This is a genomic window from Gimesia sp. (genome assembly GCF_048260065.1).
GTDB lineage: Bacteria > Planctomycetota > Planctomycetia > Planctomycetales > Planctomycetaceae > Gimesia.
Map to the genome: position 1 here is coordinate 530,132 of NZ_JBLXHC010000001.1, position 230,686 is coordinate 760,817.

The window sequence follows — 230,686 nt, forward strand, 5'->3', positions numbered from 1 at the left end:
AAGGCAGAAATCCGATATCGGACAGGGCTTGATTGCGGGCAGGAAAAGATATTTCGCATCATTGTCTCAGGCAGGGTATGGAAGGAGGGCGAGTCACGTACGAACTCATTCAGAGCACCTACGCTGACAGTTCCGCTGTTTGCGGACCTGCTTGTCTCTATTATACGTGGCCCCAGGCCAGTCGTCAAGAATCGGTATTAGACACAACTCCTTTGAATTACTGAGGTTAGTTTAGGAAGTGCCTCAGTCAGTGATTGCTGGCACGGGAGAGATTATTTCAGTAGTGGTGCAGTCTGTTCCTGAGACGTGATGCCAGGCGGGAGTTCCATAATCTGGATATTGCGGAACTGGATTTCCGCTCCCTCTGATTCCAGACAGAGGTAGCCTTTCTTGATCGAAGCGTTACGGACTCCGTTGACAAATTTACCGTTCACGGAAAGTTTAACTACACCATCCACGCAGACCACATCATAGACGTTCCATTCCCCTTTGCCTTTGCAACGGTTCTCGATTGATTTGCTGCGTGTACCCCGTGGGTTATCGGGTGTGGTGATGAGGCCGTTCGCACCGAACAACTCGCCATGCACATACGCGATAGGAGGCAGGCTGCCGTCTTTCTTTTTGTGCTGATTCACCCAGTCGAGTTCCAGCATCTGAATCTCCATTCCTTTGGGGAGTCTTCTGCCTTCCGGAACGGTTCCTTCACTCCAGGCAAAAACTCCTGAGTTCCCACCTGCTTCCATGTGACGCCACTCAATGTGCAACAGAAAATTCTCGTATTGCCTGTCGGTGCGCATGACGCCGATGGGGTGTCCCGTGCAGACGAGCATGCCATCTTTCACGTACCAGGTGTCTTTGTCGGTATTGACATTCACCCAGCCTGTCAGATCTTTACCGTTAAAGAGTGGTTTGTATTGAGGCAGGTCAGCGGCTTGTACGGTGAAAGCACTGCTGAAAACGAATAGAATCATTCCGATTGCGGGTAACTGTTTCATCGTTGAATCTCTCCTGTCAGAAAGCTGTTGTTTCAGTGATGCGGCTGCAATGGGAGTACACCCTTTTAGAGGAATCGATCATACCTGTCGCAATCGGGGGAGACAAGTAGCCGTCATGTTCATGGCGAATGCAGATCAGACGAGTTCTTTGATGCGAGTGCCGGCGTCAAGCAGATATTGCGGGCGACCGTGGGGATCTTCGATCGTGACTGCATGCGGATCAATGCCCAGGTTGTGATAGAGCGTGGCGAAGACATCTTTATAATGTACGGGGCGTTCCTGAACGGCGCTGGCCGTGCGATCGGTAGCACCAATGATCTGTCCGGTACGCATCCCTCCGCCGGCAAGAATGGCAGGGCCAACGCGAGGCCAGTGATCGCGGCCTCCTTTTTTGGAGTTCACGCGAGGGGTTCGTCCAAATTCACCCCAGGCAACGATCGTGACATCGTCCAGCATTCCTCGTTCTTCCAGATCTGTGATCAGGGCTGTCAGGCCATGATCGACAATCGGGAGTAGCTGGCGCAGTCGATCAAAATTGCTGGAGTGCGTATCAAAGTCACTGATAGAAAGACTGACACAGCGGACCCCCGCTTCCACCAGTCGTCGTGCCAGTAAAAACTTTTTGATGGCCTGTGGGCCTTCACTGGTATAAAAACGCGGTGTTTCAGAGTGGTTTGCCGGTGTATACCGAGCCAGGGTCTCTGGATCTTCCAGTGTCAGGTCGAGCGCATCTGCCAGGCGGCCTGATGTCAGAATACTGACGGCCTGTTGTGAAAAGCGGTCCATGGCATCCATCATCCCGCTGGCATCGACCCTGCTGCGAATCGAATCCAGTTCAGCGCGCAGTGTCGTACGGTTCTCCAGTCGTTGCAGGCTGAGAGTGGGGTTCAGTTTCAGGCTGACCTGATGATCTGTGCCCAGCCGTTTCAGCTCATTTTGCATTCCTTTTTCCAGCTGGCGTTCAAACAGGTCCGAGAGATCAGGACGAAACGGCTGATAGGAAGGACCCAGGAATCCAGGCCGGGCACTGTTACGAACCAGGCCACGTCCCTGCATCAGATCGACAAAGAGGGGGGTACGATCCTCTGGTGAGCCTTTTAATTTTGATACGACAGATCCCAGGGCCGGGCGTCCTCCTGTGGAGCTCAGGTCTTTTTTGTGAAATCCGGACTGGCATTGGAAAGCGTCGTGGGCGCCAGCGGAACCGACCAGAGATCTGATAAAGGCAAACTGATCTGCCTGGGCTGCCATACGAGGCAGGAGTTCACAAAGCTGTATGCCGGTGACATTTGTGGAGACCGGCAGAAATTCACCACGGATTTCCGCCGGGGCTTCCGGTTTCAGGTCAATCATGTCCATGTGGGGCGGGCCCCCATCCAGATGCACATTGATGATGGATTTAGTCGAATTGAGGATACCTGAATTTGCTTCAGCGCGTAACAGGTCGGCCAGAGTCAATCCGGCGAGACCGAGCGTTCCCATTTGCAGGAACTGGCGTCGAGAGCTGGAGTGGTGCTGATTCTGAGCACTCAAGAATGACAGCATCGATTCCCCCTGTTTATTACGAACTCATTCTGTTGTGAGCCGGTCATCAGCTCTCGGAAAATGAGGAGTCTGGAAAGCATACGGATCAGAGTATGTTTATACCAGAATGTGTGGGTTCAACTCAAGCGCGATTCTACCGCCGGGAGAATGGGACGGAAAATCAGACCGTTATTGCGATCCAATGATGCAGGGCAGGAACTGTTCAGAAGACTCATCTGACCAGAAGTATCAATAGTACGATTACGTAGTAATAGTACCAGACAAGGGACTGAGTCTCTTCCAGGACAGTTGGTGGCTGGCTACTGGATTTGTTCATCCTGAAGAATACAAACCGCTCTTTTAGGTCTTGAATGAACTGATTTGTATCAGAGGGTATTCTGCCCTCTATTGTATATCGCGGAAGGGGGCAAAACGTTAACAACAATTTTCTAAAAAAGTGAGAATTGTGCTAACTTCAGAATTTTACCTGAATGATTTCAAGTTCTTCCAGTATCTTCATTTAATCTTAATACATTCTACTACAATATAAAATATTGCTATTGGTGAATGCCCAGATTACAGTTTTGCTCTCAAGCCAGAATTCTGCTACCACTCTGTAACATCTGGTGACATTATCATTAAACTTAACTAACTGTTGAAGAAAAGATGTACGTGCCCGATGGATGCGACACAAACAAGAACATTGCAAACCGAATCTGCCCGAAGCCGCGCTGAACTCGCGCGTAACTGGGTGAAAGTTCAACCCTCTCTGATGGCTTTTGTAGTGGCTTCAACTCCTCAATTCAGTGATGCGGAGGATCTGCTACAGGAAGTCGCAGCGGAGATTGCGATCCGTTATGACGAGTACGATAACACTCGTCCATTCCTGCCCTGGGCACTATGGATCGCCAAAATCAAGATTGCCGATTTTTATCGTGGTAAGCGTCGTGATCGGGTTTTGTTCATGGGCGAAGCGATGGATGCTTTGGCAGATGCCTGCTCTCGAGTTCAGCAGTTGATGACAGAAGAACGTGATTTACTGGAGTATTGCCTGGAACAGTTAACAGACCGTTCGCGGCGTTTACTTGGTTTACGTTATGCTGATGATTTAAAACCAAAGCAGATTGCCGATGAATTGGGAACTTCGATGGGATCGGTGCGAGTGACGTTATCCCGAATTCGGACCACACTGATGGACTGTGTTCAAAAGCGAGCGGCCGGTGAAGCGAATGTCGGAAACTAATACGGAACTCAAAGAGAGCACGGCACTCGAAAATATCGATGCCTATCTTGATGGGGAAGAGCTTTCCGAAGAAGATGCTCGGAAGCTTGAACAGTGGATTAAGACCGACAGCGAAAATGCTGATCAGGCCTTTCGTCGCGTGTTTCTGCATTCTTATCTGCGAGAGCGATTTCAGGTTCGCTCGATTGGTCAGGCGCAGGCACGTGAGCGGGAAAAACAGCTCAAAGAACCGCTGATTCTACCGGCGGAAACAGAAATAGAGATCAATCCCGCCGCTCCCAAAATTGAACCCAGAACGAAAACGAAAGCAAAACCGCACCAGCGGATTTTGACGTGGCGCTGGTTTCTGTTAATCGGGATAGGCATCGTTTCGACGATTAACCTCTCGGTGCTGTTCATCAAAGACTTCCAGTTGCCTTACGATGAAGACAAGGCATTCGAACCGATCAATTTCGAGTCAGACTATGTGAAAAAAACTTTTCTCATGGCTCGAATCGCGGCTCAGCCATTTCTATATGAAGGCTTCAATTACTCAGAGAATCTGCTGGGAGAAAAAGCTTCTGAGGGAATTAATGATCTGACCGGCGGTGTCGGCTGGGCTGGTCCCTGGAGCGATGAAGGTATTAACCGGTCTAAAATTGTGCATGATACCAAGAAAGTTAACCTTGGGAAAAATGACATGCGACTGTTTGGTCAGCTCGGGTTTTCCGATCAGTTTGGCAATATATTGTTGACGAAGGGGGGGCAATATCGTTCAGGAGCAGGTTCTGAAACGGTTGCTGTGCGCCATCTGGATTTGCAGCAGGTTCCCAAAGCTCTGTTGGATTCAAAGGGATTTGGAGCTGACGGAGAAATCCTGTGGCTGAGTTTTATGGCACAGTCTTATGATAATGCCGGCGGTGGCCGTTATGCCTATGTCGATTTTGGAAACGAAGAATCCAGTTTGCGGATTGGCAAACTGGCATCCGCTGACCGCGGTAACTGGGCAGCTGCAGGCCAGGTGCACGGAACTGAGATCAACACCGCTTCCAGTGAGGTTCTTTCCGGTCAGGCGGTACTGATTGTAGCGAGGATCTTGTTTCGTCCCGGCGCAGAGGAAGTGGATCTCTGGTTGAATCCTCCGTTGAATCAGATTCCCGATCTGAAAGATGTGGACCTGCGACTGATGGCACCCGACTTGAGAATTGATCGGGTGAAGATCGTCAGTAATTATTCCACTGACTTCGATGAACTGCGGGTCGGGGTCTCCTTTGTGGATGTCATTCCTGCCGAGGATTATGACTGATTTTGAGTTGTGACCCCGTCTGGTGAGTCATAGAATGAATAACTGGTGTGGCTTCTCCGGTCGCTTCCATTTTCTTCTTATATTTGCCCGGGTGAATGATGAAAACAACTGCTTTTCAGATCATGGTCTGCTGCCTGCTGTTCTGTTCCAGTCAGATTGAAGCGGCTGAAAAACCATTTAATGTGTTGTTTATTATCTCGGATGATCTGACGGCAACAGCACTTTCCTGTTATGGAAATCGGGTTTGCCAGACACCGAATATCGACAGCATCGCCGCCCGGGGAACGCGGTTTACACATGCTTATTGTCAGGCGACTTATTGCGGCCCTTCACGCGCTTCCTTCATGTCGGGCTATTATCCCCATGCCTCCAAAGCGTTCGGCTATGTGAGCCCTCGATCGTATATTGGCGATCGCCCCACCTGGGCACAGCATTTTAAAAATCACGGCTATTATTCTGCCCGCGTTAGTAAGATTTATCACATGGGTGTACCGGGTGATATTGAAAAAGGGAACGATGGCACGGATGACCCCGCTTCGTGGACCGAGCGATTCAACAGCCAGGGGCCCGAATGGGCGGCTCCCGGAAATGGGGAGACTCTGGAAAACAACCCGGATGGTAAGAAACCCGCCGTCGGGGGAAATACGTTCGTGGTGGTGGAAGCGGAGGGAGACGACCTGGTCCACTCTGACGGCAAGACGGCGCGGAAAGCGGTTGAGTTGATCGAAAAACATAAAGACGAACCTTTTTTTCTGGGGGTTGGGTTTGTCAGACCACATGTCCCTTTCGTAGCGCCGGTAACCTATTTTCCTCCTTTTCTGCCTTACTCTAAACATGTTCTTCCAGAAAAAGTGGCTGGTGACTGGGATGACATTCCCCAACTGGGCATTAATTACAAAACCAGCCTGAATATGAAAATGGATGTCAGGCGACAGAAAAAAGCAGTGGGAGGCTACCTGGCAGCAGTTGCTTACATGGATGCGCAGGTGGGAAAAGTTCTGGATGCGGTCAAGCGGGCCGGTATTGCGGATCGGACAATTGTGATCTTCACCAGCGATCACGGTTATCATCTGGGCGAACATGATTTCTGGGCGAAGGTGAGCCTGCATGAAGAGTCAGCAGCAGTCCCCCTGATCATCAGTGTGCCCGGCAAGCAGCCTGCGGTTTGTGATTCGCTCGTTGAGCTACTGGACTTATATCCCACGATCAGCAGTCAGTGTGGTTTAAAAATTCCAGCTGGAATTCAGGGGAAAGATCTGTCACCGCTTCTGGAAGATCCGGATCAAAGGGTGCGTGACACGGCCTTCAGTGTTGATCCACGCAACAAAGGCAACCGGGGCTTTCTACTGCGGGATGAACACTGGGCCTATATTCAATACAAGGAAGACGCTTCCGGGGGGATTGAACTGTACGACATGCAGAAGGATCCGCAGCAGTTTACCAATCTGGCGGATCGTCCTGAAAATCAACTGACGGTGAACATCTTTAAAGAAAAACTCGCCGAGAAATTAAAAGACATTCGTACGAATGACCTGGGGCACACCTATTCCAGTCCCTGAGATCGCCTCGAATCTGTTTCAGTCGATGCGGACTTTTTGTGACTGACCGGTTTCGGCCGCCTTGTAGGCAGCATAAATGGTTCTCAAGACCTGCAGGCTGTCGTGACTGTCAAGCGTTGGAGGTTCCTTGTCCAGAACCGATCGCACGGCAGCATGCACACAGGGGGAGTAGCCACGCGGCTTGATCGAATCTTCGAATTGATGGATCGTGCCCGGTTTGTCTGAGTAGAGTGACCATTGCAGATATTTGCCGGTCGAGTAATCCATTTCCAACCAGCCTTTCGAGCCCCAGATTTTAATCAGCGACTGTTTTCCGCGATCGACGTAATAGCCGGAGGTCATCGTTCCCAGAAAGCCTTTGTCAAATTTAAGACTGAGGGCGGCAGAGTCTTCCACGTCGAGAGGTTGTCCCCCAATATTGGTGATGAAACCGCTGACGTCGGTGATTTTCGAATCGGTAATGTACATGCCCAGGTCGAGCCAGTGGATTCCCAGCCAGATCAGATGCCCGCCTCCCCCACGCGCCTTCTGCGCAAACCAGCCGGACTGATAACTCTTGCTGGTTAAGCGGGTCTGGTCAGCAATAAAATTGAGTTCAATGCCGTAAATCTTTCCAAACGTTCCTTTGCGAATCATGCGGCGGGCGGCTTTGACTTCGGGGTTATTGCGATTCGCCAGTGCCAGCATCAGATTGAGATGTTTACTGTCTGCTTTCTGTACCAGGGCCTCAAAGGCTTCGATATTCGTGCACGCTGGTTTTTCTGCGAAAACTGCACAGCCATGATCCAGGGCAATATTAATCGCTGCGGGTGCTTTACCTGCTTCCAGAGTAATCAGCGCCATATCGGGCTTTTCTTTCTGAAAGAGTTCTTCTGGACTGTTATAGACGTGTGTGAGTTTATCGCCCAGTTTCTTGCGGGCTTCCTCGACATGTTTCTGGCCTTCGTCGCTCAGAACGACTTCGCTGATCTCTTCGCAGGAGGCAAGTGCTGGAAAATATGCGCCGAGATGCGCAGACGTTTCACTGATGATGAGCGCTACTTTTGCTTTGTCTGCCATGAGTCTGTTTTCTCTCTATGAAACTCGTGTTGAAGATCCTGTTGCTGTTAAACCTGAGGCAGTTCGTAACCATCACGATACTGGCGGGTCAGATACTGATTGGCTTCTTTGTCCTCGGGGAAGGTTTCTGTCTTGGGATCGAAAACCAGCCGCCGGCCTGTACGATAGGAAATATTGCCGAGGTGACTGAGCATGGCGGAATAATGCCCCTCTTCAATTTCCGCCAGCAGTTCATCTGATTTCCGGTTCTTCACACAGTCGATGAAGTTCTGATAATGCGTCGGCGTGTCCTGCCATTTGGCTTCGAACGAAGGACCGCGTTCGTGTTTATAAAAGATGCGATAGCCTGAGCGATCAACCATCATGAAACCCTTATCGCCATAGAAGATGTTATCGTTGTCGTGACGATGCGCCTGCAGGCGATAGGGGGTGAAATCGCGCTGTTCATAAACGTAGAGCAGGTCATCGTATTCCCAGGTCACGACCATCGTGTCCGGCGTCTCCTGGGCATCCCCTTTGGAACCCAGCTTGGCACCACTGCAGGAGACCGCATTGGGGGCTTTCAGATTCATTCCCCAGCGGCCAATATCGATCTGGTGCACGCCATCATTGCCGATATCACCGGTTCCAAATTCCCATGTCCAATGCCAGGCGGTATGGAATCGATTGCGGTTGAAAGGTTGTTTTTTTCCCGGTCCCAGCCAGAGATCATAATTGACGCCACTGGGGACCGGTTCATCCGGGCGGACGGGATACAAGGCCCTACGCTGATTGTTGATGGCTTTGACCATCAGTACTTTGCCGATGGCACCGTCCTGAATCTGTTTCCAGGCTTTCTGGTAGACGGGGGTTGCCCGAAGATTGGTGCCGTGCTGTACCACGCGTTTATATTTGCGTGCCGCATTCACCAGCTGGCGACCTTCATGAATATTGTGTGAGCAGGGTTTTTCGACATAGACATCCTTGCCTGCCTGGCAGGCCATAATAGCGGCAGGAGTGTGCCAGTGATCGGGAGTGGCAATGACAATCGCATCGATTTCATTTCCGTCGAGCAGTGTACGGAAATCTTCAACCAGTCGGGGTCGTTTTTCACCTGATTTTTCTACCAGATCCGCCATCTGTCCGGAGCGGCTCTGGTCGGGATCGCAGACCGCCACCAGCTGACTGTCAGGAAGTTTTGCAAACCAGCTCCCCAGTCCTTTGCCTCGTCCCCCGCAGCCTACAAGTGCGACATTGACTTTGTCGTTTGCAGAAAAGGCAGCCTGACTGAGAGAAGACATCCCGGCCCAGACGATGGGAATCGTTCCCAGAAACTCACGACGGTTCAAGTGACTCATAGCGGTTCTCCTGCAAGGGCGTTATGGCTGCATAAACGACGTCTCAAATGGATTTGGTTATCCTAACATGGCACAGAATGATATATCAAGTGCCGTTGATGTTATGTGTCCGGATATAACTCGTTTTGAGTTCTTAGGCGGAGCATTTCGGTATTGCTCAATTGTAATATTTGGGGGATAGATAAATGTCACTTTTCAACGGAGTCTCGATCGAAGTCTGTAATACGAATTTTTTCTCGGGAGGGAGAATTTCAATAGCCTGACGAAACCCTTCTATCACAGATGCTTGGAAATCAAAGATCGTTTTTAACTCACTCTCTCTGTCGGCTCCACTTTCGAGGTGATCATTATAATTCAGGGTATCTATCAGAATTTCAATCAAGCGTGCAGGGACCGATTTTTCGTGGACGATCACCAGACGGTCGAGTGTTTCTGCCCTTTGATTCTCTGGCAAATTGATGCTGCTGAGATAACTCTGGCGAACCAGGTCTGTGATAAACAGGTCGATCTGTTTTTTCCATGGTTGTTTTGCGAGTTCAATCAATCTGTCTGACGGATTCGATTGCCCATTAATTTCAAAAACTCGAATGACTTCCTCTGTCGTAATGCCGCCTCGTTCCATACGCCAGTCCATCGTTCTTGCCCAGAACTGCTTGAAAATCTGTTCAAAATAAAGCTCTGACTGCCCTGTCGTCGTGTTTCCCTGAATCTCATTTTCAAGTCGACGATGCATGCTCTGGATCTGTTCCGGTTCTGTTAAATCGAAATCATCCCGTCTGATGAGATTGCAGAATTCAGGATAATCTAGTCCGTCATTGGGAGCATTGGTCACTCTGATCTGTGTTCCGTCTGACAGTTCTGAGAACAGTTCCAGATAAATCTCTTGAGAGTGAACTACTTCAGACAGGACGGCATAACCGGGAAGTTGTCTGTTTTGAAAGCCTTGAAAATACGTACGGAAGGGAGCCGCTGCTTCGAATAATCCTGCAGGTTCATAACCCGCTTCATGCAGTGTATCTTCAATGAGATATACCTTATCAATATCAGACCAGATCACTCTGTTAACAGATTCGAGGTCAAGACGCATCGGGGGAGCATAACCACCATTCTCCATGGTTTCAGCATGCTCTTCCCAATTTCGAGCGGATAACCTGCGGAGCATCCACCAGATCCAGACTGCTGAAATCAACAGGATAACAACAATCACCAGAACTGTTTTAAGAACAAAGAGTACCAGTGGGCTCATAGAATAGGTCTCCCTATATTTGTGTCTTGCACCATCTATCACTGGGAGAGTTAATGTTTCCAGAATTCAGATTCTGATGTCAGTCAGTTGATTTTATCAGTTGATTGGGACGCTTCCAGAGAATCTTCGAAACGTACACACTGTTGTCCGAACCGTATTTGTTATCAACGGGCATGATATAGTCGGGGCCGAAACGCTGCATCCACTCTGTGACGATGACCCAGGTTTCGTTTTCGTTGACATCGACAACGCCAAAGTTGCCCAGGCGGGCACCCCGTTCGGGAACCAGGATGCGTTCGGAATCGCGGATGATGGCCATTCTGTCCGGGTTGACGCGACCCATAATCAATGGGGCACGATGACGGATAATATGATCGTTATTGGCACCGCGGCGGGTGTAGACCAGATAAAGTCCATCTGAGTGGGTGACCCAGTGAGCCTGGGTATTGTAGCTGCCTAGATCTTTGCCGTCTTCGAAAGTCCATTTTTGTGGTTCTGAAAAATGAATTCCGTCTTTGCTGCGTGTGACATAAGCGGCATTGTCGTTCCGCAGCGTGAGGTAGAACCAGTCGCCAAATTTCGTGATGGATGGTTCCGCAAAACCACGGCCATCGTCGATAGAGAGTTCGTTTCCATGTTCGATGTATTTCAGTGTGTCGCCATCAAAGCGACAGCGGAGTACCATCACGTCAGAGTACTTTCGCTCAGGCCGTTTAAAATAGACGGGTAGCAGAATATCGCCGTTGGGTAAATCATAACGCTGCACTGAGCCGGCACCGCTGCTGACAAATTCCGGACCCTCCGGGAGTTTCAGAGATTTCCAGGGAGACCAGAGGTTTCTGTCCGGGTCATAGGTGGCATAGGAAGTGACGCGAATGTTTTTTTCCTTCACAATGCGATTGTTGTAGTAACGGACGGTGTGTCCGATGCCCAGCAGTGTTTTTGAGGCAGCATGCCATTGTGGCCAGAAGTCAGAGACAACTACTTCGCCTCCATCGGGGAGATCATGTCGGCTGAGATTTTTCTGTTCGATCGGTCCCTGCCAGGTCTTTCCCAGGTTATCGGTGCGCATGGAATTGAGAGCGTAGAAGATATCACTGCCGGAAAGGAGCAGTTTCTGCATGGTCATGACGACGATCGGATTGTCAAGATCATTGCCCGGTGCTCCCACGGGAATGGCGCCCGCCCGGGCATGCACCCAGCAGGTTTTGCCGTCGTAACCTTTGGTGGCAGTCGTAAGTTGAATACGAAAGTCGGGAGATTCCCGTTTCAGCTCCGCATTGTTCTGGGCGAATAGATCGCTCTGAGGAACGCAGAACAGAACGAATGAGAAGACAAAAACAGCAACAGCATTTGACGGCATGGTTCAGATCCCTGGTGAGTGTTGTAAGAGTCAGGCTGGAGTGTGATGATCAGAGATTCATCTTACCCCGGCCTGTTCTTCAGAGCAAACATCTGAATGATTCGGTGTGGATTTCGCAAAATGCTTGCGGTCGCATCCAGACTGCTTACAATAAAGTTCATTCTTGCCGCATTGAATTAAGCTTCGCAGCTGTTCCTTCCCGAAGAAAGCACGCCCATGTTTCGAACTTTGATTTTCTGTCTGTCGATTTTCGCTGTCTCAGCCATTTGTTCTGCTGATGAAAAAGAACCATTGAAGCCAGCACCGATTCAGGTGGAAGCGAACGACTGGCCATGGTGGCGTGGCCCCGAACGGAACGGCATTGCGAATCCTGATCAGAATCCGCCACTCAAATGGAGCGAGACGGAAAACATTCTCTGGAAATCACCGATTCAGGGGCGCGGTTACAGTTCACCGACAATCGTCGGAAACCGGATCTTCCTGGCTTCGGCGGATACGGAAAACAAAACCCAGTTTGTACTCTGTTATGACCGGGCGACAGGTAAACAGCTCTGGAAAACAGTGGTCTTCACGGGTGGGTTAAGCGAGAAGGGAAACAAGAAATCAACGCACGCTTCTTCAACGGTTGCCTGTGACGGGACGAAGGTCTATATCAATTTCATCAACAATGGAGCCGCCTACACGAGCGCATTGACGCTGGATGGTCGACTGGTCTGGCAGACGAAGATTACCGACTACATCATTCACCAGGGATATGGTTCTTCCCCGGCGATTTATCAGGATCTGGTGATCGTGTCCGCGGACAATAAAGGGGGCGGTGCCATTGCTGCGATGAACCGGGCCAATGGCATGCTGGTCTGGAAGATCGATCGTCCAAAGACTCCGAATTACCCGTCGCCGATCATCTTGGAAGTCGCAGGTAAAGAACAACTGTTGATGACGGGCTGCGATCTGGTGACCGGGATTGCACCACTGACCGGTGAGAAACTCTGGGAGATCGAAGGGGCGACCACCGAGTGTGTGACATCGACGGTAACAAATGGCGAACTGATTCTCACCAGTGGCGGTTATCCAAAAAATCATATGGCAGCAGTCAAAGCCGATGGTTCAGGCGAAGTCGTCTGGGAAAACAGCAACCGGATGTATGTTCCTTCCATGCTGATACAGGGTAACAATATATACTCTGTCACCGATAATGGAGTCGCCGTCTGCTGGGATGTGACGACAGGCAAGGAAATCTGGAAAGGACGGCTGGGAGGAACCTTCAGTTCATCTCCGGTTCTGGTGGGTGATCGGATTTACGTGACCAACGAAGGCGGAGAAACGTATATCTTCAAAGCGAATCCCGAGGAATTTGAACTGCTCGGAGAAAACAAGCTGGGAACGGAAGTCTTCGCCACTCCTACTTTTTGTGACAGCCGGATTTATATGCGGGTTTCACAGGAAGTGGACGGCAAACGACAGGAAATGCTGTACTGCATCGGCAAAAAATAAAACATCGCTTTACCAGTAGCCAGTTGCTCCCCGTGACGTAATCGAAACGGGGAGCCTGGACCTGAATCAATCCGCTGCCGGTTCGTAGAACCAGGCCAGTGGAATGGAACGGAAGCGGGATGAGATCATGTGGTTTTCATGCCCCACATAATAACTCATGATGGCACGCCCACGGTAAAAGGTGAGACTGATATAGGAATAGGTCTGGTCCGCATCAGTCTCAAGATTCTTTTTGAGCTTCCAGGTTTTGCCTTCGTCAGAACTGACCGCAGCAGTCAGAGGCGTGCGTTTGCCGCTGTGGCCGGCACCGGGTTCAAAGTTATCATTCCAGATCAGTAGCAGATCACCGGTGGAAGGAATGCGACGCAGAGTAGCTGGCGCTTCAGGAGCCCGCACACCCCAGGAAGCGGGTTTGCTCCAGGTATCCCCTTTGTCACTGGAGAGGCTGGAGCCGATATGTCCGGACTGCGTACGGAATATCATCAGCACTTTGCCATCCTTGAGTTCTATCACTTCCGGTTCCATCGCACCCCGCTTGACATAGTCGACGCTTCCTTTGGACTGTTTCCAGGTTTTGCCCCGATCGTCTGAGATAAAACAGGTACAGACAAAATGATTGTTTTTCTTTACATCGGGAGTCGAAGCCACTGGTGCCAGCCAGCGACCATTTTTGAGGATGGTGATCCGGTCGTTATTCATCACGTGATAACCAGGGGGTGACGTGATTTCGATGGGCGGTCCGAATGTTTTGCCGTTATCGTCTGAAACTTTGAGATAGGCTTTCAAATCGGACAGCGTGTTTTTTTTGAGATAGAACAACCCGATCGGGCGTTTTTCCTGCATGGGACCTGCCAGATAGCGGAGTGTGACCGACATCACATTTTTCTTCCCCGTGTTCTCCTGAAGTACCCGCTTTTTCCCCCATGTCCGACCACCATCGGTAGATTTTTTCGCAATGATGCGGGCGGTCGCGAAATCAGATCCACTGCCGATAAACTGGGTGGTCGCATACAGCAGCGAGCCATCGTTTAAAGGGAGGATGGAACCTTCACTGTAACGGGGATATTCTTTGGATGCTTCATAGACATCGCGGACGACAATTTCGTCTTTGGGAGGTTCACTCTTCGCCAGGACAATCAAAGCCTGGGCGGCACGAATGCGGGCGTCCAGGTTTTCATCTTTGAGCTGTTTAATCAGTTTTTCTTTCAGGTTGGCTGCTCCTGCTTCGCCGGCAAAGATCGCAGAATACGTTTTGACGGCAGCATTGTCACTGGAAAGATTCGCTTTGACAGCCGCAAGTCCTTCCGGATCACCGTGCATGGCAAGCGCTGTTTCGAAATAGCAGCGTGTGAAGGGATCATCGGTCCGTTTCAAATTGGCTTTAAGCGCGGGGATGTCCGATTTGTCTCCCACGCGGGCAATAATCCAGGCTGCAGTCGCTGCAATGCTGACATCTTCGTCCTGTAGAAATTTGCGTACTACTTTAAATGCTTCGGGGTTCCCCCAGCGGGTGAGCAGGGCGGCGGCCATCATCGCTTTTTTAGGATTGTCCGATTTCATCGCTTCACGAATCAGGATTCCGTCACCCAGTTCATTCACCTTGTAGAGCGATTCGCAGGCATGGACGTGCCCGTAAGGATCTTTCCCTGCCAGAATCTGAAACATGATGGCTGCTTTCGAGCGATCACCGGCACGGACGAGTTCACGAGCCAGTCCACAACGGTGCTGGTCGTCTTTTTCCGTTTTCAGTTTGGGCTCAACGATCTGACGGACTTCAGCCCCTTTGCCGGCCAGGGTCAATGCTTCCGCAGCATGCATGGACGGCCAGAATTCATCGCTGTTAATGGCTTCCCGCAGCACTTCCAGACATAGTTTTTCCGTTTCCGGACTCAATTTAATTTTGGGGGCAGGTGATTCGGCCTTTACCAGTGAGGGAATACAGCAATACAGCAGGAGTGTCAGTACCAGTGAGATCTGTTTCATGTTGGGGCTTCTATGAAAAGTGAGAGTCTAGTGGCGCTAAATGATTCAGGTAAGACGAACAATTTTTAAAAGAAAGATTTCAACTGAGCCGGTTCAGTTTACTGATGCGACCAGTGGCGACCCATTCGGCGACGAAGATGTCTCCATTCTGATCGAAGCAGGCGTCGTGTGGATGGACGAAGCGTCCCGCCTGCCATTTTTCCGGTGTTTCCCGCATGCGGGGCTTTGACGTTTTCATGGCTTTTTCCCATTCCGGATCCTGGCCCAGATGTGCGATCACCTTGTTGTCTTTATCCAGCAGAGTGATGCGGGATGCCAGATCGGGCACGAGCAGCAGGTCCTGGTAGGTATCGAGATTGGCAGGCAGAATGAAACCGTTCATCGTCTGCAGATGCTTGCCATCCAGTGAGAACCACTGCAGGCGTGCATTGGCACGGTCTGCTACGACCACAGACGGTTCGCGTCCCGGGCGAGAGTCAATCCACAACCCATGAGGCAGTTTGAATTTTCCGTCTTCTTTCCCTTCGCCTCCGAAGGCAGACATCCAGAGACCGTTCTTGTCATAGCGGTGGATCTGATACGCGCCATAGCCGTCAGCCAGATAAAAACCGCCATCGGGATGAAAGGCGAAGTTGGTGGGCAGGAAGCGATCGCGTCCCCAGAGTTTCTGAGGATTGGTGGCTTCCCCTTCAGCATAACATTTTGAAATCATGGGGGCATATTTCTGCCAGACTGTTTCGCCTTTGAGATCCAGCTTGGCAAACGTTTTCAGATGCTGATAGGCGGTGACATACAGAAACTGCTCCGTCCCCTCCTGACGGACTTCGAGTCCGTGCCCTCCCCCCTGGAACTGTTTACCAAAGGAACGGACATACTTGCCCTTTGGGTCAAAGACAAAAATCGAAGGATGATCGGTCTGGTCGGCTCGACCTTCATGAATCACATAGACAAATCCATCTTTATCGACGGCGACATTGTGTGTGGTCTGCCAGGTGAATTCGGCAGGCAGCTTAGCCCAGTCGTGTGTGACTTCGTATTGATGGTCGCCTGAGCCCAGGACAATTCGGGAATCGGTCTTGGAATCGGCGTGGATGGCAGGGGCTCCGAACAGAGCCGCCGTAGTACCAGCGGCCGTGGTTTTAAGAAAATCCCGACGTGTCTGTTTATCTTCTGGAAAACTCATTTGAATGCTCCTGGAGAGGCTGGCTGATGTATGAAAACGGATAAGTAGAATCAGAGCCCGTATGAGTAAACTGTAACCAGTGCGAGAACCGAGATCAATTCGGAACTCGCAGGTTCCTGTATTTCCAGCGATGCGACAGCAGTTCCGGATTTCAATTGTTGTGTGGCGTCATATGAGGACTTACAATAAAGGCTCATTCCTGACTGATTTCATTAACCATTTGAATTTAAAGTGACCCTATGATCTCCCGACGCTCACTCGCTGCCACGTCAATTTGTCTGGTCTGCTCTCTGCTGTTCATGAACGCCGAATCGCTGTCCGCTGCACAGAAGCCGAATATTATTCTCATCATGTGTGATGATATGGGCTTTTCCGATATCGGCTGTTACGGCGGAGAAGTGCAGACGCCGCATCTGAATCGGCTGGCAGCAGAAGGGATGCGGTTCACGCAGTTTTATAACAATGCGAAATGCACTACGACCCGTGCTTCCATTCTGACCGGTTTGTATCCCCGCTTCGGTAAAGAGGGACACATGCGGCAAAATATGGTGACGCTGGGTGAAGCAATGAAAACGGCCGGATATCACACCGGTCTGAGCGGTAAATGGCATCTGATGAAAACGCAGGGCTATGCCAAAAGCGAATTTCCCGGTGGCTGGCTGAACCGCTACGATAAGACTACGCATCCCTTTTTCCGGGGTTTCGATTCATACTACGGTGTACTCGATGGCTGCTGTAATTTCTTCGATCCGACAATTTCCGATCCCCCATATAAACGGGCAGGGATTCGCAGTTTCGGTCAGGATGACAAAGCCGTCACTGAGTTCAAAGAGGGGTATTATACAACCGATGCCTTTACCGATCATACGCTGGGTATGATCCGAGAGTACAGTAAAGACGAGCAGCCTTTCTTTATTCATCTGTGTTATACGGCACCTCATTACCCGCTGCATGCGAAACCGGCTGATATAAAAAAGTATCTTGGCAAATTCAAAATGGGCTGGGATCAGATGCGAAAAGATCGCTGGAAACGGTTGCAGGAGATGGGGCTTGCCGGTGAGAACTGGTCACTCTCGGAAGGAGACAGCCGCGCGTATGAGTGGGAGACGGCGAATCAGGAATTCGAAGATCTGCGGATGGCCGTATATGCGGCGATGATCGACTGCATGGATCAGAACATCGGCCGGATTATGACGACGCTCAAAGAGACCGATCAGCTGGACAATACACTGGTTCTGTTTCTCTCCGATAACGGTGGTTGCAGCGAAGAACCGGGGGGACGCAATCCAGAGGAGAGAACTCCCGGGCCCAAAGATGACTACGTGGCCGTCGGTCCTGCCTGGGGTTGGGCGCAGAATTCGCCGTTTCGCCGCTATAAATCGTGGGTGCATGAGGGAGGCATTTCAACTCCCCTGATTGCCTGGTGGCCGGGGCAGGTGCCTGCAGGAGCGATCAATCGCAGTCCCGCTCACATTATTGACTTGATGCCCACTTTTCTGGAGATGGCGGAGACAGCATATCCGAAGAAGTACCAGGGGCATGATATTCTGCCCGTAGAAGGAGTCAGCATGCTGCCGCTTTTAAAGGGAGAAGAGCAGAAACTCCACGATTCACTGGCCTGGTACTGGTCGGGAAATCGGGCGTTAAGGCAAGGCCCCTGGAAACTGGTGTGGGACAAAGGGGTCGGAGAATGGGAGTTGTACGATATCAGTGCCGACCGCTGTGAAACGAAGAATCTGGCAGAACTGCAGCCCAATCGCGTCAAGCAGATGTCCAGAGACTGGTTCACCTGGGCAGAGAAAGTCGAACTGGGTTCGAAGGCGAAGCAGAAATAACGGTTCAAGGAAGATCGTCGTAGGTGAGCGTGGGCAGACCGATCTGTTGGGCGTGCGCCAGGATTTCTTCGAGTGCTTGTGGCGAAAGATGATGGCCGGGTCCTTTGTCACTGATATTGTGGGCATAGAAAACCACTATTTCGCCCCGCTGTTTGGCATGATCCATCGCGTCTTTGATTTCCGTCAGATAATCGGGGCGTTTTTCCGTACCGGCGTAATCGATGCCGGTGCCGATCAGACAGCCTCGCCCCGCGATCTGATCAACAGGCGTGAAAATCGCTTTCAGATCCCGCATCCGTTGCCCGGCTGGCAGTCCTGTTCCCCCTCGTAGATGACGGAACGTTTTCAGCAATGCAGTGTCGATTTCTTCACTGCGGGAACTGTTGGGATACGCAAAAGCCGTCGGTGGAAATCCAGCTTCGGTCAGCCGTTTGACGGAAGGATCGATTTCATTTTGCAGATACGCATCCATGCCTTTCGTACGGACGTAGTCGACGGCTTTAATATGATTCACGCTGTGACTGCCTATGGCATGGCCCGCGTCCTGCAGCTTTTTCAATCCCGCGATCTGTGCGGGTTTCAGCTTATAAAAGTGATCAACAAAAAACGTGGCATGCGCGTCATACTTTTTGAAGAGAGGAATCTGCTGGACCCACTGGTCGACATAACGGTCATCGAAGGTCAGAACAATACCGGACTGGAAGGACTTTGCGTCTGTGGTTGGGGTTTCTGCAGCGTGAGAGGCCGAAGTGATTAAAAACAGACAGAGCAGGGGGATGAGAAACTTCATGTGGGACCTGTCGTAAATGATTTATATTAAAGTGTTTAGATATTCTACCGTTTCGCAGAATGTTTTTCGAATCACAAATTGTTCATTTTTTCAGTTATTTAGGGAAACAGGCTTTGAAAACGAGCCGTCCATTCGACACCTTACACCTCCGTTGTGGGTGAACCCGGGAACCATTGAGAATTGTTAGGGCTGTTGATTCAAAAGGAGTGCCGCAGAATGTCGGTTACAATCAGTGATGTCGAAGGCTTTCAATTGCAGGACAATTATCTCTCTGAAGCGGAAGAGGGATCGTTAATCGAATGGATTGATCAGCAGCCGTGGGATACGACGCTCAGGAGGCGGGTGCAGCATTATGGCTATCGCTATGACTATACGGCCCGCGATATCGATGCGGCACTCTTTCTGGGTGAACTCCCTGGACCGCTGGGCGAACTCGCGAAACGCCTGACAGAGGAAGGCTATCTGAAAACAGAGCCAGACCAGCTTATTATTAACGAATACGAACCGGGCCAGGGGATTGCGGCTCACGTGGATTGCATTCCCTGCTTTGGTCCTCAGATCGCCAGCATCAGCCTTGGGTCTCACGTGGGTATGGATTTTATTAAGGTTGCCGATCAGACTAAGATCAGCCAGACATTACTGGCTCGAAGTCTGCTGGTCTTCAGCGATGTCGCCCGTTACGAATGGAAGCATGGCATTGCTGCCCGCAAGTCAGATCTGATCGAGGGCAAACGCGTTCCCCGCAGCCGTCGGGTTTCACTGACGTTTCGTCTGGTAAAGAAAGACTGATTTAAGAATGGGCTACGTGATTTAAACAGGAGTTTTACTATTTCTTTTTACTCCGAGGTTCCCTATCGAAAACCTCGGGAGCCACTTTAATTTCACCCAGATCATTATCACCCGGTTTAATCTGCATTTTAATCCGTCCTCGATCCCATTCTTCGCGGGCTGCCAGACGACCAGCCTGTTCATGCCAGAGTCGAAATTCCCATTCTCCGACTGGCAGGTTTTTTATCTGGAACGCACCGGTTTCGTCTGTGATGGCGAAATAAGGATGATCAAGAACCATGAGGTAACCGGATTCCCAGGGATGGATATCGCATTTAATCAGTACAGGAAGAAATTCCGCGTGTTCAAACTCGATGATTTTCTTTCGAGCTGGATTTTGATGAATTGAATCCGGCAGACGATTTTTGAGGGGAAATAAGTGAGTCTGATGTTGGATCGGGTCTTTATTCAGGACTACCAGTTTCTGGTGTGGCTGCCAGAGTGCTATGGCGTGAGGTTCAATACAATTTCCCTGATGTTGAATCACAACCTGGTCTGGCAGCTTTTGATATTCCGGATGAATCTGATTCTCTTTCAAGCTTCGGTGCTTTAAATACACAAAGATATTTTTGATGCCCTTTTGTGGGCCAACGACCAGCGAGAGGGGCTCGGGGAATGGTGTCCTCTTCTGTTTGACCGGCTCACCGGTATAAATGAATTTTCCCGATAAATTTCCCCACTCGGCCGCATCCAGGGGCTGATTCCCCAAAATGAAAAACCCACAGATCAGGAGGCAACAGGTGAAAATGGGGAGCAGGCGGAACAAGGCACTGAACTTTCTCTGATTGAAGTTCGATCAACAGCCAGATGACAGACGACAGTCATCCCACTCTGTAGTTCACATGTTAACCAATCCAGATACAGGTGGGAAACATAATTCTGATTTGCATCGGCTGGCCTACAGGTTACACTGACGGGTAATTACATTTCTATCAACAAATTGAAACCATCTCAATCGCGTACGAGCGCAACGCATGCAGGATATTACCCACATCTTACAGGCACTGGAAGCAGGTGACGTCGCAGCCACCGATCAGCTGCTGCCTGTTGTCTACGCCGAACTGCAGCGACTGGCGCGACAGAAACTCGCGCATGAAGCGCCGGGGCAGACGTTGACGGCGACGGCTCTGGTTCATGAGGCCTATCTGCGTCTGGTAGGGCAGTCTGCAGAGCAAGAGTGGGATCACCGGGGGCATTTTTTTGCCGCGGCAGCCGAGTCGATGCGACGGATTCTGATCGAAAATGCCCGCCGCAAAAAACGGTTGAAGCATGGCGGCGAGCATGACCAGGTCGATCTTCCCGAGATCACAGCCCCCGCCCTCGAACGTCCCGATGACCTGTTGGCGCTGGACGAAGCCTTAACCCGGTTTGCAGTAGAGGAGCCGCAAAAGGCCGAGCTGGTCAAACTGCGCTATTTCGCGGGGTTGAGCGAGCAGGAAGCGGCTGAAGTGCTGGGAATTTCCCGCGCCACAGCGTCCCGACACTGGGCTTATTCGCGGGCCTGGCTCTTTTCTCAAATAAAGTCTGACACTGATCAAACGATTTGATAGTATGTGTTTACGGCGAATTCTGCCTGCCAGTCTCTCTATTTTTTCTCCCGGACAGCTCTTTTTTTAATGAAATGATGAGGCGCGCCGCAGCGGGACATCGCATCTTTTAATAGTGATGGAACAAAGAGTGTTCCGAAAGTATTCATAGCGAATCCTGATGGGAATCACCCGTCCTGACGAAAAATGAAACCATGTCTGATCCTGCATCTGAAAATCCCGAATTTGAGCCGACGCGTGAGAATTTGAATCCACAGTCGATCGAAGGTTTATTCCTGATGGCGTTGGAGAAAAAAACGCCCGCGGAAAAAGCAGCATTTCTAGATGAGATGTGTGGTGAGAACCAGGAGCAGCGTCGTCGCGTGGAAGCCTTGCTGCTGGCATACGACGATGCGGGCAGCTTTCTGGAAAAATCACCTGTGGCTTCCGGTAGTTCTCAGTTATTCAACCTCGATTTTCTGACACCGACTGATGATCCGAATCTGTTAGGAACACTGGGGGACTATCAGATTCAGGAAGTGATCGGCCAGGGGGGGATGGGCATTGTATTTCGCGCTCTGGATCCGAAATTAAATCGAATCGTGGCAATCAAGGTGATGTCTCCTTTGCTCGCGGTGAATCCGAATGCGAAAAAACGCTTTCTACGCGAAGCGCAGGCGGCGGCAGCAGTGAGCCATCCCCATATTGTAACGATTCATGCTGTCGATGAAGACAAGCTGCCTTACCTGGTTATGGAGTTCGTGGTTGGTCAGTCATTGCAGCAGAAACTGGATAAAGTCGGTTCACTCAAGGTCACTGAAATTCTACGGATCGGAAATCAGATTGCGGAAGGTCTCGCCGCCGCTCACAAACAGGGATTGATTCACCGCGATATCAAGCCGGCGAATATTCTGCTGGAAAATGGTGTGGAGCGGGTCAAGATCACCGATTTCGGCCTGGCGCGAGCCGTCGATGATGTGACGATCACGAAGACCGGCGAGGTCTCCGGCACTCCGCAGTACATGTCGCCCGAACAGGCCTCCGGCGATCGTGTTGATCAACGCAGTGATCTATTTAGTCTCGGCGCGGTGATGTATGCGATGTGTACCGGCCGTTCCCCCTTCCGCGCCAGTAACCTGGCGGCTGTTGTCCGACGCGTCTGTGATGACACACCACGACCGATTCAGGAAGTCAACGAAGAGATCCCCGAGTGGCTGATTGAAATTATATCGACACTGTTAGAGAAACAGCCTGCTCAGCGAATTCAGACGGCTGAGGAAGTCGCTGAGCTACTGGGGGCGCATCTTGCTCAGATTCAACATCCGGGATTCTCCACTCCAGTTCGTCCCGTCAGACCTGTTCACGTTGAAAAACAACAGGCAGTTAAGGTACCGCAGGCCGTTGTCAAACAGGAAATCATTACGGAACTGGACCGCGAACAATGGCAGTCAACGCCAGGCAGTCTGGTCCGGGCGATTCTCCTGTCGATTGGTGTCGGAATCTTTCTTGCATTTCGAATGTTGCACACTGGCACGTCGCTTGAGGAAACGCAGTTAAGCGATAAAGTCGTCAAGGTCCTGCTCACCCTGCTGGGAATTATGGGGCTGTCGACCATGTTTTATCTGATCCGGCGAACGGAAAAGCGACTCCCGTTCGGGACCTGGTTTCTCTGTCTCTCTTCACTGTTCCTGACGCTCTGGGTGTCATTTGTACTAACCATGATGGTGCGCACTAAAGTGCCATTGTTGAATATCGAACCCGACCTGTTTTCGATTATGGCATCTTCACTACTGGTGCTGTTAGCTGTGAGTGGGTTCGCGATCTTTTATCTCTGCCGTTATTACCAGAATCTGGAACCCGGTAAGTTTAATGCGATGCAGCAGCGGGATGCCTGGTTGTTTACCACGATGGGAATCGGAATCTGGGTTCTGCTGGTCCTCTGGAACTGGGGTGAAGCGACCGGAATCATTCAGCCCCTGATGTCAATTTCCCGAGACTGGCGACTGGCACCGGTGATCGTCTTCGCCATGCTGGGGGGACTGTGTGTCAGTGTGGGATTCTGGCTGGATCAGAATTTGAAGAAACGACTGGGAGATTCCGCTGTCGCGGGAACGACAGAGACAGTCATCGGGAATCAACAGCGAGGTAATGGACGGGGATCGCTGTTTGATCGCATCGCGCTGGGGGTGGGAGCTGTGATGCTGGCACTTCCCCTGATGATCTGGATCTTCGGGATTTCCACGGGGTTGCATTTCACCGGTAGTGTAGCGGAAATGGTCCTGGTCTCAACGTTGTTTTTTGTTCCTGTCGGGCTGCTGGTTTTGATCTGCGGTGCACAGAATCTGGTCGAACCCGATTCTACCGCGGAAAAAGTACTGGATGGGCTGTTTCTGCTGGCCTGTCTGTTTGCAGGACCGATTGGCATTCTACTTTATATTGCCCGCTATTTGAAACGCCGCGATGCACGTGCGGCAGGTGACCTCGAGCAACAGCCTGCCTCTCCCGGAGATGACCCGTTTGCACAGGAGCATCGTCGCTCCAACAAACGGGTCATCATCGGCGTTCTGGTCGGCTGTCTTTTGTTGCTGAGTTCCATTCTGTTTGTACAGATCTGGCGGCATCTGAACTCGATCGAGCAGGGCTTTATGTTGAGCTGGGGGCTGAATCTGCTGGTGATCTCTGTGATGCTCATCGCCGCGTATTTTATTCGTCGCAAGGGAGCAGAGGCCGCATCGCGCAATCCCTGGATTGTACTGGAGTGGGTGACGATCCTGGTGGCCTGTCTGATGTTGCTGGCACTCGTCTTTCCCACATTGGCTCAACCAGAGAATGAACAGGTGATTCTGACTTACCGGGGAAGTACTATGATCAGCAATGTGATTGTGGAAACTGATCGAGCTGAGGTGGTCCCTTCCTGGCCTTATGAACTGAGGTTGAAGCCTGGGACACATCATATAAAGACGTATTTCACATCAGCAGGACGTCCTCTCAGTATCACGACAACCATCAAAAAAGAGGCTGGGAAGTCATTGCATGTGGACCTGACAAAACAGATTCTGACTCTGGCCGGCGGACAGACTGATCGTCCCGACAGTGAAACGCCGCCAGTCAGCCCGGGAGCAATTCTGATCAGTGGGCAGACACCGTTTCTCCGTGCCGGGATCTTCCCGGATCATACACCAGATATGGGTGGCATGATGATGGGAGACATGGAAATGGGGATGGGAGGAGGCTTCGGTGGACCGAAAGTTTATGGCTTTGCAGACGAATTTTATACTCTGGAGCCAATGACCCATGAACTGCCAGCCGGTAAATATTTGATCAAAGTATCCAGTACGCTGGCGGGATGGCAAGGGAAATACAGCACTCCCCAGTACGATCTGAAAACGGTTGATGTCAAGCCGGGAGAAATCGTTTCGGTGACGATCAATCAGGATTACAGCAAGCTGGTCGAGAATCACCCGGACTGGTCGCTCTGGGGACTTTTCAAATTTTACTGGGCAAAAACAAGTCAAAATAATCTGAAGATCTACACACTTTCTCTTTCCCAGGCTCTGATCGTGCAAGAACTGTTGAAAGCGTATGCTGAGGGGAAGCCGGATGTCGCAGAATCAACTCTACTTAAAGTCATCCAGGGAATAAATGAGACGGATACACCGCAGTCACTGGAAAAGATCTTCAACAACGGACAACATCCCGCCTGGAAATCACTGATTGTGCCTGGTGAATCAACGGGTACCTGGAGACTGGTTGAGCAGAAGTTAAACGGCTCAGTCCAGCAGATGAGAAGTGGCGGCTTCGGTGGAGGGACCGGGGGGCCGATTAGTGGTGGAGCTTTTGAAAATCATCGAAATACTCCTCAGGTTCAACAGCAAAGCAAAGAGCCTCAGACAGCGAATCAGGTACCTCTGCAGGCGAAAAAACCGCGCCTCGCGATATCCTACAGCACGGTTGTCCTGTTCGGTAAAGATCCGGGAATGCGTATCGATCTGTTACGAAAAGAGAGGTCAGCGACCAATGGGCGTATCATGAAACGCTTTCAGAAAGGAGCAAGCACGTTTGATGTGACTCCTGGCGAGTATGTCATCGAAGTCAGTACAAAACTGGTTGGCTGGGGGCTCAACGGCGGAGACGCCCGATATGCAGACTCAGAACTGAAAGTGAAGGCAGGCGAATCAATCGCGAAATCTCTGCATTACAATTTTCAGAAGCTGGCAGAGAATCATCCTGTCTGGGAAGCAGGTCCACGTTTCTACTTTCACTGGCCTGATCCAAACCAGGGGGTCGGGATGGAATTTGACTTCTCGACCGATCAGGCGCGAGTCGTTCAGAATCTGCTGGAAGCATTCGCCAGAGAAAAACCGGATGTTGCTGAAGCAGAATTGTTGAAAACAGCAAATGTGACTGACGGATCTGAGAAATACGGTTCAATGGATCAACTGTTCAAGGGGATCGATTCTCCATCATGGAATACATTGATTGTGCGTGGTAAAGCTCAGGGGACGTGGCAATTAATTGACCCCCAGTTTCAACGGACAAAATCATCAAAATGATCAGCCCTGGTTCAGCTGATTCTGTTCAACAAATGAAAAGCTGCTTAACGGGTTTTGAGGAACTTATCCCTCAAGAGGAGAAAGTGTTATGAGAGAGTTGATCACAACGGCATCTTCTCTGATTATTATATTATGCTGTCTCTGCAGCTTTCTGGTTACAGAAGAGCCGGAAGCAAGTCATGATGTACCGGAACGGATCTCGAATCTGAATGGGGAACTGTTACAAAGTGAAAAAGTGGGAGTAAAAACAATACTGTTCAAGAAAGTCCAATCGGTTAAGATAAAAAACGGCGTTCTGATTTTCGTAACGTTACAGGATGAGGGAGGATTGCGAGAACATATTTTCAAATCAGAAATAAGAACGTCATTCTCTGTAAACAGGGGGATGCGACGATGCCTCACAAATCCATCAAGTTTGAAATGGATGACTCGAATACCACTGTTGTGACCATTCCACCAGCGTATGAATTAGACTATCTCGAAGCTATGGCTTTACTGTGATGCTTGATCGCATCACATTTAACAGAACGTTGCTCGATCTAATCTACTTTTCCCAATTGGCCTTGGAAACACGATAGAAAAAACAGGACATAGTCTAAAACGGAAGCAGATTCGTTTCGTCCTGCATCTTTGAGAAGTGGGGATCGACGGCTTCTGGTTCCAGCGGGGTTTCGTATTCGAAATTCCATTCCCATTCGGGAAGCAGGCGAATCCCAGGGGCGAGGGTTTCCTGCATCAGTCCGGATTCTGAGTGTTCGTAACCCAACAGGTGTCCCAGTTCATGCTGGATGACGGTCCAGAGATCGATACCTCCGGCAGCATCGCTGTCAGGCAGTGCGATCAGGGTCAGTTCACTGGACCAGGTATATTCGCTGTTGCCGGCAGGAGTCGAGTCGATAAACCAGCCATAACCGGCGGCATCGACGTCGATATATATAGTACTACCGGCTGCAGTTCCCAGAATATCAGCACCCAGGTCGATCACCTGAATGTCGATCTGTTTCAGAGTCTGCTGCTGTTCAATGGAGAGGGCAGGGCTGGTTCTGGTCTGTTCGATCACAGTATCAAATGTGGAAACGACACTGGACTGCGAAATGGAATCGGCTGTCACAGGTGGTGTGCTGAATGTGTCGACGAGCAGTAAATTCGTCCATGCGGTCGGATAAGTTTGTGGATAGTTGACTGGAGACTGGTTCTCTTTACTTTTACCGTAATTCCCTACCAGTGAAATCAGGTCCCTGTAGTTGATAAGATCATCCTGGTTGTAGTCAGAGAACCAGGCGTATCTGGATTCGGACTCACTGGGAACAGAATTATACAAGCCAACTATGAGGATCAGATCGCGATAATTAATAATATCATCGTCATTCAGATCGAATGGATTGGCGTAGATTAAAGATCCTGGTGATAAATCTGCGTTTACAGTGACTGGTGTATTACCTGCTAATTCGACTTGAGTATTAGTGAGCTCAAAGTTCAGATTATAGGGGCCAATGCTTTCTGGTTCGGTCTGGAGTGTAACCTGATCATCAGGTCCAGGTGAAAATCGGATGCGTGCGAACAATATCGGGTTGTCTGCTCCCAGACCATTCGTTGTTGTTTCGGCATGAAGTCCGGTGACGGATCCCGTCAGATCATCGATAGAGCCTGCCCGGTTCTGTGTGAATCCTTCTCCGAATACAAATTCTGCAGCAGATGCGTATGCCGTGTTATAGTTGAAATCTGCATTGACAGAGAAGACTCCCTGGTCGAAGTGGCTCGTGAAATCGACCCAGATTTCAACCCAGTAGGTAGACCATTCACTGATGATATTTTGATTTTCGGGAAGTGTTTCAGATTCTCCTGTCGAACTGTTAACGGTTGGCTGATTTACTACCCTGAACTGAAGGTTAGCCTCGGCGGTCACTTTGTCCTGGATTGTGATCACTGCCTGATTATCTGCCAGTGTGACGCTGCGAGCGGACGTATGAATATTTAATAAATCGATCTGAAAGGTTTCATTGATTTCAAAATTATCAGAATCGACGATTGCCACGGTGATGGTCTGTGACAACTCACCAGGATTAAATAACAAGGTGCCTGAAACAGCATGATAATCGTCGGGGTGAATTGCGGTCTGGTCAGACGTGGAAAAGTCTACGCTGACGGCGGTATCGACAGTGGCATCGAGTGACACTGTAATCACCGCTGTTCCAGCACTTTCGACTACAGAAATATCTTCGATAGAAATATGAGCCTGGTCATCGTCAAGGATTGTCACAATCGCCTGGGCATCTGCCAGAGAAAGATTGGCCTCGTTTGCCTGAATGTTAAACAGATTAATTAGAAACGTTTCGTCGGACTCAACCAGATCGGTATTCACCAGGGAGATGGCAATGGTTTTGCTCTGCTCTCCGGGATCAAAGGACAGAGTTCCTGAAGTGGAAATAAAGTCGAGCGTGCCAAGCGCAGATTGTTCAGAGGTTGAATAGTCAACAGAGACTTCTGTATAGACAGGTTGATTCAGTGTCACAGTGACGAATGCCGTTCCAGCGTCTTCATCTACCGAAATATCGCTAACCGAGATACTGGCCTGGTCATTATCCTGAATCGTGATCTGTGCCTGTTCATTGAGGAAATCAACGTCAAAACCATTAGCCTGAAGGTTGGTCAGGTTGAATAAAAATGATTCATTACCTTCCACAAGGTTGTCGTTGAGAATGGGTATCGAAACGTATTTGGTCTGTTGTCCTGCCAGAAAGGTCAGGGTACCAGACTTTCCGAAATAATCTGAAGCATTCGAAGCAGTATCATCGGCAGTGGTATAGTCGAGTGTAATCGTAGACGAGACGGGGTGATCGAGCGTGATCTGGATCAATGCAGACCCGGATGCCTCATTCACTGCGATATTATTGACTGCAACTTTCGTGATATCATCATTTTCGATTGTGAGAACAGCTTGTGAGTCTAAAAGAGTGACAAAGGGGCTGGTCGTCTGTAGATTGGAGAGATTAATCAGCAGAGTTTCAGTCATTTCCACAAATTCATCGTCAGTGATAACAATAGGAATAAACTTTGTGAGTTCACCAGGGGCAAATGTCAAAGTACCTGACAATTGTTCGAAATCGGCAGACTGTGTGGCTGACTGACCAGCCGTACTGAAATCAATGGAAACCGGAGTCACTAGCGGCTTATCGAGAGAGACCGTCACATACGTAATGCCGGTATCTTCCTGGACGGTAAGATCACTAATGCGCAGATTGGAATGATCATCGTCAAAAATCGTGATCACGCCATGGATGTTCGTAAAACTGACATTTGCTGTTCCGGCCTGTAGATTTGAAAGATTGACCAGCAAACGTTCCTCTGTTTCTAAAAGATTGGAATCAACGATTGAGATAGTAATCGATTTTTCAATTTCAGAAGGAGCAAATGTCAGGGTTCCCGACTGACTGATGAAATCAGCGGGGCTGGTTGCGGTGTCATCGGCAGTCTGGTAATCGAGGCTGATTGACTGAGTAACTGGATGGTCTAAAGAAACTGTCAGAGTCGCAGTGCCTGCTGCTTCGTCGACTGAAATATTGTTGATAGTCACCATAGCCTGGTCATCGTCAATGATGGTGACTTCCGCCTGATTCACTGCTAAGATGACATCAAAGTTACCGGATTGAATATTGCTCAGGATGACCTGAAAACTTTCGTTCACTTCAACAGTATCCGAATCGATAATCGGAATAATGATAGTTTTAGATTGTTCACCTGAGTTAAAGGTTAATGTACCTGAAAGAGCGGTAAAATCCTGCTGATCAAAAGCACTATTTTCGGCTGTAAAAAAATCAACACTGACAGCAGTTTCAACCGGCTTGCTTAATTCGACGGTCAGTAAGGCAGTTCCTGCATCTTCATCGACAGAAATATCACTGATCGAAATATTGGATTGATCATCATCGAGGATTGTAACCTCAGCCTGTTCATTCGCAAAGACAACATTTCTTCCTGAAGCCTGAATAGAGTTAAGTTGAACCAGGAAGCTTTCTGTCTGTTCCAAAAGGTCCGAGTTCACCACGGGGATCATAATTGTCTGGGTGAGCTCGCCTGGATCAATCGTGAAAGTTCCGGACTGAGGAGCGATATAGTCATTGTCGCTGCTGGCAGACTGTTCCACTGTTGAGTAATTCACAGTGATTGCTGTGTCGACAGGATGGTCTAGAGAGACAACGATTGAAGCAACACCAATGTCCTCATTGACAGTCAGGTCTTCGATTGACAGCTGCGCCTGATCATCATCGTGAATGTGAACATAACCTACAGAGTCTGAGAGAATAATATCCGCGCCACCTGCCTGTGGATTGAGGAGTCTGACCAGAAAATATTCATCAATTTCCACTATGTCTGTATCCACAATGGAAAATGTAATGCTATATTCCTGCTCACCTGGCTGGAAAGTGAAGTTCTCAGCCTCTCCAATAAAATCTTCATTATTGATAGCGGAGCTCTGTGAGCTTGAATATCGCATGCTGACTTCTACGTCGACTGGTTGATCCAATGTGACATATACGGTAGCAGTGTCTGCAGTTTCATCTACTGTGACATCGCTGATCCTGACATGGACCGGATCGTCATCCTTAATTGTGACAATCGCCTGATCGTCGAAGAGTTCAGCATTCGATTCACCAGCCTGCAGGTTAGAGAGGTTGATTAAAAATTTTTCATCTGCTTCGACTTGACTTGAGTTGACGATTGGGATCGATATGGTCTTAGTCTGTTCTCCCACCTCAAATATGAGCGTGCCTGAATGGACAAGGTAGTCAGCGTTAACCAGAGCGGTGTCACTAGAAGTTGCAAAATCGACGCTGAAGGCTGAAGTCGGAGGCAGCGATGATGAAACCGTAACGACTGCTTCACCAGCATCTTCATCTACATAAATATCCTGGACACTGATCAATGGATGGTCATCGTCCAAAATGGTAATCGTGGCAGAACTGTCTCCCAGAGTAAGACCATACATGTCTGAATATGTGATACTCAGTAAATTAATCTGAAACGTCTCGGTATCTTCCTGGATCGCATCTTCTTTTAATATAAAAGAAAAACTGCGAGACAGATAGCCTGCGATAAGCTCCACTCGATCTGATCTTGGTGCGTAATCCTCGGGCTGAGTGGCAGTCACGTCTACTAACTCGTAAAAGACATATAAGTTCGTGCCGAGTGCTTTGGTGAGAGACAAATTGACATAGAAATTGCCGTCTTCCTCTCTCACTGTAAGATCGTCTATAGAAAGTGTACCTACATCGTTGTCGACAATGGTGATGTTACAGGCAAAGTTGTCCAGGTTTATGTTCGTGTCAGATGTTTCCAGACGGTTCAAAATGACTCGGAATGTTTCGTCTGCTTCGATGAGCTCATCTTCAAGAATCGGGATGGTAAACGATTTCGACTGTTCTCCCGGATTGAAGATCAAAGTCCCCGAAACATCTGTGTAGTCTTCAGATTCGTCAGCACTTCCTTGAACCAGAAAATAATTAAATTGAACCGCAGTGCTGGCAGGGCGATTCATCGTTACCGTAACTGTTACTGAACCATCTGACTCTTGAACAGAAAAATCTTGCGGAAGATTGATCCGGGCCGAGTCTCTATCGCGAATCTCGATTTCTGATTCATTGTCTGAGATGGGAGTGTTAATTCCATTGATCAGAAAATTGCTGATTTGGAATCGGAAATATTTGTTTAATTCAACCGTTGGGGAGTAAACGAGGGGAATTGATACGGTTTTAGTGGTTTCCCCTGCCAGAAAAACCAGAGAACCAGAGCGGGCGAGATAATCTGAAGTATCTCGGGCAGTACCATCCACAGTGGTATAGTCTATGCTGACAGTTCCGTCGATGGGAGCCGTTAATGTGATGTTTACTAATGCTTCTTCAGCATTCTCATCGACGGTGAAGTCCTGGATCTGGATCTGTGTATCCATGGAATCATAAATCGTGATCACAGCCTGATCGTTCGCTAGAATGACGTTCGCTCCGTTTGTCTGAAAATTGGAGATCTGGAGTAACAGTCTTTCTGGATCTTCGAAAATTGTGTCGTCGATCACAGGGATTATGATATAAAGGCCCGTGGTATTGGAAGTAATTGTTCTGGTCTGAGTTATTGAAGTATAATCTTCAGGACTGGAAGCGGTTTGATCTATCGTTGTGCAATCAAAGCTGATGGTCGAAGAAATGCGATTACTAATTGAAACTCTGACTTTTGCGGAACCTTCCCTTTCATCGACGGTCACGTCATGGATAGTGATAATACACTGGTCATCGTTTAGAATTGTGATTTCAGCCTGACTGTCTACCAACTGGATATTAGGTGAGCTAACCTGATTATTCAGACTGAGGTTTACCAGGAAAGTTTCAGAAAACTCTACGATATCATCATTTGTAAAATTAATATGAAGTTCTTTTGACGTTTCTCCTGGTTCAAAGATCAGGGTACCTGATTGATACTGAAAATCCTGACCCTCTGTAGCAGACTGTTCGGCAGTTGCGAAGCCGACATTCAATGTTGTATCCACTGGATGGTTTATACTGACTGTCAGCACAGCGGTACCCAGTTCTTCATCAACGGAGACGTCATTGATCGAAATACTGGCAAACTCATCATCAATGATTGAAATCTGGGCCTGACTTTGAATGAATGAAACCTCGCCTCCCGTTGTGACAGGATTACTAAGCCCGATCAGAAATGTTTCCAGGACTTCGACGCTGTTTCCATCAATTAGTGATACCGAAATAGTCTTCGTCAGTTCTCCCGGAGCAAAAGTGAGCGTTCCTGAAACAGACTCATAGTCACTTCCGGCGATGGCTGTCTGATCGAGAGATGTGTAATTGACAGTCAGTTCAGTGGGAAGCGCATGATCTAGAGTGACCGTCAGTAAGGCTACTCCGTCAGTTTCATTGACAGATAGATCGTCGATGGTCAGGTAGTATTGATCTTCATCATTAATGAATATATAGCCTGTATCCTCGGTTATTGTGACATTCGAGCCATTACCTTGCACATCACTGATTCTGACGTAAAATTTTTCCTGATTTTCTGGTATGTAATCATCGATCAGCGGGACTGATATTGTCTTGATCGTTTCACCCGGGTTAAATGTCAAGATTCCCGTGGTTGACTCGAAATCGGTTCCTTCCCTGGCTGAATAGAAGTGAGTCCAGTAGTTCATGCTGATTGCAGTAGGCGCAGCCTGTTCCAGTGAAACAGTAAGTACGGCTGTTCCATCGGCTTCATTTACGTTCTGGGTGTCAATGGAGAGAAAGAAATAATCGTCATCCAGAATGGTGACTTCTCCCTGTGCCTTTCTTAGAAACACAAACGGATCGTCCGAAACAAGATTACTCAAATTGACCTGAAGTGTTTCTGTCTCTTCTGAAAAAACGGAATCGATGATCGAAATGCTAATCGTCTTTGATGTTTCACCTGGGGCGAATGTGAGTGTTCCTGAAGCGGGTGTGTAATCATCGGTTTGGGCAGCTGTCTGATTGGCAGTCGAATAATCGACGGTGACCTGATCCGCAGAAGCTTTGTTGAGAGTGATGGTCACAGTCGCGAAGTCTGCATCCTCATTGACGGTGATATCCTCAACAGAAATGGCAGGGCCATCATCGTCAATAATCGTGACTAGCGCCTGACTGTCTCCAAAGATGACATTGCGATATTCATAAAACTGAATGTGGCTCAGGTTCACATAAAATGATTCTTCGTGCTCTCGCACGTTGTCATTGAGAACAGGGATAGTGAGGTAGTAGGGGGTTGGGGTATAACCCAGATTGTCAATGATGCCCGAAGTCGACTGGAAGTCTTCAGAATTGAACGCAGAGTTATTCACTGTGGTATAGTCCAGATCGAACGGGGCATCAACAGGAGCACTCCATATGATTTCTAATGTGACCGTTCCTTCTGATTCATTCACGGTAGCATCACTGATCGAAACCGTTGCCTGGTCATCGTTAAGAATTGTCACTTTAACCGGATCGCTGGTGTAAGTACGGATACTGGATGAGCGGTCCACTGAAATCGTAAATGATTCATCCGCCTCGACCACATTGTCTACCGTGATCGGAAAAGATATTGAGGCAGAAGTTTGACCTGCAGGAATAATGACGATGGGATTGATATCGAAAAAGTCAACATTCCTTCGTGCTGAGCCTCCTTCAATATTAAAATGAATTTCAAGATCTTCTGAAAGTATGCGATCTAATACGAAGTTGACTACAGCTGCTCCTTCGTCTTCATACACAGATACATCGTTGACGGTCAGAATGGGTAAGTCATTTTCGGGATTATCGTCATTGATGATGTATCCAGTTGCTTTGGGAACAATCAGAGTAGCGCCATTGGACGGGTTAGAAAGCAGGACTTCGAATGTTTCAAAGCCGGGACCTTCATATATCGTATCGCTATATACAACAATGGAGATGGTTTTAGTTTGAGAGAGAGCGGTCGGACTGGCATCGAATGTAACAATACCAGACTGTGCCTGATAGTCACCATCCGCCACGGTGGCAGTTCCATCAATGGTAGTGAAACTGACGGAAGAGTTGAAATTCAAATCTCCCTGACCTTCACCTTTGCGCGTTACTTCGAATGTAAAGATCGTTTCGCCGGAATCTCCTTCAGCTTTTCTGAGTACATTGATAGAAAATGCCTCATTATTTGAGTTGAATACATGGAAGCTACCTGCATCAGAACTGGTTGCATCACTCAAAGGTGCACTGGCTATCACGTGGGTGCCGGATATGGAAACATCATATCCAAATTGATCCTGAGGCGTTCCATCCTCTGAGAAAAATGTTTTTGATTCAATCCACGAATCGCCAAGCAGGCGATACAATGTGGCTGTCCCAGAATCTGATGCGTTTCCGTCATCCAGGATCGAGCCAATTACCATTAATTCAGTGGAGAGTTTGATGGAAAAAGCTGACTGGTCGTTTGCCTCATCTCCGGTATGGATGATTTTTTGCTGAAATTCCCAGTAACCGGAATTATTTTTAAAAATATAGGCAGCACCTTTATACGCAACCGTGCCCGTGGAAATCACACCCAGTTGATTTCCGTAGACGTCAAGATCGTATCCGAACAGATCATTTGTTGCACCATCGGGAGGTCCTAGAATCTGCTGCTCGACCCATGTACCGTCAATGTTCTTAAAGACATACACGGCTCCCGCATCATTTGACGATTCATTTGTGTCAGACTTTAAACCTGAAATAAAGATATAGTTACTTTGAATTGCCACAGACCAGCCAAATTGATCTGAGAGGGCTCCATTCGAAGCGGTAATCATTTGTGACTCTGACCAGTTCGTGCCCGATCGGGTAAAGGCATATGCAGCACCTGAGTCCGGAATGTTTCCCGGGCCATCCAATTCGTGGAAAGTCGAACCAACTATGATGGTATTGTTATCGATTGTAACTGCGCCACCAAATTGATCGCCGGCATTTCCATCCGATGCCGTCAGCTTCTGTTCGAAATCCCAGTTTGATCCATTCTGTCGAAAAACGTAAACAGAACCACTTTCATCACCCAGATCATCATCAGCGTATGCCCCAATCACGATGGTATCTCCATCGATTGCCACGCTTGAGCCAAACTGATCGCCTGCAGCAGCGTCGAATGCGGTGAGAGTTGCCACATACTCCCACGTATCATCAAACTCTCCTGCAGTGTTGTGAGTGTTGCGGAAATAGATATAAGCGGCACCAGCATCAGTACCAGCCAGATCACTGTCTATTACACCGACAACCATGTAGTTTCCATCAACCGAAATTTCATTTCCGAAATGGTCTCCGTCTGAGAGGGGCGCCGGCGGTGCTGTACTTTGAATTTCTACCAAGTCCTGAAAATCATCATTCAGAATGGTAGCTACTCCAATGTTATCTTCAATTGTTGTACCGGTACTATTGCCATGGAGCCGGACAGTGAAGAACTCATCAAGCTCCAGGGAAGAGTCCCCATTGACTAGAATTGTGATTGTCTCTGTTTGCGAAAGTGCTGTTGGATCTGCAGCAAATGTAAGTGTGCCAGACAAATTGGAATAATCGCCATCCTGATTTGATGCGGAATATTTGGATGTTACGTACTGTATGCTTGCATTACTGTTGAGATCCCCCGCGTTCGTTCCCGATCTTGTCACTGTAAAGAGAGCACTTGTCGTACCTGCATCGCCTTCTACAACAACTACGTCATTAATATTAAACACAGACGTCAAGAGAGTGCGGTCTTCGAGTTCTTCGACAGTAACAGGTCGTCTCTGGTGATTCAGAACAGCTTGCGTGCCGTAATGGGAACGAAGACGGCGCTTATGCGCGGGGTGATGGGAAGGTCGGAGATAGGATAAAAACGACCTTAACCAGTAGGTCAACAGCATGAGCGTCTGGTTCTTTCTGGTTTATTATCTGTTCAGTCAATTCGATAGCAGAACGACTGAGTCTAAAAGGCTTTATGGCTGGAGTGAGCTATGCGATTCGTATTAAAGAATCAGTTCACTTCAAAATGATAGGCTGCGCCTATTTGTACAGATGGCATGTCCATTAGCATACATGGACAATCTGACCATTGACAATAGATTTAATTGATAAAATGAGTGTATTAAGTGGTTTTGGATGTGTGGCGAGCGGGCAAGTTGCGTTTAATGCCAGCTGGCATGGCCGTTTTCACTCGGAAATGTCGCCTTACTCAAGACAGAATCTGGTTTGAAATCAGATTCTGTTCCTAGTAGGGGATGATCCGTCTGAGCTGGAAATTAATCACGTTGCCATCTTTGTGCTGAATCAGGTGACTTAATTCCTGGGCAGGGATATTCTGAGGAACATAGCGAATGGAGCTGTCCATAATGACTGCAATAAATTCAGGAGAAGTAAGGTTTCCCAATGCTTTGACAGGATTCTCAGGATCGAAGGGAAGATCGCCGGGTTTTGTCCAGGGTACTGCTGTGTCTGGGGCGGCGACTACGAACTGAATCGTGTTGATGAAACCATCAGTAATGTCTCTCCCTTTGGGACCACGACCTGCTGCAAAAGGAGTCAGTTTGCCCGAAAATGTCATGGCTTGTGTGTTTCCCAGCTCTACTTGAGAATCGAACTGATAGATGTCCGGTATTTTCTTCAAGAGAGTTTTGTTGTGGGGACTGTCCCAGCTTTCATCCAGATGGAATTCATTATAGAGATCAGCCTGATCGACGAAGGGGAGCAGATGGACGCGCCAGCTTAACAGCGGTTTGTTTTCCGCCAGGTGTTCATCGGCTAAAGGGAATTGGCCATATTTTTCCCTGTAAGTGTGAAAAGCCGATGCAAGCAGTTTGAGGTGATTGAACTGGCGGAGTTCTTCAGACGTCAGCATTGATTCAATTACAGTGAATTCTCTCCAGTTGAGCCGTGTTCTATCTTGTGGGCCAATTATGATTTTCCACACCTTTTCATCAATCTTTTTACTGACCGACATAATCGATCCATCGGCACGTAACACTGGAATACTGGCAGCAGTGTAACCAAGTTCCTCCAGAGGATGGTAACCATTCAAGCCAGTGGGGTTAGTCCATTCCACTGCCTGATCGGGTCCCGCTTCGACCACCATCACCGTATTGTTCCTACCATCCAGGAAGTCTTTATTTTGTGTTGGAGTTCCCCGCGGAAACATCGTGTTTGGGGAGAGAATGTTACCTAAAGTCCTGTTCCACTTTCCTTCAAAAATTCGAAAGCGGGTTTTGTTCGAGTCTGCTGGAGTATCCGGGGAGCGGAAGACATCGGGCATGTTTTCAGCAAGTGGCGCATTGTGAGGACTATCCCAGTCTTCATCCAGTTTGAATTGTTCGTACAGTTTATTCAGACCAAGGAAAGGTAGAAGATGTACCCGCCAGCTGACTTTCAGACGACCATTTTCGTCATAATACTCAGGATGCGACTCAGGTGTCGGCAGGTAGTATTGGTTTTTGTCCTTGAAGTTTTGGAACGCCAGACCAATCTGCTTAAAACGTTCTTTGACTGCCTGGAAACGCTCGGCTTTCATCGGCTCGTCAGTCTTGATTGCCAGCAGAAGGTCGCTCAGTTTTTCTTCTGAGGCAACAGGTGGATTTTCCTCAGCAGTTGGAGATTCCTGTTTGCTTTCAAGATCCGTTGTTTGACTTTTCTGGCAGCCAGCTGTGAGTGAAATGAGTAATATAAGATTTAATATAACAACGATATCACGAATGACAGGCATGAACTGAACTCCCGGAAAACACGTCTGCGGTTGAGATCCTGGTGTAGAATAGATCTGTGAAAAAGAAGCTTGGTGCCTGCCTCCATTTCGATTCAGCCAGACTCGCCGAAACAGAAAGAAGTGGTTTAAGTCTATCCGTTGGTATAACTTGAGGCAAGTTATATGCAAAGTTGCAAAGTGCTGATGGGGTAATCCAATCTGACTTATTAAACAGTTCAGGAAATGAAGCAACGAAGGATCATTAATCTCAGAACTGGTTTTGCATACGGAATTCTTGCTGATAGCAAATGCAATCTGTGAAAGGTTGAGATATTATTGTGCTCTGTTCTTCAAATATCTCACCCACTGACTCACTACAAAAAAAGAAACTCACCTATGAATCATACCGGGCAGTCTCGCCGTTCATTCCTGAAATCATCTCTCGCTATGTCGGGGACAATATCACTCGTCGCCAGCAGTCTGGCTCAGGCTGAATCAAAGTCAGCAGACAAACCATTGATGGCCTATGTAGGTACATTCAGTTCTCCTCTCCAGGATGTTCTGGACACGCAGGTTGATCTACCCCCCGGCAATGGGCGCGGCATTCATCTGTTTCAGATTGATCGCAAGACCGGAGAGATGACCCCCGCCGGCATCCAGCGGATGGGGACAAGTCCCAGTTGTCTGGCGGTCAACGCCGCTGGCACACGACTTTATTCGACGAATGAAACCGATCGCGTGGGGAAAGAGAAGCATGGTTCCGTTTCCGCATTCGCTATTAACAGAGAAGATGGATCACTTACACCGCTCAACAAAGTCAGTTCAGGGGGAGACGGACCGACTTATGTGAGCATGCATCCCTCAGGAAAATATCTGTTGATCGCCAATTATTTTGGTGGTTCGGTTTCTGTGCTTCCCATTCTGGAAGATGGATCTCTGGGTGAAGCGACCGATGTTAAAAATGATGCCGGGAAGATTGGTCCCACCACTGCTGAAAATGCACCGGAAGGCAGCTATGCTTTCAGCGGCCATGATCACACGCACGCACATATGATTCAGGCTGATCCTTCCGGACGTTTTGTTCTGCACGTCGATCTGGGACTGGATAAAATTTATATCTGGAAGTTCGACGAGAAATCCGGAAAGCTGACTCCGAACGATCCGCCTGCGATCTCACTACCTCCCGGCGATGGTCCCCGACACTTCCACTTTCATCCCAATGGACGCTGGTTCTATTCCATTCAGGAAGAAGGTTCGACCCTGGTCCTGTTCGATTATGATACGAAAGCAGGAACCCTGACTGCGCGTCAGACTGTTTCAACACTGCCAGATGGCTTTAAAGGCAGCAACTTCTGTTCTGAAATTCTCGTTTCAGAGGATGGGAAGTTCGTTTACGCGGGCAATCGCCTGCATGACAGCATCGGCATTTTCGCAGTCGGTCCGCAGGGGGAGCTGACCTGGGTGGCCGACGAGTGGACCCGCGGCAATTATCCGCGCAGCTTCAGTTTCGATCCCACCGGTGAATTTTTGTATTGCTGCAATCAGCGGGCCGACAGCGTGGCTGTATTCAAAGTGAATCAACAGACCGGCAAACTGACATTCACAGGCCACTACGCCGCCGTCGGTAACCCCTCGCACGTCGTCTTTTTGGATCTGGCGATGCAGGGGAGCTGATGCCGCCCAGGGCAATTGCTGCTCTTAGACGCCACAAAAACAAAAACCCGACGGGAAAGGTTTTCACACCATTTCCCGTCGGGTTTTTATAGTACCGGAGGTGGGACTTGAACCCACACGGGGTTTACCCCCACTGGATTTTGAATCCAGCGCGTCTGCCGATTCCGCCACTCCGGCTTAAGATTAAGATTATATAGTCTAACGCTTTAAGGAATTCAATGGAAATGCCTTAAAATATCGCATTCATCGACTGGTCAGGCAGCTGTGTACTGAATTTAAGCCTCAGATGCGTTGTTTCAGGCTGCTTCGATGGCGGTGCTGGAAAGCGGGAACTTAAGCGTAAAAGCGGTTCCTTTGCCGACGGCACTTTCCACACGAATTCGGCCGTGATGTGCTTCCATGACCTCTTTAGCCAATGAAAGACCTAAACCGGTTCCTCCCTGGCCGTTTTCATCAGCTTCTTTGGTGGTATAGAACTGATCGAAAATGTGATGCAGCTGCTCTGACGGGATACCGGCTCCACTGTCGCGTACGATGACTTCTGCCATGTTCGCTTCCGCATTCAGTCGCACCGCCAGATCGAGTCGACCGCCTGTAGGCATGGCCTGTCGTGCGTTGACGATCAGATTGACAAGGACCTGCTGAATCTGGTTCGGATTGAGTACGACTTCCGGTTGGGCCTCGAAATGAGTGTGCAAATTGACACGGTTCATGGAGAGGTCTTTCTCGACCAGGGCAATGACACTTTTTACCAGCACGACCAGGTCAACCGGTTCCTGGCGACTTTCACTGCCACGGGCGTAAGAGAGCATGCCTGTTGTGATTTTTGCAGCACGCTGGCCGGCAGACAGGATTTTGTTAAACGCTTTCTCACGCCGTTCTTCTTCTTTGTGACGCAAACCAAGTTTGGCGTAATTGATGACGGTCGTCAGAATATTATTGAACTCGTGAGTGATTGAAGAGGCCAGGGCACCAACGGAACTCATTTTCTGAGCATGGATCAACTGTTTCTGGTAATCTTCTATCTGGGCTTCCAGTTCTTTGACCCGTTGTTCCAGTGATTCGATTGTTTGATTTGACATGAACCGCTTGCATCCTTGCGTGGCGATTGAGTGACTTATAGAAAACAGCGTCTCACCGCTGGTTCTGGAAATACTAACTAATAATAAAATATCGGCGTCCTGAAGACAGGACTCCAGATCGTCCCGACAGACCCGTTCAATGCGTTTGGAGAAATAGTCAGCAGGCTCCTGTTATCGAAAATAGACAGCATTGTAGAAATAGGGGGGATGGGTTCTGGTGCCCGGAAATCCCGGTCGCTGTGATTCGATTTACCTCATATCCATTACTGGAACTCTCTTTCTGATTGCTCACGTACCCTGATTTTCACTGTGATTGTAAGTCGTTGACATAAAAGGGAAATAACAGTAATTCAACGAGAGACTTATCAGAAGATCTGCTTTTGTTGATGCGATATTCGGTACGGATTACTTTGAAATCGCAAGCCTGGAATGAGGAGAGATCAGAAAGATGACTCATCGTAAGTTAGAAATGGCATTAAGCGGAACTCTTTGCGCAGGTGTCCCAGGCTGACATTTTGCGATCATTCCTGATCGAATGATGTTGGGGGCCGGAATGAAGGCGCAGATCCCACTGGTTAAGTAATTTCAGGCCAGACAGGAATTGCATGGCCAGCTTGATTATCAGCTGGCAGAACGAACGATCAACCTTCGGCTGTTAACAGGCGAAGGGGAACTATGCAGCGATCCGCTCTTCTTCGGGACCTTGATTTTGCTGATCCTCTTCCAGTTTTTTCCTCGCAGCCGTCTGTATCCGGTAGGCGATTTCTTTCGCGATCGCCTGATTAAAGGAGATCTGGAACTGGTGGAATGAAAACTGTGCGGCACAGCACCAGCCGATGACTGGCTGACAACGCTGTGGTCTGAGCTCCAGTTCACGGACTGCACCGACAAGAGAGGCAACCGTTTGTTCTTCAAAATAAATTCCACTTCCCAGGCCATTCTGTTCGAAACAGACGACTGACCGGGCTGCTTCGCAGTCAGAGTAGATCACCACGGGGGTACCACAACTCTGAGCTTCAACGGCGGAGAGATCGAAATCAACATCACGGGGACAAATCACTGCAGAACAGAGGCGGTATTGATCCCGCAATTGCTGATCATCCAGTGGACCCAGAACTTCGATCAATGAATGATCCTGCAGTTCCTGTGGGAGGTCCTCGGCAGAGATCCCTGCAATCGAGAGGCTGTGTCCCAGTTCCTGACAGGCATTTACCGCAAGTTGATCGGATGCCGACCACTGGCCATCGACAATCAGCAGGTAAAATTCACTTCTCTGTTCAAATCCGGAGCAGAAGAAGTCAGTGTCCACAGGTGGTTTGACGAACGAGGTGAATCGATCTCGGTTCTGATTCTGAAGCGTTTTGGTGGGAACAACAAACTCAACATCGGTCAGACCGTTGATGAGCTGCTGATTGAGTGGAGTCTGGTTACTGGAAAGAGGCTCCAGGTAACACATGTGTAACTGATGCTCTTTGCATTTCACAGAGGCAGCAGCTTCGAGGCTGGTACTGATGATCAGATCAGAGTCAATCGAATTAATTTCCTGCGCAGGAGAAAATTTCGTACCGAAGCGGGCGATCGTCGATGAGTGAGGCCAGGCCTGATTCAGTGCTTCCCAAATACAGTACTCGATACGAGTATGTGATACGCCGGTATGCACTAATGTGACACTCATTTTGTTTCCTCCTTGAAACGTTGATGAGCCAGTATGGATTTCTCTTGCGATCAGACCAGCAGTGCGCTTGCCGGTTTTTCGGTATCGAATGATAAGATAGGAATTCTGAAGAAAGGTCTCTAGACCATATCACCTTCGCCGGTGATCTTGGCAAATCTTAATATTTTGGTCAATGCGAATCTGTTCAGAAAGAGGCGTCCGCGGCGATCGCGTGAAAAAAAGAATGATAACCTTCTTTATTAACTACCGCTGAACACAGGTTTTTCAGAGTTGACCAGCGAGTCAGAAGCAGCGAGGCGATTCTTGTAAATCAATTCAAAATCAGGAACGGTGACTCCCTGTTCTGCCTGATGGATCAGGGCTGCCATCTCCCAGGCAGTCACATAGTAATATTTCCACTCCGGATGCCGTTCTGCTTCTGCACGAAGTTCGCTGTGAAACGCTTCTGTTTCGGCTCCCAGCAGGGTGTCGATATTCCCGGGTTTGGCACCGTGGGTATGGAGTTTGATGAAAGTCCAGTCTGGACGTCCTGTGACATGCACGTCTGCAGCCAGCCAGTGATGCAGGCGATTGACTGTCCCGGGACGTCCCGCATGCAGGTCGGAATTTTCGATGCGAGGCATGACCCCCCATTTTCGTTGACTCCAGTCGAGTCTTAAGGGCCCCTGGATCATCAGCAGGCTGTCTGAATCAGGTGTTTGACCGACCTGGGCATGAACCCCCTGATTCTGTGACTTCCGTTCGCCTGGACGGTTTTTGGCGTAATAGATGCTGTTGATGATCTCGGTCTGGGTATTACTGGGGGCCGAAGGCATCGTCAGGTCGGCATAACAGCCGGTTTCCAGCAGGATTTCAATTTCATTGTCTACTCCACACCAGCGACCATCGGGGCGTGAGTTGCAGAGTGCCCAGTTGCCGTGAATAAAGCTGTAGAGAATCTCACCCGACTCTGGATCTTTACGCAACAGTCCATGTCGATTAAACAGGGTCTGGCGAAACTCGTTCATCTTCTGTCGCAGGCCATCCGCTGTGTCATGATCATGATGCAGGTGAATTTCCACATCACCGTAACCCAGTTTACACAACGAAGCCAGGCGATCCAGATACTCGGGAGCGTACTGGTCCTGGGGGTAGAAGAATGTATGTTGTGGTACCTGTCCCCGCGAATCGCTGAACCGGGAGAATCGAGCCGGGTATTCTTCACACCAGCGATCGACGCGGGCAATCGCTTCTGATTTCGTGGGGTTACCCCATTCCGGTTCAAAGTGATCACAGACTGCAATAAATATGTGTCGGGGTTGTTCCGGGCTGAACGTGACTTGCGGATCCCGCTTCCTGGAAAACAGATAGGCAGGCAGCCAGTATTGCATGTTTCGGGCTCGAATGGCAAAACAGACTGCGCCTGCCAGACCGAGCAGTACTGTGACACAGATCAAAATACAGATAGATAAAAACAGGGACATTATATTTCAGCTTTTTGTAAAGGGGATGGTGTCGGCAGTCATCATTTCCGCATCGCTGATGACAGGCTCGGTTTCAGGAAGTTCCTGATCGTTGACCGGAACAGAGGTCGGCTGACTGCGTTCGGTGCGTTCCCAGATGCCACTTTGTCTGGTAAAGAGAAATCGATACAGGCCGATTCCTAAAGCCAGATTCATTTGAACGAACATACCGGGAACGCGGCAGAGTTTGAGGAGACGACTGTTGCCGTTCAGCTTCATGCCGATGAAAGCTGAAGCATAAAACAGTATCTGCAGCGCCAACGTTGCCTGATACAGCGGTTGATTCAATAAAAACAGGTTGCTCAGAAAAGCCAGTCCCATAAAGACCGGACAGAACCAGCGCAGCAGTTTGTGTGACCAGAAGGCAAATGCAATCGAACCGTAGCGGGGATGCAACAGTCCTTTGAGGTGTTTCAGGCTCTGAAAGGCGCCGGTGCCGATGCGAATCCGTCGTTTGAATTCTGCCTGGACGGAGGTTGCAGATTCCTCGATCGCGCAGGCACTTTCATCATAGATGAGACGTTGTCCTGCCAGGTGAACCCGCATGCCAATCAGAAAATCGTCGATGATGGTATCTGCCGGGATTGGCTGGTAGAGTGATTTTTTTAAAGCATACAGGGCACCATTCACACCCAGGACCGCGCCGAGCCTGGTTTCACAATGCTTGAGGAAATTCTCGTACTTCCAATACAGTCCGTCTACATTCTTTCCGGTTTCTGCATCTTCCAGGATCAGTTGCCCACAGACACAGCCGGTTGATTCGTCCCGGAAGTGCCTCACCAGCTGTCTGATACATTGTGGATCCATGTTGGTGTTCGCATCGGAAAAAACGAGAATCTCTCCCGCAGCCTGGGGGACACAGTCATTCAGTACCGATGCTTTCCCGCGGCGCTGTTCAAACTGAATCAATTTGATTTGATCATTGCCGTACGAGTTGACCAACTCACCTGTCAGGTCTTCGTTTCCATCGCAGCCAATCAGGATTTCCAGTTTTGATGTCGGATAATCGAGTCGGGCCAGGTTGTTGAGACGTTCCAGGATCACTGCTTCTTCGCGGTACGCGGCGATGATGATCGAAACGGTCGGTAGAGAATTCGTATCGATCGGTTCTGGTGTTTCTGTCACCTGTGGCCCGGATTTATTACGTGCCAGCAGCCAGATTACCAGAGGGTAACCGACATAGGAAAAACCAATCAGAAACAGGGATGTCCAGAACAGGCTGGCGATCAGAATGGAATTCATGCGGATGATCCTTTCTGGAGCTGTTTGTAGGGTAATTCAGCCTGATTCACTTCAATCTGTTTCATTGGCTGACTTTCATTATGAACTTTGATCACCCGGGCCGGGATACCCCCAACCGTGGTATGTGGGTCAACATTCTTGACAACAACGGCATTGGCACCGACTTTGGAATGTGATCCCAGCTGGATGCCACCAATAATTTTGGCACCGGCCCCGATGAAAATATCAGATCCAAGTTCGGGGGAAGTATTGCGCTCGGCGCCGATTGTGACCTGGTGCTCGAGCTTGATGTCGTCACCAGCTTTGACTGAGCCGTTGATAACGATTCCCTGGCTGTGGATGATGACAAATCGTCTTCCAAAACTGGCGCCCCGGCCAATGATGCACTGGCAGAAGATGGCATTACATTTATTAAAAATCATGGAAAGCGGAAACAGTTTCCAGGAATCAGACCATTGCATCAGACGATACCACAGCATGGCCATCGTGCCATCCGTCAGGCAGGTCTTCAGCAGGCTGCGGAAGCTGTTACTCCCGTAACACCATTCTGATTTCGCTTTCAGGTCTTCCCAGAACTTCATATTCTGCTCACTTTGTATTCGCTGTCTTGAGGTAAGAGGTTGAGTTGATCAGACTTTGCTGTTCACAAGTTGATTCAACAGATCTGCCAGTTGTCCTGCCTGATATTCCCGTTTGAACTGATCAATCTGTTCCGATTGAGAAATGCAGGCGTCATGGGTTTCAGTGAGTCGTTCGGTTAACCAGGTAGCCATTCCCGCAATATTATCTGCACGGAAATTGGAAGCAGGCCAGAAACTGCCAAGGATGTCTGCCGTCTCACCTGCAGGAGTAATCGACAGAATTTCCCGTTGAATCGCCAGGTATTCAAACAGCTTGGCAGGAGCGACGCGGTCGGCTCCTTCGACATCACTGAGTAACAGGCAGAGGGCATCTGCTTTGGCCATCTTTTTCAGCGCTTCGTGATGTGCACAGTAATCTTCAGTGATCAAGGTGCAGGAAGTCGGTTTGATTCGCTCCAGCAGCGCCTGTTGTTCCGGTGTTTTTCTGCCAATGAACTGCAGTTCCAGGTTTTTCAGGATCTCAGGCTGTGCCTGATGAACGGCTTCAATGGTGTGAATCAGTGGTTCGACTGTAGTCAGATTCCAGAGCGTCCCCGTGTAAACAATACGAAATCGTTTCTGTTCTGTCTGGGATTGTGGCTTCTGCTGAAGTTCGAGCAGGTGTTCGAAGTCATCCATGTCGAAACCGTTGTAGATGCATTTGCCAATCGCATCTGTACCAAACTGATGTGCGCGGTCGAGCAGCCTTTGTGTGCTGGCCTTGGTGGTGGCAACGATGGCATCTGCGTGCTTCATCACCGATTTCTGTAAACAGGTCTGAATCAGATGCGAAATCCGATCCTGTTGATGATTTTCCAGATATTTACTGCTCAGGTCCCATTCGTCTCTGAAATCAACAATCAGAGGCAGCCTCGAGATGCGTTTCAATTTGCTGGCAAGGATCAGATTGGAGTAGGGGGGCGCAGTCGCCAGAATGGCGTCATGATGCATTTCTTTCAGCAGTTTTTTTCCTGCTTTGAGTGCATTGGGGTACCAGAGGATTTGAGAATCGGGCTGGAGCAACAGACCTGCACCTGACCGGGCGATCTTGCGGCAGGCCGATTTCACGGGTGACAGCAGACTGGTTGACTGACTGTTCTGATTTTTATTTGACATATTCTTTTTGAGTGAATAATCCGGTTCCCAGGTTCGGGCTTTGACCAGATTCGTCTCTTCGGGAATGTCGACCAGCAGGCTGTTGTCGAATACGGGGACCGAAGGATTGGCCGCCATCAGCACGCTCACATCCCAGCCATATTGACGCAGGTATTTGACGAATTTCACCGGGCGCTGAACGCCGGCTCCCCCGACCGGCGGAAAGTGATAGCTGACCAGCAGCAGCCGTTTTCGCGCAGTCTCCTGAGGTGCATTTTCCCGGGAGTCTGAAGTCTCAATTGGCCGAGTGATAATGGTGGACATGGTTTCGTTGTTCTTTCAATATTATATATCAGACGCAAGCCTGTTGTGTGCGTGTTGCGTACTGCGGTTTCTTTTCAATCCAGTGGCTGACGGTATGAGACTGGATATGGAAGTCCTGGCGTTCAGAGAGCTGACGGACTGCCTCAATTGCGTGAGGGTGGTTGTCATGCATCAGGCAGAAGTTTCCCGAAACTGGTTGATAGTTCTGACACCAGTTAATGATTTCAGACTGGTCGTGCATTAAATAATCACGGGGATCGATGTCCCACAGGACGACACTGCGCTGTTGACGCCAGAGTCCCAGCAGTTTGCCGAAATTCAGTTTGCCTTTAGGCGGGCGAACCAGATTCGCTTTCCCTCCGGTAATCTCCTCGAGGATTCGATTGGTCTCCTGGATCTCTTCCAGAAAACGGCGTGTGGATGTCTGTGCCGGTTCGGAATGTGTCAGCGTGTGATTACCCAGCTCGTGACCTTCCTGGACGATGCGTTCAATCAGGTGCGGGTATTGTTGTGCTTTTTCGCCGATGACAAAAAATGTTGCCTGTTGCTGATATTTCTGTAAGACGTCCAGCAGGAGAGGCGTGTATTCCGGGTGGGGACCATCGTCAAAAGTCAAAGCAATATTAATGAGTGGTTTGCTGTCTGGGTTGCAGCAGTTGGTTTGTGTGTCCGATTCAAAGTGATCAGCAGCACCATGTACCAGATACAGTTTCCGCGGAATCACTGCGGGAATTGCTTTCTTGACAAACTGGCGAATCGTATTCATGGCGGCTGTTTTCAGGTTTGTTGTTTTGTTTTTTTGTCTTTACTCTGATAAGACGAACGAGTTTTCTGTTGTCCGGTCAGGCCAGCTGTGTAACGTGTACTGCAGTCGGATAATATCTGACTGATCTGCAGTGATGACTCCTGCCATGACATCGGTTTAAAACTCCTTTGCTCAGAAGGAGTCGTCGCTTCCAGCATTTCGGAAATCGCTACTGCCAGTTCACTTGAATCTTCAGGTGTCACCAGTCGATCACAGTCAGGGGCTGCGATTTCGGGAATCCCCCCCACACGACTGGCTACAAACGGTTTACCGCAGGAGATTGCTTCCAGAAGCACATTGGGTATTCCTTCTGAGAGACTTGGTAACGCAATCAGATCCGCAGCACGATACCAGTCCACCAGCCGGTGTTGCTGTTGTGATCCCTTTAACTGGAAAAACTCTCCCAATCCGGCTTGTTCGATTTTTTGTGATAATGCTGATTCCAGTGAACCATTTCCTAAAACATAGCACGTAAAATGAGTGCCCACTTTACTTATTTTCTCGCAGGCCTGCAGAAGGACAGAGTGTCCCTTGACCGGTTCCAGACGTCCGACACTGACAATGATCTTTCGATCCAGGGGAAGACCCAGGCGTTCGCGGGCGGCCCGTTGATCGCCGGGACTGAACAGTTCCCGATCGACACCACGATAAACCGTATGGATTTTCTCCGCATGAACCTGCAGATCGGTTACCGCGTTCCTGATGTCGTTGCTGACAGTGATGACGCCGTCTGCCTGCTGAAGGACATTTTTAATGGCACGTTTTCTGTTCTTATTTCGAGTGAGCAGCAGCACATCACTGCCACCGGTCATGACAACGACGGGAATACCATGTTCATGTGCTGCTTTGACGGCCACTTCACCATCAGGGTGTAACCAGTAGGACAGGATAATGTCAGGTTGAAAACGGGAAATGGTTTTTTGCAGGCAATGGTGCAGGGACCATGACAGGAACTGCCCATAGTGCTGGTGGAGCAGCTTCGGGGGGTAATAGAAGCGTGGGTACTCCACACTGAGTTGGCTTGAATTTTCAATGGGAACCCATTTGCGATCAATGGTTTTTTTGTTTTTCAGTACATACGAAGCTTCATCGAGCCAGGAGACCGGTGTAATCACATGTACGCGGTGGAATTGAGACAGTGATTCAATCATGGATCTGTTGAACGTACCTTTCCCGGGATGAATCGGGTTGGGAAAAACGTTGGATAGGAATAAAATCTTCATTGCAGGACTGTCTTCAGTTGATGGATTAAGATATTTGATCATTTTCTAACGGCTGCCTAGTTTTCGATATCGCACCAGCTGCCGAACTGCTGTGTGGGCTCCCGAGGTTTTCAACAGGTTTCGTAATGACTGTTCCAGCCACCAGGACGATTTCAGGTACCAGGTCAGGCTCTTGTTTTGTAGTGTGCGAGGAAACAGTATGACTGATTGACTATGAGCTGTGTCTGAGGCGTATCGCTGTTTGTACTCTGCATCACCAGTTCCAAAGTCAAATATCTTTGGGGGGGCATAGCTGATCAGGTCCTCCAGGATCAGCAGAAGTAGTGTTTCACCAGGCGAGATGCGCGCATAGTTCAGGTCAAATCCAAATTCCTGATCATGGTAAATACCTTTGTACTGATGCCCAATTTTGAATGCGACTGGCTGGTCGTCCTCCATCAGCAGATACGAACGCAGGGAGTCGTTTAGCGCAAGGAACATCAGTTCTTCCAGTTCCTTTTCACTGTTTTTAACGCGAAGCCCAAGATACTGAGATTGCCAGGTATTCAGGGATATCTGATGCGCTGCCGACAGGAAGTCTTCAACCTGGTCGGGTTGTGTGATCCTGACCAGACGCAGATGGGAATTGTCTCTGATTAATTTGCGGTGTTTGCGTCTTGATTTCGAGCGAAACTGATTCCAGTACTCTTGTGGGTTTTCCGGAAAATAAATCAGACTACGAGGTTGCTGCCCCGTATAAGAATAGCTAAACCAGTCTGGTGATATTGTTTTCAATGCCTGATTTATCGGGGAATCGCATAATATATCACCCAGAAGCAGAAATCGTCCCTCTGATTTGTGACAGAAGTTGATTACTGATTTCAGTAAGGATTTCAGAAATGTAACGTCATGACTATGGGAATCAGCCATCAGAAAACGATGACCACACAGGTAGAATCCTTTTAGTTTAAACGCGGGCCCCATAGCACGCAGGACCTTTGAATTCTTAATTTTGGGTAGGATCGTTCCCACTGCGACAGGACGGCCAGCCAGGTAGCTAATCATCAGGTAGCCGGTCCGCTGATGTTCTTCCTGTAACAGGCTATTGATGCGCATCACATGATCTGGATGTTGATCCAGCCTGGAGTGGGGGTCGGCGTGAAACAACCCTATCCAATCCTGATACAGTTGGGAGAAATTATGAAGCTCCGTTGAATTCAATGGATAAAACTGAGTCGTCAGTGTGTCAGAATGAACAGGGACAGGCTTCTGTAAATTCTGATACACGATACCGGTATTTATGTTTGTTGTCTTCATGGCGGGTTATTTTTCAGATAATGAGTTTAAGAGTTCTAAATACAGGTTTTCATAGTCTTTGATCATGGTGCGGATGTTGAAATGCTGTTCGACCCGCTTGCGTGCCCGCTGTCCTATTTCTGCCCACTGACACTGATCCTGGCACATTTGAATCATGGCTGATGCCAGGGATTCGGGATTTGCAGAGGGGACCAGTAAACCGGTGGCCGGTTGTTGTACAATTTCAGGATTTCCACCCACGTTGGTTGCAACAATCGGTAAGCCGACCGACATGGCCTCCAGCAGCGTCAGCGAAATCCCCTCTGTCAGCGACGAAGAGACATAGAATCCTGCCTGGCTGAGCAGCTGGGGAACATCGCTTCGCTCGCCCAGAAATTCGACCTGTGCATTCAGGTTTAAATCGGTAGTGAGTTCCTCAAGTCTGGTTCGTTCGGGGCCGTCTCCCACGATGAGGAGTCGGAATTCCGGAATTTCTCGTACGACCTGCTGTACTGCATGCAGCATGGTCGCGAGGTCTTTTTCCGGTGAGAGTCGCGATACTGTGATCGCGGTCAGTTTTTCAGCGGGACCGGTAAAGACAAACCGATCAACATCGATCCCATTCCAGATGCGGGTTACTTTTGTGTCGTCCAGCCAGCCGATTTTCTTACAGCGCAGACCGGTGTCATCTGATACAGGGACAACGCGGTCAGCAAAGCGGCTGGCAATGGCAAACTGCATCCGTTCGCTGAACGTCTCTCCAAAACGTCTACCGTGTCGTGTTTGAATCGTCACTGGAATCCGGGAACGATATGCGGCCAGACTTCCATAAAAGTGAGGGTAGGCGTTATGTGTATGCAGCAGGTCGTAGTCTCGCTGATTCAGAAAATCCGACAATTGCCTGATCTTTGCGAGTTTTCCGTGCGCCGTCAGCGGGAACTGGATGACCGGACAGCCAATCTGTTGAATTTCTTCCGCCGGGGCACCTGTCTCACCCAGCGCCACAAATTCCAGTTCGAACTGATCACGATTATGATAGCGGGCAAAATCGACCAGCAGTCGTTCCAGACCTCCCGTGCAGAGTGTCAGGCTCAAGTGGCAGACGCGCAGTCGTTTTCCTGCAGCCGAATCCTTCTGATTCGCAGTGTCTACTGCGTTAATTGCTTCGATTGTACTCATTGCGATTGATCCATTCAGTAGAATTATTCCTGGTCGCTATTGCGAATCAGATTCATGGTCTGTTTGATTTTTCTTAATGCATTGAGGGCGGTGAATTTCCAGCGGGGACGCTGGATCTGCGCCCAGGTCAGATAGCTGTGGTGCGTACTCATCTTCTGTTTGTGGTGACTGTTGCCTGCCAGGAAGTCGTAGGCATCAAAGCCGCGCTGAAAACATTCCTCAATACATAGATAGTCAGTGATGACACCCGGGCTGAGTTTGCCACAATATTCAGCAGAACCTCCCTGATAGCAGAGCACACGATTCCGGTCGATCAGGACCTGGACACAACCAATGACTTCGTCTTCAATTTTGACGCGAAACAGCCCCATCTGGCCGGTGGGAATCAGTTTCTGGATTAATGTCTTATGGAATTGAGTAAATCGTTCGCTGGCATAAGAACCGGGTTGGCCTTCTTTCTGCCAGCGAGTCTGATGCAACTCGACCAGGTCTGCAAAAATCGATTCTGCCTGTTCGATGGTTTCTGCCCATTCCGTTGTCAGATTTCCATAAGTCTTCATGTTCTTGCGCAGGTTTTTCCGGGTGGAGTAGCCAAAGCCGGAAATCACTTCCCGCTCTTCCTCACGAATCAGCTTCAGATCGAAATACCGACTCTCAATTTTTCGGACCGAAGTTTCAGGCAGTGAGAGATTCCAGCTTTCGAGTTCGTCACTGGCGAAGCCATCAAAGGACAGGGAATCCCAGTTCGGATGATCGGAAAGCAGTTCGAGCAGTGCATTGATGAAGGTGGACTGATCAGCGGGTTGAATCAACAGAGAGTTGTATTCGACGCAGACACTGTCAGCCGCCGGTTCACCAGCCGTTCCCAGGTGCAGGGTTTTGATGGGAAGCGGGCCGTCAAACTGTTCTACGCCTTCTGTTAACAGACAGATGCCACAGGGAGTATTGTTCCGCGATGCAACCACAAACGAATACGGCAGTAAGTCGCCATACTGCTCAATCCAGGTTGATGTCCAGACCGCAGAACACATCAGGGGAACTGCTTCGAACTGCGCTTCCAGATTCTGCCAGATTTGCAGGCAGTCCTGAGTCTGGTCTTTGTCACGTATGTGCAAAGTCAGCGTGTCTGAGCCGGATGTTTGAGTTTCAGTATTCTGGTTGATGTCTTGATCAGGGCAATTGATAGTGGTCATGTTAATGCTCATCGTGTTTTAATATCAAAAGAACTAAGATTTAATCGATTCAGGAACAGAGCGGTGTAACAGCAGTGTCCCTTTTTCAATGATCAGCCAGGTGCCCAGCAGAAAGACACCCCCTCCGGCGGCAACCCCCACCAGAATGGTCCAGGAATTACGTATTTCAAAAAAGTGTGGTAAGAAATAGGAATAACCCAGCAGCACCAGCAGTGGTGCCAGGGTGGGAGCAATCGCCGTTCGCAGCAGTTGACTGGTTGTGATATTCAGTTTCTTCATCGCGTAAGGCAGGGTGATTCCCAGCTCAGCAATCAGAATGGGAATTGCCGTTCCCAATGCGACGCCAACGAGCCCCAGTGACTGAATCAGGATCAGTGACAGAATCAGGTTAGCAACGGCTTCACTGACGTAGATCAAAGAAGGAATTTTGACATGCCCCATGCCATACAGGACCGAACGGAATGTGGTGACCGGTAAGGCAATGATACGGGCCCCCAGTAAAATCATCAGAATGACATGGCTTTCCGGGTATCCCTTTCCAATCCAGGTGTTGATCAGAGTGTTTCCAAAGAAACAGGCACCGATAAAAAATCCAGTGACCAGTAGAAAGGAGAGCGAGACACCGTTCAGAACCAGCTTCTGCAAAGCCCGGTGATCGTCATTGGCATGCAGTTCTCCTGCCCGGGGCATAAAGACTTTTCCGATTTGTGCAATCGGCATGTTGATAAATTGTGTGAGTCGTAGAGCGATATAGTAAGGCACAATCATGGCCGGACTGAAAAAGATCCCGATCAGAATCGAGTCGGTCGCTTCAATCAGTGTCCAGGCAATGGCATCAAGAAATGCAAAGCCACTGAATGAACCACACTCCCTGAGGATGCTCCAGTCCAGATACTGGCGCCCAATGCGAAAGGTTTTCAGCTGACGAAATGCAAAATAGCAATAGCCGATATTCTCAACGACAGTGACGACAAAGAAAATCAACGCTATGGTCAGCAGTCCCCATTCCGCTTTCAGGAACATCAATGTCAGTACCAGTCGCAGCAGGGCACCGGCCAGGCTGACGCCCCGCTCAATGTCAAACCGCTGGATGCCCATCAAAATTCCACCAAAGACACTGCCTGCCATCCCGACAAAGACATTCAGCCCCAGAATCAGTATGACGATCCGGATTTCTAATAAGGAGATGGTGCCCCAGTCACTTAGGTGGGGGGCCAGAGCGGCGATGATTCCGGAGATTAATAAAGCCAGACTGCCCATCCCCAGATAGATGACAAAAATCACATTGGAAACATGGTTCAGGCGATCCCAGTCCTGTTTGGCATGGTAATGCGCAACGTAGCGACTGATGGTCTGCCCGAATCCCAGGTAGAGGAGACCAGAATAACCGGCAATGGCATTAATGAAGATCCAGCTGCCGTACTGTGCATCTCCGAGAATATGCAGGACGTAAGGCATCAGGAATACGCCGATCAACAGGCTCACTCCATGGTTGAGCCATGTCGCACACAAATTCATTTTAACTGATCGACGTTGATTCATCATTTTACTTTCAGTGTGTTACCACTGCATTAAATGTTAATGGGCAAAAATACGGACAAAAATGTAGAACGCAATGAACATTCCCATGCTCACTCCGACCAGATAGATCACGTGTTGTTTATTCCAGTAGACCAGTGGAGTCGGTCTGGCCAGACTGGCTCCCGCCAGATTCAGATATGCTGCGCAAACTCCGACCACCATGTATGTCGGAACAACATAGCAGCGGGACAGTGACATCATGCCGCCGCACCAGGCAGCCAGGATCGCAGAAACATAGGGTAAAAGCCGTTCCAGTTCGCGACTGCGGAATATCGGTCTGCCGCAACTCTTACTTTGAAATTGGGCAAGGCGATACAATCCCAGTGCGGCAAAGAAGAAGCAGCCTATATACAATGTGCCCCCAAACAGTCCCAACTCGGTAAAGGCATGCACGAACGAGTTGTGTGCAGCCAGGCCTGCCAGATCAGAATATTTCCCCTCGCCGATACCAAACAGCAGATCAGGAGATTTGAGAGCAGTCAGACCTTCTCTCCACAGTACAATACGGTCTTGTCCGGTTCCGGAATTCAGGTCGATATTTCCCTGGCGACCGGCGAGTACGGTAATTCCCGCCAGGCCCACCGCGGCACAGGCGATCGCTGCTTTTTTCCCGTATTTGGGTAAGACAAAGACCATCCCGGCAATTCCCAGTGTCAACAGACCTCCGCGGGAACGTGTGTAAATCAGGCCGACTCCGAGAATGATCATGCTGACAATCCACAGAAATCGAAGAGGACTGGCTGCGGGATCATTGAAAAAATACCAGCAGAGGACCCCGGTTGTAACAATCAATACGGACAGGTCATTAGGGTCCTGGAAAATTCCTGTGCCGCGCATACGGAACACACGAATTACTTCTCCCGCATCTGAAACCCCGTCGCGGTCACTGACGTGTTTAATGAATTCAAAATCGAAAATACCCACATAGTCAATCACACACAGCATGATCATGGCTGACGACGAAATGGCAATCGTTTTCAGAAGTCCTTTTAATCGTTGTGGTGAGTCAATGATGCTGATCAACAACAGGTAGTACATCAACGTTTTCAGGAACATGACCGTCGATGTGCGGAGGCCATAGAGATACATATGCGATGCGTGTGACATGGCAACAGCAACCAGGACTCCGATGACACACAATGTGATCGGTTGCCTTTTTAACATCGGCAGTTTGACAGTTCGCTTGATCTGATCGAGAGATAAGAAAAATGATGACAGGATCAAAACTTCATAGATCGGCAGATTGGCCAGAGGGGGAAGCAGCTCGGCTGGTCTCAGGAACAGAGTGATATTCACCAGCAGAAACAGGATATAAGCATTATCCGGAGCCGAAGAACCACCCATGATCGATAGAGGAACTCGCTGGCGTCGTCTCGGTGAAACGTTTCTTGAGCGCGCAGTCTGCTCCCTGGCTGTTACAGGTGCTATAACAGTCTGTTGAACAGTTGCAGAATCAGAACACGCTTCGTTCGCCATAAATAATCGATGAGGCTGAAACTCTCGAAGTCTGATATGCGGGTCATTTCCGGATTTGACCCTTCCATAATTTCAGAATTCGTATTGATGCATTTTTAAAACGATAGTTCAGAAACCGGGTTCGGGTGGCTGGAAATAGAGGTTTCCCGTCCATTCTCGACCAGAAAAATTGTCATAACCGGCATGATGCTTCGTTGGGAAATGGTGTGAGTTGATATGAGTCAGGAAGCCATCACACATGATCAATTGAATTGATTGCGTCTTCCCGTTATCTTCTCTGTCCTCGTGTATACGCTTAACATTGAGGTTTTCCGTTCCAGTATTGAGAAGAGTGATGGCGACCCTGATTGAAATATCAAATGTGACAAAGAGTTATGGTGCTCAGGAACTTCTGAAAGAAGCGACGATTGCACTCGCTGAAGAGCAGAAAATCGGCTTCATTGGCCGGAACGGTGCCGGAAAATCCACTTTGTTAAGAATCCTGCTGGAAGAAGAATCGGTCGATAGTGGACAAATTGTTCGCCATCCCAATCTGCGGGTTGGCTATCTCAGGCAGCACGACCCGTTTCTGCCAGGCGAAAGCGCCCTGGATTTTCTGATGCGCGACAGTGGTCAGCCCGACTGGCGCTGCGGTGCGGTCGCCGGTGAATTCGAATTGAAAGGCCGTTTTCTGAATGGTCCGGTCAAAGAACTTTCCGGTGGTTGGCAGACGCGTGTCAAACTGGCCGCTTTATTACTGCATGAGCCGAATTTTCTCATGCTGGACGAACCGACCAACTTCCTGGACCTGCGAACGCAGCTGCTGTTGGAAGACTTTCTGAAAGATTACCGCGGTGCAGTGCTGGTGGTCTCGCACGATCGAACTTTCCTCAAGGCCATCTGTAATCAGACGCTGGAGCTCAAACGGGGAAAACTGACTCTGTTCAACGGGAATGTGGATCAGTACCTGGAAAATCAGGAAATTCTCAAAGATCGCGATGAACGAACCAATGCCACGGTAATGGCAAAACGACGTCAGCTGGAGACGTTCATTGCAAAAAATAAAGCAGGTGCCAATACCGCTTCTCAGGCACGAAGTAAAGAAAAGCAACTCGCACGCCTGACTCTTACCGAGATCGAAGGGGCAGAGGCAACTGTCAACATCATCATTCCACAGACCGAAAGACGCCAGGGAATCGCCTTGAGTTGTGACGATCTGGCAATCGGTTATCCCAAGAACCGCGTCGCAGACAACATTACCCTGGAAATCGAGCATGGTGCCCGGGCAGCGATCGTGGGGGATAACGGTCAGGGGAAAACAACCTTCCTGCGTACCATTACCGGATCGCTTCAACCATTAGACGGCAGTCTGAAATGGGGTTATCACTGTAATGTCGCCTGCTATGCGCAGCACGTGTATACATCATTGCCTCCGGATCAGACGATACGCGAATATCTGGAATATGAATCGGCTCCCGGGACGACAAATCAGCAGATTCTGGCCGTTGCCGGCAGTTTCCTGTTCAAGGAACAGGCACTTGATAAAGCCATTAAAGTTTTGAGTGGGGGAGAGCGGGCGCGTTTGTGTCTGGCAGGAATCCTGCTGGGCAACTACTCCATTCTGATTCTGGACGAACCTGGTAACCACCTTGATGTCGAAACAGTGGAAGCCTTGGGAAATGCGCTGGTGAAATTTCAGGGGACTGTGATTTTTACCAGCCACGATCGACACTTTATGGGAAAAGTTGCCACCGATGTCATTGAGGTGGTAAACGGAACGGTAAAAACATACGAAGGCGATTACGAAGCCTATCTTTACCGGGTGAAAAAAGAAGTCGCCGACGGACACCGTGAACAGCATCAGGCGTCGATTGCCAAACAGGAAGAAAAAAATGCCGCCCCCCGCGAAAAAGGTTTAGGCGGCAAAATCAAAAATGCACGGAAAGAACTCTCTGCCATCGAACGGAAAATTGCCCAGCTCGATGAACAGCGGAATGAGATCAACCAGAAATTCCTCAAAGCAACGAGTCCGGAGCAGGCGCAGGAACTCCATGAGGAAATGCAGCCTCTGGTTGAAGAGATCGGAGAGCTGGAAACGCGCTGGATGGAGCTCTACGAGTTTCTGGAACAGTAAGCAAACGGGGTATCAGGTGTTTTCAGGCGGTTTGCCATCAATCCAGGGACCAGCCAGTTTCTGATATTTAGGGGGAACAAGAACGCTCCCCCGGTCCCCTGCATGCCAGCCTGCGACGTGTCGGGGTTTGCTGTGTTCTTTCGACATGGATTCCCAGATGTCGGCCCAGCTGGAGTCACCGTTGATGATTTTCAGAGAGTCACGTTCGACCTGGAAGACTTTCCCTTCGCGGTAACTTCTTACGGCCAGTGTGACAATCATCACAGCGGCGGCACCCAGTTCTGGTGAATTGTTAACCAGAGCGGGATTACCGGCTTTAACGGCATCCAGGAAGTTCTCAAAATGCAGCAGCGTCTGGTCGGGGACCTGTTCTGAGACCACTTCTTCCCGTTTGAGTTGACTGTCTAACGTGACCTGTTTTCGTTCGGGGATAAATTCATATGCCTGTCGCTGTCCGAACACATTATTATCAAATACAACGGTGCCGTGATGCCCGCGGATCAGGTGTCTGATCGGGACTTCGCTGGAAACCATTGTGCTGCTGATCAGTCCCTGGACTCCTTCATGGAAGTCGGCAATGATGGACGCTACATCGGTCACTTCCCGGTCATCATACTCCAGAAAGATGCCGCCACCACCAACAACGCGTCCTGGATACCTTAGCCCGGTGGCTTTGAGCAGAGATGTCACACGATGGACAAACAGGTCAGAAAGCATTCCATAACCGAAAGGCCAATAGCAGCGCCATTGTCCATAAGTCGCCCGGTCGAATGGTAAATCGGGAGCCAGGCCTTCTCCGACTCCCAGCCAGCGTTTCCAGTCAACCGTCTGGGGTGTCATTTCTTTGGTGATCACATTATGGCGCGACATGCCACCCAGCGAATTCCGAAACCATTCCGCCTGAAACTGCACGATTTTTCCGAGTTTACCTTCGTCAACCAGGGCGCGGACTTCATTCCAGATCGGCATGCTGGTGGCCTGAACGCCTACCTGCACGACCAGTCCTGACTTTTTCCAGGCATCAACGACGTCCAGCGCTTCCGAGATGTGGTGCGTCATCGGTTTTTCGCAATAGACGTGTTTGCCGGCTTTCAGGGCATCCAGAACCTGTTTTGCGTGCCAGTGGTCGGGAGTTGCAATACAGACGGCGTCGATCTCTTTATCATTCAGCAGGTCGCGGTAGTCTTTGTAGGTTTTGGGAGTCAGGCCTGTTTCTTTTTTAATATAATTCACGGCCTGATCGCGGTGCACCGAGTAGACATCATTGATACCGGTGATATCCAGGTTCGCCCCTTTTTCATTGCGAAGTTTAACCAGTGTCTTGACGTGTGAACCGAATCCCCGTCGTCCCGGTCCAATAATACCGATACGGAGGCGTTCATTTGACTGAAATGCTGTCGAGGGAGCGGGGGACGCCAACTGACTGGCGGCGATGGTGGCTGCCGCTGACTGTTTAAGAAAGGAACGACGGCTTTCTGGTTTCTCACTCATGATTTCCCCCTGAGAGAATTTTTATCGAGGCTTAAAATTCTTTGATGCGAATGTTTTTATACTCCACGTGACTGCCATGTCCGAGCAGTCCGATGTGACCACGCTGATTCCTGAGTCCCGGATGCCGGGCGAGGACCTGTTCATCTTTGATATCGGACAAGTCCGTTTGCAGTACGGGTATATCATTGACGATGACCGTGATTTTAGATCCGCGACAGATGATTTCTTCGTGATTCCATTCGCCGACCGGTTTCAGTGCGCCGCGCTTGGCTGGAATCATATCATAAACCGAACCGTGATATTGGGTCGGTTTCAGTTTTTTAGGATAGCCTTTGTTATCGAGGACCTGGATTTCCATACCTTCATAAGCCGGCTTCTGATCGACCAGCGGGCAGCGGATCGCAATCCCGTTGTTGGCAGCTTTAGTCAGTTTAAAATCAAACTTCAGGCTGAAGTCACCGTATTCTTTCTCCGTAAACAGAAAACCGCCTCCATCGGAAGGGCAGACCAGTTTTCCCTCTTCAACATGATAGCCTTTACGGTTCGCACGTTTCAGTGTCCAGCCGGTTAAGTCGCGACCGTTGAATAAAGGCTGGTACTCAGCCACCTGTTCCTCCGTTTCTGCAGCACAGGAGATCGGCAGAGTATATTGTTTGAGCCACAGGTCATCTGTCTGTTTTAAGTGTTTCAGAAGTTTCTCGGAGAGTTCCTTTCGCAGCTCCTGGTATTCCGGCTGACAGGCCAGGTTGATGACTTCATCAGGATCCTGTTTGAGGTCATATAATTCCACTTCATCCCGGAACAGGAATTTTTCCACACTGCGTTGCCCCAATGTCGGCTCCTGAAGTCTCAGGGTTTCGTTCCAGGTCGCCCGTGAGAGGGTGTCGATCGGTAACGGATATTTTGAACGCCATTCCAGATCAGTTTATAATCGCGGGTGCGCACTGTCCGCATGGGATAGTACATGGTCACTTCATGAAACACATGACTCAGACAGACTTCATCCCAGCCGGGCGTATGTTCTTTTCCGACCGTGGGCAGGATACTGCGCCCATGCAGTTTGTATTTTGGACCTTTGGTGTTCGTCCAGTCCAGAACAGTCGGTGTAATATCCAGCAGTGAGACCATCGCATCGGAGACCACTCCCCGCTCTGACTCCGGTTTTTTCGGGTCGCGGACAATGAAGGGGATTCGCACGCCGGGATCGTAATGATTGGCCATCGCGCCTGGTTCGGAAGATCCATGATCGCTGGTGAAAATAACCAGGGTGTTATCGGCCTGACCTGAGGCTTCGAGCGCCTTTAATACACGACCAATGCCTGCATCAAGGTAGGTGATCTGCTGGTAATAGCCTGCTAAACCTGCGCGAACTTCTGGGCGGTCAGGCAGATAGGAAGGGACCGGGATCTGCTGGGGATCGTAATTGATGAGTGACATCCCGGATTCCTGGACCTTGACTCCCCATTCGGGCTGAGTCCGAGAAGTGGGGTGCGGATCGTGATATCCCATCACCAGGAAAAAAGGTTTGTCTGTTTTCTGACTGATGAAATCCGTCGCCAGATCCGCCATTTCTTTCACATGGTAACTGCTGACTTTGGGTTGGAAATCAATGGTGGTGTCTTCGGGGTAAAGATGGTATTTACCAATCATACCCGTGCGATACTGATTTTGATCCAGCAGCGCGAAGACGGTTTCAACTTTTGGTTTCAGGCGAAAATTATGGTCGCCGTGTGGATGTCCATATTGACCGTTGGCGTGCACGTGCAGGCCGGTATAGAAGACGCCACGCGAAGGGCCACAGGAAGCAGTGGTCGCAAACGCATACTGATAGCGGGTTCCTTCACGGGCCAGTTGATCAATGTGAGGAGTTTTGATCACCGGGTTACCGTAACAGCCACAGTCGTTCCAGTTCTGATTGTCGGAGAAGAGGATCAGTACATTTTTCTGTTCTGCCGCGTTCAACGTTGCTGTCATGTGAAACAGGCTGAATGCAATAGAAAGATAACACAGAAAATGCCGCATACTTCAGGTCCTCTACTTTAAATAGACTCTCTTTCGAAAACGGGGCTTATTTTTTGGCTCCCGTTGCCTGATTGACGAGGACACGCAGACGCGCTTTATCGGAAACCGGTTTACCCGCCAGTACATCTTCTTCCGTAAAAGTCGCCATCAGGATTTTCTTGTCTCGGGTTCGTGCGAAATCGTAAATGATGTAAATCGTGCCATCATCACTTTGAACTCCATCCGGATACGAGACGCCCGAGCGTTCGTCCAGGAGCAAGCCTCCCTCCCAGGTTTTCCCATCATCCTTGGAAAGGAATGCGGTCAGTTCACGGCGGGTCTGCTTGTCTTCCGGGTCATGTCGCACGAGCAGCAGATTGCCTGATTTCAGGCGTCGAATGAAAAACCGGGCATTCACATGCGGAATGTCAGAAGCTTTTCCCGCCGACCATGTTTTGCCGCCATCGGTAGAAAACGATTCTCCAATGCCGTAGCGGGTTCTGACCAGGGTCCAGAGACTGTTGTCTTTCCGCTCCACAACCATATGTTCGTCGAATGTCCGCTCGGGCACATCCGTTTGTCCCAGCAGTTGAAATGTTTTTCCCTGATCTTTTGAAATGAAAATATTTCCGCCCCGTTCCTCGGGCAGATCAAAACGGTGTTCGATCGATTCTTTGGCGGGTTGTTTCCAGATCGCAACAGGCAGCAGCCAGTCTCCGTTTGAGAGAACCGTTGGCTTATTCATCATGATGCCGTTACACAGGCGTCGGGGTTCTGTCCATTTCGGATTTTCCTGATCGGAATCGTCCGTCGTGATGGCCCAGACACCACTACGTCCATCCCACCAGCGAAAGGATTGCGCCCAGAAGACCCACATCCGTCCGCTGGGATCATGCCAGATTGCCGGGTCATAAGCGCGGACCGGGCCGGGAGGGTCAATGACCAGTTTGGGGCCCGACCAGGTTTTGCCGTCATCACCACTGGTGACGAGCACAACATAGTTGAGTTCGCCTTCACCTGTTCCGCCGGCGTACCAGAGCGCCCACAGACGCCCGTTGGCAGAGCGGGACAGACCGGGGATTCCCTGGAACATCCGGGTGTCGTCTGCATATTCTTTGCCAGGGTCTGTGTTGACAGGCGGGGCAACAAGAGCCGGATCGGTCTGATCCGATTTTTCCTCAGCCTGAATCAATGTAGTGAAGAACAGAAGTGTGAGCAGAAAAGAAACAGGTCGAAACAATGAACGCACGGTGGGACCTCTCTGTTGCAGGGAAAAGCAGGAATATCATAATTGCTGGTTTTGATTGTCTGTTATCATGCTAACAAAATGACATACCGGGAGCGAGTATTTCAGATCAACAAACAGAAATATGAGATGAAATGCCAATGTGTCATTAAGGTGAGAATTCGGCTTCGAAATCTGCGTCTGGACAGGCCATTCTTTCTGACCTAAAGTATGCTTACGAGAGGGCGTCATTTTTCACGTGGTCTAATCGATCGATATTTTTAAGAAATCAGAAGCAGTTAAGGAACACCATGGACCTGACGGAATTCATCATTTTGCTCGTAGTGGCGGGGCTGTGTGGCAGTATTGCCCGAGGACTGGCGGGGGGGACACGTGGCGGCTGTCTGGTTTCCATCGCGCTTGGTTTTATTGGTGCGCTGCTGGGGAGCAAATTAGCCATGCTGCTGGGACTGCCGGAGATCTTTTCGCTCAATCTGGGAGGTAGAGATTATCCGATTGTCTGGTCCATCATCGGCGCATCCCTGTTTTGCGCGGTTCTGGGTTTGTTGTCGGGGGGACGACGTCTATGAATCCTGTTATCCACTAGTGTAATATCTGTTGTCTTGTTGCAGGTATTGCACAAATCGGCTGAGTTGAACATACTATGCCGGTGTCCCCGAGATACCCGACTTCCTGAGTCGGGTTTTTTTGTATCAGTCTGATCGGAAGTAGTGCTGTATGTCGCTGTTGAGTATGAATCAAGTCTCCTTTACGTGGAGTGGGCCTCCACTGCTGGATGAAATCAGCCTGGAAATATACGAAGGTGAGCGGATTGGTCTACTCGGTCGCAATGGTGCGGGCAAATCCACGCTGATGAAAATGATTGCCGGCGAACTGGACCCCGATGACGGACAGATCAAGCGGGATAAGGATGTCCGGGTAGCCCGCCTGATTCAGGAAGTCCCCGCAGGCTGTGCAGACCGGATTCATGATTTTGTTTTCAAGGCAGCGCTGCCGTTTTTTGAGCATGACTGGGAAGCAGAACATGCGGTCGAGCGGATTCTCTCCCGGATGGAACTGAATGGTGATGACAGATTCGATGCACTCTCTTCAGGAATGAAACGCCGCGTCCTGCTGGCAAGTTCGATCGTACAGTCACCTGATATCCTCCTGCTGGATGAACCGACCAACCATCTCGACATCCCGGCAATCAAGTGGCTGGAACAGTTTCTGCAGTCCTATGAGGGAACACTGCTGTTCGTGACGCACGACCGGGTGTTCCTGCAGGCACTGGCAACGCGCATCATCGAAATTGATCGCGGAAAGATCTATGACTGGACCTGTGATTACGCGACCTTCCTCAAACGTAAAGAGGCATTTCTGGAAGCAGAAGAAAAACAGAATGCACTGTTCGACAAAAAGCTGGCCGAAGAGGAAGTCTGGATCCGACAGGGGATCAAAGCGCGACGTACCCGCAATGAGGGACGCGTCCGGGCTTTGAAAAAAATGCGTGAAGAACGCCAACAGCGACAAAATCGGGTCGGAAATGTCAACATGCAGGTGGCCACCGCCGACCGTTCCGGCCAGCTGGTGATCGAAGCGAAGAATGTAAGCTTCTCGTATGGCGATGAACCGGTGATTCAGGATCTGACGACACTGATCTCACGCGGAGACAAAATCGGGATTATCGGCCGCAACGGAGCAGGCAAAACGACCTTATTGAAGTTACTGCTGGGGGAACTGCAACCGAATTCGGGAACCATACGACAGGGGACCAATCTGGAAATTCTCTATTTCGATCAGTTACGTGAGCAGATTGATGAAGAAAAAACCGTGATTGAAAATGTCGGCGAAGGGCAGCAGACACTGACGATTAACGGACAGCCGCGAAATATTTATGGTTATCTGCAGGACTTTCTGTTTACTCCTGAACGGGCACGTCGACCAGCCCGTTACCTCTCGGGAGGGGAACGAAATCGGCTATTGCTGGCGAAACTGTTTAAGCGACCAACCAACCTGATGGTACTGGACGAACCGACGAATGATCTGGATGCAGAAACTCTCGAACTTCTGGAAGAGCTCATCTGCAATCATCCGGGAACATTGCTGCTGGTAAGCCATGACCGTGCCTTCCTGAATAATGTCGTCACTGCGACGCTTGTATTTGAAGAAGGGGGAGAAGTCAAAGAATACGCCGGCGGTTACGACGATTATCTGCTGCAGTCTCAAAACAGGGAGAAAACGGAATCTCAGAAGACCGAAACCCAGGTCAAACCGGAACCTCCGGTCGCGAAACCCAAAGCTGCTAAACTGAGTTTCAAGGAAGAGCGGGAACTGGAACAGATTCCCCTGAAAATTGAAGAGCTGGAAGCGGAGCAGGGGGAGCTGCAGACCAACATGGCTGTGCCGGAGTTTTTCAAACAGTCCACAGAAGTGATCGCGGAAGCGACAAACCGCGTCACCGCGATTCAACAGGAACTGGAATACTTACTGGAACGCTGGGAAGAACTGGAATCACGGGTTTCATAAAACGATTCCGCTTGAAAGGAGACTCATGCGCTTATTTGAAGGAACTCCCTTTGATCGACCACCACGTTGTGAAAAATGCGATCAACTGGAAGAAGAATGTATCTGCCCGCCTGAACCAGCATTTCGCATTCCTCCCGAACAGCAGACGGCAAAGCTGTCGATTGAGAAACGCAAAAAGGGAAAACGCGTCACCGTCGTGCGAGGCTTACCCGAGGAAGGAAATGATTTGCCCGATCTGCTGAAACAACTGAAAGACCGTTGTGGTGCCGGCGGTGCCCTGAAAGAGGATGAACTCGAAATTCAGGGCGACCAGCTGGACCGTGTACGGGAGGCATTACAGCAGATGGGGTTCAAGGTCAAAGGCTGAGATACGAAAAGGTTACACTTCGGGTGCGCTGTCGTAAGGAAATTCGACCGGATAAAAATCCCGCTTTCTCCGCTGATGGTTCAGCTTGGCAAAATCGTGTGTGTGAATCGCTTTGGCCTCCACATTGAAAATGGAACCGGCAAACGGTTCAAAGCTGGCCCGGAAATGAGCCGACGATTTCACGGAAATGTACTTCATCGCTTCACAGTCGATTCCCAGTGTTTTGGAGAATGCGGGACCAAAGGGTTGTTCCCGGGCCGTCACAACGACGACAGAAACCCCGTCCTGCTGAATCCAGGCAGAAGGTCCCATGTTTCCGGTCAGTCCCGCATACATGGGACCATCGTATTTGAATGTTCCTTCTGAAAGCGCTTTGACCACCGCTTTCATTTTCACTGGAGGGCCCTGAATCGGATCGGACTTACCGCCAACTTCGGTTTCGATTTCGCCTCCGACACCGGCTTTGTGGGCCAGCGCAACCACATCGGGATCGACGATATACAGGATCAATGCTTTGTCGAGTTTCTGGTCCAGAAAAGTCTGCAGAATTTCAGTGGAGTCACCGGCGGTGCCGCCCCCTGTATTGTCGGCGTGATCGGCGAGGATGATCGGATATTTACCGATTTCCTCTCCTTCTTTGATTGCCTCTTTGACTGTGAAGGGGAGTTTGTACCAGCGACGACGGCGTTCCCAGATCCAGTCGGCAAATTCTTCGGCAGTTTTATCTGCAAGCTCCTGATCATTGTCGGCGACCACTATCAGAGAAGGTCCTACATCGGGAACATCAGCCCAGGGAAAACCGGTCGAGACTGTCACGCCCAGAATGCCGGGACGGGTTTCGATCTCGTGTGCGTAATCCATGACTTCTCTCATGGGCATGTGCGCGGTCACCTGGCAGGCGGTACTCCAGAACAGGGGAATCTGGCGGAGTGTCATGACCGGTTTCACTTCACCATTGATGATTCTGACGATCAGCTCAGCGGCTTCCTGGCCTCGTTCATTCATGTCGATATGCGGATACGTATCATATCCTAAGATCGCTGTTGCCTGTTCGACGCGGAGCTGGGAATGATTGCCGTGCATATCGGGGGTGACCAGAATCGGTCGGTCCGGACCGATGTATTCCCTGACTTTGGAGATAAAGTGCCCGTCACCATCTTCGATACCATCAATGACCATCGCACCATGCAGGTCGAGTAGTACGCCATCTACAGGACCATTTTTCTCTTCTTCTGCTTTCAGGCGTTCCAGAAATTCTGCCAGCAGATCGTCGTATGTTTTTCGCTCGATCAGACCACTGGGAAAAGCAAAGGTCCAGAGCAGTGGGATGATTTCAAAGCCGAGTTTTTCTGCCCCATCGATGAATCCGCCGATACAGACATTGGCGCCCGGGAATGTCTCCATGATTTCCTGACCACGAAATAACCCCCGATCATTGATGAAATCGTCAAGTGTGGTGGGAAGGGAAGAATACGTACTGGTTTCATGCAGTACACCGCCGGTGGCAATTCTCATGGTTGCAGCTCCTGGAAAGTCAGAACATGGGTGAGCACAGCATCGCTAGAACGCATCTTGTTTAAGTGTAGCGTCTCTCAATCAAACATACTCGTGCCAGACAACCCTGGAAACGCTACAGTAAAACAGGACACAGTCTAAAGATAAAAAATCATCGGCAGAATAGAAAGCGTCACCTGCCAGTTAAAATTCGGCTTCTCAGAAAGTCCAGAATTCGCTATCAAGAGTATGCCGTATTACCAGTTTGTCACGGAGCCAGTCGAATCACTCTAGAAAGTAGCTGATGAAAATAGCGATTACCGGAGGCGGTATTGCGGGGATGGCTGCGGGATATCTGCTCTCGCAGGCGGGACATGCCGTCACCATCTTCGAGCAGGCTGAAAAATGCAGACCTGTGGGGGCAGGGATTCTGATTCAGCCCATTGGTCAGACGGTGCTCAAGCATCTGGGCATTTACGACCAGATTGAACAGCAGTCTGCCCGTCTGGATTATATTGAAGCCATCAAACATACGGGGAGACGACTGGTTTTTCTGGAGTACCGCCGCTTGCGAAATCAGCTTTTCGGTCTGGGCGTGCACCGCGGGCTGCTATTCAGTACGCTTTATGAACAGAGCCGAAATGCGGGCGCTCAGATCAGGGAGAACTCTCGGATTACCGGTTACATTCATACTTCAGAGGGAGTCCTTCTGGAACTGGGTGCTGCTGGGCAAAGTGAATGCTTTGATTGTATTGTGGCGACAGACGGTTCCCGTTCGATATTGCGCAATGCTTCAGGAATACGTCATCGGAGTGTGGATTACGAATACGGGGCACTCTGGAAAACAGGTTCCTGTACTGCTGTGACGGACAGGCTGTTGCAAATGGTGGAAGGAACCAGAAAACTGGTGGGTTTACTCCCGATCGGAAAGGACCAGTGCAGTTTCTTCTGGGGTTTGACTGCAGATCAGTTCGCGCAGTACCAGCGACAGGGACTTGAGTTCTGGAAACAGGAGGTCAGACAACTCTGTCCCCTCGCAGAAGAAATGCTGTCAAAGATTGACAGTTTTACAGAGCTGACGTTTACCACCTATCGGGATGTTTCAATGAAATCCTGCTGGACGGATCGAATTGTCTTTCTCGGTGATGCCGCCCACCCCGCCAGTCCGCATCTGGGGCAGGGGGCGAATCTGGCGCTGGAGGATGTCTGGGAGTTCGTGGGATGCCTGAAGAACACCGGAGAATTTGCGTCAGCATGCCGTCAGTATGAATCTTTCCGCAGGAGTAAGATTCAATACTATCAACAAGTCACTCGCTTGTTGACACCGTTCTTTCAATCAGATGGATGGCTGAAAGGCTGGGGACGCGATCTGTTTCTGCCTCTCATGTGTCAGACTCCTGTTTTAAGAGAACAGATGCTGAAAACATTATGTGGCTTCAAACACGGGTGGGCCAGCAGCAGGCTTGATGCTCCTTAAAACTGCTGAGGGGGGAAGTCACTTCGAACCGCGCTTGAGAAAGATGTGGATGACAAATCCTAACGCCAGCCCGGTCGCAACCATAATCCAGAAAGGCCAGGGCGTATTGTACTTCTCGTATCCATGCTGGAAATTTGAGCCGAAGATGGCACTCAGTGTGGCGATGGGGAAGAAATAAGCGATCAACAGATTCAGGCGATGGGATGACATTTCAATACGGGCAGATACCTTAGCCTGTTCTTCGGCCTGTTTGGCGACTACATAATCGAGTGCATTTTTCGCATCTTCGATCAGCAGTTCCGCAGCTCTTTCCAGTCGATATGAACTGTCACGGAAATCGATGATCAGTTTGTCTTTTGGTATCGCTTCCCGCGCGATCTGCAGAGCCTGAGTCATATGGCACAGAGCCCGATAGACCGGCCCCAGATGATTGAGCACTTCCAGGTATTCCAGTGAGTTTGCTGCCTCATCTACCTTATCGTCAAACTTTTCCAATAACTGCTGAAATTCATCCAGATGCTGATTGAGTGCATCGGGGCCACCTTTAAATTCTGATGAGTGCCATGTCCCGTCCGGTTCGCGCCAGAAAAAACGTCCTTTACGATGCATGTCATCCGGATGCGGAGGGGCATGCAGGATGATGAGAGCATGTCCTTCCGCAATCATGGTACGTTGACGACCGACCTGTTTCCCCAGGCGGTCTCTGAATTCTGCTGGTACATTCCAGGTGGCAGGCAATAGTGAAGATTCATGCATCTTTAAGAACCAATCTCTTTTTCAGGGAAATGAGAATTGCAATTCAGGTGTTTTTATTTGTAGTATGCCTTTAAACCAAGTCCTTGTGAATTGGTAGCCGCCAAGATTCGTTGATTCTTCAAGACATGCAGGTCTTGATCGAGATTTAAAGGGAGAACTGTGAACGTATTGCCCGCACGCTTGTCTGATCTGAGAATTCCCAGTTATTTGTGTCCCTTAATGCTCCTGTTTGGCTGCAATGCCACGCCTCCCCCTCCCCAGATGAAACCTCCCGCTGTGACGGTTGCGGAACCGTTACAGAAAACGGTGATATTCAATCAGGACTTTACGGGAAGTCTGGCGTCCATTGCATCGGTTGACATTCGGGCACGCGCGGATGGCATTCTGGAAAAAGTTCTTTTTAAACCTTCAGAAGAAGTAAAAGAGGGCCAGTTACTCTTTGAAATTCAACGCAATCAATATCAGGCAACACTTGATAAAGCCAATGCGGCATTGGAAGCTGCTAACGCTCAACTGATTGATGCAACGGCAACCCTGGAACGCAATGAAATTCTGTTAAAAAAACAGGCGGTCACTCCTCAGGATGTCGATGACGCCCGCGCAAACAAGGAGCGGGCTCAGGCTGCAGTTGATGGTGCCAAAGCGGATATTGAACAGGCGCAAATTAACCTGGGATACACGAGAATCAGTGCACCGATCAGCGGTTCTGTCAGTCGTAACCTTGTTGATGCCGGCAACCTTGTTGGTTCTGGAGAAAATACTCTGCTGACCACAATTGTGACCATGGATCCGATTTATGTTTATTTCAGTGTCAGCGAACGGATTCTTCTGAACGCATTAAAAAACGGCAGAGATCCAGGCGGGCCGAATCCTATCAAGGTTTACGTTGGGTTGTCGAATGAAGAAGGTTATCCGCATGAAGGGACTGTCGATTTCTGGGATAATAAAGTCGATCCCGGAACCGGAACGATTCAGTTACGAGCGGTGATTCCCAACCCGGAAGTTCCAGGCCCGGAAGTACCGGCTTCAGCACTAAAGAAACCGGCAGATCCCAAAGTGAAAACCGACAAAAAAGACGAGAATCTGCGCAGACTGCTTTATCCCGGAGTTTATGTCCGTGTCCGTGTTCCCGGAAATCCCATACCAGGCGCAGTACTGGTTCATGATGTGGCAATCGGTACCGACCTGGCAGGCAAATATCTGTTAGTGGTCGGTGAGAAAAATATTGTTGAAAAACGGGCTGTTGAAATTGGACAGGTGGAAGACAACATGCGGGTGATTCTGAAAGGGATCAAACCGGGTGAGAAGTATATTTATGAAGGGCTGCAACGTGCACGTCCAGGTCGTCCTGTTACGATTACGAACAACACTGCGGCTCCGCAATCGGCAAAGCAGCCGCCGGTTAAGGCAGACACGAAATCCGGCAAAACTCAACCTGACTCAAAATCCAGCTCAATATAAAGAATAACAGTCCCTATCGGTTCTTTTCCTCTGGGTTGTGTTTCTGATCTCTCAAATTAACGAAACGGACGACGATGTTCTCCCGGTTTTTTATCTATCATCCGATTTTTGCCAGTGTAGTTTCGATTGTGATTGCGATTGTCGGAGCCCTCGCGTTACCTCTGCTGCCGGTCGAACTGTTTCCCGACATCACTCCTCCGACGGTCGCTGTGACAGCCACCTATCGTGGTGCTGATGCGGAAGTCGTTGCTGATACCGTCGCCACACCCATTGAGGAGCAGGTTAACGGTGTGGAAAACATGTTGTATATGTCTTCCAGCAGTACCAGCGACGGGAACATGACTTTAACGGTAACGTTCGATGTAGGTACCGACCTGGATATGGCCAACGTGCTGGTTCAGAACCGGGTGGCGATTGCCAATCCTTCTCTGCCTGAAGATGTGAAGCGTGAGGGAGTCACGACGCAGAAAAAATCGACGAACATGACACTGGTGATCGCACTGAATTCGCCCGATGAGACCTTCGATGGACTCTATTTGAGCAATTACGCCACGATCAATATTAATGATGAATTATCACGTATCAGCGGTGTCAGCGATGTGAATATCGTGAATGCATTGGATTTCGGGATGCGTATCTGGATGGATCCCAACCAGATGGACACGCGAAATATCACGACAACCGATGTCGTCACCGCCTTGCGTCAGCAGAACGTCCAGGTCGCCGCTGGTCAAATCGGACAGGAACCCAGTCCTAAGGATCAGGATTTTCAGCTCACGGTGACGACACTGGGACGCTTGTCCGATCCAGACGAATTTGCAGACATCATTGTCAAGACTGGTCAGGAAGGGCAGATCACGCGAATCAAAGATATCGGCCGCGTGGAACTTGGTGCTCAGAGTTATTCCGGTTACTCACAGCTGGACGGAAAACCCGCTGCACTGATCGCCATTTACCAGTTACCCGGTGCCAATGCGCTGGATGTGGCGGAACAGTCCCGAAAAGTCCTCGAGCGGCTTTCAAAAGATTTTCCCAAGGGGCTGGAATATTCCGTTCCCTATGATTCGACCGAATTTGTGACGGCGTCGATTGAGGAAGTTGTCAAAACCCTCGTCATGGCGCTGGTGCTGGTCTTTATTGTGATCTTTGTCTTCCTGCAGGATTTCAGAGCCACTTTAATTCCTGCCGTCACGATTCCGGTGTCACTGCTGGGAACCATGGCGGTCATGCTGGCAATGGGTTACACGATCAATACACTTTCGCTGTTTGGGATCGTGCTGGTGATCGGTATTGTGGTCGACGACGCGATTGTGGTGGTAGAGAACGTGACCCGTATTCTGGATACCGAAAAGTGCTCACCGAAAAAAGCGACAGAAATCGCGATGATGGAAATTACCGGGCCGGTGATCGCGACGACACTGGTGTTGCTGGCGGTATTCGTGCCTACCATGGTTCTGCCTGGAATCACCGGTCGCCTGTATCGTCAGTTCGCCTTGACCATTTCAATCGCGACCCTGTTTTCTTCGGTCTGTGCATTAACTTTGAGCCCTGCGATGTGTGGGTTCATGTTACGGGAAACGAAAGAACGTCGCGGGTTCTTCTTCCGCGGGTTCAACTGGTGTTTTGATAAATCGCAGAATTTTTACATGAGACTGGTTAAGTCGTTCGTGCGGCATGCGTTTATCATGCTCATCCCACTGGTTGCGATCTTTGCTGCTACTGGAGTAGGGTTTGTCTCCGTGCCGGGCGGCTTCCTGCCGAATGAAGACCAGGGATATATCTTCATCAATACCCAGCTGCCGGATGGAGCTTCTCTGACTCGAACACGTGAAGTACAAAACCGGATCAATAAGATTTCCGCTGATCTACCTTCAGCGACCCACGTGATCACAATGGGCGGGTTTTCGATTCTGAATAACTCGAATGCGTCAAATTATTCAACGACGATTATTGCTCTGGAAGACTGGAGTAAACGCCAGGCCCCCGATCTGCATGTATTTGCTCTGGTTAAAAGGCTGCATCTGGAACTGGCTCAGATTCAGGAGTCGATTTCTTTCCCGTTCATCCCTCCTGCCATTCAGGGGCTGGGAAATGCGGGTGGATTCCAGATTCAGATTCAGGATAAGAATTCCGCCGGGATGGATGTACTGCAGATGGCGGTCACTGATTTAATGGACCGTGGAAATGCGGACCCGGTTGTGACAGGCCTCAATACCAACTTCAGTGCGACCGTACCACAGGTGTATCTGGACATTGACCGAGAAAAAGCGATCAAGATGGGAATTCCACTTGATTCGATTTTTGACACACTGCAGGCCGACCTGGGCTCCACGTATGTCAATGATTTCAACCTGTTCAATCGTGTTTTCAAAGTGATGGTTCAGGCCGATGAAAATTATCGCAGTAAGGTCTCAGACATTGGTCAGCTGAAAGTCAGGGACAAGCGAGGCACGATGGTGCCATTGAATACGCTGGTCAAAATTGATAATTCAGCAGGGCCCCAGGAAGTGGATCATTACAATCTGTATCCGACCGCATCGATTACCGGTAACCCGGCAGCGGGATACAGTTCGGGGCAGGCTATTACCCGTATGGAGCAACTGTGCGACGAAATTCTGCCCGAGGGCTTTGGGTATGAATGGACGGGGATTGCCTACCAGCAGATTGAGGCCGGAAATATGGCGCCGTTTATTTTCGCGATGGCCCTGGTATTCGTGTATCTGTTTCTCTGTGCCCAGTATGAAAGCTGGACCATTCCGCTCTCTGTGATTCTCTCCGTACCATTGGGGATTTTTGGCGCGATCTTCGCCACCATGTTGCGCGGGCTGGACAATAATATCTACACCCAGGTGGGATTTGTGTTATTGATTGCGCTGGCGAGTAAGAATGCGATTCTGATTGTGGAATTTGCCAAGCTACAGCGCGAGGCGGGGAAATCCATTCCCGATGCCGCCATTGAAGCCTGTCATTTGCGTTTCCGGCCAATTCTGATGACCGCCTTCAGTGCGATTTTAGGTGCGATACCATTGGCGATTGCCTCGGGAGCCGGTGCCGCCAGTCGACAGGCATTGGGAACTGCTGTAGTGGCAGGTCTGACTGCTGCCACGCTGTTTGGTGTATTTATGGTCCCCGTCATGTATGTGATCATTCAGAAGATGAGTGAATGGTTCGTCGGACCACAACCCGCTCCTGCAGAAGAGGGGACTGCGGATGCTGCTCCCGCAGGTTAAGCTTCCGGTTTGCGGTTTAACAGAACTGGCGCTGGCGGCTTGCTTCATACAGTAAAATGCTGGCTGAGACAGCAACATTCAGAGATTCCGTCTGTCCCTGTTGTGGAATACGAACCAGATTCGTACATTCCTCCAGCAGTTCCGGACTGATTCCGGTTCCTTCATTACCTACGATGACTGCCGTCGGTTGCTGAAAATCGTAATCGGTCAGCATCTCAGCCGCCTGCATGGCGGTTCCCACGATCCTGACACCATTATGCTTCCAGTCACGGCAGAGCGAAATCAGGTCTGCTGACTGTACGAGTGGAACATGATTCACAGCACCCGCTGATGTGCGACAGACCAGACTGGTGACTTCACTTTGCTCATGCGTTCCTACGAAAACACCGTTTGCACCCATGACCTCGGCAGAGCGGATGATTGCACCAAAATTATAAGGGTCCTGGATTCGATCCAGAATCAGATAGAGTGGTGAAGTGATTTCCTGTTGATTGATTTTTTCGACTGATGTATAAGGAAACGGCGCCATTTTTGCGATCATTCCCTGGTGATCCGTGGCACGACTCTTTTGAGTGAGTTCCTTATCTGTTGAAATGAAAACGGGGACGGTTAATTGTGAAGCCAGTCCTTCAAGCTGTTCCCGTTCTTCTGTTGTTAAGCGATCAGACAGGTGCAGTTCATACACGGGCCAGAATCCAGCAGTCAAGGTTTCCCTGACGGCGTTTCTTCCCCAGATCCAGCACTTCTGATGATTTCCCAGTAGTGGCTTGTTTTTCTTTAATTTAGAAGGCTTTCCAACCATAGGAATTCTATTTCAATTTGTTTATTCTATGAATCACCGTGAACCTGATTATAACAGCGTAGACTGCCGATAGAGTCAATTTAGTATTCAATCGAACGTTTTAAAATGACGGTAGACCTTACATTTCAAATGTATGTATGAAAAAACTCGCAAAATTTGGCTTATTTTATCGACAGTTTCTTACTGACATCTGACATAGAGGCGGTTATTTTGTCCGGAAATCCAATCATCTATAAATCATACGAATGGGAACGCTTAAGAATCGCATCCCGGTTTAACGCCAGCCTGATGGACCACCTGCGCCCTTATGTCAAACCTGGGATTACTACGGATGAGATCAACACGATCGTGCATGAGTACACGGTCTCGCATGGCCACACGCCGGCAACATTAGGTTATATGGGCTTTCCCAAGAGCTGTTGTATCAGTATTAACGAAGTGGTCTGCCATGGTATTCCCGATGATACCGTTCTGAAAGAGGGTGATATTGTCAATGTCGATATTACCAGTATCGTCGATGGCTGGTACGGAGATCAGTCGGAAACATTTCTGGTAGGGAAAGTTTCTGAGGAAGCCCGCAAACTGGTGCAGGTTACTTTTGATTCTCTGTTTCTCGCCATTAATACGATTCAACCCGAATCCAGCGTGATTGAGATTGGTGAAGTCATCTACAATTATGCGACAGAACTGGGGTACGGGGTGGTCCGCCAATACCAGGGGCACGGCATCGGACGGGAATTCCATACCGACCCGGGAATTCCCCATTATCCCGTCTCGGGGTCCGAACGCGATTTGTTACTGCCAGGCATGTGTTTTACCATTGAACCGATGCTGAATGCTGGCACCTGGAAAACAGTTGAAGATCGTAGCGATGGCTGGACTGTGCGTACGAAAGACAACAAGCTGTCTGCCCAGTTCGAACATACCATTCTGATGACCGAACAGGGCCCGGAGATTCTGACGCTGACACAGAATGGTCCTCAACCAGGCCATCAGTTTTAAACAGTCGTTGTGTATCAACAAACGCTTTCAGGGATCGGAAATTGGGTTCCGCTGCGATCCCTGAGTGAGATCGAATTAAATTCTCGATCTCGATAATGCAAAGCGACGCTCGCTTGCATCCAGGCAAAGAGGATGGTTATCGTAGATGTAACAGATTCCTTCTGTGGCACTTATGATTTCTCTGACCGCTCGCTTCCCATCAGAAAAGCAGAACCTGGAGCCATTATGATTCGTCCGACTTGCCTGCATCTGTTTTTGTTACTTCTGTTTACAAACTATGGTTTCGCTGAAGAACAGAAACTGGACTGGGTGCAGGTCACAGAAAAAGCGGGATGGCAACCCCGTGATTCTCAGGGAGAACTGGTCTACAAGGATCAACTCTGGATTTTTGGTGGCTGGTTCAATTCTTATGAAGCACCACCTCGGGATGTCTGGAATTCAGCAGACGGAAAAAACTGGAAACTGGTGACGAAAGAAGCGCCGTGGATTCACAGTGATCTTCCCATGACGGTCGTCTTCAAAGACAAAATGTGGCTGATGGGAGGCTGGTATAACGGCCGCCTGGAAGGACATTCGGCTGGAAATCAGGTCTGGTCTTCTACCGATGGAAAGAACTGGGATCTGGTAACCCCGCATGCCGAGTGGACGCCCCGTCTCGCTTCAGGGCTGGTTGTGTTCAAGGATCGGCTTTGGTTACTGGGGGGGACGGAAAATTATTATTTTGGTGATCAGAAAAGTTTGAAAAATGATGTCTGGAGTTCCGCAGACGGGAAAACCTGGAAACGGGAAACTGCAGATGCAGGCTGGTCACCCCGCGCGTATCACCAGGCAGCCGTATTGAATGGCAAAATCTATGTCTTTGGTGGCGGAAATTATACTCCGGTGTACCATGCGACGAATGATGTCTGGAGTTCGGAAGATGGAGTGCACTGGAAGCAGGAAACAGCCCATGCACCCTGGCATGAACGTCTCTGGTTCTCCACGGTCGTCTACCGCGATCGACTCTGGGTGATTGGAGGCTGGTCAAATAATCCGGCTGCCAACAAAAATGATGCCTGGTATTCACAGGATGGAAAACACTGGAAGCAGTTGAAGTCGAATCATGTCTGGAAAGAACGGCACGAACATTCGGCGTTTGTATTTCAGGATAAAATCTGGCTCGCGGGAGGACATGCCCAGCCACTCAACAGCGAAGTCTGGACGCTGGATGTGCCTCCCGACTGGTTTGAGAAAACGGAAAAAGCAGAAAAAACGACATCAGTGAAGTCTACGTTTCCCGAGACGATCGCCAAACTTAAATCAGGAAAGCCTGCGACGATTGTCTGTTTTGGTGACAGTGTCACGGGAGTGTACTATCACACGGGGAGCCGGCGTGCTTATACCGACATGTTGGGGATTGCGTTAGAAAAAACATTTCCCAAAGCGAAGTTGAAGATGATCAATGCGGGGATCAGTGGCCATACAACAGTCAATGGGTTATCGCGGATCGAGCGTGATGTATTAAAGCATCAGCCAGATCTGGTGACAGTCATGTTTGGTCTGAATGACATGACGCGCGTTCCACTGGAGCAATACCGGGACAATCTTAAATCGATCGTAAAGCAATGCCGAGATGCCGGAGCGGAAGTGTTGTTGTGTACGCCAAATTCTGTCATCTCTACTTCGGGACGCCCGGTTGAAAAACTGGAGCAGTACTGCGATGTCGTTCGTGAAGTATGTAAAGAACTGCAGGTTCCACTGTGTGACAACTACCAGAAACTGAATGCGCTGAGAGCCCAGGATGCATTAAGCTGGCGATTGATGATGAGTGATGAAATTCATCCGAATATGGCGGGCCACAAAAAATTAGCAGAGCTGATGGTAGGATCCATTTCAGGGGAAAGCGTTTCGCTCGCCGATGTCGATCCTTTAACGCAGGCATTACCGCGTGTGAAATCGTTGGTCGATGCGAAGAAACCGATCAAGGTGATCGCCATGCCTCCGTTGGACAAACTCGTTCAAACTGCGTTTAAAAAAGTGGCTCCTGATGTGAAACTGGATGTGACGACCTGGCAGACGGCAGACAAGTCACGGCGACAGATTGAGGCCGATGCAAAAGCACTGGTACGTCCCGGTAAGCCAGATCTGGTTCTGCTGTCCATTCCCCCAAATGCGAAAGTGGACAGCCAGGAAGAACTGATCCACAGCCTGATGTGGACGATGAATTATTCGCTGAATTTTGGAGCAGGGGGCTGGGATTGTGTCGTCTTTCATCCCGATGTTTTCGATGCTGGTTATACTGATTCGGAAGTCGATCTGATGAGTCGCAAACTGGTGCGCGGTCAGGATCTGACGCTTGTAGAACGGACCAGGGGGCAGACTGGTTCTCCGGAAGAAATTGTGGTCCAGTGGCTGCGATCTCAACTCGACTGAAGCGTTTTCATAAAATCTAGATATACACAGGAAGATTCTAATGCAACAGGTACCCCTGGGTTCTCTCAATTATGAATTCAATCGCTTTCAGGAGCCTCGGATCTGCATCGAATCGGGTGAAACGATCCGGGTGGAATCAGAAGATGCGTTATCCGGTCAGATTCGCAAAGCAGGAGACCTGCGTGATAAATCAAAAGTCCCCTTCAGTAATCCGCTGACCGGTCCGATTTTCATTAATCAGGCAGAGCCGGGCGATACGCTGGCGATCAAAATCGAAGCGATTGAATCCCGGGATGGGCAGTGTGCGACTTATACCGGCAATCCGAAACAACTCTGTCAGTGGCTGGGGACTGACGTTCCCGACGGTGCGCATGTCTGTCCGATTCGTGACGGCTACGTCTACTGGAGTGACGAGATCAAAATTCCCTTTCAGCCTATGCTGGGCTGTATCGGCACAACGCCTGCTTATGGGATGCCCAGCACGATGCCGGCTGGACCGCACGGTGGCAATATGGATATCAGGGAAGTTACAGAGGGAAACACTCTCTATCTTCCCGTGTTTGTCCCTGGAGCGCTGCTGTATCTGGGAGATGCGCACGCCGCGATGGGACAGGGAGAACTGTCTGCGACCGGACTGGAGATGGCCGCCCAGACGACACTGACGATTGAGCTGATCAAACAGAAAACCATTTCCGGTCCCCGGATTGAATCACCGTCGGAGCTGATCACTGTTTCCAGTGGCACGCCGATGGAGCGGGCGACTGCCGATGCCTTCGCACAAATGATCCTGTGGATGGAAGCCGAATATGGCTGGAACCGCTGGCGCGCCTATGATCTGCTGACCCATGTCGCTGAGATTTCGATGGGCTACTATGAAGGGGGCGGATTAGCAGTCAAAATTGCCAGGGAGTATGTGGCGCATCCTTCCTGAGGGACTGTTTTACATTCGAATTTAAGACGCCTCGCATCACACTTGTAAAAGACACGCAGGAACAACTGATGTTAATCGGATATGTCAGCGACGAAGATTATCGCGCGTTATTTGACGTGGCTGTGGAATTTCAGTCGGAAGGCCAGTTTGTCAGTACCCGTTCCACTGCATCGGGAGCGGTCATTGCGGATCTTGCTCCTGGAGAGTACGAAGTCGTCCTGCAGCATCGGGATTATTGCGCCAAACGGGTACAGCTCAAAGTAGAGCAGGGACAGGTTCACCATTTTCGATTGCTTTCAACGAAGCTGTATGGCTTTGCCTGGCCGCGCTGTGTGCAGAGCGGAGACGCTTCGGAGTTTCGCGTGCATTCAACTTCAGAGTATCAGCTCGAACTCTGGCGTTATGGCAAAGAAAAAGAGTATATCCGCCGGATTGGCACTTTTGATGATCATGCACCGCTGGCGAACTTACAGATCACGCCGGACGGGGATTACACTCAAAACGGTGTGGACTGGAATAATGTCGGTTACCGTACTGTCACCCAGAGACAGACTGTCTCAGCGCCTGACAGATCGGGACTGTATATGTTCCATCTCAGTAATCAGTCCGGTCAGCAGTTTACCTTTCCCTGGGTTGTCGCGCCCCGTACGCCAAAGGCAAAGATCGCGATTCTTGCCAGCGATTTAACCTGGAACGCTTATAATAATTTTGGTGGGCGCAGCAACTATCTGAATCCCGAAGGGCTGCCAGCCACGCCAGTCGTCAACAGTCGGCAGGAATTACGCCGGTATCTGAAACCTTCTTTCGGTGCTTATTATGTAGAGGAATATCCACCCTTGTCACTCGAACGTCCACAGCCTTACCTGCACATTGATCTGGATGAACAGCTCCGCGATCCCATTTACAGCCGCATGGGGTGTGGTATGCTGCATTCCGAATGGCGGCTGCTGGGATGGATGGAAGAGCAGGGACTTGACTACGATTATTACAGCGAGACACAGTTTCATTTCGATCAACTTCCCCTGGATCAATATCAGGTTCTGATTCTCAGCTCGCACCCCGAATACTGGTCAAAGCAGATGTACGAGCGATTGAAATCCTGGGTGTTCGAATCGGGAGGTCGCTTGATCTATCTGGGCGGGAACGGTCTGAATTGTGAAGTGGAGTTTCTGGATGAGGAACGCATTGTCTATCACAATACCGACTGCACCAGCTGGTGCGGAGTGGCGATGGACCCACCGATTCCAGAAAAGGAATCAAAGTATGAGAGCCGCTATCACGCGCGACAGGAATCCGAAGCGAATCTGCTGGGGGTCGTCTTTTCCTTCGCGGGCATCATGACAGGGGCACCTTATCGCGTCGTTGATGAGCAGCACTGGTGTTTTCAGGGAACGAAATTGAAAAATGACGATCTGTTTGGAACAGAGAGTCAGCACATGCGAATTCCTGGCGGTGCTTCGGGGCATGAAACTGACAAGATCTCACCCAGTTCTCCGAAGAACGTGCGGTTGCTGGCACAAGGGACAAATCCCGATGAGGGGGGCGCGGATATGGTGCATTATCAGACGGCATCAGGGGGAGAAGTCTTTTCAGTCGGTTCGATCTGCTGGATCACTTCGATGCTGGTTGATGAGGATATTTCGAAAATCTCCCGCAATGTGATTGATCGGTTTACCAGCTGAACGGTGTGACTGATCAGGTGATGATATCCAGAATCGGAGTACCATGATCAATTTCCAGTCGTTTGCGACCAGGGATGTCCAGCCGATGCGGATCAAGTCCGAGCAGGTGATACAGGGTGGCATGAATGTCGGTGACGTAGTGGGGGGATTCGACCGCATGAAAGCCCAGTTCATCGGTGGCACCGTGCACGTAGCCCTGTTTGATGCCTGCCCCGGCAAACCAGACCGTGAAACCATGGGGATGGTGGTCCCGGCCACTGGGCATTTTGGTATTTCCGCGTGATTCCACCGCTGGCGTTCGTCCAAATTCGGTGCAGAAGACGACCACAGTGTCTTCCCACATGCCCCGCCGTTTAAGGTCTTTCAGGAGTCCCGCAATCGGTTTGTCTACGCGTTTGCAGGAACGGGTATGATTTTCCTTGAGGTTCTGATGCGAATCCCATTCGCCGTACCCGCTCAGATAAACCTGGGTAAATCGCACGCCTCGTTCTGCCAGGCGTCGAGCCGCCAGTAATCGCCGTCCGTAAACAGAGGTTTCTTTATCGTCAATGCCGTACAGCTGCTGTGTTTCCTGTGTCTCTTCAGTCAGTTCCAATGCTTCGGGAACAGAATTCTGCATGCGGAATGCGAGTTCATAAGAATTGATGCGGGCCCGCAGTTTTTCATCAGTCGGATATTCAACCGCTGCCAGTTGATTGAGTTCGTTAATGAGTTGATACTGGTTTGCCTGTTCCTGTTTCAGAATAGAATCCGGACGGGTGCCAAAAGGGAGCGGGTTTTTCGGATCGAGCGAGAGTTCCACTCCCATATACTTGGGACCAAGATAATCCGGGTTGAAGTTTTCTTTCACACGCGTATCGGTGTAGGAACCGAGAAACACGTATTCAGGTAGATTCTGATTCAGACTTCCCAGACCATAACTGAGCCAGGAACCGACGACCGGTTCTTTCTGATCCAGTTTGTGGCGTCCATGATGAATCTGAAACTCCGCGGCATGATCGTTGTCTGTTGTGTACATCGATCGCACAAAGGAGATGTCGTCGACGCAGGTCGCCAGGTGAGGCCACCAGTCCGTGATTTCAATTCCTGATTCACCGTGTTTCCGGAAACCAATCTGCATCGGCATGATCTGGGAATGTTCGCGTTTGACCTGCACCACCGAGCGGGCGCGTGCCTGGTAACGCGGGTCTTTGAAGGGGTCGGGATAGATCGTGTCGGAAAATGTTTTGCCGGCGTATTTATTCAGTTCCGGTTTGGGGTCGAATGTTTCCATCTGACTGTAGCCACCAGACAGGAACACCCAGATCACCGATTTTGCTTTGGGAGTAAAGTGAGGACCCGCAGTGGGGGCGGAACTGTCTTCAGCACGCGTTTCCTGTCCAAGCAGGCTGCTCAATGCCATGCCGGTGACTCCAAAACCCAGGTCCGACAGAAAAGTGCGACGCTGAATCTGACTGCATTGAGGCGTGATTGAATGTACTGAATGTTTCATAAAACGATTCCTGTTGTCTGCGGATGCAGACCGTACTGGAAATTAACGGATCGTGACAAAATCATTATGGCTTAATAACGCGTGTACCAGACTTTCACGTGCCCGGGCTGCCGGGGAATCTGCCGGTTGCGAGTAATCTCGCTTATCTGATGATTTCGTATTTGACTTTTCTGGTGGATACAGGGTTTGCTGACGTAACAGAAATGCAGTCGCGACAGCCTGTTCTCGTGTACTGGCAGCGCGGGATAAAATGAGTTTGAATGCGCCGTTGATGAACTCTTTTTGTTTCTGGTCAGTCGTAGAGGTGGAAGCGGTCTGGGACCAGAGTTGTTCTGCGATCATGCGCCCTTTTTGTACGGCCAGCGTGCTGTTGGTTAACGCCAGGGCCTGTTGTGGCATGACGGTTTCAGTCCGTTGATAACAGTCTGTTGCGCTGGCGCCGTCAAACAGTTCCAGGAATTCCATTTTGGCTTCGCCGTGATGCGAATAGTACAGACTGCGACGGTTCGTGATCAGTCCCTGGTCCTGTTCGAGTTCCTGGCCGTACATGGTGGGATCAAGATCGCCGGCAAGATAATAGATACTGTCCCGTACGACTTCTGCCTCCATGCGGTTGGTCGGAAATTTCCAGAGCAGAAGGTTGTCCCGATCATGTGTGAGATTCTGGTGATCAGCCGGTACGCCTTTTGAGCTGCGCTGGTAAGTTTCACTGGTGAGTATGACGCGATGCAGGTGTTTGATGCTCCACTTCTGGTCCATGAACTCGGCTGCCAACCAGTTGATTAATTCAGGATGTGATGGTTCTGCTCCACTGCGACCGAAATTGTAGACTGATTTAACCAGAGGCTTACCAAAGTGCCTCATCCAGATGTGATTCACGGCAACCCGCGCGGTCAAAGGGTTATCGCGACTGGTAATCCAGCGAGCGAGTGCAGTCCGCTTGCCAGTGCTCTGTTCAGGAAAAATCCGACTGAGGGCCGTGTATTGAGTTGATGACGCTTCGACTGGGTTTTGAGCAGACGTCAGTTGCGTCCGGCTCTGGGTGACCAGCGTTTGCGCGGCTGTCAGTTTCTTGGCACGTTCCTGGTCGGAATCCGGCAGCGATTTCGCCTGCAGTAAGGCGAGCTCTGCTGATTTCAGATTGGAATGCGCCCGGCTCAGCTTCGCCTGCCATTCAGCCTGGTAGGCGGCTTGCTCCAGCGATTCTGCCTGAGTAGATTTTTCGATGTAGCGGGCGGTCGCAGCGCGGACCCGGGCGGCGTACTCAATTTTCTCATCTTCAGCCGCCTTGAGTTTCAGCTGTAAATCGTTCTGAAGAACCCGGGTTAAATCCCGTTTCAACTGACTGGCTTTGACCTGTTGCCGCCACTTTTGATCTGCTTCCGTCAGTGGAGTTTTGAGAACGACCTGTGAAGTGGCAGTGCCGGTACTGAATCGTGTCAGTTGCCAGTTGGCAATTCCAGGGAGATCTTCGCCTGACTGATAAACGGGGAACTCAAAATCGAAACGCAGCAGTTCCTGTTGACTCTGGTTTATAAATACAAGTTGATCAAACTCGGCAATCGTTCCCTGATGTGCATCGAGGAACAGCCCCCGGTTTGCCTGGACCGCCGGATTCCAGCCATTCAAGGCAATCGGTGTTTCATTGAGAATCTTCTCATTGTTATTGCCTCCCTGGATCGAGAACAGGGCAATGTCCTGATCTGGTTTGAGTTGGAGTGTGATATGAAATTCCGACCCGGTGGAATCAGTTTTGTAGGAACCGACAGTTGTCGGATTTGTTGTGCCCGGGATATAGGCTAAGAATTTACCTGCTTCAAACGCGACATACAGATTGGTCCTGCCCCCCGTTAAATCATTTGACAATTGGAAATTGACATGGGCATCTTTCAGAATCCGTAGTTGAAAACGAATCTGTATCTCGGAATCAAAGGTCTTCCAGTCCTTGATTTCATATGAGAGTGTCCGGCGACCTTGCTCGGCGTTGAGTTGCAAAGACTGCTGGTTACTCGCGGAAGATGCTGGTTGAGCCGGATCGTTTTCAATAGCAGCTGGATTTCCTGGTCTGGCTGCCAGCATATTGGCCAGAGCAGAGTCCTGTTGTTTGAGTTCCTCTTCCAACTCTGTTTTCTGCTGTTCCCAGTTTTTAAGTGCACTCTGGTAAGCTGTCTCTCGTTTCTGAGTCTCTTCCTGAATGACAAACGGTTTCAAGCCCGGGTACCAGGTGGTGGGGGGGAGTTGAACCGGTTTAAAGTCAAGCTTGTCTCCGCGCAGAAAGGCGATGGCAGAGGCTTCTACTGGTGGCTGATCTTTGACGACATTCTGTTCCAGACCACCCGTGTAAAACTTTGCTTTTGCATCCAGGTGCCTGTCATAGATGCGAACCATGCCCGTGCGAACGGGACCATTGCGGACACTGAGTTTGTAATCGGGAAAGATACCCGGATCGGCTTCGCCGGGAACGCGATCGTGGCGGAGATCAATCGGTTCAAAAAAGGAGCGGAAGGCAAAGTATTCATTTTGCGTGATCGGATCGTACTTGTGGTCGTGGCACTCGCAGCAGTTCATGGTTAATCCGAGAAAAGCTTTGCCTGTATGTTCGACATTGTCTTTCAGCCAGGTGTGGTAATTCCAGCGATAAAAGTTACGCACAATGAAACCGGTGGCTACCAGATTCTCACGATCATTGGGAGCAATCTCATCCGCTGCCAGCATTTCGAGGATCATGCGGTCATAACCTTTGTCCTCGTTGATCGATCGGATAATCCAGTCGCGCCAGCGCCAGATCAATGAGTAACTGTTGGTCATATCTTTTGCACCGCGACGTCCATACCAGTCACTGTAACGCCAGACATCCATCCAGTGGCGTCCCCAGCGTTCACCGTATTGGGGGCGTGCAAGCAGATCTTCGATCACCCGGTTCCAGGCGTCCGGTCGCGTATCACTGAGATACGCATCCAGTTCGGCAGGAGTCGGGGGGAGTCCGATCAGGTCGAGATAGACTCGCCGCAACAGAGTTGCTTTGTCGGCACGTGACTGCGGAATCACTTTTGCCTGTGACAGTCGTGCGGCAATAAAGGCATCAATCGGGTTTGTTGAGTTCGTTTTAACCGCTGGGACATCGGGTCGGGTAATCGGTTGAAAGGCCCAGTGTTTCGCAGGATCGGCTTCCGGCGAATCATTGGCAGGAAACTTTGCACCCTGGGCGATCCAGTTTTCAATTAATTGGACTTCGTCTGGTTTGAGCGGTCGTCCCTGTCCTTCAGGGGGCATCTGAATATCCGCATCCGGAGTCAAAACCTGGTACAGCAGGCTTTCGTGTGGTTTGCCTTTGACGACAGCGGGGCCGATCTCACCCCCTTTGAGAATCAAAATGCCGGCATCCAGCCTCAGCGAAGATTCCTGCTTCAAACTCCCATGGCAGGCAAAGCAGTGTGACTTCAGGAGTGGTTTGATCTGTTTCTGGTAATCGATTTCTGCGGGGGATGATTCTGCGAAAAGCGGGTTCTGGAAGATTGTCAGCAGTAGCAGGGTAAAGACTGTTGCTGAGTTTCGCATACTTCGACTCCACTTTCTGTATCAACAGATTACATATCACGAGTCACTTATGTTTAGAATAAATTCTCTTTCCTGTTGTCACAAGGCGGTTTATGCTAGATTGTTAAATATGCTAAGAAAATAATATTGCCCGTCTGATTCTATATCTGGCGGCAAATTATTGTCATGATAAGCTCACCGTCTCTGATTTGTCTGGATGCACTGTTTCAAAGAAAGTCTGTTATGAAGTCGATCACTTCCCGGCCACACCTGCTTCTGTTGTTATTTCTATTGAGCCTGACAGGGCCCGTTTCTCTCACCAATCACGCTTTTTCCGGTGAAAAACAGGCGGCTTCACCTCAGCGTGAGATCCTCTGGGTTCAGCAGGCAGGGGGAAAGAAGCACGACAAAATTCGTGGCATCACCGTTGACCAGGAAGGCAACTGTTATGTGACGGGCGAATTTACAGAGACCGCACAATTTGCCGATCAGACTGTAACCAGTAAAGGGGGGATGGACTTTGTGCTCGCGAAATATGATCCCGCGGGCAAACTGCTCTGGATCCAGACGGCGGGGGGCAAAGACATTGACCGGGGTTACGGTGTAGCCGTTGACAAGGCTGGAAATTCTTATGTCACAGGACACTTTCAGAGTCCCACATTTCAGATCGGTGACAAAACGCTGGAAAATAAAGGGGACTACGACTACTTCATTGCCAAATATGATCCGCAGGGGAAGCTGCTCTGGGCCGAGAGTGCTGGTGGAACAGGTTATGACTACGGACATGGAATTGCGGTAACACCGGAAGGTGACTGTTATGTAGCGGGTTCTTTTGCCGGTGATGTGACTTTCGGGACTGCGCAAACAGGGAACAAAAAGGGGAGATCACTGTTTGTTGCCCGTTATGATTCAGATGGCATGCTGATCTGGAGCCAGCTGGCAGGCAACGGCCGGAGCCAGAGTGGTCATCAGATTGCCGTTGATACCAGTGGTAACTGTTATGTCTGCGGTTACATTACCGGTCTGCTGGAACTCGATGGTCAACAGGTAGGAACTGACACCAACGTACAGGATATTTTCCTGGCGAAACTGTCACCAGCAGGAAAACTGATCTGGTCTGCCAACTCAGGCGGTCAGGCCAATGGATTGAGTACCGGAGTCGCCGTCGATCAACAGGGCAACTGTTATCTCACGGGGATGTTTAAGAATAAGGCAACCTTTGGTAAAACCGTGATGACGAGTAAGGGGGCGCATGACATCTTCGTCGCGCGGATCAATGCAGATGGTTCGCCAGCCTGGGCCTATACCGGGGGAGGTGAGAAAATCGATTATGGGCTGGGAATTGCTGCAGACCAGGCGGGAAACTGTTATATTACAGGAGAGTTTTCTGAAGACGTGCATTTCCTGGGAAAACACCATACGAATCTGGGAGGTCGGGATCTGTTCATTGCCCGTTTTGCTCCCGACGGAAAACCAGACTGGCTGGAAATACTGGGGGGAGACAAGAGTGATTTAAGCTATGCGATCGCTGTCGATAAGGATCAAAACTGCTTTGTCTCGGGAGCGTTTTCACCAACAACTCAATATCAGAAATACGAGTTGAAAAGCCAGGGCAGTAATGACATTTTTCTGATCAAAATGAGCCAGTAATATGAGTGATCGAATTCTGTTGGCATGTATTGTGTTTTTCTCTATCTGTATTGAGAGCGAGGCACAAGATGCCATCCAGGAACCCGAAGTCAAACCAGCGCGTCAGGCCGGACAACCTCTGGCTGCAACCCGTCGGATGGCAATCAATGTGCTGCCTTTTCACCGGGATCTGGATGCAGCCAAGCTACAGAAATGGCTGGAGATCAGTTCCCGTTGTACGATGGCGGAATTTGAGCTATTCCTGTCTCCCTTGACGGCGGAAGAACAAAAACTGTTAAAAGTCATTGAAGACAAACCAGCGCCGATTGTGAATCGACTGCATTTCGAAAATCTGCGAGATGTCCTCAAGCAGAAGGCGCTGGTCTCACTACTGGTGGAAGAGGAAGTTGCAAAGGATGATCTATCGCATACGACTCCCGCGGTAGAGAATCTGCTGTATGGTGCGTTTGATGCCGTTTTTGCGAGTGTCGGGCCGCCGAATGGTTCACCCCGTTACGGCGATGTGGTGATCCATTTGAAGGATTCCGTACGGGAGCGTGGGTGGGCGACTCCCTTCAGTGGGATGCATTTCATGTATGCGATTCAGCATAAAGATGCGCGAAAGATGCAGGACATGCTGGCGGCAGGAAAGTCACTACCAGACTCTCCTTATAATCCTCTGCATCTGGGATTTAATGACCGGCTGCATTTTTCACATTATGTTGTCACTGAAAAATACTGGAATCAAATGCTGGCCTTTCAGGCGATTCTGGTCTATCGTAATCTGGACAATTCCCCAGCCAGTGAGAAAGTCAGACAGCGATTCGCCGCATTGCTGACAGAAGAAAACCCTCAAAAGTTCTGGAATCTGTTTATTCCCCCGCGCGTAAAAAACGGAACGAAAGAGCAGGATGCTGAGAATATTCCCTTTGGCTATCTGGAAGGAAAGTTTGATAATCAGATTTCGATCGAATACTTCACATCAATTGAAGTTCCCGCCTCTAAACTGGCTTTAGTCCGGTCCTGGCCTGAAGCGCAGCCGTATCTACATCTCATTCGGGCAAAGGCAGCAGATAACCCCTGACTTACCGCTGTCTACCTTTTTCGCTTGTATTTTCAGTAATCAAAAAATTCAGCAACGACCCGTACTTCAGCAGGTTCTGCCTAAATTCCATGCAGGCTTTCCTGTCGTTTTTGTATTCACATGGTGAACACTGGATTCAAATAGGATGATTGCTGCGTCTGAATCTACAGTTTCGCCCTGATTTTCAGGCTTTTTGGTTACTCAAAAATATTGCTTAAACGAACCTGAAAAAAATTACTTCATTGGTGCATGATTTGCGAATGTACGATACAGAGGAAGTTGTAGTTTTACCTATCAGGATTCCGCTGCAGTCATTTCATTCATTCGACTCAGTCAGGGATGATTCAAAATGCCTCTTTCTCTTCATGGTATTTTCATATTTATCTTTTACCGTTCAATGGAGTCTGGTCCTTATGCACTCTCGAGAAAGACGAAACCGAGGTTTCACACTGATTGAGCTTTTGGTAGTGATCGCGATTATTGCGATCTTAATTGCTTTGTTATTGCCCGCTGTCCAGCAGGCGAGGGAAGCGGCCCGTCGCAGCACCTGTAAGAACAATCTGAAGCAGATTGGTCTTGCCTTACACAATTATCATGATGCCCATCGTGTATTTCCTCCCGCAGCGATTGCACCAGGGAGCTGTTACTGCGAACGTGTACTGGATATGCCAGCCGGTTCATCTCCACTGTTAATGAACCATTCATTTTATCAGCTGCTGTTACCCTATCTGGACCTGGCAAATCTCTACAATCAATATGACTTCAAGCTGTCAACTTCCACTCATGTTGCACGCTCTGATGGCGCTTATTGTGGTTCCGTAGGACCGACATTTGCCGGCTCAGGACAACTGACGGTTGCCAAGAATAACTTTCCAGTCTTTCTCTGTCCTTCCGATCCCAATCCCACGAAATACGGTGATTATCAGAAATCGAGCTATGGACATGTAGGCTACACGACAGAGTACAGCCTGTTGACTTCCTATGGCAATAACAGTAGTTCTCTGAAGGGAACACTGGGGTTCAATGGTTCTGCTAAAATCTCTGATATCAAAGATGGCACCAGTAACACCATGATGATCATGGAAGCTTCCATGTTACTGACCAGTGCATCGTATGGTCCTTTCTGGAATTCATACCGCCATACGAATGTCTTGCTTCCCGTTTCCTATGGTATTAATAAGAACCATCCAGGCTATGACAAACCTTATGCCTGGGGAGCCGGAAGCCACCATGAAGGCGGTTGCCAGATGCTGATGGCCGATGGCGGAGTTCGTTTCTTAAGTGAAAACGTGGACCGCATCGCAGTCGTCCAGGCTTTGGTTTCCATCAAAGGTGGAGAAATTCTACCAGAGTTTTAAGTTCTCCCTGTTGACCTGATAACAATCTGATTATTTCTGTCAAACGCACCACGTTATTACGTCGGTGCGTTTGACAATTCGTTTCAGCGCCGAAAGTTAATCTCATGCCCTCAATTCATTTTCAATTACCTGTTGTGACACGAGCTCTTTGTCTGCTCATGCTGTTGTGCATCCTGTCGGGATGTTCCGGAAAAAGTAATGACTTACCTGATTTGGCTGAAGTCACAGGGCAGGTAACCCTGGATGGAAATCCTTTGCCGGATGCAATCATTGATTTTTATCCCCAGGGGGCTCAGGAAAAAAAACAGTCTCGTGCTTCCACTGCAGCAACTGATGAAGAAGGAAAATACTCGCTGATGTATAACAATAATACAGCAGGAGCGATCCTTGGCGACCACATGGTTCGCATCAGTAAGACCGAGGGGGGCGCGGAAGTAGCAGGCCCTGAGATGTTACCGAAAAAGTACAATGAGAACACGACTCTCAAAGCGACTGTTACAAAAGATGGCCCGAATACGATCAACTTTGAGTTGAAGAGTAAGTGAACAGTGTGCCTGAGTTGCATGTGACCTTTTCTCCGTTTCTTAATCAATGAGGAATGCTAGAAGTTTGTGATCTTGTATTAAGGAAAAGATCAGATCTATGAAACGAAAAAGGTTACATTGAATAACAAATTTCCTTCGCCTTTTGTCAGTCTGCTTCAAACCCCACTATGCTTTTCTCGGCAAATCGATTTCTCAACATACCGACAGTTCGTCTGGTTCACCTGCAATTATTCATTGTCGCGAAGTTGAGATGCCCTAGAGCCATCTTGGCCCACGGTACGAGTCGAGATGACGGGGGCCACCAAAGTGATTACTTGATCAGAATTTTTAATTCTACAGCTGTCAATGTGAATGCATTTGCAATATGCACCTCACAATTCTCCTAGTCTGCAAAATCAGACAATAACTCTATCAAAATAGGGTTCATTATTTTTTACTATCCATGTAAAGTGTACACGTGTTGGCTGTGTCTGTTTTTTTCTTGACTTGATGAAGAATAGTACATAGGATGAGATGGTTGAATAGGGGGAGTGGGGCACATGGGTGCCTTGTGCGTATCTCAGAATGTAGCGGCAGGGGCACGATGATGAAGAAATTGTTACCAATCGCAGGACTTTTATCTAGAAATTTACTAAAAAGCCCCCTGCTATCCGCTAACTATCTCAGAGCTTGCAGCAGTGCAGCACTTAAACCTGCTGTTGTGAAGAATGCACCAATTTCTTTGCATATTGAACCAACGACTGCATGCAATCTGAGATGTACGACATGTGATAGAACGCATGCCTCTGACTTAAATCTTGGCACGATGTCTTTTAACGTGTTTAAAGAGATACTTGATCAATTCAATTATCTTATGGGGTCTCATCATGTCCAAACTGGTCTGCTTTTGACCGGATTAGGAGAACCTTTTCTTAATAAGGACATCTTTCGCATGATTGAGTATGCCAAAGAAAAAGGAATCTCCTATGTGCACACTATTTCGAATGGAACTGTCCTCAACAATGAAGCAATCATTCAAAGTGGGTTAGATCATATTTCGTTTTCCATGGATGGTGCAACAAAAGAAACATTTGAGAGCATTCGCGTAGGAGCTAAATACGAAAAGGTAGTCTCATCACTCAAAGACCTTATAAGTAGACGGAAAGTTGGTAAACTGCCATTTATCGATTTAAATATTACGCTTCAAGGTAAAAATCGGAATGAACTCAATAGTGTAGTTGACCTGGCAGCTGAAATCGGAGCGGATCGAGTATCAGCACGCATACTCAATTCGGATTTTGCACATGATTCACTACAAGCATTGGGAGAATCCTCTGAAAACATTAAGACCACGTCGGAATATGCACGAGCAAAGAACGTCGAATTCAGGTATGCAGACAATGATACGGATCCTTGCGTCTACCCATGGATATGGCCCTATGTGACATGGAATGGATATGTGGTACCATGTTGCTATAAATCAGATCCTAGAAAATTCAATTTTGGAAATATTCTCGAAGAGTCTTTTGAGAGTATTTGGAATGGAGAAAAATATCGGCAGTTCAGGAAAGCACTCACAAGTGAAAACCCTCCAGATATGTGCAAAAACTGTCCCAAGTGCCCCACTAAAAAATCAGGGTCGGATAAAGTAGAGCTTAAGATACTTGATTAACGTATTATCAATTAAAAATTGTTCTATCTAAGATTAAACTTCCCGATCAGTAAGATTAATCATTATAGTTCTTTTCGATATACCGTGTACTAGCAGTAGTTGCATGAAGAGCTTCTTGCTCATCCCCGACTGGCAACAATGATTCCAACTACGATTAAAGTTAGCCCAATGCTTTTGGCTAAGGTAATTGGTTCTTTGAATAACAATGCGCTGAGAAACATCACCAGTACAAAAGCCAGGCTCATAAATGGATAAGCGTAGCTGAGAGGTAATCTCGTCATGGCAGCCATCCAGAATAATGATGCTATGAATGCTGCGATAAATCCACTTATGATATAATAGTCCAGCAGCAAACCTAACAAAAACCAGATACGGTCTGTGAAAATAACAGGCAGGTCACCATATTTTCCTATCCTCCATTTCAGGATAAGCTGTCCATAAACCGTGAAGAGAATTGTTCCGAATATCAGAAAATAGTTCATTGTTTCTTTTCAAGTATTTAAAGGACGGATTCACTCCATCTCAACGTGTATTAACTCGGGTAGTTTATCGGTTATGCTGAGCATTTCATCCAGCGTGTTAAAGCGCAGGAATACGATTCCCTGTTTCTGAATGAGATGATTATCGATTTGCTCTCCTGGCTTCCACCATAACATCTGGTCAATGATATGGTGGTCTATTTCCGGACTGACAGTAACATTTTTAATAATTCCATTCTGGTATGGCATGATACAGTGGCGAGTATAATAGCCACTGGTTTCAACTGGTTTTAAATCGTTACATTCCATACCGGATGCAGCGCGAACTATATATGCGGGATAGTCAATACCCGTAGCATGTTTAACGAATTGAATATAGAGATCTCCCGGTGCACGGCGGCATATTTCGATGATAACTGGTTTATCGCGTTGCAATATATATTGAATATGGAAAATCCCCGTTTTGAGATTCAGCAGAGAAGCAATTCTTTCTGCAGTGGCACACAGGATTGAAGAGGTGTTCTCTGGAACGTTTGCAGGAGTGGATGCTGCTGAAACCAGATAAGGGTTGAGAAAATAGTGTTCGTTATCATTAAAGAAGAATACAACTCGTCCATCTCTCAGAAAAGTCGAAAATCCATGTCGAGTCCCTTCAATAAATTCCTCAACCACAATTCTTTTTGCACGAGAAATTTCAAAAGCTGATTCCAGAACAGGCATAGCATCTTCAATGTGATCAATTCTGGATATTCCCTTACCACCCGTGAGATCGACTGGCTTGACTATTACCGGAAAATCGAATTCAGAGAGTTGTGCCATTGCAGCGTTGATGGAATCAAATCCTTTCGCACGTGGTGAAGGTATATCATTCTCAATGGCAAAAGCGCGATAGCGATCTTTATGATGGATCAGTAGCGAAGTTTCATAAGAATCATGTCCCGGTAAATTCAGTTGTTGCGCAATGTAAGCAGCAGTGATTGCAGAAAAATCATTACAGGAAGCACAGATGGCGTCGATCTTTCGAGATTCAGCCAGTTGCAGCATGGCTTCTTTATCAGAAAAGTCCTGCAAGCAGCACTCGTCCGAATATCGATGTCCCAAATCGTCTGCGCGATTTCCACTGGTAATTACGTGAAATCCCATTTTTTGTGCTGCCAGGATCAGCGGAATTTCAGCATAGCCTCCCCCTGCAATGAGCAGTTTTCTTTTAACTGACATTGGTAGACTCACCGGGAATAAAAAACATGACTGTTTCAGTGACACCTTCAGTATAGTGTCTTAAGTAGACCTGATAGTCAGAACGAAAAGACAGAATCTTCTGAGGGATCTTCCAAAAGTCATCAGGACGGTGATAAACACAGATTGCCAGTCTGGGATGGTACTTGATGATACTCTCTTTTGCCCCTTCAATCGCACTTAATTCCTGGCCCTCTATGTCCATTTTTAAAAATGTGAATGAAGTATTTATCAGATTATCGAGACGATCCACTTTAATGAGGAGTTCTCCTTTGTCACTCACCTTTGAGGAAGAACCTTCAACAGAAAAACGTAATGTATCTGTCTGATTGGATAATCCAGAATCGTGGAAAGTTATATTAGGGAGTCCAGCAAGATTTTGTTTTGACTGAATCATGTTTTCTGGTTCAGGTTCAAAAACATGAATTCCAGCATATTCGGGACACTGTTTGATGAATTCCAAGCTGGTCTTCCCATCAAAGCAGCCCACGTCAAGAAATGTTTCCTGTTCCGGTTGTAATTGCAGAAAGTCTTCAAAATATTGTCGATATTGAATGTCAGCAAAATCCTCCATGTAGGATAGGTTGCTTGACAAGCGAAAATTGATCAGATTCGAAAATTCAATTCTTGATCGCTGATCGACTAAAAGGCTATAAATCCAATCAAACTTTTCTCGGTTTTGTTTGAATTCATCTAAGAATTCATCCCAGAATAGGACAGGTTCCAAATCAAGTCCCGAGTACTTTCGGAATGCAAAATAATCGATGTTATGAATGTTTCTGCTGTCCAGTTTATGTTTTACTGTTATTGGTAGAATTCCCACTATTGTCGAAAGCACAATAGCATTTCCAGGAATCAAATTTAAATGAATGATCGGTTTTCCTAAAAAAAACTGATCTTCTGTGAATTCATCAATGAAGCCATCTACTTCAATTTGCTCTGCAACACTTCTTGCCCATTGATTGCGCCCCAGGATATATCTGGGATGATTACCGTCAACAAAATTCTTACAGAGAGTAATGATATTATGATCTATCTGTTTAAAATGTTTCACGTTTATCATTGCTCAGAGGTCTTTACTGGTACCCAGTTCTGGATTTTAGAAGAGTGTGTCATGGCTTTGAACATAATGAGTCCCTCGAGAGCATGTTGAGTTTCAAAAACATATTCGCGAGTCTTTTGTGTGCCTGTTTTCTTGAAAACACGAAGACTGTCAGCAATATCACAATATAAATTTCCAAATGCTTCCAGGAATCCAGCTGGATGCCCCGACTTGAAGCGATTGTATCTAGGTAAATGTGAGACTCCCACTTCAACACTGGCTCGGTCCAGAATCATTTTATGACCACGGTTATCGTGGGATATCAGAAATTCCGGTTCCATCTGATGCCATTCGGCTGAGCCTTTTTCACCAAAGACCCTGATCCGCAAACCATTTCTGTAGCCGAGTGCTGATTTGCTGAACCAGATGTTGCAAGTCAAATCATTTGAATATCGGGCGATGCATAAGGAATTGTCAACGACTTGACTGAAGCATCCCAGGCTGCTCTGAAAAGCGACCAGTTGCTGTGGCTTCTCGCCGGAAATAAAATCAATGATACTATGGACATGTCCACCCAGATCCAGTGACAGTGTTGGTAAATCATCATCACGCAGACGCCATTGCTGCGGAACCATGGGGTTTCCGTCTCGATTCAGACGCGAATAGCCTTCCTGTGGCATCTCGATATGAATCTGTTGAATCATACCCAGCTGATTATTGTCGATCTGGTACTTGAGCTCCCGCAGCATCGGATACCCTGTGTAGTTATAAGTTACAGCTAAAAAGCCATTGTGTGCTTTTTGTACTTCCTGAATGTTGATTGCGTCGGATATCGTACTGGTCAATGACTTTTCGCAAATAACTGCATAACCCTTCTTGAGAGCCTGCGTGACTGGTTCAAAGTGGTCCGGTGTGGGAGTTAATATAACGATGGCATCCAGGGAACCAGTTTCCTGGTCCAGTAAGTCAGAAAAAGAAGCGTAATTTCTTTCTGGTGAGATCCCCCAGCGTTCTGCTGTCTGTCGATTGATCTCCGGGTCTCGACTGAAACATCCAGCTTCCACTTTAAAGAGACCATCCATCTGCGAAGCAATGAAATGGGTTGTGCCAACTGCGGAATTCAGGCCACCTCCAATAAATCCCAGTTTGAAAACATCAGTCATCGTAAGGCCCCATTTCAAAAGTAGTTGAATCTATAATGTAAAGGGGCCTTCTTTTTACTTCGTCGAAAATTTTTCCAACGTAGACTCCAAGCATGCCAATGACAGAAATAATTAATCCAGTCGTTAAATAAATAGAGGCGATTAAACTTGTCCATCCAATTACGGAGATCCCCCAGATGAGATATCTGAAAACAAGCCAGATCACGACCATGAATGAGATACTTGCGATCAAAAAACCAAGGTTGACAAACATGACTAATAATTTATTTGAGTGAGCAACAATACTGCTGAGGGCGAGACTGAGCATACGGTTGAAACTGTAGCTGGACTTACCATAAGGCCTTTTCGCATGTTCAACAGGAATTTCAATTCTGCGGAAACCGACCCAGATCGCAAACAGGCCAAAAGAACGGTTCTGTTCTTTGAGTCTGGTAATACTCTGAATCACCTTTTGAGAATAGATACCAAAATTTCCAATGCGATGATCTACTTTTGAATTGGTGAAATAGGCAAAGGTACGAAAAAATATTTTGGAGCACAGCTTTTTGAAATAAGTATCTTGTCTCTCCTGACGCAAGCCAACAACGACATCATAGCCTTCGATTGCCTTTTTGTATAATTTATGAAGTTCTTCAGGTTGATCCTGTAGATCACAGTCCATGACTACAACCCAGTCACTCTTTGCAAAGTCAAGTCCAGCGGTAATCGCATGGTGCTGACCAAAGTTACGTGAAAGGTTGATCCCTTTAAGGCGACAGTCTTTTTCAGCTAAGTTATGGATAATCTCCCATGAGTTGTCTGGGCTAGAATCATTGACCATTATAATTTCAAACGAGTCGGTGATTTTTGATAATGCGTCAATCAGTCTCTTGTAGAGTTCTTCCAGATTGCCACTGGCTCCATAGACTGGGGTGACAACGCTGATATACGGAACTTGTTTTGATGCTGAACTACACATTGAATCAATCTGGTAATAGATTCCATTAAAAAATATATCAGCCTGAGAAAAATTAACTCACTGGCGTGTGTGCTTATGTTATTCAGGTTTTATCTAATAAAATTTAACTATTGCAGAGCATTTCTTGCTCTGAGAACCTCTGTTTGAGATACAGCAGTATTTTCTAAAAGAAACTGTTGTATTTCATCGACAACTCGCTGTTGTTCTTCTGTTGTAATTTCGTAATAGAAGGGGAGTCGCAGCAGGCAGTCTGCTGCCTGTTCGGTCACTGGTAGATCACCGTGTTTGTAATCCCAGGTTTTTCCCATTGGAGCGCTGTGTAAAGGGACAAAGTGAAAGACTGCGTGGATTTGCAGTTTCTTCAAGTGATTCAGTAAGCCATCGCGCAGAGTTTTATTCGGGAGCAGGATGTAAAACATATGGTGATTGCTGAGACAGTCTTCGGGGACACAGGGGAGACGGAGTTGCTGATTGTTTTCCAATGCCAGGAGGTTCTCGTAATAGAAATCAAAAATCTCTTTACGCCGCTGATTGATTTCATCAAACATTTCGAGTTGTGCATAAAGAAAGGCACAGTTGATCTCACTCAGCACGAATGAAGAACCAATATCACACCAGGTATATTTATCGACCTGTCCCTGGAAGAAGGCCTGTCGATTGGTTCCTTTGTCCCGGATGATATGGGCCCGGTCAATCAATTCTTCCGAATTGAGACAGAGCGCTCCCCCTTCGCCACAGATAAAATTTTTCGTTTCATGAAAACTGTAACAGCCCAGCTGTCCCAGCGAACCCAGGTATTTCTGGTTGTATTGTGCGTTGACTCCCTGAGCCGCGTCTTCGATGACTTTGAGATCATATTTTTCAGCGAGCGTGAGGATCAGGTCCATTTCGCAACTGACGCCTGCATAATGCACGGGCACGATGGCTTTTGTTTTTTCGGTAATGGCCTGTTCCACCAGACGCGCATCGAGATTCAACGTGTCGGGGCGAATGTCGACAAACACCGGTTTGGCCCCCGCTCTGACAAACGCATTCGCTGTTGAGACAAATGTGTAAGCCGGCATGATGACTTCATCGCCCGGTCCGATGTTCAGCAGCATCGCTGACAGTTCCAGAGATGCTGTGCAGGACGGAGTCAACAGTATTTTCTTTATTCCAAAACGTTCTTCCATGATACTCGTGCACCGTCGTGCAAACTCCCCATCCCCGGAAATATTGCCGAGAGTGACTGCCTGGGCAATATAATGGAGTTCTTTCCCTGCAATAAATGGTCTATTGAATGGGATTAACGAGTTCATACAAAGTGTATCCGTTTGTTAACATCTGTAATATTGGCATTACCGCCCTGATGGATAGATCCTTCAGAGGATAGGGAAATCTCTATGAAACAAGGTTTAAATAGCAAGAATGATGCCAGAGACAGAGGTTGTCTTGAGACTCTGCAGTTGTTGATGAGTAATGAATCCGAATGACTGAACAGCAGCAAGCTTATGCATGGCAGGATCAATCACAATTAGTCTGTAATATTCCTGCATCGGATATTCTTGAAACAGGTACATCTTTTGCAGCTAGCGAGCTCAATGATGTGATTACGTTCAAATAATATCGATGGCAAAATTGTCGTCATGTCTTCTCAAAATTTAGAAATGTAATGATGAAATTGTTTAACTGGTGTTACAAGTCAGCTGGGATTTGGGCACTGGGAATTACAATATGTTTATTTGGATTAACATTTCTGCTGATTACACCAGTCTATGATCAACCAGATGACGCCACGATGGGACTGGTTGTATCAGGGTATGGAAACGTCGCCGGGCCTGACGAGCATTTGATTTATTCCAATGTCCTGATTGGACTGATTCTAAAGCGGCTGTATCTGACTGCACCGCTGGTCCCCTGGTACGGTGCGTATTTACTGTTGGTACAGTTTCTGGCGCACTGGATTCTGCTTTATGCGTTGTTGCTGCTGAACCGTGATTATCGCTGTGTGCTGGGATATGTCCTGTTTTATCTGGTCGTGGGAATCTACTGCCTGACGCATACTCAATTCACAACGACTTCCTTTCTGGCAGGGATGGCTGGACTGGCGGTGATTTTATCGAGTCTGTTTCTGGATTTGAAAGGACCGCACTGCCGCTGGCTGAAGTGGATAGGAGCCGCACTCCTGATTGCAGCCAGCCTGATACGTTATCCCTCGTTTCAATTACTGATCTTCGCAAGCCTGCCCGTATTACTGTTTACCCTTTATCATCTTTTCAAAAGTATACATTTTAAAAAATATCTGCTTCCCGGGGTAGTTGCTGTTATTGGCGTTCTGGGCTGTAAAATTTATGATACACAGTACTATCAGCAGGATCAGGACTGGCGAGAGTTCATGGAATTTCATGCCGCTGCTGCCGACGTCAGTAACTATGTCCTTGTCCCTTTTGAAAAGGAGACCAAACCTGCATTTGATAGTGCAGGCTGGACTTTCATTGATTATCTGATGATTCGTAACTTTATCTATCTTGATCCCGTTACGTATAGTTCAGAAAATCTTCACAAATTTTCAAGTCAAAAAAAAGAATTGAATCTTCGCAAGTATCCTCCGGTGATGCAGGCTCGCGCGATTGCCTTTAAGGATGCATTCACTGACCCTGTAACCGTGATCTGTTTTGTTGCAGCATGCTTCTTTGCATACCTTAACAAGAAAGGCGTCTGGCAACGGTCTGTGATCAAGTGGCTGCTGATGTGGAGTATGCTGATTATGATCGGGTTGATCATTTATAAAAAATTACCCGACCGAGTTTATATTCCTTTAAGTGTTCTGCCATTTTATTTCTCTCTACTGTTGAATCTTCCTGAACTTGTTTCAAACATGAAAAAATGGAACTACAACAAAGCCCTGGTGGTTCGTTCGGGAGTGTTGCTTTTATTTCTCGCGGCAACATTCTCTGTCTGGAAGCAGGTTGGTCGAGCCGACAGGAGGTTAATTCATAATGCAGGATTCAAAAGTGACTTGATTAAACTGAAGCATATGCACCCTGAAAAAGTCTTTCTCGCATGTTGCACATTTCCTGTTGGGTTGTTTCTTCCTCTCGAAAATCAGTCGGAATATCGCGGGTTCAAATGTCTGTATCTGACGGGGCGGCAGGGCTCTCCCCTGTTTCAGCAGAATATGAAAGCTTATGGCATTCATTCACCGTATACAGAGCTGTATGAAACTGACCGGCTGTTATTAATTTCTCACCCGAAAATGATTCCTCTTTTAAAATTGTATTTCAAACAGCATTACGACGTTAAACTGGACTTTGAAAAAATCAATGCGGGAATATATTTTCATGTTTATCAAATGAGTCTTCCTGAGACCAAAAAGAGCAGTAAGAATGATACTGCGTACTCAGTCAATCAAAAGTAAAACAGGATTGATTAACCGGTAAACTTTTTTGTCACCGACACATCTTAAGCTACATCTAAGCTACCTCATCAGAATTCTGGGCGCTTGTTCTAAAATTATCAGCCAGATGAAATGCTGATAAACATTGTTTCACGATTTCTGGTGTCTGAAAAAAATGGTCAACCAGGTTCAGATTCGAGTAACGGATGAGACAATGCCACAAGGTGGTCGTATTGAATGGAGACCAGTTGATTACTGGAGACTCCGTATTGGGATTAAATACATCCATTGCTGATCGCGGTTGTTAAAAAAGTAATTGAGTAATTTCGTTTAAGTCTCTGCATGATCAAAAGATAAAACGAAAAGTGTGCAAATGTGTATTTTGGTTTAATAGTTTGTATCAGGTTGTTAAGTATTTTTACCAAGTACAGCATTATCTTCGCGTTAAATCCCTTTTGGATAAAGACATAGCTGAACATCTCATGAAATGTGTTGTTGGGTATAATAAATGCTTTACACAAAGTGAGTCGCTATGTCAGAATTTAGGGGATGCGAAGCATGACTTTGTCGTTTCGGAACTGAACAGTGCGTGATCGCACTCCCAACTGCCGTACCAAATGAATCCGGAAGCGAGACAGTTCCAGAAAGTGCTCCCTCCAGAAAGCTCGTATCCAAAAAATACGATTCTGAAATACCTGTCAGTATCGACCTGCTTTTAAATCAGTTGAATTTAAGTTTGCGGGAATCTGTCAAACTGAAATTTAAGATACATTCAGAAGAGTCAAACTAAAGTGCTACTAAGAAGGTCATGCAGTTAAATGAGCATCGCTGTAGATGAAAATATGACCGCTACTGATACGAGCAAAAAAAATGTAACGGAACAACCGCCGAGTTACATTGAAAGCAAAAGCAAATCTTCGTGGACAGTCTGGTTACTGGTTACTGTCATAATAGTGGCAGGTCTCGTCTTCAGGTTCATGCTGTTAGATGCATTTTTTCTGGACTTTGATGAATCGATGCATTTCCAGGCAGCCCGTGAAACATCGTTGTACGATGCATGGGTTGCCAGTCGGACTTACACGCATCCTCCATTGGTATTTCTCTTTTATCATTATTGGATTGCCTTAGGCGATTCAGAAGTGATGCTCAGGCTGCCATCTTTACTGTTCAGCGTTCCTGCTCTGGTTTTCAGTTTTTTATGGTTCAGGGAAATACTGGGAGAACGACCGGCTCTGATCGGGCTTGCCTTTCTGACGTTTTCCACACCGATGATCCACCTGGGTGCCTTAATGCGTGGCTATATGCTGTTGCTGACTTTCATCTTTGCCGCTTTGTACTTACAGGAACGATTTTATCAAACGCGTTCATTGTGGGCTTTAGCCGGAAACTGCTGTTGTCTGGTCTTGGCGATGCTGACGCACTACAGCACTGCCTGGCTAATACTGGCTCTGGGATTACTGGGATTATTACGTGTCGTCTCAGGTACTTTCACAAAACAGATGATTATCGGCTGGGTGATCTCACAATTCGTATTACTTGGTGTCTGTCTGACATTATATCTTGGGCACGTTCGTCTTTTTTTAAATAGTACATCCCGGAATGACCTCTGGGAGTTCTGGTTGTCTGACAGTGCCTATGATCCAAACACAACACATCCGGTATATCTGGCGATGATGAGGGCTATGGAATATATCCAATACCTGTCAGGCCCCTTACGGATATTCATAATCGGTCTACTCATCACGGGTATTTATATTTTGTTCAAGAAAGGAGTACAGGAGAATCGTTCAAAGTGGGTCGCCTTTGAGCGAGGAATGCTGGTTCTCATTCCATTCATGGTGGCAATGCTTCTGTTCCATTTGCGTATCTATCCGGTTGGACACACACGACATTCGATGTGGCTGGTCCCATTTGCAGGATTAGCCGTGGCTGCAGGAACATGGCCATTACTCAAGCGTCCCGGATTGATCAAGAATGGTATCGCTGTCGTGCTCATACTGTTATGGATTGATTCTTTTGCCTATCCGAATGTCTGGAATCTCAAAACCACTCAGACTCCTCAAATGGCACGCGAAGTAGTAACGGTAATTGAAAAGACTATCCCTGCCGGTGCAACGATTCTCACTGATGACAGCACCAGGAATGTTCTCGAATACTATCTGGTTGGTCGTACTGTCGTACATGGGAAACCACTGGCCAATGGTTACACGGAATATGAAATGGGGGGGTACCGAGTGGTCACAATACCGAAGTTTCATTTTTATTTATACAACATTGAAACAGATTGGGAGAACTTCAAAGACGTTTTTGGTCCGGATTCCACAGAACCGCTGTGGCTCGTATATCTGGGATTCGAAACGAGCGACGCCCAGACCTCAAATGTATTCAAACGGTTTCCACCCGGGAAAATAATCAAACGCGCCAGTTTTCTTGATAATCAGATTTTGCAGGTTCAGTTTCAGACTCCTTGAATTAAGGCAACTATCCATTCAGCAGATAGATCATACAGTTTTGCTGGAATTCTTTAATGTTCATTGTTTTGCTACAGGTTTAATCAAAAGGCCATGTCACAACTTCAAGCTTCGCACAAATTTCTGGTGTATGTTGTTGCTTATGAAGCAGAACAGCATTTGTACGATTTATTTGAGCGAATTCCTTTTGAATTATTCAATCGTCCTGATTTTCATTTCCTGGTAAGTGATGATGCGTCATCAGATAATGGTCCGGTTGTACTGAAGGAATGGCTGGAAGCGCATGAAATCCACAACGTGACGATCTTGAAAAATCGAGCAAATCAGGGATATGGAGGAAATCAGAAAATCGGTTTTCGCGTTGCTGTCGATAATGGTTACAGTTGTTTGATCCTGCTGCATGGTGACGGTCAATACTCTCCCGAATTATTACCCGAGTTTGCACGTGTCTGGAACGAAAACGAACCGGATGTCATTCTGGGATCGCGCATGCATTCGATTCAAAGCGCCCGAAAAGGTGGCATGCCATACTATAAACTTCTCGGAAACCGGATTTTGACAACGTTTCAAAACCGAATGACCGGCTGGAAATTAAGTGAATACCATACCGGATATCGCGGTTACTCGACAAAATTCCTGGCCAGTGTTCCATTCGAAATCAATACAAATGATTTTCATTTTGACACAGAGATCCTGCTACAGGCGGCACACGTCAATGCTAATGTGGTGGAAATCAATATTCCAACATTTTATGGTGACGAAGTCTGTCGTGTCTCCGGGTTCAAATATGCATGGAATGTATTTACCGCAACTCTGCAATATAAAATGCACCAGCTTGGTATGCTATGCTCCTTAAAATTGCGAAATCTTTCAACAGGCAGATATCGCGATAAGACCCAGGCTGACTATTCCTCGCATGCGCTGGCGTTGCAGATCCTGGAAGAAAGACAGGCAAAACAGATTCTGGATATCGGTTGTGGTCCCGGACACATTGCCGCCCGCTGTGAACAGGCAGGCATGCGGGTGACTGGGATCGATCGTGCAGAACCACTTCCCGGTTCGATGTCTGATTTTTATGTCGCGAACCTGGAACAGGACGAATTGCCCGTTTCAATTTGTAATTACGATACAGTGCTGTTGATGGACGTAATCGAACATTTAGCAGATCCTGAAGAATTTATGCTGGGAATTCGAAATCAAGCCCATGATCAATTCTCTGAAGTTGCTGGTGATCAGGATTCTGGAAGCGTCTCCTTACAACTGGGGTCGCAGTTTGATTCTGAACAACTGGAAATTGAAGAAACAGAACCGTCTTTGCCGGTCTTTATCATTTCCACTCCCAATGTCGCATTCGCTGCTGTGCGAATCAACCTCTTGCTCGGGCGTTTTAATTACGCAGAAAGAGGAATACTTGACATCACGCATAAACGACTATTTACACGCAAATCTTTATTGCAGATGTTAAATGATTGTGGATATGAGATTGAACGTGTTCGCGGAGTGGGAGTGCCATTTGCAGCTGTGATGCCAGGGCGAACCGGGAAATGTCTGGGCTGGATAGCAAATTGGTGTGCCAAAATCTGGCCTTCACTTTTTGCATTTCAACTGCTGGTAGAATGCCGACCTCGTCCAGGGGTGAAAGATGTTCTGCGAAATGCGATTCGAATTCATGAACTGTCACATGCAGGGCATGGCGAATCTGTTGAAACAGCGGAGCCGGAAAATCCATCGTATAAGTTTAAATGAAAACCCAAATATTCAAATCGGGAATACAGAAACTGATTGATCTCAAATCAGAAATTCTAAATCTAACCTCTGTCTGTAATGGTTGAAACATGAAGTGGGAGCGTTTTTTAAAACAGATTTCATCACATAAGCTGATTACGGTGATCGTAATCGTGTTTGCCGTGCTTTGCAGTGCCCGGTTAACTGAGCTCTTAATGTATAATCCCGATAGCGCAGACTATGTGATTATGGCTCGGGGACTGATAAATGATTTCGAATATCGGCAAATGTATTCTCCCGGAGAACCTTACTTTACTTTACGTCCACCAGGTATGTCACTCCTGTTGATTCCTGCTGCTTTGATTGCGCCCTATGACGTCATTATGGCAAAAGTGATCGTTTTAGTGACTGCTGTCTGCATGCTGATCCTGTTTTATGGATTGATGTGCCGATTGGAAAACTCAAATTCGGATTTAACTCTCGAACAAGCCAAGCGGATTCGTTGGCCTCAACTTCTGCTGACACTGATGTTTGCCACAAATCCGTATATATTGCTTTATTCCACATTGATGATGTCTGAAGTTCCATTCACAGCCTGCACTCTGGCTGTTTTATTTCTGATTGCACGTGATTCTGAAACAATCTCGAAGCGACAGTTGTTTCTGCTCACATGTCTGCTGATGTTTCTTCCGTTACTGAGAACTATTGGAATCAGTCTGGTAATGGCGTTGGGGGTGTGGGCCATCACCAGCCGTAAACGCTGGCCTTATCTGATCAGTGTCTTCTGTTCCGTGGCAGTAACTGGCGGATGGATGTTACGGAACAGCGCATATCAATCAGTGAGTTATTCATCCGTCTTGGTGAATGAATTCAAAAAGATTGGTGTCCTGGGAATGCTGGTGAGCATGGTCAATCGGATATTAAGTCACTTTGAAGGACTGTGTCAGAAATTCTTCCCCGGAATGCCGGGAGAATATCCTGAATATGAACGAGTGGTATTGAATGATAATTTCGTACTTCCAGGGCATCAGATAATTTATCTGCTGGCAAGCCTGATTCTCATTTCCATCGCCGTTTATGGTATGCTCAAGAAATGGGATAGAGGAGGGGCTGTCAGTTTTTATTATCTCTTGTTTACATTTATGATTCTTGCGGTCTGGCCTTGGTTACAGTTGCGGTTTACTCTGCCTCTTCTACCTGTGCTCCTGGCATTTTTACCTTCAGGTATGGTGGCATTGGGAGCGAACGCAAAGCCGTTTGCCGTGCTGGGGAAACGTGTGCTGGCCGGCGGGTTGATTCTGGGATGTGTCTTATTGGGAATCACGCAGGTTGGCACAGATTACAGGCTGGTTTATGCGAATCAGAAGATGATCTCGATGGGGGAATCGTTCTATGAAACTGAATATCCCGGGTTTAATTTCTGTAATTTCGTGGCTGCCGGTAAATGGATTGAAAAAAATTCGGAACCTACGGACCGGGTAATGACCAGACGAACGGATACCGCAATCAGCTCGCATCGCTTCCAGCAAACAACTTATCTGGAGAAGTTAGATATTGAACAGCTACATCAGCAGATTCAATCATTCTCAGCTAAATATCTGGTGTGTTATAATCGAAACTATGTCGGCGCGTTTAAATGGTATCTTCTCGATTCTGATCCGGTTTACCGGCTGACACCCGTCTATTCACAACAGGGAATCATGGTGATAGAAGTTCAGCCAAACTATGAGGGCACAGTCCGTCATCAATTCTGGCGAGAAGACGAATCAATGGAAATTGCAAGGCGGGCATATGAGAAAAACCCAGACCAGTTATCCTGTCAGATCGCGTATCTCGAACAGTTACAGGCTGTACAGAAATATGATGAATCAATCAAACTGATTGAAAAATTTCAGAAAAAACAGATTCAGGATGTTCGCATTGCCTGTCTGTTGGGGTGGTCTTATGTGGGAGTCAAGCAGTACGAGTCAGCATTGGTGGAATTTAAAAAAGCTTCACTGATGCCGAATTCAAAACTGCATCGAAGCAATATCCAGCGCGGTTATGAGTATGCGCAGAAACAGTTGAAACAATTAGCTGATCCAGAAAAAGAAGACGGGGAAAGTGACCCTGCAAAAAATCTTCGCATCGCTGAGAATTACTGGAAACTGGCGCGATATGAACATGCAATGAAATTTGTGCAGAAAGTATTCGATTCTCAAGAAGCAACCGACCAGGATCGGGATACTGCTTATCTCTTGCAGGCACGATTGTATTTGCTGAATAGTCAACCTGATCAGGCTCTGGCAGCGTTGAAGCAAATTAGTGACTCAGAGAACGAAGCGGCAGCGACACTGCTGACCTTGATTCAACAGGAGCAGTACTTTAATGAGTTCTTCACCGGACAGAGCAGATCACAGGAATTTGAAAATCAAAAACTGGATTCGGCAAAGCGAGATTCCATCCTGAAACTGGCAGCGCTCTATGAAGCAGAAGGGGTTCCCGGAAAAGCGCTCAGACTGCTGGAGCGGGCACATGCTTTGGACCCGGACCAGACTGAAATCAGAAAGCAACTCGCGAAATATCAGTTGTTCTATAATCTGCTCACCCAGGCGGAAGAGAACTATCTCATCCTGCAGCAGGAGTTTCCGGATGATCAGGAGATTCAGGACAGTCTCGCTAAAATCGAGCAGCTCAAAATCACTCCCCATTTTTAGTCTTGCTGACTCGTAATGATATCCCGGTCGTTCATATTCACTTGGAAATGAACTGGAAATGTTGTCTGGAATTCCTGTCGCCTGAGGACTCCAGGGGGGATAACCCGTGAGCCGATTCTGCAACGACCCGTAGTCTGAAACATGAAATTCCTGTGATGCGTTGCGTGAAATGCCCAGTTTGATATTTTGATAAAACCCGGTCTTTGCAGGAAATGGATTCTGGCGAAACTGTTTCAATTATGCGAAACTGAAGCAATCGGGTTCAAAATCTTCTTCTCTCAATGCATGAGTTCTCTCTACTGTCTCTATAACCGTATCAATACAGCCTGACTGGCATCATTGCGGGAAGTGGCGTGCGTCAACTGACAAACTAAGGTGCAGGTAAAGGGTCAGTTTCTGGTTTATTTAAAACTACTTCTGGGGTATTAATGCTGACTTAAAAGTACGAGAAACGCTATCGATAGGTGTGGCAAGATTTAGAATGGTCTGGAAATGAGTTCCGGGGGACATACCGCGGATTTCTATAAGAAAACTACTGAATATGGAGATACGATGATGCGTCATTTGAAATTGCTGATGTTATGTTTGTTCTGGGGAGGTGTGTCAGCTTCTGCTGCAGATACTGATTCCGGTACGGCAGCTCCTTCCGCAGACGAGACTGCGATTCGTGCAGCGATTGATTCTTACAAAACCGCATTTGACAAAGGCGACGCGAAAGCCGTCGCTGCACACTGGACTCCGACGGGAGAATTTGTGACTCCGGGAGGCGAAACCTTAACCGGACAAGATGCCTTGGTAAAAAGCTTTACTGAGTATTTCAAAACGACTCCAAATGTGAAGATCGAGCTGGATAGTGTGGGAATTCAGTTTATTTCTCCTGGTGTTGCCATTGAGGAAGGGGTTGCCAGGGTGATGTCACCTGACAAGGAGCCGGATGTTACTGAATATGCGGCGGTCCATGTAAAAACACCTGCAGGGTGGAAACTGGACAGCGTCAAAGAAACGGAAGTGATCGTACCACAATCACATTATGAACAGCTCAAGCCATTGGAATGGATGATTGGAACCTGGGTTGATGCCGGTGATGATGCGACAGTAGAAACCATCTGTCGCTGGACGAAAAACAAAAATTTCATCACACGTTCATTCAAAGTGCATATTGAAGATCGGGTGGAGATGGAAGGAACCCAGATTATTGGCTGGGATCCTGATAAACAGACGATTCGTTCCTGGTTATTTGATTCAGAAGGTGGTTTCGGGGTCGGCATGTGGTCACAGAAGGAAAATCAGTGGACGATTCGCACACTGCAGGTTCTGGCCAACGGCGAAAAAGCCTCGGGAATCAATATCATGACAAAAGTAGACGACGATACGTTTAAGTTTCGTTCCCTCGGACGTGAAGTCGATGGAATCCTGCTTCCCGGAATCGATGAAATTACTGTGGTGCGTCAACAATAAAGTAACAGAGTACGACAGCATCCGTTAAAGCGATCAATATTTTATGTTTTTCAAAGGTGAGACAATTATGAAAACTCCCTGTATTGCAATACTTGTGGGAATGCTTTCCCTCTCTCTCATATCCGAAGACCTGTATGCCCGCGGCGGACGCGGCGGTGGTGGAGGCGGTCGTAGTTTTGGTGGCGGTGGAGGCGGAGGTCGCAGTTTTAGTGGCGGCGGAGGCGGTCACAATTTTGGCGGAGGTGGCCGCAGCCCTTCGATGAGCAGGCCCTCTGTTTCGAGACCAGCCAGCCGACCCAGTGGGGGGAACCGACCAAATCTCAATAATCGTCCCTCCGGTGGAAAGCGTCCGAATCTCAGCAATCGTCCCGGCGGTAATAACCGACCCAACATCGGAAATAATCCTGGTGGAGGAAATCGCCCGAATCTGAATAACCGACCTGGCAACGGTAATCGACCCGATTTTGGGAGTCGTCCCAGTCAGGGACAACTGCAGGAATTTCTCCATTTGCCTGGGAATAGTGGTTCAGGAAATCGACCCGGAAGCGGCAATCGTCCGGAAATCGGAAATGGTTCTAATATTGTGAACCGACCTGGCAGTGGTAAACCACCAGTAATTGGTAACCGTCCTGGAAACGGTAATCGCCCCGGCGATGGTAACCGCCCTGGGATCGGTAATCGGCCGGGAAATGGAAATCGCCCTGATATCGTCAATCGACCCGGTAGTGGCGATCGGAATAACATCAACATCGGAAATAACCGAGGACCTGGTAAAAATAATATCTCGATCAACGAGATCAACAGGAACAATGTTCGTGTTGGGAATAACGTCAGGAATAACTGGAATGGACGCCATGTGAATGCGTTTAACCGTTCATGGTGGGCAACTCGTCCCGGTTGGAACAGTCCAGCCTGGCGTTTTCAGCATGGCTGGGGGCGATATCCTGTAGGTTACTGGTGGCGACCTGTCACTGCAGTTGCTTTAACAGGCTGGTTTGCAGGCTGGTGGAGCACTCCCTCATATTATGATTATGGACAGAATATTTATTACCAGGATAACTCAGTCTATTATGGTGATCAGCCAGTCGCGACGGCAGATGAGTATTATCAGCAAGCCGTAACTCTCGCAGATTCGGTTCCGGAAAATGCGGCTTCAGATGACCAGACTGACTGGATGCCTCTGGGAGTCTATGCCATCACCAATGCAGATTCGGAAGAAACCAATATGGTTTTACAGTTGGCAGTAAGCAAGGATGGAGTCATTGCCGGCACCTTCTATAACGATATCACGCAGGTCTCGCACCCTGTGGAAGGTATGGTTGAGAAAGAAAACCAGCGGGCGTCCTGGCATTTCTCCGATGGCTCAAATCCCAATCTGGTGATGGAAACGGGGATCTACAATCTGACGAAAGATCAGACCGATGTGCTCGTGCACTTTAATGCCGAAAAGACGCAGACCTGGATGCTGGTACGTCTGCCGGAGCCCGAGGGCAATGGTAATCAATCCAACTGATCGAATTTAATCGGCAGTCGCAAATAAGAGAAACGGATGATCTGGGTGATTTCAGATCATCCGTTTTTTTTGATACTCCATTACTTTGACTGCGTGGACAGCTGTTTGTTTTTCAGTGATTGAAACAGATCCAGTAGAGTCGAGACAATAATTGTGGATGCATCTGTTTCGAAATAATTGGTTCCCAGCCAGGATTCATAACCACCCCAGCGATGTTGTTCCGGAGTTGGTAAATACCCGAAGGAGCCATTGGCCAGTTCAATGGTAAAGGTTTCTGCGAAGGGGCTGCGCTCTTTGAGTTCCAGGCCGGTTTCAGTGAAGGTCTCGAAAGGAATAGCAGCGATGCCAAGATCGCCAATGCAAATCGCCTGGATCGGGATTTTGATTTCATCGGGAGCACCTTTCAGACCGGCAATTCGTTCCGCATAAATTTCTTCCCGTGATCGACGTTTGCGCGATTTGTCCCTGGGAGCGGACATCACTTTGGCAAAATGTTCCTGCATTTCCGGAGTCGGTTTTCTGAGTTTTAAAGGCAGGCTGGCAGTCGCTGCGCCAAGGGGCACCCAGTCATGAAATTTGATCTTTTGATGCGCTTCCTGAACCCGACTTGCTACTTTTTCCGCGACTTCCTGCATCTTTTCATACTGTTTGTAGCGACGGCCATTTTTCTGGGTAAAGTTGATATTGTTGACATCACCACTGGTTCCATTGGATAATATCCCGACAAACGGCGGATGCTGATTTTCCGCATTCAGCTTTTGGGTAATGATCCGTGCAAAATATCCAAAGTAGTCAGCTGAAATTTCCCCGGAACGAACTCCCCCCACGTAATGCAATGAATAATTAGCGAGTAAAGCAATGGGACGCTGTTCCAGGCTTTGGATTGAGATAAAGCTGATCTCCGGATCGGTCGGGCCTGCAGGGCGGTCCAGTGCTTTGTGACCCCGCGGTGGATTCATGCGTACCCGATCGATGCCTCCAAACGGATTGGTCAGAAGACTCGTCTCATTGACAAACCAGCGGCGATTGTGGACTTCGGAGGGTTCATCAATCTTTCCCCAGCCAATTCGGGCCGGTTCCAGTTGAAATAAAGCCCGACGAATGCTGTCGGAGATCCGGTTTGCGAGAAATTTCTGGTATTCTGTGAATTCTGTCTCACGTATGACCTTGGAAGGCCCTCGTGCTGTGGTAGCGGAGTGAGTGTGCGTGGAAGCCAGCAGTATGTGAGATTTGGGAATGCCGGTCGCTTTGTGTGCCTGTTCCTTGGCCAGATCAAATACCGATTCCGGAATGCCGACATTATCGCATAAAACGATGGCCAGTCGGGTCTGACCGTCATCCAGTACGATGCTCCTTGCATGCAGTTCGTCATGAACCTGAGTCGCCGGGATTGGATTCCAGCCACCCACAATCGGTTGGCCCAGAGGGGGCGTGATATTACTGGTTGCGGCTCCGGCTTTAAAAACGGTCTGTTTTTCGGCAGCAGAACCGGTAGCAGCGGAAATGAACCAGAATACGGCTGTCAGAGCAACGTATGAAAATTGTTTTAAGCTATGACTGGTCATGGCGTGTCTTTCATAGAAACGTGTGATGCTGAAGAGCGTGTTTCAGTCTGTCTCAGGTTGGCTGATTTAATCAGGCAGGCAGGTGGTAATGAGTTATAATAATTATTGTAAACAATCGCGCACCAGCATGCCAGATTCAGGCGGATTTGCTGCATGCTGTATGAGGGAGCCTGACTGTCGAAACAAAATACTTGAGTTTTATCAGGCAGAACTGCAAAATGAGAGGCAAAGATATAACCTTCCAATAAGACAGATAGGAATTACCATGTTCAAAAACGGCCTGTTTTCTGTTCTTTCTTTCCTGCTGTTCCTTCCGACTCCGTTAGTGGCCTCTGAACGATTTCTGATCGAGAACGGTCAACCTCGGGCAGAGATTGTGATTTCCGCACAACCATCCCGCACGACACGTCTGGCAGCACAGGAGATGCAAACCTATCTGGAAAAAATATCGGGTGCGAAATTAAAAATCGTTGATGAACCAACCGCAGATTATCCAGTTAAAATTTATATCGGCAGCAGTCCTCATACACAAAAACTGGGGATCACTGCAGAGGGGTTAAAATATGGTGCCTATCGGATCGTTTCCGGAAAAAACTGGCTCGCTTTGATTGGCGATGACACTGATTTTGTTCCCATTGAACCCTGGCCACGTAGTAATAATGATATCGCCAGCGGCAAAATGCAGGCTGCCTGGGATGAAATTACAGGTGAGCACTGGGGGTATCCACATTCTCAACTGCGCAAGCATTACACGGGGGCCACCAGTCTGTTCGGCACTCCCGGAGAGCAGAAGGACGATAAAAACGGAAACGTCAACGTCTGGGGATTCGATGAACGAGGCTCATTTAACGCTGTGTGCGGATACCTGAGAAGTCTGGGTGTGCGTTGGTATCTCCCCGGAGACTTAGGCGAGATTGTTCCGGAGCTCAAGACGATTAAACTGCCCGAGATTGATCAGATAGTCGAACCTGATTTTCCTTTGCGCACGTTGAATTTCCGGTTTGCTGTCTACGGTCGCGATGCGGCGATGTGGGGGATGCGGCTGGGAATTCGAGAACCGTACGGTAGACAGGCAGCGCACGGGCTCGATCATATGACGCATAACGATTACACGCTGAAAAATCATCCGAACTGGTTTGCATTGTATGGTGATAAACGTGACACCCAGCCGGGGAAACGACTGAATCAGTTATGTTACTCGAATGAAGAACTGTTTCAGGAGACAGTGCGATACGTGCGTGCCCAGTTTGATCACTTCAAAATGGATGAAGTCTCGGTTATGCCTCCCGACGGATATACAGCGATCTGCCAGTGTGAAGACTGTAAAGGTAAAGATACTCCTGAGCGGGGTTACCGCGGTGCTTTTTCAGACTATGTCTGGGATTTTGTGAATCGTGTCGCGAAAGAGGTTCGCAAAACTCATCCGGACAAACGGATTTCCAATTGCGCATATGGGACTTACACCCAGCCGCCGCTTCATATTGACAAGCTGGAACCCAATCTGCAGGTAATCATTGTTGGCGGACGCAGGCCCACCAGCGAATCGCGCGAGGAACTGGCGCAGTTGCGTCAGGATTGGGCGAAGAAGACGGATCTACCTGTGATTATCTTTGAAAACTATCCCTTTACCGGACGCGGTTTCTATCTGCCTGCTTATATTCCTCAAGTGTTAGGGGACAGTATCAACGCCACCAAAGGGACGTCGCAGGGGGAAGACATCTGGTTGACGATGGATTTCGGTGAAAATGCCATTGGCTATAACCATTTCCTGATCTACTTCACTGCGAGAATGTACTGGGGTGGTAAAGATCAGAATGCAGTGGAAATGTTCGATGAATACTGTCGGCTGTTTTACGGTCCAGCGGCGCCTGCGATGCGAGAGTTCTTTACATATTGTGAAAACCACTGGCGGGAAATGGAAAAAGATGGCGATAAAGCTGAACATGCTCTGAATCTGTTTGCATCAGCGAAATCAAAAGTTGACGAAGCCTCTGTCTATGGACAACGTATTCGACTGGTTGATCTCTATCTGAATGGATTGCGAAATAAGAGTAAACAGCTGGCTCAGAAGCGGGGACCGGTTCCGACACTGAGACTGGTGGGAGATCCACGCGGAGAGATCCAGATCGATGGTAATCTTGATGACAAACTCTGGAAGAATATTCCCACTGCTTCCACTGGTCAGTTGCGCGAACTGCAGACAGGCCGACAACCCATCTACGGGACATCAATCAAGAGTTGCTGGTTAGGAAGGGACCTGTATTTTGCGATTCGCTGCGAAGAAGCTCTGGGGGAAACACCCAATAGCACGACGACGAAAAAAGAAGATCAGGCGATCTGGTACGGTGATGCGGTAGAAATACTGCTGAATACCGAGTCACACAGTTATTATCAGATCGTTGTGAATCCCAAAGGGGCGATGATTGACCTGGATCGCGGAGCCGACAGAAATAACTGGTTCCGCTGGGATTCCCAGGCGGAAGTGGCAACACAAGTCGCCGATGGGTACTGGACTGCGGAAATCAGAATACCAGTTGTTTCGGATGAAAATGATCCACTGCATCAGGTTATTGGTCACAAGCCAACTCAGAGTCTGCCGTGGTATATCAATGTCTGTCGCCAGCGGATTCGCGAAAATGGTTCTGAATATTCTGCTTTTGCTCCTACAGGAACAGCTGGTTTCCACGAACCGATGAAATTTGCCCATTTCTACCGCGGCTTATCACATCAGTTTCCTGCAGATGAGAGTGTGACCGATTATCTGATTGCCGATCGGGCAGCGAATCAGCTACTCAGGAAACGAAAATATGCTGCTGCAGAAGAGGCATTTGTGGCATTGAGTGAAATAAAGAAGATTACTGAAATTCAGAAGTCGACTGCACTTGAGAATGCCGCAGGTTGTGCGCGTGCGCTGAAGAACTATGATCGTGCCAATCAACTGGCAGATCAGATTCCGGTGGAATCGATTGCAAAAACAGTCCGGATGGAGAATCTGTTAAGCCAGAGAGATTTTCAGACAGTCATCGATCAATTTGGAAAGGAAGACTTGAATCAGTGGCCCTTCTGGCAGGCAGGAGCTGGGGCCTCTGCTCGCGCCCGCGCTTTTTATGGACTAAAAAATGGCCAGAAAGCGGAAGCCGATTTCCAACAGGCGTTGGAGCTAACCCCGGATTCCCGGCTCAAATCCGGTATTCTGGTCATGATGGGCAACAATCGGGAAATGAATCTACGGGACGACAAATCGGCACTGGACGCGTATCAGCAGAATTACCTTGACGCGGGACGCATCGGGTCTGCGGATCAGTTTCGTTCTGTGCAGGGGGCGATACGAATCCTGATTCGACAGAAAAAATATGACGAGGCAATGCAGGTCCTGGATCTGGTTAAGATAGCAGACCTGAAAGGAGTGTGGCGTCACGAAATGATGCTGTCGCAGGCGAGTATCCTGTCCGCCTCTGATCAGGTTGATCAGGCTGCCAACGTCTATCGGGAACTGCTGAAAGATCCCTCTGTGGGAGCAGGCCATCGTCAGGCGGCTGAAGCGGCGCTGTCTGAATTGAATCAAAAATAATCACTCGCGGTCTGATATCACCAGGAGCAAATCGAATCGATAGTGCCGGTCAACCAGTCATGGGTAGACATCTCAGGAGACTGGTCGGGCTTTCGAAATAGAACCAGTAGTTTCCTGCTGTGGATTCTGCAATGCGCTAACCACAGCCATAGGGAAAATCCCTATCCCTGATTCACAATCCTCCCTGATTTCTTTCCTGCTCCAGAAATTATATTTTCATCAATGAGTGTTGATTGTTTTCACTGTAAAACAAACTCGAGATGAAAGGAGTGAGCGATGACAATGGTAGCCGAACAGCAGATGGAACATATTGGCGAAACAAAAGGATGTGCTGATCATGACCACGACATGATTCATGAGTTGAGTAAGAGACTGGATGCTTTATGGCGTTGTGATCAATATATCGCCAATGCGGAAGGGCATGCCGATCTGAGACGTTTCTGGATAGAAATCAAATCTCAGGAAGAAGCAAATATCTCACGATTGAAAGAGCTTCTGGCAATGCATGTTCAGAACAAATGCTTCTAAGCAGTATTGTGAAGTGAGGCTTGGTGAGTCAGATACGTACAGGCGTTACATCAGAATCGGAGAGACTGGATCTGCAGATTGAATCAATAACAGCTGCAATGTCTGAATTATTGTAGAGAGACCAAGCCTGTTTTCTGTTATCACATTTTTTAAGGAGAAAATGAGTTATGGCAACAACAGTCTCAACAGAAAAAAAGAAATCAGGTTCAGCCGGTAAGAATGAAGTTCAGACCAGACCGCTGTCACGATTTTCACAGGATCTCAGTAATTTTATGGGACGGGCTCCCTTTTTAGCATTTCGGAATGAGATGGATCATCTGCTGAACCGTTTTTCTGACGATTTCGGAAACGGCTGGCTGACACAAGGTTACGCTGCGACCCTGGATTTATCGGAGACAAACAACCACATTGAAGTCCGAATGGATGTTCCTGGAATTCAACCGGAAGAAATAGATGTAGAAGTCTCAGGCAATCTGCTGCGAATTACAGGAGAACGCAAGGAAGAAAACGAAGAAAAAGGAAAAATGTTCCATCGTATGGAACGACGTTCCGGTCGTTTTTCCCGTTCGGTCACATTGCCTTGCGAAGTACAGGAAGATCAGGTTGAAGCCAGCTGTGAAAATGGTGTGCTGACAATCTCACTTCCCAAGTGTGAGTCAGTGAAGCCACACAAAATTAATGTGAAACCGGTCGCAAAATAATGACGATTGTTTCTGCTACAAAACAGTGATCCTAGGTGTGCCACTGATTAATGCATGGTGGCACACCTTTTTAATCAGGCAATGCATGAAATACCGCTCTGCGCCGTTTCCCGCTGTGGGGGTTTTCAGAAGACGCGCTAAGTTTCAAGGCTCTGTTTCAGAAGCGGGCAGGCGGAAATCTGAGATCGAAAAAAAAGTATCAATGAATACGAAGCTTCAGGCAGAGTCTACTGTAAATCAGGTTATGGACCTCGTCTGAGACTCGGCATATAATTAATAGTAGAGAGTTATGAGATTGTAATTAGAAAATCTCAGCAAAGGACTGTTTCGGTCTGACAGCCGCTGCAGAAGGCTCTCAAAAAGACGTTCTCGCAGTTACTGGCTCGTAACAGGCTTATGAGCCGTTATTAAGCAAGCCAGGGCCGTAGTTCTGAAAGTCGATTGCACTGACAGAATCCAGGGGCCGTTCTCAAGATACTGATGTGAGTGTCAGGACGGGGATCGAGTCAGTAATGATGAGAATCTGTTTCAGAGAGAAAGGGAGGTGCTACCATGAAACAACGAAATCAAATGCCGCATCCTGAAAATTCCGTAAAAGTAACACACGAGCATTTACAATATTTGCTCGACGAACATGAAGAGATCCTGTCTCATATTAGGGATTTGAATCAATGGTGGACCGAACTGGATGAACACGGTATGCCTAAATATGGGGAAATGGGAACCCGGATGGAAGGTTTGAGAGACCTCCTCGCTAAGCACTTCAACGATGAAGAGCAAGAGGGTTATTTTAAACCGCTCATGGATGAGGAGCCCGGATTCTGCATCATGGTACCTGACTTTAAGGAACGGCACAAAGAATTTCTCACCAGGCTCGATGATTTCAGTGTCCGTCTCAAACAGTCAAAGCCTCCGTTTCAAAACTGGAATGAAGCATTACAGGAACTCAAAAGTCTACTGGGAGATTTACGAACTAATGAGAAACGCGAAATAGATCGAGTTCGGGAAGCGTATGAGAAATCATCTCATTCCCAATGAATAAGCTTGTTTTCAGGCAGGGATCCGAAAATTACAGGTTCTGATCTTCCCGGAGCGGTAAATCGGCAATTATACTTACTGAAGACGTAAGACGAGATTGGGTAGAGTGTGACTCGATACCGGGGTCTGACGAAATGTTAATTCGTGTTTTCATTTTACCGTTCTGGAATTGATTTTAGAAATCAGTATATGAACCAGATTAATCAGCAGAAGACGAAGGTGATGATCGTCGATGACCACCCCATAGTCCGGGAAGGATATTCACGCCTCATTGAACATCAGGAAGATTTAGAAGTCTGCGGGGAAGCCGACAGTAAAGTTGATGCGATTCGAAAAATCATGGAGAATCCTCCGGATCTGATCATCGTCGATATTTCACTGAAAGATGGCAGCGGTCTGGAACTGATCAAAGATATTAAAGCCCAGTTCAGTCAGATTAAAATGCTGACCGTATCAATGCATGATGAAACGTTATTCGCCGAGCGCTCTTTGCGTGCCGGTGCACTCGGATTTGTAAACAAACAGCAGGCACCAGAGCAGTTGATCAAAGCGATTTACCAGGTTCTGAAAGGAAAGGTATTTCTGAGCCCGGCTGTGACGGAACGTATGATCTGTCGGTCGATTGGCTCTGATAATTATTCAGACTGCTCACCCATCGAACGTCTCTCCGATCGAGAACTGGAAGTGTTTGAACAGATTGGTGAAGGGGAAACCACGCGTTCAATTGCTCAGAAATTGAACTTAAGCTCTAAAACCGTGGAAACCTATCGGGAAAATATCAAGCACAAGCTGAATCTGGAAAACGCGACAGCTCTAACCCGACATGCGATTCAATGGGTCCTGGAAAAGAACTGAAGCTTGTTGTATTGCACTCAGCATCGCTCTGTGTCGCTCCATTCGGCAGATATCTGGTAGGGTAATCCCCGATAGGCCTATTCGAATTATGCCCGGTATCTATCAGTCTTCATACCTGTTAGATTTCAACTGTTGCCGGTTGATATTCTCAATGCTGCATCAGCGCGTCTCTTCAAATGCATGACATCTGTTGACAGGAATTGGTACTGATGGTGACAATCAGCAGAAATGAATTACGGGAACTTCTGAGGTCGTGCCCGGACGTGAAGCTGGTAGAAGTATTACCAGAGGTTTCTTTCCTGGAATATCATCTTCCGGGAGCCGTCAATGTACCACTCAGTGATTGTTTCAATGAACGTGTCTTGTTCCTGATTCCCGAGCTCAGTCAGATGATTGTGGTCTACAGTCTGAACTTTGCATGCCAGCAGTCTGAACTCGCCGCCCGGTGCCTCCTGGAATTGGGGTACGAGTCTGTCTTCGATTATGAACCGGGTAAAGTTGACTGGCGGGCTGCAAAACTTCCGGTTGAATATGGACCGTCGATCCTTAATGAATCTATTCAATCGAAATCCTGCGAGTCTGCTGACAGGACTCCTCCGCTTTAAATAACCTTAAGGACAAAATTCTGTTCCTGGTAGATACGATGGGGCAGGCTGCAATACACTCCGTGAGCGGTATTACTCAGGTCGTCCATGATCTAAATTCAGCTTGACTTCGGGTTGCTGTCCCGATGTGTCCACAGTTAAAAAATTATGAGCTTTTTTAACCTCGTCGACAGTCATGATCAGTTCTTGCGCCATCTGCTTCATGAAATAGGAAGTAACAGTTCCTTCCAGAAATACTTCACGATGGTGGACTTCAATTCGAATTGCACTTAAAGCCGCATATCCAGCAGTGTGCAATTTTCTTCTGATCCGAAATTTAAGCTGTAGGTCGGGATTGGCGTTGAACTGAATTCGTGTTTTGTTCTGCAGTTTCAAAGTACTCTCCTTATTTGTCATCGTGACGCTGACAAGGAAGACGGCCATCCTGGCGTAGTGCGGTGTGCTTGTGGGGGCGATTGCTTCAACAGCCTGATTGTCGCAACTTTTATTAAGATCCTGTTTTGGCGGTATGAATACTGAATAACGTGTGTTGATGACTCAAGTAATTGCACCAGGATACTCAGTTTCCGCTGGTAGCATACTTGCGATCCTTCTGGTTTGATGCGGGATGCCAGTAGGAATCAGCTTATAATACCAGTACGATAGCGGTAATCGGAAAATCAGCCGTTGTTTCATAGGGGAATTCCCTAGAGGAACTTTGATCCAACCGATAGCCAATTCTCATTTACTGCGTTACATGAAAGAATTGACTTTTCATGGACTGAATGGGCGGTTTCAGCAGAATCGCTTTGAGAGACAGAAATATGCCAGACAGAAAAATATTTCCAGTACTACTGGTCGAACCTGATCCGGAATCGCGTTTAGAGATCATGCAGATTCTGTCGACGGAAGGATTTCAGGTTGATACTGCTGAAACCATCGACGAGTTGATGAACCGTGAAAACTGGTCAGATTATTTTCTGATCATCCTGGAGCATGAATTACCGGATGGCAGGACAGATGAGTTACTCCCCCGGATACAACAGCTGGCGAAGGATGCAGAACTAATCATCATTACTTCGCTGTCAGAAGTTCAAAATATGATTCTTGCATTCAGGAACGAAATTGCAGATTACTTCATCAAACCGGTTGATGATGAACTGTTTCGAAAAACGTTACATCGGATACGAACGCAGCGGGTTGTTTCCAGTAAATTGCGTCAAACGCAGGCTCAGTTGAACGCGATTGTTGAAACAGCCATTGAAGCGGTAATTACGATCAACCGACGTGGGATAATCCAGTCCTTTAATCCTGCTGCGGAGAAGATGTTTGGTTATACAGCGGGCGAAATAACCGGTCAGAATGTCAGCCTGCTCACACCGCCACCGGTCCGGGAAAATCATGATCATTATATCTCGCAATATCTGGAAACCGGGATTTCAAATATTGTCGGAGCACGCCGTGAACTGCAGGCCTGCCATCGTGATGGAACGCTGATTCCGATTGAACTTTCCGTGACTGATCTGCCTCTGTTTGAAATCTTTGCCGGGATTATTGTTGATATCAGCGAACGAAAACAGGCCGAACAGAAACAGGCTGAACTCACACGAGCAGTTGCTGTGGCTGCACAACGTGAGCGCCGCCAGCTGGCCAATATTCTGCATGACCATCTTCAGCAGTTACTGGTCGGGGTGCGGATTCATCTGGGGATTGCCAGAAAGGGGACGACTTCAGAATCAGTAGGGGAGACACTGGCGCGGGCAGATGAACTGTTAAACCAGAGTATCGAAGTTACCCGTTCCCTGACTGCCGAACTGAATCCGGTGGTCCTGCATGAAGAAGGTCTGGCTATGGCCCTGGAATGGTTAGCGCACAATATGCTGGAACGGTACAATCTGACTGTGACGCTCGACCTGGATCAAACAGTGAGCCCACAGGCGGAACTGACGAAAATCGTTCTTTATGAGTGTATTCGCGAAATTCTGTTTAATGTCGTGAAACACTCTCAGGCGACTCAGGCCCATGTCAGTATGCATTCGGTTTCAGATCAGGAAGTAGAAATCATTGTCTCAGATGAGGGCATTGGTTTTGATCCACAACAGCTGGAAACGCATTTGTCAGAAGCAGGTGGGATGGGGTTGAGTAATATCGAGTTTCGCCTTTCGCTGATTAAGGGACAATTTCGTCTGGAGTCGGCAGTTGGGAAAGGAACAGTCGCACACATCATTGTTTCAATGGATGCAGATAACCTGGATTCACAATGAAACAAGAGAATTACTCTGCTGGTAACGATTAGATCGCAGACCAGAAGCGTTAAAGAATCCTGTCGTAACCTTAATGAAATGGCATCGTTTCGGAGTACTTGTCAACAGGTCTGCAGTCTAATTAAGGCGCTGTGAGGGGACCCTGCAGATCACTCAAAACATTCGATAATTCGGCATGGTTCTGCTTTGCAGTTCCTGTCAACTGGTCTACTTTCAGCGGCGACTTTTCTCCAGGATCCTGTTGCAGGTCATAAAAGCGACCGTCCCGGTACAGCTTCCAGTTTGGGGAACGGACACAGCTTTTATTGCGGAGTTCAATGTAAATCCACTCCCGTGTTTTACGCTGGTCAGGTTTTCCAAACAGGACAGGGGCAAAGCTGATGCCGTCACGAGGGACGTCGGCTGCTTTCAATCCGGCAATTTCAGTAACCGTAGGCAGGTAATCGCTCATGTCGACCATGTCATCAACTTCAGTACCAGCTTTGATGTGTCCAGGCCAGTTAGCAATGAGAGGCACGCGCGTTCCCGTATCATCCAGTTTCCCTTTTCCGCCGGGTACGATGCTGTTATTCCTGATAGAAAGGACTTTAGGTCGTACCATTTTTCCATTTTCATTCACGGTCAGATAACTGGCAGCGGGAGTGCCATTATCGGTGGTGAAAATGATTAACGTATTGTCACGCACACCTGTCTCGTTCAATGAGTCTACGACTTTACCGACCATATCGTCCATGGAGGCAATCATTTCGCCGTAGGTCATCCAGCGCCCATATTTGTAATAAGCCACATGCTCGTCTTTCAAGTCATCGGTCACATCGTGGCAGAGTGCCATCGGGTAATAGGCAAAGAAGGGTTTGCCCGCTTTATGGCTGCGTTTCATGAAATCAATCAGGAAATCTGCATAGACTTCAGGGCCGTACAGGCTGGAAGTGTCGTCCCGCAGCGAACCGTTCTGATAAATCAGGGGATGATGATAGCGGCCCCCTTCGTGCCAGCCAAATAGACACCATTCATCAAAACCGACACGGCTGGGATGCTGTTTGTCGTTTTTCATCATGCAGAGCTGCCATTTACCTGCGACGGCAGTGGCGTAGCCGGCCTGTTGCATGCGGTTGCCGATGGTAATTCCTTCCGCGTCACGGGGAAAATCTCCCCACTTTGAACCAGCTTTGCCAAAGCGGAACGGATACCGCCCCGTCATCAGGCAGACGCGTGTCGGATGGCAAACGGGCATGGCATAACCGTGATTGAATTTCATGCCACCTTTCGCGAGGGCATCGATGTGGGGTGTTGGATAGCTGCGACCTCCATAGCAACCGATCGCATCGCTGCCGACATCATCTGCCAGGATCAGCAGGATATTCGACTTCGTTTCGGCAGCATTCAGGCAGACAGGCGTGATTAGCAGCAAGGCGGTCAACAGACTGACTGCAGATTTTATAATGTTCATAGGATGATCCTCAGTGATTGATCAATATTTAGTCTGAAAGTTTCTTCAAGTCGGGTAAATCATAAAAGGTCAGAACATTCTGAACTGCGAGAGGCAGATGATGAAATGCATCCTGTGACGTGAGTAAATCCCGCCACGAATTCAATGAATCTTCGAGTTGCAGTTGAGAGATCAGTCCCGGTTCGAGTGCCGCAGCATGCAAAGCAGCAGGGCCGAGCTCTCCCTTTGTCTGGAGTTTCACTGGTTTGTCTTTGTTCTGTGACTGCAGCCAGCGGGCGGAAACCAGTAAATCTTCCGCCTGCATTCCCAGCCAGCAGCGTCCCAGCATATGTGCAATGTAATAGTCTGCACCAGGGAAACGCCAGGTTCTGGTTTTCGTCTCGCCTGTATCCCGTACTTCCACAATCAGAACAGGGTGCCCCTGGGCATTGAGTTGTTCGGCGGTTTTGACACTGGAATTCATGCCTGATGTGGGGGCGATCAGAACCGGTGACTCATTTCCGCCACCCCAATAGAGGGCAGGGAGAGAAATTCCGGGTTCCGGCGTAATCACAAGTCGCTGAGGTGCGTTCGACTTCTTTTTGCTCTCCAGAAGTTTGACTTCAGGAGTGGGCAGGTCTTTTAGACTACGAATTCCTGTAACCTGACGAACGAGTTTACGTGTGAGCGGGGGGCGATTGGCTGCCAGTTGTTGTTCATAGTCTGTGAACAGGTCGAACAGGTTGCGCTCGCCCTGCAGCTTGAGCACCTGCCCCTGTGGAGTGACCTGGAGTTCTTTGTCTGTCAGAACCGGTGACTCGTCGGTTTCCGTGACTTCCAGTTGTCTCCCCTGCAGCCAGCGTGCAAAGAAGCGGACGGCTCCTTCACGCAAACGCTGGCTGAATCCATGCTTTTCATTGGCTTCAATCAGATCGACTCGTTCGGGAAAACCAAGCTGGGTGTAAACCCGTTTGGCCTGACGATAAGCATCCCAGGTACCCTCTATGGGGACGAAGTCTTTCGTGGCAGCGAGGATCAGCGTTGGTTTGGGAGCACGCGTTAGAATGTAATCGGGGTGATCGAAGCCGGCGCCGATTTGTCCAAACAGGTTCTGCTCGGCATCCCCCGGTCCAGGGCTTTCATTCTTGAAGCGATTGGTGGTCATGAAACAACCGGGTGCAGCCGCCAGAATGCGATCGTCAAAGGTCATCAGGTAACTGGTCAGGTTACCGCCCCCTGAATTCCCGGTACACCCGATTCGCGAAGCATCGACATCAGGACGACTGCAGAGATAGTCAATTCCGCGAACGCCGTCCCACAGCATATACGTTCCCAGACTGCGGCCCAGCAGGATCGGGGCGGGGCCCAGTTCCTGGTGTTCGTGACTTCCTCGATGACGGGGACTGCCTGCTTCGTCGAGAATCTGTTTACGTTCCCCCTGACCAATTGGATCGAAACAGAGTACGATAAAACCATGCTGTACCAGCAGTCGATTGGCCCGCTGATACGATTCGTACGCTTTCCCGTTTTCACTGTGTCCAACTGGATGCAGGATCGCAGGAAACGGGCCTGTTCCTGTGGGGCGATAGAGGTTAGCAGTAACATGAAAACCATGCTGACTTTCATAGAGAATCTTTTCAATCGTGAAGCCGGGCTGCTGGATGATTCCCATTGACTGGGGGTTGAGCGGTGTGCGCTCAGGGAGTTTTCCCAATGATTCTTGTAATATTTCGCGTCGCTTCTGCTGATACGCGGCGAGTGCTTTCTCCGAATTTAAAGCGGCTTCGAGTTCCTTGAGACGGGTATCCAGAGAGGCATGGACCTGCTTTCTCAGATAGGACCGCATTATCTGCTGACTTTTATCGGCGTTAAAGTCGCTTGGCAGGACGCGATAGTCTGACTGCGCCTGCACGTTGCTGGTACCGCTGATAAATAGGATGCTCAAAAAAATTAAAGCGCGCATGAAGGCGGTTTCCTGCTGTCTGGCTTTACGCCAGGAGTTGTTCGACGATCTTTCCTGATACATCGGTCAGTCGGAAGTCGCGGCCCTGGAAACGGTATGTCAGTTTTTCGTGGTCCAGGCCGAACAGTTTGAGGATTGTGGCGTGTAAGTCGTGGACATGCACGGGATCTTTCGCGACGCCCCAGCCAATTTCATCGGTTTCGCCGATTACCTGTCCCCCTTTAATACCTCCACCAGCCAGCCACATACTGAAGGAGTAGGGGTGGTGATCGCGGCCCGTTACTTTCTTGAAATTGACTCGATTCTCACCCAGCGGTGTGCGGCCGAATTCGCCTCCCCAGACGACCAGTGTTTCATCTAATAATCCGCGCTGCTTCAGATCTTTCAACAATGCCGCGACGGGCTGGTCAGAAATTTTTGTGTAACGCTCCAGTCCACTGTCGAGCGAACTATGGTGGTCCCAGGTGGAGAGAAACAGGGAAACAAACCGTACCCCTCGTTCCACCATGCGTCGTGCCAGGAGACAGTTGCGGGCATAAGAACCCATAAAACCGGAAGTGCTACTTTTGGAGGCTTCTTCGCGAGTGACGCCATACTCTTCTAATGTTGATTTCGTTTCACCGGAAAGATCCAGGAGTTCAGGGGCCGTCTGCTGCATGCGAAAGGCAAGTTCATAGGCTTTAATGCGGCTGGATATTTCGGGGTTCCCAATCTGTTCATAGCGCAGACCGTTTAATTCGTTGATTGTCTGCAGGCTCCGCATCTGGGCTGCTGCTGAGATTTCAGGTGGGTTCGCCAGATTCAGGACCGGGCTTCCCTGGTTTCGAAATAAAGTACCTGCATACTGAGACGGCAAGAAACCACTCGACCAGCTGGAAGCGCCACCTGGTAAACCACGTCCCAAAGTCGCAAGTACGACATAGCCAGGGAGGTTTTCCGACTCACTTCCCAGGCCGTAGTTCAACCACGAACCGAGTGTCGGGCGGCCCTGCAGATCGGAACCGGAGAGCATCATCAACTGCCCGGGTAGATGATTGAACTGTTCACAGTGCATGGAGCGGATCAGAGCGATATCATCGACGCAGGTGCTCAGGTGAGGCAGCAGATCGGAAAGTTCCATTCCACATTCGCCATACTTTTTGAATGTCCGTGGACTGCCCATGATCCGCGCGGCTTCTTTTTGTATGAACGCGAACTTGATGTCTTTTAACAGTGAATCAGGCATCGGTTGACCGTCGAGCTCGTTGAGCTTCGGCTTGGGATCGAACAGGTCCATCTGGCTGGGGCCGCCTTCCATGAACAGGTAGATGCAGCGTTTTGCGCGGGGGGCAAAATGTGCCAACTGCTGTTCACTTCCCAGTAAGCCGTCCTGTTTCATCAGGGATGCCAAAGCGAGCGAACCCAGACCGCTGGCACTGGTTGCGAAAAAACGGCGGCGGTTGAGTGCTTGAAACTCGTTGGTTTGTGGGATCTGCATAGTCAGTCTCGTGTGATAAATTCATCCAGATTCATGACAATTCTTGCCAGTTGAATCATGGCGGTCTGTTGAGCAGACTCTTTCGGTTCTGTTTTCGAAGGATTCTTTTCCGCCAGGAAAAGCAGATCGGCATATGCTGCATTGAGGAAATCCTGTTCGCGTGGAGCAGGGGGGCGGGAGAAACAACGCAGAAACATCTCTTCTGTCGCAGCGGTCAGATCGTCCTGATGCTGTTCCCACATGAGTTTCCCCAGTGCCTGGGCGCTTTCGAAAAACATCGGTCCGTTGAGCAGGGTCAGCGCCTGCAATGGTGTGTTCGAGCGTTCGCGACGACTACAGGAAACCGTAGAGTCAGGTGCATCAAAGGTCATCAGCATCGGGTAGGGAACGGTCCGTTTGAAGACGATATACATGCCTCGGCGATAGCGTGCGCTCCCTTCCGTGGCGGGCCATTTTACACTGCGACCGACATCGGTGACGAAAGCAGGCAGGGGAGGCCGGATTCCGCGTCGACCAATCGTACGATCCAGCAGACCACTGGCAGTCAGATGAATGTCGCGGACAATTTCGGCTTCAACGCGATAACTGTTTTGCCGCCAGAGGAGCTGATTATTGACGTCGTGCTCCATCTGTCGGGAATTCGCTGCGGAGGACATACGATAAGCGGAAGAAGTGACAATCAGGCGGATCATCGCCTTGCGGCTCCAGTTTTGTGATTTGTATTCTGCCGCCAGCCAGTCGAGCAGGAGTGGATGCGTTGGGGGTTCCCCTTTGGTGCCGAAGTCATTGGGAGTCGCGACAATCCCGCGGGCAAACAGATGCTGCCAGATGCGATTGACGGCCACGCGAGCAGTCAGGGGGTTGTCCTCCTGGAATAGCCATTGTGCCAGATCCAGGCGGTCCGTCAGTGGTTCTGTAGAATCGAATTCAGGTAGAACTGCAGGCGTGCCCGGATTCACTTTGTCGCCTGGCTGATTATAGATACCCCGGACATGCACGAAAGTTTCGCGGCGGTCTTTGGTACGTTCTTTGAACGTCGGTGCCCTGGTTGCCGGCGGCGCGGGGCGTTGATTGAGAAGTGATTCCAGATGCGAATAGAGTTTGTCCCAGCCTGGTTGCTTTGTCTCGTAGAATTTCGTCAAGGTTTTGAGGTCGGAGGATTTTTTATATTTCTCTAGCGTTTTGGTGATTTCTGCTTTCTGTTCTTTTGTAAGATCCTTTTTTTCGAACGTTTTCAACGAGGCCAGTGCTTGATCATAGTCAGGCTGCCATTGTTTCTGTTTTGCCTTGTATTCCGCAGTGTCCCAGTCGCGGCTGACTTTCACGCTGGAATCGTCGGCGTTATTGAAGAAGGAATAAATCTGGTAGAACTCTTTCTGTGAGATGGGATCATGCTTGTGATCGTGGCATTCGGCACAGCCCAGAGTCAGGCCGAGCCAGACCATGCCCGTCGTATTGACGCGGTCGACAAGTTCCTTGGTGCGATATAATTCGAGATCCACGCCGGCTTCGGTGTTACTCAACGTGTTACGATGAAAGCCGGTCGCGATGAGTTGGGTATCCACTGGTTTTTCCAGGAGGTCGCCTGCCAGTTGTTCGATGGAGAACTGGTCGAAGGGTAAATCGTCATTGACCGCCTGGATCACCCACTCTCGATAAACCCAGGCGTGGGGACGGATACTGTCTCCCAGATATCCATCGCTGTCTGCATACCGGGCCAGATCGAGCCAGAAGCGACCCCAGCGTTCACCAAAATGGGGAGACGCCAGCAGTTTGTCGACCAGCTTTTCGTAGGCTGCAGGATCCTTGTCTGATACGAAAGCAGATACGTCTGCGGGACTCGGCAGCAGTCCTGTCAGGTCCAGATAGAGACGGCGAATGAGTGTCCGACGCGAAGCCTGGGGTGCGGGTTTTACACCGGCTGACTGATGACGGGCTGCGATAAACGCATCGATCGGGTTACGGATAGGGAATTCAGAAGATGGCTGGGCGATCTCTGGAACCGGTGGTCGCTGTAATGGTTTTAAAGACCAGAGCACGGGAGGTTCTAAAACGAAGTTCTCAGGCCAGGAAGCGCCTTGCTTAATCCAGTCTCGAAATAACTGTACTTCTTCTACTGTCAGAGGAGCCGCATCCCGAGGCATTTCTGCTGTTCCTTCATGCGGAGTGATCAGGTCCATGAGGTAACTGGCATCAGGGTCACCGGGATCAATGATCTCACCACTTTCACCCCCTTTGTGCATTTCCAAATCGGAGTGTAGTGCCAGTCCTCCCTGGCGGATGCGGTCCTGATGACAGCTCAGACAGCGGCTTTGCAAAATGGGGGCGATGTCGCGTTGAAAATCAATCTTTTTTTCAGTGGCAAAAGTGCGCGAAGAGAGCAGCAGCAGGGTTATCAGAATCGTTGTCAGAAAAGTGCGATATCCCTGATCAGTCATATTGCAGGCAGGCTTTCGATTTGTGAGCACAGTGATTGTTTTGTTTGCGATTCATGACCGTCTCAGCAGATGAAAGAGTAACGACGGTGCATGAACCTGCGCGGAAGTCGTGGCAGGTTTAATAAAGTAGATTTACTATTCTACTGGTCAGCTCCCCCCCGTTACAAGTCTTTGCTTTGGAGCTGTCTGAATTTTGACAGAGTAGAGTCGCCTTTGCCTTTCCGGTCAGTTACAGTGTTATGTAAGCATCCGTATCAGGAAGAAGCGGTTTGCATCCATTTACCGGCGTGAATGGACGAGCCGGACTTTTTAAAACCCAAATCAGTGAATCGACAGCCATGAAATTAATCCTGCATCTGACTGTACTGTTCTTTGTTTCGTTCAGTTCGTTGTACGCGGACGAGAAACCCAACATCGTCTTTTTCTTCGCCGACGATCAGACTACCAGCACACTGGGTTGCTATGGAAACGAAGTCATCAAGACACCTAACATTGATGAACTTGCAGCCCGGGGAACCCGGTTTTCGAATGCCTGTGTCAGCCAGGCGATCTGCTGGGTGAGCCGCACCACGATTCTGACCGGTTTGACGGGGCGCAGTTACGGAACACCCGGCAATCCCGAGATGGCGCGATCAGAGGCCGTAAAAACACTGTATACCGATCTACTGCGGGATAACGGCTATCGTGTGGGCTTCTACGGTAAATGGCATGCGAAGATGCCAAAGGAGTTTCAGAGAGAGCAACACTTTGATGAATTTGAAGCGATCAGCCGCAATCCTTATTACAAAAAACAGCCGGACGGCAGTCTGCGTCATGAGACCGAACTGATCGTCGACCGGGGGATCGAGTTTCTGAAATCACAACCCAAGGGGAAACCGTTTGCCTTGAATCTGTGGTTCAATGCCTGTCATGCGGAAGACAGTGACCGCCGACCGGGAATCGGTCATTTTCCCTGGCCGCGTGCCGTGGATGGCATGTATGAAGACATTACCATTGCTCCACCCCGTCTGAATACGCCGTCGATCTTCGACGGACAACCTGATTTTCTGAAAACGACAATCAATCGGGAACGTTATTTCTGGCGGTGGAATACTGATGAAAAATATCAGACCAATATGCGAGCCTATTACCGGATGGTCAGTGGGATTGATGGAGCCATTGGTCGCTTTCTGGCGGCTCTGAAAGAGGCCGGCCTGGATAAGAATACCATTATTGTGTACTCAGCAGATAACGGCTATTACATGGGAAATCGTGGATTCGCAGGGAAGTGGTCGCATTATGAAAATGCGTTAAATGTTCCCTTGATTGTCTTCGATCCCCGTGTGGCCGCCGATCAGCGTGGTCAGGTGACGAGCGCACCCGCATTGAATCTCGATTTGCCCGCCACGTTCCTGGACTGGGCCGGAGTCAAAATCCCGGAGCGTTATCAGGGAAACAGTCTGCAGCCAATCATAGCGGGAAAGACACCTGCCGACTGGAGAACCGAAGCATTTCACGAGCATTTTGCAGTTCGCAGCCGAATTCCTGCCTTTGAAGGGTTGAGGAATGACCGATTCAAATATGTGCGGTACTTTGATCATGGCAATCATGAGTTTCTGCACGATCTGAAACAGGATCCAGATGAACTGGTGAACCTGGCGGATCATCCGGACTATCAGAAAACACTGAAAGAAATGCGCGAGCGGACAACCAGTCGCGTGAAAGAACTGGGCGGACCGCTCGATCCGTTAAAAGGGAAGTTTACCGACTCGACTGTTCCACATCCTGTGGCTTCCGCAGCGGTGGGGGCGAAACCAGATTCGGAAGGTTTTGTATCCGTCTTTGACGGGAAGACACTGCGTCACTGGAGTGGAGATCCACAGTACTGGTCAGTGGAAGAAGGAGCCCTGACAGGCAAGACGGACGGCACACTGAAGATGAACCGCTTCATCACCTGGAAGGATTCCACGATTCGCAATTTTGATCTGCGGGTCAAAGTAAAAGTGACTGCCGGCGGAAACAGTGGTCTGCAGTATCGAGGTACCTCACGACCCGATCTGGGACTGGACATCGTGACCGGCTATCAGTGTGATGTGGTTGCCAATAATCCCAACTACAACGGGATGCTGTATGAAGAGAAAGGCCGCCGTATTCTTTCGCATACGGGGGAGAAGGTCATCATCGACCCGGAAGGGCAGCCCTGGGTGGTTGGGAAAATGCCTGTGGAAACATTCGCACCCGACGAATGGCATGATTTCCGTGTGCTCGTGGAAGGCAATCATCATCAGCACTGGATTGACGGACACAAGACAGCAGATCTGATTGATCTGGACGAAAAAGGGCGTGCTCTGGAAGGTGTGCTGGCAGTACAGGTTCATGTGGGACCACAGATGAAAATCCAGTACAAGGATTTCAAGATCAAGCATCTGCCCGATGATCTGCCGCTGCAGGCTGCTAAAGATCATCCCATCCCCGCAGACGCCTATGGCGTACGACCACAGGGGCGACTTCCTAAGGGCTGGAAGCCTCCCATCTATGGTAAGCGTTGAGGGATCAGGCAGTTTGGGTGTTTTTTAAGGAATTCGCCGATTTCTGATGAAGTCGCTGGAATGCTCGAACTTCCTGAAAAATGCCGGGTTACGCAGAAAAAGATTGATTTCGCAACAAGGTTAAAGTAACATATGAAGGCCGGTTGATGCATGTTGTTGGCCGGTCCCTCATATTACCTCCTGCCTGAATAGCGTGATCTTATGAGCTTACGTTCCAACCCACAGCGGCTCACGTATTCTGCGATCTTAATCGCTGTTTTTGCGGTACCGGTCTGTGCAGAATCGACTCTTCATGAGCAGATTGATGCCGCTCTGAGTTTCGGTAATCCGCAGTACGAAAAACAGGTTGCCACACCAGCAGATGATGCCACGTTTCTACGGCGGATCACACTCGACCTGACCGGAACAATTCCATCCGCAGAGAAAGTTCGCGCATTCGTCGCTGATTCATCTGCTGACAAACGCGTTCAGGAAATCGATCGCCTGCTGGCATCACCGGAATACGCCCGGCGGATGCAGTATGTGTTCGATACGATGCTGATGGAACGTCATCCCGATAAACATGTCCCTGCAAAGGACTGGCGGAATTATCTGCGTCAGGCATTTCTGGACAACCGGCACTGGGATGATCTGGTTCAGGAAATGCTGACTGTCGATGGCACGGATGAGAAAACCCGACCGGCTGCCAAATTCCTGCTGGATCGGGAATTGAAAGCCGAGCAGGTCACACGCGATCTGGGACGACTATTTCTGGGGCGTGACTTACAGTGTGCCCAGTGTCATGACCATCCCAATGTCAATGATTATCTGCAGCGCCACTACCATGGGTTGAATGCATTTTTAAGTCGCAGCTATCTGTTCAGAGATCCAAAAACCAAAAAAACGTCGATCGGTGAAAAAGCCGAAGGACAGGTTGCATTCACCTCTGTCTTCACCATGGAAGAAGGTAAAACGGCTCCGCGCGTGCTGGATCTGCCCGAGATCCCTGATCCTGAAATTCCAGATGAACCCTACAAGGTCAAACCGGCCAAGAACGTGCGTTCGATCCCAGTTTACAGCCGGCGGCTGCAGCTGGCGGATGCGATTACCAGTACTGAAAACCAGGCCTTCCAGAATAATATCGTCAATCGTCTGTGGGCACTGATGATGGGGCGTGGTCTGGTAGAGCCGCTCGATATGTGGCATTCCGATAATCCCCCCACGCATCCCGAAGTTCTTAAACTGATGACGGCCGGATTGCAGGAGAATGATTATGATCTGCAGTATCTGATTCGTGAGTTGGCGCTGACGAAAACGTATCAGCGAAGCAGTCATAGAAAAGCAGATGTGAAATCGGCAGATGTGCCGGATTATCGTGTTGGTCTGTTGAAACCATTGTCTCCAGAACAACTGGCCTGGTCTATGATGCAGGCGACGGGAGTGACAGAGAGAACACTGGATAGCCTGAAAGCAAAGCAAATTAAAGCCGACCCGAAAAAGGGACCCAAGGTCACTGCCGAAGCACGCTGGCAGGAAGAAGCACTCCATGATGCCCTGTGGAGAAACGTCGATTCCTTTACCGTCACGTTTGGTACAGTGGGGGCGCAATCCTCCCGGTTTGATGCTTCCGCCAATCAGGCTTTATTTCTTTTAAACGGACCGTTAATTCAGTCCTGGCTGGTTCCCGGAGGGGACAATCTGACTGCACGGTTGAAAAAACTGGAATCGGAAAAAGAAGTCGCTGAGGAATTATATCTGGCAGTCTTCTCCCGCTTTCCCACGGAGTCCGAAACTGCACAGGTCGTTGCGTTTCTAAAAGCGAGTCAGCAGGAACCCCATAAAGGGATTCCCGAACTGGTCTGGGCGGCATTGGCATCTGACGAATTCCGGTTCAATCATTGATCTCTTAAATAGCTTTACTACCTCGATAAACAGAAAGACCAACGATGCAACGAAATCAAGGCTGCCATCAGCTTGATCACCAGGTAGCGCGGCGTCAGTTTCTGGCGGGGGCTGCAGGTGGTGCGCTGGCACTCAGCATATCCGGCTCACCCGTGGTTGCAAAAAATGTTGACGGGCAGCATAAACGGATTCTGCAGGTGTATCTGCAGGGGGGCGTCAGCCAGCTGGAATCCTGGGATCCCAAACCGGGGACCGAATTTGGAGGTCCCTTCCGGGCGATTCCGACTTCGGTGCCAGGCATGCACATTTCTGAACTGCTGCCTTATACGGCGCAGCGGATGCATCATCTTTCGATTGTTCGCAGTATCAATCTGAAGACCAACGATCATAGTCAAGGTCGCCTGTTTATGGAAAAAGGGAGACGGGCGGGCGAGTATCCTTATGTAGGTGCTATCGCTTCCAAATATCTGGCCCCTGAGAAAGCAGAATTGCCTGGATACATTCATATTTCAACCCGTGGATTATCCGACAGTACCTCGGCATTTTTGGGAGCGCGACATGCCCAGTTAAAATTTGAGGGGGTCAATCCCCCGAAAAATCTGTCTTTACCGAAAGGACTGGCGCAATCTGCAGCAACACGACGTATGGAGTTGCGGCAGCAGTTCAATCAGCAGTTTCAGGCTGGTCGCGGCAAGGCGATGACTGAAACATTTGATGCTTCCTTCCAGCAGGCAGAAAAACTGATGGCACGCAAGACCTTCTTTGAGAAGGCGCCGGCAGACAAAGACCTGGAACGTTATGGAAAGCATGATTTCGGTCGAAACTGTCTGTTAGCACGGACACTGCTCGAAAACAACGCGACTTGTGTGAAAGTCACGCATCACGGATACGATTCTCATGCGGAGAATTTTAATTTCCACCTGGAGCAGTTGGGCGAGTTCGACAAAACGTTCTCGATGCTGCTGGACGATCTGTATGAACGGGGTATGCTGGAAAGTACGCTGGTGATGGTCTATTCCGAATTTGGACGCACACCCAAAATCAATGTGCGTTATGGACGCGATCACTGGGGCACTGCCTGGTCGATTGCTTTGGGGGGGTGTGGAATTCAACCCGGCGCCATCATCGGAAAGACCAACGACAAAGGGACAGCAGTTGCTGAACGCGAAGTGGATGCAGGGCATCTGTTCCATACTTACCTGCAGGCTCTGGGAATTGATTCGACGAAAGATCACGAGATTGCAGGTCGTTCTGTTCCCATTGGCGATCCCGCCACAGCGCCCATCAAGGAGTTGTTAGCATGAGTGTCAACAGTAGTGAAGCCATCGCAGCCCGCAAGCCGATTCTGGATGGACCAGTCGAAGCGCAGAAACCCGCTATCGACTATGACGCTGTCAATCCAGTCAAAACACACATGGTAGCTGAACTCAAGCATACGGTCCCGCTGACTTCCTGTCGGGTTGATCCCACAGGTCGGTTTATCGTTGCCGGTGCTGAAGACCTGGATATTCATGTCTGGGATTATCAGACACAAGAGAAGCGGACTTTAACCGGGCATACGAGTTGGGTCCGATCATTCGATTTCTCGGCTGACGGGAATACGTTGTACTCCGCCTGTTGGGGTGGGGATATCAAAGTCTGGGACTTAAGAGAAGCCGAACCGAAAACCAAAATGACGATCGCAGCTCACAAGGGCTCGGCACGTTGGGTTCGCGTCTCGCCCGACCATACTAAACTTGCGACATGCGGAAATGATCTGCTGGTCAAAGTCTGGGATCTGAAAACAGGAAAGCTGCTGCAGAGTTTTGCCGGTCATGAACGACACGTCTATGCGGTTGATTTTCATCCGGAAGGCACGCAACTGGTCTCCCAGGATCTGATGGGAGTGATCAATATCTGGGATCTGGAGACCGGGAAACAGGTTCGCAGTCTCGATGCGAGCGTGATGACCGGTTACGATAAAAAGTTCGCTGCCGACATGGGGGGCGCACGAGATCTGCAGTTCAGTCCTGACGGAAGTGAACTGGCGACAGCCGGGATTACCAACGTGGTGAATTCCTTCGCGGGCATTCAAGACCCGATCATCGTGCTGTTTGACTGGAAATCCGGTAAAGAGGTCACCAGGCTGAAACCAGACAAGACTTTTGAAGGAATTGCCTGGGGCGTACGATATCATCCCGAAGGTTTCCTGATTGGTGCCGGTGCCAACCGGAGTGGAAAAGGGGAACTCTGGTTCAGAAAACCCGGGGAAAATGAGTTTTTCCATACGATGAAGCTGACGACGGCGGCCCGTGGACTCGATCTCCTGCATGATGCGAAACATCTGATTGTGGCGCATTCACACGGTGCTGTTCGCGTTTATCGGATGACCGAAGAAAAGAAACCGAAGCAGGCTTAATCTGCTTCGGTTGACTCCACGAATATTCTTAGCTGATGATATCGTGGATGACTTCCCCGTAATCCCGTTCGAGGCGTTGTCGGCCGGGATAATTCAGACGGGTGGTATCCAGTCCCATCTGATGCAGGACGGTTGCATGCAGGTCCGTCACATAGTGTCGGTTTTCGACGGCATGGAAACCAAGTTCGTCCGTCGTACCGTGGACGTGGCCCCCTTTAATGCCGCCACCTGCCATGGCAATACTGAAACCATGCGGGTGGTGATCGCGGCCTGAACCGGCAACCGTCTTATTACTTTCGCGGTATTCGGCTCCAGGTGTGCGACCGAACTCAGAACCGATGACGACCATGGTTTCATCCAGCAGGCCTCGCAGTTTCAGGTCTTTGATGAGACCGGCGATGGGCTGGTCGACTTCTTTCGCGAGCCGGGAATGCAGGCGTTTGATGTCGCGATGCGAATCCCAGGCACCGGCGTTCCCGCGATAGCCGTGGAACAGTTGAATGAAACGGACTCCCTGTTCGCTCAGTCGGCGGGCTGCCAGACATTTTTGACCGAAATCTTTCGTCGTGTCGTCACCCAGGCCGTACAGGTTTTGAACGTATTGGGTTTCTTCCTGGAAGTTCATCACTTCCGGAACAGCCGACTGCATCTGGAACGCCAGTTCGTAGGATTTGATTCGCGCCTGCAGGTTTTTGTCATCGGGATACTGAATGCCGGTCTGGCGATTGAGTTTACCAAGCAGTCCGAACATTTCCTGTTGCTCTGAAGGAGTTAGAGAATCGTCGGCAGAGCGGACGAAGGAGAGCGGCGCTTTGGGATCAACTTTCAAACGAACCCCGGCGTGTTCGGGACCAAGGTAAGACGATCCGTGCGTCCAGGCGGCACCGCAGCAGTCGGCACTTGGATTTCCCAGAACGACATAATGAGGCAGGTTCTGATTGGCTGTTCCCAGACCATAGCTGATCCAGGAACCGACGGTTGGGAATGCGCCTTCGGTAATTTTACGACCGGTGTGATAGGTGAGCTGGGCACCGTGATTGTTATCGATGGTCCACATGGAACGAACTAGCGTCAGGTCATCGGCACAGGAGCCCATGTGGGGGAACCAGTCGCTGATTTCCAGTCCACTTTCACCGTAGTGTTTGAAGCCGGTCTGCAGTGGCATCAGTGATTTGTAGATCTTGCGTTTCTGCTTGGAAGGATCGAGCAGCACTTCATTGATTTTGTCTTTATTGAGAACGGTGTCCGCAAACGGAGTTTCTTCGATCGATTTTCCGGCGTACTTGTTGAGAGCCGGCTTGGGATCGAAACTTTCCAGGTGGCTGAGTCCGCCGATCAGAAAGATCCAGATCACCGATTTGGCACGGGGGGCCAGATGACGGCCTTCGCCGGGAGCGGAAGCCTGCAGCTCTCCCTGTTGAAACAGGAGCGAAGTCATGGCCATACCGGTCATTCCCATACCGGTGTCGGTTAGAAATCGGCGACGATTTGTATGTGGTAACTGTGACATTTCAATGTCTTTCTGTTATCGGTCAACGTCAGTCGTTAGCGGATCGTGACGAAATCATTATGGTTGAACAGTACGGTGACCAGCAGCTGGAACTGATCTTCAGACGGCTTAACCTGGCTGGCTTCCTTTGAATGCGTCAGGAATTCCCGGCACATTTTCTGTTCGGAAGCGTCTGGAGAACGGGACAGAATGCTGAGGAACGCCTGCTGGATGAAGTCGTCGACATTACCTGAGGTCTGTTTGAGAAGTTTTTCGGTCAACGCTTCTGTCGCCTGAAACGTCAGTTTGCTGTTTGCCATCGCGAGAGCCTGGTGAGGCTGAACGCTCATGTCGCGCATATAGCATTCAGAGACACTGGGACCGTCGAAGATCTGCACGAACTCAACCAGCTTTTCATGGGCGTGCCTGAGGTAGATGCTTTTACGAATGGAGTCCTGGGCTTGGGTGTTATCAATATCAGGGCCCCCCATTTGTGGATCGAGACGACCGGGGATGAACAGCAGATTGTCGCGGACGATTTCCCCTTCCATCCGCATGGCTGACTTTTTCCAGTAATACCTGTTATCGGGATCGAGTTTGCTGTTTTCCTCAGAAGCGGTACCGGCCATCCGATAGGTGGAACTGGTTACAATCAGGCGGTGCATTTCTTTCATGCTCCAATCCTGTTTCACCAGTTCTGCAGCCAGCCAGTCGAGTAGAGCAGGATGAGTCGGTCCGCGGCCGTTGCCGCCGAATTCATTGACAGTGGGAACAATCGGCTGACCAAAGTGACGCAGCCAGATATGGTTCATGGCAACACGAGCCGTCAACGGATTACCGGCGTCGGTCAGCCAGCGGGCAAATGCCAGGCGGCGGCCTGAACTGGTTTGTGGATAGACGGGCTGTTTGCGCGGCGTGTATTTGGTAGTCAGTTTAGCTTTGGAATCAGTCTCTGCTTTTTTGAGAGCTGTTTCCGCTGCTTTCTGCTGCTGCTCGGCTTTTTTAAGACTCTGTTTTGCTTTCGAGATCAGAGCCTTATTCTTTTTGGCTTCCGCTTTTTCGAGAGCCTGTTGTGCGCCCTGTTGTTCCTGTTCTGCGGATGTCAGATTCCATCTGGCATTTTCGAGGGCTGACTGTCTCTGCAGTTTGACCAGATTTTGAGCGGCGTTTTTCCATTCATCTGATTTCTTGTCACTGGTGGCTTCCAGTTCTTCGATGGCAAACTGTGCTTCCAGCACCGCCAGTTCACTTTCCGCAGCCTGACGCTGTTCTTCCTGTTTGGCCTGTTCCATCATTTTTCTGGCGTGGGTCAGCAGGTCTTCTTTGACCGACTCACGACGAGCGGGCTGACTGGCAACCATAGGCAGCGAAACAGGGGTGACTTTGTATTCTCCACCCAGGAAAGTCGGCACTCCAGGAGGAATAGTTTCTTCTTTGAGAGGACGGCGTTCGTCCCCCGCTTCAAATAACCAGGTTTTTGCAGTCAGTGATTTATCATAAGCACGGGGGATGCCGTTCTTGGCTGTATCCAGCACACCTTCCACACGGTCGGTGCGCACATGATACGTTTCAAAAATAGCCCGCATTTCGTAGTATTCGCGTTGCTGAATCTGATCGTACATGTGGTCGTGGCATTTTGCGCAACCGACGGTGATACCCAGAAAGGCCTGCGACGTATGCTTAACGACATCATCCATCCATTGATCGCGTTCGGCGTGGTAGTTTCGAGCCAGATAACCGGTGGCACGGAGGGTGTCCCAGTCGTCGGGCTTTAATTCATCGGCGGCCAGCATTTCGACCAGCATCTGATCGTAGCCCTTGTCGGCATTCAGGGATTCAATGATCCAGTCCCGCCAGTGCCAGATATGGCGCTGACTGACGCGTAAGGCATCTTTGTATCCGGCCCAGTCACTGTAGCGCCAGACATCCATCCAGTGTCGTCCCCAGCGCTCTCCATAAGCGGGGTGATTCAACAGACGCGTGACCACTTCTTCGTATGCCTGTGGATTTGTTTTTTGTTCTTTGAGAAAGCTTTCGATTTCAGCGGGGGTCGGATTGAGTCCGATGAGGTCGAGATAAACACGCCGCAACAGAATTTCCGGACTGGCTTCTTTCGCGCGGTGCAAACCTTCCTGCTCGTGTCCAGCGGCGATGAAATGATCGATGGGGTTGCGAGCCCAGTCGGCATCTTTGATCAGCGGGACTTCTGGGCGTTGCACCGGTTTGAAAGGTTTCCAGGCGTAGCGATTTTTGTATTCCGTAAAGTCCGCGGTCAACTGTTTGATTTTTGCAGCTGCTTTCGCATCCGGGAATTTTGTTTTGTCGCCGGGGGCAGTGCCGAACAGAATTTCCTGCAGATTTGAAAAGCCGTCGTTATCCGCGTCTGCGTCTGCCAGTAGTTTTAATCGCAGGTCAATTTCGGGTTCCTGGTCCGCTTTGAGAAGCTTGTCGGCTTCCAGTCGCAACTGGTTTCCGAATGGATTGTGAGGGAAGTCTTCGAGCGATTCGGCACCTTCAGCATGGGCACCGATATGACAGACACTGCAGGAATTCAAATTCGCAGGCAGGTATTTTCCGAAGTAACGGAGGAAGGCCTGACGGTTGGCCGGGTTCGCCCAGGCGGAATCTGGTAACAAAATACCGGCAAGCAGCAGGCAGATAAAAGCAAGTTTCTGAAATCCGTTCATAGTATGACCAATTATGTTCTGCGCGATCGCAAAATGAATGAACGCTGGTGGAATCAGGATTGTCAAACTTGGATGTCGTGAGTGTTAGTTCCACGCATCCGGTGAGAATTTAGGCAGGAAACAGTACCCTCTGTAAAACGTTATCTGGTAATTCAAAAAGATACTTTATTTATTGTAACATAATTATACGAGAATGCCAGAAGAATCGAGGATTGAAGAGGTTAACCCCTGATAAATATGGTATCTGTCTGTATGGTATCTGAGGGAAAGCTGCTCCCGGTTGAGGCAGACTCAGGTTATCTCATTGTGCCTGTATTTTCAGGTTTCTGAACTCGATGGCTCCCGCTTTTTCCCCGGTGGGGCCTCCGGAATTTCCTCCGAAGCCAAAATTCTGTTTGGTTTCTTCGATGGCGGGATGTTGGGCGGACCAGCTTTTTCCGTTGAAGTCCACTTTGACCTCTGGTCCCTGAAATACGATTTTCACTGGATGCCATTCCTGTGCGGGAAGCGTGATCTTCTCTCTCAGGAGATCGATCGATTTTCCTTTCTCAGGATGAGCCAGAATGCGGATTTCTTTGCGGGTCACCAAGACATGGACGAGGTGCCCTCGTTCCTGCGAACCGTTGAAGATGATCCCGGCCGCATCTGCACCCCGTTCGAGACGAAACTCGTAGGTCACGACACCATCGCCGAGCTCAAAGCGACGTAATTTGACCGGGCCATGTCGACGGGGACCCGATTCATAACCGCGAAGGACGCCATCTTTTGAGGTCCAGGTGCCCAGCCCCCAGAACCAGTCTTTAGAAAGCGGCGTTTGAAACGTTTCCTCCAGTTTTGTTTCTGCAGCGGAGACTGCTGTGTTTTGCAGAGAAAAGCTCAGGCAAAACAGGCAGAGCAGTGTTAATGAATTTAGTTGTGATCGAATCATGGTTTGACTCCGCTGAAGTCCCAGACACGAACATTCTTCTTTGTCTTTTCTGTCTGGAATTGAATGGATTGAATATCAAGTGGGCCGGACTCGACTGGTAGATAGAGCCTGACGATGCCGGTCTTACCGGTGACGGGTAAATTGAGTTTGACTTCCTGCCAGTCGTCTTTTGCGGGGAGATCGAATTTTACTGTCTGTCCCTGTTTCGGGAATTCGGTCTGTTCGGCCGTTTTCCAGGTGATGTTACCCGCTCCCCCTTTCGCACTTCGCAAACGCATGGTCAGTGTAAGCGGTCCTGTCTGTTTGACCTGTCCTGTGCCGAGAAACGGGGTGCGGCCATCGGCTTCCATGCGCAGGGCACCCTCTATCAGGCTGATTTTAGAGAACTTCGGAACCAGACCCCGCTCTGGTTCTCGCCCGTTATTGGTAATGTTGGCTGGTCGTGGTTTATAGGCGGGATTGGGTTGGGGATAGAGGGCGCCGGTCTCTTTGACAAAGTCGTCAATCAAGGCGTCGAGCTCGCGGACTTTCTCCGGTTGTTGACTGGCGAGATTATTGCTTTCTGAAATGTCCGCTTTCAGATTATAGAGCTCGCGCACTTCCGGATAGAGACGATGTGGTTCGAAGCGACGGATAAGTTTCCAGTCTCCCTGACGCACGGAGACGGCGGGAATCAGATGAGGGAACCAGGTGAAGTAGGCAGTCCGTTCCAGTCCCCCTTTCTGTTCCAGAACTGTCAGAAATGATTCCCCGTCAATAATCTGATTGGCCGGGCGACTGAGTTTGAGTGCATCGAGAATGGTCGGGTAGAGATCAATCGGGCCGACGATCGCATCCGAAGTGGAGCCAGCTTGAATGTGCCCGGGCCAGCGGACCATGAGGGGCACGCGCTGTCCGCCTTCATAGATACGCCCTTTCCCTTCCCGCAGCGGTGCGTTGTTCGTCGGCGGTTCTCCGCCTGCCCATTTGCGATAACTCTTGATGGTTTGATACAGGGGATGTTTCTCGTTAATCCTCTGTAGTTTGGGGTCATCGGTGCTCCAGCTGTGGGCATTGCCGCCATTATCAGAATAAAAAATGAACAGGGTGTTTTCTGCCAGTTTCAGTTCATCCAGTTTATTCAGAATACGTCCCAGGCTTTCATCAACGTTGCGCAACATGGACGCCATCACGGGATTGCGTTGCTCGTCGCGCGGATCCTGCTTTTTGGCGAATTCGGCTGTGTACTCTTCTTTGTGCATCCAGGGGCCGTGTACTGAATAATGCCAGATATTCAGGAAAAACGGCTCACTCTGATGTGCTTCCATAAACTGAATTGCTTCGCTCGTGAGGCGATCCGTAATATGTTCGCCGTCAGGTCCATCGGTAATGTTTCCTACCCGGTTTTTTGCAGTCGGTTTACCGGTTGGGGAAACACCATACGGCGAAAAATAATTCGGCGGGCCGGGATCAGGGGCGCAGTGCCAGACCGTTTCGAAACCCTGTTTGTCGGGACGATGAGGAGTCGTCAGACCCAGGTGCCATTTACCAAAGTGACCAGTACGATAGCCGGCGTCACGTAATGCTTCCGCTAGCGTGTATTGATCGGGATCGAGATAGTTTTTACTGACGGGCATCCGCAGCTTCTGATTGGGAGACGCTGTTTTCGGCAGGAATTCGAAATCCTCCGGTTGCGGCGGAAGATGTCCCGTCGCGCTGGTGATGCCATGCCGGGACGTGTATTGACCGGTGAGGATTGACGCCCGTGTGGGAGAGCAGAGAGGGGTCGCATAGGCATTCGTAAATCGCATTGATTGTTTTGCGAGTCGCGACATGTTTGGTGTTTCGTAATATCGGGAACCATAGGGTTCACTGTCCATCCAGCCCATGTCATCGACAAGGAACAGGATGACATTGGGGGCTCTGTCAGCCGCTGACGTTTCAGCAGAACAGACTGCAGTCATACAAAATAGAACAATCAGGAATGATCTCATTATTTCCCTCTGAATCGTGAGCGCTGCATTGTTGTCAGCTGAAAAGAAGAATCTGTCAGGGACAAATTCTATCATCAAGGATCAGTGGAAACTACAGTCGAGTCGCAAACAGGAATCTGATTCGATTTAATTACCGAGATTAATAAATGGCGTGGGCGGGATTCAGATTATTGATCGAGCTGATGTAAAGTCCACAGCGCCAGTGTTACAATAAGATCGAGACACCACCTGAATCATTGATTTCTGACTTTTTCATACATGTGAAGTCACAACGATTGGCTGCCCGGGAATGATTCCATGCAAATGACATTCAAAGTGCTCCTGTTTCTACAACTGTTGACGACACTGGTTAATGGTGGTGCGTCAAAGCCTGATATGGTGATCTTTCTTTCGGATGATCACACCTGGCGTGACTCGTCGGTTTATGGATCGACCGAGATCAACACGCCCAATATGTCGCGTCTGGCGGCGGAAGGCATGACTTTCGATAACGCGTTCGTCGCATCCCCCAGTTGTGCGCCCAGCAGGGCTGCCTTGCTGACCGGACTTTATCCTGCCCGGAATGGTGCAGAAGCCAATCACTCCCGGCCGCAGGCTGATCTCAAGAAGCTGCCTGCTTATCTACAGGAATTGGGATATGAAGTCGTCTCGTTCGGGAAAGTCGGTCACTATCGGCAGACGAAAGAATACGGCTTCGACATTGCACGGCATTTTAATTATCACGAGGACATCGCGATTCCCCAAGCCATCGAATGGCTGAAAGCGCGGGACAGCGAACAGCCTTTGTGTCTGTTTGTGGGAACCAACTGGCCTCACGTGCCCTGGCCCACGGAGACAGGGGATTTTAAACCGGAGAATGTCAAAGTGCCTCCGCACCACGTCTCGACTCCTGTTTCCCGAGCGTGGCGCGCGAAGTATCTGGCAGCCATCAAAAAAATGGATACCGAATTGGGAGAGGTCTATGATGTGGCTCGTGAAAAACTGGGAGCAGACCTGTTCTTTCTGCATACGAGCGATCATGGTGCACAATGGCCGTTCGGGAAGTGGAATCTGTATGACGATGGAATCCGCACACCACTGATTGTCAGCTGGCCGGGACAGATAGAGAAAGGCGTGCACTCGCAGGCGATGGTCTCCTGGATTGATATCCTGCCGACACTGGTGGATGTGGCGGGAGGTGCGGTGCCTGAGAAGATAGATGGTCGTTCGATTCTACCGGTATTAAAAGGCAAGAGAACATCGCATCGTGATGTGATCTTTACCACTCATTCGGGGGACGGGAATTTTAATGTCTATCCGATTCGTGCCGCCCGGACTTATGAGGGCTGGAAGTATATTCGTAACCTGCATCCCGAATTTCTGTTTACCAGCCATGTGACGAGTTCAACGGCTGACAGTGGTTACTGGAGCAGCTGGCTTGAGAAAGCGGTTTCTGATGAGGATGCCCGGCAGAAAGTTCGCCGCTATCTCTTTCGACCCCGCGAAGAACTCTACCAGGTGACCGACGATCCTTATGAGCAACACAATCTGGTTGATGATCCTGCTCAAGTCGAGCGTCTCGCGCAGTTGCGCAAAGAAGTGAATCAATGGATGGGGGAAACCAGCGATCCGCAGACTGCCTTTGGAACACCACGGCGCATCGCTGACAGTGAGCGCCCCAATATCATAACCGTGTTCATTGATGATATGGGCTGGAGTGATCTCTCCTGTTATGGAGGCAAGGTGACGCAGACGGAAAATATCGACCGTCTGGCGAATGAAGGTCTCCGATTTACGAACTTCTATGTGAACTCGCCGATCTGCTCACCATCGCGTGTCGCTTTGACGACGGGGCAGTATCCTCAGCGCTGGAAAATTACTTCTTATCTGGCGCGTCGCAAAGCCAACCGGGAACGGGGACTGGCACAGTGGCTGGATCCAGCAGCGCCGGTGCTGGCGAGACAGTTAAATGAGGCCGGTTATGCGACGGGGCATTTTGGGAAATGGCATATGGGAGGGCAGCGTGACGTCGGGAATGCACCCTTGATTACAAAATACGGCTTTGATCGCAGCCTGACCAATTTTGAAGGACTCGGACCGCGGGTGCTCCCTTTAAAAGATGCCTACAACGGCAAACCTCCGCAGAAGCATGACCTGGGGTCTGCCGATCTTGGGAAAGGACCGATCTTCTGGGAAGACCGTTCGATCGTCACGGCTGCTTTTGTAAAAGAGGCATTGACGTTCATCGATCATGCCGAGGCAACCGGTCAGCCTTTCTTTCTGAACCTCTGGCCTGACGATGTGCATTCTCCGTTCTTTCCGCCTGAAGTTCTCCGCGATGCCACGGATGAGAGTAAAAGGGCCTTATATTATACCGTGCTGGATGCCATGGATCAGCAGTTGGGACTGCTGTTTGATCGTGTACGTAACGATACGCGACTGAAGAACAATACCCTGATCCTGATAGCGTCAGATAACGGACCGGAAGAAGGGGCCGGCCTGGCCAAACCGTTGCGGGGAGCGAAAACCTGGCTCTATGAAGGGGGCGTCCGTTCTCCACTGATAGTCTGGGGACCGGGGCTGTTAAATCCTGCTGCAGCCGGGACGACGAACCGGACCTCTGTTCTCTGTGCGCTCGATGTGAATCGTTCCCTGTACACAGTGACAGGAGCGGAACTGCCATCCGGCGTCACGCTAGATGGTGAAGATCTGGCGGAGACACTTCTGGGGAAAAGTGAAGCGGGTCGTAAGGCTCCCATCTTCTGGCGACGTCCTCCAGATCGACCGGGGACGAAACAGGAACCGAATCCCGATCTGGCAGTCCGCGACGGGAAATGGAAATTTTACATGAATTACGACGGCAACGGAAAACAGCTGTATGATCTGACAGCTGATGTCTCTGAAACGCAGAACAGGGCAGACGATTATCCTGAGATTGTCGCGCGATTGAAACAGGCGATCATTGACTGGAACAGGGAACTTCCCGCGGATGCCGGCGATCCGGCGTGGGAACCCTCTGCGAAAAAGAATTGAATCGACGATCAGGTAAGAGTCCTTTGACTCGGTACGGAAGTCTGTTCATAATAAGGAGAACGTTTTTCTCCTTATTCTTGGCGCACCGGTATTGAGATCAAATCATGAAAATCAAAACGTGGATGCTTACTTTATTACTGTGTCTCAGTTTTTTCTCTCTCCCTGCAAATTCGGACGCGTCAGCTGCTGAGTCGGATCAAAAAGAAACGTTGAACGTTCTTTTTATTGGAAACAGTTATACGGCACGGCATAATCTGGCGCAGGTCGTCAAGAAGATGGCAGAAGCGGGTAATCCGAATCTGACTTTCAATCCCACTACGGTGATCTATGGGGGGCGTCGCCTGGTGGATCACTGGAATCTGGGATCTCAAAACGTTGTCAAGCTGCATGAGCTGACGGCTGAAGAAGAAAAGCAGACGATAGCCAGCCTCGAGAAAGATGCGAAAGATCCCAAGAACCGTTATGCGGCTGCCGCGTTGAAACGACATCAGCAGTTGCTCAAAGAACTGGATGAGGAGCACCCCAAATGGGATGTCGTGGTTCTGCAGTCCTACCGCGATGATCTGAACGGAGCAGATTCGCTATACGCTCAGTATGCACCCCGCTTTGCAGATCTGGCAAAAAAACAGGGGGCGCGTGTGATTCTTTATGAAACGACCCCGAATACACAGAACGCGAAGGCTTTACAGAAAGCCCCTGAATCTGCTGCTGTGATGAAAAAAGCAAAAACCATTGCAGCACTGGCGAAACAAATCGATGCGAGTGCCGCGCCGATGTCACTGGCAGGGTTTCATTGTCAGACAGAACGTCCTGATCTGACACTACGATTTATCAACGATGCCCATTTGAATCAGACGATGGCTTATCTGACCGCCTGTTGTCTGTATGCGGCGTTGTTTGATCGAAGTCCCGAAGGCCTGCCCGTGGATTCGATTACCGACATCCGCTTCTTTGACAATAAAGATCGGACGAAAGACCGGGACGGTAATCCGATAACCACAACGTTCTCTGCTAAAGATCGCGCCGACCTGCAGCGCATTACCTGGAAGAGTTACCAGCAGTTCAAAACGCTGCGTGATGATTAAGGCGCTCTCGACTCTCCCCTTTTCATAATCAAAACCTGCTTTTTCAGAGGTGACCTTCCGATGCTGTCCCTGGTTCGAATTTTAGTTTTGTTTAGTATTCTGTTGTCCGGATTCCACGTTCACGCAGCAGGTTCGAGTACCGCAATACAGGTGGGGGTTGCTGAAGTTGATATTACGCCCCCTGTCGGTTTTCCGATGGCCGGTTATTACCATGAGCGACTGGCGGAAGGGATGATTGATCCGCTCAAAGCCAAAGCGATTGTCTTCCGCGATGGAGAAACATCCGCAGCCCTCGTGGTCTGTGATATCATTGGAATCGCGACAGATCTGTCGAAAGAAGTGCGACGGATCGCGTCTGAAAAAACAGGGATTCCTACAGAGAACATTGTCATAGCCGCCACGCATTCACACACGGCTCCTGACTATATGAAGGAACTGTATCTCTATCTGGGTAAGGAATCCCAGGAGAAACTTCGCAAAGATTACATTGAAAAACTGATCAACGGGCCGGTCGCAGCGATTGAAGCAGCTAATGAAAATGCCAAACCGGCTGAACTGGCAACAGGGAGTGCGATTCAGCAGACTCCGGTCTCGTTCAATCGTCGTTTTGTCATGCGTGACGGGAGTGTAAAAACCTGGCAGTCACTGAAAAATCCGGAAGTGATTCGTGCCGCAGGCCCTATTGATACGGAAATCGGTCTGCTGGCAATCCGCGATCCCGAGAGTGGGAAAAATCGAGGAGTGCTTAGTAACTTCGCATTACATCTGGATACCGTAGGCGGTATGAAGTGGAGCGCGGACTATCCCTACTTCATTGAACAGAGTCTGCGTGAAACACTTGGTCCGGATGTGATCTCGATTTTCGGGACCGGCTGCTGTGGCGATATCAATCATGCGAACCCGGCGTCGCCTGTCCGAAATAAAGTCGATTTTATCGGGAAGTCACTGGGAACATCGATCACGGAGCAATTTGAGAAACTGACCCCGCTTAAAAATACAAACTTATCGGTCGGCTCCCAGGTTGTACAACTGCCTCTGCAGGAAGCCTCTCCCGAAGAAGTGACACGTTCGATTAAAATTCTTGAGATTGCTCACAAAGGGGGGAAGGTCGATTTCTTTGATCATGTGACAGCTTACAAAAAAATGATTCTCGACCAGATTCGCCACAAAAAGCCACATGCCAACACGATTGAACATATTACCTGGGGATTGAGCCGATCGCTGGCTGGTGCCGGTGAGACGTTGCCTGTCGATGTGACGGTGATGACGATCGGCGACGAGGTTGCCATCGTCTGTCTGCCCGGCGAGGTATTTGTTGAACTGGGGCTGGCGATCAAGCAGGCTTCCCCGTTCAAAACCACAATGATCGTTGAGTTGTCCAATACGGTCGAAACGATTTACATTCCCCACCGGGCAGCTTACGCGGGGGGCAGTTACGAAGTCACAAACTCGAATGTGCAGCCAGGCAGTGGCGAAATGCTGGTGGAAGCAGCAGTGAAACTGTTGCGGGAAGCAGCGACTAAGAACAAAGCCGATTAAATTTAGAAAGGGCTGCTGCCATGGTTTCGTTCCGGTTGATTTTGCCGATCTTGTTCCTTTTCATACAGCAGGTACACGCTGCAGCAGACAAGCCGGTGTCGATTCTGGCGGAGCGTATCCAGGGGCACATTCATCCTTCAATCTGCCGGGCTCAGGAGGGCACGTTAATTGTCGTTTATAAAGGGGCGAATGTCCTGATGTGTTCACGGTCGGACGATCAGGGAGAGATCTGGTCTACACCAACGGCAATCGCAACCTCAGCAAAACGACCTGCGGTTATTCGCGAAGTAAAAAAGTATGAAGTCTACCCGGGGACTGTTGATACATTACCGGACGGACGCATTCTGGTTACATGGAATTATATTGCCGACGATAAGGTTAAAGACGGCTATTATGAACGGGCTTTGCTCTATTCTGTCAGTAGCGATCAGGGGCGCAGCTGGAGTGAACAGCGTCTGATTGGTCCCGTCGACGGCAGACATCTGGGAGCGGTGCGGCATAATGTGCTGCCCTGGAAGGGGGGACGCTGGCTGTTACCGCTGCGGACAGGAATACCACGATTGTATGATCCGGAGACTGGTACGCTCGAAGAATTTCCGCTGGCAGGACCAGACGGAGTTCAACATGAGTTCCAGCAGATTGTACGAACGGCCAACGGATCACTGCTGGCAATGGGACCGGTTTTGCTGCGTTCGACTAATTCCGGTCAGAACTGGTCACTGTTGAAAGGCTTTCCGGCGATTCCGGATCAGCGGGACAATGCGGAAGGGCGTTATCTGACGACGCTCTCAGACGGACGCGTGCTGGTCACGTGGGGCAGGGGACAGAAGAATGTGGGACTCAGTTACAATCTGTCGACCGATGACGGTCGGACGTGGGACGCGAGTCGAACTGTTGTGCTGTTACCGGACACGCCTGTAGCGGCCCGCTATTATTCAGCGCGGACAATTCAGATCGATGAGAAATCGGTGGGCACGGTATTCATGAACCGGTATGGGGTTCATTTTCTCAAAGTGCCAGTAAAACGTCTGGATGTCCCTTTCTGAAATGTCAATCAGATATCATGTTGGGTCAAATTGATGAGTTGAATCGGCAGGAAACGAAAAAAGTAATTTGCACTCTCAAAAATATCCTGTTAACGTGACCCGATAACATGACTATTCTGCTTTCAGGAATTGTTCTATTACTAGCACTCGCGCTCTGAGGAAGACAATGGAAATTACATTAAACGATCTGACAATCAATCCTGAGGGTGTTGATATTGATGCATTACTTCAGGACTGGAGCTGGGCGATGCCGGAACCAATGTCTCCCGTACTGTTGACGGCCCTCGGTGATGTTTTTGCGGAGGGGAACACGGGGGCCATCTATTTTGTGGATGTCATTGAGGGACATATCAGAATGGTTGCCGAGGACAGAGCTGCTTTTGAAGAGTCGCTTTCCGATGCTGAGTTTGTGACCGATTACTTCTTTCCTGCGCGGGTGGTGGAACTGCGGAATGCGGGAATCGTACTGGAAGCCAGTCAGGTCTATTGCCATCAGCAGCCGCTGGTTCTGGGGGGAAATGACGAACTGGATAATTATGAGGCATCTGATGTCAGTGACTACATCAGTATTCAGGGACAGATTCATGAGCAGGTGAAAGATCTTCCCGATGGAACCGTGATTTCGAACGTGGAGTTTGAGGACCCTGAATAGAGGGAGCTCCAACGGGTTGCTCAGAGGGATGCGAACTGCCAGTTTAATTCGTGTTTAGAGGTCTCTGGTACGAGGTGAGTAGACATGAAGGAGATGGACCCACAGACGTTTGGTCGGTTTCTGAGATCATGGCCTGCCATTGAGGCGCATCTGTTGTTTGGTGGTGGCATCGTACTGTTTTCGTATGCGCTGCTCGCCGGTGAAGGGCCTGAAGATACGGGGCTGGCGTTATTATTTTGTATGGTGGCTTACCCAATTGTACTGGGGCTGCTCTGGTATCAGCAGAAATCGGAAGTCACGGCGGCAGTCGAAGAAGCGATTGAACGAGAAACGGAGCCTGAGAAAAACAGACGCAAACGTATTCGATATCGAAGGTTTGCGCTGTTCTTTACGTTTATTGTCTCAGTCTCGTTTATCGTCGCTGGCTTTCGAGGCTGGCTGATCGACGGATTCCCGGCCCATTACCTCGGTTATCTGCTGCTGCTGTTTACGGCAGCCGGAATTGGGGGCGTCAATATCTGGTACGGCGGACCCCTGGATCCCCGGAACGATCCTCCGGAAGAGTAAGTCGCTGAAAACGACTCGTATCAAATCTGACTGACGGGCGGCTGTTAATCCTTCTCAGGCGTTCGTCGATAGGGGGTGCCTGCTCTGAAAAGGCTCAATCTGCGATTGGCTTCGACATTTTGCGATTCCGGGGCGCGTTTTGAAGCCTCACGCTGCATATCCGCTGCTTTTTCAAACTGTCCCGTTTCGGCATAGGAAGCTGCTAATGCAGCATAGCTGACCCAATATTTTGTCGGGAGCAGGTCAAAAGACTGTTGTGCATATTCGAGGGCCTGTGCGCCATCTCGAATTTCATCCTGTTCACAACCAGCCAGTAAAAAAGCCAGATTGTTAAACGGCAGCCAGTAATCGGGGTCCATTTCAATCGCTTTTTTATAGTCTGCGATGGCGGCCGGATAATTTCGCTGTGATTCGTGGATCAGGGCTTTATTAATTAATGCAATCACGAGATCTGGTTTTAACTTCAATGCTTCATCAAGCGACTTGATCGCTTCGTCCGGTTTCTCTCCCTCCTTCTGTTTCATTGCCTGATGGACCAGTTCAATTGCCGGACTGTATGGGGCATCGAATTCAGTTTTGGTACGTGTGCCTGTCTGTTTGTTTTGTGAAGTGAGATGGTGCGCTGCCAGAGCGCAGTTATATTTCACCGTCATGGGAGATGTCGCAGCCAGACGCAGATAATATTCTGACAGCCCTGCTTTCTTTCGCTGTTCCAGGAATTTTCCGACGAAGTAATAAAAGTTTGTGGGATTGCCTTTCGTTAACTGCGCCACTTCAGACTGGAACAGAATGGGATTCCAGCTCACTGAATCCGGGTTCTTCAGGATTCGCTGGAAGTTGTTCGCGAGATCGGCTTCTCCGAAGTAGTTGCTAAACTGTTCTGCGACCTGACTGAGTATTTCATCGCGCTGGTCATACCGTTCCAGGTCGTCAGCGAGTAAAGCTGCATGCAGCCCACAGTACGAATTGTTGAATTTTTTGAATGCAGATAAAAAAGTATCAAATGCCTGCGAATTTGATCCCTGTATGATTTGATAAACACCAAGTTGCATTCTTTGTGTGAGATTACTGTTCTCCGTATTTGCCAGAAGATGCTGCTCGGCAAGACGACGTGCAGATTCGAGATCACCGGTATTATTGCGAACACACCAGAAGTACCAGTCTGTGACACTGGACTCATATCGCCGGGAACAGGCTTTCACAAAAGCCTCAGACTGCTCAAGGTCACCCAGTCCCTCATAGCAGATCGCTGCGCAGGACAGGCCCCAGGCAGAATAGGAAGCGGCAGCCTGGACTGCATGTGGTTTCGCTTCTTCCCATTCTCCTTTCTGCATATGGTAATTTGCCAGCTGATAGTGAATACGTGGTATTTCCAGCCCGTAAGAGGGAAGGGCGAGAGCTTTTTCAATGGTTGGTTTCCATTTCTCAGTTTCGCCACGATCGTAATAGAGATTGGCCAGGAAAGTATAGGATTTAGAGTCAGGCGCAAGCTCAATGCGCCGTTTCAGAATTTCTTCTGTTTTTGTGTCATTTTTTTCAGCGTAATAATAATTAGCCAAAGCGGTTAAGACGAGCGCATTTTTATCGTATTTTTCCTGCAGTTCGGCTGCATGTTCTTTTGCGTATTCTTTATTGACTTTGAGGTTCAGTGCCACCGTTTCAGGCATATGGGGGCTGACTCTCAGCAGGGTTCTGGCGGCAGAGTCGAGACGTTTGTCGTCGTTCGGCGTGTTTAAACTGGTCAACCAGAGTACCTGCAGCTGCAGATCGTGGTAGATGTAATCGATGTTTTTATCGAGTTCATAACATAACCTGTTATAGGATTCCGGATTAAATTTATAATAGCAGTTGGCAACCAGTGGAGTTGAGATGATTTCCAGTTCGCGCGGATTGTAGGAATCCAGTAGTTTTTTATATGCTGCTCTGGCTTCCAGCTGATCCGAAGTGTATGCCGCGATATAAGACTCGTAAGGGTGTCCCTGGACCAGGGGTAGATACCGCTTAATCATTTCATCTGCATTCATTGCCAGACTGCCCGCGTATACTTGCAGTTTGCGATGAACATGGAGAAATGTGACCTCCTGCAGTAATTGCCCCAATGTAGTTTTAGATGGTTCAAAGTCAGTGGAGGGGGAAGTCTTGAGTGTAGCAATGATTTTGATTCGAGCCTGTTCTTCACCGAGTAAACTACCTGAACTCGACATCATGCTTTGGACAATCACCTTGTCTGGATGTGAGAGATTTGCATTCTGCAGATTCTGATACAATGGTTGCCAGAGTTGATCCAGACGTTCTTCCGTGACCATTCTCTGGATACCCAGAGCATTGACTTCGCAGAGTCGATCCATTGCCCGGCAACATTGGGGGTCTCGCTTCAGAAGTTCCTCCGTATGAGCCAGCATCTGTTTTTCATCGCCCTTCGGGTCTGCCTGCAGCATGCGCAGGTAGAGAGCCAGTGGTTTCGACTCATCCATTTTTACAGCTGACTCCAGAACTTCCGGCTGATAAGCGCAATAGGCTTCGATCAAATCGGTCCATTCCGGTGGAGACTGCTGATTTGCGTTACTCGTGTTGTCAGCTGAGCGGATCGCTTCGATGTCAGTTAATGCCGTCTTGTGCAGCCCCGTAAATGCGCGGGCATAAGCGCGATGGGCCAGCGCCCAGGCGGAAGCGTTGGTTCGAAAATTCAAACGCTCAGCATATAAGAGTGCACGAGCCTTGAAGACTTTATGCACCGTGCTCCAGTAGATTTCGGTGAGACTTCCGAGATTGGCATAGGCCCGAATCAGAACCGAGAGTCGCTCGGGAGTTTCACCGTCCTCCCTGATCGCAGCGTGCATGTCTTGAATGACTGTATATTGCGAGATGAAATTCCATTCGTTTAATTGCTGCAGCGTCTTTTCTGGGATCGTGGATTTTGCTTTCCACTCTGGTGCTTTTCCTGTGTAATTGGCTGCCTTCATGAAATCCACGAAACCGGTACGGGACAGGGCTTCCATTTTTTCAACCAGAGATTCCAGCGGGGTTTCACGTGTGAGTTCAATCGTCTCCGATTCCCAGAAGACGGTTGGTTTTTCTTTGAAGGGACGTTCCAGTTCGATGTCTACTTTGCCGCTATAAGCGATGCGGCTTCTTAGCTTAACGGGAAAAGTATCCGGATTTTCAATCAAGCGAACTTCGCCACGTAACGAGGCGTCGCGCGTGACCAGCTGCAGTTCATCTCTGCCACTGATGTAGACTGCCTGTCGAATTATTTCTTCTGCGAGATTTCCATTCAATCCGAAAGCGTGTGAGTCGAACTGACTGTCTGCCAGGACGGGGATGTTTTCATACTCCTGGCTGAGTCCTTTTTCGGGAAGAACCTGCCTCTGGACGAACGGCTTTTGTACTACGGGATCTGTTTGTTTTTCGCTGAAAGGTTCTACATCAGTTTCGAGGGAGAGAACGACATCATCGACTCCGGTTGAAAGTTGAATCGCGAATGTGCGAAACACACTGAACCAGCGATATTGTAACTGTTTTCCATTATTCGTCAGACGCTCGTCGCCATACGGAAAACCTTTTACCAGACCTTTTGCTTCACTGAGATTTAGTTCTTGCTCTTTGTTTTTATCAGCCTGACTGAGACGACTCTGCAGGCTTTCCAGAGTATTTGAATATCCGTACCGGGCATTTGCTTCGAGAAGTACTACTATCAAGGCTACAGAAATCAGACCCCAGACGATCGTTCTTTCAATGGGGGATCGTTTCTTTTTAACGACTGTCTCTACCTGTTGGGAAGCTGGTTCCGTTGATTCAGGATTCTGATCTGTGTCCACCATCGTGCAAACTCCAAAAGAAATGAGTGCTTAACCTGTCTCCAGGTTTTCTTTAGCTGCTCGCTGGCCATGGGAACCGAGTCTACTTGAATGAGAGATGCGATACTGGAAAGAGGTGCGTTCCAGTTCCTCAGTTAAGATGGCAGGGCAAGACGAGTGCTCGACTGTCTACTAAGGATTTATCATATCGTAGAAAAATGAACAGTCCAGAAAAATTCAGGAAAATACAAGAGGAATGGGGGATGCGTCAGCGATATGTTGGAATTTCTGGCCTTGCAGTCTTTGTCAGGCTGCATCCCGTTCTCTGTCTTGTCTCCAGGTTACTTTGGACCGAAGATCATCAATGGAGAGCCACTGTGGATCAATGTAATTCACTCTTGCCGGAGATCAGAAACCTAACCACAAAATAAATAAACAGAGTTCGATCCAGAGATAGGTGCCAAGCTTTGTGTGTTTTCGGAGAGTGCCATCCTCACAACAGATCAGATTTCGGAAGGGGTCCTTTTTGCCGCCACTCCAGAGCCAGTCGGGACCGGCATTGTTTGCGTGGGGATCGATAAAATAAATCAAGATGCCGAATATAACGGCCGCTGCTGTGAACAGAAATTTAACTCCCATTGGCATTTGAATGCTCCGATTGCAGATTGAGTACCGTTGCCAATATCGGGAAACAAGTCATTATGACTCGAGCGCATCTATCAGGAACGATACCAGGCCCAGCACAATAAACATCATTCCCAGGATCCAAATGTGGCACCCAGTTTATAAAATAATTCTTTCGTTTCCATGGGATGCCTCCAGGAAGTCTAAAAAAGAAAAAGCCAGATCTCCATGGTATATGAGATCTGGCTCTTTTCAAAGATTGCCTGATATAATCGTTTACTTCTTCTCAAAGCGGAAGATACCTTCGCCCCCTTTAACGGTCTGGACGGTGTAATACAGTTCGCCGTCTTCGTCGGTTCCAAAGGACATGACGGGGACGGTGCTGGCAGCCAGACGGAGATTCTTAGTCACTTCGCCTGTTTTTTCATCGTATTCGAGTGCCCAGATTTTGCCGGAGACGAAGTCTGCATAAACATACAATCCGTCCAGTTCAGGCAATCGTTTACCGCGATAAACGATGCCCCCGGTGATGGAACGGCCGACGCCGTGATCGTATTCCCAGATGGGATCGATCGGTTTTTCTTTCGCGGTATCAGGACGGTTACCGAAGTTGTGTGTCCCTTCACGGACACTCCAGCCGTAGTTGCCGCCTTTTTTAATGATGTTGACTTCTTCCCAGAGGTCCTGTCCGACTTCGCCGGCGTAGAGCGTTTTGGTTTTGGGATCGAAGCTCAATCGCCAGACATTTCTCAGTCCGTACGCATAGATTTCGGGTTTGGCATTTGCGCGGTCCACAAACGGGTTGTCAGCGGGAATCGCATAGTTCTTGCCATCAGAGGTGTTATTGACGTCGATGCGTAAAATGGAACCGAGTAATGTCTCGAGGTTTTGACCATTGCCCAGCGGGTCATTTCCGGAACCGCCATCTCCGAGTCCGATATACAGGTAACCGTCCGGACCAAATTCAATACAGCCGCCATTATGATTCCCGTAGGGCTGATCAATCTCCATGATTGTTGTTTCACTTTGAGGATCGGCTTTGTTGGGATCGTCTTTCGAAACGGTGAAGCGGGAAACTTTGGATTTGCGGGGAGTGCCCTCAGCAGAATAATACACGAAAAACTGACCATTCTGTTTATAGTCGGGATGGAAAGTCAGCCCTAACAGTCCTTCTTCGTTGTTTTTATTCCAGGGAGCCACTTTGTCGCGAATGTCCAGAAAGAGTCTGGTTTTCTCAGGTGATTTTTTATCGATGATGTGAATCATGCCACGCTGTGTGGTGACAAAGATACGTCCGCTGCCGTCATTGGCGTGCGTAATCGCCATGGGACGCAGGGGGACGACTTTACCTGTCTCTTCATTGACTGGTTCCCAGCCCTCCCATTCAAGATTGGGGAATGCGGGTACGCCTTTGAGGGCCAGTTCACCGTCGCTGGGATCCTGCACAGAACCGTCGGCGGGAATTTCGCGGATCTTGATATTGCGGAAAGAGACCAGATCGTTATGGTCCTGCAGGCAGATATGTCCTTTGGTTGGTTTTCCAAAACTGGGGTACTTGGAAAACTTGCTGGCAGCGACCCGTTTATCCCAGTCGGCACTGCCTTTATCGAACTGAAAGTATTTGACGCCATTCATGATGACCTGGGAACGATCGGGACCGACACGCAGAAACAGGTGATTCCAGTCGCCGGCGGGGCGTGTGGCATCGACGACTTCCGGGGTGACTTTCTTGCCTGCTTTTTCAGCTTCAATCATCCACTTGGGAGTGGCTGGTTTATAGAGCTGGTACAGCCAGCCAGCTTTCTGGGGATCGTGTCCCTCCACGTTGTCCTGAATCTGAACTTCCGGTCCGGTCATCCAGGGTGTTTTTTCATCTTCGGTAACATGGAACATCAGGCCGCTGTTCCCTTCAGGAGAAATGCGGTATTCCAGTGAGAGTTCGAAGTAACCGAATTTATCTTTGGTGATGATATCACCGGCCCCTTTCTCGGAGCGGGAGAGGACGCCGTCTTTGATCGTCCAGCCGTCACTGACTCCCCCTTTTTTATAGTTGCGCCAGCCATCAGTGGTTTTGCCGTCAAACAGCAGTTTCCAGCCACTCTTTTTCTCAGCTGTTGACAGTTTATTAAGGGATGGATCCGAGTCTGCATATGAGACTGCGACAGCTGACAGAATCAGTGTCAGGCAAGCAGGGATCAAATAAAATGTAAGGGATTGGTTCTTTCGAATCACAGGTGCGCTTCCTTTATGAATAAATGATTGAGGCAGGTTGACTCATGTCGTTTCGGCGTCGAGGGAACATCTCTGTTCTCATACAGTTATCTAACAATTGGGGTTCAGAAGCAACTATAAATGCAGTGGGAACAGTCAGAAACGGGAAGGGGATTCACTGGATTTCATATTAGCCTTGTTAATAAACAGGATGCTGAACGGCTGATTTTATTTTTCACAGACTATGTTGTCTGCTCTATCTCTGTTTGCAGTCGATGACGTCTCATAATCCAGACGATGAACATCAGACCTGCTAATGTGGCCGGGATGATCAGTTTCGAGAAGTAACGTCGAAGACAGACCCTCAGATAGGTCAGGTTGAGATAAGGAATTCCCTGAATCTCTCCCTGTACGCCCCCTTTACCGTCTGCCGTGAATGTCACACCGCGGATATTGTCTCTCACTTCCGTTCCCGCCGGGAACATGAAGGCCAGATCATCCTGTGCCACGGTATTGAATTCAATCGAATCGACTTTGACATCGTAGGCAGCGACCAGGCTGTCAGCAGTCGGGAGCCCGCCACTTTGCAGCCATTGGAAGTGCGAAGGAAACCAGTGCCCCTGTTGATTGACAGCGTCGAGTAACAGCATCGCTTCAAACCAGCAGACGCGGGAGCCTGCTTCTGTTGTCTCCATACGTTCAAGCAGATAGGCCACCGGAAGGAACTGCCGCTCTGGGTCAAAATGGACCGTCAAAGTTCCTCTCCGATTTGACTGTCGGAGAAGATCTGACTGCAATGTCAACGTGATGGTTTTTAGATCTTTGATTTTTCCCGGATTGATGGATTCACTCGCCGACTGATTGAATTTCGGGTAACTGATGAGTCGTTCCAGTTCGCGGGCTGCATCATTAAGAAAAAAGACGCCGCGGGTTCTGGTGGTTCCTGTTCCCCAGTATTCGAGTCGATCTTCCTGATTGATCCAGTCTTCCCCGGGGGCGATCACCGCCTGCTTATCCTCGTTGAGCAGCGAAATTCTCTGATAGACTTCTTCCGGTTCATCGAATGAAAATTCAGAACATAGAACCAGATCTGAGCCAGATTTCTGAATGAATGGCCAGTTCTCCCGGATGAGTTTGTGGTACGAATTGTTGGCGCGTCTGACCGTATATTCCTTTTTCATCTGCTTCGGATGTTCGATCCCGGAGGGGACTGAAAAAGGACCGGCAAGAGGAAACAGGGTTAAGTTCTGATGAGGATTGAAGACCACGTTTTGTGTCGAATAGGCGATATTATCGAATAACTGCAATCGATACTTGATCGCGGAATGCAGCTGTTGTCGTTGCTGTTCGGGCTGTAATTGAAAGAAGTCAGCGACGCTCATCGAGGGAAACGATTCTTCTGTTTCATTCTGCGAATATGCGTCTGGTTTGAAATACAGGAACTGCATCAGAAACAGGAGCAATAACAGGAAGTACTTTTCTCTTCTGGTTTTCATAGTGCCGGGCCTCATTACGATCGACCGAGATCAAAGTGAAACTGAAGTCTGTCTCAGTTTATGGTACCGTTGAGGTGATTCTGTTTTCAAGGCGAGTTGTGCTGAGAGGTCGATTGGCGCAAGTCACAAACAGGTTTCTCCCCCCCCCCACAGCTTAATGCAGCAGTGATGGTTTAAAGATCAGGACCAGACCGAGCAGGAGGATGACGACTCCGCTGAAGAGTTTGAGCCAGCGTCCCTGGTTCTCCTGAAGCTTATGACGGCCCATGGTGACGACGACGATGGTTACCATGATCGAATCATCCAGCATGTAAGCGACGATATACAGGCCCAGGTAGGCGTAGGTTTTCCAGGCAGGGTAGTTCTGCATGGTCAATATTTCGGTGTAAAGCGCAGGGAGCCCTGCTGTGCAGAGCAGTTCGATAATATTCACCAGCACGGCAAGGATCGAGGCGCCGATGATGGCTCCGGTCAGGTTTTCCGCCGTGACGATTTTACGGGCACGGGCATAGAGGCCGGGTTTGGCCCATTCGGGAATCGACAGAGAGATCCCTTTTTTGAAAGCGAAGAAATCTTTGACATGGATCACGCCAATAAACACTGCGAACAGTCCCAGTGAAAACTGAACCATAGGCAGGTAGCCGATGAGTTTAAAGACATTCAGCCAGGCAGCCATGAAGGCGTAATAAGCCAGGCCACTGATGAAAACGAAGGTCCCCGCGACAGCAAGGACTTTGGCACGGTTCTTCAAATTGACGAGCAGGGAAAGCAGAAACAGCAGGACCCACATGGCGCAGGGATTAAATCCATCCACCAAGCCGATTAAAAAAGTAAAAGCCGGCATTCCTAACCGGCTTTTGCTCAACTCTCCCAGAAAGGGAACTTCGATGGTATCCACCTCCTGTGAAGGAACAGGAGCCAGCGACTCCCCTTCCACTGGAGGTGGTTCAACTCCCGGCGGTGGGGGTAGACTGGCATCTCCTCCCGGTATCGGAGGGAGTGAGTCATCGTCTCCCACGGGTGGCGGTCCCAGTGGTGCATTGCTTTTGGGAACGGGAGAAAGGGGAACTGGTTCGTTATTTGATTTTGGAACCGGACTGTCTAAATCAGGTTCACTCTGAAAGGAAACAAACTGCAGCTGAGAATGATCCGTCTGTTGGATCGTGCTCTGTTTATTATCGTCTTTTTCTGGTTTAGGACAGGTGGCGGTCCAGAATTTCAGGACGTCTTCCACTTTTGATCCCGTGTATTCGTCGCTGATCCAGCCGATCACCAGCTGATTGCAGAAATGAAAGACAGGGACACTGACGGCCTGTTTGCCGTAGCGATCTGCGAGCTCATAAACACGATTTGAGGCAGCGCTGTCCGAGACAACGTCATGCAGCTTGTAATCAAATACGGGGTACCGCTGTTTCAATCCTTTGAGAAAGACTTTGGCGGCGGCACAGCGGGAGCATCCTGAACGAACGTAGATATCGACCGTCAACAGTTTGTCGATGCGTTCGTCTGTGGAAGAATCTGGTTTGAGCTTTCGCAGGATGGAATTACAGCCGTAGGCAACGGGGAGTTCCGCATCCTGCAACCGGAAGTAGTTCAAAATCTGCTGGTAGCGTTCCACATGTTTTCCCGGCTCGTTCAGATTATGGACATGCAGGTTGATACGGCCCCGTTTTCTGGCATAGTCTTCGAGCCGCTCCTGGACTTTCGGACAATCGGCACAGTCATTGCGCACAAACAGTTCGAGAACGGCACACTGGGAACCAGCAGCTTCAGAAGACTCTTGTGAGAAAAGTACTGAAGATGAAAGAGAGAGCGTCAGCAGTACAACGAGCCACTGCAGCGGTTTTCCAGAGTTGTAAATCTTGCCAGGCACTGTATCCCTCCTCGTCCTGTATTGAGTTCCAGAGTTCTGACCCGAAATATAATTTGAAAATCTATTATGATTAGAGAACCAGAATTGGTCCACTGTAAAATTGAAAAAAGCAAGCGCAGGAAGTGACCGCCTGTTCGTTTGAGGAGCAGTTTTATCTCAATTGCTGTCGAAGCATTATTTTTCAGTTGAAAGGAATCCGTAAAAGCGTCGACGACCGATTAGAATCGGAGATTCGCCCGCAGGCCGGGCAGGACAGATGCTTTGTCGTTTGCGTTCGCATCTTCCAGTACCTGCAGATCGGCGGTTACATGGAACCAGGGGGTCAAAGCCATGTTGTAGTAGAGTTCAACTCCCTGAGTATTGCGGAGTGGTACCGCGACACTGACAAGTGATTTGAAATCACTGCTGAGTTCATTGTAGAAATAGCCTGCCCCCAGCGAGTCCTGTGTGCGGCAGGGAAATAAACCGTTGGCCTGCAACGCTACATTACCACTCCAGCGGTACGGGTTTGGGTCTCCATCGGCAATCATCCACTGGCTCATCAAACGGACGTCGCGTTTATCATTGCAGCAGTCAGCCCACAAGACCTGATCCAGAATGTAACTGATTGTCCATGAACCGGTCTGTTGACCAGGGGCAACCAGCCCCTGTCCTGGAATTACGGTCCAACTGGTCGGATCGACGGAAGTGTAAGTACGACTGCTCCAGTTTCCCAAGAGCGCATGTGAGCCGGGGTGACCGCGCCATTCCGTAAAGATACGTCCATAACCCAGGACAACGGCGCCCTAGTCAAACAGGTCATCTAGACCGGCTGTCGTGGATGAGTTGGTCGTGTCGTAGACCATCAAAGCACTCTGGATCTGTCCTTCGTGGAGTCCCATTGCTCCTGCACCGTTGATCGAGAGGTTTGTCGTGCGAATGATGGGAGTCGGTGCAATCATGGATAGATTCATGAATCCATTGATTCCTCGACCAGTATTGGGATAAATCATGTTCCACAGATCGAGCAGGTTATACTTCCCTGCAGTCAATGCAAAGTTTTCACTTAAAGCCTGCATGAACATCAGGCCGGTGATCGCTGTTTCGTGCTGACCGGGTAGCGGGTAAAACATATTACTGTTTGGAAAGCTCAATGCTCCGGCTGCGCCATTGATATCGCTGCCGAACCGACTTTCCGCATGCAGGATTGCTGAGAAGCCTTTATTGAGCCCCAGTTGCTCTCCCTGGAACGTAAACATGTAGTCGGCTTTGCCGCCATATTGAAAAGTACGTCTGCGACCACCACTGCTGACTCCCTGGTAGAATTGAGTCAACTGCAGGTCGGCGATCACTCCGCTCTCGGCCAGCGCCGAACGGGCACCGAACAGGTCGCCAGTTAAATATTGCCGAGTGAATAAGCTGTCTTCGCAGTCATATCCGCAATCAACGGCTCCGAGGCATTCATCGGAGATACAAGCCGTATTTTCTGAGTCACAGGCTTCATCCAGATTCGTTGAATAACTGATGGGGGCAATTTCAGCATGGAAAACCGGTTCGCTGGAATTATCGCCTGAAAAAAGAGGGGATTCAGAAGTCGATGCATTCAGCTGTGAACCGGGAGATACAGCTCGATTGGTTTCTGCTGCAAAAATGCTTTGCGAACTCAGCAGGATAGTGGCTCCGATCAAGCAGTGAGCGAATCTCTTTTTCAGCATCTGTCGTAACCTGATTATTGACCTGTAATCTGCCAGAGGGAATGGGAATAATTTATAGAACTCAATTAATCGTACCTGCTTGTCTTTTTAAGATTAATCGTCAAAATCTGATTAGGACCAGATTTCCGAAACTGGAATTCATCAATGATTAGCTATTCAAAGTGTGATTGTAGGGGTTATGACGGCTTTTGCCTGTCAGATGCTAGAGGGAGAACAAGCTGTTATGTTGAACGTTCGGATTTTTGGTATCAGTGACAAGTCAACGCTGATTCCGTTACCAGAGACAGCCTTGTCAGCCTCCTGGCAGCAGGATCAGGAAAATCGCTGGATAGATATCGAAGCGGCCTCTCCCGAAGAACTCAAGCAGTTACTGGCACCGTTGAGTCTACACCCGGATATCCTGGCGGCCTGCCTGGACCCACAGCGCAGCAAGCGGTTCATTTCACAACGCGATGCATTGTATCTGGAGATTCCGACGCATCTGGGATGGGACCAGAAAGAGAAACCATATCTTTCCATACTGTGTCTGAAGACAACGATCATTACCATTCATCGCGATCAACTGCATACCGTTGAAGACATCATCAATGATCTGGATGGAGATGTTCCGTTATACGCACACAATTCATCGGCATTGCTGTATTACCTGCTGATTCAGATTGGAAAATGCAACGTCGATGCCGCGCTGGAAGTGAGAGAAGAAGCGGAGGTTCTGGATCAGGCGTGTTTTGATAATCCGGAAGATCTGGACCCTAAGAAAATTTCGACGTTGCGCAGGAGAGTCAGCCATTTTGCTGCGGTGCATGATGACCACACTTATTGTGCAGGCGTTCTACAGACCGTTGAATCAGAGGCGTTCAGCGTCAGCCAGCAGGCGAACTACTTTCATGAAATGCTACAACTGTCTGAATTGTCCAGCAGAATCATTGCCGGAGCCGAATCGCGGGTTTCCAGCCTGCAGCGCGATTACGAAGCAGTCGTACAAAACCGGGTGGACAGTCGGCTTCAGTTTCTGACGATCATCTCTGCCGTGTTTTTACCGTTGACTTTGATCTCCGGCATCTATGGAATGAATTTCAACGATCTGCCCGGCATGGGAGTCGGTTCAGGGTATCTGGTCGTGCTGACATTCATGCTGGCTACCGTGGGGATTACTGGTACCTATTTCTATTGGCGCGGCTGGTTTGAGTAAGGGCCCGGGAAGGGCGGGGGTGATGCGGTAACAAAATTAGATAATTTCACAATTACACGGAACGTATCATGACTATGATCTCCTTCAATACGGAAATTCAGGACCTGTTGAAGACCTGCATTAAATAACCGCCTTGCTTCCCTATAACACTGGATTACTGATTTATCAGAAAGATAAACGCATGAAACTCCTTCAACGTCATTGCTGCATCATCTTTTGTATTCTGATCTTCACAGCATCTCATTTGCCTGCTGCCGACCCACTCCCTTCATGGAGCGATTCGACTGCCAAACAGAATATTATTGAGTTTGTCAAAAAAGTGACAACGAAGGATTCCCCCGATTACGTCCCGCCGGAATTGCGAATCGCGACCTTTGATAATGATGGCACTCTCTGGTCGGAAAGGCCGATGTACTTTCAGATGTACTTTGCCGTTGATCGTGTTAAAGCACTTGCACCGCAGCATCCTGAATGGCAAACACTGGAACCATTTGCCTCGGTACTCAAGGGGGACTACAAAACCGCTTTTGCAGGCGGGGAAAAAGCGGTTCTGGAACTGGTTGTCGCGACGCATACCGGCATGACGACCACGGAGTTCGAACAGATTGTCAAAAAATGGAGCGAAACGGCTCGACATCCCCAGACCGGACGGCTCTTTACCGATATGGTCTATCAGCCGATGCTCGAACTGCTGGCTTATATGCGTGCGAATGATTTTAAAACCTTCATTGTTTCAGGTGGCGGAATTGAGTTTATGAGACCCTGGACAGAGCGAGTCTATGGGATCCCTCCTCAGCAGGTCGTCGGCAGTAGTGTTAAGACCCGATTTGAGCTGCGCGAAAAGATTCCGGTCCTGATTCGTCTGCCTGAAGTGGATTTCATTGATGACAAAGCCGGTAAACCGGTCGGTATTAATTCCCATATTGGCCTGCGTCCCATTGCTGCCTTTGGAAACTCAGACGGCGACATTCAGATGCTGGAGTGGGCGACAGGTACGAAAGGGGCACGGTTTGCTTTACTGGTTCATCACACCGATGCCAAACGTGAGTACGCATACAATACAGGCGCGGAACAGGCTCTCAAAGATGCCAGTGAGAAAGGCTGGACGGTCGTCAATATGAAGGATGACTGGAAAGTAATCTATCCACCCCTCCAGAAATGATGTCGCATACAGCGAGGGAAAAACCGTTGGTACGCAAAGCCGTTTTATCGAGTGTCATCATGTGCTGCGATGAAGGATGGCACTCGTAAAACGGTCTGTCCGGTTATTGTGGTTGCTGATCAGTGCTCGGTTTCAGCAGGTCTTTGACATGCAGCAGAATGGCTGAATCTGCTTTGACGGCTGTAGAATCAAGCAGTTTGTCCTGCAGAGCCGGTGTCAGTTTCTCATGCTGTTTTTCATAATTGGCAATCAGGGTTTGCGCAGTAGCACGGGGGGCGCTATATTTGGAGTCACCATCGATATCCAGGAAGATCGGGTTGGTAATCGCCTGGGAAGCTTTTCCATAGGTGGTCCAGCCGGGCAGGGTGATGCCATCTCCCAGGACGAATGCCACCAGATAGGCATCGTGTGGCGGCAATTCAAGTGAGAATTCGAGCGTCTGATCTGTGGGCTGATTCGGCACGGAATCGATGTTTTTCTGTGCGACCTGCTTTCCATTCAGATAAAGCATCACTTCGCGGGGACGGACCCATGAAGGAGCAGCAACCCGTAAAGTCGCCTTCAGCTTTGAGGGTTGGGTTTGACTGTCTTTTCTGAGTGCTTCCGCTGGAACGAGGTCTCCCATGTTAAATTGACGATTCAGTTTCAGGTTGGCAAAAATACCCGCTGATGCCACTGCCCGGCCTGCAGTGAAGGCATGGCAGACTTCTCCAGGTGTAATTTGCGATATGTCATCCGTGGTGCTCTTGAGGTAAGTGCGTGCCTGTCCTACCGGGGAGTTGACCGTGTGGGAATCAGTGGCACCGACTGCGGTGAGCTTCAACCCACGATTCAACAGGGACATCCAGTCTTCGAGTGCATAGTAAAAATCGGGCGTTTTATTGGCTGGTTGTACGACCTCATAACCATTGAAGTTAAATTCCGGTCCTGCATTTCTCTGGCCCGTACTACGATTAAAATGCAGTCGTCCAAAGGGACCATCGGGGATACTGGGCCAGTAGGGGTGATTCAGGATGACTACTTCAGCCCCTTTGGTTCGCATGTCGGCGATCAATTCTCCCCAGTTCTCTTGCTTCAGGAAGAGTGGATTACGGCCTTTCACTCCGCCGGGAACCGCTTGCTCAGGATCTAACGGGAATGCTGTAAAATGACCATTATGTGTTGTCACTTCATCCCCGGAAATGGAATGGAAATACTTACTAGTCCCTGTGCGATTCTGGTAGCCTGAATAATCTGAAATGTGATTATGGTCGGTGGCAATTGCGACTTCAATTCCTTCGCCGGCGATGGTAATCATGCGCTCTTCGAAAGTCGCATTTCCGTGACCGCTGCCAGGTAATGTGTGAATATGGCTGTCGCAGGCGATAAAGCCTGTTGTGTCGACTTCGCGTGAAATGACCAGGGTCTGATTCAGGGGCTTATTGCTCTCGACGACGATTGGTTGTCTGTCTACGCCCCATTCCATGCCGCGTGTCGCATACAGCGTGTACTTTCCGGGTGGTAACTCAAATGAATCGCCCGTTCCCAGTGTATAGAGAATTCCCGGTCGTACGGCGGTCGTCGATTTCTGTGCGTAGTAGAGTTTTGACAATTGTCCCTGCTCATTGACCACCGTGATTCTGGCTGGAACCGGCTTTCCTTCTGGTGTGTTGACCTTTACCGTCACCTTTTCCAGTTGTAATGTCTGTCGCAGAGGACGGCCATCCAATACCAGATTCCGCAAGACCGCAGGTTGCCCACGACCAGTGACCGACAGCTTGTTTTCACCTTCCTTGAGAACATTGGCAGGTACCGCAAAACCGATGCGGTGAAATTCGTCCTGTTCCGGATTCGAATCGATTTGGGGAATGTGTGCTTCGAGCTTTCCCAGCAGAGTATCATTGATTTGAATGTTCCAATAGCCGCCTGAACTGGGTTTATGCAGGTTCAGATCGAAAAGCAGTGCAAATTCAGTGGCGTTCTTCTGAGCCGTAAATGATTTCTCAAAAGTTGTTTTTCCTTCAACTTTGTGTGACTCACGATCAATGACGATTAACTTCTCAGCAGCGATCAGGCTGCTTGTCAGGTTACTGATTCCGATAGCTGTGAACAGAATCAACATTCTGAAATGGATCAGGCTCATTCGTTGCGTTCCTCAGGTTATGAGATGATTTCAAGGCTGGTTGAAAAACAGATGTTTTTCGTTATTTGCGGAGTGAAAAGGAAGAAGGTATGTCAGTGTCTGGTGACCATGATTGTACTCGACTACTAAACGAAGTTTGCAGTCAGAGAATGTGAAATCTCTATGAATCTACAGAAACAATCGAACAGGTTAAAGCAGGAGTTGATTTGAGGTGTGCGTTGATCTCGACCAGTCAGATGACTTAACGACAAAATAATCGCAGGCAATGCGTGAGGACTGAGAATCGTCACTCAGGCTGTTTCTCTTTTTTGTCAAGAATCAATGCCAGCGCATTCTTTGCTGCCAGTCGCGTGTATCCGTAATCAGATGCAGTAGCAGCAGTAAGTGCCTTGCATGCGGCGTAAGCCGGTTCACCAATTCTTCCCAGACGCAGGGCGGCCCAGTTCTGTTCATGGTCTGAACCGGAAATAACTGTTTCAATAAACACCGGAATTGTGTCAGAAATTTCCCTTCCAAATTCTTCCAGAGCTGAAGCCGCTTTGAACCGTACTGATAGATCTGGATCTGTCAGGCATTTGTGAAAATGGTCAAAAATAATCGATTCTGGCTGTCCCCATTCAGGTAATTGTGAATAACGTTCATCCAGCACCTGTTTAATCAATCTGGTGGTGGTACAGAAACGGTTTCCGCATTCAAGAAGTAACCAGATTGCTTCTTTCCGCTCTCCTGAATCCTCAGAATCGAGTTTGTCGAGCAGATACGGAACCGCAGCAGCACCCAGATTTCTGATCAAAATCGCCGAGAGATCCCGAATCGGGGCTTTTTCATCAAACAGCAGAATGAAGATATGATCTAAACAGGGTACAACTGCTGTTCCATATTCTCTCAGCTTGCGTAGTGCCCGCCCTCTTTTCAACCAGTCTGTTTCATCAGTAAGCTGTTCGATGATATGTTCGAAAGACTGGTCATCCATGGTCTTCTGTTCCATCTTCTAAAGAGGTGTGACAATGCGGAAACGGTTCCAGGTGAACGAGTATATCTCGCAAACTGGGAAATTCATCCAACAGATGATCTTTGACTTCATGCCCGATGCGATGCCCTTCGGCAACGGTCAGGTTCTGGTCCACTTCAATGTGAATATCAGCAAAATATTCTAAACCTGATTTTCTGACCCAGAGCGTTTCCACATCCTCAACTCCATTGACCGATAAGGCGGCGGTTCTGATCTGATTGACAAATTCCGGATCGGCCTGCAAATCCATCAGTTCGCTGGCACTGGAACGAAAGAGCCGGATACCCGACCAGACGATCACAGTGACCACGATCAGCGAGGCCACTTCATCCGCCCACATCAGATTCGGTCCACCGAAACTGATGGTCGCCAGTCCGATGAGCACGGCCAGGGAACAGAGGGCGTCACTCCGATGGTCCCAGGCATTGGCAATAATCACCGCGGACCCCGTACGGCGTCCGATACGCACGTTGTAGTGATACAGGACTTCCTTGATAACGATGTTGCCGCCGGCAATCCACAGGGTCCATACCGGCGGAATTCCATGCTCGGTCGTCAATCGCTGAACGGCTTCCCAGCCGACATACAACGCCGAAATGATAATCACAATGGCCACATTCGAAGCCGCAATTCCCTCGGCGCGCGTATGACCATAGGGATGCTCTTCATCCGCGGGGCGCTGGGCATAATGCAGGGCAATCAGCACGACCAGCGTCGACAGGACATCACCAATTGAATTGACGGCGTCTGCAATCAGGGCAAACGAATTCCCGATGATCCCCCCGGCCAGTTTGACGACTCCCAGAAACAGATTTGCTGCCAGACCATACATGGCGGCCCGGATGACCTCAGCATATGTTTCTGCAATGGAATTTCGATCTGCCAAGGTGCCAGTGCCTTCAATTATTTTAGAACGCTGCAGGAATCGGTCTTTCGTTACCCAAAGAAAACATCATACCCAACCAGAGCTCAAAGTTTGAGCCTGATTGGGTATGATCAGTCAATCGAATGTCAGCCTGGTCGGCTCAATGTTCAAATTCCGTCATGTCCACGGGTTCCGGATGTGCCTCTTTCGGTTCAAACCAGCGGTAAATCGTCGGCAGCACCAGCAGTGTCAGTGCGGTGGACGTTACAAGGCCGCCAATCACCACGGTCGCCAGCGGCCGTTGTACTTCTGCGCCGGAACTGCCCGACAGCGCCATCGGGATAAAGCCGAGGGCGCCACAGGAAGCCGTCATCAGCACGGGCCGCAGTCGGTCCATCGCTCCATTGACCACCGCATCCTGCTGGCTCTCTCCCGAATGCCGCAGATGTCGCACGTGTTCAATCAGCACCACGCCGTTCATCACCGCGATACCGAATAGGGCGATAAACCCGACACCGGCCGAGATCGAAAACGGCATGTCACGGAACCACAGGAACAGGATGCCCCCGGTCGCAGCGATCGGCACGTTCAGATAGATCAGCATCGCCAGCTTGACGGAATTGAACGTCATGTAGAGCAGGGCAAAGATCAGGAACAGCGCCACGGGAACCGCGATCGCCAGCCGCTGGCTCGCCTGTTGCAGGTTCTCAAACTGACCACCCCACCGCAGAGTATAGCCGGCGGGCAGTTGCACATCTCCGTCGACGACCTGCTGCGCCTCCGCTACAAAACCCGCGAGGTCTCTTCCGCGGACATTACACTGGATCAACAGGCGACGCCGGATGGAATCGCGACTGATTTCCACCGGTCCCTCTTCCACGGTGATTTCCGCCAGTTGAGAAATCGGTATCTGTCGCCCTTGCGGATCTTCGATTTTGAGTTCTGAGATCCGCTTGGCATCTTTACGCCAGTCAGGACTGAGACGGACCTGCAGCGGGAATCGCCGTTGCCCCTCGAAAACCTGACCCACAGACACACCACCCACCGTGGCGACGGAGTCCAGCACGGCACGGGCGTTGATCCCATACCGGGCCAGTTTATCGCGGCGGATAATCACCCGCAGGTAAGGCAGCCCCGCGATCTGTTGCGCCTGCACATCGGCGGCCCCCGGAACCTTGTTGAGGGCCACCACGATTTCATCCCCTTTGCGTTTCAGTTCATCCAGGTCATCCCCGTACAGGCTGATCCCGATGTCGGAGCGAACCCCTGCCACCAGTTCCTGCACGCGAAGTTCGATCGGCTGGGTGAAACTGTAACTGTTGCCGGGAACCTGATCTTCCAGCTTTTGCTGCATGTCTTCAATCAACTGCAGCTTCGTCAGTCCTTCTGTCCATTCCGAATGGGGCCTGAGTCGTACCAGGATGTCTGTCTGGTAAACGCCCATCGGATCGTTCGCAATTTCCGGGCGACCGGTTTTACAGACGACCGTTTCCACCTCCGGGATTTCCAGCAGAGTCCTTTCCATGGCCTTGGTCATCTCAATGGATGTCTCCAGTGAAATACTGGGCAGACGGGTGGCCTGAATGGCGATATCGCCTTCATCCAGTTTCGGAACGAATTCCAGACCAAAGCCGGCTGCCATGATGACGCTGAAGACAAACAGGGCGATCGAACTGAGGAACATCAGGCCTGGTCGCAGCATGGAAAAGCTTAACAGCGGCTGATACGCCTGTTTGATCCAGCGAACCAGGAAGGTTTCGCGTTCTTTCATCTGACGTGCCAGAAACAGCGAGGCCATCACCGGCATCACAGTCACCGACATGATCAGTGCCGACGAAAGGGCCGTCATAAATACGAACGCCATCGGGCGGAACATCTTGCCTTCCATGCCCTGCAGACTCAGGATCGGAATGAACACGATGATCACAATAATGCCGGCAAACAGAATCGGCTTGCCGACCTCCTTCGCCGATTCTCGATAAACGCCCAGCGGAACGTGGTCGCCGCCGTGATCTTTCTGGTAGTGCGACGCCCGCCGCACGCAGTTTTCAATCATCACCACGGCACCATCAACGATCACACCGAAGTCGACCGCTCCCATGCTCATCAGGTTAGCGGAGACCCCCGCATATCGCATCGCGATCAGGGCGCTCATGGCGGAGAGGGGAATCGCGGCTGCCACAATCAGACCGGCGCGCACATCGCCCAGCAGCAGGAACAGCATGATGATTACCAGCAGCACACCCAGGCCGATATTTTCCGCCACCGTGTGGATTGTCTTTTCCACCAGTTCGGTTCGGTCATAAAACGTCTCGATCACGACCCCTTTGGGCAGCGTTTTCTGAATCTCGGCAATTTTCGTTTTCACGTCTTCGACCACCTGACGGGAGTTCCCACCCATGATCATCATCACCATGCCGATCACAGCTTCGCGGTCCCCGTCCCGGGTCACCGCGCCCTGCCTCAACATCGGGGCAAAGCGGACCTCTGCTACATCCTGCACGCGGATGGGGGTCCCTTCGCGGCTGTCCAGGATAATCGTGCGGATATCGTCCAGGGAACTGACCAGGCCTTCGCCGCGAATCAGTCGCTGTTCGGCACCATGAGTGATATAACCACCCCCGGCATTCCCGTTGTTCTCTTCCAGTGCTTTGAAGACATCACTCAGTGAGATTTCATAGTTCTGCAGCTTCGCGGGGTCGATCTGAACTTCATACGTCTTTAGTTCACCGCCGAAGGTGTTGACTTCGATCACGCCGGGTACACTGCGCAGCTGAAAGGCGATCTGCCAGTCGAGGATCGTACGCAGTTCGCTGAGTGAATATTCTCCTTCCACTTCGCTGCGGACTTCAAACTGATAAATTTCACTCATCCCGGTTGCGATCGGCCCCAGTTCGGGCGTTCCCATTCCCGGAGGAATGTTCTCCCTCGCCTGTAATAATCGTTCATTGATGAGATTGCGCGCCCAGTAAATGTCGGTGCCGTCCTGGAACGCGACGGTAACTGCACTCAAACCGAAGCGGCTGATCGAACGGATTTCCTCGACATTGGGGACGCCGCTCATCGCGTTTTCCACCGGGAAGGTGATGAACTGTTCCACTTCGACCGGTCCCAGGGCAGGGGAGTTCGTCAGAATCTGTACCTGCACGTTGGTCAGATCGGGAACTGCATCCAGGGGGATGGTGGTTGCTGAGAAAAAGCCGAGCCCCAGGATCACCAGGGCCAGCAGCATCACGATAAATCGATTGTTTAAAGACCATTCAATGATATGGTTGACCATTTATTCTACTCCTCACCCATCAAGTCTTCGAGCATTTTAGACTTCAGGATGAAGCCGCCGTCCAATACCACGCGTTCGCCTGGTTTCAGACCTTCCAGGATTACGACTGATGTCTCATTCTGTTGTCCCGGTTTGACCAGCCGTTTCTCGAACTGATCTTCTCCAGTATGCAGGAACACAAACGTCTTACCTTCGTGTTCCTGCAGTGCCGTCAGGGGGACCGTGACCTGTGCCTGGTCGGATCCCGATTCAAATTCGATATTTACAAACATGCCAGGCTTGAGCAGGTGATCGGGGTTTTTCGCGACGGCCCGCATGGCGATAGTACGGGTTTTTTCATCCATGATTTCCCCGGTATAAAAAATTTGAGCTTCAAAGGAGCGGTCGGGCCAGGCTTCGTTGAAGACCCGCACCGGCTTATCAGCCAGTGAATTCAACAGAGGAATGTTCTTTTCGTAAATATCCGCTGTGATCCAGACCGTTGAGAGATCGGCAATACTGAAGATCTGGGTCTGAGGCCGGATCTGTTCCTTCAACGTCACGTCTTTGGAAATGACAGTACCGCTGATGGGGGCCCGAATGAAATAATGAGAAATTTTAGCGCCCTGTTGTTCGGGGTTGATCGATTTGATCTCGGCTTCGTCGCAACCCAGAATCCGCAGGCTGGTGGCCGCAACCGCGACCCGGGTGGCTGCTTCTTTAACGGACTGGGATGACAGCAGCAGCGAGGTTTTGAGTTCATACTCGATCTGTTCAATGCGTGCCTGAAACGCAGCCAGGTCCGCATTGCGACTGGATTTGGCAGCGTGCAACTGTTTGAAAGCGACCGCTCCCGATTTGGTCGGTTCTTCCAGTCGCTCCACATCCGCATCGGATTTCAGATAACTGGCATATGCCATCAACAGTCGTTCGCGGTAATTCCCCATGCTGCTGCTGCGGAACTGCGCTTCGATCTGGTTGATCGGCTCTCTTTTTCTCAAAGCTGCCAACAGTTGTCTGGTATTGGTGGCGATTTCCTGCTGGATCCGATCTTTCACCACGGCCATCTCGTGCTGCAGACGAGCCTGATATAAGTCCAGCTTGGCCTGGCCGATTTCCCGGCTGTGGACGACGACCATCAGGTCATTCGCTTTGACCACCTGACCCAGTCCTACCTCCACACTGTCGACTGAGCCTTCGACCATGGGATAAATGTGAGCGATCTTATCCTCGTTGAGTGAGACTTTCCCAGTCAGCCGGATTGTCTCTTCAAATTTACTGATGGCGACCGGGGCGATCTGGAGCCCTGCGACTTTCCACTTCGACTCGGGAAGCGTGACCATCACCGTTTCTGAACTCTGATTTTGTGAGCCCTGGTTTGCTGACGGAGCCGTTTCCCGTTTCGCAGACTCAACATCGGGAACTGCATCGGACTTGGACTGCTGAGAGCTGAACTGGTAAATCCCCACACCTGCCACGACGGCGATGATCGCGAATATGAGAAACAATACCGGTTTATTGCTGGCGTTGACTGGCTTGGACGGTAATTGACCTGTCGTCTGGTTCATAAAGATACCTCAAAGGACTGGGACTGGATCCGGAAATCGAGTTCGGATCTCCTCCTGCTCAGACGAGGGCGCAAGCATCAGCGCAGAACATAAGCAGGAGGAAACACAAAAGTGAGTGTTTAACAGCGTGCGTTCAGCAGGTCCACGTACAGAAGAGCTGATGCAGTTCCAGGTCAGGCTGGCTGAGAGAGGCCTGATCCAGTAGTGAGGTAACTGCAGGGCGGATGGTTGGCAATAACGGTAGTAAACCCGATCCCCAATCGTCTGCGGACAGGTGATCGCCCGGGAAATCTTCCAGGTCGATGGCTGCCATAATCAGTCCGTCAGTAAACCTGACAGGAATGGTGCGGTCAAAATCATTACCGCTACTGACCCAGTGACAGTGTGGTGTGCAGGGGAGACCAGGCTGCGAACAGCAGTCACCATGATAAATCCGCATGTGCATTGCCAGCAGAGAGCTGTTACCGCACTGACAGAGGTAGTCTGCATGGGAATGCACAACCGGACGAGGCCCCGGCCAGGCTACGACCAGCAGCAGCAGGCAGCGAATTGTAATGCTCAGGTTGAACATAACGGGCTCTCGAAAAAGGTAGCAGGCAGGTAACTGGCAGGAATGATTAATCTCAGAAGGTCACGTGCAGGCGAAATTGCGTAGCATGTCTATTAATTCATACTTCTCGACCAGAGCAATTACAATGCTTGAGTCTGATTTTTATCTGAATTTCGACTGCATAGCTGCGCATGATTCAGAATATATCACAACAACGACTGGTTGGATGTATAGGGTTCTCTTTCGCAGTCGGTATCGCTCGCATTGACACCACGATTGTGTCGCTGCTGTCCTCCGTGGGTAACCAGAAGTTGCACCAGTGTTCCCAAGCAATACTGATATCGGTCTATCCCGTGAGGGAGTGTACCTCGGAATTTTCAGTGTCCGCATAGCGGGCAATTACAAAAGTGGTTTTTAGTGCGACAGAGCGCAAATCGCTCTCTGGATCGACTTCTCCTTGACAACTCCCAGTTCTAGCCCCGCCGACTGTGGTGATGAGTGAGCAAACAATGACTGCTAGTTTCAAACCACCTTCGATGAGCTTCTCGACGCCACTGCCATGTCAAAAAGAACACATCCTGTCAGCTCAATCTGAATGCGTTCGCCGCACGGGTGATCCAGGCTGACCTGCATGAATGGCTGGATCAGTTCATCCTGGTCAGCGAACCGATGTGAATTGGCATTCGTGGATCAAACCACACTTTTCATGCCAGACGCTATATTTTCTGACCTCATATTTACACACGTATTTCCAGGCGATATCTTAGAAAGCATGTCTGACGTGACGATCATTTTGTCTCGCATTGAGCACGGGAACCCCGAAGCGGCCGATCAGTTGCTGCCACTCGTCTACGACGAACTGCGCAAATTGGCAGCGGCCAGACTGGCCAATGAGAGTCCGGGGCAAACACTGCAGGCCACTGCTCTGGTGCACGATGCTTACATTCGCCTGGTCGATGTGGAGCAAGCTCAACGGTGGGACTCACGCGGCCATTTTTTTGCGGCTGCCGCCGAGGCGATGAGGCGGATTCTGGTCGAATCGGCGCGACGAAAATCACGGGTTCGACACGGAGGAAAGGTTCAACGGGTCGAACTGAATCCAGATCTCATCTCACCCCCTAACCGCTGCGTAGATCTCCTTGCCCTTGATGAGGCACTGCATCGGCTCGAACTGTTGGATGATCGAAAAGCCAAGCTGGTCAAGCTGCGCTACTTCGCCGGTCTGTCCATGTCGGAAGCCGCCCAGTTATTGGGAGTATCGCTCGCAACTACTGAACGGGACTGGCGATATGCGCGAGTCTGGTTGCTGCGTGAACTTAGCGAGGAGCAAGAAAGTTGAGTAGAGAGTAGAGGGATTACAAAAAAAATGAGAAATTCGTGAGGGGGTTGATCGAAAAATATCGCATTGTAGGTTGAACCCTTTTTCACACTCTATTGAGGTGCTGACCATGAACGAAGAGTCCATCTTTGCCGAAGCGATTGCCATCGATTCAACGGAAAAACGCGACCAGTTTCTTGACTCGGCTTGTGGCGACAATCTCGAATTGCGGCAAGCGGTCCAGAAACTGCTAAACCTGTCAGACAGTGCTGGCAGCTTTCTTGAGCATCCTGTTCTGGAAGTACCTCCTGATTTCGATGGAGTCAAGCCGATAACCATTTATGAAAACGGATACACGCCCGACGCCGGATGCGAAGCGGGGCTCGCGGGAACGACCATGAAACAGAAGCCCCAACACGCGAGCGATGAAGTTTCCCTCAGCTACCTCGAACCGGCGTCTCGTGAGGACTCACTTGGTCTGCTGGGCCATTACGAGGTCCTGAATGTCGTTGGTAAGGGGGCCTTCGGCATGGTATTGCGGGCTTTTGACACCAAGCTCGAACGGATCGTTGCGATCAAGGTTCTCTCTCCGGAAATGGCTTCGATGTCGCCAGCTCGTAAGCGGTTCCTGCGCGAGGCCCGCACGTCAGCCCGGATTCGACACGAAAACGTTGTTCGGATTCACTCGGTCGAAGAAGAGCCGATTCCGTACCTCGTCATGGAATTCATTCCAGGTCGGACACTGCAACAGCAGATTGAAGAACACGGTCCGCTGGATTTGCGCAGCGTACTGCGGTTGGGCAAACAGATCGCAGATGGTCTGGCGGCTGCGCATGCTCAGGATTTGATCCATCGCGATATCAAGCCAGGAAACATTCTCCTGGAAGGAGACATGGAGGAACGGGTTAAGATTACTGACTTTGGTCTCGCCAGAACGGTGGACGATGCCAGCATGACTCAGTCGGGGATGATTGCCGGGACGCCAATGTATATGGCTCCCGAGCAGGCCAATGGCGACAATCTCGACCAGCGAGCTGACCTGTTCAGCCTCGGCAGCGTGCTGTACCAGATGGTCAGCGGTCGTCCACCATTCCGTGCACCGACGACAATTGCGGTGCTCAAACGCGTGACTGAGGAGACGCCGCGTTCGATTTTGGAGATCATTCCCGAAACGCCCTCCTGGATGTGTGAGTTGATTGGTCACCTGCACGCCAAAAATCCCGCTGAACGCTTCAGCTCGGCCCGAGAAGTGAGCGAATTACTTGACCGGTGTGCCGACGATCTGCAGGCAGGCCGCATTCCGGAGATTCCCGATCCGTCGAAAACCGCTACAGAGACTCCCGTTGACATCTCAGCAATCCGACCGCGCCGCAGAAAATTTCTACGGCAAAGTCCGCTGGTGAAAATCGCCGTAGCCGTGGTGATCATCCTCGGCTTGGCGGGCTTCACCGAAGCAACAGGCGTAACAAAGCTCGCTTCGACCGTGATCCGACTGACGACCGGTTCCGGTACATTGGTGATCGAAACTGACGATTCCGACGTGAAGGTTGCAATCAATGGCGAGGAGGTCACCATCACCGGCAGTGGTGTTGAGGAATTGACCCTTCGTCCTGGAGAGTACAAGGTCACTGCTCTTAAAGACGGCAAGCCGGTCAACCAGGAATTAGTGGCGATCACCCGCAATGGCCGAACAGTGGTGCGGATGAGTCTGGAACCAAACGCAATCATCAGCAAATCGTTGGAAACCCGATCAGCTTCCGACTGGCACGGTTGGCCAGCCGACGCTCCGAAGCCTGCACGGGTACCGTTCGATGACGAGCAGGCGAAGTCCTATCAGGAAGCATGGGCAAAGTACTTCAATGTGCCGGTGGAGTACGAGAACAAAATCGGCATGAAGTTCCGCCTCATCCCCGCTGGCGAGTTTGTAATGGGGAGTAGCAAGGAGGAGATTGAAAAGTTATTGGCGGATGCCAGAGCGAAGAAAATGCCTGATTGGTTTATGGAGAAGATTCCCACCGAGGGACCGCAACACAAAGTTACGTTGACAACGCCTTTCCGTCTGGGCATTCACCCTGTCACCCGAGGACAGTTTCGTCAATTCGTCGAAGCCACAGGCTACAAGACGGATGCTGAAGAGGACGGCAAGGGGGGCTACGGCAGAAGAGATGGTAAATGGATTCAATCTCCCGAATTCCTGTGGAACAGAAACCTGGGATTTGAGACCGGGCAGAGCGACGCTCATCCGGTAGTCAACGTTTCATGGAATGATGCGGTGGCTTTCTGCAAATGGTTGAGCGGTGAAGACAAAGGGACCTACCGACTGCCTACGGAAGCCGAGTGGGAATTTGCGTGCCGCGCCGGGAATCCAGGGCTGTTCTGTTTTGGAGATGATCAGTCCAGGCTGGCTGACTATGCCTGGTATGGAGGCTTGGGTGGTATCGGCACGAAGCCGGTCGGACAGAAGGCGAAGAATGCCTTTGGTATTTTCGATATTCACGGAAATGTATGGGAATGGTGTAATGATGGATTTGCCCTGTATGATGCAGCAAAAATGATTGATCCGGTTGGGAAGAACCGGTTTCAACTCCGTGTGGCGCGTGGCGGGGCATTCAGTACTCAGCCATCAGCCGTTCGCACCGCCCGACGTTCCGATGGCAGTCCCACGACTCGCTATTACGCTAACGGGTTTCGCGTTCTGTTGGCTACTGAGTCCGCCACTCAACCCCACGACGAATAACTGGAACGCGTCACATTTTAGCATAGCGCGAATGCGGTGATTTATTCCAAAGAACCGTCGGGTACAAAAAACTGTCACCCTTTAAATCTCGAAACCAATTGATGTATAAAATAAAACCTGGTGAGAATACAGATGTGGATCGGGTCCCATCTGCCATGAAGGACTAAGTTAACCTGCAACGAGCATTAGAAGGAAATACAAATGAAACGGTTATTTGCCTGCTTCTCAGTCCTCACAATCGCGACTGCTTCGATCGCCTATTCACTGGCAGCCGAACCGAAGGCCGAACCAGTGTCGCCGCCTCAGGTTTACAAAGTGCTTCCTCGATTGGAAATCGACAAGCTAGGTCTTGACGGTAAATTACCTCCGAACCAGTCCTACGAGCCATCACTTGAGCGTGGTTTGAATATTCTTGCCAGCCAGGGATGGGAGTTGATTGCCGTGGAAGGAGGTCGGATGCGGACGTTCAACGGAGGCGGCGATGCCTCACTTAACATTCACCCAACCTATATCTTCCGCAAAATTGCCAATGAATGACAGATAATCATGTCGTGAACCAGAGTCCGCAATCCAGCGCTTACAGGCGATATGGATGTCACTTGAAACTTAACCACCAGGAAGTGGAAGTTAATATGAAATTCAAAACGCCCCGTGTATTTTCGGCCGGCCTTCTCGTTCCGACACGTGTTTACATTGTCAGAGTTTTCGCTGAATCTCGTACTGTGCGGTCGAGAAAGAACAATCAGTAACTTTCGCCTCTTAATGATTGGACAAACAATAAGCCACACGACGTTGATTAATGAAGAACGCCTTACTGCGAGATCAGTCAGGCTTGCACAGGCTCCTGAAGGGCTCTTAGGAGAACGTTTGTAGTTCAGGATGGTGGAGCAGCGATTCTGGGCGGCTTGGAGCATTATCATTTTGCATGAAAAATTACAGAAAAACGGACAAGGTGATTTGGCGAATAGCGGACCAAAATTAGATGTTGTAATCTGTTGCTGTAATACAGTTTAATAGTCGGGGCGACAAAACACGGTTAGAACTCTTTTGCTCCGCTCTTTCTGAACTGCAAACGTCTGATCCCTTGGCATTTGCCGGGTTAATTACCCTGATCGGTACAAACCCTAAACAGCCAAAGTGATTTGTTACTCTACTTTCAAAGCAAGGCGGAGGGCGTTTCGTCAAATAGACTTTTTAAAGCCCTTGTTCAATCGTTATCGAAAGTTTCAGCTTTGCTGTAGGAGCAGCGCGGCGAACGTCTTTTCTTTGGATTACTCCATGGATTCACTAAGCCGATGGTCGACTGCTATTGCGATCTTTCCTCGAACCCCGTTGTTGGGACTCTCCAGCCGGGTGTGGGCAAGTGGGATATCAGCCAGAGAATAGACGGCGCCAACATGTGGCTGCAACTGACCACGCTCGACCAATGCGCTCAGCTCATCAAGCTTGCCGCGGTTTTGTCTGGTGAAAACGAAGTGATAACTCGCGTTCTTGCCCCAGGCGTGAAGGATGTTCTGTGGCTGGGCCGTGTCCACGATTGTGACAACGCGGCCAAGTTGCGCGAGCGCGTCGGGGCTGCGCGACAAGGTGTTGCCGCCGATGGTATCGAACACGACATCGACTCCGCGTCCACCCGTTTCCCGCATGATGGCGTCAACATAATCTTCCTTTTGGTAGTCGATGATCCCATCGGCCCCCAACCTTCGTACGAACTCAAAGTTTGCTTCGCGTACGGTCGAAAAGACACGTGCTTCCATGGCTTTCGCGAGCTGGATCGCCACATGACCGACGCCTCCGGCGCCGCCGTGTACCAGAATACTTTCCCCCACTCTTAACCCCGCACGTACGATCAGCGCTTCCCACACCGTCCCACCCACTAAGGACAGGCTTGCTGCCTCAATATGGCTCAACGAGGCAGGCTTCTTTCCGATAATGGTTTCGGCAGCAACGTGGTACTCGGCATAACTTCCTGGCCCGTCAAATATTTGCGGGGTGTACCAGACTTCGTCTCCTGGAGAGAAGGTTGTCACGCCCGGCCCGACTTCTTCGACCACGCCCGATACATCGTGCCCGGTAATGGCTGGCAGTTGCACCAGGTCGGAATAGTCTCCACGTCGGACCTGGTAGTCCAACGGATTGATGGAAGTGGCATGGACGCGGACCAGGACCTGTCCCGCGTGCGGCACAGGCTTGGGCAAGTCACGAAGTTCGAACGATTCCGGGCCGCCAAAGGATTTAAGAACGATCGCTTTCATTAAAGCACTCATTTCTACGAATCGATGTACGATCCAACGGTGCAACCGGGGTGCTTTGCGAAGAGGAACGTCACAAAGCGAAGTCGCGCCCCCGTTCATTTGCCGCACCTGTTTCGGCGTCTTTGCTACCTCAGCGAGCGTAAATCAGTTCTACACACCCGCTGGCACCAGCTTGTCCAATTTGGTCTCATGCCCGACCTTCTGCACGCTTTGTGCCTTCTCGTAGCTCTCCATCAGCGTCCGGTAATGTGGAACGAGGTCTACCATGACGGCCGCGAAGTCCATTGCATCAGGGCGGTTCCAGGTACTCATCAGTTCGCCCAGAACGGCAAACGTGTCGATCGGCATCGCTCCGGCCTGAGCAATGCGAGCGAGTGTCAGGTCAGTGGCCATTTGGGAGTGGTTGCCAGATGCGTCGATGATGCAGAAGACCTTGTACCCCGCGACGACGGCGCTGATGGCGGGAAATGCCATGCAGACGCTCGTAAGGGTGCCGGCGATGAGCAGTGTTTTGCGACCCGTCTCCTCGATGGCCTCGACCCACGGTGGATTGTCCCAGGCGTTGACTTGGCCTGTCCGCGGGATATACACAGCCTCTGGGTTCTGCTGGTGGATTTCAGGAATGAGCGGGCCGTTCGGTCCGTCAGGAACGGAGGCCGTAGTGAAGGTCGGAATCTTGGCGAGACGGGCCACCTTCGCCAAGGCAATGACGTTGGACCGCAGGACGGGGAGTTCAATGTCCTTGACCAGTTGAAACAGACCGCTCTGGTGGTCGATGAGCAGCATCACTGCGTCGTCCGGGTCAATCATCCACTTGTTGACTTTGGTCATGATTTTCTCCTGATGTGAAGAGTACTCTGTTCTGCACCGCGACACCGCGATGTCTGTATAACAGAATAGATGCCTGGATCAGGAGGGTATTGGCGGTTCTTGCTGACTTTTTGATGAATCTTGCTGCCTTCAGTAGAATCGCTTGGGGGTGACGCCGACGAACCGTTTGAAGTGCCGATTGAGCTGGCTTTGATCGTTGAAGCCGACGTCGATGGCGATTTGGGCTAGCGAGAGCTGCCCGGCGGCGATGAGTCGCTTGGCGCGCTCAACGCGCTGGTGGATGACGAACTGGTACGGCGGCAAGCCGGTCGTCTTCTTGAACAGCCGGGCGAAGTGGAATTCGCTTAGGTGGGCGATACTGGCAAGGTCGGCCAAGGCGATGTTTTGGTCGAGGTGGTCCTGGATGTATTCTTCGACCGCCCGCAACGCATGTCGCTTCAGTTGACCGCTCGACCCGCGGATGCCCCCATTCGCCCCTTGCCTGTTGGACATCTGTCGAATGAGTTGGACGACCAGTACGTTCGCCAGCGACTCGGCACACAGCCGCCCGCCTGGCCCACCGGTGAGCAACTCGCGGCGAAGGGCAGTGAGGGTGGCGATTACTTCGGGGCGGGACTGATCATAATAGCATACTGGAAAATGAACGCGGGATGGGTCGAGATCGAATGCCTCTTCAGCCACTTTGGCGATCAGTGCCCGGGACAACTGGTAGTGGGTCGAGTCGATCGTGTTACGCCACCGCCATCGGCTCTCGACACCAGGCGGCAGTAGATTCACCGCGTGCGGCAAGCCGTCTCCGTTGTGCCGGGCATCATCGCAACGATGAGCGGTACCTTTCGGAAAGGTTTCTCCTGTGAGCATGAGCCACAGACATTCGAGGGGCGGGTGGACGATGTCGCTCGCGGGCTGCTGTGAGTTGTGTTCGACCCGAAGTCCATGCCAGCCGAGCGTCGCGCTCGTGTGCCGAAACGTATACGGAATGTGTCGCAGTCGATCGTCAGGGGTAAGTAGCGTTAAGGGCTTTGGTCGATGGTTGGTGTGCATAACAATGTAACACTCCTGTTTAACACCTCGCTCGCCAAATGAGAAAGCGCGGCAGCCAAGGTCGCTGTGGAACCTCTGAACTCCGAAAAGCCGTAAGGTGGTCCTGTCCGCTGCAGCGATATTGCAGTGCTTGGTTTGGCATTTCTGACTACTCACAGGGAACTTTAATTATAGCGTTGCCGGGCCAAATTCATAGTAATCACTTTTGGGTATCACAGGGCCAAGAAGAGGAAAAGATTTGAACAGCGCATAGTCCGACTGTGAAACGATTTATATCATCTCATGCGAAATCGTGAAAAATCGAGTTCGATCTTTGAGCTCGATGGTCGAATCACAAATCCTGCAGTGGCAACGAGAAAGCCCTCCGACGCACGCGTCCAAGGGCTGAATTTTAAGAAATGTCGGGATGACAAGATTTGAACTTGCGACCTCTGCGTCCCGAACGCAGCGCTCTACCAGGCTGAGCCACATCCCGCGGGACGTTTATTCTATCATGAGACGATAAAGGGTCAACGCAGCGGAGGCATTTGTCGTCAGAGAATTCGAAGAGGAGAGCCGGTTCTCCATCATTCAACCAGGTCTGTTAGTAAGGTTGAACGATGGGTGCGCCTGCTGTGGTGGGTTCGGTCGGGAAATGGGCCGGATCGACATTAACTGGTTCAGGCAAAGCAGTCATGTAGGGAGTTCCCATCTGGACTGGCTGACCTGTCATGCCCGGGGCCACCAGCATCGGCTGAGAGGTGACGACCTGTTCGGAATACCCGCCTGCCTGGCTTATCTGGCCTGCATTCATCATGGCAACCGTGCTTGTTGTGCCGCCTGTCGAATAAGTCGGGAGCGGGTGTGCATAGTTTGCCTGTGCGGTACGAGATCGATAACGCAAAAGGCTGCCGTTACCCATCGGTCCGTGTTCCCAGCCTTTCGCTACAATGCGATCCTGTGAGCTGGCTGTGTCATATGGCTTCTTAATGGAAGCGATGCGGGATTGTACCTGCGGTTGATACCATTCTGAGTAGAGTGATTGCTCATACATGGCGAGTGCTTCTTCTGAGCGTCCTGTCTGCTGGTAGACCTGCCCCAGGTGAGCTAATACTTTGGGATGGTTCGGGTCTACATTGGCAGCGGCTTTGAGAGACTGTTCTGCACCATTGATATCTCCGGATTGTTCCAGCAGCCAGGCCATTTCCAGGTGTGATTCGGCAATGTATGGCTGGGTATCGCGCCACGCAGTGATATGCTGAACGGCTTCCTGCTGACGTCCCTGGCTGATCATTAACTCGGCCAGACCATGGTGAGATGGCTGGTGAGACGGGTCCAGTCGTAATGCATTCTGGTAAGTCTGTTCGGCTCCCGCCAGATTTCCCTCTTTCTCCATGACAACCGCCAGATTATGGACATAGTCTGGATTGCCGGGGTTATCTGCAATCGCACGAGTGAATGACTCCCGCGCTTTGGCATATTCACCACGCTGATAATATCCATTTCCCATTTCATTACTGGCTACGCCATGCATCGTATTACAGCCGGAAAGCGTGAAACTTCCCAGTGAAAACAGAATGGTCAGATTGCCGATTAACGAAAAGTTGATCCGGGTCAAGTGCATCGTGCACAGCTCCATCGTTTGTAAGCATGCTTCAGAGTCCTGTTCTGAATTTCATGCTGTCGGAAAAATGGTATGGATTGGGGAAATTTGATTTTTAAGGTTTGATAAAGTCAATCAGATATGACTGGGAGAGAAGTGCAGGAAAGATAGCAGTCCACGAAAATTGCAGCAAGAGGAGTTTTTCTAAATCCGCTCAAAAAATCGACGAAGACTGAAAATTATTTTGGAACACAAGTCCCTGTTGAAAATGAAGATAGAACATTTTCAACAGGGAGAATCTGAGGTACTGCCGACAGGAATTGTCATTGTTGTTACGGGAGGGCTGGTTTATCTGGAGAAGCCGGGCTGGCTTCCTGTGGATCAAGTAATGAGCCATGTTTTTCAATATGAGTAAACCAGCGGCGTGCTGTGGCCCGTCGTTGTGTCGGTGTTGCGATGGCCGAGTAGTCGACGGTGCGTCCTGTTAACTCGTTGATGTAATTAAAGGCCAATTCGCGAACAGCGACATTGTTGTTCTCCAGCCATTCCACAAGCCGGCCCGAGATAAATCGGTCCTGGGCATCTTCCTGCTGGAATCCCCAGAGCAGGCGTTCCAGGATTTCTGCCATCTGCGGGGAGAACTGGCTTTGCAGAGCTTCATTCAGCAGCTTGCCATTTTCCGGGTCGCGGAGCAGCCAGTTGCGGATGCCGTTAATCGCGGCAATCCGTGATTCGTGGTGATCAACTTCATTGAGGACTTTCACCAGTTCCTGATACCGGTTTGTGAGGGCCAGTGACTTGGTGGCCAGGTCAGACACATTGGGTTTCAGATCTTTGGTGATCGCCGGCATGGTGAGTGAAACGAGCTGACCATCTTTCAGTTCTTTGGCGAAAGCGGCGATTAAACGACGCGAGAGATAGGAGTTGTCTTTGTAATCGGGTTCCACCCAGTGCGGGACACGCAGTGGTTTGGGCCGATCGGAGGGATTGACCAGTCCCTTGGCCCGATCACTGGCTGAGAGAGACATCCAGTGTCCGGCGTCGATGGTCTGGACTTTTCCTTTTCCGTCAGAAAAGCGAATCATGCCCGAATAAACAAACAGAATGCCTGTGTAGCTTTCTGCGTCAGGAATCTGTCCGGGTTTATGGGGCTGAACCGGAACAATTTCAATCCCACAGACACTGTCTCTGGTGACCAGGTCGATGCGCCACAGTTCGTCGTTTACTTTGATGGATAGAACCGGGCCGGCTGCGTCTCGGGCATCGTTCAGGCCACGGGATGCTTCAATGCGAATGCGACCTTCCTGGATCTGGAAGCCCATGTCAGCCGCTTTGTTCTTCCCGGTGTAGGTGACTGCGGTTCCGGGAAGCAGTACGACTTTGCAAAGTGCTTCAGGGATATTGATTCTGGCAGTAAACGGTTCAGGGGAAGCGATGGTGGCCCCTCCCTGAATCGGGCTGACTTTGGACAGGATGACCCAGTCGTTTTTATCTGCCAGTTCGTGTTTTTTATCGACCCGTTCCAGGAAGAAACCGTCTTCCGATTCGATTTGTGCAGCCGGTGCCTGTTCGGCAGCGTCGGCCATTTCGATTTTTGGTGGCGCTGGTGCTGCTGGCTTACTGTTGGCGGTATTCAAAGCAACGGCATTGCTGTCAGTCGGTGTGGGCTGAGCAGGTTCAGTTTTTCCTGATTGTGGTACCGGTTCCGGAGTAGGCGGAATCGGTAATGGTTCTGTTAACGGAGGCGTTGCGGGAACCGGTTTGGTTGTGGATGCTGTTTCGGCGTCTGCAGGTGGGGGAGGATCGAATGCGGGAGGCTTCGAATTCATCGCCACTGCTTCGCCTGCCGGTTCTTTTTTCTCTGGAGTTGGGACAGCAGGTTTCTCGGTCGGTTCTTCATTTTTTTCAGGAGCGGAAGGGGACTTTGGCTCAGTCGCTTTTTCCGGCTGATTGATTGCTGCAGGCGGTCCCAGATCTACTTCCGGGTTTTCTACGGTATTGCTGGCTAATTGAGGCGAATTGTCGCGATTTGAGAACAGATTCGGGAAGAGCGCCTCGTCGCTGAAGAAGAGTCCCGCCCAGACTACGGCTGCCAGAAGGATCAGGAAATATGGTGTCACCCGTTTCCAGAGTGGTTTCGTTTTCAGGTAGTCAGGGATACGTGAAGAGAATGGTTCGGGTTCTTCTGCTGGTATTGTCTGCTGTTTAGCTGGTGTTGGATTTCTGAGTGGTGCTGCAGAAGGATGCGGGGCTGCCTTTGATGAGTCTGGTGTCGAATATTCTGGTAAGGTTGCTGCACCGGCAGAGGCAGCTTCTGTCTGCGGGTTTGTCGCTACAGGTCCCAAAGCATAGATGCGATCTCTGGTGTCCGGGTTGACGGTCGCGGGTTCACCCAGCACCAGCGTTAAAATCTGATGCGTGGCGGCAACTTCAACAAGATTGACATCTGAATTCAGACAGATTTTTTCTACGTCAGCAACGCTTTCTGGTGTGAGGGTGTTGTCCAGATACTCTGCAACAGTATTCGGATCAGGGTTCGAGCCGGGCCCTTCGACTTCAGGAGCTGTCAGGCGGCGTCTGCGCAGGACGTCCTTGATGCGTTCCACCAGGGAAGAAGCGTAGCTGCTTTCATCCAGTTTCTGGCCGATCTCTTTGATTTGAGAAGGTTCGAGAACATCGTCGAGATACGCAATCAGAGTTCGTAGTGTTAAACGCATACAGCACCATTGAGTAATAGAATATCATGGGATGAAACCAGGAAAGTTCGGTTTCTCTACCCATAAATAGTGGGGCTGACGCGTGCTCTCCGTACAAAAAATGTGCAGAAAAATCCAAAAAGAAGAAAAATGACTCACAAATCGATCAGATGTGTGAAGTGCTTGTTCTAATTGGCTTTAGGAGAGCGGGGCAGGTTCTGCAGGGCAGTTTTCTGGTCCGGACCCTGAATGATAATCGGGACATAGAGTTCCGGGAAATCGGGGTCATTGGTTTTGATGACGATCATCCCCTCATGTTTTCCGGGGGGGACCAGGTCTTCCACAATGACTTCGAGTTTCTGTGAGGTGACCCCTTTTTCCAGCTCGCGTTCCGCCAGTTTGACCTGGGCAAATTTAGAAGTGCTTTCCACGCTGGTGATTTCAAAATCCTTACCGCCTCGGAAGTCAGAAACGGTGAGTGGATGAGTTGTTCGACCTGGTGTGAATTGATAGATCACCAGCGCCTTGGGTTTGACGACCAGTCTGCGGACCGGTAATTCCAGTTTAAAAGTCAATCGCGTGGAGCGTTCCTGGGTGTCTTCGTATTTGAAGTCGACGAAGTATTCCTTCTGTCCGGGGGATTCACTGGCTGTTTCCATTTTCAGCTGGAATTCACCCGATTCATTCGGTTGATAGACTTTTTTCTCCAGTCGCGGCTTGAGGCAGCCACAGCTGGGAACGAGCTCTGTGACGGTCACGGTATGTTCGCTCAGATTTTTGAAGCGAAAACGGGCACCGACGACCCGGGTCGTCTCTTTCACCATGCCGGTATTCACCAGGTAAGTTTCAAATGCCAGAGCGGGTTTCTCTTCGGCTGCCAGCGAATCCTGCACGCGAGAGCCTGACCAGTGCGCGAAACTGGCTGTTATGAAAGGGGAGACAGCGAAAGCCAGCAGAATACTGCGGGTCCATTTTGATTTGAAGAGATTATTGCGCATGGCATCCGTGCCCGTAAGAGTGTCTATCGTGTCGTTTTAGCTAACTTTGCGCGTATCATTAACACAATCTGAAAAACAGGACAAGACCGGGTTTCTATCAGTTGCTGTGAGCTGCGAAAGCGCTTAAGTTTCAGCCGGTGAAGAGATTTCGGGTTCTGATTCCGTGTCAGTCGATCCTGATTTCAGGGTGGACATCAGGATCAGGCCGAGCAGCATGATCCCGGCTCCGACCCAGTAGGGGGCTGTAATGCTGCCTGGGATCAGATCTCCTTTGGTTCCCTTAAACAGGATGATGCCGGCGAGGGGGCCTAGAATTCGTGCCAGGGCTGAGATACTCTGGCCGACTCCCAGTACGCCGCCTTGTTCTTCGTCTGAAGTATTCAGCGATAGAAGGGACTGCAGGGAAGGGGTCGTTGCGGAAAATCCAATCACTGAAATGGGGAGCACTGCATACAGCATCGTGTAGGACCCGGAGTTACCGGCAACGCCGATCAGCAGCAGGCCGATGACCATCAGGACGATTCCAATCAGTCCCATGCGATATTCACCCAGTCTGGGAATCAGTCGTCTGACCAGAATTCCCTGGCTGAGAGTTAATATGAAACCAATGTAAGCAAAGATGAAAAAGTTGCTGCGGGCTGCGAAGCCAAGTTCCTGGGTCAGCAGTGAGAGTGTCGATTCAAACTGGGCAAACGCGAAGGTCGTCAGAAAGATCGCCAGCAGGATCAGTCCGATTCGCGGTTGTGTCAAGGCATGGCGAAAGCTGGCGATATCAAACCAGTGATGGCGTTTTGTGAGCGAATCGGATGTTTTTTTCGTCAGGGATTCGGGCAGAATGAAAATCGAGAGCAGGGCGGCAATCCCGGAAAGTATACAGGCAACGTAGCCCGGCGCTGCACTGGGGGTGGCGCCTGTTTCTGCGGAAACAAAGGCAGCGCCAATCAGAGGACCAAAAGTAAATCCGATCCCAAAGGCGGCACCGATCAGGGCCATCCCTTTGCCGCGTTCTTTAGGCCCGGTGATATCCGCGATATAAGCTTGCGCAGTGGGAATTGTGGCGCCAGCGATTCCTGCACCAATTCGCGTAATAAATAACCATGAGAGTGCGTCAATCCCCAGGAACATTCCCGTTTTGCCCAGCGAAGTGGCGAAACCGAACATGCCATAAAAAAATGTGGACCCCAGAAGTCCCAGGATGAGAATCGGGCGACGTCCCACGCGGTCAGAAATCCGGCCCCAGACGGGAGCGAACAGAAACTGCATGGCGGAAAAGGAGGCCATCAACAGGCCGAGTGTGGCACCGCCTGCTTCAAAGTGTTCGCCGTAACGGGGGAGTAACGGTAATACGATTCCAAAACCGAGCAGATCAATAAAGACCGTAACAAAGATGAGAAGCAGACCTGCCTTGCGTCCTTTCGACACGTGGTTCCCCTTTTACAGTGGTTGCGATGACGATTTAAAAAGAAACAATGCCGAGGGGTTTATTCCTCGGCATTGTGGAATCATGATCGAAATTGAGTCTGAATTCAATAGACTGCGATCAGGCCAGTTTGTCAGCAAAATCTGCTTCAGGTGTGGCCGGGTTTTCGGGATCGAACCATTCGGGCTTGAATTCGATGCGAATCTTGTGTTTCATGGCCAGGTTGGAAGTCAATGCCATGATGGCATCGGCCATCGCGACGGTTCCGTTACATTTCAGGCCACCATCTTTAGGCTCGCTGTGATTGTCCGTGCGAATACAATGACAGAAATGTTCCATTTCTTCGGTGTATCCACGGCTGATTTCATCGCCCATGGCTTTGGTTGTGTCTGAAGCGGCAGCCGAAGGTGCTGTCGTTTCATAGGCATCCAGGACCGGTCCGCTTCCATCGCTGGATTTGATAACCCACAGACGCTGATCGGGACCGCCACCACCCGTTGAGGGGCTGGCTTCCTTGAAGAGCAGTGCTTCTTTTTCTGTCTTCATGATCAGAGTACCACGGCTGCCGAGCACGGTTTCGCCGTAAGGCTCCCAGCGGTTGGTGTTGATCGAGGAGTAAGTCACGATACAGATATCGCGGGGATTGGTTTCGGCATCGTAGTGTGGGCCAGGGAATTCAAAGGTGACATAAACGTGGTCATCGATCTCACGATCGTCTTCCTGTTTGTCCTTGGAACCAATGCCTTTGACGCCGTAGAAGTTCTTCCCGCCATATCCCTGGACTGCCAGTGGGTGAACTTTACCCAGGAAGATACTGCAGGCATCCAACTGGTGGCTACCCAGTTCAGCCATCAATCCACCGCCCGTCTTGTTGTACAGACGCCAGTTGATGAGTTCGTCCATGTTGTCGTAACCATACTCTTTGACTGTCTGGGCGAGCGCCTTTTCGTCTTCTTTAGGAACATCTTTCCGCCAGCTGTCTCTTTCAGGAAAGCTGTTGTTGCGGTGCCACTGGGCGCGAATGTGTCGAATGTCACCCAGCAGGCCGGTTTTTACGAGTTGATTTGCGTTGTCATACAGCACGCTGTAGTGGCGTTGATGGCCGACAGCCAGCAGCAGATTCTTTTCTTTAGCTTTCTTGATGAGCTGCTTACATTCCGTGATGTTGTGAGCCATCAGTTTTTCAGAAAGCACATGCAGGCCGGCATCAAGAGCTGCCATGGCGATGGGGGCATGCTGGCTGAGAGGAACCGCGATGACGACTGCTTCCAGGCCCAGCTCATTTTTTGCGGCGATCAGTTTTTTATGATCGTCGAACTGTTTGATTTTGGATGCTTTTTCTTCGCCCAGTTTTTTAATCAGACCAACACGGTGCACATTGCCGTGACCGTGAAATGCTTTCTTGCGGTTCGTGGGACGCAGGTCTGCAATCGCGACGATTTCCATGTAATTTTCGGGGTGCTGCGTGATCAGCACGCTGCCTTCATCCCCTGTGCCGATGAAACCGACTTTGACTGGTTTACCTTTGAGCTCTTCGTATCCAAAATAGGCTGCACCTAATCCGGTACCGGCTGCTGCCGCCGTCGTGAGGAAGTCACGACGTGTAAAAGAGACGGCTTCGTTGAAGTTATCTTTTCCGATTTGTTCCTGTTCGGGAGTCAGATTCATCTTATGATTCTCCTGGTACGCGATGCGTAGCTGTGATCCGTAGAGAGTGATAATTAGTTAATTATAGGCGGGAAACGAGGCGTTTGTTAGATGTACCTTCATTTCTTACGTAAAATGTACTGAATCAGTTGGTTTTGTTTGGCTTGTTTTTTCGACTATGGAAAAAGCGGTAAACCAGACCGTCGATGCCGAACCACGTTCCCGTGGGGAGTGCGGCAATCGCCAGTAAAGCCAGTACTTCAATCATATTCTTATTAATGATAAAACTGTGTTCAGGTCCCGGGACAGGAGGAACTCCCGGCCAGGGAGGCATGACCAGGTAGAACGAGAGCAGCATACCCGCTGAGGCAATCGCTGCGATCCGGGTCCCAAAGCCAATCAGGAGCAGAACGCCCAAAATTGTCAGGCTGTAAATGGTCATCATGTTCACACGATGGATCTGTGTATTTTCGGGGGGAACAGGTCCTGCTGCCAACTGTTCCGGAGTCAGCAGCTGGCTGGCTTCCGATTCCATTTCGTCCTCCATGGCCCGAATGGGATTCACCAGACTGGCTTTCATTCCCTGGATTTCAGCCCAGATTTTATCGAGGTGGTCTACCTTAAAGTCCTGATCTGCCTTGGCAAGCCGCTGCTCGTAGCGATCCAGAGCGACTTTGTATTGCTCGATTTTTCCAGCGCGTTTTCCGTCGATGGTGCCTTCCTGTGCGATATCGATCTGTCCTGCGATTTCCGGGTTGCCTCGCAGTGAAGCCTGCATTTTCTCGACATAGCTGAGTCGGGAAGAACGGGCGTAGACTTTGTCAACAGCCTCGTAGTATTCACGATCAAGTGGAGTCCCGCCCGTTAGTTTGCCATTGGGGCCTTTTTTCACGGGGACCATATTCTGCAGCCGCTGTTTTTCAGCCGGTGTGAGATGTTTTTTTCCATCGACGATTAACCGCTCTTTTTCGGGGTCAAACTTGATGACTTCGCCCAGGCTGCCGTTAAATTCGACGCCGGGAGGCAAGGCGCTCAGTTCTGCAGCGAAATAATCGCTGCCGCTGACCATCTGGTGCAGACGGGATTTCTGAGCGTCGGTCAGGTTGGGGTAGTGGTTCAGGAAACGCTGTTCCCAGCCCAGCCATTTGGCTTTGACCTTGTCTGCATCAAGCCAGTTGAGGTCATTGGGATCGCCGGTCATGTTGCGGAAATGGTCCCGAAACGGTCCTTTCGCATTATTAAGATAGCCGGCGGCCGTCCAGGGACGATTGGAGCTGAGCGTGTCAATCTTCCAGAGGCCTTCATAAAGCAACTGCCAGCCAATACTGAGACGTAAAACGACGATGAACAGGATTGCAATCCCTGTTATTTTCTTTAAATCTTGCACTCGTGAACCCTCTTTTTTTCAGGGGATTTCAATTTCGTTAATCTGATTCTGTGTGACTGTTTTGACGTGATCAAATCCTCAAAAGGATTGATCGTCTGTGGTTCGTACCCTGGCGTTGATACTTCCTGGAAGAACATGAATTCAGAGTCGGGTGACTCAAATTCAGCCGTCTTACCGTTTTCAATTATGCAAATCACTATTGAAAAACGTGCGTTCTACGAACCTGTTCTTCAAAGAATCCTTTATAGCGACAAATCATTGTGACAACAATTGGTCGCGATCCAGGAACAGAAACTCATTGGGAATTCCTCGAATTACCGGGCTGAGTTTTCTGCCTTGGGCAGGGGGGGGAATTAAAATCGTACCGACCTGAGTATGCTTCTCGCAATACTCCAGAGCCTTTTCGATGCCGATTACGTAAAAAGCAGTGGAAAGCGCGTCCGCCAGAGCAGCATCAGGGGCAATAACCGTTACAGACAGTAATTCCGAGACAGGCCAACCTGTTCGTGGGTCAAGAATATGTCCGTAACGCTGTCCCTGATGTCGAAAATGCTGTACTGAAGAACCGCTGGTCGACATGGCACAATCCTGCAGCAGAATGGTGCCCAGTCGCTGGCTGGTGAAGAGCGGGTTTTTGATGCCCACGGGCCAGCCTGGCAGTTCGTTGTGTGTGCCTGTCGCAAGAATACTGCTGAAACCGCCATAAAACAGCCAGTTTTCCTGTTCTTCTGACTTCAGGAACTGACCGGCGAGGTCCAGGGCATAGCCTTTGCCGATGCCTCCGAGATTCAGTTCATTCTCCGGGGATTTATATTGGATCGTTTTGGCATCCTGATCGAACAGAAACTGATCGATGCCGGTATGCTGCAGGCAGTCGTCAATTTCCTGCTGAGTTGGCAGGCGTCCAGACAGTCGGCTTTCCCGCCACAATGCGATGAGAGGTCCCGAGGATGGATCGAAGCCCCCCTCGGTGTCGATGCAGATCTGGCGGGAGCGGTCGAGAATCTCGAACAGGCGGGGATCCATACTGACAGGGCCGTCTGCTGCTGCAGCATTGACTCGCGACATCTCGCTGGTGCTGCGGTAGACCGTCATGAGTTGTTCGTACTCATGAATCAGGTCGAGCGCATCAGAAGCACGCATGACCTGCTGGCTGGGCCCCGGATTCATGACCATCGCGAATTCCGTTGCCATCGCCCGGGTACTCAGGCGAATGGTGGAACCACCTGCAGGTGCAGCGAATTCTTCTGTTGCCTGATTGAGATAATCGGCCAGATCGTTGCCGGAATTCTCAATCGCCTGTTTCAGGATGCGTCCTGTCAGGAAATCGCGACGATTGCTGTTCGTTTTGTTCTCAGGCATGGGAGCACATTTGAATTTGAGTCAACGTTTGCCTGATTCGAGCAGAGCTCGCTCCCCTTTGTAATCGCAGAGGAGCGACTGTGTCCGGTGCTCAGGCAAATGAGGTGAAGTAAGGAACGTCAGCAGCCCGCTCTTTGATTTCGGAAGTGCTTTTCAGCAGTTGCGCTAAAAAGTCATAAGTCCCTGAAGTCAGAGCAGCGCGTGCATTGTCAGGCAGGGTGCAGTCAAACTGCTGATCGCCACAGGTGATTTTCATGGTCAGCAGATCAACGGAGATTTCCTGCTTGGGATTCTCTTTAATCGCTTTGTCTAATGCTTCGAGGCTCTGGCGACTGGCACAGACGGCGGGTACGCCGAGGGAAGTGCAGTTGCCGAAAAAGATTTCTGCATAGGATTCCGCAATAATCGCCTGGATGCCCCAGCGGATCAGTGACTGCGGTGCATGCTCGCGCGAGGAGCCACAACCAAAATTACGGCCTCCCACGAGGATAGAAGCCTCCTGATATTCTGGTTTGTCGAAGGGGTGATCCGGGTCCTGGATGCGGTCGTCTTCGAACGCATGTTCGCCGAGGCCTTCGAATGTGACACAGCGTAAAAAGCGAGCGGGGATGATCCGGTCGGTGTCGATGTCGTCCAGTAAGAGTGGGATTCCGGTACCCGTGATGGTTTCTACTTTATTCATGATTCTGTTCTTTATGATCTATGCAATCGAGTTGATTTATTGAGTGATACCAGCGATCAATCAGACAGTCGCGGGGCTGAGCAGTTCCCGAACATCGGTGACACAACCATTAATGGCTGCGGCTGCGACCATGGTCGGGCTCATTAACAGCGTACGGCCGGTTGGGCTCCCCTGGCGACCTTTGAAGTTCCGGTTGCTGGATGAAGCACAGAGTTCGTTTCCGACCAGTTTGTCCGGGTTCATCGCCAGGCACATTGAGCAACCTGCTTCACGCCATTCAAAGCCGGCATCGGAAAAGATTTTGTCCAGACCTTCTTCAATTGCCTGCTTGCGGACCAACTGTGATCCGGGAACAACCAGTGCTCGAACATGTTCGGCAACATGACGTCCTTCGACGACTTTCGCTGCTTCTCGCAGGTCGGAAATTCGGGAGTTGGTACAGGAGCCGATAAAGGCGACATCGATTTTTTGTCCCTTGATGGGCTGGTTTTCTTCCAGTTCCATGTAGCGGAACGCTTCTTTAATCAGCGTCTGCTCATCAGCGGGGTAGCTGGAAATGGGGGCCAGTTTTTCAGAAACGCCGACCGATTGTGCCGGAGTAATGCCCCAGGTGACGGTGGGTTCGATGTCGGCGGCATCAAATTCCACGACATCATCAAATTTGGCATCCGGTCCGGAAGCCAGGCTGAGCCACCATTCAGCGGCTTTATCAAAGGCGGCTCCCTGTGGGGCGAACGGACGACCTTTCAGGTAATCGACTGTTGTCTGGTCGGGATTGATGTATCCGCAACGGGCTCCCCCTTCGATACTCATGTTACAGACAGTCATGCGCTCTTCCATCGACATGCGATCAAACACATCTCCTGCATATTCATAGGCATAACCCACGCCCCCCTGGACGCCCAGCTTGCGAATGATATACAGCGTCACGTCTTTGGCAGTCACGCCGGGACCCAGTTCGCCGTTCACAACAACCTGGCGGACTTTAGGTCGTCCGAGTGCCATCGTCTGGGTGGCCAGTACGTGTGCGACCTGGCTGGTTCCGATTCCCAGAGCAATCGAACCGAAGGCACCGTGGGTGCTGGTGTGGCTGTCGCCGCAGACAATCGTCATGCCGGGCTGTGTGAGCCCCTGCTCAGGTCCGACGACGTGTACGATACCCTGACGGCTGTCGTTAACGTCCAGCAGGGTCACCCCAAACTCGACACAGTTCTTTTCGATGGCGGTCATCATTTCTTCTGCCAGCAGATCGGCGAAGGGACGTGCCTGATTCTGGGTGGGGACAATGTGGTCCACGGTGGCGATCGTGCGTTCAGGAAAGAGAACTTTCAGGCCCCGGTCACGCAGCATTTCAAATGCTTGCGGGCTGGTGACTTCATGGATCAGGTGTAAGCCGATCAGCAGCTGATCCTGTCCCGATTCAAGAGTCTTGACGCAGTGTAAATCCCAGACTTTATCGAACAGATTTTTTGTATTACTCATCTTTTTTCTTTGTTTCGTTCAACTCAAATAGAGAATGACAGAGGGAAAACAGGCTTTGAATGCAGACGAAAACCGGCGTGTTCCCCGTTGACACGCTGGAAGCGGTTTGGTTCTTCATGGACCCATGATCACACGAAGTGCCAGATCAGAAAACGTGATCAGAAACCTTACACAAAACAAGGACGAAATATAAGGTTTCCGAGCCTGACAAATCCAAAAATCTCCCGCCAGGCGGGTGGAAATCACAGTTAAACCAAAGAATCCTGTGTTCCTGCCGGGAGTGGAATAGTGACATTATTGCAGGTTTGTCCGCTTTCTCTACTACATTGTAGGAATTTTGCAGAGTAAATGGGACAAGAATTTTAAAAAGGTGTGCTGGAACCGTTGTGTATTGTTCAGGCAGTTTTTAAACTCCACGGCTTGATGCAAGTTATTGCCTCACCATAACTTTGAGAACACTGACAATGACCGGGGAGCAGGCGGCATGCCTTAACTTACTGTTGTTGTTCGGCTTACGTTCTGGGTTTGCGCTCAGGTTCTATCATAGTTGAGCTGCGGTGAAGCAGGTTTGTCTGGCATCCCCAATGGAAAAATAAATTCGATTTTAGTTCTTAACGGTCTGGTTTTGTAACGTGTTTGAAGGTTTAACTTCCAATCTGAAAAGTGCACTCAGCGGTCTTGCCCGTGGTGGGAAACTCACCGAAGGCAATATCAAGGACGGACTGCGCGAAGTCAGACAGGCACTGCTGGAAGCAGACGTTAATTACGAGATCGCCACCAGCTTCATTGAACGGGTTACCGAGCAGGCGGTTGGTGAAAAAGTTCTCAAATCGATTCGACCCGATGAGCAGATCGTCGGTATTGTCCATCAGGAACTGATCAACCTGATGGGGCCTGTTGAGCCCGGTTTTAAATTCCGGCCCTCAGGGATTACCGTGATTATGATGTGCGGTCTGCAGGGGTCGGGTAAAACGACCACCTGTGGTAAGCTGGCCCGCCTGCTGAAAGAGCAGGGACGCAAGCCGATGCTGGTCGCCGCTGACTTGCAGCGTCCCGCGGCGATTGAGCAGTTGAAAGTGATTGCCGGTCAGGTCGACGTTCCCGTCCATGCGGAAGCACCGGATGGCAATAATGCGGTAAAAGTCTGTCAGAACGGATTGAATCAGGCGAAAAAACTGGGCAATGTTGATACCGTCATCCTGGACACCGCCGGTCGTCTGCACGTTGACGCTGACCTGATGAAAGAACTGGAGCAGATTGAACGCAAGCTCCAGCCTGACCAGGTGATTTTTGCCTGTGATGCGATGACCGGGCAGGACGCTGTCAACAGTGCGAAAGCATTCAATGAAGCTCTGGAACTGGATGGCGTCATCCTGACCAAGCTGGACGGTGACACGCGTGGCGGGGCTGCGTTGAGTGTCAAAGAAGTAACCGGCGTGCCGATCAAGTTTATCGGTGTCGGCGAAGCTCTGGACCGTCTGGAGCAGTTCCACCCTGACCGGATGGCAGGCCGTATCCTGGGGATGGGCGATGTCGTCTCCCTGGTGGAAAAAGCGCAGGAACAGTTTAATGAAGAGGAAGCCGCCGATCTGCAGAATCGGATGGCTGCCGGAAAATTCAGTCTGAATGACTTCCAGAAGCAGATGGCAACCATCCGCAAAATGGGGCCGATGCGGGAGATCATGAAAATGATTCCCGGTATGGGCGGTCTGATGGATACGAATCCGGATGTCGATCCTGGTTCCGAAATGAAGCGGATCGACGCGATCATCAGTTCGATGACCCCGGCAGAACGGGAAGACCCCAGTCTGATCGACCACAGTCGTCGTCGCCGTATCGCGATGGGGAGTGGATCGAACCCCGCGGATATCAGTCGTCTGGTGAAAGATTTCAACAACATGGCGGGCATGATGCAGAAAATGGCCGGCATGGGCATGCGTGACAAGATGAAAGCCATGCGAGAACTTTCGTCGGGTGCCATGATGGACCCGATGGGAGGCATGAACAAGAAAAAAGAACGCAGCAAGCGGGGGGGTGATCCTCTGAAGCTGCGGGAGAAAAAGAAAAAAGATCGTAAAAACAAGAAGAAGCAGCGAAAGAAAAACCGTTAGTCGGACTGACGGTGTTTGCTGTTTTTGACTGAGCGTCTATCGCTATATTTTGTATCTTCCATAAGATAAGAGTTTGTTTCCTAAAGGAGAATTTAGTGGCAGTTCGTATTCGTATGAAGAGAATGGGACGTAAGCATCGCCCCTTCTATCGTATTTGTGTAATGGATTCACGCAAACAGCGTGATGGAGAAGCAATTGAAGAAATCGGAACCTACGACACTTCGGTTGCCGACAAGTCAAAACGCGTTGAAATCAATATGGAGCGCGTTGACTACTGGATGTCAGTGGGTGCCAAGCCATCTGAAAACGTGGCCACACTGATCAAGAAGGTCAAGAAAAACAAATTTGGTACAGCGGCTGCTCCTGCACCTCTGACTGCTCCGAAAGAACCAGCTCCCGAGCCGGAACCAGAAGAAGTATCAGCAGAAGCAACCGAAGCCGGTTCAGAAGAAGCTGCTGCCGAAGAAACTCCCTCGGAAGAGTAATTGTCCGAGTTGTTTTGAAACAGTTACGCTCTGAGAGAGCATTATGCGATTCGATATTCTGACTTTGTTTCCCGAACTGTTTGACAGCTATCTGGAGCAGGGCCTGCTGAAACGGGCCATCCAGAATCAACTGGTTGAGATTCAGCGTTGGAATTTTCGAGACTGGGCCACAGACAAACATGCCTCGGTAGATGACCGCCCTTATGGTGGTGGACCGGGAATGCTGATTGGCTGTGACACGGTGTTTCAATGTGTAGAGCATGTTCGGGAAGTTGTTCCTGAGCCTGGTAAACTGATCATGTTAACCCCCCAGGGGCGGACATTGAATCAGAGTCTGGCGCAGGAATTATCGAACGAACGACAACTGACTTTACTTTGTGGAAGATACGAAGGGTTCGACGAACGAATCCGCATTGGTCTTGAGCCAATGGAAATATCGGCAGGCGACTTCATTACCAATGGAGGGGAAGTGCCGGCCATGTTGATTATTGAGACCGTGATCCGGTTAATTCCGGGAGTACTGGGTGATGAAAGCAGTGCCAAATACGATTCCTTTTCGGAATCAGGCCTGTTGGAATATCCGCAGTACACGCGGCCTCAAAACTTTCGTGGAATGGAAGTTCCGGAAGTATTGTTAAGTGGAAACCATCAGGAAATAGCCCGCTGGCGTCATGAGCAGAGCGTGTTGCGAACTCGTGAACGACGCAGCGATCTGTTAACTGAATCGGAATCAAATTCAACTTAAACCAGATATTGTAAACAGTGCATCAGAGGTGTCCTGGTCAGGGCTCCAGAGAATGTACCAAGAGGACTTTGAGTCATGCAGGAATTATTGAAAAAAGTAGAAGCATCCAGCCTTCGCGAAGAGCCACTTCAGTTTGAAATCGGCGACACCGTTGATGTGCATACACGAATCCAGGAAGGTGACAAAGAGCGCATCCAGATTTTCAGTGGCGTAATTATCGCCCGTCGGGGTGGTGGAACACGTGAAAACTTCACCGTTCGTCGCATCGTTGCCGGTGAAGGGGTGGAACGAATTTTCCCCGTGAATTCCCCCAAGATCGCCAAGCTGGAAATCAAACGACATGGCCGCGTCCGTCGCGCCAAGTTGTACTACCTGCGTGATCGCGTTGGTAAGGCAACCCGTCTGGTCGAACGCCGCGCTAAAGTTAAAGACTCAGAGTAATATCGAAAACGCAACAGGAGCACTGAGATTGTTTCAGTGCTCCTGCATCAGCTGTCCGATATACTCTTAGCATGGGACGGCTTTACCCCGGTTGGCGGTATTCGCGTATGGCTGGAAAATGGCTTAGTCGATTACTGGGAGACAAAGGCGAACGGGCTGCCGTTCGCTTTCTGAAACAACTGGGTTATTCGATCATTGCCCGGCAATACCGCACGGAACAGGGGGAAATCGATGTGATTGCCCTCGATGGTGAGACGGTCGTCTTTATCGAAGTCAAAACCCGCAAGAGCGATGCGAAAGGCCAGCCTTTTGAGGCGGTAACGTTGCAGAAGCAGAAACAACTGACCCGTCTGGCAGGTGTCTTTCTGAAAAAACAGCAGCTTTTAACGCAGCCGGCCCGGTTTGATGTGATCTCAATACTCTGGAGCGCTGGACAGTCGCAACCGGAAATCCAGCATTTTCAGAATGCGTTTGCCCCTTCTGGTGAGTTCCAGTTCTATACGTGATCTCGCAGGATTGTAATCTGCTCTCGATCCTTCTACATTGGCTCTGTCCCTGGTGACAGGTGCGTTTTCAGCGATGCGGTAGGAAGCTGTCGAAAGCTGATGTTACAGGGATGACGGCTGCGGTCTGGCAGTTCGTTCTGGTCGATTGAGAAACTGTTTGCAAATGAAGGAGTCGAGAATGTCTGTTGAACAAAAAGCGGCTGAGTTAGGTCTGGTCTTTGAACCAATTGAACCAGGATATCTGAATCTGTGCATTCGCAGCGGTAATCTGCTGATGACATCGGGACATGTCAGCGATCAGAAGGGAAAGCTGGGCGAGAATGTTTCTGTGGAAGAAGGTCAGGCTGCAGCCCGCGATTGTGCAATCAAGATTCTGCGTTCCGTCCGCGATGAACATGGCAGTCTGGATGGTTTGAAGGTCGTCAAACTGCTGGGCTGTGTGAACTCGACTCCTGACTTCACTGATCAGCACCTGGTGATTAACGGTGCTTCCGATCTGTTCCACGAACTGTACGGCAAAACCGGAGACGGCTATCATGCCCGCAGTGCCCTGGGATTCGCTGCATTGCCAACGGGTGTTGCCGTGGAGATTGAGGCGGTTTTTGAGATCAAAGATGCCTGAAAAGATCGGGAGAATGCCGGTCAGGGAGTTCAGCGACTTTAAATCGGAAGTATCAGAGAAATCAGCTTTTCTGGAAAATCGCTTGACAAACTGAACAGCAAAGTGTGTAATACATACCGATTGGTATCACTCAGATACTAGATATAGTTGAAGGGGACCTCAATTATGTTAGTAGATCTGAGCTGATTTCACTCGAACCTGTGAAAAGGATTTCCAACCTGAAAACGGGAGTTTAACTCTCACCACACCTTGCTTTTAAAGCACCTTCCTTAGCTCTGCGGGCTCAGTCCGGAGCAATGTCTTGTCCCCGGTGACATCTGGGCCTCTAAACGGTTATTGTCATATAACTTGTTTAATCATTAGAGCTTATGTGTTTTATTTCAAGGGTTTGAGATCACTCTCAGATTTCAGGTAGGCTTTTTCCGATATAGATAGATAGAGAAGGAACTCGTAGAAGCTGAAAAAGTAACTCCCAGAGTACTGAGCACAGATGTGTTAAGCTGAGGGTTTCAAAGATCTTACAACTATAGATGAAACAGTGCAGGAAAAGGATTTGTACTGTTTTACTGTAGGAGATTGAGGGTCAGGCTAAGATGGCTGGGTCAAATCAGACACGCGTTGTTATTTCTGGAATTGGTGTGGTATCGCCTATCGGGATCGGTATCGATTCCTTCTGGCAGAACATATGCTCAGGTAATTCTGGCATTGATCGTCTCACGTCCATTCCGACCGAGAATCTTCCTTCCAAGCTTGCTGCGGAAGTGAAAGACTTCCATCCTGAACTGCATGTCTACAACAAAAAATTCCTGAAAGTCATGTCGCGCGATATCCAGTTAGGGGTTTCCGCCGCTTCTGACGCTGTGAAAGATGCCGGAATCAAGCGTGGTGTCGTTGATCCGGAACGGTTTGGCGTATCCTTTGGTGCAGGACACATCCCCACGACTCCCGATGAGCTGGTGGCTGCTGTCAAACGATGTGCGGAAGATAATTCCTTCGAAGTCACCCGCTGGGGTGAAGACACGATGGGGCAGATTACTCCACTCTGGATGCTCCGTCAGTTGCCGAACATGCCAGCCTGCCACATTTCGATCGAACACAATGCTCAAGGCCCGAATAATACCATTACCAGCCAGGATTCATCCGCTCTGCTTGCATTAGCGGAAGCAATGCGATGGATTAAGCGTGGTGCGGTCGACTGCATGGTTGTGGGTGCCTGCACTTCGAACATCAATCCCGTCGATCTGTCTCGTAAGAATCTGATCGATCTGCTTTCCCGGGATGAAGACCCCAAACGAGCCTGTCGTCCTTTCGACCGGTTCCGTAATGGTACGATTCTTGGCGAAGGTGCTGCTGCTTTTGTCGTCGAAAACTATGATCACGCGGTTCGTCGTGGTGCCGAGATTTATGCCGAAGTCATCGGCCTGGGAGCTGGCTGTGACGGACATTCCGTCAGCAACAGCGACGAGGAAAGTGACACCGGTCTGGTACGTGCTGTCGAATCTGCAATGCGTCAGGCCAACCTGATGCCTCATCAGTTAGGGCACATTAACGCACACGGTAAGAGCACGAAAATTGATGACCAGGTCGAAGCACGTGCTTATCATCGCCTGTTTGGTGACGACGCCCTCAAGATTCCGATTACTGCTCTCAAGAGCTACTTCGGTCACTTTGATGCCGGCTCAGGTGCCGTTGAACTGGCGGCGAGTATTCTTTCGCTTCGGCACGGAGCAACTCCTGCGACCTTGAATTACGAAACTCCCGATCCCTTGTGTCATCTGGATGTGATTCACGGCGAAGTCCGGCCGCTGACCCAAAATACTGCCATGTCGGTCAGCCGAACCGCGTTTGGCCAGAGTGCTGCCGCGATCCTGCGGGCGATCTAATACGCAGTATAGAATAAGCAGATCTTAGCCAGTCTTTCATACGTAAGCTGCGCTACTATACAGCGACCCTCTTCTGTCTGTTCTCGAGCTTTTTTGCGCGCATGAGAACATCCCCCTTGAGAACCTGATTGAATTTAATCAGAATGAATGTTCGGGAAGGCTGCAGCCAGTCTTCGCAGGACATCCAGTCACGTCCTGATGAATTTAAACGCTCAACATATTCTCAGGAGATTCAGTCATGGCGACAGAGATTCTTGATACCGTAGCAGACACCCCCCAGATTCGACAGACGCAACTGCTGATTGATGGGAAATGGGTCGATGCGATCAGCGGAAAAACGTTCTCAACGATTAATCCTGCGACGGAAGAAGTCATCGCCGAAGTGGCTGAAGGGGATGCTGCTGATATTGATCTGGCAGTAAAAGCTGCCCGCAAAGCGTTTGAATCTGGTCCCTGGTCCAAAATGGATGCCCGCGATCGTGGTCGGCTGATCTATCGTCTGGCAGATCTGATCGAGGAAAACATCGAAGAGCTGGCAGCGCTGGAATCGCTGGATAACGGGAAGCCGATCCGCGACAGCCGTGCTGCTGATCTGCCGCTGGTCATTGACTGCCTGCGGTATTACGCCGGCTGGTCTGACAAGATCGAAGGCACCACGATTCCCATTCGTGGAAATCATTTCTGTTACACGCGACGGGAACCGCTGGGAGTTGCCGGACAGATTATTCCCTGGAACTTTCCACTGCTGATGGTCGCGTGGAAATGGGCGCCTGCTTTGACGGCGGGCTGTACGATCGTAATGAAGCCCGCGGAACAGACACCGCTATCCTGTCTGCGACTGGCGGAACTCGCGCTGGAAGCCGGGATACCGCCGGGTGTCATTAACGTTGTTCCCGGTTACGGACCGACGGCTGGTGCCGCCCTGGTGAAACACCCGGATGTCGATAAGATCGCCTTTACCGGCGAGGATGCGACCGCCAAAATCATCATGGCTGATGCCGCTGCCACACTGAAGCGATTGACGTTCGAACTGGGAGGCAAGAGCCCGAACGTGGTATTCGCAGACTGCGATCTGGATGCTGCTGTGGCCGGCGCGGAATTCGGTCTGTTCTTCAATCAGGGGCAATGCTGCTGTGCCGGGAGCCGACTGTTTGTGGAAGAATCGGTGCATGAAGAATTCGTCGCGAAAATCGCCGCGAAAGCCGCTGCCCGAAAACTGGGTGACCCATTGAACCCGGAAACCACACAGGGACCACAGGTCGATCAGGCTCAGATGGAAAAAATTCTGAGCTATATCAAGAAAGGAACCGACGCCGGGGCCAAGTGTGTCACAGGAGGATCCCGCTTTGGTTCCAAAGGTTACTTCGTGGAGCCAACGGTCTTCGATCATGTGACCGACGAAATGCCAATTGCCACCGATGAAATCTTCGGGCCGGTCTTGAGTATCCTGCCTTTCAAGAATGTGGAAGAAGTGGTCGCGCGGGCCAATAACACTCATTTTGGCCTGGCTGCTGCCGTCTGGACAAGTGATGTGAAAAAGGCGCATCTGATGGCCAGTCGAATCAAAGCCGGGACCGTCTGGGTGAACTGTTATGATGTGTTTGACGCTGCGGCTCCTTTTGGCGGGTTTAAACGGAGTGGAATCGGGCGCGAACTGGGTGCAGCGGGACTGGCCAGCTATACAGAACTGAAAACGGTGACGATGAACCTGGACTGAACGGATCAGGCCCGGAAAGCGTTTTCGGAAAGAGATGGAGTTATGGCAGGTGCTCGAACTTACTGTCACATAGTAGTTTAGAATCAAATATTTCTGGCGCGGATTAGAGTCTGAGGATCGACCGAAACTGGTGATCTGCTATAATCGGCCCGTATCTGGTCATCGATTACTCAAGAACAGGAAGTTCGAATGGGCTCTTGGCACATCATCTTTACACTGGGAATCTTTCTGGCTGCCGGTCTGCTGTCAGGAACTCTGGGAGAGCTGTTTCGCCTGCCTAAGGTGACAGCCTACCTGTTAATGGGGGTGATTCTGGGCCCGGCGCTGCTGGATCTGATTCCTCATAAGCACCTGGAAGAGTTAAAACCGCTGACCGATCTGGCGATGGCGCTGGTCTTGTTTGGGCTGGGGAACCATTTTACGCTCTCGCGCCTGAAGAGACTGTTTCGGCGTGTCCTGCCCCTTTCGGTAGGCGAAATCCTGGCGACGTTCTTTATTGTCTTTATCGGATTACTGCTGGTTGGTGAATCCAGTGGCGCTGCGATTCTTCTGGGAGCCCTTGCGATTGCCACAGCGCCGGCGACAACGATTCTGGTGTTGAAAGAGATGCAGTCGGAAGGACCGATTTCGGAATATACCGGGATCCTGGTCGCCATGAACAATCTCGTTTCCATTGTAGCTTTTGAGATCATTTTTGTTGCCGTCTACTTCTTTCAGGGCGACAGCCAGCACAACTCGGTGTTTACTCAACTGGGACATCTGGGGCTGGATATCTTTGGTTCGATCTTTATTGGTGTGTTTGGCGGTCTGATGATCAGCTACGGCAGTTCGATCATTAAAGGCAGCCGTCGAATGATCATGTTTATCGCTTTGATTGCGATCGCTCTGGGCCTGTGTCGCACTACCGGTATGCCTTACATGCTGACGTTTCTGGCGATGGGTTTTACGGTCGCGAACTCACTGGCAGAGGAAGACGTTCCCAAAGTCGAAGCCGAACTGTATCCGCTGACCGGTTTTTTATGCGTGCTGTTTTTCATTATTCATGGAGCAGAACTGAAGCCAACACAATTCATCGAAGCGGGACTGGTCGGAGCCAGTTATATTGTGTTCCGCCTGTTAGGGAAATATATCGGAATTCTGGTTCCCGCGCGGATGCGGAAAGAAGAACCGGAAGTCTCCCAGTGGCTGGGAACCACTCTGTTTGCCCAGGCGGGAGCTGCAATTGCGCTTTCCGGGATTGCCGTCAGTCGCGATCCTGTACTGGGAGGGCACCTGCAGACGATCATTTTAGGGTCGGTAGTGTTCTTTGAAATTGTCGGCCCGATCATGATCCGACAGTCTGTGCTGCGGGCGGGTGAAGTTCCGCTGATTAACGCGATTCATCATACGGCCGGTGATCCGATCAGTGAGTTTCAGTCAATGATTCGCCGCTTTCTGGTCTCCTTTGGTCTGCTTTCCGAAAATAATCAGCCGGCAGACCAGATTCTGGTCGAACAGCTTTACCGCAAAAATGTGAAAGGCATTTCGCAGACGGCGACCTTTAATGAAGTGATCTCTTTTATCGAGCACAGCCACGATAATACGTTTCCGGTTTTAGGACCTCAGGAAGAAGTGGTGGGCGTGATTCGCTATCAGGATTTGAGCAATACACTGTTTGACCCGAAGATCGGTTCGCTGGTGCGTGCAGCCGACCTGGCGAACAGTCTGGAAACGGTAGTCTATCCCGACGATTCCCTGGCACGTGTCTGGAGTAAATTCCGTGAGGATTCATACGACTGTTTACCGGTAGTCTCCCGCGAGCAGCCACATCGGATGCTGGGAGTAATTCGCCGCTGGGAAATCCTGAAGTATTACATCAAAGGTCACCGATCTGCTCAAAGCAATGAATCGAAGTGATCACTGTGTCAGAGCCGCAGTGGGCAGGCAAAGTATTGCGAAATCGACGAAACCGACTACACTGCAGGTAGTAAATCGAAACAGATCTGCATTCAGAAATCGAACCCAATTCAAGGATAGAGTACTGTGAAACAAGTCGCATTAATTACAGGAATTAATGGCCAGGACGGATATTATTTATCGAAGTTTCTGAAGAGTAAAAACTACGAGGTTCACGGGATCACTTCCTGCAGCAAACCGGGTATCGGCGAACCTCCCGAGAACTGTTATTACTGTGACTTTGCAGACGGTTCGAATCTGAATGAAATTCTGGACAAAGTGAAACCGGATGAAGTTTATCATCTGGCAGCGCAGAGCCATGTTCGCCTTTCGTTTGATATCCCTGTCTATACGGCTGAAGTGACTGGGGTTGGTACTCTCCGGTTGCTGGATGCCATCCGCTATTTCGAACAGCAGAACGGGAAACAGGTCCGCTTCTACCAGGCCTCTTCCAGCGAGATGTTCGGCAAGGTGGTGGAATCTCCTCAGAGTGAAACCACTCCCTTTCATCCCCGCAGTCCGTATGCGTGTGCGAAAGTTTTTTCGTACTGGCAGACGATCAATTATCGTGAATCCTATGGGATGTATGCCTGCAACGGGATTCTGTTCAACCACGAATCTCCCCGTCGCGGCGAAGCATTTGTCACCAGAAAAATTACCCAGGCGGTGGCTCGGATCAAGCTGGGACTGCAGGAGAAACTGTATCTGGGGAATATTGATGCGAAACGGGACTGGGGCTTTGCCGGCGATTACGTCGAAGCGATGTGGCTGATCCTGCAGCAGGAGAAACCGGATGACTTCGTGATCGGTACGGGAGAAACGCATTCCGTGCGGGAATTTCTGGAGGCGGCATTTGGTGCAGTCGAACTGGACTGGAAGAAATATGTAGAGATCGATCCCCGATTCTATCGTCCAGCCGAAGTCGAGCTGTTGTGTGCTGATCCAACCAAAGCACGTGAAAAACTGAAGTGGGAACCCAAAGTGTCATTCGAGGAACTGGCCCGGTTGATGGTCGAAGCAGACTTGAAACGGACCGAGCAGGAAAAACTTCTGAACGAATCTGCTGACTGAATCATTTCTTTCTTTTCCACTTCCTGCTGGGATCAGTACCATGTCAGTTCGAACCGAGATAGAAGAACTTCGTAAGCAGCTCGAACATCATAATCGTCTGTATTATCTGGATGCGAAGCCGGAAATCAGCGACCGGGAATTCGACCGGTTGATGAAACGGCTGGAACAGCTCGAAGCAGATCATCCCGAATACGATTCCCCCGAGAGCCCCACCAAAAAAGTGGGGGGCGCGCCGATTGAAGGCTTTCAGACCGTTGCCCACCGCCTGCCGATGCTGTCCATCGACAATATTTTTGAGCTCGAGGGGCTGAGCGACTTTGAAACCCGCATCTGCAAACTGCTGGGGGAGGACCAGGTCGAACTCACCGCCGAGTATAAAATTGACGGAGTCGCGGTTTCCCTGATTTATGAAAACGGACGCCTGATCCAGGGGCTGACACGGGGCGATGGTCAGCAGGGGGATGACATCACGCACAATGTGCGAACCATCAGAGGAGTTCCCTTGCGGCTGGAAACGGAAAATCCCCCGGAACTGCTGGAAGTCAGGGGAGAAGCCTACATCAGCAACTCTGATTTTCAGCTCTTGAATGTGGAGATGCAGGAACAGGATAAGGAACCGTTCGCGAACCCGCGAAATACGACCGCCGGTGGACTGAAACTCCTGGACCCCAAACTGTGTGCGAAACGTAAGATTCGTTTTTTTGCCCATGGGATCGGGGCGATGGCGGGAGTTGACTATCAGACGCACATTAATTACTTGGCTGCCATCCAGGAGATGGGAATCCCTGCGACGCCCGGCGTAAAAGCGTTTCCCAATCTGAAAACGACGATGGATCATGTGCAGACCATGATGGATGATCTGCATACTCTCGATTTTGAAGTCGACGGGATCGTGCTGAAGGTCAATCGATTTGATCAGCGGGAGGAACTGGGAAATACTTCTAAAAGTCCCCGCTGGGTCGTAGCCTATAAGTGGGAACGCTATGAAGCGGTGACCCGGGCCGAGTCGATTGTGTTTCAGGTGGGGAAAACAGGAACCGTGACTCCGGTTGCCAATCTGGAACCGGTGCAGATTGCGGGAACCACCGTTTCCCGGGCCAGCCTGCATAATCGGGATGAAATGGAACGCCTGGGAATTCAGATCGGCGACTGGGTGGTTGTCGAGAAAGCCGGAAAAATTATTCCGCATGTGGTCCGCGTGGAAGAACATCGCCGCGATGGCAGTCAGCAGGAACTGGAGTTTCCCACACATTGCCCGGAATGTGATACCCTGCTGGTTCAGGATGAAGGGGGCGTGTATATCCGCTGTCCCAATCCCAACTGTCCTGCCATGGTGCGGGAAACTCTGCGTTACTATGCCTCGCGGCAGGCGATGGATATTGAAGGCATGGGAATCAAGATGATCGAACAGCTGCTCGAAAAAGAGCTGCTGAAAGGTCTGGCGGATATCTATCGACTGCATGATCATTACGGGGACCTGGTTGCTCTGGAACGACAGGGCGAAAAGTCGATCGAAAATCTGCTGGTAGGAATTGAAAATTCAAAAACGCAACCACTCTGGCGTCTGCTCACGGGACTGAATATCAGGCATGTCGGTTCCAGCAATGCCCGAATTCTGGAAAAGCAGTTTGGTACCATTGACGAAATTGCGAAACAGAGTGTTGAAGAGCTGGCTGCCGTCGATGAGATCGGCCCCGTGATTGCTGAATCAGTTTATACTTTTTTCCACTCCGATTTTGGTACACAGCTGATCGAAGATCTAAAGTCAGCAGGCCTGAATATGGGAAGCCCTGTTGAAAAAACGACAGCTGAAACATCCGGTGTGCTTGACGGAAAAACTCTGGTCGTGACCGGGACATTGACGCAGTTCACCCGCGATGAAGCGAAAGAACTGATCCGTAAACATGGCGGCAAAGCTTCAGGCAGTGTCTCTTCTAAAACGGATTATCTGGTGGCAGGCGAGAAGGCGGGCAGTAAACTGTCAAAAGCGGAGGAGCTGGGCGTTCCCGTTTTAACGGAAACCGAGTTTCTGGAACTGCTGGGTGAAGCGTAATCAGCAGCAGCCCTCTCAGTCGTCAACAACTATGGTCTGTGTCAGATTCATCCGCTGTAATTTTGACAGACGCTGCTGCAGATCAGGTTCACTCTGATAAAGCTGGTCGAGATCCCAGAGGTCCATGAAGACGCGCCCCTGATTGAGCTGCAGACAGGACTTCAGTGTGGTTTCGATGGAAGCAAATGCAGGCAGGCTGTACCGACCATTTTGTTCCAGTTGTTCCAGCATGCCGTTCCCGGCACGTGTCGGGATCACAGAACAGCAGGAAACTCCCTGAGCGAAAGCATACTCTACCGAACGAATTGCCCAGTCAATGCCTTCCTGTTCTTCCATGAAGGGGGGCTTCAAAAGAATGAAAACGCGGGTTTGAATTCCCTGTTTTAACAGAAATTCATTGGCGCGGGCGAAGTCATCCAGTGTCATTCTTTTGTTTAACGCCTGCAGTATCTCCGGATGGACGGTTTCCAGCCCCATCGCGATTTCCAGTTGTCCTGGGAACTGCTGCTGGAAATCGATGCAGGACTGATTGCAGAGCAGGGGATGATTTTCCACAATCACCCGTTCATAGTTTTGTACCAGGCTGGCTATCTCAGGCAGATCAGCCGGAGGTATGGCTTTGGCATCGAAAAAATTTCCGCTGTTATACAGCTTGATCTGCCGCGCAGGAGGCAGTCTCTCCAGAGCAAAGCGGATCTGTTCGGTAATCTGTCCCGGCTTCAGCGACTCATCTAATGTGTTTTTCCAGAGATCACACATCAGGCAGCGAAACGGGCATTCCCGGTTCGTCAGGAAAATGGTTGAGATGTCGGCGGTCTGTCCCGCTGACTGGTACTCAATTTCATTTAGAAACGCATACGGTTGTTGTGGCGTAACGCTGTTTTTAGGCGGGCGCGCTGCGAGAATCTGTTGATCGGTGAAGGTCGAGATACGCATGCATCACTCATAAAGTGAGAGCAGGGTCTGACGATAAGATTTTTCTGAGCCGGAAAACAGAGAATGAAAGGATTCGCGATTTACGGCGCCTTCCTGAAAACGTCGTTTTGGATAGACGGGCATGGAAAGTCCAGTCAACTGTTTTACGCCACGACAGACTATGTCACCTTTGAGAGCGTAAAGCTTCTCATGGTTCCATTCTGTGAGTTCGACATAGGGTATGCCTTCTGCAACTTCAATGACGTTTGGCAATGCATAAGGACTGAATCCATGAAAACCCAGACTGCGTGCCGGGGCATAGGTTCTGACATGACCGCGACTTTGACCGCCTGAATAGGTCAGGGAATGCTTGACGGCTTCGACTCCCCAGCCTTCCTGATACAGCATCAGGTTATTCAATACGCTGCGAATCGTGAGTTCCGGATTTGCTTCGATGGGATAGTCTTTCAGATTCTCATCTCCGCCATCCCCGTCGATCAGATATTTCCAGCGGGGATAACGTTTCCTGATCTCTCTGCACAAGGCATAGGTCATGGTTGCCGCCTGAACGTCCAGCTCCTTGTAATCCTCTACAATGCGTATCGTTTCTTCGCAGTTAAGGCTTTCCTGCGGGACATCGATCACTTCCAGAAAGAAGCTGAGATTCATCTGTTCCAGAAACTGTCTGGCTTGCCTGCAGTCGCTGCCTTCACCATCGATGGAGAGAGAAAAGGCTTTCAGACGGGAGGGAGATTCTTTCCGCTGCAGCAGAGCATGATAGACCAGAAGAAAGATCGCACCACTGTCGACACCGCCGGAGAAAAGTACCCCGATCGGTTGCTGTGGTGGTATCGAATCGAGCCACTTGTGAATTTCTTGCGAGACTGCGCTGATATATTCTTTCCCGATCTCATCCAGTTGATGGGGCAGTCGATTACGGGCAGGCGTAAAATAGCGGGTCGTTTTGGGATTCGGATCGGGGCAGCCGATCAGTTGCAGTTCCAGAATATAGTGCGCGGGAACCATTCGCGTATAAGAAGGGTGAAACTGATCATCCAGACCTTCACTTTTGAGAAATTCATAGATTTCATCAATCCGTTCGGCAATGATCAGGCAGGGGCCCTCTGTACGTTTCGCCAGAAAGAAACGCATCGGTCTGCCGATCGACCGTGCCATGCGAACGCATGTGCCCTCTTTGTGAACCAGGGCAAACTGTCCGTCAATTTGACGCACCTGTTCAGCGGAGCCTGTGCCAACAAGTTCAGTGGCTTCTTCAAACGTCATGTTGAAGATCAAATTGGCGTCAGGGTCCAGCAGATTAACTAGACGTTCCACATATTCTTCATGAATCATTTAAATCTAATCCTGAGATTTAAAATGGGTTATCTGAATGGCTCATAGTGTACTGATATTATCAGGGATATGTAACTGATCGCAGAAAATCCATCCCGTTTTTAATAATCTTTTGTATTTATTATCAAAATTTCCTTTTTGAGAAAACTATTTATGTGTCGACTAAAATGACCTGGCTTTTGGCTTATAACTGATCTGATCAGGAGCAAGGTACGATCTCATTCACGCGCGGTAAAACAAGTCTGGGGTTGAGATATCCCGTGTCGTCTGATAGCCTGCGTGTACATATAGGAGATCATTTATGAGTCGTTTTTTGTCTACCGCAGAACTATCACGACGACAATTTCTACAACTTGGCTCTCTGGGAGTTGCCGGGGGACTTTCTCTGGGAAGACTGCCTGCAGCAGTTGCCGGTATGCCTCATGCTTCGAAACAGCAGTCAGTCGTGATGATCTATCTTCCGGGTGGGCCAACACAGTTTGAGACCTTTGATCCGAAGCCGTCTGCTCCGAGCGAGATTCGAGGCTCTTTCGCGGCGACCCAGACGCGCGTCCCCGGAATTCAGTTTTGTGAACTGCTTCCGAAACTCTCTGCGATTGCCGATAAGTTTTCTGTTGTACGGACTCTGGTCGGAATGGAAAATCGCCATGAGTCGTTCCAGTGTTATACCGGGCGTGCCGGCGGACGAACTGAAGATGGAGAGCCTGCTGGTGGCTGGCCTACATTTGGTTCGATTGTTTCTCAATTGCTGGGACCAGGTAATGGAGGGATGATTCCGTACGTCGATGCCGCTCCTAAGATGAGTTACAACCCGTACAACAATAATGGGAGTCATCTGCAGGGGAACCCGTCCTGGCCTGGATTTACCGGCTACAAGCATGTTCCCTTCGCGTTGGAAGGAGATGTCAAATCAGATCTGATTTTGAATGGCGTTGACCTGAATCGATTCCGTGAGCGTCGTATTCTGCTGGAAACCGTGAAGCAGCAACAAGTGAATTTTGCAGCAGACGGGATAGATAATTTTCAGGAGCAGGCTTTTCAGATGCTTTCTTCAGGGCGTTTCGCTGCCGCCATGGATCTGGAACAGGAACCTCAGTCGGTGCGCGATCGCTATGGGATACTGCAGAAGACTGATCCCAGTTTTGGTGGTGCCCCGCAAAGCCCGCAGCATTTATTACTGGCGCGACGTCTGGTCGAGGCAGGGGTGCGTTGTGTGAGTGTCGCATTTGGTGCCTGGGACTGGCATGCCAATCGTGAAGGCTCAATTGAATATCTGTCACGAAAATATCTGCCGGTCTTCGATCACGCGCTGGCCGTCTTTCTGCAGGATCTGGAAGAAAGGGGCCTCCTGGAGCAGACAACCGTGATTGTCTGGGGTGAGTTCGGCAGAACCCCGCGCATCAATGCCAAAGGGGGCCGCGATCATTGGCCGGGAACGCAATCCGTACTGCTGGCGGGGGGCGGAATTCAGGGCGGCCGGGTCGTGGGGCAGACGGATCGCGTTGGCGGAGTCCCTCTGGATCGCCCCGTGCATGTTCAGGAAATCTTCGCATCCCTGTATCAGAATCTGGGAATCGATATCGCCACTGCTCAAATCACCGACCTCTCCGGTCGTCCACGCTATCTGATTGACGATGATAAACAGCCGGTCCATGAACTGTACTGATGCTTCATCAAAAGCTCTGATTGCGATCGTGCTTCATTGAGCCTCCAGCAGTCTGTGAGGAAATTTGATTTCTAAGTCTTTTTAAGATAGTTGGTTAGCGTTTTGCTGTTTCTCAATTGCGGGGCAGGCACTGTGAATGTGAACCGTTGACGCTACAATATTTTCGAATATACTGCAGGCTAAACTGAGGCTTTGATCTTGCGCCCGGATCTCTTCAGATACCCGCTCTCAGTGCGCTCGAAACGCCCAAATTCTTAACCGCTCTTCATTTTTCCAGAAGTCATTTCATCATGTTAAACAGCGACGGTCCACGCATTTCCCCTCCCCGGTCTCTGAAAATCAGTACCGATAAAACCAATGAACCCTTTCGTCAGGCCCTGGGACTGGATGAGAACGGAAACTCGACCTGTAATGAAGATCGTGATGAAATTCTGCGATACCTGAATCTGCAGTTGATCGCCAATGGCTATCCGGCTGCATTGACAGATGCCGATCGTACCTTTGCAGAAGTTGCCAAAGGGCTGCTGGAAAACCATCGTCAGAAAAACCGTCTGCTGGTGAATCATCGCTGCCCGGCGGATCAGCGGATTGAGAGTTTTCTGCAGACTCATTTCAGTGACGTTCCCGGGGGCGATGAACTGAAGTTACCCGGGCGCACACTGGTGCTGGATCGTTTTGGCCTGGCACGTGAATTATCACTTCCGATTGAGCACGATGAATTCTTCAGCGATCTGGTTCAGTCATACCGGGTCAAAAACGGAGTGCTCCATAACCCGAAGCACGACCGGCGTACAACCGTCGGAACGTTTCATGTCACCGAAGGCGGACTGCCGATCGCCGGAGATAAACGAGCCGTTCCCCGGGCGACCTTCGTGAAAATGTTCGAAACGGCCATGGCTCCTCCTGAGGAATTGAAGCTCTTTCCGTTTACGTCGCGGCAGGAAGAGCCCGCTTCAGGCTGGGCTTCACTGTTATTGCGTCCGATTGTCTGCCCGGAAGTGAAGGGCGTGACTCCCGAAAAACGGATGGAAGTGCGGTTTTTCGCTCCCGGAACACTGGTGAGCAACCTGGATTTCGTGGAATCGATTTTTGGAAACGCCGGCGATCCCTATGTGCCGATCAACGATTCCGGTCTGGATGTGATGCACTGGACCGGGCACACCGGTGCGGTCATCCTGGCGCCGCATTTGACAAAGCTGACCAAGAAAGAAGTCGGTCTGCCTCACTGGGACGATGCAACCGAACGCCAGCAGCGCGACAGTATGTGCTGGAAATCAGAAGACGAACTCTACAACGACGGGATGGCATTCAAGATGACCTGCCGTACCGATGCGGGTGTGATTGTGACATTGATTGCAGACAACTACTTCGGTTACTGCAAAAAAGAAGTCAAAACACAGATCAGTTACTCCGCGAATCTGTTTGGCAATGCGGAAGAAGAGCACGCCGGGGGTACGATGGCCTATCCCAGTTACAACCTGGGTGAAGGCTTTCAGATGAACAGCGTTCGCTATAACGGGCGTACCTTTAAAGACGTCCTGGGCGACTATGGAGATCACATTGACGGTCAAGAAGAGGGGTACGGGGTTGATCAGAATTATCCCGAACTGATCTACATTCCGGAAGATGCCTACGCGAGTCTGCCTGAGCAGTGTATCCGCTGGACCCGCGATGGTAAGCAGCATTCAATTCCTCTGCTTCCCGGCAATGTCTATATGGCTCCTTCCGGGTATCACCTGCGGATGGAAAAGCACCCGGCGGCTCCCTCGTGGCGTATTGTCGGTACGACGGGCGAAGGGATTTTCTGCCATAAGCCCTGTACTGTTTCCGGCGGGGGTAAGAGTGAAATCAGTAAGTCGCTGACAGATTACATGCTGTATGGTCCCGTGTTTGTTTCTAACTATGAAAAAGACATGGAGTACGTCCGCGAGATCATCGAGAAAGATTATTCAGACCGCTGGCTGGAGCCACTACCGGAAGGCCATCCTAATCTGCGCCCGAGCCGCAAGGTGCTCGATCAGACTCGTTCACTGGGGAGTGTGATCAAACTGCTGACTCCCTCTCCCGCATACACGGCAGAATTCAACGAGTGGTTGAATGCCATTCCCGATCATATTCGTGCGCTGGTCTTCATTATCAAACGAATTTACTGGACTGACTGGGGACAGGACTGGGACAGTCATTTTGGTGTGGACATTGTGAACGGCACCTACGGTCATGAATTAAAGTACCGGGAACGCAAGTTGGTGGGAACGTATCTGCGGGTCGGACTGTTTTCGCTGTCCGGGTGGCGTACATTTAAAGTTCGTCAGGATTTCATCGCTTCGATGAAAATTCAGACCGAGGACGACATCAGCGCCTCGGTTGTGGTACCCGCACGGGCTTTAAGCCATCTGGCCGAAGGGGAGAAATCCGAAAGCTGTAAGTTTGTGATTAACAGCGAGTATCGCCTGTTTCAGCGGCCCGACGATGCCATCGTCCGTGGTCTGGACAAGCAGACCGAAGCCGACCTGTCAAGAACGGGTAATTTCATCTCGAACTTTGAACCGTTGACGAACCAGCAGGTCCGTGAGATGAGCAAGTACGTGGTCGACTTTGATGCCTTCAGTGCGCCCATGCAGGAGATGCTGAAGGCTGCAGAAGAATCGAACAGCAGTTACGTCGTCTGTTCGGCGAATCCACGTCAGATTGACGGGAAGCCAACCAAGAATCCACGCTATCTGCAGATTCGTCCTGACCTGGTGAAACCATTCAATACCTACGTTGCCAAAATGGCCACGCGATTATTCCGCGCCATTCCCGCCGATCAGCCGGTACATAATCCCGTCAATGCGGTGATGCTGGGACGTCGTAACAATCCCCCGGAAAAGGAAAAGGGAATTCGCAGTCTTGCCGTTTATTCGCCCATTCATTACCAGGAACTGCCCGAACTGTTCATGGACTTTGTCTGTTCGCTGACAGGGAAAAGCCCTTCCACAACGGGTGCCGGCAGTGAAGGGGCATTGACAAAAGGACCTTTCAACGCGTTACGTCCTGCCGCTGATTTGAACAGTGCCCTGGTTGGATTTATCCTGACCGGATATGCCGGCTTTTCGACAGCCGCCGGTCACATCGGGCCGAATGTGCGCGTTGATCATGATATCAGCCTGCTGATTCCTGAAATCTGGTGCCGCATGTCACCCGAAGAACGCGATGCGGAATTCCTCATCAAAGAGGGGCTGCTGGAACCGATCAAAGACTTCGAACATGAGGGACAACAGATCCCCGCCAGTCGACTGGGATATCGCATCACTTACAAATTCCTGCTGCGATTCTTTGGACGTGTGTTCGATAACCCGGCATCAGTCTTTGACGAAACCATTCTCAAGCCGGAAAAACAGGATCTGGAATCGTTTGTGGATGGCATCCTGTATATCGCGGAAGCACAACAGCGTGTCGCGCTGCAGTATTTCGAGGATGGTTCCTATGAAGAGGCCTGTCCTCCGCTGCAGGCGATTCTCTCCATTATGGCGCATGGGAACTGGCAGGGACACACGATTCATGATCCTGAAGTCCGGACCCTGTTTACCCGAGAGTCGCTGCTGAAGAGCGACTGGTATAAGAAACGTCTCCTGGCACGACAGGAACGGGAAACCGCACTGCTGCGACGTCATCTGGATTACCTGGATGCTTTTGCCGTGCATCCGGGATACGACCGGGAAGTGACCCGCCTGTATATTCCGGAACGACGTGAGTGGGTTGAGAATCAACTGGCTCATGTATCCTCTCCGGAGTACCTGGAAGAGCTGTCTGGCATGATCGGTGCGCAACCGGGTGACGATTTGAATCTGTCTACTGAATAAAGCAGTGCACGAGCGGTTTCGCTTTTCAGATGATCTGCTAAAATGCCTGCTGTCACCGTACCCTGGTGGTCAGAACTGGTGTCTTATCAGTATCTGACTGCGCGTCGGGTCTGTGCATCTGTTCTGTTAATGGGCACGATGATTTCAGAAATGCGGTGAAATCAAAAAATCATCCCCATTATAAACAGTAAATACAGGTTCTCCAGGTATGTCCGATCGCGCTGCACGCATTGAAGCTCTTTACGCCGCTATTCAGAAACGAATTCTGATTCTGGATGGAGCCATGGGCACGATGATTCAGAACCATAAGCTCAAAGAGGCCGATTACCGGGGGGCACGGTTCGCCGATTATCATATGGATATCGCGGGGAACAATGACCTGCTGAGTCTGACCCAACCGGAAATCATTCGGGGAATTCACCGCGAATACCTGGAAGCAGGCGCGGATATCATCGAGACAAACACGTTCAATGGAACCCGGTTGTCTCAGAGTGATTACCAGATGGAGTCACTGGTTCATGAGCTCAATCAGGAATCAGCGCGGCTGGCGCGAGAGGTTGCCGATGAGATTACCGCGGAAAATCCGGATAAGCCGCGCTGGGTCGCCGGTGTTCTCGGGCCGACCAGCCGCACCTGTTCAATCTCTCCCGACGTGAATGACCCGGGTACCCGCAATGTGACCTACGATGAACTGGTCGAGAATTATCTGGAATCGATTGATGGCCTGGTCAAGGGAGGGGCCGACCTGCTCCTGATTGAGACCATTTTCGATACGCTGAATGCAAAAGCGGCTGTTTTCGCTGTGAAGACCTATTTTGAGCGCGAAAACATTGAGTTGCCGATCATGATCTCCGGGACCATTACCGATGCTTCCGGACGAACTCTGTCAGGCCAGACGACAGAAGCGTTCTGGAATTCGCTCGCGCATGCCAAACCGTTTTCGATTGGTTTGAACTGCGCACTCGGTGCCCAGGAACTGCGTCAGTATGTGAAAGAACTCTCACGCGTCGCTGACACATACGTTTCCGCGCATCCGAATGCCGGTCTGCCGAATGAATTTGGTGAATACGATCAGTCAGCTGCAGAGATGGCACAGATCGTCGACGAATTCGCGAGCAGTGGTTTCCTGAATATTCTGGGAGGCTGTTGTGGTACGACGCCGGCGCATATCAAAGCCATCGCAGAAGCGATGAAAAATCATGCTCCGCGCCCCATTCCGGACATTGAGCCTGCATTACGACTTTCCGGACTGGAACCGTTTAACGTCATGAAAGACAGCCTGTTTGTCAACGTCGGCGAACGGTGTAACGTGACCGGATCGGCTCGATTTAAACGTCTGATTAAGGAAGACGATTACGATACGGCCCTCGAAGTCGCGTTAGAGCAGGTTCAGAACGGCGCCCATGTAATGGATGTCAACATGGATGAGGGCATGCTGGATGCTGTGAAGGCGATGACGATCTTCCTGAATCTGGTCGCGACCGAGCCAGAAATCGCACGGGTGCCCGTGATGGTGGACTCATCCAAGTGGGAGGTCATCGTCGCCGGTCTGAAGTGTATTCAGGGCAAACCGATTGTGAACTCAATCAGCCTGAAGGAGGGGGAAGCCGAATTCCTGGAGAAGGCACGATTGTGCCTGAAGTATGGCGCGGCTGTGGTCGTGATGGCATTCGACGAAGAAGGACAGGCTGATACCCAGCAGCGAAAAACAGAAATCTGTGAGCGTTCATACAACCTGCTGGTGAATAAAGTCAATTTCGCACCTCAGGACATCATCTTTGACCCGAACATCTTCGCGGTTGCGACCGGTATCGACGAGCATAACAACTATGCCGTGGACTTCATCGAAGCCACGCGCTGGATCCGTCAGAATCTGCCGTACGCGAGCGTCTCCGGCGGGGTTTCCAACGTTTCCTTCTCGTTTCGCGGGAATAATCCGGTCCGCGAAGCAATCCATTCCGTATTCCTGTATCACGCCATCCAGGCCGGGATGAATATGGGGATTGTCAACGCCAGTCAGCTGGCCGTGTATGATGATCTGCCGACGGAACTCAAGGACAAAGTCGAAGATGTGATCCTGAATCGCACGCCGGAAGGAACCGAAGCGCTGCTGGCGATCGCCGAGCAGTACCGGGGGGACGGCAAAGCCGGTTCCACGAAAATGGAAGACCTCTCCTGGCGAGAGCTGCCGGTGACCAAACGGATTGAACACGCTTTGGTCAAAGGGATCTCCACTTACATTGTGGAAGACGCAGAATTGGCTCGACAGGAACTGGATCGCCCGCTGGATGTGATCGAAGGTCCGCTCATGGACGGCATGAATGTGGTCGGTGATCTGTTTGGTGCGGGGAAAATGTTCCTGCCTCAGGTGGTGAAGTCGGCGCGTGTGATGAAGCAGGCGGTAGCCTATCTGCAGCCTTTCATCGAGATGGAGAAACAGGAAGAGAGCAAACCCAACGGACGCATTCTGATGGCGACCGTGAAGGGGGACGTACACGATATCGGCAAAAATATCGTGGGGGTCGTGCTGCAGTGTAATAATTTTGAAGTCATCGATCTGGGGGTGATGGTTCCCTGTGAGACGATCTTGAAAACCGCTCAGGAAAAACAGTGTGATGTGATCGGCTTGTCGGGTCTGATTACCCCATCGCTGGATGAAATGGTGACAGTCGCCGCTGAAATGGAACGTCTGGGCATGGATCTGCCTCTGATGATCGGCGGTGCCACGACCTCCAAAGCGCATACGGCGGTGAAAATTGAACCGCAATACACGCGCAATCAGGTCGTTTATGTTCCCGACGCCTCACGTGCAGTTGGAGTTGCGGCTGCGTTGATTTCGGAAGAACAGCATGATGACTATGTCGCGAAAATCAAAGCTGAATATGTGACGGTGCGCGAACGGGTCGCCAATCGCAAACCACAGGGAACTCCGGTCCCTTACGCGGAAGCAGTCACACAAGGAATACAGATCGACTGGCAGAACTATACTCCACCGAAGCCCTCATTCACCGGCACGCAGGTGCTCGATGATTATCCTCTGGAGAGACTGGTCGAATACATTGACTGGACGCCATTCTTTATCAGCTGGAACCTGGTTGGAAAATATCCACGTATTCTGGAAGATGAGGTCGTTGGTGAAGCCGCCCGCGATCTGTTCGAAAACGGACAGGCGCTGCTGAAGCAGATCATTGACGAGAAACTGCTCAAAGCGCGAGCCGTGATTGGTTTCTGGCCTGCTAATCGAGTGCAGGGAGACGATATTGAAGTCTATGCTGATGAAAATCGGAGTGAAGTGATTGCAGATCTGCATCATATCCGGCAGCAGGTGCGTAAACGCGGACAGGAAGAACAGCCGCTGATGTCTCTGGCCGATTTCATCGCTCCCAAAGAGAGCGGGCAGCAGGACTATATCGGTGGTTTCGTCGTGACAGCCGGCATTGGTGCTGAGGAGCTGGCGAAGTCGTATGAAGCGAAACATGATGACTACAACAGCATTATGGTCAAAGCACTGGCGGACCGACTGGCCGAAGCGTTCGCCGAACATCTGCATGCCCGCGTCCGCAGAGAATTCTGGGGATACGCTGCGGACGAAACCCTGAATAATGAATCACTGATCAAAGAAGAATATCAGGGCATTCGTCCTGCCCCCGGCTATCCCGCCTGTCCCGATCATACAGAGAAGGCAACACTGTTTCAGATGCTGAATGCGGAAGCAGAGATCGGTGTGAATCTGACAGAGCATTTCGCCATGTATCCGACCGCCGCTGTGTCCGGCTGGTATTTTTCCGCTCCCGAATCTCGTTATTTCCACACAGGAAAAATAGATCGGGATCAGCTGGAATCTCTGGCAGAACGGAAGAAAATGAGCCTGGAAGACATGGAACGCTGGTTGCGGCCGGTGCTCATGGATTAATTGTCGTCGGGCAGGGGAGGACTCAGGCTGGATCGATGCGAACGCCCCGGTCCTGCTTCTGTCGGGGTTCCCATTTTTGATTTTCGGTTCCTCCCGATTGATTTTCCTCGGCGAACAGTATTCTTCCGAGTACAAACCAGAAGTCGGACAGTCGGTTGAGAAACTGAGGTACGGCAGGATTCACTGCTTCTTCAATGCCCCAGACTTGAATTTCTGCCTGTCGTACCAGCGTGCGGATATCGTGCGCGATCAGCACGCGCAGACTCCCCTGGGGGAGAATGAAGGAATCCAGTGGTTCCAGAGCCGGTGTGAGGCTGGCAATCAGTGCGGTCAGTTCTTCGACTGATTCCTGGGGAAATCGTCCGCGTTCTTCTCCGTCGGTGATCGGCGTGCTGATATCTGAGCCGATGTCGTACATTTCCTGCTGAAATGAAGTGGCCAGCTGTGTCAGCTGGATCTGGCAGGTGTGATTATCTGGCCGTTGTATTTGCAGCACTTGGTCTTCACAGGCGTGAATGAAGTAGCCTAGTTTGACAGCTACCTGTTCGATCGAGGCCAGGGCTTTGATCCGCGGACTGGCTTTGGAAACACGCGAGCCATCATTCAGATAAGTTTGTCCCTGGTCGCCGGTTTTGGTGACGATCATATTGAGATGGACTGTTCCACGTTCCGACACGGCTGGATTCCTCTGACAGTGAGATTAAAACGGGGTGAAAAGAGTATCATAGTCCGTTTTAGTCGAAGAATCGTCTCAGAGAAGTGCGAAAAGGAATTTTTCGTGGCTGGATGATGCAGTCAGATGCAGTAAATTCGGTTTAACTGGATACCTGTGGGTTTTCAGCTTGAAAGCTGCGGAAACAGAACAAATATGAGACTTTACAAGCTTGGCACGAGTCTATATACTTTTGACCGAAGCCCAGTCCTTCAAGGAATTTCGGGCTGCAGGAGAGGTGGCAGAGTGGCCGATTGCACCGGTCTTGAAAACCGGCGTGCCGCAAGGTACCGGGGGTTCGAATCCCCCCCTCTCCGTATTCAAAATAATGGTCGTTGCAAACACTGGAATTATCGTGTTTTGCAGCGACCATTTTTCATTGGCACACATGACTGTCTCAGAACTGTGCCAATCAGATCAGTATGAGACGCGTCACGCTTCCCATCTCTGGTCAGCAACGCGAAGCTCCAGGCTTACCAGCAGGCTTCGCTAGAATTTTCCATCGCCCATATCGCCAGCAGCTTTCGTATCACATCGTGCATCACACGCGTCCGCATGGCGATGAGGATTTTCCATCTGAGCGGCTGAAACCACAGCAAGATGTGCAACAGGGCGAGTAAACAGGTCCATCCCCTGGCAGTGCACGATCTTATGTGCCAGGGACGCCTGTCGTTCCTGCCGCCTTGTGTCTGCACACTGGTGACCGGTATCAATCCAGGATACTACAATAGAAGGCGTTTGGATTTCATCACGATAGCGGACATCAACTGGCCTCGAGTATCCGAGCTTTGTGGCAATCTCGAAGAAATGGTTCTGATACCACACTTCAATGGAGCTCCACCAGGCAAAGATCCAGCGAATACGAAGGCATGAGACTGTCGTGATTCATGGCCCCTGCTCAATTCTACTTGAAAACGAATCAATCAGATTATTCTTAATAAATTAGACAAATGTCTAAATACGTATTGACTGTAAAAAGACGTGTGTCTAAATTGATGCGGTATATGAAACACCAGTAGCTTCAGGAGATTTTCAATGGCAAAGAATTCCAGGAGTGGTCACACCGATTCTCAAGATCTACCTGAAGCAGAGCTTGAAGTTCTGGCTTGCCTCTGGAATGCAGGTGCTTTGACGGCTGGTGAAATCCGAAAGCAATTAGAGTCATATCGGCCGATGGCTCATGGTTCTGTGCTTACGCTGCTCAATCGATTGTCTGAAAAGGGTCTCGTAAAACGGGAGAAGTCAGGACAAGGCAAATCTTTTGCTTACCGTGCGGCACAAGGTCCCCAAACCACTCATCGTCATATTTTGCAGAAGCTCAGACAACGAATATTTGGTGGAAACTCAGTCGCCATTGTGGCATCCCTGCTGGAAAGTCAACCCACCAGTCCGGAAGAAATTGAGGAACTCAAAGCTCTCATCGAACGTCTTGAACAGAATCAGAATCTGGAGGACTAATAATGTCCGTTGATACGATTAATTCCATGGCAGATGCGTGGCTATTTATTGTGATGCACATGGTCTGGCAGTCCACTGTCGTCGCATTGCTTGTCTTGGTGGTTGTTTGCTGGAAACATCGTATTTCAGCAAATATTCGGTATGCGTTGCTGATGCTGGCTCTGATCAAGTTTGTTGTGCCACCGTTTTTTGCGATGCCGGGGGGGATTTTCAGTCAGTGGGAAATATCAAACGGTTCTTCGGTTGAAACGACATCGAGTAAGGTTTCCGTACTCCCGCCAAAAGTTGAGAACCTGGTAGTGCCGTCTTTCGAACCAGTAACTCCTAACAGAAGCGATCTGCCTGTTCCTGTCCAGAATAACCCGCAGAAAGAAATGAAATCGTCTACCGAAATAGCTGATTCCCCGGTTTCGATAATTCCCTCAGCATCAGAAATCCAGCAAGAACTGACGGTCAGAATGAGTCCGATTGCCTGGTTAATGATCGTCTCCATGATCGGAACCCTGGTGTCTCTGCTGTGGATGGTGAAAAGCAGCTTTCACCTGATGCGAATCATTGCTCGTTGTAAGGAGGCAGATGGTTCCATGCTGGAAGAATTCAGTGAATTGACTCAATCAATGGGATTGCGCCGCCGCATCCGTTTGCTGTTAAGTCCGGCCCCCGTGACTCCGATGGCATGTGGCCTGATTCATCCGACAGTCATTGTTCCCGCAGCCATGCTGGCTCAACTGTCGGCGACTGAGCAGCGTGCTGTTTTTGCGCACGAACTGGCGCATCACCGTCGTTTTGATCCTGCTGCACTTTGGATTCAAGGTCTCATTCGTGCTCTCTGGTGGTTTCATCCATTAGTATGGATGTTGCATCGAAACTTGCAGCGCGTCCGGGAACAATGTTGCGATGATCTTATTGTGGTTGAGAATCTGGTAACGAAAGACGAATATTGTGCAGCATTAGTCCGTGCACTGGAGTGGTGCTCTGTGCGAACCCGGATTTTGCAATTATCTGCATTGCAGATGCGACCGCTTCAGTCTCGTATCACACGTGTTCTGAATCCACGGGTCCGTCGTTCGGCCAGGTTATCAAATCTTGCCTGGGGAATCGTGATACTCTTGTGTGCCGCCATACTTCCAGGTCTTGCCTTACGGTCTGCAGACGCTGTAGCAGATGTTCCCACTACGAATAAAAGTGAGCAGCAAGATAATGCCCAGGCGGTGAAAAAATCGAATCCCCACCACGCCGAAATCGGTGGTTTAATTCTCGACGAGAAAGGAAATCCCGTTGAGGCAATCGTTCATTGCAGTCATGTAATAAATAACGTTACTGACTACCAGTCAACGAGGACAGCTGCTGATGGTCGTTTCCATTTTGATGATGTTTCAGCAGGTCGATACGCTTTAACAATCGCTGCTGCAGGGAAAAGTTACACCGGCACGTACCTCTCTGTTCAAGCGGGGCAGATCGAACGGAATCTGAAACTGATTGTTTCTCGTCCCGAATCTCTGGTGCTTAAGATTCAGGACAAGCAGGGAAAACCTGTTGCCGGGGTCGAGTATTCTTATGTCAGCTGGAATGTGAAGGGGGGGAGTCGATGGTGGCTTCAGCGGGAGTCGCTTGAACGACTTAAAATTAATAGTTCCGCATCAGATGCGGAGGGCAGGCTTGTCATTGAAGGAATTCCAGCAGATGTTGATTGTAACGTGCTCGTCAAACACCGGGACTATGTCAACTGTTTAATCGAAAACGCCAGAACATCAAAAGAGAACTCAATCACTCTTGAAAAAGGAGTGCCTGTAGAAATTCAGGCAATCGAGGCTGAAACAGGGAAGCCTGCGACAGAAGCCATCGTCAACATCTCAGGTTATCCGAAAAGTATTAACGTAAGAAACGTTCCCGTAGATTCGGAAGGCAAGTATCACACTCGATTCCCGATCATCTCGAATCTCGTCGATATCAGTGTGCGACATCCATCGCTGGCAACAACTGAATGGGCTCGAGTACATGATGGAACGGCTCACAGTAAGTATAAATTCAAGCTATACCGCCGGGGAACAGTCCGCGGACGTGTATTGAGCCCAGAGAACCAGATGCCGTGTTCCGGAGTGCAGGTGCAACTCATCAGTAACCAGTCAATTATTTTACGCAGTTACACCGACAGTGAGGGACGCTTCGAAATGACTCCGCCGTCCGGCAGATTTGGAATTGTTGTGGGAACTGGAAATGGTTTCTATGGGGCAGACAGGAATTGGAAAGACGTCCGCATTAAACCTGGCGAAACGACGGAGCTGGAAGATCTAAAAGCCAGACGGCTTCCTCTGATTCGTGGTGTCGTGCTTTTACCGAATGGCCAACCTGCCGTCAATGCATTGGTGATGCAGGGCGACGATCAACCCCAATCCATATTCACCGATGAGCATGGACGGTTCGAATTGCAAATGATGCATAAGCCATGGGTCGCAAATATCATGGCGTGCCATTTGACTGAAAAGTTGAGCTCGGGAGTGAGCCTCTCGGTTTCCAGCCTGGAAGAGGGGGCAGAAGCACGCATTCAACTTGAGCCGGAATCGATGTTGATCGGCTCTGTCGTCGACGCAGCAGGAACTCCGCTGGAAGATGTAGATGTGACACTATGGTCAGTATATGGTGATAAAAAAAGAAGTGAATTCAGAAGGCTCTCGACCCATAAAACGGATGCTTCAGGTGAATTTCGCAGTTGGGGATTAAGCAGACATCAAAAGTATCAGGCATCGGTCAGCGTAACGGATAATACCCAATTACCTGGATTCGTCAGCGTCAAATCCGATACGACTCAACTTACAAAACCGGTACAACGCCTGACACCAATCAAACTTGATTCCCAGATCTATCGAAATCATACTCAAACCCCGGATTCGGCTGCGGAGATCGTGTGTCGTGACTGGATCAATTCGGACGAACTGAATCTGGATTCACTCCGCGGCAAAGTCGTCTTACTGGACTTCTGGGCCACATGGTGTGGACCTTGTATGGCAGATTTGCCCAGGCTTCAATTGGCGCATGAGCTTTACGGGGAAAAAGGATTGGTGATTATTGGCCTTCACAATAATTCAGTTCCAACAGACAAAGTAAGAGCGTTCGTAAAAAAACGCGGACTGACCTTTCCGATAGGAGTCGATACGTTGTCTGGTGAAACTTGCGGGAATTATAATGTGAACAGCTATCCGACGAAGATTTTGATTGGCCGTGACGGAAGAATCATTGCCACGCAAATCAGCAAAGCAGAATTACTGCCGATTCTTCGCAGTAATGTCCTCTATCACAACGATCAGAAATAGATCGAATGCACGAACTTTGAATGATGCCTGAATCCGCAATCAGGTAAGTGTCTGGCTAACGTGTGTGGAATGAGCGAAATGAGCCAGTGTATATGCGGCCTGAAGATTGGACGTGTTGCCGTTGAATCTTCTGATTTCTGATTGTCTTTTTTTAAAGGACATCTTCCCCGTTCTCAGGTGCGGCACTACCTGATGGCGGTCAGGCCTTTTTAAAACGGGATCGAACCAGAAATGCTACGACCCCCAACACTAGTAAAATATTCAGACCTAGTACCACAGACATGATGCTGGAATCTTTCCCGGGAGAGATTGGCTGATTTTCTGCCTGCAGACTGCTGGTATTACCCGTTCCAGGCATGACTGGAGAGATGATCCTGTATCCTGCAGCTGAATTAAGTTCTGCGAGACTGATGAGCTTATCGCGGTTGACATCTGCCTGCTGAAAGGCCTCTTTGATTTTTAAAACCCGTGGCTCCTGACTTCCATCCAGTTTGATTTTGCCACTGTTTTTTTCTGTAGTTAGAAATTCATCCAGAGTCAGCGAGCCATCCTGGTTCTGATCACAGTGGCTAAAAAACAGTTCCCTGGGAACGTACCTCAGATCAACCGAAAATTTGAACTCATTAAATTCAAGGCATCCACTATCATTGACATCCAGGCGATCGAAGTATTCCTGTCGCAGCAGACTTAATTCCAGTCCGGAGCTCCAGCCCAGTTCGAACAGACTTAGTTTGCCATCACGGTTGGCATCTCTTGAAGAAGAACTCCAGTTTTCAACCCGGTTGGCAGACAGCGAGGTACGGTATTCATCCAGCGACAGCACGCCGTCCTGATTTAAATCAAATCCGGGAAACGTATAATTTGCCAGCGGTCTCAGGAAGGGAGCGGTCCCTTCCATCAACTCGTTTTCATCCAGAGAAGCATCATGATTGAGGTCCATCTTTCGAAATTCCGCTATCGGATCGAGTAGATGTCCCGGCATCTGTCCCCATTCGGCTAAAGTGATTTCACCATTCTGATCTGTATCCCCCTCCTGAAAACGTTTCTTGCCTGCTTCCTCTCCTAGTCGCTGGTAATAAGCCATGAATTCTTTGAGTGTCAAGTTGTCGTTATGATCTCGATCAAGGGCCTTGAAGTGCCACCAGTAAATAATTTGACCTGTCGGTAAATGCAGTGGCAGACCATCCAGGCGGCGTAGCCCATAACCAGCCTCTAAAAGCCAGCGACAGTCGTCCCGGCTGATGGTTCCGTCAGCATCTCGATCCCAGTCCTGCCAGGTGGAACGTGCCAGACCTGGTATTTGCCTGCCGATACCAGCTTTTTGAAATTCTGCCTGCGAGAGCGTGCCACTCTCGTCCGTATCCCACTGATTCCAGTGTTTGTCAATGTTCTCCAGCTGCTGATCGACGAGAATTGTCAATGGATTGGTTAAACTGCCACGTAAGGGATCCGGCGCCATTCCCGGAACCGTGGCGTATTCCTGAATTGACAGTTTTTCATCAGAATCCCGATCGAAGAGTTGAAAATCACGCTTCGCTTCTGACAGTTTCTCCTTTGGGAACGATGCGATGAATTCAGCCTCAGATAGAGATCCGTTCTTGTCCTTATCGCGACTTTTAAATCCCAGTTCGAGGATGATCTCTGCTGGTGCCTGCTTCATATCAACCGAAAAAGTGAATTCATCCAAATCGAGATATCCATTTGCATTCCTGTCCAGCCGGTCCAGGTATTCCTTTCGCAGCAGACTCAATTCGAGTCCCGGTGTCCAGGGCAGTTCTTCCAGACTTATCCTGCCATCATGATCCTGATCGCGTGCTCCGACCATCCAGTTTTCGATGCGATTACCCAGAAATGTCAACCGATACTCGTCCAGCGAGAGTGAGCCATCCTGATCCGTATCAAATCCAGGAAAAACCGTATCCACCAGGGGCTTCAGGAAAGGGGCAAGCCCCTCGAGTAACTCCTGTTGATTGAGCAGTCCATCAAAATTGGTATCCATTTTTCGAAATTCTGAGATTGGATCCAGCAGAAAACCAGGCATTTGCGCCCACTCCTGAAGGGAGAGCAATTCGTTTTGATCCGTGTCGCCCGATTGAAAACGCTTATTGGCAGTTTCATCTCCAAAACGATTGTAATAGTTTTGAAACTCTTTTAACGTCAGCTGGTCATCGTGATCACGGTCGAGGTCTTTAAAATGCCAGCGGTAAACAACCAGACCTGTCGGTAACTGCAAAGGCTGGCCACCCAGACTTCGCAGTCCATAAGCGGCTTCCAGTACTCGACGGCAGTCTTCCTGGCTGACTTTTCCGTCTTTATCCCGATCCCAGTCTTCCAGTTTAAGGGCTGTAAGTCCGGGGATATACGTAATCAGCTTTGAGGATTCGTACTCTTCAGAAGACAAACTGTGATCCCCATTCGCGTCCCATTTCTGCCACTGGCTTACTATTGCCGCCATCTGTTTATCAATTAAAGGCAATAACGGATGCGGTATTTCACCACGCAGCGTCAGGGGAACAACACCGGGAATTGTACGAAATTCTGCCAGGGTTAACTGATCATCACCATCCAGATTAAACAGCTGGAAATCGCGTTTTGCTTCCGGTTGCTTCTCCTCTGGAAAAGATGCGATAAATTCTTCTGCTGTGACACGGCCATCCCGATTGGCGTCCCTGGTCTGAAAGTTAATCTGCTGGACGATCTCCGCAGGTGCTTTACTGCTGTCAATGGAAACTTTAAATTCATTAAAATCGAGAAATCCATTCTGATTCAGATCCAGTCGCTGAAAATATTCCTGCCGTAACAGACTCAGTTCCAGACCCGGAGTCCAGGCCATCTCTTCCAGGCTTAAACGTCCATCATGGTTCTTATCCACGGAAGTGACATCCCAGTTTTCCAATTTGTTGACCGGTAATGTCATGCGGTATTCGTCTAATGAGAGTCGCCCGTCACGATCGAGGTCAAATCCCGGAAATGTATAGCCGGTCAATGGCAGCAACCACTTTGCTGTCTGATCGAATAATTCATCCCGATCCAGATAACCGTCCAGATTCAGGTCCATCTTTTGAAATTCAGCGATGGGGTCCTGCATGAGCCCGGGGAGTTTGGCCCATTCACGTAAGGACATCGTCTGGTTCTGATCGGAATCGCCTGCTGCAAATTTTTGCTTTGCCTGCTCTTCTCCGTACCGTCGGTAATAACTCAGATATTCTTCCAGTGTCAGTTGATCATTGTGATCCTGGTCCAGGTTTTTAAAATGCCACCAGTACACAATCAGTCCGGATGGTAAATACAGCGCCTGACCATCCAGACGCCGCAAACCGTAACAAGCTTCGAGCACCTGTCGGCAATCTTCGCGACTGACTTGTCCGTCTGCATCCCGGTCCCAGTCTTTCAGAAATACCGGTGGTAAACCTGGAATCTGCTCATTAATTTTCGCATTCTGCAATTCCTCCGACGACAAGCTGTTATTCCCATCCGTGTCCCATTTTTTCCAGTGTTTGTCGATGATCTCCATTTGATTCTGGATCTGGGGTAACAGGGGATGTGGCAACCCACTCCGCAATGCCGTTGGCACCAGCCCCGCAATTGAGCGGTATTCTTCGAAAGACAGGTTCTCATCACCATCCCGGTTAAACAGAAAGAAATTCCGTTTTGCCTCCCGCTGCTTTTCTTTGGGAAAGGAGTCAACAAATTCTGTCTCTGTGACACTTCCGTCCTGATTCATATCACGCGCCTGAAAACCGGCTTTCGTTTTATCAAGAGGACTCGTAACAGGAGCGTCTGGGGGGACATTTTTCTTTGCATCGCTGGCCTGATTCTCAGGTTCTGCTGCAAGAAATGTGTGACCGAAGAGAGGAATGATGAGACTGAGAAGACAGGAACAAAAGACAATTTTGTATGTTGGAAAAATGAGAGAATTCAATCTAGCCATAATCTGATGTCCCCGGGATTTATTGTTCGAGTGGAGTACCACTCAGAGCCCCTCCCTGTGGGCTGACGAGCGCTGCATAAACTTTTCCATCGATGTTTTCGGAAAGGAACTGGACGTGCCCATCACAGTAGCCTGCGTTCACGCCACCTTGGTGTAATGAATTGGGGTAAGGGGAACTCCCTTCCGGTTTAGTGATACCGGCATTGATCGCGCTGTGGCCTGAATTTGCCAGATTGTAATCGACGTTGCCTTCGGAACAGCGTCCATTCCGACAGGGATTGCCAATATAAAAACTGGTGAGATAAGGATTGGGGGAAGCCCAGTTGGAGGCCGAATTTTCCGGGTTATAACCTGTGCGAATATTTTCTGAAATCAGCATGGTATTGGAAGCGCCATCCGTGATACCGGCCATCGTGTAGTGGCGTTTCGCGCGTATTTCGCCTTTCCAGGTTTCGTTGAAAAACAGACCCATCTGGAAAAACAGTTCCCGATCTGAAGGGGTTCCATCTCCTTCAGTCGATGAATTACACGTAATTCCGTTTCCATTCAGATCCAGTTTCCCACTGGAAGGACCAACGGGGCAATCATGAATACCGGAAATCTGCGCTGAAAA

150 protein-coding genes and 3 tRNA genes (1 of these 153 only partly in view) are annotated in these 230,686 nt (G+C 49.9%); 71 read left to right on the forward strand and 82 right to left on the reverse strand.

Annotated elements, in window-relative coordinates; translation table 11 throughout:
* Window positions 1-272: 272 nt before the first annotated feature.
* The gene (locus ACN0YN_RS01895) at window positions 273-995 is read right to left on the reverse strand and encodes a 3-keto-disaccharide hydrolase (RefSeq protein WP_417383283.1); all 723 of its coding nucleotides are present in this window, start codon (window positions 993-995) and stop codon (window positions 273-275) included.
* A 135-nt stretch (window positions 996-1,130) separates the two neighbouring features.
* On the reverse strand, window positions 1,131-2,540 hold the full coding sequence (locus tag ACN0YN_RS01900; RefSeq protein ID WP_417383284.1) for a DUF1501 domain-containing protein: 1,410 nt from the start codon (window positions 2,538-2,540) through the stop codon (window positions 1,131-1,133).
* A 658-nt stretch (window positions 2,541-3,198) separates the two neighbouring features.
* Here ACN0YN_RS01900 and ACN0YN_RS01905 point away from each other — a divergent pair.
* The 3 genes from ACN0YN_RS01905 to ACN0YN_RS01915 all read left to right on the forward strand — a co-directional run bounded on the left by ACN0YN_RS01905 (window position 3,199) and on the right by ACN0YN_RS01915 (window position 6,606).
* Complete coding sequence (locus tag ACN0YN_RS01905) at window positions 3,199-3,762, forward strand: sigma-70 family RNA polymerase sigma factor (RefSeq protein ID WP_417383285.1); 564 nt, start codon at window positions 3,199-3,201, stop codon at window positions 3,760-3,762.
* Entirely contained in the window at window positions 3,749-5,047 is a 1,299-nt protein-coding gene (locus tag ACN0YN_RS01910) for a hypothetical protein (protein WP_417383286.1), read from the forward strand. Before ACN0YN_RS01905 ends, ACN0YN_RS01910 begins: the two co-directional genes overlap by 14 nt.
* Before the next feature lie 98 nt (window positions 5,048-5,145).
* Window positions 5,146-6,606 (forward strand): sulfatase, encoded by a 1,461-nt coding sequence (locus ACN0YN_RS01915; protein WP_417383532.1) that lies wholly within the window; start codon window positions 5,146-5,148, stop codon window positions 6,604-6,606.
* An 18-nt stretch (window positions 6,607-6,624) separates the two neighbouring features.
* Here the strand turns inward: ACN0YN_RS01915 and ACN0YN_RS01920 are convergent, their stop codons facing one another.
* From ACN0YN_RS01920 to ACN0YN_RS01935, 4 genes are all read right to left on the reverse strand, one after another.
* The gene (locus ACN0YN_RS01920; protein ID WP_417383287.1) at window positions 6,625-7,665 is read right to left on the reverse strand and encodes a Gfo/Idh/MocA family protein; all 1,041 of its coding nucleotides are present in this window, start codon (window positions 7,663-7,665) and stop codon (window positions 6,625-6,627) included.
* Window positions 7,666-7,712: 47 nt separating this feature from the next.
* Window positions 7,713-9,002, reverse strand: a complete 1,290-nt coding sequence (locus tag ACN0YN_RS01925) for a Gfo/Idh/MocA family protein (protein ID WP_417383288.1) — start codon at window positions 9,000-9,002, stop codon at window positions 7,713-7,715.
* A 157-nt stretch (window positions 9,003-9,159) separates the two neighbouring features.
* On the reverse strand, window positions 9,160-10,248 hold the full coding sequence (locus ACN0YN_RS01930; RefSeq protein WP_417383289.1) for a hypothetical protein: 1,089 nt from the start codon (window positions 10,246-10,248) through the stop codon (window positions 9,160-9,162).
* Window positions 10,249-10,327: 79 nt separating this feature from the next.
* The gene (locus ACN0YN_RS01935; protein ID WP_417383290.1) at window positions 10,328-11,611 is read right to left on the reverse strand and encodes a sialidase family protein; all 1,284 of its coding nucleotides are present in this window, start codon (window positions 11,609-11,611) and stop codon (window positions 10,328-10,330) included.
* A 216-nt stretch (window positions 11,612-11,827) separates the two neighbouring features.
* Between ACN0YN_RS01935 and ACN0YN_RS01940 the strand changes: the two genes are divergently transcribed.
* On the forward strand, window positions 11,828-13,105 hold the full coding sequence (locus tag ACN0YN_RS01940; protein WP_417383291.1) for a PQQ-binding-like beta-propeller repeat protein: 1,278 nt from the start codon (window positions 11,828-11,830) through the stop codon (window positions 13,103-13,105).
* Window positions 13,106-13,171: 66 nt separating this feature from the next.
* Here ACN0YN_RS01940 and ACN0YN_RS01945 read toward each other — a convergent pair whose 3' ends face one another.
* Together ACN0YN_RS01945 and ACN0YN_RS01950 are read right to left on the reverse strand one after the other, a co-directional pair.
* Window positions 13,172-15,088 (reverse strand): exo-alpha-sialidase, encoded by a 1,917-nt coding sequence (locus ACN0YN_RS01945; protein WP_417383292.1) that lies wholly within the window; start codon window positions 15,086-15,088, stop codon window positions 13,172-13,174.
* A gap of 79 nt (window positions 15,089-15,167) precedes the next feature.
* The gene (locus tag ACN0YN_RS01950; protein ID WP_417383293.1) at window positions 15,168-16,271 is read right to left on the reverse strand and encodes a twin-arginine translocation signal domain-containing protein; all 1,104 of its coding nucleotides are present in this window, start codon (window positions 16,269-16,271) and stop codon (window positions 15,168-15,170) included.
* A 239-nt stretch (window positions 16,272-16,510) separates the two neighbouring features.
* Here ACN0YN_RS01950 and ACN0YN_RS01955 point away from each other — a divergent pair, with 239 nt between their 5' ends.
* Entirely contained in the window at window positions 16,511-18,106 is a 1,596-nt protein-coding gene (locus ACN0YN_RS01955) for an arylsulfatase (protein WP_417383294.1), read from the forward strand.
* A gap of 4 nt (window positions 18,107-18,110) precedes the next feature.
* Here ACN0YN_RS01955 and ACN0YN_RS01960 read toward each other — a convergent pair whose 3' ends face one another.
* Window positions 18,111-18,896, reverse strand: a complete 786-nt coding sequence (locus tag ACN0YN_RS01960) for a polysaccharide deacetylase family protein (protein WP_417383295.1) — start codon at window positions 18,894-18,896, stop codon at window positions 18,111-18,113.
* Between the two features lie 216 nt (window positions 18,897-19,112).
* Between ACN0YN_RS01960 and ACN0YN_RS01965 the strand changes: the two genes are divergently transcribed.
* Entirely contained in the window at window positions 19,113-19,685 is a 573-nt protein-coding gene (locus tag ACN0YN_RS01965) for an alpha-ketoglutarate-dependent dioxygenase AlkB (protein ID WP_417383296.1), read from the forward strand.
* 37 nt (window positions 19,686-19,722) lie between these two features.
* On the opposite strand, the gene ACN0YN_RS01970 is transcribed toward ACN0YN_RS01965, so the two are convergent.
* Complete coding sequence (locus tag ACN0YN_RS01970; protein ID WP_417383297.1) at window positions 19,723-20,433, reverse strand: hypothetical protein; 711 nt, start codon at window positions 20,431-20,433, stop codon at window positions 19,723-19,725.
* Window positions 20,434-20,698: 265 nt separating this feature from the next.
* On the opposite strand from ACN0YN_RS01970, the gene ACN0YN_RS01975 reads away from it, so the two are divergent.
* Complete coding sequence (locus ACN0YN_RS01975; protein WP_417383298.1) at window positions 20,699-21,271, forward strand: sigma-70 family RNA polymerase sigma factor; 573 nt, start codon at window positions 20,699-20,701, stop codon at window positions 21,269-21,271.
* A 194-nt stretch (window positions 21,272-21,465) separates the two neighbouring features.
* Window positions 21,466-25,803 carry a serine/threonine-protein kinase gene (locus ACN0YN_RS01980; protein WP_417383299.1) on the forward strand — a complete coding sequence of 1,446 codons (4,338 nt, stop codon included), beginning with the start codon at window positions 21,466-21,468 and terminating at the stop codon, window positions 25,801-25,803.
* A gap of 595 nt (window positions 25,804-26,398) precedes the next feature.
* On the opposite strand, the gene ACN0YN_RS01985 is transcribed toward ACN0YN_RS01980, so the two are convergent.
* Together ACN0YN_RS01985 and ACN0YN_RS01990 are read right to left on the reverse strand one after the other, a co-directional pair.
* On the reverse strand, window positions 26,399-36,199 hold the full coding sequence (locus ACN0YN_RS01985; RefSeq protein WP_417383300.1) for a Calx-beta domain-containing protein: 9,801 nt from the start codon (window positions 36,197-36,199) through the stop codon (window positions 26,399-26,401).
* Window positions 36,200-36,543: 344 nt separating this feature from the next.
* On the reverse strand, window positions 36,544-38,028 hold the full coding sequence (locus ACN0YN_RS01990; protein WP_417383301.1) for a DUF1559 domain-containing protein: 1,485 nt from the start codon (window positions 38,026-38,028) through the stop codon (window positions 36,544-36,546).
* A gap of 375 nt (window positions 38,029-38,403) precedes the next feature.
* Between ACN0YN_RS01990 and ACN0YN_RS01995 the strand changes: the two genes are divergently transcribed.
* Entirely contained in the window at window positions 38,404-39,681 is a 1,278-nt protein-coding gene (locus ACN0YN_RS01995) for a lactonase family protein (RefSeq protein ID WP_417383302.1), read from the forward strand.
* Window positions 39,682-39,773: 92 nt separating this feature from the next.
* Here ACN0YN_RS01995 and ACN0YN_RS02000 read toward each other — a convergent pair.
* The 14 genes from ACN0YN_RS02000 to ACN0YN_RS02065 form a co-directional block, all read right to left on the reverse strand.
* Window positions 39,774-39,858 (reverse strand) — tRNA-Leu (locus ACN0YN_RS02000).
* A 119-nt stretch (window positions 39,859-39,977) separates the two neighbouring features.
* Window positions 39,978-40,763, reverse strand: coding sequence for a sensor histidine kinase (locus tag ACN0YN_RS02005; RefSeq protein ID WP_417383303.1), 786 nt, complete (start codon window positions 40,761-40,763; stop codon window positions 39,978-39,980).
* A 673-nt stretch (window positions 40,764-41,436) separates the two neighbouring features.
* Window positions 41,437-42,438: a glycosyltransferase gene (locus tag ACN0YN_RS02010; RefSeq protein WP_417383304.1), complete on the reverse strand. Its 1,002-nt coding sequence runs from the start codon at window positions 42,436-42,438 to the stop codon at window positions 41,437-41,439.
* A gap of 239 nt (window positions 42,439-42,677) precedes the next feature.
* Window positions 42,678-43,901 (reverse strand): hypothetical protein, encoded by a 1,224-nt coding sequence (locus tag ACN0YN_RS02015; RefSeq protein ID WP_417383305.1) that lies wholly within the window; start codon window positions 43,899-43,901, stop codon window positions 42,678-42,680.
* 6 nt (window positions 43,902-43,907) lie between these two features.
* On the reverse strand, window positions 43,908-45,182 hold the full coding sequence (locus tag ACN0YN_RS02020) for a glycosyltransferase family 2 protein (RefSeq protein ID WP_417383306.1): 1,275 nt from the start codon (window positions 45,180-45,182) through the stop codon (window positions 43,908-43,910).
* On the reverse strand, window positions 45,179-45,763 hold the full coding sequence (locus ACN0YN_RS02025; protein WP_417383307.1) for a serine O-acetyltransferase: 585 nt from the start codon (window positions 45,761-45,763) through the stop codon (window positions 45,179-45,181). The genes ACN0YN_RS02020 and ACN0YN_RS02025 overlap by 4 nt, the downstream gene beginning before the upstream one ends.
* Window positions 45,764-45,811: 48 nt before the next feature.
* Window positions 45,812-47,221 carry a hypothetical protein gene (locus ACN0YN_RS02030; RefSeq protein WP_417383308.1) on the reverse strand — a complete coding sequence of 470 codons (1,410 nt, stop codon included), beginning with the start codon at window positions 47,219-47,221 and terminating at the stop codon, window positions 45,812-45,814.
* A 28-nt stretch (window positions 47,222-47,249) separates the two neighbouring features.
* A complete protein-coding gene (locus ACN0YN_RS02035) occupies window positions 47,250-47,987 on the reverse strand; it encodes a polysaccharide deacetylase family protein (RefSeq protein WP_417383309.1) in 738 nt (245 codons plus the stop codon).
* Window positions 47,988-47,998: 11 nt separating this feature from the next.
* Window positions 47,999-49,291 (reverse strand): glycosyltransferase, encoded by a 1,293-nt coding sequence (locus tag ACN0YN_RS02040; protein WP_417383310.1) that lies wholly within the window; start codon window positions 49,289-49,291, stop codon window positions 47,999-48,001.
* Between the two features lie 3 nt (window positions 49,292-49,294).
* Window positions 49,295-50,395 (reverse strand): GNAT family N-acetyltransferase, encoded by a 1,101-nt coding sequence (locus ACN0YN_RS02045; protein WP_417383311.1) that lies wholly within the window; start codon window positions 50,393-50,395, stop codon window positions 49,295-49,297.
* A 156-nt stretch (window positions 50,396-50,551) separates the two neighbouring features.
* A complete protein-coding gene (locus tag ACN0YN_RS02050; protein WP_417383312.1) occupies window positions 50,552-51,703 on the reverse strand; it encodes a glycosyltransferase in 1,152 nt (383 codons plus the stop codon).
* 23 nt (window positions 51,704-51,726) lie between these two features.
* Window positions 51,727-52,896: a GNAT family N-acetyltransferase gene (locus tag ACN0YN_RS02055; RefSeq protein ID WP_417383313.1), complete on the reverse strand. Its 1,170-nt coding sequence runs from the start codon at window positions 52,894-52,896 to the stop codon at window positions 51,727-51,729.
* Between the two features lie 33 nt (window positions 52,897-52,929).
* Window positions 52,930-54,441 carry an oligosaccharide flippase family protein gene (locus ACN0YN_RS02060; RefSeq protein ID WP_417383314.1) on the reverse strand — a complete coding sequence of 504 codons (1,512 nt, stop codon included), beginning with the start codon at window positions 54,439-54,441 and terminating at the stop codon, window positions 52,930-52,932.
* Between the two features lie 33 nt (window positions 54,442-54,474).
* Complete coding sequence (locus ACN0YN_RS02065; protein WP_417383315.1) at window positions 54,475-55,821, reverse strand: O-antigen ligase family protein; 1,347 nt, start codon at window positions 55,819-55,821, stop codon at window positions 54,475-54,477.
* A 466-nt stretch (window positions 55,822-56,287) separates the two neighbouring features.
* Between ACN0YN_RS02065 and ACN0YN_RS02070 the strand changes: the two genes are divergently transcribed.
* The gene (locus ACN0YN_RS02070) at window positions 56,288-58,066 is read left to right on the forward strand and encodes an ABC-F family ATP-binding cassette domain-containing protein (protein WP_417383316.1); all 1,779 of its coding nucleotides are present in this window, start codon (window positions 56,288-56,290) and stop codon (window positions 58,064-58,066) included.
* A gap of 12 nt (window positions 58,067-58,078) precedes the next feature.
* On the opposite strand, the gene ACN0YN_RS02075 is transcribed toward ACN0YN_RS02070, so the two are convergent.
* From ACN0YN_RS02075 to ACN0YN_RS02090, 4 genes are read right to left on the reverse strand one after another with little or no spacing between them, the layout of a single operon-like run.
* A complete protein-coding gene (locus ACN0YN_RS02075) occupies window positions 58,079-59,557 on the reverse strand; it encodes a Gfo/Idh/MocA family oxidoreductase (protein WP_417383317.1) in 1,479 nt (492 codons plus the stop codon).
* 31 nt (window positions 59,558-59,588) lie between these two features.
* Entirely contained in the window at window positions 59,589-60,389 is an 801-nt protein-coding gene (locus tag ACN0YN_RS02080) for a family 16 glycoside hydrolase (protein WP_417383318.1), read from the reverse strand.
* Between the two features lie 17 nt (window positions 60,390-60,406).
* Entirely contained in the window at window positions 60,407-61,579 is a 1,173-nt protein-coding gene (locus tag ACN0YN_RS02085; protein ID WP_417383319.1) for a sulfatase, read from the reverse strand.
* Between the two features lie 46 nt (window positions 61,580-61,625).
* Window positions 61,626-62,807 carry a sialidase family protein gene (locus tag ACN0YN_RS02090; protein ID WP_417383320.1) on the reverse strand — a complete coding sequence of 394 codons (1,182 nt, stop codon included), beginning with the start codon at window positions 62,805-62,807 and terminating at the stop codon, window positions 61,626-61,628.
* 287 nt (window positions 62,808-63,094) lie between these two features.
* On the opposite strand from ACN0YN_RS02090, the gene ACN0YN_RS02095 reads away from it, so the two are divergent.
* The 3 genes from ACN0YN_RS02095 to ACN0YN_RS02105 all read left to right on the forward strand — a co-directional run bounded on the left by ACN0YN_RS02095 (window position 63,095) and on the right by ACN0YN_RS02105 (window position 65,679).
* Window positions 63,095-63,373, forward strand: coding sequence for a hypothetical protein (locus ACN0YN_RS02095; RefSeq protein ID WP_417383321.1), 279 nt, complete (start codon window positions 63,095-63,097; stop codon window positions 63,371-63,373).
* Between the two features lie 148 nt (window positions 63,374-63,521).
* The gene (locus tag ACN0YN_RS02100; protein WP_417383322.1) at window positions 63,522-65,312 is read left to right on the forward strand and encodes an ATP-binding cassette domain-containing protein; all 1,791 of its coding nucleotides are present in this window, start codon (window positions 63,522-63,524) and stop codon (window positions 65,310-65,312) included.
* 25 nt (window positions 65,313-65,337) lie between these two features.
* On the forward strand, window positions 65,338-65,679 hold the full coding sequence (locus tag ACN0YN_RS02105) for a translation initiation factor (RefSeq protein ID WP_417383323.1): 342 nt from the start codon (window positions 65,338-65,340) through the stop codon (window positions 65,677-65,679).
* 12 nt (window positions 65,680-65,691) lie between these two features.
* Here ACN0YN_RS02105 and ACN0YN_RS02110 read toward each other — a convergent pair whose 3' ends face one another.
* Window positions 65,692-67,194 (reverse strand): M81 family metallopeptidase, encoded by a 1,503-nt coding sequence (locus tag ACN0YN_RS02110; RefSeq protein ID WP_417383324.1) that lies wholly within the window; start codon window positions 67,192-67,194, stop codon window positions 65,692-65,694.
* 283 nt (window positions 67,195-67,477) lie between these two features.
* Between ACN0YN_RS02110 and ACN0YN_RS02115 the strand changes: the two genes are divergently transcribed.
* A complete protein-coding gene (locus ACN0YN_RS02115; RefSeq protein WP_417383325.1) occupies window positions 67,478-68,650 on the forward strand; it encodes an FAD-dependent oxidoreductase in 1,173 nt (390 codons plus the stop codon).
* An 18-nt stretch (window positions 68,651-68,668) separates the two neighbouring features.
* Here the strand turns inward: ACN0YN_RS02115 and ACN0YN_RS02120 are convergent, their stop codons facing one another.
* Window positions 68,669-69,406 (reverse strand): CorA family divalent cation transporter, encoded by a 738-nt coding sequence (locus tag ACN0YN_RS02120; RefSeq protein WP_417383326.1) that lies wholly within the window; start codon window positions 69,404-69,406, stop codon window positions 68,669-68,671.
* 159 nt (window positions 69,407-69,565) lie between these two features.
* Between ACN0YN_RS02120 and ACN0YN_RS02125 the strand changes: the two genes are divergently transcribed.
* Together ACN0YN_RS02125 and ACN0YN_RS02130 are read left to right on the forward strand one after the other, a co-directional pair.
* On the forward strand, window positions 69,566-70,867 hold the full coding sequence (locus ACN0YN_RS02125; protein ID WP_417383327.1) for an efflux RND transporter periplasmic adaptor subunit: 1,302 nt from the start codon (window positions 69,566-69,568) through the stop codon (window positions 70,865-70,867).
* A gap of 74 nt (window positions 70,868-70,941) precedes the next feature.
* Window positions 70,942-74,097, forward strand: coding sequence for an efflux RND transporter permease subunit (locus tag ACN0YN_RS02130; RefSeq protein ID WP_417383328.1), 3,156 nt, complete (start codon window positions 70,942-70,944; stop codon window positions 74,095-74,097).
* A 16-nt stretch (window positions 74,098-74,113) separates the two neighbouring features.
* On the opposite strand, the gene rlmB is transcribed toward ACN0YN_RS02130, so the two are convergent.
* Window positions 74,114-74,899: a 23S rRNA (guanosine(2251)-2'-O)-methyltransferase RlmB gene (gene rlmB, locus ACN0YN_RS02135; RefSeq protein WP_417383329.1), complete on the reverse strand. Its 786-nt coding sequence runs from the start codon at window positions 74,897-74,899 to the stop codon at window positions 74,114-74,116.
* Between the two features lie 210 nt (window positions 74,900-75,109).
* Between rlmB and map the strand changes: the two genes are divergently transcribed.
* From map to ACN0YN_RS02155, 4 genes are all read left to right on the forward strand, one after another.
* On the forward strand, window positions 75,110-75,901 hold the full coding sequence (gene map / locus ACN0YN_RS02140; protein WP_417383330.1) for a type I methionyl aminopeptidase: 792 nt from the start codon (window positions 75,110-75,112) through the stop codon (window positions 75,899-75,901).
* 225 nt (window positions 75,902-76,126) lie between these two features.
* Window positions 76,127-78,313 (forward strand): GDSL-type esterase/lipase family protein, encoded by a 2,187-nt coding sequence (locus ACN0YN_RS02145; RefSeq protein ID WP_417383331.1) that lies wholly within the window; start codon window positions 76,127-76,129, stop codon window positions 78,311-78,313.
* 40 nt (window positions 78,314-78,353) lie between these two features.
* Entirely contained in the window at window positions 78,354-79,244 is an 891-nt protein-coding gene (locus tag ACN0YN_RS02150; RefSeq protein WP_417383332.1) for an acetamidase/formamidase family protein, read from the forward strand.
* Window positions 79,245-79,312: 68 nt separating this feature from the next.
* Window positions 79,313-80,926, forward strand: a complete 1,614-nt coding sequence (locus ACN0YN_RS02155; protein ID WP_417383333.1) for a N,N-dimethylformamidase beta subunit family domain-containing protein — start codon at window positions 79,313-79,315, stop codon at window positions 80,924-80,926.
* A 13-nt stretch (window positions 80,927-80,939) separates the two neighbouring features.
* On the opposite strand, the gene ACN0YN_RS02160 is transcribed toward ACN0YN_RS02155, so the two are convergent.
* Both ACN0YN_RS02160 and ACN0YN_RS02165 read right to left on the reverse strand, forming a co-directional pair.
* On the reverse strand, window positions 80,940-82,418 hold the full coding sequence (locus tag ACN0YN_RS02160; RefSeq protein WP_417383334.1) for a DUF1501 domain-containing protein: 1,479 nt from the start codon (window positions 82,416-82,418) through the stop codon (window positions 80,940-80,942).
* A gap of 42 nt (window positions 82,419-82,460) precedes the next feature.
* Window positions 82,461-85,976, reverse strand: a complete 3,516-nt coding sequence (locus tag ACN0YN_RS02165; RefSeq protein ID WP_417383335.1) for a PSD1 and planctomycete cytochrome C domain-containing protein — start codon at window positions 85,974-85,976, stop codon at window positions 82,461-82,463.
* Between the two features lie 222 nt (window positions 85,977-86,198).
* Between ACN0YN_RS02165 and ACN0YN_RS02170 the strand changes: the two genes are divergently transcribed.
* From ACN0YN_RS02170 to ACN0YN_RS02190, 5 genes are all read left to right on the forward strand, one after another.
* Window positions 86,199-87,605, forward strand: coding sequence for an SBBP repeat-containing protein (locus ACN0YN_RS02170; RefSeq protein ID WP_417383336.1), 1,407 nt, complete (start codon window positions 86,199-86,201; stop codon window positions 87,603-87,605).
* 1 nt (window position 87,606) lies between these two features.
* A complete protein-coding gene (locus tag ACN0YN_RS02175; protein WP_417383337.1) occupies window positions 87,607-88,668 on the forward strand; it encodes a hypothetical protein in 1,062 nt (353 codons plus the stop codon).
* A gap of 413 nt (window positions 88,669-89,081) precedes the next feature.
* Window positions 89,082-90,026, forward strand: a complete 945-nt coding sequence (locus ACN0YN_RS02180) for a DUF1559 domain-containing protein (protein WP_417383338.1) — start codon at window positions 89,082-89,084, stop codon at window positions 90,024-90,026.
* 212 nt (window positions 90,027-90,238) lie between these two features.
* On the forward strand, window positions 90,239-90,571 hold the full coding sequence (locus ACN0YN_RS02185; protein WP_417383339.1) for a carboxypeptidase regulatory-like domain-containing protein: 333 nt from the start codon (window positions 90,239-90,241) through the stop codon (window positions 90,569-90,571).
* A 583-nt stretch (window positions 90,572-91,154) separates the two neighbouring features.
* Window positions 91,155-92,222, forward strand: coding sequence for an SPASM domain-containing protein (locus ACN0YN_RS02190; protein ID WP_417383340.1), 1,068 nt, complete (start codon window positions 91,155-91,157; stop codon window positions 92,220-92,222).
* Between the two features lie 119 nt (window positions 92,223-92,341).
* Here ACN0YN_RS02190 and ACN0YN_RS02195 read toward each other — a convergent pair whose 3' ends face one another.
* The 6 genes from ACN0YN_RS02195 to rffA all read right to left on the reverse strand — a co-directional run bounded on the left by ACN0YN_RS02195 (window position 92,342) and on the right by rffA (window position 98,398).
* A complete protein-coding gene (locus ACN0YN_RS02195) occupies window positions 92,342-92,704 on the reverse strand; it encodes an EamA family transporter (protein WP_417383341.1) in 363 nt (120 codons plus the stop codon).
* 30 nt (window positions 92,705-92,734) lie between these two features.
* Window positions 92,735-93,919 carry an ATP-grasp domain-containing protein gene (locus ACN0YN_RS02200; RefSeq protein WP_417383342.1) on the reverse strand — a complete coding sequence of 395 codons (1,185 nt, stop codon included), beginning with the start codon at window positions 93,917-93,919 and terminating at the stop codon, window positions 92,735-92,737.
* Window positions 93,909-94,991: an FkbM family methyltransferase gene (locus ACN0YN_RS02205; protein WP_417383343.1), complete on the reverse strand. Its 1,083-nt coding sequence runs from the start codon at window positions 94,989-94,991 to the stop codon at window positions 93,909-93,911. Before ACN0YN_RS02205 ends, ACN0YN_RS02200 begins: the two co-directional genes overlap by 11 nt.
* A 5-nt stretch (window positions 94,992-94,996) precedes the next feature.
* Window positions 94,997-96,142 carry a Gfo/Idh/MocA family protein gene (locus tag ACN0YN_RS02210; protein WP_417383344.1) on the reverse strand — a complete coding sequence of 382 codons (1,146 nt, stop codon included), beginning with the start codon at window positions 96,140-96,142 and terminating at the stop codon, window positions 94,997-94,999.
* The gene (locus ACN0YN_RS02215) at window positions 96,135-97,100 is read right to left on the reverse strand and encodes a glycosyltransferase family 2 protein (protein WP_417383345.1); all 966 of its coding nucleotides are present in this window, start codon (window positions 97,098-97,100) and stop codon (window positions 96,135-96,137) included. The genes ACN0YN_RS02210 and ACN0YN_RS02215 overlap by 8 nt, the downstream gene beginning before the upstream one ends.
* Window positions 97,101-97,207: 107 nt before the next feature.
* Window positions 97,208-98,398: a dTDP-4-amino-4,6-dideoxygalactose transaminase gene (gene rffA / locus ACN0YN_RS02220; protein WP_417383346.1), complete on the reverse strand. Its 1,191-nt coding sequence runs from the start codon at window positions 98,396-98,398 to the stop codon at window positions 97,208-97,210.
* Window positions 98,399-98,568: 170 nt separating this feature from the next.
* Between rffA and ACN0YN_RS02225 the strand changes: the two genes are divergently transcribed.
* From ACN0YN_RS02225 to ACN0YN_RS02255, 7 genes are all read left to right on the forward strand, one after another.
* The gene (locus tag ACN0YN_RS02225) at window positions 98,569-98,703 is read left to right on the forward strand and encodes a hypothetical protein (protein WP_417383347.1); all 135 of its coding nucleotides are present in this window, start codon (window positions 98,569-98,571) and stop codon (window positions 98,701-98,703) included.
* 513 nt (window positions 98,704-99,216) lie between these two features.
* Window positions 99,217-100,497: a hypothetical protein gene (locus ACN0YN_RS02230; RefSeq protein ID WP_417383348.1), complete on the forward strand. Its 1,281-nt coding sequence runs from the start codon at window positions 99,217-99,219 to the stop codon at window positions 100,495-100,497.
* A gap of 956 nt (window positions 100,498-101,453) precedes the next feature.
* On the forward strand, window positions 101,454-102,947 hold the full coding sequence (locus ACN0YN_RS02235; RefSeq protein ID WP_417383349.1) for a glycosyltransferase family 39 protein: 1,494 nt from the start codon (window positions 101,454-101,456) through the stop codon (window positions 102,945-102,947).
* A 93-nt stretch (window positions 102,948-103,040) separates the two neighbouring features.
* Entirely contained in the window at window positions 103,041-104,693 is a 1,653-nt protein-coding gene (locus tag ACN0YN_RS02240; protein ID WP_417383350.1) for a glycosyltransferase, read from the forward strand.
* Between the two features lie 89 nt (window positions 104,694-104,782).
* The gene (locus ACN0YN_RS02245) at window positions 104,783-107,368 is read left to right on the forward strand and encodes a tetratricopeptide repeat protein (protein ID WP_417383351.1); all 2,586 of its coding nucleotides are present in this window, start codon (window positions 104,783-104,785) and stop codon (window positions 107,366-107,368) included.
* 552 nt (window positions 107,369-107,920) lie between these two features.
* On the forward strand, window positions 107,921-108,826 hold the full coding sequence (locus tag ACN0YN_RS02250) for a YybH family protein (protein ID WP_417383352.1): 906 nt from the start codon (window positions 107,921-107,923) through the stop codon (window positions 108,824-108,826).
* 67 nt (window positions 108,827-108,893) lie between these two features.
* Complete coding sequence (locus ACN0YN_RS02255) at window positions 108,894-110,339, forward strand: hypothetical protein (RefSeq protein ID WP_417383353.1); 1,446 nt, start codon at window positions 108,894-108,896, stop codon at window positions 110,337-110,339.
* Window positions 110,340-110,419: 80 nt separating this feature from the next.
* Here ACN0YN_RS02255 and ACN0YN_RS02260 read toward each other — a convergent pair whose 3' ends face one another.
* A complete protein-coding gene (locus tag ACN0YN_RS02260) occupies window positions 110,420-111,904 on the reverse strand; it encodes a neutral/alkaline non-lysosomal ceramidase N-terminal domain-containing protein (protein ID WP_417383354.1) in 1,485 nt (494 codons plus the stop codon).
* A gap of 265 nt (window positions 111,905-112,169) precedes the next feature.
* Here ACN0YN_RS02260 and ACN0YN_RS02265 point away from each other — a divergent pair, with 265 nt between their 5' ends.
* From ACN0YN_RS02265 to ACN0YN_RS02290, 6 genes are all read left to right on the forward strand, one after another.
* Window positions 112,170-115,475 carry a DUF4838 domain-containing protein gene (locus tag ACN0YN_RS02265; protein WP_417383355.1) on the forward strand — a complete coding sequence of 1,102 codons (3,306 nt, stop codon included), beginning with the start codon at window positions 112,170-112,172 and terminating at the stop codon, window positions 115,473-115,475.
* A gap of 276 nt (window positions 115,476-115,751) precedes the next feature.
* A complete protein-coding gene (locus tag ACN0YN_RS02270) occupies window positions 115,752-116,003 on the forward strand; it encodes a hypothetical protein (protein WP_417383356.1) in 252 nt (83 codons plus the stop codon).
* Window positions 116,004-116,170: 167 nt separating this feature from the next.
* Window positions 116,171-116,704 carry an Hsp20/alpha crystallin family protein gene (locus tag ACN0YN_RS02275; protein WP_417383357.1) on the forward strand — a complete coding sequence of 178 codons (534 nt, stop codon included), beginning with the start codon at window positions 116,171-116,173 and terminating at the stop codon, window positions 116,702-116,704.
* Between the two features lie 552 nt (window positions 116,705-117,256).
* Window positions 117,257-117,742 carry a hemerythrin domain-containing protein gene (locus ACN0YN_RS02280; RefSeq protein ID WP_417383358.1) on the forward strand — a complete coding sequence of 162 codons (486 nt, stop codon included), beginning with the start codon at window positions 117,257-117,259 and terminating at the stop codon, window positions 117,740-117,742.
* Window positions 117,743-117,931: 189 nt separating this feature from the next.
* The gene (locus ACN0YN_RS02285; RefSeq protein ID WP_417383359.1) at window positions 117,932-118,597 is read left to right on the forward strand and encodes a response regulator transcription factor; all 666 of its coding nucleotides are present in this window, start codon (window positions 117,932-117,934) and stop codon (window positions 118,595-118,597) included.
* Between the two features lie 209 nt (window positions 118,598-118,806).
* Window positions 118,807-119,202 carry a rhodanese-like domain-containing protein gene (locus ACN0YN_RS02290; protein ID WP_417383360.1) on the forward strand — a complete coding sequence of 132 codons (396 nt, stop codon included), beginning with the start codon at window positions 118,807-118,809 and terminating at the stop codon, window positions 119,200-119,202.
* Window positions 119,203-119,274: 72 nt separating this feature from the next.
* On the opposite strand, the gene ACN0YN_RS02295 is transcribed toward ACN0YN_RS02290, so the two are convergent.
* Window positions 119,275-119,577, reverse strand: coding sequence for a BON domain-containing protein (locus ACN0YN_RS02295; RefSeq protein WP_417383361.1), 303 nt, complete (start codon window positions 119,575-119,577; stop codon window positions 119,275-119,277).
* 428 nt (window positions 119,578-120,005) lie between these two features.
* Between ACN0YN_RS02295 and ACN0YN_RS02300 the strand changes: the two genes are divergently transcribed.
* Complete coding sequence (locus ACN0YN_RS02300) at window positions 120,006-121,445, forward strand: PAS domain S-box protein (RefSeq protein WP_417383362.1); 1,440 nt, start codon at window positions 120,006-120,008, stop codon at window positions 121,443-121,445.
* 121 nt (window positions 121,446-121,566) lie between these two features.
* Here the strand turns inward: ACN0YN_RS02300 and ACN0YN_RS02305 are convergent, their stop codons facing one another.
* The 4 genes from ACN0YN_RS02305 to ACN0YN_RS02320 are packed head-to-tail and all read right to left on the reverse strand — an operon-like array spanning window position 121,567 to window position 128,782.
* Entirely contained in the window at window positions 121,567-122,895 is a 1,329-nt protein-coding gene (locus tag ACN0YN_RS02305) for a sulfatase-like hydrolase/transferase (RefSeq protein ID WP_417383363.1), read from the reverse strand.
* A gap of 28 nt (window positions 122,896-122,923) precedes the next feature.
* Window positions 122,924-124,837 (reverse strand): alpha/beta hydrolase family protein, encoded by a 1,914-nt coding sequence (locus ACN0YN_RS02310; protein ID WP_417383364.1) that lies wholly within the window; start codon window positions 124,835-124,837, stop codon window positions 122,924-122,926.
* Window positions 124,838-124,862: 25 nt separating this feature from the next.
* Window positions 124,863-126,314 carry a DUF1501 domain-containing protein gene (locus tag ACN0YN_RS02315; protein WP_417383365.1) on the reverse strand — a complete coding sequence of 484 codons (1,452 nt, stop codon included), beginning with the start codon at window positions 126,312-126,314 and terminating at the stop codon, window positions 124,863-124,865.
* A 2-nt stretch (window positions 126,315-126,316) separates the two neighbouring features.
* Complete coding sequence (locus tag ACN0YN_RS02320) at window positions 126,317-128,782, reverse strand: PSD1 and planctomycete cytochrome C domain-containing protein (protein WP_417383366.1); 2,466 nt, start codon at window positions 128,780-128,782, stop codon at window positions 126,317-126,319.
* 308 nt (window positions 128,783-129,090) lie between these two features.
* Here ACN0YN_RS02320 and ACN0YN_RS02325 point away from each other — a divergent pair, with 308 nt between their 5' ends.
* From ACN0YN_RS02325 to ACN0YN_RS02340, 4 genes are all read left to right on the forward strand, one after another.
* The gene (locus ACN0YN_RS02325; protein WP_417383367.1) at window positions 129,091-131,280 is read left to right on the forward strand and encodes a sulfatase-like hydrolase/transferase; all 2,190 of its coding nucleotides are present in this window, start codon (window positions 129,091-129,093) and stop codon (window positions 131,278-131,280) included.
* Window positions 131,281-131,481: 201 nt separating this feature from the next.
* Entirely contained in the window at window positions 131,482-133,161 is a 1,680-nt protein-coding gene (locus ACN0YN_RS02330; protein WP_417383368.1) for a DUF1549 domain-containing protein, read from the forward strand.
* Between the two features lie 44 nt (window positions 133,162-133,205).
* Window positions 133,206-134,465 carry a DUF1501 domain-containing protein gene (locus ACN0YN_RS02335; RefSeq protein WP_417383369.1) on the forward strand — a complete coding sequence of 420 codons (1,260 nt, stop codon included), beginning with the start codon at window positions 133,206-133,208 and terminating at the stop codon, window positions 134,463-134,465.
* Window positions 134,462-135,559 (forward strand): WD40 repeat domain-containing protein, encoded by a 1,098-nt coding sequence (locus ACN0YN_RS02340; protein WP_417383370.1) that lies wholly within the window; start codon window positions 134,462-134,464, stop codon window positions 135,557-135,559. The genes ACN0YN_RS02335 and ACN0YN_RS02340 overlap by 4 nt, the downstream gene beginning before the upstream one ends.
* Window positions 135,560-135,587: 28 nt before the next feature.
* Here the strand turns inward: ACN0YN_RS02340 and ACN0YN_RS02345 are convergent, their stop codons facing one another.
* The 4 genes from ACN0YN_RS02345 to ACN0YN_RS02360 form a co-directional block, all read right to left on the reverse strand.
* On the reverse strand, window positions 135,588-137,069 hold the full coding sequence (locus tag ACN0YN_RS02345) for a DUF1501 domain-containing protein (RefSeq protein ID WP_417383371.1): 1,482 nt from the start codon (window positions 137,067-137,069) through the stop codon (window positions 135,588-135,590).
* A 35-nt stretch (window positions 137,070-137,104) separates the two neighbouring features.
* On the reverse strand, window positions 137,105-139,735 hold the full coding sequence (locus ACN0YN_RS02350) for a DUF1553 domain-containing protein (protein ID WP_417383372.1): 2,631 nt from the start codon (window positions 139,733-139,735) through the stop codon (window positions 137,105-137,107).
* 301 nt (window positions 139,736-140,036) lie between these two features.
* Window positions 140,037-140,663: a family 16 glycoside hydrolase gene (locus tag ACN0YN_RS02355; RefSeq protein WP_417383373.1), complete on the reverse strand. Its 627-nt coding sequence runs from the start codon at window positions 140,661-140,663 to the stop codon at window positions 140,037-140,039.
* On the reverse strand, window positions 140,660-142,636 hold the full coding sequence (locus tag ACN0YN_RS02360) for a sulfatase (protein WP_417383374.1): 1,977 nt from the start codon (window positions 142,634-142,636) through the stop codon (window positions 140,660-140,662). Before ACN0YN_RS02360 ends, ACN0YN_RS02355 begins: the two co-directional genes overlap by 4 nt.
* 297 nt (window positions 142,637-142,933) lie before the next feature.
* Between ACN0YN_RS02360 and ACN0YN_RS02365 the strand changes: the two genes are divergently transcribed.
* The 6 genes from ACN0YN_RS02365 (at window position 142,934) to ACN0YN_RS02390 (ending at window position 150,537) form a co-directional block, all read left to right on the forward strand.
* The gene (locus ACN0YN_RS02365) at window positions 142,934-145,648 is read left to right on the forward strand and encodes a sulfatase-like hydrolase/transferase (protein WP_417383375.1); all 2,715 of its coding nucleotides are present in this window, start codon (window positions 142,934-142,936) and stop codon (window positions 145,646-145,648) included.
* A 209-nt stretch (window positions 145,649-145,857) separates the two neighbouring features.
* Window positions 145,858-146,733: a hypothetical protein gene (locus ACN0YN_RS02370; RefSeq protein ID WP_417383376.1), complete on the forward strand. Its 876-nt coding sequence runs from the start codon at window positions 145,858-145,860 to the stop codon at window positions 146,731-146,733.
* Between the two features lie 60 nt (window positions 146,734-146,793).
* Window positions 146,794-148,272 (forward strand): neutral/alkaline non-lysosomal ceramidase N-terminal domain-containing protein, encoded by a 1,479-nt coding sequence (locus tag ACN0YN_RS02375; protein ID WP_417383377.1) that lies wholly within the window; start codon window positions 146,794-146,796, stop codon window positions 148,270-148,272.
* A 20-nt stretch (window positions 148,273-148,292) separates the two neighbouring features.
* A complete protein-coding gene (locus tag ACN0YN_RS02380) occupies window positions 148,293-149,318 on the forward strand; it encodes a sialidase family protein (RefSeq protein ID WP_417383378.1) in 1,026 nt (341 codons plus the stop codon).
* A gap of 166 nt (window positions 149,319-149,484) precedes the next feature.
* Window positions 149,485-149,970 carry a T6SS immunity protein Tdi1 domain-containing protein gene (locus ACN0YN_RS02385; RefSeq protein ID WP_417383379.1) on the forward strand — a complete coding sequence of 162 codons (486 nt, stop codon included), beginning with the start codon at window positions 149,485-149,487 and terminating at the stop codon, window positions 149,968-149,970.
* Between the two features lie 84 nt (window positions 149,971-150,054).
* Entirely contained in the window at window positions 150,055-150,537 is a 483-nt protein-coding gene (locus ACN0YN_RS02390) for a hypothetical protein (RefSeq protein ID WP_417383380.1), read from the forward strand.
* Between the two features lie 44 nt (window positions 150,538-150,581).
* On the opposite strand, the gene ACN0YN_RS02395 is transcribed toward ACN0YN_RS02390, so the two are convergent.
* The 6 genes from ACN0YN_RS02395 to ACN0YN_RS02420 all read right to left on the reverse strand — a co-directional run bounded on the left by ACN0YN_RS02395 (window position 150,582) and on the right by ACN0YN_RS02420 (window position 162,232).
* Window positions 150,582-154,358 carry a tetratricopeptide repeat protein gene (locus ACN0YN_RS02395; RefSeq protein ID WP_417383381.1) on the reverse strand — a complete coding sequence of 1,259 codons (3,777 nt, stop codon included), beginning with the start codon at window positions 154,356-154,358 and terminating at the stop codon, window positions 150,582-150,584.
* Window positions 154,359-155,234: 876 nt separating this feature from the next.
* Entirely contained in the window at window positions 155,235-157,190 is a 1,956-nt protein-coding gene (locus tag ACN0YN_RS02400) for a PQQ-dependent sugar dehydrogenase (RefSeq protein ID WP_417383382.1), read from the reverse strand.
* Window positions 157,191-157,411: 221 nt separating this feature from the next.
* The gene (locus tag ACN0YN_RS02405) at window positions 157,412-158,665 is read right to left on the reverse strand and encodes a hypothetical protein (protein ID WP_417383383.1); all 1,254 of its coding nucleotides are present in this window, start codon (window positions 158,663-158,665) and stop codon (window positions 157,412-157,414) included.
* Window positions 158,666-158,819: 154 nt separating this feature from the next.
* Window positions 158,820-160,538 (reverse strand): glutaredoxin family protein, encoded by a 1,719-nt coding sequence (locus ACN0YN_RS02410; RefSeq protein ID WP_417383384.1) that lies wholly within the window; start codon window positions 160,536-160,538, stop codon window positions 158,820-158,822.
* A gap of 218 nt (window positions 160,539-160,756) precedes the next feature.
* Window positions 160,757-161,311, reverse strand: a complete 555-nt coding sequence (locus ACN0YN_RS02415) for a carbohydrate porin (RefSeq protein ID WP_417383533.1) — start codon at window positions 161,309-161,311, stop codon at window positions 160,757-160,759.
* Between the two features lie 12 nt (window positions 161,312-161,323).
* Window positions 161,324-162,232, reverse strand: a complete 909-nt coding sequence (locus ACN0YN_RS02420; protein ID WP_417383385.1) for a hypothetical protein — start codon at window positions 162,230-162,232, stop codon at window positions 161,324-161,326.
* A gap of 223 nt (window positions 162,233-162,455) precedes the next feature.
* On the opposite strand from ACN0YN_RS02420, the gene ACN0YN_RS02425 reads away from it, so the two are divergent.
* Both ACN0YN_RS02425 and ACN0YN_RS02430 read left to right on the forward strand, forming a co-directional pair.
* On the forward strand, window positions 162,456-163,424 hold the full coding sequence (locus ACN0YN_RS02425; protein WP_417383386.1) for a magnesium transporter CorA family protein: 969 nt from the start codon (window positions 162,456-162,458) through the stop codon (window positions 163,422-163,424).
* A gap of 181 nt (window positions 163,425-163,605) precedes the next feature.
* Entirely contained in the window at window positions 163,606-164,586 is a 981-nt protein-coding gene (locus tag ACN0YN_RS02430) for an HAD family hydrolase (protein ID WP_417383387.1), read from the forward strand.
* A gap of 103 nt (window positions 164,587-164,689) precedes the next feature.
* Here ACN0YN_RS02430 and ACN0YN_RS02435 read toward each other — a convergent pair whose 3' ends face one another.
* The 6 genes from ACN0YN_RS02435 to ACN0YN_RS02460 form a co-directional block, all read right to left on the reverse strand.
* Window positions 164,690-166,708, reverse strand: coding sequence for a CehA/McbA family metallohydrolase (locus ACN0YN_RS02435; RefSeq protein ID WP_417383388.1), 2,019 nt, complete (start codon window positions 166,706-166,708; stop codon window positions 164,690-164,692).
* 286 nt (window positions 166,709-166,994) lie between these two features.
* Window positions 166,995-167,681 (reverse strand): HEAT repeat domain-containing protein, encoded by a 687-nt coding sequence (locus ACN0YN_RS02440; RefSeq protein ID WP_417383389.1) that lies wholly within the window; start codon window positions 167,679-167,681, stop codon window positions 166,995-166,997.
* Window positions 167,674-168,606 (reverse strand): cation diffusion facilitator family transporter, encoded by a 933-nt coding sequence (locus ACN0YN_RS02445; RefSeq protein ID WP_417383390.1) that lies wholly within the window; start codon window positions 168,604-168,606, stop codon window positions 167,674-167,676. The genes ACN0YN_RS02440 and ACN0YN_RS02445 overlap by 8 nt, the downstream gene beginning before the upstream one ends.
* A gap of 139 nt (window positions 168,607-168,745) precedes the next feature.
* Window positions 168,746-171,865 carry an efflux RND transporter permease subunit gene (locus tag ACN0YN_RS02450; protein ID WP_417383391.1) on the reverse strand — a complete coding sequence of 1,040 codons (3,120 nt, stop codon included), beginning with the start codon at window positions 171,863-171,865 and terminating at the stop codon, window positions 168,746-168,748.
* Between the two features lie 5 nt (window positions 171,866-171,870).
* Window positions 171,871-173,412, reverse strand: coding sequence for an efflux RND transporter periplasmic adaptor subunit (locus tag ACN0YN_RS02455; RefSeq protein WP_417383392.1), 1,542 nt, complete (start codon window positions 173,410-173,412; stop codon window positions 171,871-171,873).
* A gap of 133 nt (window positions 173,413-173,545) precedes the next feature.
* Window positions 173,546-173,983, reverse strand: coding sequence for a hypothetical protein (locus ACN0YN_RS02460; RefSeq protein WP_417383393.1), 438 nt, complete (start codon window positions 173,981-173,983; stop codon window positions 173,546-173,548).
* Window positions 173,984-174,734: 751 nt separating this feature from the next.
* Here ACN0YN_RS02460 and ACN0YN_RS02465 point away from each other — a divergent pair.
* From ACN0YN_RS02465 to ACN0YN_RS02475, 3 genes are all read left to right on the forward strand, one after another.
* The gene (locus tag ACN0YN_RS02465; RefSeq protein WP_417383534.1) at window positions 174,735-175,301 is read left to right on the forward strand and encodes an ECF-type sigma factor; all 567 of its coding nucleotides are present in this window, start codon (window positions 174,735-174,737) and stop codon (window positions 175,299-175,301) included.
* A 109-nt stretch (window positions 175,302-175,410) separates the two neighbouring features.
* Window positions 175,411-178,017 (forward strand): bifunctional serine/threonine-protein kinase/formylglycine-generating enzyme family protein, encoded by a 2,607-nt coding sequence (locus ACN0YN_RS02470; protein WP_417383394.1) that lies wholly within the window; start codon window positions 175,411-175,413, stop codon window positions 178,015-178,017.
* Between the two features lie 201 nt (window positions 178,018-178,218).
* Window positions 178,219-178,554: a hypothetical protein gene (locus ACN0YN_RS02475; RefSeq protein ID WP_417383395.1), complete on the forward strand. Its 336-nt coding sequence runs from the start codon at window positions 178,219-178,221 to the stop codon at window positions 178,552-178,554.
* Between the two features lie 734 nt (window positions 178,555-179,288).
* On the opposite strand, the gene ACN0YN_RS02480 is transcribed toward ACN0YN_RS02475, so the two are convergent.
* The 13 genes from ACN0YN_RS02480 to leuC form a co-directional block, all read right to left on the reverse strand.
* Complete coding sequence (locus tag ACN0YN_RS02480; protein WP_417383396.1) at window positions 179,289-180,272, reverse strand: zinc-dependent alcohol dehydrogenase family protein; 984 nt, start codon at window positions 180,270-180,272, stop codon at window positions 179,289-179,291.
* Window positions 180,273-180,422: 150 nt separating this feature from the next.
* A complete protein-coding gene (locus ACN0YN_RS02485; RefSeq protein WP_417383397.1) occupies window positions 180,423-181,103 on the reverse strand; it encodes an isochorismatase family protein in 681 nt (226 codons plus the stop codon).
* Between the two features lie 129 nt (window positions 181,104-181,232).
* On the reverse strand, window positions 181,233-181,964 hold the full coding sequence (locus tag ACN0YN_RS02490; protein WP_417383398.1) for a helix-turn-helix domain-containing protein: 732 nt from the start codon (window positions 181,962-181,964) through the stop codon (window positions 181,233-181,235).
* A 584-nt stretch (window positions 181,965-182,548) separates the two neighbouring features.
* A tRNA-Pro gene (locus tag ACN0YN_RS02495) sits at window positions 182,549-182,622 on the reverse strand.
* Between the two features lie 108 nt (window positions 182,623-182,730).
* Window positions 182,731-183,750 (reverse strand): tetratricopeptide repeat protein, encoded by a 1,020-nt coding sequence (locus ACN0YN_RS02500; protein ID WP_417383399.1) that lies wholly within the window; start codon window positions 183,748-183,750, stop codon window positions 182,731-182,733.
* A gap of 311 nt (window positions 183,751-184,061) precedes the next feature.
* A complete protein-coding gene (locus ACN0YN_RS02505; RefSeq protein WP_417383400.1) occupies window positions 184,062-186,446 on the reverse strand; it encodes a hypothetical protein in 2,385 nt (794 codons plus the stop codon).
* A 167-nt stretch (window positions 186,447-186,613) separates the two neighbouring features.
* The gene (locus ACN0YN_RS02510) at window positions 186,614-187,423 is read right to left on the reverse strand and encodes a DUF1573 domain-containing protein (RefSeq protein ID WP_417383401.1); all 810 of its coding nucleotides are present in this window, start codon (window positions 187,421-187,423) and stop codon (window positions 186,614-186,616) included.
* A gap of 123 nt (window positions 187,424-187,546) precedes the next feature.
* Window positions 187,547-188,845: an MFS transporter gene (locus ACN0YN_RS02515; RefSeq protein ID WP_417383402.1), complete on the reverse strand. Its 1,299-nt coding sequence runs from the start codon at window positions 188,843-188,845 to the stop codon at window positions 187,547-187,549.
* A gap of 118 nt (window positions 188,846-188,963) precedes the next feature.
* Window positions 188,964-190,511, reverse strand: coding sequence for a Gfo/Idh/MocA family protein (locus tag ACN0YN_RS02520; protein WP_417383403.1), 1,548 nt, complete (start codon window positions 190,509-190,511; stop codon window positions 188,964-188,966).
* A 124-nt stretch (window positions 190,512-190,635) separates the two neighbouring features.
* Entirely contained in the window at window positions 190,636-191,877 is a 1,242-nt protein-coding gene (locus ACN0YN_RS02525) for a hypothetical protein (RefSeq protein ID WP_417383404.1), read from the reverse strand.
* Window positions 191,878-192,132: 255 nt separating this feature from the next.
* Entirely contained in the window at window positions 192,133-193,239 is a 1,107-nt protein-coding gene (locus ACN0YN_RS02530) for an FAD:protein FMN transferase (RefSeq protein WP_417383405.1), read from the reverse strand.
* Window positions 193,240-193,330: 91 nt separating this feature from the next.
* Complete coding sequence (gene leuD / locus ACN0YN_RS02535; RefSeq protein ID WP_417383406.1) at window positions 193,331-193,921, reverse strand: 3-isopropylmalate dehydratase small subunit; 591 nt, start codon at window positions 193,919-193,921, stop codon at window positions 193,331-193,333.
* A gap of 60 nt (window positions 193,922-193,981) precedes the next feature.
* Window positions 193,982-195,403: a 3-isopropylmalate dehydratase large subunit gene (leuC, locus tag ACN0YN_RS02540; RefSeq protein ID WP_417383407.1), complete on the reverse strand. Its 1,422-nt coding sequence runs from the start codon at window positions 195,401-195,403 to the stop codon at window positions 193,982-193,984.
* A gap of 632 nt (window positions 195,404-196,035) precedes the next feature.
* Here leuC and ffh point away from each other — a divergent pair.
* The 11 genes from ffh to ligA all read left to right on the forward strand — a co-directional run bounded on the left by ffh (window position 196,036) and on the right by ligA (window position 208,972).
* Window positions 196,036-197,514, forward strand: coding sequence for a signal recognition particle protein (gene ffh / locus ACN0YN_RS02545; RefSeq protein ID WP_417383408.1), 1,479 nt, complete (start codon window positions 196,036-196,038; stop codon window positions 197,512-197,514).
* Between the two features lie 95 nt (window positions 197,515-197,609).
* The gene (gene rpsP / locus ACN0YN_RS02550; RefSeq protein WP_417383409.1) at window positions 197,610-197,999 is read left to right on the forward strand and encodes a 30S ribosomal protein S16; all 390 of its coding nucleotides are present in this window, start codon (window positions 197,610-197,612) and stop codon (window positions 197,997-197,999) included.
* Between the two features lie 43 nt (window positions 198,000-198,042).
* Entirely contained in the window at window positions 198,043-198,744 is a 702-nt protein-coding gene (gene trmD / locus ACN0YN_RS02555) for a tRNA (guanosine(37)-N1)-methyltransferase TrmD (RefSeq protein WP_417383410.1), read from the forward strand.
* A 75-nt stretch (window positions 198,745-198,819) separates the two neighbouring features.
* Entirely contained in the window at window positions 198,820-199,185 is a 366-nt protein-coding gene (rplS, locus tag ACN0YN_RS02560) for a 50S ribosomal protein L19 (protein WP_417383411.1), read from the forward strand.
* Between the two features lie 107 nt (window positions 199,186-199,292).
* Entirely contained in the window at window positions 199,293-199,691 is a 399-nt protein-coding gene (locus tag ACN0YN_RS02565) for a YraN family protein (RefSeq protein WP_417383412.1), read from the forward strand.
* A 178-nt stretch (window positions 199,692-199,869) separates the two neighbouring features.
* Window positions 199,870-200,313, forward strand: coding sequence for a RidA family protein (locus ACN0YN_RS02570; protein ID WP_417383413.1), 444 nt, complete (start codon window positions 199,870-199,872; stop codon window positions 200,311-200,313).
* 593 nt (window positions 200,314-200,906) lie between these two features.
* Window positions 200,907-202,196: a beta-ketoacyl-[acyl-carrier-protein] synthase family protein gene (locus ACN0YN_RS02575; protein ID WP_417383414.1), complete on the forward strand. Its 1,290-nt coding sequence runs from the start codon at window positions 200,907-200,909 to the stop codon at window positions 202,194-202,196.
* 238 nt (window positions 202,197-202,434) lie between these two features.
* A complete protein-coding gene (locus tag ACN0YN_RS02580) occupies window positions 202,435-203,913 on the forward strand; it encodes an aldehyde dehydrogenase family protein (RefSeq protein ID WP_417383415.1) in 1,479 nt (492 codons plus the stop codon).
* Window positions 203,914-204,102: 189 nt separating this feature from the next.
* The gene (locus ACN0YN_RS02585; protein WP_417383416.1) at window positions 204,103-205,809 is read left to right on the forward strand and encodes a cation:proton antiporter; all 1,707 of its coding nucleotides are present in this window, start codon (window positions 204,103-204,105) and stop codon (window positions 205,807-205,809) included.
* Between the two features lie 126 nt (window positions 205,810-205,935).
* Window positions 205,936-206,919, forward strand: coding sequence for a GDP-mannose 4,6-dehydratase (gene gmd, locus ACN0YN_RS02590; RefSeq protein ID WP_417383417.1), 984 nt, complete (start codon window positions 205,936-205,938; stop codon window positions 206,917-206,919).
* A gap of 40 nt (window positions 206,920-206,959) precedes the next feature.
* Window positions 206,960-208,972 (forward strand): NAD-dependent DNA ligase LigA, encoded by a 2,013-nt coding sequence (gene ligA / locus ACN0YN_RS02595; protein WP_417383418.1) that lies wholly within the window; start codon window positions 206,960-206,962, stop codon window positions 208,970-208,972.
* Between the two features lie 15 nt (window positions 208,973-208,987).
* On the opposite strand, the gene ACN0YN_RS02600 is transcribed toward ligA, so the two are convergent.
* Both ACN0YN_RS02600 and ACN0YN_RS02605 read right to left on the reverse strand, forming a co-directional pair.
* Complete coding sequence (locus tag ACN0YN_RS02600) at window positions 208,988-209,908, reverse strand: radical SAM protein (RefSeq protein ID WP_417383419.1); 921 nt, start codon at window positions 209,906-209,908, stop codon at window positions 208,988-208,990.
* A gap of 3 nt (window positions 209,909-209,911) precedes the next feature.
* Complete coding sequence (locus tag ACN0YN_RS02605) at window positions 209,912-211,240, reverse strand: asparagine synthase-related protein (protein ID WP_417383420.1); 1,329 nt, start codon at window positions 211,238-211,240, stop codon at window positions 209,912-209,914.
* A 301-nt stretch (window positions 211,241-211,541) separates the two neighbouring features.
* Here ACN0YN_RS02605 and ACN0YN_RS02610 point away from each other — a divergent pair, with 301 nt between their 5' ends.
* From ACN0YN_RS02610 to metH, 3 genes are all read left to right on the forward strand, one after another.
* Window positions 211,542-212,906: a DUF1501 domain-containing protein gene (locus ACN0YN_RS02610; protein ID WP_417383421.1), complete on the forward strand. Its 1,365-nt coding sequence runs from the start codon at window positions 211,542-211,544 to the stop codon at window positions 212,904-212,906.
* Window positions 212,907-213,196: 290 nt separating this feature from the next.
* Window positions 213,197-216,748 carry a hypothetical protein gene (locus tag ACN0YN_RS02615; protein ID WP_417383422.1) on the forward strand — a complete coding sequence of 1,184 codons (3,552 nt, stop codon included), beginning with the start codon at window positions 213,197-213,199 and terminating at the stop codon, window positions 216,746-216,748.
* Between the two features lie 208 nt (window positions 216,749-216,956).
* Window positions 216,957-220,661 (forward strand): methionine synthase, encoded by a 3,705-nt coding sequence (metH, locus tag ACN0YN_RS02620; RefSeq protein WP_417383423.1) that lies wholly within the window; start codon window positions 216,957-216,959, stop codon window positions 220,659-220,661.
* 22 nt (window positions 220,662-220,683) lie between these two features.
* On the opposite strand, the gene ACN0YN_RS02625 is transcribed toward metH, so the two are convergent.
* Window positions 220,684-221,337: an ATP:cob(I)alamin adenosyltransferase gene (locus ACN0YN_RS02625; RefSeq protein WP_417383424.1), complete on the reverse strand. Its 654-nt coding sequence runs from the start codon at window positions 221,335-221,337 to the stop codon at window positions 220,684-220,686.
* Between the two features lie 268 nt (window positions 221,338-221,605).
* Here ACN0YN_RS02625 and ACN0YN_RS02630 point away from each other — a divergent pair.
* Window positions 221,606-221,690 (forward strand) — tRNA-Ser (locus ACN0YN_RS02630).
* Window positions 221,691-221,862: 172 nt separating this feature from the next.
* Here ACN0YN_RS02630 and ACN0YN_RS02635 read toward each other — a convergent pair.
* Window positions 221,863-222,198: a hypothetical protein gene (locus tag ACN0YN_RS02635; protein ID WP_417383425.1), complete on the reverse strand. Its 336-nt coding sequence runs from the start codon at window positions 222,196-222,198 to the stop codon at window positions 221,863-221,865.
* A 210-nt stretch (window positions 222,199-222,408) separates the two neighbouring features.
* Between ACN0YN_RS02635 and ACN0YN_RS02640 the strand changes: the two genes are divergently transcribed.
* Both ACN0YN_RS02640 and ACN0YN_RS02645 read left to right on the forward strand, forming a co-directional pair.
* Window positions 222,409-222,831, forward strand: coding sequence for a BlaI/MecI/CopY family transcriptional regulator (locus ACN0YN_RS02640; RefSeq protein WP_417383426.1), 423 nt, complete (start codon window positions 222,409-222,411; stop codon window positions 222,829-222,831).
* A 2-nt stretch (window positions 222,832-222,833) separates the two neighbouring features.
* Window positions 222,834-226,142 (forward strand): M56 family metallopeptidase, encoded by a 3,309-nt coding sequence (locus ACN0YN_RS02645; RefSeq protein WP_417383427.1) that lies wholly within the window; start codon window positions 222,834-222,836, stop codon window positions 226,140-226,142.
* Between the two features lie 199 nt (window positions 226,143-226,341).
* Here the strand turns inward: ACN0YN_RS02645 and ACN0YN_RS02650 are convergent, their stop codons facing one another.
* Both ACN0YN_RS02650 and ACN0YN_RS02655 read right to left on the reverse strand, forming a co-directional pair.
* Window positions 226,342-229,866, reverse strand: coding sequence for an EF-hand domain-containing protein (locus ACN0YN_RS02650; protein ID WP_417383428.1), 3,525 nt, complete (start codon window positions 229,864-229,866; stop codon window positions 226,342-226,344).
* A gap of 226 nt (window positions 229,867-230,092) precedes the next feature.
* Window positions 230,093-230,686, reverse strand: the 3' portion of a protein-coding gene (locus ACN0YN_RS02655) for a DUF1559 domain-containing protein (protein WP_417383429.1). It continues 495 nt past the right edge of the window; only the last 594 of its 1,089 coding nucleotides appear in the window; its start codon lies off the right edge, out of view — the gene reads right to left on this strand; it ends in the stop codon at window positions 230,093-230,095.

Bases quoted from the DNA above. Each gene is read 5' to 3' on its own strand.
- rlmB (WP_417383329.1), bottom strand. From the start codon at position 74,899: ATGGTTGGAAAGCCTTCTAAATTAAAGAAAAACAAGCCACTACTGGGA.
- ACN0YN_RS02260 (WP_417383354.1), bottom strand. From the start codon at position 111,904: ATGACCAGTCATAGCTTAAAACAATTTTCATACGTTGCTCTGACAGCC.
- leuD (WP_417383406.1), bottom strand. From the start codon at position 193,921: ATGAATAAAGTAGAAACCATCACGGGTACCGGAATCCCACTCTTACTG.
- ACN0YN_RS02455 (WP_417383392.1), bottom strand. From the start codon at position 173,412: ATGAACCAGACGACAGGTCAATTACCGTCCAAGCCAGTCAACGCCAGC.
- ACN0YN_RS02010 (WP_417383304.1), bottom strand. From the start codon at position 42,438: ATGAGTGTCACATTAGTGCATACCGGCGTATCACATACTCGTATCGAG.
- ACN0YN_RS02530 (WP_417383405.1), bottom strand. From the start codon at position 193,239: ATGCCTGAGAACAAAACGAACAGCAATCGTCGCGATTTCCTGACAGGA.
- ACN0YN_RS02290 (WP_417383360.1), top strand. From the start codon at position 118,807: ATGGTGACAATCAGCAGAAATGAATTACGGGAACTTCTGAGGTCGTGC.
- rplS (WP_417383411.1), top strand. From the start codon at position 198,820: ATGCAGGAATTATTGAAAAAAGTAGAAGCATCCAGCCTTCGCGAAGAG.
- ACN0YN_RS02215 (WP_417383345.1), bottom strand. From the start codon at position 97,100: ATGTGTAGTTCAGCATCAAAACAAGTTCCGTATATCAGCGTTGTCACC.
- ACN0YN_RS02165 (WP_417383335.1), bottom strand. From the start codon at position 85,976: ATGCGAAACTCAGCAACAGTCTTTACCCTGCTACTGCTGACAATCTTC.
- ACN0YN_RS02105 (WP_417383323.1), top strand. From the start codon at position 65,338: ATGCGCTTATTTGAAGGAACTCCCTTTGATCGACCACCACGTTGTGAA.
- ACN0YN_RS02050 (WP_417383312.1), bottom strand. From the start codon at position 51,703: ATGAGTACAATCGAAGCAATTAACGCAGTAGACACTGCGAATCAGAAG.
- ACN0YN_RS02060 (WP_417383314.1), bottom strand. From the start codon at position 54,441: ATGATGAATCAACGTCGATCAGTTAAAATGAATTTGTGTGCGACATGG.
- ACN0YN_RS02040 (WP_417383310.1), bottom strand. From the start codon at position 49,291: ATGATCAAATATCTTAATCCATCAACTGAAGACAGTCCTGCAATGAAG.
- ACN0YN_RS02175 (WP_417383337.1), top strand. From the start codon at position 87,607: ATGAGTGATCGAATTCTGTTGGCATGTATTGTGTTTTTCTCTATCTGT.
- leuC (WP_417383407.1), bottom strand. From the start codon at position 195,403: ATGAGTAATACAAAAAATCTGTTCGATAAAGTCTGGGATTTACACTGC.
- ACN0YN_RS02095 (WP_417383321.1), top strand. From the start codon at position 63,095: ATGGACCTGACGGAATTCATCATTTTGCTCGTAGTGGCGGGGCTGTGT.
- ACN0YN_RS02375 (WP_417383377.1), top strand. From the start codon at position 146,794: ATGCTGTCCCTGGTTCGAATTTTAGTTTTGTTTAGTATTCTGTTGTCC.
- ACN0YN_RS01965 (WP_417383296.1), top strand. From the start codon at position 19,113: ATGTCGGTTACAATCAGTGATGTCGAAGGCTTTCAATTGCAGGACAAT.
- ACN0YN_RS02075 (WP_417383317.1), bottom strand. From the start codon at position 59,557: ATGAGTGAGAAACCAGAAAGCCGTCGTTCCTTTCTTAAACAGTCAGCG.
- ACN0YN_RS02225 (WP_417383347.1), top strand. From the start codon at position 98,569: ATGACTGAACAGCAGCAAGCTTATGCATGGCAGGATCAATCACAATTA.
- ACN0YN_RS02200 (WP_417383342.1), bottom strand. From the start codon at position 93,919: ATGTCAGTTAAAAGAAAACTGCTCATTGCAGGGGGAGGCTATGCTGAA.
- ACN0YN_RS02180 (WP_417383338.1), top strand. From the start codon at position 89,082: ATGCACTCTCGAGAAAGACGAAACCGAGGTTTCACACTGATTGAGCTT.
- ACN0YN_RS02610 (WP_417383421.1), top strand. From the start codon at position 211,542: ATGAGTCGTTTTTTGTCTACCGCAGAACTATCACGACGACAATTTCTA.
- ACN0YN_RS01895 (WP_417383283.1), bottom strand. From the start codon at position 995: ATGAAACAGTTACCCGCAATCGGAATGATTCTATTCGTTTTCAGCAGT.
- ACN0YN_RS02340 (WP_417383370.1), top strand. From the start codon at position 134,462: ATGAGTGTCAACAGTAGTGAAGCCATCGCAGCCCGCAAGCCGATTCTG.
- ACN0YN_RS02440 (WP_417383389.1), bottom strand. From the start codon at position 167,681: ATGGATGACCAGTCTTTCGAACATATCATCGAACAGCTTACTGATGAA.
- ACN0YN_RS02475 (WP_417383395.1), top strand. From the start codon at position 178,219: ATGAAACGGTTATTTGCCTGCTTCTCAGTCCTCACAATCGCGACTGCT.
- ligA (WP_417383418.1), top strand. From the start codon at position 206,960: ATGTCAGTTCGAACCGAGATAGAAGAACTTCGTAAGCAGCTCGAACAT.
- ACN0YN_RS01930 (WP_417383289.1), bottom strand. From the start codon at position 10,248: ATGAGCCCACTGGTACTCTTTGTTCTTAAAACAGTTCTGGTGATTGTT.
- ACN0YN_RS01960 (WP_417383295.1), bottom strand. From the start codon at position 18,896: ATGAAGTTTCTCATCCCCCTGCTCTGTCTGTTTTTAATCACTTCGGCC.
- ACN0YN_RS02470 (WP_417383394.1), top strand. From the start codon at position 175,411: ATGAACGAAGAGTCCATCTTTGCCGAAGCGATTGCCATCGATTCAACG.
- ACN0YN_RS02255 (WP_417383353.1), top strand. From the start codon at position 108,894: ATGAAAACTCCCTGTATTGCAATACTTGTGGGAATGCTTTCCCTCTCT.
- ACN0YN_RS01985 (WP_417383300.1), bottom strand. From the start codon at position 36,199: ATGCTGTTGACCTACTGGTTAAGGTCGTTTTTATCCTATCTCCGACCT.
- ACN0YN_RS02160 (WP_417383334.1), bottom strand. From the start codon at position 82,418: ATGAAACATTCAGTACATTCAATCACGCCTCAATGCAGTCAGATTCAG.
- ACN0YN_RS01925 (WP_417383288.1), bottom strand. From the start codon at position 9,002: ATGAGTCACTTGAACCGTCGTGAGTTTCTGGGAACGATTCCCATCGTC.
- trmD (WP_417383410.1), top strand. From the start codon at position 198,043: ATGCGATTCGATATTCTGACTTTGTTTCCCGAACTGTTTGACAGCTAT.
- ACN0YN_RS02150 (WP_417383332.1), top strand. From the start codon at position 78,354: ATGCAACAGGTACCCCTGGGTTCTCTCAATTATGAATTCAATCGCTTT.
- ACN0YN_RS02350 (WP_417383372.1), bottom strand. From the start codon at position 139,735: ATGAACGGATTTCAGAAACTTGCTTTTATCTGCCTGCTGCTTGCCGGT.
- ACN0YN_RS02425 (WP_417383386.1), top strand. From the start codon at position 162,456: ATGTTGAACGTTCGGATTTTTGGTATCAGTGACAAGTCAACGCTGATT.
- ACN0YN_RS02190 (WP_417383340.1), top strand. From the start codon at position 91,155: ATGATGAAGAAATTGTTACCAATCGCAGGACTTTTATCTAGAAATTTA.
- ACN0YN_RS01915 (WP_417383532.1), top strand. From the start codon at position 5,146: ATGAAAACAACTGCTTTTCAGATCATGGTCTGCTGCCTGCTGTTCTGT.
- ACN0YN_RS02405 (WP_417383383.1), bottom strand. From the start codon at position 158,665: ATGAAAACCAGAAGAGAAAAGTACTTCCTGTTATTGCTCCTGTTTCTG.
- ACN0YN_RS02380 (WP_417383378.1), top strand. From the start codon at position 148,293: ATGGTTTCGTTCCGGTTGATTTTGCCGATCTTGTTCCTTTTCATACAG.
- ACN0YN_RS02145 (WP_417383331.1), top strand. From the start codon at position 76,127: ATGATTCGTCCGACTTGCCTGCATCTGTTTTTGTTACTTCTGTTTACA.
- ACN0YN_RS02005 (WP_417383303.1), bottom strand. From the start codon at position 40,763: ATGTCAAATCAAACAATCGAATCACTGGAACAACGGGTCAAAGAACTG.
- ACN0YN_RS02605 (WP_417383420.1), bottom strand. From the start codon at position 211,240: ATGATTCATGAAGAATATGTGGAACGTCTAGTTAATCTGCTGGACCCT.
- ACN0YN_RS02065 (WP_417383315.1), bottom strand. From the start codon at position 55,821: ATGGGTGGTTCTTCGGCTCCGGATAATGCTTATATCCTGTTTCTGCTG.
- ACN0YN_RS02580 (WP_417383415.1), top strand. From the start codon at position 202,435: ATGGCGACAGAGATTCTTGATACCGTAGCAGACACCCCCCAGATTCGA.
- ACN0YN_RS02650 (WP_417383428.1), bottom strand. From the start codon at position 229,866: ATGAATCAGGACGGAAGTGTCACAGAGACAGAATTTGTTGACTCCTTT.
- ACN0YN_RS02015 (WP_417383305.1), bottom strand. From the start codon at position 43,901: ATGTCCCTGTTTTTATCTATCTGTATTTTGATCTGTGTCACAGTACTG.
- ACN0YN_RS02465 (WP_417383534.1), top strand. From the start codon at position 174,735: ATGTCTGACGTGACGATCATTTTGTCTCGCATTGAGCACGGGAACCCC.
- ACN0YN_RS02085 (WP_417383319.1), bottom strand. From the start codon at position 61,579: ATGCGGCATTTTCTGTGTTATCTTTCTATTGCATTCAGCCTGTTTCAC.
- ACN0YN_RS02115 (WP_417383325.1), top strand. From the start codon at position 67,478: ATGAAAATAGCGATTACCGGAGGCGGTATTGCGGGGATGGCTGCGGGA.
- ACN0YN_RS02035 (WP_417383309.1), bottom strand. From the start codon at position 47,987: ATGAATACGATTCGCCAGTTTGTCAAGAAAGCAATTCCCGCAGTGATT.
- ACN0YN_RS02280 (WP_417383358.1), top strand. From the start codon at position 117,257: ATGAAACAACGAAATCAAATGCCGCATCCTGAAAATTCCGTAAAAGTA.
- ACN0YN_RS02275 (WP_417383357.1), top strand. From the start codon at position 116,171: ATGGCAACAACAGTCTCAACAGAAAAAAAGAAATCAGGTTCAGCCGGT.
- ACN0YN_RS02505 (WP_417383400.1), bottom strand. From the start codon at position 186,446: ATGCGTTTAACACTACGAACTCTGATTGCGTATCTCGACGATGTTCTC.
- ACN0YN_RS02325 (WP_417383367.1), top strand. From the start codon at position 129,091: ATGAAATTAATCCTGCATCTGACTGTACTGTTCTTTGTTTCGTTCAGT.
- ACN0YN_RS01995 (WP_417383302.1), top strand. From the start codon at position 38,404: ATGAATCATACCGGGCAGTCTCGCCGTTCATTCCTGAAATCATCTCTC.
- ACN0YN_RS02450 (WP_417383391.1), bottom strand. From the start codon at position 171,865: ATGGTCAACCATATCATTGAATGGTCTTTAAACAATCGATTTATCGTG.
- ACN0YN_RS02070 (WP_417383316.1), top strand. From the start codon at position 56,288: ATGGCGACCCTGATTGAAATATCAAATGTGACAAAGAGTTATGGTGCT.
- ACN0YN_RS02245 (WP_417383351.1), top strand. From the start codon at position 104,783: ATGAAGTGGGAGCGTTTTTTAAAACAGATTTCATCACATAAGCTGATT.
- ACN0YN_RS02480 (WP_417383396.1), bottom strand. From the start codon at position 180,272: ATGAAAGCGATCGTTCTTAAATCCTTTGGCGGCCCGGAATCGTTCGAA.
- ACN0YN_RS02570 (WP_417383413.1), top strand. From the start codon at position 199,870: ATGTCTGTTGAACAAAAAGCGGCTGAGTTAGGTCTGGTCTTTGAACCA.
- ACN0YN_RS02430 (WP_417383387.1), top strand. From the start codon at position 163,606: ATGAAACTCCTTCAACGTCATTGCTGCATCATCTTTTGTATTCTGATC.
- ACN0YN_RS01950 (WP_417383293.1), bottom strand. From the start codon at position 16,271: ATGAGTTTTCCAGAAGATAAACAGACACGTCGGGATTTTCTTAAAACC.
- ACN0YN_RS02355 (WP_417383373.1), bottom strand. From the start codon at position 140,663: ATGATTCGATCACAACTAAATTCATTAACACTGCTCTGCCTGTTTTGC.
- rffA (WP_417383346.1), bottom strand. From the start codon at position 98,398: ATGAACTCGTTAATCCCATTCAATAGACCATTTATTGCAGGGAAAGAA.
- ACN0YN_RS02055 (WP_417383313.1), bottom strand. From the start codon at position 52,896: ATGACCACTATCAATTGCCCTGATCAAGACATCAACCAGAATACTGAA.
- ACN0YN_RS02460 (WP_417383393.1), bottom strand. From the start codon at position 173,983: ATGTTCAACCTGAGCATTACAATTCGCTGCCTGCTGCTGCTGGTCGTA.
- ACN0YN_RS01900 (WP_417383284.1), bottom strand. From the start codon at position 2,540: ATGCTGTCATTCTTGAGTGCTCAGAATCAGCACCACTCCAGCTCTCGA.
- ACN0YN_RS02640 (WP_417383426.1), top strand. From the start codon at position 222,409: ATGGCAAAGAATTCCAGGAGTGGTCACACCGATTCTCAAGATCTACCT.
- ACN0YN_RS02305 (WP_417383363.1), bottom strand. From the start codon at position 122,895: ATGAACATTATAAAATCTGCAGTCAGTCTGTTGACCGCCTTGCTGCTA.
- ACN0YN_RS02020 (WP_417383306.1), bottom strand. From the start codon at position 45,182: ATGAATTCCATTCTGATCGCCAGCCTGTTCTGGACATCCCTGTTTCTG.
- ACN0YN_RS02130 (WP_417383328.1), top strand. From the start codon at position 70,942: ATGTTCTCCCGGTTTTTTATCTATCATCCGATTTTTGCCAGTGTAGTT.
- ACN0YN_RS02285 (WP_417383359.1), top strand. From the start codon at position 117,932: ATGAACCAGATTAATCAGCAGAAGACGAAGGTGATGATCGTCGATGAC.
- ACN0YN_RS02510 (WP_417383401.1), bottom strand. From the start codon at position 187,423: ATGCGCAATAATCTCTTCAAATCAAAATGGACCCGCAGTATTCTGCTG.
- metH (WP_417383423.1), top strand. From the start codon at position 216,957: ATGTCCGATCGCGCTGCACGCATTGAAGCTCTTTACGCCGCTATTCAG.
- ACN0YN_RS02490 (WP_417383398.1), bottom strand. From the start codon at position 181,964: ATGCTCACAGGAGAAACCTTTCCGAAAGGTACCGCTCATCGTTGCGAT.
- ACN0YN_RS02345 (WP_417383371.1), bottom strand. From the start codon at position 137,069: ATGTCACAGTTACCACATACAAATCGTCGCCGATTTCTAACCGACACC.
- ACN0YN_RS02250 (WP_417383352.1), top strand. From the start codon at position 107,921: ATGATGCGTCATTTGAAATTGCTGATGTTATGTTTGTTCTGGGGAGGT.
- ACN0YN_RS02100 (WP_417383322.1), top strand. From the start codon at position 63,522: ATGTCGCTGTTGAGTATGAATCAAGTCTCCTTTACGTGGAGTGGGCCT.
- ACN0YN_RS02520 (WP_417383403.1), bottom strand. From the start codon at position 190,511: ATGAATCTGACTCCCGAACAGGAACAAATCGGAAAAGATAACTTCAAC.
- ACN0YN_RS02170 (WP_417383336.1), top strand. From the start codon at position 86,199: ATGAAGTCGATCACTTCCCGGCCACACCTGCTTCTGTTGTTATTTCTA.
- ACN0YN_RS02615 (WP_417383422.1), top strand. From the start codon at position 213,197: ATGTTAAACAGCGACGGTCCACGCATTTCCCCTCCCCGGTCTCTGAAA.
- ACN0YN_RS02585 (WP_417383416.1), top strand. From the start codon at position 204,103: ATGGGCTCTTGGCACATCATCTTTACACTGGGAATCTTTCTGGCTGCC.
- ACN0YN_RS01935 (WP_417383290.1), bottom strand. From the start codon at position 11,611: ATGCCGTCAAATGCTGTTGCTGTTTTTGTCTTCTCATTCGTTCTGTTC.
- ACN0YN_RS02385 (WP_417383379.1), top strand. From the start codon at position 149,485: ATGGAAATTACATTAAACGATCTGACAATCAATCCTGAGGGTGTTGAT.
- ACN0YN_RS02575 (WP_417383414.1), top strand. From the start codon at position 200,907: ATGGCTGGGTCAAATCAGACACGCGTTGTTATTTCTGGAATTGGTGTG.
- ACN0YN_RS02270 (WP_417383356.1), top strand. From the start codon at position 115,752: ATGACAATGGTAGCCGAACAGCAGATGGAACATATTGGCGAAACAAAA.
- ACN0YN_RS02155 (WP_417383333.1), top strand. From the start codon at position 79,313: ATGTTAATCGGATATGTCAGCGACGAAGATTATCGCGCGTTATTTGAC.
- ACN0YN_RS02330 (WP_417383368.1), top strand. From the start codon at position 131,482: ATGAGCTTACGTTCCAACCCACAGCGGCTCACGTATTCTGCGATCTTA.
- ACN0YN_RS02210 (WP_417383344.1), bottom strand. From the start codon at position 96,142: ATGACTGATGTTTTCAAACTGGGATTTATTGGAGGTGGCCTGAATTCC.
- ACN0YN_RS02395 (WP_417383381.1), bottom strand. From the start codon at position 154,358: ATGGTGGACACAGATCAGAATCCTGAATCAACGGAACCAGCTTCCCAA.
- ACN0YN_RS01990 (WP_417383301.1), bottom strand. From the start codon at position 38,028: ATGCCTGTCATTCGTGATATCGTTGTTATATTAAATCTTATATTACTC.
- ACN0YN_RS02030 (WP_417383308.1), bottom strand. From the start codon at position 47,221: ATGTCCACCATTATCACTCGGCCAATTGAGACTTCAGACTCCCGGGAA.
- ACN0YN_RS02600 (WP_417383419.1), bottom strand. From the start codon at position 209,908: ATGCGTATCTCGACCTTCACCGATCAACAGATTCTCGCAGCGCGCCCG.
- ACN0YN_RS02360 (WP_417383374.1), bottom strand. From the start codon at position 142,636: ATGAGATCATTCCTGATTGTTCTATTTTGTATGACTGCAGTCTGTTCT.
- ACN0YN_RS02240 (WP_417383350.1), top strand. From the start codon at position 103,041: ATGTCACAACTTCAAGCTTCGCACAAATTTCTGGTGTATGTTGTTGCT.
- ACN0YN_RS01975 (WP_417383298.1), top strand. From the start codon at position 20,699: ATGCAGGATATTACCCACATCTTACAGGCACTGGAAGCAGGTGACGTC.
- ACN0YN_RS02025 (WP_417383307.1), bottom strand. From the start codon at position 45,763: ATGAAGTTCTGGGAAGACCTGAAAGCGAAATCAGAATGGTGTTACGGG.
- ACN0YN_RS02390 (WP_417383380.1), top strand. From the start codon at position 150,055: ATGAAGGAGATGGACCCACAGACGTTTGGTCGGTTTCTGAGATCATGG.
- ACN0YN_RS01955 (WP_417383294.1), top strand. From the start codon at position 16,511: ATGATCTCCCGACGCTCACTCGCTGCCACGTCAATTTGTCTGGTCTGC.
- ACN0YN_RS02310 (WP_417383364.1), bottom strand. From the start codon at position 124,837: ATGCGCGCTTTAATTTTTTTGAGCATCCTATTTATCAGCGGTACCAGC.
- ACN0YN_RS02420 (WP_417383385.1), bottom strand. From the start codon at position 162,232: ATGCTGAAAAAGAGATTCGCTCACTGCTTGATCGGAGCCACTATCCTG.
- ACN0YN_RS02265 (WP_417383355.1), top strand. From the start codon at position 112,170: ATGTTCAAAAACGGCCTGTTTTCTGTTCTTTCTTTCCTGCTGTTCCTT.
- ACN0YN_RS01940 (WP_417383291.1), top strand. From the start codon at position 11,828: ATGTTTCGAACTTTGATTTTCTGTCTGTCGATTTTCGCTGTCTCAGCC.
- ACN0YN_RS02335 (WP_417383369.1), top strand. From the start codon at position 133,206: ATGCAACGAAATCAAGGCTGCCATCAGCTTGATCACCAGGTAGCGCGG.
- ACN0YN_RS02565 (WP_417383412.1), top strand. From the start codon at position 199,293: ATGGCTGGAAAATGGCTTAGTCGATTACTGGGAGACAAAGGCGAACGG.
- ACN0YN_RS01945 (WP_417383292.1), bottom strand. From the start codon at position 15,088: ATGAAACAGATCTCACTGGTACTGACACTCCTGCTGTATTGCTGTATT.
- ACN0YN_RS01910 (WP_417383286.1), top strand. From the start codon at position 3,749: ATGTCGGAAACTAATACGGAACTCAAAGAGAGCACGGCACTCGAAAAT.
- ACN0YN_RS02195 (WP_417383341.1), bottom strand. From the start codon at position 92,704: ATGAACTATTTTCTGATATTCGGAACAATTCTCTTCACGGTTTATGGA.
- ACN0YN_RS02645 (WP_417383427.1), top strand. From the start codon at position 222,834: ATGTCCGTTGATACGATTAATTCCATGGCAGATGCGTGGCTATTTATT.
- ACN0YN_RS02300 (WP_417383362.1), top strand. From the start codon at position 120,006: ATGCCAGACAGAAAAATATTTCCAGTACTACTGGTCGAACCTGATCCG.
- ACN0YN_RS02315 (WP_417383365.1), bottom strand. From the start codon at position 126,314: ATGCAGATCCCACAAACCAACGAGTTTCAAGCACTCAACCGCCGCCGT.
- ACN0YN_RS02120 (WP_417383326.1), bottom strand. From the start codon at position 69,406: ATGCATGAATCTTCACTATTGCCTGCCACCTGGAATGTACCAGCAGAA.
- ACN0YN_RS01905 (WP_417383285.1), top strand. From the start codon at position 3,199: ATGGATGCGACACAAACAAGAACATTGCAAACCGAATCTGCCCGAAGC.
- ACN0YN_RS02485 (WP_417383397.1), bottom strand. From the start codon at position 181,103: ATGACCAAAGTCAACAAGTGGATGATTGACCCGGACGACGCAGTGATG.
- ACN0YN_RS02500 (WP_417383399.1), bottom strand. From the start codon at position 183,750: ATGCACTTGACCCGGATCAACTTTTCGTTAATCGGCAATCTGACCATT.
- ACN0YN_RS02365 (WP_417383375.1), top strand. From the start codon at position 142,934: ATGCAAATGACATTCAAAGTGCTCCTGTTTCTACAACTGTTGACGACA.
- ACN0YN_RS01980 (WP_417383299.1), top strand. From the start codon at position 21,466: ATGTCTGATCCTGCATCTGAAAATCCCGAATTTGAGCCGACGCGTGAG.
- ACN0YN_RS02435 (WP_417383388.1), bottom strand. From the start codon at position 166,708: ATGAGCCTGATCCATTTCAGAATGTTGATTCTGTTCACAGCTATCGGA.
- ACN0YN_RS01920 (WP_417383287.1), bottom strand. From the start codon at position 7,665: ATGGCAGACAAAGCAAAAGTAGCGCTCATCATCAGTGAAACGTCTGCG.
- ACN0YN_RS02235 (WP_417383349.1), top strand. From the start codon at position 101,454: ATGCTGTTAGATGCATTTTTTCTGGACTTTGATGAATCGATGCATTTC.
- ACN0YN_RS02110 (WP_417383324.1), bottom strand. From the start codon at position 67,194: ATGAGAATTGCCACCGGCGGTGTACTGCATGAAACCAGTACGTATTCT.